180 protein-coding genes, 8 tRNA genes and 1 riboswitch are annotated in these 186,694 nt (G+C 59.4%); of the genes, 101 read left to right on the top strand and 87 right to left on the bottom strand.

The window, feature by feature from the left end; translation table 11 throughout:
- Positions 1-692 precede the first annotated feature (692 nt).
- Positions 693-780 (bottom strand) — tRNA-Ser (locus tag G5154_RS11550).
- Between the two features lie 197 nt (positions 781-977).
- Between G5154_RS11550 and G5154_RS11545 the strand changes: the two genes are divergently transcribed.
- Positions 978-1,727: a DsbA family protein gene (locus G5154_RS11545; protein WP_158110468.1), complete on the top strand. Its 750-nt coding sequence runs from the start codon at positions 978-980 to the stop codon at positions 1,725-1,727.
- Between the two features lie 296 nt (positions 1,728-2,023).
- Positions 2,024-2,926 carry a TSUP family transporter gene (locus G5154_RS11540; RefSeq protein WP_421213001.1) on the top strand — a complete coding sequence of 301 codons (903 nt, stop codon included), beginning with the start codon at positions 2,024-2,026 and terminating at the stop codon, positions 2,924-2,926.
- On the opposite strand, the gene G5154_RS11535 is transcribed toward G5154_RS11540, so the two are convergent.
- Positions 2,841-3,656, bottom strand: coding sequence for a hypothetical protein (locus G5154_RS11535; protein WP_216979575.1), 816 nt, complete (start codon positions 3,654-3,656; stop codon positions 2,841-2,843). The genes G5154_RS11540 and G5154_RS11535 overlap by 86 nt on opposite strands.
- A gap of 217 nt (positions 3,657-3,873) precedes the next feature.
- On the bottom strand, positions 3,874-5,160 hold the full coding sequence (gene hemL, locus G5154_RS11530) for a glutamate-1-semialdehyde 2,1-aminomutase (RefSeq protein ID WP_368152885.1): 1,287 nt from the start codon (positions 5,158-5,160) through the stop codon (positions 3,874-3,876).
- 244 nt (positions 5,161-5,404) lie between these two features.
- On the opposite strand from hemL, the gene clcA reads away from it, so the two are divergent.
- The 3 genes from clcA (at position 5,405) to erpA (ending at position 8,017) form a co-directional block, all read left to right on the top strand.
- Complete coding sequence (gene clcA, locus G5154_RS11525) at positions 5,405-6,793, top strand: H(+)/Cl(-) exchange transporter ClcA (protein ID WP_033136489.1); 1,389 nt, start codon at positions 5,405-5,407, stop codon at positions 6,791-6,793.
- Positions 6,794-6,883: 90 nt separating this feature from the next.
- Positions 6,884-7,579 (top strand): DUF6776 family protein, encoded by a 696-nt coding sequence (locus tag G5154_RS11520; RefSeq protein ID WP_005343032.1) that lies wholly within the window; start codon positions 6,884-6,886, stop codon positions 7,577-7,579.
- Between the two features lie 87 nt (positions 7,580-7,666).
- A complete protein-coding gene (erpA, locus tag G5154_RS11515) occupies positions 7,667-8,017 on the top strand; it encodes an iron-sulfur cluster insertion protein ErpA (protein ID WP_005340225.1) in 351 nt (116 codons plus the stop codon).
- A gap of 138 nt (positions 8,018-8,155) precedes the next feature.
- Here the strand turns inward: erpA and nhaC are convergent, their stop codons facing one another.
- The gene (gene nhaC, locus G5154_RS11510; RefSeq protein WP_421251634.1) at positions 8,156-9,565 is read right to left on the bottom strand and encodes a Na+/H+ antiporter NhaC; all 1,410 of its coding nucleotides are present in this window, start codon (positions 9,563-9,565) and stop codon (positions 8,156-8,158) included.
- Between the two features lie 301 nt (positions 9,566-9,866).
- Here nhaC and G5154_RS11505 point away from each other — a divergent pair, with 301 nt between their 5' ends.
- A complete protein-coding gene (locus tag G5154_RS11505; protein ID WP_005343034.1) occupies positions 9,867-10,076 on the top strand; it encodes a hypothetical protein in 210 nt (69 codons plus the stop codon).
- Here G5154_RS11505 and G5154_RS11500 read toward each other — a convergent pair.
- The 9 genes from G5154_RS11500 to rsmC all read right to left on the bottom strand — a co-directional run bounded on the left by G5154_RS11500 (position 10,071) and on the right by rsmC (position 15,072).
- Positions 10,071-10,343 carry a late competence development ComFB family protein gene (locus G5154_RS11500; RefSeq protein ID WP_005343036.1) on the bottom strand — a complete coding sequence of 91 codons (273 nt, stop codon included), beginning with the start codon at positions 10,341-10,343 and terminating at the stop codon, positions 10,071-10,073. The genes G5154_RS11505 and G5154_RS11500 overlap by 6 nt on opposite strands.
- A gap of 109 nt (positions 10,344-10,452) precedes the next feature.
- Positions 10,453-10,538: transfer RNA gene (locus G5154_RS11495), tRNA-Leu, on the bottom strand.
- 71 nt (positions 10,539-10,609) lie between these two features.
- Positions 10,610-10,695 (bottom strand) — tRNA-Leu (locus tag G5154_RS11490).
- A 46-nt stretch (positions 10,696-10,741) separates the two neighbouring features.
- Positions 10,742-10,827 (bottom strand) — tRNA-Leu (locus G5154_RS11485).
- A gap of 44 nt (positions 10,828-10,871) precedes the next feature.
- Positions 10,872-10,957: transfer RNA gene (locus G5154_RS11480), tRNA-Leu, on the bottom strand.
- A 53-nt stretch (positions 10,958-11,010) separates the two neighbouring features.
- Positions 11,011-11,096 (bottom strand) — tRNA-Leu (locus G5154_RS11475).
- A 128-nt stretch (positions 11,097-11,224) separates the two neighbouring features.
- A complete protein-coding gene (glgA, locus tag G5154_RS11470; protein WP_005343039.1) occupies positions 11,225-12,685 on the bottom strand; it encodes a glycogen synthase GlgA in 1,461 nt (486 codons plus the stop codon).
- Entirely contained in the window at positions 12,675-13,892 is a 1,218-nt protein-coding gene (gene glgC, locus G5154_RS11465; RefSeq protein WP_421250942.1) for a glucose-1-phosphate adenylyltransferase, read from the bottom strand. Before glgC ends, glgA begins: the two co-directional genes overlap by 11 nt.
- Positions 13,893-14,043: 151 nt before the next feature.
- The gene (rsmC, locus tag G5154_RS11460; protein WP_421250943.1) at positions 14,044-15,072 is read right to left on the bottom strand and encodes a 16S rRNA (guanine(1207)-N(2))-methyltransferase RsmC; all 1,029 of its coding nucleotides are present in this window, start codon (positions 15,070-15,072) and stop codon (positions 14,044-14,046) included.
- A gap of 280 nt (positions 15,073-15,352) precedes the next feature.
- On the opposite strand from rsmC, the gene dapA reads away from it, so the two are divergent.
- The gene (dapA, locus tag G5154_RS11455; RefSeq protein ID WP_421250944.1) at positions 15,353-16,225 is read left to right on the top strand and encodes a 4-hydroxy-tetrahydrodipicolinate synthase; all 873 of its coding nucleotides are present in this window, start codon (positions 15,353-15,355) and stop codon (positions 16,223-16,225) included.
- A gap of 91 nt (positions 16,226-16,316) precedes the next feature.
- On the opposite strand, the gene G5154_RS11450 is transcribed toward dapA, so the two are convergent.
- Positions 16,317-17,285: an inorganic triphosphatase gene (locus G5154_RS11450; protein ID WP_421250945.1), complete on the bottom strand. Its 969-nt coding sequence runs from the start codon at positions 17,283-17,285 to the stop codon at positions 16,317-16,319.
- Positions 17,286-17,454: 169 nt separating this feature from the next.
- Between G5154_RS11450 and G5154_RS11445 the strand changes: the two genes are divergently transcribed.
- Both G5154_RS11445 and G5154_RS11440 read left to right on the top strand, forming a co-directional pair.
- Positions 17,455-18,135, top strand: coding sequence for a TIGR00153 family protein (locus tag G5154_RS11445; RefSeq protein WP_005340244.1), 681 nt, complete (start codon positions 17,455-17,457; stop codon positions 18,133-18,135).
- Between the two features lie 25 nt (positions 18,136-18,160).
- Positions 18,161-19,426, top strand: coding sequence for an inorganic phosphate transporter (locus G5154_RS11440; RefSeq protein WP_421263938.1), 1,266 nt, complete (start codon positions 18,161-18,163; stop codon positions 19,424-19,426).
- Between the two features lie 93 nt (positions 19,427-19,519).
- Here G5154_RS11440 and G5154_RS11435 read toward each other — a convergent pair whose 3' ends face one another.
- Both G5154_RS11435 and metB read right to left on the bottom strand, forming a co-directional pair.
- Positions 19,520-21,976 carry a bifunctional aspartate kinase/homoserine dehydrogenase II gene (locus G5154_RS11435; RefSeq protein WP_421250946.1) on the bottom strand — a complete coding sequence of 819 codons (2,457 nt, stop codon included), beginning with the start codon at positions 21,974-21,976 and terminating at the stop codon, positions 19,520-19,522.
- Positions 21,976-23,148, bottom strand: coding sequence for a cystathionine gamma-synthase (metB, locus tag G5154_RS11430; RefSeq protein ID WP_337073667.1), 1,173 nt, complete (start codon positions 23,146-23,148; stop codon positions 21,976-21,978). The genes G5154_RS11435 and metB overlap by 1 nt, the downstream gene beginning before the upstream one ends.
- 205 nt (positions 23,149-23,353) lie before the next feature.
- Between metB and metJ the strand changes: the two genes are divergently transcribed.
- The 3 genes from metJ to G5154_RS11415 all read left to right on the top strand — a co-directional run bounded on the left by metJ (position 23,354) and on the right by G5154_RS11415 (position 24,864).
- Positions 23,354-23,677 carry a met regulon transcriptional regulator MetJ gene (gene metJ / locus G5154_RS11425; protein ID WP_005340251.1) on the top strand — a complete coding sequence of 108 codons (324 nt, stop codon included), beginning with the start codon at positions 23,354-23,356 and terminating at the stop codon, positions 23,675-23,677.
- A 41-nt stretch (positions 23,678-23,718) separates the two neighbouring features.
- Complete coding sequence (locus G5154_RS11420) at positions 23,719-24,453, top strand: helix-turn-helix domain-containing protein (protein WP_421250947.1); 735 nt, start codon at positions 23,719-23,721, stop codon at positions 24,451-24,453.
- Between the two features lie 72 nt (positions 24,454-24,525).
- Positions 24,526-24,864: a tRNA-binding protein gene (locus G5154_RS11415; protein WP_421250948.1), complete on the top strand. Its 339-nt coding sequence runs from the start codon at positions 24,526-24,528 to the stop codon at positions 24,862-24,864.
- A gap of 70 nt (positions 24,865-24,934) precedes the next feature.
- On the opposite strand, the gene G5154_RS11410 is transcribed toward G5154_RS11415, so the two are convergent.
- On the bottom strand, positions 24,935-26,206 hold the full coding sequence (locus G5154_RS11410) for an aromatic amino acid transport family protein (protein ID WP_139408588.1): 1,272 nt from the start codon (positions 26,204-26,206) through the stop codon (positions 24,935-24,937).
- Between the two features lie 171 nt (positions 26,207-26,377).
- On the opposite strand from G5154_RS11410, the gene G5154_RS11405 reads away from it, so the two are divergent.
- On the top strand, positions 26,378-26,647 hold the full coding sequence (locus tag G5154_RS11405; protein WP_421250949.1) for a hypothetical protein: 270 nt from the start codon (positions 26,378-26,380) through the stop codon (positions 26,645-26,647).
- Here the strand turns inward: G5154_RS11405 and cysQ are convergent.
- Both cysQ and nudE read right to left on the bottom strand, forming a co-directional pair.
- A complete protein-coding gene (gene cysQ / locus G5154_RS11400) occupies positions 26,644-27,456 on the bottom strand; it encodes a 3'(2'),5'-bisphosphate nucleotidase CysQ (RefSeq protein ID WP_337073664.1) in 813 nt (270 codons plus the stop codon). The genes G5154_RS11405 and cysQ overlap by 4 nt on opposite strands.
- 37 nt (positions 27,457-27,493) lie before the next feature.
- Positions 27,494-28,102, bottom strand: coding sequence for an ADP compounds hydrolase NudE (nudE, locus tag G5154_RS11395; RefSeq protein WP_043850035.1), 609 nt, complete (start codon positions 28,100-28,102; stop codon positions 27,494-27,496).
- Between the two features lie 143 nt (positions 28,103-28,245).
- Here nudE and yrfG point away from each other — a divergent pair, with 143 nt between their 5' ends.
- Entirely contained in the window at positions 28,246-28,926 is a 681-nt protein-coding gene (gene yrfG, locus G5154_RS11390) for a GMP/IMP nucleotidase (RefSeq protein WP_216979563.1), read from the top strand.
- Positions 28,927-28,993: 67 nt separating this feature from the next.
- On the opposite strand, the gene G5154_RS11385 is transcribed toward yrfG, so the two are convergent.
- The 4 genes from G5154_RS11385 to G5154_RS11370 all read right to left on the bottom strand — a co-directional run bounded on the left by G5154_RS11385 (position 28,994) and on the right by G5154_RS11370 (position 31,595).
- Positions 28,994-29,206: a hypothetical protein gene (locus G5154_RS11385; RefSeq protein WP_068977307.1), complete on the bottom strand. Its 213-nt coding sequence runs from the start codon at positions 29,204-29,206 to the stop codon at positions 28,994-28,996.
- Between the two features lie 114 nt (positions 29,207-29,320).
- Positions 29,321-29,659, bottom strand: coding sequence for a DUF1294 domain-containing protein (locus tag G5154_RS11380; protein ID WP_167570795.1), 339 nt, complete (start codon positions 29,657-29,659; stop codon positions 29,321-29,323).
- Positions 29,656-30,246, bottom strand: a complete 591-nt coding sequence (locus G5154_RS11375) for a sugar O-acetyltransferase (protein WP_421250950.1) — start codon at positions 30,244-30,246, stop codon at positions 29,656-29,658. Before G5154_RS11375 ends, G5154_RS11380 begins: the two co-directional genes overlap by 4 nt.
- Before the next feature lie 86 nt (positions 30,247-30,332).
- Positions 30,333-31,595, bottom strand: a complete 1,263-nt coding sequence (locus G5154_RS11370; RefSeq protein WP_216979561.1) for an MgtC/SapB family protein — start codon at positions 31,593-31,595, stop codon at positions 30,333-30,335.
- A 217-nt stretch (positions 31,596-31,812) separates the two neighbouring features.
- On the opposite strand from G5154_RS11370, the gene G5154_RS11365 reads away from it, so the two are divergent.
- The 11 genes from G5154_RS11365 (at position 31,813) to G5154_RS11315 (ending at position 42,018) form a co-directional block, all read left to right on the top strand.
- A complete protein-coding gene (locus G5154_RS11365) occupies positions 31,813-32,814 on the top strand; it encodes a sulfate ABC transporter substrate-binding protein (protein ID WP_421230950.1) in 1,002 nt (333 codons plus the stop codon).
- Between the two features lie 56 nt (positions 32,815-32,870).
- Positions 32,871-33,446, top strand: a complete 576-nt coding sequence (locus G5154_RS11360; protein WP_040067346.1) for an RBBP9/YdeN family alpha/beta hydrolase — start codon at positions 32,871-32,873, stop codon at positions 33,444-33,446.
- Positions 33,447-33,717: 271 nt separating this feature from the next.
- Positions 33,718-34,557 (top strand): sulfate ABC transporter permease subunit CysT, encoded by an 840-nt coding sequence (cysT, locus tag G5154_RS11355; protein ID WP_421230951.1) that lies wholly within the window; start codon positions 33,718-33,720, stop codon positions 34,555-34,557.
- Entirely contained in the window at positions 34,554-35,444 is an 891-nt protein-coding gene (gene cysW / locus G5154_RS11350; RefSeq protein WP_005343065.1) for a sulfate ABC transporter permease subunit CysW, read from the top strand. The genes cysT and cysW overlap by 4 nt, the downstream gene beginning before the upstream one ends.
- A gap of 22 nt (positions 35,445-35,466) precedes the next feature.
- On the top strand, positions 35,467-36,534 hold the full coding sequence (locus G5154_RS11345) for a sulfate/molybdate ABC transporter ATP-binding protein (protein WP_123173833.1): 1,068 nt from the start codon (positions 35,467-35,469) through the stop codon (positions 36,532-36,534).
- A gap of 121 nt (positions 36,535-36,655) precedes the next feature.
- Positions 36,656-37,603 carry an HTH-type transcriptional regulator Cbl gene (gene cbl, locus G5154_RS11340; RefSeq protein WP_042030338.1) on the top strand — a complete coding sequence of 316 codons (948 nt, stop codon included), beginning with the start codon at positions 36,656-36,658 and terminating at the stop codon, positions 37,601-37,603.
- A gap of 195 nt (positions 37,604-37,798) precedes the next feature.
- Positions 37,799-39,010 carry a threonine synthase gene (locus tag G5154_RS11335; protein WP_421250951.1) on the top strand — a complete coding sequence of 404 codons (1,212 nt, stop codon included), beginning with the start codon at positions 37,799-37,801 and terminating at the stop codon, positions 39,008-39,010.
- Positions 39,007-39,672, top strand: coding sequence for an amino acid ABC transporter permease (locus tag G5154_RS11330; RefSeq protein WP_421250952.1), 666 nt, complete (start codon positions 39,007-39,009; stop codon positions 39,670-39,672). Before G5154_RS11335 ends, G5154_RS11330 begins: the two co-directional genes overlap by 4 nt.
- A gap of 92 nt (positions 39,673-39,764) precedes the next feature.
- Entirely contained in the window at positions 39,765-40,427 is a 663-nt protein-coding gene (locus G5154_RS11325) for an amino acid ABC transporter permease (RefSeq protein WP_421250953.1), read from the top strand.
- Positions 40,424-41,185, top strand: a complete 762-nt coding sequence (locus G5154_RS11320; protein WP_421250954.1) for an amino acid ABC transporter ATP-binding protein — start codon at positions 40,424-40,426, stop codon at positions 41,183-41,185. The genes G5154_RS11325 and G5154_RS11320 overlap by 4 nt, the downstream gene beginning before the upstream one ends.
- Positions 41,182-42,018, top strand: coding sequence for a transporter substrate-binding domain-containing protein (locus G5154_RS11315; protein ID WP_421250955.1), 837 nt, complete (start codon positions 41,182-41,184; stop codon positions 42,016-42,018). The genes G5154_RS11320 and G5154_RS11315 overlap by 4 nt, the downstream gene beginning before the upstream one ends.
- 149 nt (positions 42,019-42,167) lie before the next feature.
- Here the strand turns inward: G5154_RS11315 and gbpA are convergent, their stop codons facing one another.
- Together gbpA and G5154_RS11305 are read right to left on the bottom strand one after the other, a co-directional pair.
- Complete coding sequence (gene gbpA / locus G5154_RS11310; RefSeq protein WP_421250956.1) at positions 42,168-43,589, bottom strand: N-acetylglucosamine-binding protein GbpA; 1,422 nt, start codon at positions 43,587-43,589, stop codon at positions 42,168-42,170.
- A gap of 65 nt (positions 43,590-43,654) precedes the next feature.
- Positions 43,655-43,740, bottom strand: a riboswitch (cyclic di-GMP riboswitch).
- Positions 43,741-44,005: 265 nt separating this feature from the next.
- A complete protein-coding gene (locus G5154_RS11305; protein WP_216979555.1) occupies positions 44,006-45,688 on the bottom strand; it encodes a methyl-accepting chemotaxis protein in 1,683 nt (560 codons plus the stop codon).
- Positions 45,689-45,960: 272 nt separating this feature from the next.
- Here G5154_RS11305 and G5154_RS11300 point away from each other — a divergent pair, with 272 nt between their 5' ends.
- The 5 genes from G5154_RS11300 (at position 45,961) to G5154_RS11280 (ending at position 54,271) form a co-directional block, all read left to right on the top strand.
- Positions 45,961-47,790 carry a M3 family metallopeptidase gene (locus tag G5154_RS11300; RefSeq protein WP_421250957.1) on the top strand — a complete coding sequence of 610 codons (1,830 nt, stop codon included), beginning with the start codon at positions 45,961-45,963 and terminating at the stop codon, positions 47,788-47,790.
- 590 nt (positions 47,791-48,380) lie between these two features.
- Positions 48,381-50,765, top strand: coding sequence for a poly-beta-1,6 N-acetyl-D-glucosamine export porin PgaA (pgaA, locus tag G5154_RS11295; RefSeq protein WP_421250958.1), 2,385 nt, complete (start codon positions 48,381-48,383; stop codon positions 50,763-50,765).
- Positions 50,765-52,723 carry a poly-beta-1,6-N-acetyl-D-glucosamine N-deacetylase PgaB gene (gene pgaB / locus G5154_RS11290; RefSeq protein WP_421250959.1) on the top strand — a complete coding sequence of 653 codons (1,959 nt, stop codon included), beginning with the start codon at positions 50,765-50,767 and terminating at the stop codon, positions 52,721-52,723. The genes pgaA and pgaB overlap by 1 nt, the downstream gene beginning before the upstream one ends.
- The gene (pgaC, locus tag G5154_RS11285; protein WP_421250960.1) at positions 52,720-53,970 is read left to right on the top strand and encodes a poly-beta-1,6-N-acetyl-D-glucosamine synthase; all 1,251 of its coding nucleotides are present in this window, start codon (positions 52,720-52,722) and stop codon (positions 53,968-53,970) included. Before pgaB ends, pgaC begins: the two co-directional genes overlap by 4 nt.
- Positions 53,957-54,271 carry a hypothetical protein gene (locus G5154_RS11280; protein ID WP_005343076.1) on the top strand — a complete coding sequence of 105 codons (315 nt, stop codon included), beginning with the start codon at positions 53,957-53,959 and terminating at the stop codon, positions 54,269-54,271. Before pgaC ends, G5154_RS11280 begins: the two co-directional genes overlap by 14 nt.
- A gap of 146 nt (positions 54,272-54,417) precedes the next feature.
- On the opposite strand, the gene G5154_RS11275 is transcribed toward G5154_RS11280, so the two are convergent.
- A complete protein-coding gene (locus G5154_RS11275; protein WP_005343077.1) occupies positions 54,418-54,651 on the bottom strand; it encodes a hypothetical protein in 234 nt (77 codons plus the stop codon).
- Between the two features lie 284 nt (positions 54,652-54,935).
- On the opposite strand from G5154_RS11275, the gene G5154_RS11270 reads away from it, so the two are divergent.
- Positions 54,936-56,234 (top strand): ferric reductase-like transmembrane domain-containing protein, encoded by a 1,299-nt coding sequence (locus tag G5154_RS11270; RefSeq protein ID WP_421250961.1) that lies wholly within the window; start codon positions 54,936-54,938, stop codon positions 56,232-56,234.
- Positions 56,235-56,249: 15 nt separating this feature from the next.
- Here the strand turns inward: G5154_RS11270 and G5154_RS11265 are convergent, their stop codons facing one another.
- On the bottom strand, positions 56,250-59,432 hold the full coding sequence (locus G5154_RS11265; RefSeq protein ID WP_421250962.1) for a S41 family peptidase: 3,183 nt from the start codon (positions 59,430-59,432) through the stop codon (positions 56,250-56,252).
- Positions 59,433-59,714: 282 nt separating this feature from the next.
- Between G5154_RS11265 and G5154_RS11260 the strand changes: the two genes are divergently transcribed.
- From G5154_RS11260 to G5154_RS11235, 6 genes are all read left to right on the top strand, one after another.
- The gene (locus G5154_RS11260) at positions 59,715-60,194 is read left to right on the top strand and encodes a L,D-transpeptidase family protein (protein WP_005343080.1); all 480 of its coding nucleotides are present in this window, start codon (positions 59,715-59,717) and stop codon (positions 60,192-60,194) included.
- A gap of 120 nt (positions 60,195-60,314) precedes the next feature.
- On the top strand, positions 60,315-61,022 hold the full coding sequence (locus G5154_RS11255; RefSeq protein ID WP_216979548.1) for an AzlC family ABC transporter permease: 708 nt from the start codon (positions 60,315-60,317) through the stop codon (positions 61,020-61,022).
- A 1-nt stretch (position 61,023) separates the two neighbouring features.
- Positions 61,024-61,359, top strand: coding sequence for an AzlD domain-containing protein (locus G5154_RS11250; RefSeq protein WP_108541394.1), 336 nt, complete (start codon positions 61,024-61,026; stop codon positions 61,357-61,359).
- A gap of 122 nt (positions 61,360-61,481) precedes the next feature.
- On the top strand, positions 61,482-63,008 hold the full coding sequence (locus G5154_RS11245; RefSeq protein ID WP_421250963.1) for a YjjI family glycine radical enzyme: 1,527 nt from the start codon (positions 61,482-61,484) through the stop codon (positions 63,006-63,008).
- A 10-nt stretch (positions 63,009-63,018) separates the two neighbouring features.
- Positions 63,019-63,918 (top strand): YjjW family glycine radical enzyme activase, encoded by a 900-nt coding sequence (locus G5154_RS11240; protein ID WP_421244421.1) that lies wholly within the window; start codon positions 63,019-63,021, stop codon positions 63,916-63,918.
- Between the two features lie 123 nt (positions 63,919-64,041).
- Positions 64,042-64,365 carry a DUF1820 family protein gene (locus G5154_RS11235; protein ID WP_005343086.1) on the top strand — a complete coding sequence of 108 codons (324 nt, stop codon included), beginning with the start codon at positions 64,042-64,044 and terminating at the stop codon, positions 64,363-64,365.
- A 63-nt stretch (positions 64,366-64,428) separates the two neighbouring features.
- Here G5154_RS11235 and G5154_RS11230 read toward each other — a convergent pair whose 3' ends face one another.
- From G5154_RS11230 to G5154_RS11220, 3 genes are all read right to left on the bottom strand, one after another.
- Complete coding sequence (locus G5154_RS11230; protein ID WP_005343087.1) at positions 64,429-65,361, bottom strand: LysR family transcriptional regulator; 933 nt, start codon at positions 65,359-65,361, stop codon at positions 64,429-64,431.
- A 66-nt stretch (positions 65,362-65,427) separates the two neighbouring features.
- A complete protein-coding gene (locus G5154_RS11225) occupies positions 65,428-66,624 on the bottom strand; it encodes an aromatic amino acid transaminase (protein WP_288727298.1) in 1,197 nt (398 codons plus the stop codon).
- A gap of 170 nt (positions 66,625-66,794) precedes the next feature.
- Entirely contained in the window at positions 66,795-67,070 is a 276-nt protein-coding gene (locus tag G5154_RS11220) for a metal/formaldehyde-sensitive transcriptional repressor (protein ID WP_005343089.1), read from the bottom strand.
- A 71-nt stretch (positions 67,071-67,141) separates the two neighbouring features.
- Here G5154_RS11220 and dmeF point away from each other — a divergent pair, with 71 nt between their 5' ends.
- A complete protein-coding gene (gene dmeF / locus G5154_RS11215) occupies positions 67,142-68,101 on the top strand; it encodes a CDF family Co(II)/Ni(II) efflux transporter DmeF (RefSeq protein WP_421250964.1) in 960 nt (319 codons plus the stop codon).
- 160 nt (positions 68,102-68,261) lie between these two features.
- Here the strand turns inward: dmeF and G5154_RS11210 are convergent, their stop codons facing one another.
- The 7 genes from G5154_RS11210 to lpxL all read right to left on the bottom strand — a co-directional run bounded on the left by G5154_RS11210 (position 68,262) and on the right by lpxL (position 76,425).
- Entirely contained in the window at positions 68,262-68,510 is a 249-nt protein-coding gene (locus G5154_RS11210) for a hypothetical protein (RefSeq protein ID WP_266135317.1), read from the bottom strand.
- A 66-nt stretch (positions 68,511-68,576) separates the two neighbouring features.
- The gene (locus G5154_RS11205; protein WP_421250965.1) at positions 68,577-69,149 is read right to left on the bottom strand and encodes a DNA-J related domain-containing protein; all 573 of its coding nucleotides are present in this window, start codon (positions 69,147-69,149) and stop codon (positions 68,577-68,579) included.
- A complete protein-coding gene (locus G5154_RS11200; RefSeq protein ID WP_337073641.1) occupies positions 69,146-70,933 on the bottom strand; it encodes a sodium:proton antiporter in 1,788 nt (595 codons plus the stop codon). The genes G5154_RS11205 and G5154_RS11200 overlap by 4 nt, the downstream gene beginning before the upstream one ends.
- 190 nt (positions 70,934-71,123) lie before the next feature.
- Positions 71,124-71,645, bottom strand: a complete 522-nt coding sequence (locus G5154_RS11195) for an MltR family transcriptional regulator (protein ID WP_005354914.1) — start codon at positions 71,643-71,645, stop codon at positions 71,124-71,126.
- A 122-nt stretch (positions 71,646-71,767) separates the two neighbouring features.
- Complete coding sequence (locus G5154_RS11190) at positions 71,768-72,913, bottom strand: mannitol-1-phosphate 5-dehydrogenase (RefSeq protein ID WP_421263937.1); 1,146 nt, start codon at positions 72,911-72,913, stop codon at positions 71,768-71,770.
- A gap of 37 nt (positions 72,914-72,950) precedes the next feature.
- Complete coding sequence (locus tag G5154_RS11185) at positions 72,951-74,873, bottom strand: PTS mannitol transporter subunit IICBA (protein WP_421263936.1); 1,923 nt, start codon at positions 74,871-74,873, stop codon at positions 72,951-72,953.
- A gap of 628 nt (positions 74,874-75,501) precedes the next feature.
- A complete protein-coding gene (lpxL, locus tag G5154_RS11180; RefSeq protein ID WP_421263935.1) occupies positions 75,502-76,425 on the bottom strand; it encodes an LpxL/LpxP family Kdo(2)-lipid IV(A) lauroyl/palmitoleoyl acyltransferase in 924 nt (307 codons plus the stop codon).
- A 238-nt stretch (positions 76,426-76,663) separates the two neighbouring features.
- Here lpxL and hldE point away from each other — a divergent pair, with 238 nt between their 5' ends.
- Positions 76,664-78,091 carry a bifunctional D-glycero-beta-D-manno-heptose-7-phosphate kinase/D-glycero-beta-D-manno-heptose 1-phosphate adenylyltransferase HldE gene (gene hldE, locus G5154_RS11175; RefSeq protein WP_040094022.1) on the top strand — a complete coding sequence of 476 codons (1,428 nt, stop codon included), beginning with the start codon at positions 76,664-76,666 and terminating at the stop codon, positions 78,089-78,091.
- A 128-nt stretch (positions 78,092-78,219) separates the two neighbouring features.
- Here hldE and tolC read toward each other — a convergent pair whose 3' ends face one another.
- Entirely contained in the window at positions 78,220-79,554 is a 1,335-nt protein-coding gene (gene tolC, locus G5154_RS11170) for an outer membrane channel protein TolC (RefSeq protein WP_216979537.1), read from the bottom strand.
- A gap of 305 nt (positions 79,555-79,859) precedes the next feature.
- Here tolC and nudF point away from each other — a divergent pair, with 305 nt between their 5' ends.
- The 10 genes from nudF (at position 79,860) to parC (ending at position 90,729) form a co-directional block, all read left to right on the top strand.
- Entirely contained in the window at positions 79,860-80,501 is a 642-nt protein-coding gene (gene nudF / locus G5154_RS11165; RefSeq protein WP_005343102.1) for an ADP-ribose diphosphatase, read from the top strand.
- Positions 80,502-80,547: 46 nt separating this feature from the next.
- Entirely contained in the window at positions 80,548-80,952 is a 405-nt protein-coding gene (locus tag G5154_RS11160) for a DUF1249 domain-containing protein (RefSeq protein ID WP_050552205.1), read from the top strand.
- 22 nt (positions 80,953-80,974) lie between these two features.
- Positions 80,975-81,793 (top strand): 3',5'-cyclic-AMP phosphodiesterase, encoded by an 819-nt coding sequence (gene cpdA, locus G5154_RS11155; protein ID WP_041234061.1) that lies wholly within the window; start codon positions 80,975-80,977, stop codon positions 81,791-81,793.
- Between the two features lie 9 nt (positions 81,794-81,802).
- Positions 81,803-82,390 carry a YqiA/YcfP family alpha/beta fold hydrolase gene (locus G5154_RS11150; RefSeq protein WP_005343106.1) on the top strand — a complete coding sequence of 196 codons (588 nt, stop codon included), beginning with the start codon at positions 81,803-81,805 and terminating at the stop codon, positions 82,388-82,390.
- Between the two features lie 2 nt (positions 82,391-82,392).
- Positions 82,393-83,016 (top strand): NUDIX hydrolase, encoded by a 624-nt coding sequence (locus G5154_RS11145; RefSeq protein WP_421250968.1) that lies wholly within the window; start codon positions 82,393-82,395, stop codon positions 83,014-83,016.
- A gap of 196 nt (positions 83,017-83,212) precedes the next feature.
- Positions 83,213-83,455 carry a DUF1656 domain-containing protein gene (locus G5154_RS11140; RefSeq protein ID WP_421251000.1) on the top strand — a complete coding sequence of 81 codons (243 nt, stop codon included), beginning with the start codon at positions 83,213-83,215 and terminating at the stop codon, positions 83,453-83,455.
- Positions 83,448-84,314 (top strand): efflux RND transporter periplasmic adaptor subunit, encoded by an 867-nt coding sequence (locus G5154_RS11135; RefSeq protein WP_421250969.1) that lies wholly within the window; start codon positions 83,448-83,450, stop codon positions 84,312-84,314. The genes G5154_RS11140 and G5154_RS11135 overlap by 8 nt, the downstream gene beginning before the upstream one ends.
- A gap of 1 nt (position 84,315) precedes the next feature.
- Positions 84,316-86,325 carry an FUSC family protein gene (locus G5154_RS11130; protein ID WP_421250970.1) on the top strand — a complete coding sequence of 670 codons (2,010 nt, stop codon included), beginning with the start codon at positions 84,316-84,318 and terminating at the stop codon, positions 86,323-86,325.
- Positions 86,326-86,440: 115 nt separating this feature from the next.
- On the top strand, positions 86,441-88,351 hold the full coding sequence (gene parE / locus G5154_RS11125; protein ID WP_421250971.1) for a DNA topoisomerase IV subunit B: 1,911 nt from the start codon (positions 86,441-86,443) through the stop codon (positions 88,349-88,351).
- Positions 88,352-88,434: 83 nt separating this feature from the next.
- On the top strand, positions 88,435-90,729 hold the full coding sequence (parC, locus tag G5154_RS11120) for a DNA topoisomerase IV subunit A (RefSeq protein WP_421250972.1): 2,295 nt from the start codon (positions 88,435-88,437) through the stop codon (positions 90,727-90,729).
- Positions 90,730-90,791: 62 nt separating this feature from the next.
- Here the strand turns inward: parC and G5154_RS11115 are convergent, their stop codons facing one another.
- The 5 genes from G5154_RS11115 to G5154_RS11095 all read right to left on the bottom strand — a co-directional run bounded on the left by G5154_RS11115 (position 90,792) and on the right by G5154_RS11095 (position 94,675).
- On the bottom strand, positions 90,792-91,427 hold the full coding sequence (locus G5154_RS11115) for a hypothetical protein (RefSeq protein ID WP_421250973.1): 636 nt from the start codon (positions 91,425-91,427) through the stop codon (positions 90,792-90,794).
- A gap of 381 nt (positions 91,428-91,808) precedes the next feature.
- Positions 91,809-92,765 carry a putative phage abortive infection protein gene (locus tag G5154_RS11110; protein WP_421250974.1) on the bottom strand — a complete coding sequence of 319 codons (957 nt, stop codon included), beginning with the start codon at positions 92,763-92,765 and terminating at the stop codon, positions 91,809-91,811.
- 617 nt (positions 92,766-93,382) lie between these two features.
- Positions 93,383-93,958: a disulfide bond formation protein B gene (locus tag G5154_RS11105; protein WP_421250975.1), complete on the bottom strand. Its 576-nt coding sequence runs from the start codon at positions 93,956-93,958 to the stop codon at positions 93,383-93,385.
- Positions 93,959-93,967: 9 nt separating this feature from the next.
- On the bottom strand, positions 93,968-94,126 hold the full coding sequence (locus G5154_RS11100; RefSeq protein ID WP_411600785.1) for a DUF5993 family protein: 159 nt from the start codon (positions 94,124-94,126) through the stop codon (positions 93,968-93,970).
- A 366-nt stretch (positions 94,127-94,492) separates the two neighbouring features.
- Positions 94,493-94,675 (bottom strand): hypothetical protein, encoded by a 183-nt coding sequence (locus G5154_RS11095; RefSeq protein WP_421250976.1) that lies wholly within the window; start codon positions 94,673-94,675, stop codon positions 94,493-94,495.
- A 454-nt stretch (positions 94,676-95,129) separates the two neighbouring features.
- On the opposite strand from G5154_RS11095, the gene G5154_RS11090 reads away from it, so the two are divergent.
- The gene (locus G5154_RS11090; protein ID WP_124241602.1) at positions 95,130-95,510 is read left to right on the top strand and encodes a VOC family protein; all 381 of its coding nucleotides are present in this window, start codon (positions 95,130-95,132) and stop codon (positions 95,508-95,510) included.
- Positions 95,511-95,615: 105 nt separating this feature from the next.
- Here G5154_RS11090 and G5154_RS11085 read toward each other — a convergent pair whose 3' ends face one another.
- The 8 genes from G5154_RS11085 to G5154_RS11050 form a co-directional block, all read right to left on the bottom strand.
- Entirely contained in the window at positions 95,616-97,103 is a 1,488-nt protein-coding gene (locus tag G5154_RS11085; RefSeq protein WP_421250977.1) for a peptide MFS transporter, read from the bottom strand.
- A 634-nt stretch (positions 97,104-97,737) separates the two neighbouring features.
- The gene (locus tag G5154_RS11080; RefSeq protein WP_421250978.1) at positions 97,738-98,121 is read right to left on the bottom strand and encodes a hypothetical protein; all 384 of its coding nucleotides are present in this window, start codon (positions 98,119-98,121) and stop codon (positions 97,738-97,740) included.
- A 216-nt stretch (positions 98,122-98,337) separates the two neighbouring features.
- On the bottom strand, positions 98,338-99,240 hold the full coding sequence (gene atcC / locus G5154_RS11075) for a cold adaptation protein AtcC (RefSeq protein ID WP_421250979.1): 903 nt from the start codon (positions 99,238-99,240) through the stop codon (positions 98,338-98,340).
- Between the two features lie 11 nt (positions 99,241-99,251).
- Positions 99,252-100,019, bottom strand: coding sequence for a cold adaptation protein AtcB (gene atcB / locus G5154_RS11070; protein WP_005343119.1), 768 nt, complete (start codon positions 100,017-100,019; stop codon positions 99,252-99,254).
- Positions 100,020-100,031: 12 nt separating this feature from the next.
- A complete protein-coding gene (gene atcA / locus G5154_RS11065) occupies positions 100,032-100,574 on the bottom strand; it encodes a cold adaptation protein AtcA (protein ID WP_421250980.1) in 543 nt (180 codons plus the stop codon).
- Between the two features lie 23 nt (positions 100,575-100,597).
- Positions 100,598-100,882, bottom strand: a complete 285-nt coding sequence (locus G5154_RS11060) for a DnaJ domain-containing protein (protein ID WP_005343121.1) — start codon at positions 100,880-100,882, stop codon at positions 100,598-100,600.
- Between the two features lie 280 nt (positions 100,883-101,162).
- The gene (locus G5154_RS11055) at positions 101,163-101,915 is read right to left on the bottom strand and encodes an SDR family NAD(P)-dependent oxidoreductase (RefSeq protein WP_266135331.1); all 753 of its coding nucleotides are present in this window, start codon (positions 101,913-101,915) and stop codon (positions 101,163-101,165) included.
- Entirely contained in the window at positions 101,912-102,790 is an 879-nt protein-coding gene (locus tag G5154_RS11050; protein WP_266135332.1) for an NAD(P)-dependent oxidoreductase, read from the bottom strand. Before G5154_RS11050 ends, G5154_RS11055 begins: the two co-directional genes overlap by 4 nt.
- A 130-nt stretch (positions 102,791-102,920) precedes the next feature.
- Here G5154_RS11050 and G5154_RS11045 point away from each other — a divergent pair, with 130 nt between their 5' ends.
- The gene (locus G5154_RS11045; protein WP_421250981.1) at positions 102,921-103,745 is read left to right on the top strand and encodes a LysR family transcriptional regulator; all 825 of its coding nucleotides are present in this window, start codon (positions 102,921-102,923) and stop codon (positions 103,743-103,745) included.
- A gap of 76 nt (positions 103,746-103,821) precedes the next feature.
- On the opposite strand, the gene G5154_RS11040 is transcribed toward G5154_RS11045, so the two are convergent.
- The 4 genes from G5154_RS11040 to G5154_RS11025 are packed head-to-tail and all read right to left on the bottom strand — an operon-like array spanning position 103,822 to position 107,567.
- On the bottom strand, positions 103,822-104,337 hold the full coding sequence (locus G5154_RS11040; protein ID WP_421250982.1) for a protein disulfide oxidoreductase: 516 nt from the start codon (positions 104,335-104,337) through the stop codon (positions 103,822-103,824).
- Between the two features lie 3 nt (positions 104,338-104,340).
- Positions 104,341-105,084: a DsbA family protein gene (locus tag G5154_RS11035; RefSeq protein WP_064341631.1), complete on the bottom strand. Its 744-nt coding sequence runs from the start codon at positions 105,082-105,084 to the stop codon at positions 104,341-104,343.
- A 9-nt stretch (positions 105,085-105,093) separates the two neighbouring features.
- A complete protein-coding gene (locus G5154_RS11030; RefSeq protein WP_421250983.1) occupies positions 105,094-107,136 on the bottom strand; it encodes a protein-disulfide reductase DsbD family protein in 2,043 nt (680 codons plus the stop codon).
- A 53-nt stretch (positions 107,137-107,189) separates the two neighbouring features.
- Complete coding sequence (locus tag G5154_RS11025) at positions 107,190-107,567, bottom strand: hypothetical protein (RefSeq protein WP_421244403.1); 378 nt, start codon at positions 107,565-107,567, stop codon at positions 107,190-107,192.
- 186 nt (positions 107,568-107,753) lie between these two features.
- On the opposite strand from G5154_RS11025, the gene G5154_RS11020 reads away from it, so the two are divergent.
- The 4 genes from G5154_RS11020 (at position 107,754) to pspG (ending at position 109,829) form a co-directional block, all read left to right on the top strand.
- Positions 107,754-108,482, top strand: a complete 729-nt coding sequence (locus G5154_RS11020) for a 1-acylglycerol-3-phosphate O-acyltransferase (RefSeq protein ID WP_005343125.1) — start codon at positions 107,754-107,756, stop codon at positions 108,480-108,482.
- Between the two features lie 211 nt (positions 108,483-108,693).
- Positions 108,694-109,356, top strand: coding sequence for a phage shock protein PspA (gene pspA / locus G5154_RS11015; protein ID WP_421244402.1), 663 nt, complete (start codon positions 108,694-108,696; stop codon positions 109,354-109,356).
- Positions 109,357-109,358: 2 nt separating this feature from the next.
- Positions 109,359-109,565, top strand: a complete 207-nt coding sequence (locus tag G5154_RS11010; protein ID WP_421244401.1) for a PspC domain-containing protein — start codon at positions 109,359-109,361, stop codon at positions 109,563-109,565.
- A gap of 45 nt (positions 109,566-109,610) precedes the next feature.
- Positions 109,611-109,829: an envelope stress response protein PspG gene (gene pspG, locus G5154_RS11005; RefSeq protein WP_005343128.1), complete on the top strand. Its 219-nt coding sequence runs from the start codon at positions 109,611-109,613 to the stop codon at positions 109,827-109,829.
- Between the two features lie 78 nt (positions 109,830-109,907).
- Here the strand turns inward: pspG and G5154_RS11000 are convergent, their stop codons facing one another.
- Complete coding sequence (locus tag G5154_RS11000) at positions 109,908-110,246, bottom strand: GIY-YIG nuclease family protein (protein ID WP_421212945.1); 339 nt, start codon at positions 110,244-110,246, stop codon at positions 109,908-109,910.
- Between the two features lie 44 nt (positions 110,247-110,290).
- Here G5154_RS11000 and G5154_RS10995 point away from each other — a divergent pair, with 44 nt between their 5' ends.
- Positions 110,291-111,025: a substrate-binding periplasmic protein gene (locus G5154_RS10995; protein ID WP_005343130.1), complete on the top strand. Its 735-nt coding sequence runs from the start codon at positions 110,291-110,293 to the stop codon at positions 111,023-111,025.
- Here G5154_RS10995 and rarD read toward each other — a convergent pair.
- On the bottom strand, positions 111,007-111,897 hold the full coding sequence (gene rarD / locus G5154_RS10990; RefSeq protein WP_421212944.1) for an EamA family transporter RarD: 891 nt from the start codon (positions 111,895-111,897) through the stop codon (positions 111,007-111,009). The two genes, G5154_RS10995 and rarD, sit on opposite strands and share 19 nt — an antisense overlap.
- A 99-nt stretch (positions 111,898-111,996) precedes the next feature.
- On the opposite strand from rarD, the gene G5154_RS10985 reads away from it, so the two are divergent.
- Complete coding sequence (locus G5154_RS10985; RefSeq protein WP_421206168.1) at positions 111,997-112,584, top strand: uracil-DNA glycosylase family protein; 588 nt, start codon at positions 111,997-111,999, stop codon at positions 112,582-112,584.
- Positions 112,585-112,587: 3 nt separating this feature from the next.
- Here G5154_RS10985 and G5154_RS10980 read toward each other — a convergent pair whose 3' ends face one another.
- Complete coding sequence (locus tag G5154_RS10980) at positions 112,588-113,445, bottom strand: DMT family transporter (RefSeq protein ID WP_005335858.1); 858 nt, start codon at positions 113,443-113,445, stop codon at positions 112,588-112,590.
- 91 nt (positions 113,446-113,536) lie between these two features.
- Here G5154_RS10980 and G5154_RS10975 point away from each other — a divergent pair, with 91 nt between their 5' ends.
- Complete coding sequence (locus tag G5154_RS10975; RefSeq protein WP_421244399.1) at positions 113,537-114,427, top strand: LysR substrate-binding domain-containing protein; 891 nt, start codon at positions 113,537-113,539, stop codon at positions 114,425-114,427.
- A 9-nt stretch (positions 114,428-114,436) separates the two neighbouring features.
- On the opposite strand, the gene znuB is transcribed toward G5154_RS10975, so the two are convergent.
- The gene (znuB, locus tag G5154_RS10970) at positions 114,437-115,216 is read right to left on the bottom strand and encodes a zinc ABC transporter permease subunit ZnuB (protein WP_236358704.1); all 780 of its coding nucleotides are present in this window, start codon (positions 115,214-115,216) and stop codon (positions 114,437-114,439) included.
- Between the two features lie 21 nt (positions 115,217-115,237).
- On the bottom strand, positions 115,238-116,014 hold the full coding sequence (znuC, locus tag G5154_RS10965) for a zinc ABC transporter ATP-binding protein ZnuC (protein ID WP_040067025.1): 777 nt from the start codon (positions 116,012-116,014) through the stop codon (positions 115,238-115,240).
- A gap of 93 nt (positions 116,015-116,107) precedes the next feature.
- Between znuC and znuA the strand changes: the two genes are divergently transcribed.
- Together znuA and G5154_RS10955 are read left to right on the top strand one after the other, a co-directional pair.
- Complete coding sequence (gene znuA, locus G5154_RS10960; protein WP_421250984.1) at positions 116,108-117,046, top strand: zinc ABC transporter substrate-binding protein ZnuA; 939 nt, start codon at positions 116,108-116,110, stop codon at positions 117,044-117,046.
- Between the two features lie 67 nt (positions 117,047-117,113).
- Complete coding sequence (locus G5154_RS10955) at positions 117,114-117,788, top strand: transglutaminase-like cysteine peptidase (protein ID WP_042052461.1); 675 nt, start codon at positions 117,114-117,116, stop codon at positions 117,786-117,788.
- Here G5154_RS10955 and G5154_RS10950 read toward each other — a convergent pair.
- A complete protein-coding gene (locus G5154_RS10950) occupies positions 117,783-118,724 on the bottom strand; it encodes a TAXI family TRAP transporter solute-binding subunit (protein WP_421250985.1) in 942 nt (313 codons plus the stop codon). The genes G5154_RS10955 and G5154_RS10950 overlap by 6 nt on opposite strands.
- Positions 118,721-120,019 (bottom strand): LapD/MoxY N-terminal periplasmic domain-containing protein, encoded by a 1,299-nt coding sequence (locus G5154_RS10945; protein ID WP_421212937.1) that lies wholly within the window; start codon positions 120,017-120,019, stop codon positions 118,721-118,723. The genes G5154_RS10950 and G5154_RS10945 overlap by 4 nt, the downstream gene beginning before the upstream one ends.
- 259 nt (positions 120,020-120,278) lie before the next feature.
- Between G5154_RS10945 and mepM the strand changes: the two genes are divergently transcribed.
- Positions 120,279-121,616: a murein DD-endopeptidase MepM gene (mepM, locus tag G5154_RS10940; RefSeq protein ID WP_005343143.1), complete on the top strand. Its 1,338-nt coding sequence runs from the start codon at positions 120,279-120,281 to the stop codon at positions 121,614-121,616.
- Positions 121,617-121,689: 73 nt separating this feature from the next.
- Here mepM and G5154_RS10935 read toward each other — a convergent pair whose 3' ends face one another.
- On the bottom strand, positions 121,690-122,634 hold the full coding sequence (locus G5154_RS10935) for a D-2-hydroxyacid dehydrogenase (RefSeq protein WP_288727236.1): 945 nt from the start codon (positions 122,632-122,634) through the stop codon (positions 121,690-121,692).
- Positions 122,635-122,796: 162 nt separating this feature from the next.
- Here G5154_RS10935 and G5154_RS10930 point away from each other — a divergent pair, with 162 nt between their 5' ends.
- Positions 122,797-123,378, top strand: coding sequence for a YjaG family protein (locus G5154_RS10930; RefSeq protein ID WP_021231718.1), 582 nt, complete (start codon positions 122,797-122,799; stop codon positions 123,376-123,378).
- A 71-nt stretch (positions 123,379-123,449) separates the two neighbouring features.
- Here G5154_RS10930 and G5154_RS10925 read toward each other — a convergent pair whose 3' ends face one another.
- Complete coding sequence (locus G5154_RS10925) at positions 123,450-123,929, bottom strand: MarR family winged helix-turn-helix transcriptional regulator (protein WP_013723454.1); 480 nt, start codon at positions 123,927-123,929, stop codon at positions 123,450-123,452.
- 163 nt (positions 123,930-124,092) lie between these two features.
- On the opposite strand from G5154_RS10925, the gene G5154_RS10920 reads away from it, so the two are divergent.
- Together G5154_RS10920 and G5154_RS10915 are read left to right on the top strand one after the other, a co-directional pair.
- Positions 124,093-124,620, top strand: coding sequence for a hypothetical protein (locus G5154_RS10920; RefSeq protein WP_005335836.1), 528 nt, complete (start codon positions 124,093-124,095; stop codon positions 124,618-124,620).
- A 9-nt stretch (positions 124,621-124,629) separates the two neighbouring features.
- Positions 124,630-126,228: a BCCT family transporter gene (locus G5154_RS10915; protein WP_005363036.1), complete on the top strand. Its 1,599-nt coding sequence runs from the start codon at positions 124,630-124,632 to the stop codon at positions 126,226-126,228.
- 118 nt (positions 126,229-126,346) lie between these two features.
- Here the strand turns inward: G5154_RS10915 and G5154_RS10910 are convergent, their stop codons facing one another.
- Positions 126,347-127,585 (bottom strand): multifunctional CCA addition/repair protein, encoded by a 1,239-nt coding sequence (locus G5154_RS10910; RefSeq protein ID WP_421250986.1) that lies wholly within the window; start codon positions 127,583-127,585, stop codon positions 126,347-126,349.
- Positions 127,586-127,822: 237 nt separating this feature from the next.
- On the opposite strand from G5154_RS10910, the gene mutY reads away from it, so the two are divergent.
- From mutY to mltC, 3 genes are all read left to right on the top strand, one after another.
- On the top strand, positions 127,823-128,875 hold the full coding sequence (gene mutY / locus G5154_RS10905) for an A/G-specific adenine glycosylase (protein WP_421250987.1): 1,053 nt from the start codon (positions 127,823-127,825) through the stop codon (positions 128,873-128,875).
- Positions 128,876-128,883: 8 nt separating this feature from the next.
- Complete coding sequence (locus tag G5154_RS10900) at positions 128,884-129,156, top strand: oxidative damage protection protein (protein WP_005343152.1); 273 nt, start codon at positions 128,884-128,886, stop codon at positions 129,154-129,156.
- 114 nt (positions 129,157-129,270) lie between these two features.
- On the top strand, positions 129,271-130,374 hold the full coding sequence (gene mltC, locus G5154_RS10895; RefSeq protein WP_216979516.1) for a membrane-bound lytic murein transglycosylase MltC: 1,104 nt from the start codon (positions 129,271-129,273) through the stop codon (positions 130,372-130,374).
- A gap of 86 nt (positions 130,375-130,460) precedes the next feature.
- Here mltC and G5154_RS10890 read toward each other — a convergent pair whose 3' ends face one another.
- Positions 130,461-130,847 carry a YgiW/YdeI family stress tolerance OB fold protein gene (locus tag G5154_RS10890; RefSeq protein ID WP_216979515.1) on the bottom strand — a complete coding sequence of 129 codons (387 nt, stop codon included), beginning with the start codon at positions 130,845-130,847 and terminating at the stop codon, positions 130,461-130,463.
- Between the two features lie 253 nt (positions 130,848-131,100).
- Between G5154_RS10890 and G5154_RS10885 the strand changes: the two genes are divergently transcribed.
- Both G5154_RS10885 and ompA read left to right on the top strand, forming a co-directional pair.
- Positions 131,101-132,138 (top strand): SGNH/GDSL hydrolase family protein, encoded by a 1,038-nt coding sequence (locus tag G5154_RS10885; RefSeq protein WP_069526899.1) that lies wholly within the window; start codon positions 131,101-131,103, stop codon positions 132,136-132,138.
- Between the two features lie 265 nt (positions 132,139-132,403).
- Positions 132,404-133,441 (top strand): porin OmpA, encoded by a 1,038-nt coding sequence (ompA, locus tag G5154_RS10880; RefSeq protein WP_216979514.1) that lies wholly within the window; start codon positions 132,404-132,406, stop codon positions 133,439-133,441.
- 130 nt (positions 133,442-133,571) lie between these two features.
- Here ompA and G5154_RS10875 read toward each other — a convergent pair whose 3' ends face one another.
- Positions 133,572-134,594 (bottom strand): GGDEF domain-containing protein, encoded by a 1,023-nt coding sequence (locus G5154_RS10875; RefSeq protein ID WP_019445736.1) that lies wholly within the window; start codon positions 134,592-134,594, stop codon positions 133,572-133,574.
- A 134-nt stretch (positions 134,595-134,728) separates the two neighbouring features.
- Here G5154_RS10875 and rnr point away from each other — a divergent pair, with 134 nt between their 5' ends.
- Genes rnr through G5154_RS10855 form a run of 4 tightly spaced genes read left to right on the top strand, consistent with a single transcriptional unit; the run spans position 134,729 to position 138,961 of the window.
- The gene (gene rnr, locus G5154_RS10870; protein WP_421250988.1) at positions 134,729-137,128 is read left to right on the top strand and encodes a ribonuclease R; all 2,400 of its coding nucleotides are present in this window, start codon (positions 134,729-134,731) and stop codon (positions 137,126-137,128) included.
- Complete coding sequence (gene rlmB / locus G5154_RS10865; protein WP_005343163.1) at positions 137,125-137,874, top strand: 23S rRNA (guanosine(2251)-2'-O)-methyltransferase RlmB; 750 nt, start codon at positions 137,125-137,127, stop codon at positions 137,872-137,874. Before rnr ends, rlmB begins: the two co-directional genes overlap by 4 nt.
- A gap of 2 nt (positions 137,875-137,876) precedes the next feature.
- Complete coding sequence (locus tag G5154_RS10860; RefSeq protein ID WP_421244388.1) at positions 137,877-138,449, top strand: Crp/Fnr family transcriptional regulator; 573 nt, start codon at positions 137,877-137,879, stop codon at positions 138,447-138,449.
- 56 nt (positions 138,450-138,505) lie between these two features.
- Positions 138,506-138,961, top strand: coding sequence for a GNAT family N-acetyltransferase (locus G5154_RS10855; protein ID WP_139410102.1), 456 nt, complete (start codon positions 138,506-138,508; stop codon positions 138,959-138,961).
- 72 nt (positions 138,962-139,033) lie between these two features.
- On the opposite strand, the gene srmB is transcribed toward G5154_RS10855, so the two are convergent.
- On the bottom strand, positions 139,034-140,257 hold the full coding sequence (gene srmB, locus G5154_RS10850) for an ATP-dependent RNA helicase SrmB (RefSeq protein ID WP_005335816.1): 1,224 nt from the start codon (positions 140,255-140,257) through the stop codon (positions 139,034-139,036).
- A gap of 119 nt (positions 140,258-140,376) precedes the next feature.
- Between srmB and G5154_RS10845 the strand changes: the two genes are divergently transcribed.
- From G5154_RS10845 to brnQ (G5154_RS10835), 3 genes are all read left to right on the top strand, one after another.
- The gene (locus G5154_RS10845; protein ID WP_421250989.1) at positions 140,377-141,087 is read left to right on the top strand and encodes a tRNA1(Val) (adenine(37)-N6)-methyltransferase; all 711 of its coding nucleotides are present in this window, start codon (positions 140,377-140,379) and stop codon (positions 141,085-141,087) included.
- 191 nt (positions 141,088-141,278) lie between these two features.
- Positions 141,279-142,583, top strand: a complete 1,305-nt coding sequence (brnQ, locus tag G5154_RS10840; protein WP_270905671.1) for a branched-chain amino acid transport system II carrier protein — start codon at positions 141,279-141,281, stop codon at positions 142,581-142,583.
- 457 nt (positions 142,584-143,040) lie between these two features.
- Positions 143,041-144,318 (top strand): branched-chain amino acid transport system II carrier protein, encoded by a 1,278-nt coding sequence (gene brnQ, locus G5154_RS10835; RefSeq protein ID WP_421251001.1) that lies wholly within the window; start codon positions 143,041-143,043, stop codon positions 144,316-144,318.
- 73 nt (positions 144,319-144,391) lie between these two features.
- On the opposite strand, the gene G5154_RS10830 is transcribed toward brnQ (G5154_RS10835), so the two are convergent.
- Genes G5154_RS10830 through zur form a run of 3 tightly spaced genes read right to left on the bottom strand, consistent with a single transcriptional unit; the run spans position 144,392 to position 145,536 of the window.
- Positions 144,392-144,622: a hypothetical protein gene (locus tag G5154_RS10830; protein WP_157161479.1), complete on the bottom strand. Its 231-nt coding sequence runs from the start codon at positions 144,620-144,622 to the stop codon at positions 144,392-144,394.
- Positions 144,623-144,626: 4 nt separating this feature from the next.
- Positions 144,627-145,088: a chemotaxis protein CheX gene (locus G5154_RS10825; RefSeq protein ID WP_005343179.1), complete on the bottom strand. Its 462-nt coding sequence runs from the start codon at positions 145,086-145,088 to the stop codon at positions 144,627-144,629.
- Entirely contained in the window at positions 145,078-145,536 is a 459-nt protein-coding gene (gene zur, locus G5154_RS10820) for a zinc uptake transcriptional repressor Zur (RefSeq protein ID WP_005335805.1), read from the bottom strand. Before zur ends, G5154_RS10825 begins: the two co-directional genes overlap by 11 nt.
- A 137-nt stretch (positions 145,537-145,673) precedes the next feature.
- Here zur and dusA point away from each other — a divergent pair, with 137 nt between their 5' ends.
- Positions 145,674-146,660, top strand: a complete 987-nt coding sequence (gene dusA, locus G5154_RS10815; RefSeq protein WP_043849695.1) for a tRNA dihydrouridine(20/20a) synthase DusA — start codon at positions 145,674-145,676, stop codon at positions 146,658-146,660.
- Positions 146,661-146,723: 63 nt separating this feature from the next.
- Here the strand turns inward: dusA and G5154_RS10810 are convergent, their stop codons facing one another.
- The 3 genes from G5154_RS10810 to G5154_RS10800 form a co-directional block, all read right to left on the bottom strand.
- Entirely contained in the window at positions 146,724-148,283 is a 1,560-nt protein-coding gene (locus G5154_RS10810) for a methyl-accepting chemotaxis protein (protein ID WP_421250990.1), read from the bottom strand.
- Positions 148,284-148,419: 136 nt separating this feature from the next.
- Positions 148,420-148,719: a hypothetical protein gene (locus G5154_RS10805; RefSeq protein WP_013723462.1), complete on the bottom strand. Its 300-nt coding sequence runs from the start codon at positions 148,717-148,719 to the stop codon at positions 148,420-148,422.
- A gap of 118 nt (positions 148,720-148,837) precedes the next feature.
- Positions 148,838-150,442 (bottom strand): peptide ABC transporter substrate-binding protein, encoded by a 1,605-nt coding sequence (locus G5154_RS10800; protein ID WP_421250991.1) that lies wholly within the window; start codon positions 150,440-150,442, stop codon positions 148,838-148,840.
- A 184-nt stretch (positions 150,443-150,626) separates the two neighbouring features.
- Here G5154_RS10800 and G5154_RS10795 point away from each other — a divergent pair, with 184 nt between their 5' ends.
- Complete coding sequence (locus G5154_RS10795; protein WP_139461962.1) at positions 150,627-151,334, top strand: ParB-like protein; 708 nt, start codon at positions 150,627-150,629, stop codon at positions 151,332-151,334.
- Positions 151,335-151,428: 94 nt separating this feature from the next.
- On the opposite strand, the gene G5154_RS10790 is transcribed toward G5154_RS10795, so the two are convergent.
- Positions 151,429-152,088 carry a CatB-related O-acetyltransferase gene (locus G5154_RS10790; RefSeq protein ID WP_421250992.1) on the bottom strand — a complete coding sequence of 220 codons (660 nt, stop codon included), beginning with the start codon at positions 152,086-152,088 and terminating at the stop codon, positions 151,429-151,431.
- 283 nt (positions 152,089-152,371) lie between these two features.
- Here G5154_RS10790 and G5154_RS10785 point away from each other — a divergent pair, with 283 nt between their 5' ends.
- Complete coding sequence (locus G5154_RS10785; RefSeq protein WP_005335785.1) at positions 152,372-152,800, top strand: DUF2753 family protein; 429 nt, start codon at positions 152,372-152,374, stop codon at positions 152,798-152,800.
- A 17-nt stretch (positions 152,801-152,817) separates the two neighbouring features.
- Here the strand turns inward: G5154_RS10785 and G5154_RS10780 are convergent, their stop codons facing one another.
- Complete coding sequence (locus G5154_RS10780) at positions 152,818-153,567, bottom strand: enoyl-CoA hydratase-related protein (protein ID WP_421250993.1); 750 nt, start codon at positions 153,565-153,567, stop codon at positions 152,818-152,820.
- Positions 153,568-153,657: 90 nt separating this feature from the next.
- Between G5154_RS10780 and G5154_RS10775 the strand changes: the two genes are divergently transcribed.
- The 3 genes from G5154_RS10775 (at position 153,658) to G5154_RS10765 (ending at position 155,644) form a co-directional block, all read left to right on the top strand.
- A complete protein-coding gene (locus tag G5154_RS10775) occupies positions 153,658-154,107 on the top strand; it encodes a copper chaperone PCu(A)C (protein WP_421250994.1) in 450 nt (149 codons plus the stop codon).
- A 95-nt stretch (positions 154,108-154,202) separates the two neighbouring features.
- Positions 154,203-154,835, top strand: a complete 633-nt coding sequence (locus G5154_RS10770) for a TIGR04219 family outer membrane beta-barrel protein (protein WP_421250995.1) — start codon at positions 154,203-154,205, stop codon at positions 154,833-154,835.
- Positions 154,836-154,963: 128 nt separating this feature from the next.
- Positions 154,964-155,644 (top strand): SDR family oxidoreductase, encoded by a 681-nt coding sequence (locus tag G5154_RS10765; RefSeq protein WP_005363016.1) that lies wholly within the window; start codon positions 154,964-154,966, stop codon positions 155,642-155,644.
- A 94-nt stretch (positions 155,645-155,738) separates the two neighbouring features.
- On the opposite strand, the gene G5154_RS10760 is transcribed toward G5154_RS10765, so the two are convergent.
- The gene (locus G5154_RS10760; protein ID WP_421250996.1) at positions 155,739-157,463 is read right to left on the bottom strand and encodes a proline--tRNA ligase; all 1,725 of its coding nucleotides are present in this window, start codon (positions 157,461-157,463) and stop codon (positions 155,739-155,741) included.
- Between the two features lie 273 nt (positions 157,464-157,736).
- Here G5154_RS10760 and rlmD point away from each other — a divergent pair, with 273 nt between their 5' ends.
- Positions 157,737-159,089, top strand: coding sequence for a 23S rRNA (uracil(1939)-C(5))-methyltransferase RlmD (gene rlmD / locus G5154_RS10755; RefSeq protein ID WP_421250997.1), 1,353 nt, complete (start codon positions 157,737-157,739; stop codon positions 159,087-159,089).
- A gap of 78 nt (positions 159,090-159,167) precedes the next feature.
- Here rlmD and G5154_RS10750 read toward each other — a convergent pair whose 3' ends face one another.
- The 3 genes from G5154_RS10750 to G5154_RS10740 are packed head-to-tail and all read right to left on the bottom strand — an operon-like array spanning position 159,168 to position 162,647.
- A complete protein-coding gene (locus G5154_RS10750) occupies positions 159,168-159,737 on the bottom strand; it encodes a PqiC family protein (RefSeq protein WP_421244384.1) in 570 nt (189 codons plus the stop codon).
- Positions 159,734-161,383: an intermembrane transport protein PqiB gene (pqiB, locus tag G5154_RS10745; RefSeq protein WP_005343196.1), complete on the bottom strand. Its 1,650-nt coding sequence runs from the start codon at positions 161,381-161,383 to the stop codon at positions 159,734-159,736. Before pqiB ends, G5154_RS10750 begins: the two co-directional genes overlap by 4 nt.
- A complete protein-coding gene (locus tag G5154_RS10740) occupies positions 161,376-162,647 on the bottom strand; it encodes a PqiA/YebS family transporter subunit (protein WP_288727194.1) in 1,272 nt (423 codons plus the stop codon). The genes pqiB and G5154_RS10740 overlap by 8 nt, the downstream gene beginning before the upstream one ends.
- A 175-nt stretch (positions 162,648-162,822) precedes the next feature.
- Between G5154_RS10740 and hfq the strand changes: the two genes are divergently transcribed.
- Positions 162,823-163,182 carry an RNA chaperone Hfq gene (hfq, locus tag G5154_RS10735; protein WP_005335772.1) on the top strand — a complete coding sequence of 120 codons (360 nt, stop codon included), beginning with the start codon at positions 162,823-162,825 and terminating at the stop codon, positions 163,180-163,182.
- A 131-nt stretch (positions 163,183-163,313) separates the two neighbouring features.
- Here the strand turns inward: hfq and G5154_RS10730 are convergent, their stop codons facing one another.
- The 6 genes from G5154_RS10730 to G5154_RS10705 all read right to left on the bottom strand — a co-directional run bounded on the left by G5154_RS10730 (position 163,314) and on the right by G5154_RS10705 (position 170,857).
- Positions 163,314-163,904, bottom strand: coding sequence for an HAD family hydrolase (locus G5154_RS10730; protein WP_421244383.1), 591 nt, complete (start codon positions 163,902-163,904; stop codon positions 163,314-163,316).
- Between the two features lie 65 nt (positions 163,905-163,969).
- Positions 163,970-165,073, bottom strand: a complete 1,104-nt coding sequence (locus G5154_RS10725) for an EAL and HDOD domain-containing protein (RefSeq protein ID WP_421244382.1) — start codon at positions 165,071-165,073, stop codon at positions 163,970-163,972.
- A gap of 4 nt (positions 165,074-165,077) precedes the next feature.
- Positions 165,078-166,718 carry a sensor domain-containing diguanylate cyclase gene (locus G5154_RS10720; protein WP_216979496.1) on the bottom strand — a complete coding sequence of 547 codons (1,641 nt, stop codon included), beginning with the start codon at positions 166,716-166,718 and terminating at the stop codon, positions 165,078-165,080.
- Between the two features lie 253 nt (positions 166,719-166,971).
- Positions 166,972-169,008: an exoribonuclease II gene (locus tag G5154_RS10715; protein ID WP_421260296.1), complete on the bottom strand. Its 2,037-nt coding sequence runs from the start codon at positions 169,006-169,008 to the stop codon at positions 166,972-166,974.
- 99 nt (positions 169,009-169,107) lie between these two features.
- Complete coding sequence (locus G5154_RS10710; RefSeq protein ID WP_337073795.1) at positions 169,108-170,007, bottom strand: LysR family transcriptional regulator ArgP; 900 nt, start codon at positions 170,005-170,007, stop codon at positions 169,108-169,110.
- A gap of 199 nt (positions 170,008-170,206) precedes the next feature.
- Positions 170,207-170,857 carry an acyl-homoserine-lactone synthase gene (locus tag G5154_RS10705; RefSeq protein WP_236347198.1) on the bottom strand — a complete coding sequence of 217 codons (651 nt, stop codon included), beginning with the start codon at positions 170,855-170,857 and terminating at the stop codon, positions 170,207-170,209.
- Between the two features lie 62 nt (positions 170,858-170,919).
- On the opposite strand from G5154_RS10705, the gene G5154_RS10700 reads away from it, so the two are divergent.
- Both G5154_RS10700 and lysE read left to right on the top strand, forming a co-directional pair.
- Positions 170,920-171,702, top strand: a complete 783-nt coding sequence (locus tag G5154_RS10700) for a LuxR family transcriptional regulator (RefSeq protein WP_005343205.1) — start codon at positions 170,920-170,922, stop codon at positions 171,700-171,702.
- Between the two features lie 194 nt (positions 171,703-171,896).
- Positions 171,897-172,508, top strand: a complete 612-nt coding sequence (gene lysE / locus G5154_RS10695) for an L-lysine exporter (RefSeq protein WP_005343206.1) — start codon at positions 171,897-171,899, stop codon at positions 172,506-172,508.
- 132 nt (positions 172,509-172,640) lie between these two features.
- Here the strand turns inward: lysE and G5154_RS10690 are convergent, their stop codons facing one another.
- Positions 172,641-174,650 carry a methyl-accepting chemotaxis protein gene (locus G5154_RS10690; RefSeq protein WP_216979492.1) on the bottom strand — a complete coding sequence of 670 codons (2,010 nt, stop codon included), beginning with the start codon at positions 174,648-174,650 and terminating at the stop codon, positions 172,641-172,643.
- A gap of 258 nt (positions 174,651-174,908) precedes the next feature.
- On the opposite strand from G5154_RS10690, the gene ruvA reads away from it, so the two are divergent.
- The 15 genes from ruvA to G5154_RS10615 all read left to right on the top strand — a co-directional run bounded on the left by ruvA (position 174,909) and on the right by G5154_RS10615 (position 186,694).
- Positions 174,909-175,523, top strand: coding sequence for a Holliday junction branch migration protein RuvA (gene ruvA / locus G5154_RS10685; RefSeq protein WP_216979491.1), 615 nt, complete (start codon positions 174,909-174,911; stop codon positions 175,521-175,523).
- An 8-nt stretch (positions 175,524-175,531) separates the two neighbouring features.
- A complete protein-coding gene (ruvB, locus tag G5154_RS10680) occupies positions 175,532-176,542 on the top strand; it encodes a Holliday junction branch migration DNA helicase RuvB (protein WP_005335744.1) in 1,011 nt (336 codons plus the stop codon).
- Positions 176,543-177,476: 934 nt separating this feature from the next.
- Entirely contained in the window at positions 177,477-179,033 is a 1,557-nt protein-coding gene (locus G5154_RS10675) for a cytochrome ubiquinol oxidase subunit I (protein WP_421244377.1), read from the top strand.
- An 11-nt stretch (positions 179,034-179,044) separates the two neighbouring features.
- Positions 179,045-180,181 (top strand): cytochrome d ubiquinol oxidase subunit II, encoded by a 1,137-nt coding sequence (gene cydB / locus G5154_RS10670; RefSeq protein WP_033113517.1) that lies wholly within the window; start codon positions 179,045-179,047, stop codon positions 180,179-180,181.
- A 14-nt stretch (positions 180,182-180,195) separates the two neighbouring features.
- Positions 180,196-180,312, top strand: coding sequence for a cytochrome bd-I oxidase subunit CydX (cydX, locus tag G5154_RS10665; RefSeq protein WP_005304933.1), 117 nt, complete (start codon positions 180,196-180,198; stop codon positions 180,310-180,312).
- Positions 180,299-180,610, top strand: a complete 312-nt coding sequence (locus G5154_RS10660) for a cyd operon YbgE family protein (protein WP_041202810.1) — start codon at positions 180,299-180,301, stop codon at positions 180,608-180,610. Before cydX ends, G5154_RS10660 begins: the two co-directional genes overlap by 14 nt.
- A gap of 105 nt (positions 180,611-180,715) precedes the next feature.
- Positions 180,716-181,123, top strand: coding sequence for a tol-pal system-associated acyl-CoA thioesterase (ybgC, locus tag G5154_RS10655; protein ID WP_337073798.1), 408 nt, complete (start codon positions 180,716-180,718; stop codon positions 181,121-181,123).
- 1 nt (position 181,124) lies between these two features.
- On the top strand, positions 181,125-181,802 hold the full coding sequence (gene tolQ / locus G5154_RS10650) for a protein TolQ (RefSeq protein ID WP_216954450.1): 678 nt from the start codon (positions 181,125-181,127) through the stop codon (positions 181,800-181,802).
- The gene (tolR, locus tag G5154_RS10645) at positions 181,802-182,248 is read left to right on the top strand and encodes a protein TolR (protein ID WP_005335733.1); all 447 of its coding nucleotides are present in this window, start codon (positions 181,802-181,804) and stop codon (positions 182,246-182,248) included. Before tolQ ends, tolR begins: the two co-directional genes overlap by 1 nt.
- Before the next feature lie 5 nt (positions 182,249-182,253).
- Entirely contained in the window at positions 182,254-183,384 is a 1,131-nt protein-coding gene (gene tolA / locus G5154_RS10640; protein WP_216979490.1) for a cell envelope integrity protein TolA, read from the top strand.
- A gap of 95 nt (positions 183,385-183,479) precedes the next feature.
- Complete coding sequence (tolB, locus tag G5154_RS10635) at positions 183,480-184,805, top strand: Tol-Pal system beta propeller repeat protein TolB (RefSeq protein ID WP_005335728.1); 1,326 nt, start codon at positions 183,480-183,482, stop codon at positions 184,803-184,805.
- A gap of 49 nt (positions 184,806-184,854) precedes the next feature.
- The gene (gene pal / locus G5154_RS10630) at positions 184,855-185,379 is read left to right on the top strand and encodes a peptidoglycan-associated lipoprotein Pal (protein ID WP_005304908.1); all 525 of its coding nucleotides are present in this window, start codon (positions 184,855-184,857) and stop codon (positions 185,377-185,379) included.
- A 158-nt stretch (positions 185,380-185,537) separates the two neighbouring features.
- The gene (ybgF, locus tag G5154_RS10625) at positions 185,538-186,341 is read left to right on the top strand and encodes a tol-pal system protein YbgF (protein ID WP_421250999.1); all 804 of its coding nucleotides are present in this window, start codon (positions 185,538-185,540) and stop codon (positions 186,339-186,341) included.
- Between the two features lie 174 nt (positions 186,342-186,515).
- Positions 186,516-186,591: transfer RNA gene (locus G5154_RS10620), tRNA-Lys, on the top strand.
- 31 nt (positions 186,592-186,622) lie between these two features.
- Positions 186,623-186,694 (top strand) — tRNA-Val (locus G5154_RS10615).

Below are 186,694 nucleotides of genomic sequence, written 5' to 3'. Positions count from 1 at the left end.
GAACTCAGAAGTGAAACGCGGTAGCGCCGATGGTAGTGTGGCATTCGCCATGCGAGAGTAGGACACTGCCAGGCACCCAATACAAGAAACCCCGCTCATCGAGCGGGGTTTTTTATTGCCTGCAATTTAGAGAATTGCCTGATAATTGACCCATCTTATCTCTTTTCTTCTGTTCTTATTGTTACTCGCCGCTGTTTTCTGGTTCCACAAATAGCCTGATATTTCGCTTGGTACTCTTCCTTAACTGAACCGCTGTCGCTCTGTGCGGTGGCTCTGCAGTTGTCATATCCCGTGCATCCCATGATCGCCTATACGTCATGACCTCTTGCTTGGAATCTCTGCTTCCTGAGTTAGCCATCCGCTCTTTTTAAGCCGCAACCCCATCGCCCCTGCTTTTCTATGACTGTGTTAACCGGTCCTGACTTTATTCCGAAGAGGGGTTATTGGCTATGCCATGCCAATCTGGATCTGTTGTGGGAGCGTTTGGTCGCTGTGGTTTGGAGTAGGAAGGGATGTGCACAGGAACGCAGAGGTTCGATATTGATAGGTGATCTTGTGGCAGCTGTTGAGCCCGCAGGTGAGAAGATCAAGACAGGTGTTGGAGAAGGCTAGTATTTTGAGAGCTATTAGGAATGGCAAATCGCAGGCAAATAAAAAGCCCACGCAACATGGTTGCATGGGCTCGGTATAAATGGCGGAGGAGGTGGGATTTGAACCCACGGATGGTCGCCCATCGCCGGTTTTCAAGACCGGTGCATTCAGCCGCTCTGCCACCCCTCCGCAGCAGTGCGGCGAATATTACCATGCTGATCCGGCTTGTAAATCCCCGTCCGGTTCGATTGCTGGTTAATTGTGCTAAACAACATGAAAAAGTGGCAATCAGGGCGCATCAAGCGCTTTTTTGGCCAGATAACTTGACTTGAAAACAGACTCAACCACTATAGTGGCCTCTATCATATCCTCTGCAAGATAACGTTATGACTATTAAAAATGCCCTGTTTTGCGCGCTGGCTGGTGTGACCCTGCTGGCGACGCCGGTACATGCAAGCGAGCTGACCAAAAGCGATGTCGAGCAAATCGTTCGCGACTATCTGGTCAAGAACCCCGAGATCCTGGTCGAGATGTCCAATGCCCTGCGTGCCAAGCAGGAGAGCCAGCAGGCCGAGAGTGACAAGGCGCTGATCAAGGCTCACTCCAAGCAGCTTTATGCCAATCAGGATCCCGAGATGGGGAATCCGAAGGCATCTCTGACCATTGTGGAGTTTTTCGATTACAACTGTGGTTACTGCAAACGGGCCCATCCGCTGGTCAAGCAGCTGATGGCGGAAGATAAAGATATCCGTTACATCTACAAGCAGTTCCCCATTCTGAGCGAGTCCTCCTACTTCGCAGCCCGTGCTGCGCTGGCGGTCCAGCTGGGTCAGCCTGACAAGTACCAGGCGTTCCACGAGAAGCTCTATACCCATCAGGGGCCGCTCGCTGATGAAGCACAGGTCAAGCAGTTGGCTGTGGCGGCCGGTGTTGACTGGAGCAAGGTGGAAGCCAAGATCAAGGATGGCAGCATTGACCAGAACCTCGGTACCAACCGTACGCTGGCTGAAGCGCTCGGTATCTCTGGTACCCCGGCCTTCATCATTGGTGATCAGATCCTGCGCGGTGCTCCCCGTGATCTGGCCAGCCTGAAGGGGTTTATCAAGGACGTGCGTGCCGGCAAGAGCATTCAATAAGCGGTTGTCATGGTCGAGGGCCTAGCGCCCCGGCCAGATACAGAAAGAGGGTCGGTATCACTACCGGCCCTCTTTTTTATTATGTCCTTTGGCACAAGTGGTCGTCGCGAAAGGACCATAACAACGTGCTCAGGACCCGGCCTGTTGGCCTCAGTAACAAGTATTAGCAGAGCCGTTCGGAGTCTAATGATAAATATTTCGCCTCGCAGAGGTGTGTCGTGAGCATTGCTTAATTCCGGTCAAGATTTTTTCTGCTGCTTGCCTTAGAATCGCCGCCCGTTGCAGGAGAAACCCCTATGTTAGTTGATATTTTACGGCTGGTTTTTATAGCCGGAGGCCTCGTATTTGTCTTCATGCTGGTGCAAGCCTGCTGTCGGAAGAAGCAGAGTGGATCCTTTGAGGCGACCCCCTTTTGGCCGGTGGCGTTGATCGGTGGGGTTGCCAACTTCCTCGATACCCTGGGGGTGGGCAGCTTTGCGGTAAAGACCGCCTGCTACAAGCAGTTCAAGCTGATCGATGATCGGGTACTGCCGGGTACCCTCAATGGGCAGTGCGTGCTGCCGACCGTAACTCAGTCGCTGATCTTCGTCGGTGCAGTCGCAGTGGAGCCGCTGACGCTGATCAGCATGATGATGGCCGCCGCAGCGGGCGCTGCCTGGGGGGCTCGCCATGTGGCCTCGTTTGATCGGCAGACCATCCGGTTGGTGATGGCTATCTCCTTGCTGGTCGTTGCAGGGCTTATCTTTGCCGGTCTGCTGGGGCTTTTTCCTGTAGGCGGCGATGCGATGGGGCTCAGCGGCTACAAGCTGACGATTGCCCTGCTTGGCAATTTCATCTTCGGGGTGCTGATGAATGTCGGTATCGGCCTGTTTGCCCCCTGCATGACGTTGGTTTATCTGCTGGGGATGAATCCGCTGGCGGCGTTTCCCATCATGATGGGCTCCACCGCCGTGCTCAGCGTTTTCTCCGCAGGCACTTTTATCCGCAAAGGGGCGTTTGATGCCAAGGCGGTGCTGGCGGTAGCCATCTTTGGCCCCATCGGTGTGGTGCTGGCCGCCATGCTGGTCAAATCCATGGATATGGAGATGCTGAAGTGGCTGGTTGCCTTTATCGTCATCTATACCTCCTGGACCATGTACGCTTCCTGGCGGGCGGCGCGTCGCTCCCCTGTGCAGCTGACGGTGGAGAGCGCAGGCTAGCCTGTACCAGTGCCGCTTCGGCCTTGGCCCCCAGAAAAACATAGAGGCCAAGCGCCAGCAGCAAACCCACCGCACACCCCATCACTCCGACCGCTGGCCAGAGCAGCTCGCTCTGGCCGAGCGAGCCTTTGAATAGCAGCAACAGCCCCTCGATGGAGACCGCGATCAGAATGGCGGCGATAAAGCGGGTGATGGTGCGGCGAATAGCGCTGTGGCGGAAGATATCCTTATGCAGCAGTACCTCCTCTTCCAGAATGGTCTTGCCCAGATCGAACACCGCCAGTGCCAGCGTCAGGAAGATGATGGCGCTAAAGGCGCCGAGCTGGTTCTGCTGCTCACCGCACAATAGCTGGTAGAGCTGCTCCAGCCCGTGCCAGATCAGGGTGGCGACGATCAAAAACAGCGCCATGCTGAGCACCACATAGACCGCCTTGAACCAGGGCATGGCGCGGCGGCGCTCCCTGTCCCCCATCAACCAGCCAATCAGCTGATTCAGACAGACGGTGATCTCCCGTCCTTGCCCCTGCACGATAAGGTGCAGCCGGTTATGGGCCGTCGGTGCCGCAGGCTGGATGCACATCGGCCCCTGATAGTGGTCAATGCTGACAACAAAGGGATACCCCTTGAGCGAGACAAGGGGGGCGCTGAGCAGCCCCTGCAGTAGCGGGGTCAGCTCCTCCTGATACTCCTGATAGCGCCGCAGCACATCGATGGGGCTCATCTCTGCCATATGGACCTCGGTGACGTGGGCTCTTGTGGTGAATGTGCAAATAGTGGGCCTGCTTTATGACAGGGATGATGGGGCAAGTTGCACCAGAGGATGACAAATCGGCGGATGACCAGGGGACAATGCACCATAAATGGGCGTATTGCCGCCCTGTGTGGTGATGGAGTCTCTGTAATAGAAAAGGGCCCATGACGGGCCCTTGGCGACAACCAGCGGTGATTTAGCCAGCCAGCTTGGCGAAGCTGCGCTCGGCGGCGGCCAGGGTGTGTTCAATCTCCTTGTCGCCGTGAGCCAGCGACAGGAAGCCCGCCTCGTAGGCGCTCGGCGCCAGATAGACGCCCTCTTCCAGCATCAGATGGTAGAAGCGCTTGAAGCGTTCCATGTCGCAGCGAGTGACCTGCTCGTAGCGGGTGATTTCGGGCTCGTCGGTGAAGAAGAAGCCGAACATGCCGCCCACATAGTTGATGGCGAGCGGGATGCCGTGTTTGGCTGCGGCCGCTTTCAGTCCCTCGGCAACACGAGCCGTCTTGGCGCTCAGCTGCTCATAGAGACCCGGCTCCAGCAGCAGATCCAGCATGGTCAGACCGGCTGCCATGGCCACCGGGTTGCCGGAGAGAGTTCCCGCCTGATAGACAGGGCCGGTCGGTGCGATGTGTTGCATCACCTTCTTCTTGCCGCCGAAGGCGCCCACCGGCATGCCGGCACCGATGATCTTGCCGAGGGTGGTAAGATCCGGGTCGATGTTGTAGTGGCCCTGGGCACCACGCAGGGAGACGCGGAAGCCGGTCATCACCTCGTCCAGGATCAGCAGGGCGCCGAACTCGTCGCAGATGGCACGCAGCCCTTCCAGGAAGCCGGGCACCGGCGGGATGCAGTTCATGTTGCCTGCGACCGGCTCGACGATGATACAGGCAATCTCGTTGCCGTATTGGGTGAAGGCTTCACGCACCGAATCCAGATCGTTGAAGACGCAGGTCAGGGTATGCTTGGCAAAATCAGCCGGTACGCCCGGGCTGTTGGGCTGACCCAGGGTCAGGGCGCCGGAACCGGCCTTGACCAGCAGGGAGTCGGCGTGGCCGTGGTAGCAGCCCTCGAATTTGACGATCTTGTCGCGGCCGGTGTAGCCACGGGCCAGACGAATGGCGCTCATGGTGGCTTCGGTGCCGGAGTTGACCATCCGCACCTGCTCCATGGAGGGGACGATCTGGCGGACTTTCTCGGCCATCAGCACTTCGATCTCGGTCGGCGCACCGTAGCTCAGCCCCTTCTCAACGGCCTTGATGACGGCGGCCTTGATGGCCGGGTGGTTGTGACCCAGCAGCATGGGGCCCCAGGAGCCGATGTAATCCACGTAGGCCTGACCATCCACATCATAGAGATAGGCGCCGTCGGCGTGATCGATGAAGCGGGGTGTGCCGCCGACCCCATTGAAGGCGCGGACCGGTGAGTTGACGCCACCCGGAATGGTCTGGCGGGCCTGTTCAAACAGCTGATCTGATTTTGACATGGATCATCCTTAATGGGATTTTGGTCGTCACACAAGGGATTGCAGCCGATTGAGACTCGGCAGGCCGGAGCATCAGGAGTATGCTTTGCGCTCTCGCCACCCGGACTCTCGGTCTGCTCCCGTGACAAAAATTTAACGGGCCGACTATAGCAGAAAGCCCCAGCCCTGGGCAGCCGAGCAACGCACCGGGTGATCCTGATCTCAGCTAGCTGACGATATGGTTTTTCCAAGTTGGTGTAACAAGATGGCGCAACAAGCTCTCTCCTCTGAAGCCGATACCTCTTCGCGGGGGCCGCTTTCCCGCATTATCCGGCAAGACAAGATGCCCTTGCTGGTTCTGTTGCTGGCGGCGCTGGTCGGCACCCTGGCCGGACTGGTGTGCGGCCTGTTCGAATCGGGAGTCCACTGGCTGGCAGAGCAACGCATTGCCTTGCTGGCCGACCGTCCCTGGTGGCAGCTCGGTCTGCTCGGCTTTGGCTTCAGCGCCTTGCTGGGATTTGTCGGCTACTTCCTCACTCATACCTTTGCCCCGGAAGCGGGCGGTTCCGGCATTCCCGAGATCGAGGGGGCGATGGATGATCTGCGCCCGGTGCGGTGGTGGCGGGTGTTGCCGGTCAAGTTCTTCGGTGGCATCTGCACCCTGAGCTCCGGTATGGTGCTGGGGCGGGAGGGGCCTTCGGTACAGATCGGCGGCAACCTCGGCAAGATGGTGGCGGATATCTTCCGGCTGCCCAAGGAGCATGGCCATGCCCTGTTGGCCGCCGGTGCGGCGGGCGGTCTGGCGGCAGCCTTCAATGCGCCGCTGGCGGGCATCCTATTCGTGATGGAGGAGATGCGGCCGCAGTTTCGCTACTCCTTTCTGGCCATCAAGGCGGTGGGGATCTCCGCCATCATGGCGACCCTGATGTTGCAGAACATGAAAGGGCAGGGGGCGGTGATCACTCTGCCCCACTACGATGCGCCAGCCCTCAAGGCGCTCTGGCTGTTCCTCTTTATGGGGGCCACCTTCGGGGTGCTCGGTTTTGTCTTCAACAAGCTGGTGCTGGCCTGTCAGGATGGCTATCTGGCGTTGCACCAGAACAAGCGCCACCGTTTTGTGGCCATCGGCATGCTGGTCGCCGGAACGTTTGGCGTGCTGTCGCTGTTTGCTCCTGCGGTGACGGGGGGCGGCACAGAGCTTATTCCCCATCTGATGGGGGATGAGTATGCGATGGCGACCCTGTTCCTCATCTTTTCGGTGCGGCTGGTCGCGACCCTCATCTGCTTCTGCTCCGGTGCCCCAGGCGGGGTGTTTGCGCCGACCCTGGCGCTGGGCACCCTGTTTGGCGTGGTGTTTGGCCATCTGTTTCATGCGGCGTTTCCCGAGCTTGGCATCGAGCCCGGCGCCTTTGCCATCGCCGGAATGGGGGCGCTGTTTGCTGCCACCGTGCGTGCCCCCATCACCGGTATCGTGCTGGTCACCGAGATGACCGACAACTATCAGCTGATCCTGCCGATGATGATCACCACGGTCGGTGCGACTCTGGTTGCCCAGTGGCTGGGGGGGCGGCCCATCTATTCCCAGATCCTGGAGCGAACTTTACGGCTCGCCGCGCGTCAAAAGCGAGGTGATGGCAGCGCCACGGCCAGTTAATTTTTCCCTTTATCGCCTTTGGCCCCGGTCAGGGCGGTATAGTGAAGGGAGAGCGCTGCCGTAAATGGCGTGATAACGGGATGAGGGGCTATGTCCAATCTATTGAAGTTATTGGTCGTGTTAGCCGTCGGCGGGCTCATCGGTTACTTTGTCGGTAACCGTCAGGAGCTGGCCCAGAGCAGTCTGTTGGTGGTACAGCAGGAGACGCTGGATCGCCAGGGCAAGGCCATCGGCCAGCTCAAGACCGAATTGGGGGTGAAAGATACCCAGTTGGCGACCCAGAAAGCGGCCTTCGAGCAGTTGCAGACCACCCTGAAGAGTCAGGAGGCGCAGGTGCAGGAGCTCAAGCGCCAGCTGGCCTTTTTCGAGCGGATCATGCGCCCCACCGGCGAACAGGTGGGGGTGGTGATCGACAACCTGACCCTGCAGGAGACCAGCATTCCCGGTCGCTACCACTATCGTCTCGCCCTGACCCAGCCTGCCAAGAAGCGGGAGCTGTTCCGTGGTCAGGTGCAGATCCGGGTAGAGGGGAGCCTGGCTGACAAGCCGAAGACGCTGACCGGCCGCGATCTCGGGATGAAGGTGAGCGAGTGGCGCTATGCCCTGCGTTATTTCCAGCTGCTGGAAGGGAATTGGCAGTTGCCGGAAGGCTTTGTGCCGGATCGAATCCGTGTCACCATCAACAAGGACGGCAGGCAACCGGCGCAAGAGCTGCTGGTTGAGTGGGGCGAGGTGATCAAGCCGCTGGTCGCCGCACCGCCTGCCCCGGTTCCCGCGGCCGGTTAAACGTGGTGAATACTTGAACTGAATGGTCGGGTATTGGATAATTTCGCGGTTTCCATGTTTGTGGATCTAATGGTTGTGAGGTCAGTAATGAGTGCAGTAGCAGAAGCCCCGCTGCCCATCCAGATGACGGATGCGGCGGCCAACAAGGTGAAGAACCTGATCACCGAGGAAGAGAATCCCGAGCTGAAGCTGCGGGTATACATCACGGGTGGGGGCTGCTCCGGTTTCCAGTATGGCTTTACCTTTGATGAGAAGATCAACGACGGGGACACCGTAGTCGAGAAGAATGGCGTCACCATGGTGATCGATCCCATGAGCCTGCAATATCTGGTAGGCGGCAGTGTGGATTACACCGAGGGTCTGGAAGGTTCACGCTTTACCGTGACCAACCCCAACGCCACCACGACCTGTGGCTGTGGCTCCAGCTTCTCCATCTGATCGGCGTTATCGGTCTGATGAAACGGCTCTCGGCAACGAGGGCTGTTTTTGTTTGTGGTGATCAGTGAGCTCCATCAAACAGCATTTCTCTGAAACAACAAAGGCGCCTTGGTGGCGCCTTTGTTGTTTCAGGATGGCTTAGCGGGAGCTTGCCGCCGCGACCAGCGGGATCCGGTTCACTGCCTTGCCCATGTAGGCGAGGATGATGGTCACAATGATGCAGGTGAAGCTCAGCCACATGTAGGGCAGGTAGTCGAGGGTTGCCACCCCCAGAACCCCGGCCATGAAGATGCCGTTGTCGCTCCAGGGCACCATGCCGCAGGTGAGGGTGCCGCCAAACTCGGCGTTGCGAGAGAGGTTCTTGCGCGCCAGTCCCAGTCGGTCGTAGTTTTTGGCCATGATCTTGGGGGTCAGGATCAGCGACACATACATGGCTGAGCCAAACACGTTGGCCAGAAACGCGGTGCCGATGGTGTGGCTGGTCAGGCTGCCGACGCTATTGATGCGCTTCTCGAAGGCGCTGGCGATCACTTCCAGAATACCGACCTTCTCCAGCAGGCCGCCAAACCCGAGACCGAAGATGATGACCGCGACCGAGCCCAGCATGGACTCCATGCCGCCGCGCCCGAGAATGTTGTCGATAAAATCGATGCCGGAGGTGATGGCAAACGGACTATAAGCCGAGTGCATTGCCTTGACTGGATCCATGCTCTGGAAGGCGATGGCCCAGATCAGGCCAAGCAGGGCGCCGAAGCTGATCACCGGGAAGGCGGGCTTGCGGTTGGCCAGCAGACCCAGCACCAGCACCACGGGGACTATGGCCAGCGGGGTGATATTGAACTGGTTGTCGAGAGCCTCCATCACCAGATTGACCTGCTCCAGGCTGACATTACCCGAATACTGCATGCCCACCACGGTGAACAGCACGGCGGTGATGACATAGGAGAGCAGGCTGATAGGCAGCATCCCCTTGATATGTTCCACCACGTCGACGTTGGACATGGTCGAAGCCAGCACTACTGAGTCGGAGAGCGGAGAGAGCTTGTCACCGAAATAGACGCCGGAGAGCACGGCACCGGCTACCAGCGGCGCAGGCACGCCGAGACTGTGGCCGATCCCCATCATAGCGATACCGGCGGTGGCGGCAGAGCCCCAGGAGGTGCCGGTGGCCAGCGAGGTCAGGGAGCAGATGATCAGGGTTGCCAGCAGGAAGATGGACGGGTGGATCACCTTGAGGCCGAAGTAGATGATGCTGGGGACTATGCCACCAGCAATCCAGGTGCCGACCAGAGCACCGACGGAGACCAGGATCAGGATGGCCCCCATTCCCTTGGCAACGCCGTCAACGGCTGCCTGTTCCAGGGATTTGTAATCGTGGCCGAGTTTGATGCCAAGCCCCATGATGACGAACCAGGCGATGAACAGCGCCAGCTGGATCGGCAGATCGAGCACGCTGGTGAACGAGAATGCCAGGGCCAGGAAAATGGCTAGACAGGCAAACACCTGTGCCATGCCCGGTAGTCGGATGTGGTTTTGTTGGTTTTGCATAGATACTTCCTAAACTCTTGCTCGCCAAGGTCACTCCCTCTCGTCCTGTGGATACATCGATCCCGAGGAGGCAACCCAAAAAGAGGCCGCAATCTACCACAAACCCGGCGGGTTAAAGCCCCATCAAATTGGCAAAAATGCACATTTGATTGAAAAAATCACAAATTAGTTGATCTCATAACCCGTTTTTGAGCGGCCTGTTGACACAAAGGGTCACATACGAAGCTTGCCTGTGACGCCACTTGCATCCCCAATAGATGCAGATGATAATTATTATCAATTGTTGGTTGGGGAGAAAACAATGCGCTGGATATTGCGGGGTATGATGTTGCTGGTGGCGGTGGCCGTACTCGCATGGGGTCAGGATAAAGAGTACGGCACCTGGAGTGTAGGTTTTCTGCTGGCTGCCTGGGTGATGCTGGAGCCCGGATTGCGGCCCGCCTTGATCTTGCTGCCAGTGGCCGGGTTGACCGGTATCGTTACCCTGCTCTGGCAGCAGCCCTGGTTATGAGCTTTTGACGGGAGCCTGCTTGATCTTCTGCTGTGCCACCTTGAGCGATTCGACCACCAGCTTTTCCATTTCGGTGCGCTTGGCGTCGGTCAGGAAGTAGATCATGTCGACATTGTGGCGAATATAGTGGGCCGGAAGCTGGTTGAGGGTAAGGCAGCAGAGGTCGGCCATCTGATCGCTGTTGAGCTTTTGCTGCAGCCCCTGTTTCTCAATCTCCTTGAGCACCAGATGTTCGTAAAAGTTGTGAATGTCGGTATCCAGTATCATATGCGTTCCTTGGCATGACGATGAGCGGGGAGTCGTCAAAAGCATAGCCATAACAAGGAGTAAAAACAAAAGGCCCATCACTTTCGTGATGGGCCTTTTGCGTAATGAATGGTGCGAAGAGAGGGACTCGAACCCTCACATCCGTGGGACACTAACACCTGAAGCTAGCGCGTCTACCAATTCCGCCACCTTCGCACACTGATTTTCTCCAGCTGGTTTTTAAATGCGGTTGGAGCGCATTGCTCTGTGTTTACATGTCAGAATCATGGTGCGAAGAGAGGGACTCGAACCCTCACACCCGGGGGGCACTAACACCTGAAGCTAGCGCGTCTACCAATTCCGCCACCTTCGCACATTCGGGTTTCCAGTCTGGATTTACATGCTGTCTGGATAAAGCATGGTGCGAAGAGAGGGACTCGAACCCTCACATCCGTGGGACACTAACACCTGAAGCTAGCGCGTCTACCAATTCCGCCACCTTCGCACATTGTGTTACCAGTTTTGATTTACATGCTGTCTGGAGAAGCATGGTGCGAAGAGAGGGACTCGAACCCTCACACCCGGGGGGCACTAACACCTGAAGCTAGCGCGTCTACCAATTCCGCCACCTTCGCACATTCGGGTTTTCTAGTTGGATTTACATGCTGCTGAATCAGCATGGCAGTATTGGTGCGAAGAGAGGGACTCGAACCCTCACATCCGTGGGACACTAACACCTGAAGCTAGCGCGTCTACCAATTCCGCCACCTTCGCATCACTGCGGAGGGGGATTCTATAGAGTTTTGGGGGAGCGTCAACAGCCAAAGGGGACTTTTTTCGCTGTTGACGCCCAAAGTGGCGCAAAGGGTACAAAACTTCAGCAATTAGCCGACGTCTGGCATTCAGTAACGGCCCAATGCGCTCTGATACATCCGTTCATACTGGGTGACCGAGTCAGGCCAGTTGAAGCGGGTGCTCATGGCATTGCGCTGCACCTTGGCAAAACGCTCTTTGTCCTGCAGGAAATAGAGCAGGCTACGGCGCATGGTATCGAGCAGGATGGCGGCAGTCGGATCGTTAAAACAGAAGCCGGTGGCATGCTCGGGATCTGCATCCCAATCCACCACGGTATCTTTCAGACCACCCACGGCGCGTACCAGTGGCAGGGTGCCATAGGCGAGGCTGTACATCTGGTTGAGGCCGCAAGGCTCGAACAGCGAGGGCATCAGGAAGAAGTCGGCACCGGCTTCGACCAGATGGGCCAGCCGATCGTCATAAGTGTTGATGAAGGCGAGCTTGCCCGGATAATCCCGGGCCATGGTTTGCAGTTGCGTGGCGAGCGCAGGATCGCCAGAGCCGACGATCACCACTTGTACCTGATGGTGGAGGAATTTCTCCAGCGCAGGGAGCAGCAGGGGAACGCCCTTTTGCTCGGTCAGGCGGCAAACCATGCCGTAGATGGGCAAGTCCGCCACGGCCAGCCCCGCTTCCTGCTGCAGGCTCTCTTTGCAGATCTGTTTGCCAGCCATGTTGTCGATGCTGTAGGTCGCAGGCAGGAATTCGTCGAACTCCGGATCCCAGTCCTTGTAGTCGCAGCCGTTGAGGATGCCGCAGAGATCGGCCGCCCGTTGCTGGAAGATATGTGCCATGCCGTGGGCGCCGAGGTGAGTCAGCAGCTCCTGAGCATAGTTGGGGCTGACCGCATTGATCTTGTCGGCGTAGAGCACCCCGCATTTGAGCAGATTGACGTGGCCGTAGTCGTAGTTGATGCGGCGTTCATAGTCGGCGATCTCGGGCATGGCCCAGAACTGCTCGCGGCCAAACACCCCCTGAAACGCCGCATTGTGAATGCTGATCACGCTGCGGGTCTGCTGGAAGAAGGGGTTGTGAGCGTGGCGAGTTTTCAGCAGCAGTGGCAGCAGGCCGGTGTGCCAGTCATTGCAGTGGGCGATATCCGGGGCAAAGCCAAGCTGCTCGCAGGCATGGAGGGCCGCGGCCGAGAAGAAGGCAAAGCGCTCGCCATTATCCGGATAGGCCTGATTGTTCTCGGCGTAGAGCTGGGGACGATCGAAATATTGCGGGCAGTCGAGCAGATAGACGCAGACGCCATCCAGCTCCATCTGGTAGATGCGATAACCGATATCCGGCAGCCCGGGATGGGTTGGCAGCCAGCGGGACGCCACCAGTCTGGCCTCATCCCGTCGCTTGATCGTCTTGTAGAAGGGCAACATGATCCTGACATCATGTCCCTTCTGGGCCAGGTACATCGGCAGGGCTCTGGCGACATCGGCCAGGCCCCCGGTCTTGACCAGCCCCTCAACTTCCGAGGCAACAAACAGGATTTTCAGTGGGTTAATAGCCAACTCTTGCTCCCTTAGGTACCACCACGATACCGCCTTCGGATACGGTAAATCGCTCTCTATCGTGGTCCAGATTTTCACCGATAACGGTGCCTGGCGCAATTTCAACGTTTTTATCAATGATGGCGCGCCGGATGGAGCACCCTTCACCAATCTTCACATCCCCCAGCAGCACGGATTCACTGATATGGCTGCACGCGCCGATATTGCAGCGGAAACCGAGGATGGATCGCTGGATCTGGCTGCCCTGAATGAAGCAACCGGCGGAGATGAGCGAGTTGGCGATCTTCACCTTGCACTCGTCGCTGTCGATGAAGGTAGCAGGCGGCAGCGCCGGATAGTGGGTGTGCAGGGGCCACTTGCGGTTATAGAGGGAGAAGGGGGGATTGTCGGCCACCAGGTCCATGTGCGCTTGCCAATAAGAGTCGAGGGTGCCCACATCCCGCCAGTAGACGTGCGGTTTCTCGCCGGGGATGACGTTGGTGCTGTAGTCGTAGACATAGACGGGGGCGCGCGGGTAGAGGCTCGGGATCACATCCTTGCCAAAGTCGTGGCTGGAGTTCTCTTCGGCGGCATCCCGCTTCAGTTCGCGGCAGAGGGCATCAGTCTCGAAGATGTAGTTGCCCATGGAGACCAGCGCCTGGGTCGGATCTCCGGGAATGTGCTTGGGTTGCTTCGGCTTTTCCTGAAAACCGATCATCCGCCCTTCGGTATCCACCTCGATCACCCCGAAGGCGCTCGCCTCTTCGATGGGCATGCGCAGGGCTGCGACTGTCATGGCGGCATTTTTCTGCTTATGGAAGCTCACCATCTGGCTCACATCCATCTTGTAGATGTGGTCGGAGCCAAAGATGCAGACGTGATCCGGTTCGGCCCGCTCGATAAAGCCGAGGTTCTGGTAGATAGCATCTGCGGTACCGTCATACCAGCGTTTGCCCATCCGCATCTGGGCCGGGATGGGGTCGATAAAGCGGTCGGTGATGCCGACAATGTTCCAACCTTTCTTCATGTGCAAGTAGAGAGACTGGGATTTGAATTGGGTCAGTACATAGATACGCAGAAAGTCGGCGTTGACGAAGTTGTTGAGGACAAAGTCGATCAGCCGGTAGCTGCCACCGAAGGGGACGGAAGGCTTGCTGCGGGTGGTGGTCAGAGGCTGCAGGCGAGTACCTTCGCCACCAGCCAGGATCATGGTCAAAATGCCTGCCATCGTATTTCTCTCCCTGAATGAACCGCATGAAAAGGTTTTCAATGTCCGGTATAAAAACACCCCTAAAGGGGTGGTTTTTATCGTGCTCTTAGTACCTTATCAGATCCCGTATGGCGCTCTCTAGCTGTTTTATTGTGCTGCTTACACTTATTTACATTTTGCTCAGATAGACCTTGAATTTGGCATCACTGCTGATCACTTCAGTCCGTTTGAAGTGTGTCTCCAGTATAGGCTGGTAGCGCAAGAAGGCGTTGGCAACAATGGTCAGCGAACCATTTGGCAGCAAAAATTCCGGCGCCTTGGCCAGGAACTGCTCGGTCGCCGCATAGAAGGTTTTGAGACCCGCATGGAATGGCGGGTTGGAGACGATGTGCTGGAAACGGGTGGAGACATCCGAATAGACATCGGAAGCGGTGACCTTGCCCTGCAGACCGTTGATCGCCAGGGTGCGGCGGCTCGATTCGAGCGCCAGCGCACTGATATCCACCATGTTGAGCCGCAGATCCGGATTGCGCTTGGCCAGCACAGACCCAATTACCCCAGCGCCGCAGCCAAAATCGAGCAGCTCGCCCTTCATCGGCGGTACGGCGGCCAGCAGCATCTGGGTGCCGAGATCCAGCTCGGCGGCGCTGAAGACGCCGGGCAGTGCCAGCACGGTCAGCTCGGTATCACCCGCCTTGCACTGGTAGCGGCCAAACCAGCTATCCAGATCGAACGGGGCGACCGGTTGGCTCAGCTCACCGTGATAGAGAGAGCAGCGGCGCGCCGAATCGCGCTTGACCGGCTTTTCGCCATAGGGGGCCAGCAGCTTGTCGGCGCCATTGATGCCGCCGCGGTTTTCACCGGCCAGGAACAGATCGGCACCCGCTTCCAGCAAGGGGGTCATCATGGCCAGCAGATATTGTGCCTCGGCCTTGGCCTTGGGCATCAGCAGCAACAGGGCATCGAAGCGAGGGGCGCCACCGAGCTGGTGGTCGAACAGGATAGCCTCGCCGAGGGCGGCCTGCTGGCTGCGGTAGTAGCAGTAATCGGTGGTAAAGACGGTCAGGGTCTGGGCCAGGCTCGCCAGCTGGCGGGGGTAGTCATCCTCCAGCGCGCCGCAGACAAGTAGCCGCTTGCCGACAAAGAGGGCTTGGTTTCGTTCCAGCATCTGGCTGACGGCACTGATTGGGCTGCTCATCGGGTCTCTCCACGCAATTTTGGGCGGCCATTATACATAGCCCCTTTCGCCTTGACATTTATGCCGTGTTCCCGAAATATGCCCAGACACCATTTTTTGACCAGAGATGACGAAATGCGGTTCAACGAGTTGAAACGAAAGCACAAAAAAAGCCTGAAATTCGGGCCTGCCGACGTTCGCGCGTAACCTCTCATCCCTGAGAAGCTTCAAACCCCGGTTGCGCACATCGTACCGGGGTTTTTTATTGCCATATGCGCGTCATTTAGGAGAAGGAGATCCCATGTTTCAAGGTTCAATCGTTGCGTTGATCACCCCGTTTCGACAGGGAAAGCTGGATGAAGAGGCGCTGTTGCGTCTGGTGGAGTGGCATATCGAACAGGGCACTCACGGCATTGTGCCGGTGGGTACCACGGGCGAAAGCCCGACCCTGACCCATGACGAGCACTGCCGGGTGGTGGAGCTGGTGGTAAAACAGGTCGCTGGCCGTATTCCGGTGATTGCCGGAGCGGGCTCCAACAATCCGGTCGAGGCCATCGAGTACACCCTCCATGCCGAGCGGGTGGGGGCTGATGCCACTCTGCATGTAGCCGGTTACTACAACCGTCCCAATCAGGAGGGGCTCTACCACCACTTCAAGGCGGTACACGATGCCACCGCCAAGCCGATCATCGTCTACAACATCCCGCCGCGCGCCATCGTTGACGTGCAACCCGCGACCCTGGCCCGTCTGGCGGAACTGCCGCGCATTGCCGGGGTGAAAGATGCCACCGGCGATCTGGCCCGCCCCTGGACCGAGCGCCAGCTGATCAAAAAGCCCTTCGCCTGGCTCTCCGGTGAAGATGCCACTGCCGTCGCCTACAACATCGGCGGTGGTCAGGGCTGTATCTCGGTGACCGCCAACGTGGCCCCCAAGCTGGTGGCCGAGGTGCAGAACCTCACGCTGGCTGGCAAGTGGCAAGAAGCGCGTGAACTGCAAGATCAGCTGATTCCGCTCCATCAGGCGATGTTTGCCGAGCCGAGCCCGGCCGGTGCCAAGTATGCCGCCTCTCTGCTCGGTTTCTGCAGCGAGGAGTGCCGTCTGCCGGTGATGCCACTGTCGGAAGCGACCCGCGAGCGCATTTGCAGCGCCATGCAGCAGCTCAACCTGCTGTAATGCAAAACGGGTGAGCCAAGGCTCACCCGTTTTGTTTTTGGCTTTTGTTTCCGGTCTTTATTTCCGACCTTTAGTACCGGTATGGCCACGCTCAGGCTGCGTGATGCAGCCATGCGGCGATGGCCAGCTGCAACTCGACATACGCCGGATAGAGGAAGAGATCGGCCAGCTCGGCAGGCCACTCGTCATGCTCGCCCGATTGGGCTTGCAGATGGGCGTGCAGGCTGGTCAATGCTGGCAGCCAAGGTGCGGGTTGTGGCAGCGTGGACGCAGTGCGGGCGACCAGATCGATCCCTAGGCACAGGGCCGCGAGTGCCTGCTGTTGAATGCCTTTATCCTGAGGATGTTCCAGCCAGAGCTGCTCGTGATGCTGCCAGTGGCGCAGCCCCTCGCTTACCCCCGTTGTGCCATCCATACCTTCATGTTCGACCAGCGCCTGCAGGGCCAGCGGTTTGCCAAGACCAGCCAGTCGATAACCGCGCTGGGCCTTGGATTGGGCGCCAAGGCGCAGTCCACCAAGCTTGGCGAGGCGTTGGGCCAGCGCAAACAGCGCCGCGGTAGCGCCGGATTTGAGCTCCAGTTCCAGCTCGTTGATGGTGGTGCTGCCCTGACTGCCGACAATCTCTCCCTGATCCCAGGCAAGCTCAATCTCGGCCCCCTCCAAGACGATCAGCCAGTGGCGGCGCAGGAAGTCGGTACGAAATTGGGCGACCAGCTGCTGCTGAATGTGGTCACGCTCGGTCAGAGTCGGCCAAATCTCATCAGGAAAGGCCGAGAGGGTCGGCAGATCGCCGCTCACGGGAGCGTTGTACTCGGGTCTGGCGTGCAGGCCGCCCACCACCTGGCCACGGCATTTGATGGTTTGTTCGGCGAAGGCATCGCAGCGGCGAATACGCAGCCCCATATCCAGCTGGCGCAGAGCCAGGGTCGGCGTATCGAAATAGACGTTGCCGAGCTGCTGTTGTGATGATTCTTTAATCTCAAGAGAATTCAGCAGGTTGGATAACTCGGCTTGAATGTCGTGGGCGACAAAAAACTTTATCTCGATCTCAGTTTGCATAGTCATTCCGGGCTGGCAGACAACTTTGGGGGGCAGGATTCGGGTCGCGGGGATATAATGCCCGCGAGACGACTAGATTAATTCGCGGTTTAATTGAGGGCGCAGTTCGGTTACCATGCGCGCCTCATAAAATCGTATCGAGTGTTTTTTCACCGACACAGGTTTGGCCATGCCAGTAAATACTATTTTGGGGCTTTTTGCCAAGTCCCCCATCAAGCCGCTGCAGAAGCATATCGTCAAGGTTCACCAGTGCTCCCAGCAGTTGGTTCCCTTCTTTGACGCCGTTGCCGAAGACCGTTGGGAAGATGCCGAGAAGATCCGGCAGCAGATCGCCCAACTGGAAAAAGAGGCTGATACCCTCAAGCGTGAAATCCGTCTGAAACTGCCTCGCGGCCTGTTCCTGCCGGTTGCACGTACCGACCTGCTGGAGCTGTTGACCCAGCAAGACAAGATTGCCAACCGTGCCAAGGATATCTCCGGCCGCATGCTTGGCCGTCGCATGGAGTTCCCCGCCGAAATGCGGACGGATTTCATGGCTTACCTCAAACGTTGTATTGATGCGACCGCTCAGGCCGAGAAAGCGATCGGGGAGCTCGACGAGCTGCTCGAGACCGGCTTCAAAGGACGGGAAGTGGAAATGGTTGCCGAGATGATCCACCAGCTGGATCTGATCGAGGACGATACAGACACCATGCAGATCGGACTGCGCCAACAGCTGCAAGCGGTTGAGCACAATTACAATCCGATCGATGTGATGTTCCTTTACAAGATCCTCGAATGGGTAGGTGACCTGGCAGATCAGGCCGAGCGCGTAGGCGCCCGTCTGGAACTGATGCTGGCTCGTTCGTAATCGACTGACTGGGTAAACACTACTAATGGACATTATCGCGAATTACGGCACCACTCTGGTGCTCGTGGCGGCCTTGTTCGGCTTTTTGATGGCTTGGGGTATTGGCGCGAACGACGTTGCCAACGCCATGGGGACATCGGTCGGCACGAAATCCCTGACCATCCGTCAGGCGATCATCATTGCCATGATCTTCGAATTTACCGGTGCCTATCTGGCCGGTGGCGAAGTGACGGCCACCATCCGTAACGGTATCATCGACAGCAACGCCTTTGCCGATACGCCGGATCTGCTGGTGCTCGGCATGATCGCCTCCCTGCTGGCGGCGGGCGCCTGGTTGATCCTCGCCTCCTACTTCGGCTGGCCCGTCTCCACCACTCACTCAATCATCGGCGCCATCGTCGGTTTCGCTGTGGTGAGCATTGGCCCGGAAGCGGTGCAGTGGAGCAAGTTTGGCGGCATCGTCGGCTCCTGGGTCATCACCCCGGCCATCTCAGGTGTCATCGCCTACTTCATGTTCATCAGCGTGCAGAAGCTTATCTTCAACACCGATGATCCCCTGAACAACGCCAAGCGCTATGTGCCGTTCTACATGTTCCTGACTGCGCTGGTTATCTGTCTGGTGACCATCAAGAAGGGGCTGACCCACGTTGGTCTGCACCTGAGCGATGGCGAGGGCATTCTGCTTTCCATCGCCATCTCCATCGCAGTGGCGTTTGCCGGCTGGATCTACATTCGCGGCCAGAAGTACAACCCGCAGGATGACAGCAAGATGCACTTCGCCAACGTGGAGAAGGTGTTTGGCATCCTGATGGTGATCACCGCCTGTGCCATGGCCTTTGCCCACGGCTCCAACGATGTGGCCAACGCCATCGGCCCGCTCTCTGCGGTGGCCTCTATCGTGGCTTCCGGTGGCGAGATTTCCAGTCAGGCAGCCATTGCCTGGTGGATCCTGCCCCTCGGCGGTATCGGTATCGTGATCGGTCTGGCGACCATGGGCGAGAAAGTGATGGCGACGGTCGGTACCGGCATCACTCACCTGACCCCGAGCCGTGGTTTTGCTGCCCAGCTGGCCACTGCCGCGACCGTGGTGATTGCCTCCGGCACCGGTCTGCCCATCTCCACCACCCAAACCCTGGTCGGTGCTGTGATGGGTGTTGGCCTGGCGCGCGGTATTGCGGCGCTGAATCTTGGTGTTCTGCGCAACATCGTAGTCTCCTGGATCATCACCCTGCCCGCCGGTGCCATTCTGGCTATCGCGATTTTCTATGTGCTGCAGGCTTGCTTCTCCTAATCGAAGCGGCATTCAGCAAAAAGCCCGAGTCATCGACTCGGGCTTTTTTATTGTGCGCGGGAGCTGAGGTGTTGCTCCCTTTGCATATCAGCCTTAGAGGCTGGCGCAGATCTGCCACAGATCGTACTGGATAGCGGCGGCGGTCACTTCCCGGCCTGCCCCCGGCCCCTGGATCACCAGCGGGTTGGTGCGGTAGCTGTCGCTCTCGATGGCGAAGATGTTGTCGCACGGCAAGAGGTTGGCAAACGGGTGGTGGGGCTCCAGCGACTCCAGTCCGACCCGCGCCTTGCCGTCATGCTCGAAGCGTGCCACGTAGCGCAGCACCTTGCCGAGGCGCTTGGCCCCTTCGAAGGCGGTCTGGATCGGGCCATCCAGCTCTTTCAGTCTGTCCATGAACTGATCGGCGGTCACCTTGCGCAGCGGGACGGGCACCAGATTCTCCAGCTCGATATCGGCGGAGTCGAGCTCAAAGCCAGCTTCCCGCGCCAGAATAAGCAGCTTGCGCCGTACATCCTGACCGGAGAGATCCTCGCGGGGATCCGGCTCGGTCAGGCCGTGTTGCCATGCTTCGTCCACCAGCTCGGAGAAGGGGCGGGTGCCATCATACTGCTGGAACAGCCAGGAGAGGGTGCCGGAGAAGATGCCGGAGACCCCCTGAATGCGGTCGCCGCTCTGGCGCAGCATCTGGATGCTGGACTGGATTGGCAGCCCGGCGCCCACGGTGGCGTTGTAGCGCCACTGCACCTGATGGTCGCGGCAGGTCTGCTTGATGCGCTGGTAAAACTCGCTGTCGGCGGCGCCGGCAAACTTGTTGGCGGCGATGATATGAATGCCGAGCTGGGCGAAGTCGGGGTAGTAGCGGCTCACCGTTTCGCTGGCGGTCAAATCGATGGCGATCAGGGTATCGAAGCTGTGTTGCTCCAGCTGGGCCAGCAGTTCGGGCCAGATCAGCGCTTTGGGGGCAAAGTTGTCCTGCACCTTGAGCGGATCCAGCCCCTCTTCATCGAGCAGGCCCCCTTCAGAGCTGAACACCCCGTAGAGGGTGAGCGCCAGATTGAGTTCATGTTCGAGCCGCGCCTTTTCGCGGGCATAGAGGCTCAGCCAGTGGCCGCCGATATTGCCCTTGCCGAACACCACCAGTCCGACCCGGGTCGGGCGGCTGAAGAGGGCGCTGTGGAGGGCGATGAGCAGCGGCTCCAGCACTACCTGACGCAGCACGGCCACCAGACTCAGGCCATCTCGGGCCACCTGTACGAACTCCAGTGGTTGATCTGCCAGCAGCTGATAGAAGCGGTGACACTGCTCGGCGTTGTCGGTGACGCCTGCCCCCACCAGCGCTACCAGACTGTATCCCTCTTTCTGGATGAGGCCGGTGAAGCTCCCTTGCAGCTGGAAGTCGCGCAGCAACTCGAAGGCGCCCTGTGCCACTTCGAGGGTATAGGCGAGGCGCAGCACCCTGCGATCCGGCTGGCGCTGCAGGGTGAGCGGATTGAGACGGTAACGGGCGAGATGGGCCTCGATGGTGGCCACCGTCTGCTCATAGTTGGTTTGTGGCAGCACCTTCAGCTCGATGAGGGCGATCTGATCCACCGAGGAGACGATGCGGGCACCGCCGGAGCGGGGGGCGCGGCGCAGGATGTGGGTGCAGCCCTCGTCCGGGTTGTAGCTGCAACGCAGGGTGAGGCGCTGACGACTGTCGGCCACCGGCTGCAGGGTTCGGGAGTGCAAGACCGAGGAGCCAAGACGGGCCAGCTCGTTCGCTTCGGCGAGGCTCAGGCGCTCCAGCAGACGCGCCTCCTTCACCCGGCGCGGGTCGGCGCTGTAGACCCCGGCCACGTCGCTCCAGATGGTGGTGGATTCGCCGTCCGCCAGCAGGGCCAACAGGCTGGCGCTGTAGTCGGAACCGTTGCGACCGAGCAGCAGGGAGCGCCCCTCCATGTCGGCAGCGATAAAGCCGGTTACCACGATGCGACCGGCATGCTCCGCCAGTCGCGCCTTGAGCAGTTCGCTGGAGAGCGCAGTATCTACCTTGACCAGAGCGCCATCCTCGGCGCGCAGGAAACTGCGGGCATCGAGCCAGATAGCCTTGTCGCCGCGGCTGGTGAGCAGGGCTGCCAGCAGGCGCGCCGACCACACTTCGCCAAAGGCGAGCAGTCCGTTGCGGGCGAAGCGGTCAAACTGCCCTTCAAGCGTTTTGGCGATCAGCTGCATGTCGTCGGCCAGCTGCTTGCTCAGGTCGAGCTGCAGTTCACCCTCCAGCAAGCCGTCGATCAGGCTCTGCTGATAGGCCTGCAGGGCCGAGATGGCTTCACCGGCGGCTTCGTCCCCCGCTTCGGCCAGCTCCACCAGCTGGATCAGGCGGTTGGTGGTCTTGCCAGCGGCGGAGACTACGATCAGCTCGTCGCCACCCACCTGTTGTTCAACGATGCTGGCGACCCGGCGATAACAGACCGGATCCGCCAGACTGCTGCCACCAAATTTGTGGACGTGACGTCGCTTCAATCCTGCTTCTGCTGCCACCGCGATCTCTCCTTGTTGCTGCTGTTCCATTACTTCGCTACCTGTTCTGCCTGCTGCGCCTGTTCAAAAGCCTGAGCCAGATCGGCCACCAGGTCTTCACCGTGTTCAATACCGACCGACAACCGCAGCAGCTGGGCGCTGATGCCTGCTGCCTGCTGCGCCGCCGGGGTCATGGCCCTATGGGTCATGCTGGCCGGATGGGCCACCAGACTCTCCACCCCGCCGAGAGACTCGGCCACCGAGAAGAGGGTGAGGGCCGCGAGGAAGGCGCGAATGCCCGCCTCGCTGCAATCGAGTTCAAAACTTAGCATGGCGCCGAAGCCGGACTGTTGACGGCGCGCAATATCGTGGCCCGGATGGCTCGGCAGGCTGGGGTGATAGATGCGTTTCACCAGCGGCTGCTGTTGCAGGAAGGCGAGGATGCGATCGGTGTTCTCCTGATGGGTGCGCAATCTGGGGGCCAGAGTGCGCAGGCCGCGCAGGGTGAGGTAGGAGTCGAACGCCCCGGAGGTGAGCCCCAGACAGTTGGCCCACCACACCAGCGACTCCGCCAGTGCGGCCTCCTTGGCGATCGCCACTCCGCCCACCACGTCTGAGTGACCGTTGATGTACTTGGTGGTGGAGTGCACCACCACATCAGCACCAAGTGCGAGCGGCTGTTGCAGCAGGGGGGAGAGGAAGGTGTTGTCTACCACCACCTGCGCGCCTGCCTCGTGGGCGGCGCAGGCAATGGCGCTGATATCCACCACTCGCAGCAGCGGGTTGGAGGGGGTCTCGACCCATACCAGCGCAGGCTTCTGGGCCAGCGCGGCGGCCAGAGCGGCCTCGTTACCCTGATCGACAAACTGCACCCGGTAGTGGCCCTTGGCCGCCAGATACTCAAACAGACGCCAGGTGCCGCCGTAGCAGTCGTGGGGGGCGAGCAGCAGATCCCCCGCCTTGAGCAGTGCTGTGGTGACCAGATGGACTGCCCCCATGCCGGTGCCGGTAACCACGGCGCCAGCACCCCCTTCCAACGCCGCCAGCGCGCCCGCCAGATTGGTGCGGGTCGGATTGCCGGAGCGGGCATAATCGTATTGACGGGGCTCGCCAAAGTCGGCAAAGGTGTAGTTGCTGGAGAGGTAGATGGGGGGCACCACGGCACCGTGTTGCTGGTCTGTCTCAATCCCGGTGCGAACCGCCAGGGTGGCCTTGTGGGTCATATCACTCTCCTTGATGTCTCTTCACACGCCGGCATCTTGCTGCCACGCGCCATCCCGCCATTGCGGGCTCATGGACAACCACACTACGCCAGCTTAAAAAAGCCGTCAACACTTCCGGACGTCTAAATGGCTTTGCTGTTGGATTGCCATTAATTTCCTTAAGGGTTAAAATCCGCGCTCACGGCTAAATGAGAACAGGTGAGTCATGGGAACAGAGTGGAACGGCGACTACGTCAGCCCCTACGCGGAACACGGTAAGAAGAGCGAACAGGTCAAGAAGATTACCGTCTCGATCCCGCTCAAGGTGTTGAAAGTGTTGACCGATGAGCGCACCCGCCGTCAGGTGAACAACCTGCGTCACGCGACCAACAGCGAGCTGCTCTGTGAAGCCTTCCTGCACGCTTTCACCGGCCAGCCGCTCCCTTGCGACGAAGACTTGCGCAAGGATCAACCGGACAGTGTCCCGGCCGAAGCGCGCGCCATCATGGAAGCGTTGGGCAAAGAGATCGAAGATTTCGACAAGGAATAACCCCCAATGACGCGGCCCTGGCCGCGTCATTGCTATCTGCCATGTCCCGCTTCAGCCTGCGCCACTATCATCACCACGTCTGCAGCCATAGCCACGACTTTGCCCAACTGGTGATCCCCCTCGATGGCCCCCTCGAGATCGAGGTGCAGGGCCATGGGCGCCGGCTTGCCCCCGGTTCTGCCTGCGTCATCGCCCCCGGCGAGCGACACGACTACGCCGCTGATCCTGCGCTTTCGTTTCTGGTGCAGGAGAGCGACTGGCTGCCCGGAGATCTGGCAGCTCACCCCTTTATCGAGCTGGATGAGCCCCAGCGCCACTACCTCGCGTTTCTGCACCGCATGGTGGCCGAGGGGCGGCAGGTGGCGGGCATGGAGCAGGTGTGGCTCTCCCTGCTGGCGGAAGGGCAGGGGATGCAGAGCGCTGTCATTCCACGCCTTGCCGCCCGCATCCTCAAGGTGCAACGCCATATCGATGCCAACCTCGCCGCCCCGCTGACCAATCAGCAACTCGCCGCTATCGCCTGCCTTGGCCAGAGCCAGTTCAAGCTCGCTTTTCGCCAGCAGCTGGGGATGAGCGTCTCCCACTACATTCGCAGTCGGCGCATGGCACTGGCGCGAACCCTGCTTGCCGGTACGCAACTGCCCGTTGGCGAGATTGCCAGCCGCTGCGGCTACCAGAATCAGGGGGCCTTCGGCGAGCGCTTCCTGAGTGAGACCGGGCTTACTCCGTCCCTCTGGCGCCAGCAAAACGGCCGCCTGCCGCAACGAGACGGCTGATCGCCGAAGACTGGATGCTCTCTTTGGGCCATGCTGCGGGTCATGCAAGGTGCACGATAAACAGGAGCCGAAATGGAGACGATTCGCTGGCAGGATTTCGAGATGGTGGAGCTGAGGGTGGGCACCCTGGTGCGGGTCGAGCCGTTCCCCGAAGCACGTAAACCGGCCTACAAGGTGTGGGCGGATTTTGGACCTGAACTGGGGATTCGCAAGAGCAGCGCCCAGATCACCGCGCTCTACCAGCCAGAGCAGCTGGTGGGCCGCCAGATCATCGCCGTAGTCAACTTCCCGACCAAGCAGATCGGCCCGTTTCAGTCGGAGTTTCTGCTGACCGGTTTCTACCGGCCGGATGGCGCCGTGGTGATGGCCATTCCCGAGCGGGCGGTGGAGAACGGCGCCAAGCTGGGCTGAGTTCACACCCGAACAGAGACAAGAGAGGCGACCCAAGGTCGCCTCTCTTTTTGTTATCTGCTGTGAGTCGTTACTTCAACAGGCTGAAGATCAGCGCCGATACCGCCAGCGAACCGGTTAGCAGGATAAAGCCGTTGGTCCAGCCGTGACGGAAGCGGGCCAGCGCCTCCACCTTGTAGATGGCAATCACCGGCATGATAAACAGGATCATGGCGATAACCGGGCCGGAGAGGGTTTCCATCAGCCCCAGAATGCCCGGATTGATGACGGCGGCACCCCAGATAGAGAAGAACATCAGGGCGATACCGACTTTGTCCGCCTTGGCCAGCGGCAGGCCGGTGGGCTTGGCGATCAGGCTTTTCAGGCTTTCGCGGGCACCGAGGAAGTGGCCGAGGAAGGAGGAGCTGATGGCGATAAAGGCGATGAGCGGCCCCAGAGTCACGATCACCGGGTTATCGGTGATGTTGGCGAGATAGGAGAGCACAGAGACGTTCTGGGCCTTGGCTTCGGCCAGCTGGGCTGGCGAGAGGCTCAGCACGCAGGAGAAGACGAAGAAGAGCACGAAGCCCACCAGCATTACTGTGGTGTTGCGCAGGATCAGGCCGCTCTTGGCTTCGGCCTGCTCGCCATATTCACGGCGCTGCACGTTGGCAAAGCCGGAGATGGCGGCGGCGTGGCTGAAGGCGAACACGGTGACCGGCAGCGCCAGCCAGACGGTATTGAGGAAGCTGACCCCTTCAAACGCCGTCACTTCCGGCCATTGCCACTGAGGGATCAGGTAGCAGGAGAGCGCCGCCAGAATGGCCGCCAGCGGATAGACCATAAAGGCGAAGGCGCGCAGCATCGCTTTCTCACCCGCCAGCATCACGGCGATCATGGCGAATACCAGCACGCCGGAGAGCATCACCCGATCCGGGGTTGCCATGCCGAGCTGGTTGACCATAAAGCTCTCCACCGTGTTGGTCAGTCCGACCCCGTAGATGAGCAGGATCGGGAAGATGGAGAGGAAATAGAGCGCCGAGATAAGGCGACCGGCCATCTTGCCGAAGTGCTCCTCCGCCACTTCGGTGAAGTCGGCGTGGGGACGTGAAGAAGAGAGCACGAAGCGAGCCAGCCCGCGGTGGGCGAGGAAGGTCATGGGGCCTGCCAGTACCGCGACGATGACGAGGGGCCAGATGCCGCCCAGACCCAGATTGATAGGCAGGAACAGGATACCGGCGCCAACGGCGGTGCCAAACAGGCTGATAACCCAGTGGGTGTCGTGACGGCGCCAGCGGGTGATGCTGGCAGTGGTGGAGCAGGAACCGGATAGCTCCTTGGTAGCCTCTACAGATAAACTCATTACTAATTCACTTTTTGTTAGTATTTTAATCTGAGTTTATTGTGGTTTATCGGGATTTAATTCTCAAAAAGCGAGACTGAAACATATCACTGCCATTGCGGGGTTTAGCCAGCGAGATTGGGAATGGAATCTGGGTCACAGAATGCAACAAAACTGACAATGGTGATTTTTGTGAAATATAAAACCAAAATTTTATCTGCGATCATTTTTTTATTTTGGCTAATAAGGTGTTTTCAGAATTACGTGAAAAATCGCACCATTTCTCGCCGACCAATTGTGATGTTTCACTATCATTTCGCTTCTTTGCCAGCGTATCACGCTGTGCAAGCGCGCCTTGACCAGCTGATCACACCGGCCATCACCCCGGACAACGACTCTGAAAAAGCAGGCGGCCATCGGGCCGCCTGCATGTCTGGAGTGATGATATCGCTACTCGTCTAGTGGGCAAGAATGTTGCCCCAGGCGAGATCCGGATCCCCCATCACGATAAAGTCAGGGTTCTCCAGTGACTCGGTTTCGTTGTAGCTGAGTGGCTGCAACGCCAGGCTGAGGATGCGGCCACCTGCCGCCTCGACGATGCACTGGGCGGCGGCGGTGTCCCACTCGCCGGTGGGGCCGAGCCGCACGTAGCAATCGGCCGCCCCTTCCGCTACCAGACAGGATTTGAGGGAGCTGGATCCAAGCGGGATCAGCTCGTAGTTGATGGCCGGGTTGAGGCGGCGGGTGAGGTTCTCCAGCTTCTGGCGGCGGCTGATGGCCACCACCAGTGAGTCGGGCTGGTCATGCTCGTGATGCATGGCGCTGATGGGTAGTACCTCGCCCTTCACCTCCTTGAAGGCGCCGTAGCCGCGCACCGCCCAGTAGAGCACGTTGGACTCGGGAGCATAGATGACTCCGAGCACCGGCACATTGTCCCGCACCAGGGCGATCAGGGTGGCGAAATCGCCGCTACCCGCGATAAATTCGCCGGTGCCGTCGAGGGGATCCACCAGCCAGTACTGCCGCCAGTTGGATCGCAGGCTGAAGGGGATGTCGGCCGCCTCTTCGGTCAGCACCGGCACATGGGGGGTGAGCGCCGAGAGCGCCTGTTTGAGGTAGGCATCGGCAGCAAGATCGGCACTGGTGACCGGGGTCGCATCCTCCTTCAGCTGACGCTCGAACTGACCGCCGTGATAGATGTCGTGAAGGATCCTTCCGGCTTCGCGGGCAATCTCCTTGACCCCCGGCACCCAGGCCAACAACTCCTGCATCTCGTTATCCTCTGTCTGTTAACTGCCCGTCTGCGGGCTACTCTGCCTGCTCCGCCAGCCACTTCTGGGCCAAGAGCAGGGCACTGATGCTGCGCGACTCGGTGAAGTCGGGTCGCGCCAGCAATTCGTCGATCCGGTTGAGGGGCCAGGGGATTACCTCCAGCGGTTCGGGCTCGTCGCCGATCCGCTGCTCGGGGAAGAGATCCCGCGCCAGTAAAATGTCCATCCGGCTGGAGAAGTAACCAGGCGCCAGCGACACCTGTTTGAGCAGGGTCAGGCTGTTGGCGCCAAAGCCCGCCTCTTCCATCAGTTCCCGGTTGCCTGCCTCGAAGGCATCTTCGCCCGGGTCGATCAGCCCCTTGGGAAAGCCCAGCTCGTAGGAGTGGGTGCCAGCGGCATATTCGCGCACCAGCAGCAGGGTCTGCTCATCGAACAGCGGCACCACCATGACGGCGCCACGATTGCCGCCGCGCATCCGCTCGTAGACCCGCTCCTCGCCGTTGGAGAATTTGAGGTGGAGGGATTCCACTCTGAACAGCCGACTCTCGGCCACGATCTCGGCCTTGAGGATCTCCGGTTTGCTCTTCTCCTGCTCCAGCTGGTCGATCGAAATCTGTTCGGGGGGGCTTTTGTGGTGCTCACTCATCAGGGGGGACGGCTCGTTAAAAAATCGTGCTTCAAGAGTAAACGACTCCCACACCGAACACCACGGGGCAGGGAGGGGAAAGGGGGAGGAAAAATCCGTTATACTACCGCCCCGTTTTCCGAGATCCGCGATCAAGAGGCCCGATGCCACACTCCCGCTCAAACACCTTGCCATGGCACCAGATAGATACCGTCTTGCTCGATATGGATGGCACCCTGATCGATCTGCATTTTGACAACCACCTCTGGCAGCAGCTGGTGCCGGAGCGTTACGCCGAGCGGCTCGGGCTGCCACTGGATGAAGCCAAAGCGCAGATCGACGTCCACTATCAGGCGGTCAACGGCACCCTCAACTGGTACTGCGTGGATTACTGGAGCGAGACCCTGGGGCTCGATATTCGTGCCCTCAAGCAGGAGCTGCTGGCGAAGATCCGGTGGCGTCCCCACGCCATCCCCTTTCTGGCCGCGCTGCGCGCCGCGGGCAAGCAGCTGGTGCTTTTCACCAATGCCCACCCCGCCAGTCTGTCGGTGAAGGATGCGCAGTTGGGACTAAGCGACCATCTGGATCTGATGGTGAGTACCCACGAGCTGGGCTGGTCGAAGGAGAGTCAGCACTGCTGGCTGGCGCTGGCACAGCGGCTGGCGTTCGATCCGGCCCGCACCCTGTTTGTGGATGATAGCGAGCGGATCCTGCGGGCTGCCGCCGACTATGGCATCGGCTATCAGCTGGCGATCCTGAATCCGGACGGCTGCAAGCCGGAGCAGAACATCACCGCTTTTCCGGCGATCCGCGACTATGCCGAGTTGCTGCCGCTGGTAATTTGAATCAGTTCAAACAAGAGAGGGCTGCATCATGCAGCCCTCTCTGTATCTGAAACCTGGCGGTGAAAAATCACAGCTCCCGAAACGGGCGCCGTTTCTCCTCTTCGATGACGATCGCCTCCAGATTGGCGACCCGCTCCTGTAGCTCTCGGATGACCAGATCCTGCTTGCCGAGGCGGTCGGTGATGCGGGCATCCCCCATCTGATAGCGGGCCCGCTTGCCGAGATATCCGAACAATAGGCTGATAAATACGATCAGGACTATGCCTGTCCACATGGTCATGTCACGACTCCTTGTCGTCTATAAACGGCGAAAACGCTGATGGGATCCGTTCTGTTTTCTCACAGCCGCCAATTGGCCGCAATGGGGCCCATTGTCCCTTTGTGACGCAGACAGCTATTGCTGCCAGAGGGGGCGGCCAAGCCAGAGTCCCCACAGGGTGAGGTGCAGCAGCACGATAAACCAGAAGACCAGCCGGTAGCTGCGCTTCTGGGTCTTGTGGCGCAGCCACTGGCGGGCCACCAGTGCCCCCGGCCAGCCGCCGCACAGCTCCAGCAGGTGCAGGCGAGATTCGGGAATGCGCCACTCGCCCCGCACCGCTTGCCGCTTGTCCCAGGCGTAGGCGGCTACCGTCAGCAGGCTCATGAAGAGCAACACGGCCAGCGGCCACCACTGCTGCTCGCCGAGGCCGAGCCAGAGGGCGGCGCCCAGTGGCAGCAGCGCCAGCGCCATCACTGGGCCAGCTCCCAGCAGCGCTCCTCGTCCTGCTTGAGGGTGCGGATCACCTTGGCCGGATTTCCCACCGCCACCGAGTCGGCCGGGATGTCGCGGGTGACCACGGCGCCTGCGCCAATGATGGAGCGCGCCCCTATGGTGACGCCGGGGCAGATGATGGCGCCGCCGCCGATCCAGCAGTCATCGCCGATCTGCACCGGCTTGTTGTAGGCGGTCCAGTTGCGTCGCTCCAGATAGTTCATGGTGTGGGTGGCGGTGTAGATCTGCACGTTGGGGGCCAGCAGCACATGGCTGCCGATATGCACTTCACCCAGATCGAGAATGGTGACGTTGAAGTTGAAGAAGGTCTTCTCGCCGATATGGATGTTGCGGCCAAACTCGCAGGTGAAGGGCGTGCTGATCCAGCAGGAGTCGGGGCAGTGGCCGAACAGCTCGCGGCAAATCTGCTGGCGCAGAGGGGCATCGCCTGCAGGTGAACCATTAAGCTGGGCCAGCAGCGCCTGACCGCGGATCCGGTCGTTCGCTATCTCCTCGCTCTGGCCATCCAGCGCCCCGCCTGCCAGTATCTTGTCCCAGTCGCTCGCCATTGCTACCTCCTCATGCTGCAAGAGGGGGCAGTATACGTGACTGTCTGGGGCGCCGTCAGTCTGTCACTTGTTGCAGGTGATCCCCGTCAACCTGCGGGCCAGACGAGGGGCAGGATCAGCAGGGCCGAGACGAAGTAGGGGAGCAGCACCCGCAGCCCCAGACTGCGACCGCCGATGCCGAGGGCCAGCAACCCCTTCACCAGCGAGTTGACCAGCCCGGCCAGCAGAATGCCGCGAGCGGCGACCTCCAGTGCCAGCTCCTTGTGGGAGAGCTGGGAGAGCGACAAGGTGATGGCATCCACGTCGGTGATCCCCGACACCAGCGCCAGCAGATAGACCCCCGAGTTGCCTACCTTGTCTTGCAGCAGAGTTGCCATAAAGCCGATCAGCGCCAGCAGCAGGCCGAACTTGATGGCGGTGGCCAGATCGAGCGGGTTGCTGGTTTCCGGCTGTACCGGGCCGTCTGTCAGCTCCTCGCGCTGGCGCCAGAACCAGAAGGCAAAGCCGTAGACGGTGGCCGCCAGCAATACGAGCGGGGCGGCGAGGCGCATCGCCAGTTCGCTGTGAATCAGCAGCACCAGCACCAGCAGCCGCAGCCACATGGTGGCCCCTGCCAGCAGGATGCCGGTAGCCAGCAGTCGCTCCAGCCCTCCTTGTTCCTTGTTGAGGCGGGCAAACTGTAGGGTGAGGGCGGTGGAGGAGGCCAATCCCGCCAGTATGCTGGTGAGCACCAGTCCGGCGCGAGTACCGAGCAGCCGCACCGCGAAGTGGCCACAAAACGAGATGCCGGCGATCACCACCACCATCAGCCAGATCTTGAAGGGGTTGAAGGCATCGAGGGGCCCCATCTCCTCGTTGGGCAGTACCGGCAGCAGTACCAGCGAGATGAGCAGAAAGCGCAGGGTGGCGTGGAATTCGGTTTCGCTGAGAAACAGCATCCCCTGCTGGATCTTGCCCTTGAGCCCCATCAGCAGGGCCGCCAGCACGGCGCAGGCCACCGCCTCGCTCGGGCTCAGCAGCACCGACATCAGCCCCAGCAGATAGGTGAGCAGCATGGCCACCGAGCTGGTGAGGCCGAACTCCCCTTGCCAGCGCTGGGCCAGCCAGACCGAGAGGCCGCAACCGATCACCACCGCCAGCAGGCCGAGCAGCGGCAGCCAGGGGCCCAGGGTGGGCAGCAGCAAACCGCACACCCCGCCGAGCAGGCCGATAAGGCCGTAGGTACGCATCCCGGCGATGCGCTGGTTATCCCCCAGTTGGCGCACCTGCCAGCCCCGCTCCAGCCCGATGATAAGGCCGATGGCCAACGAGACCAGGGCTCCGTTGACCGGTTCTGCATTGATCCACATAACGACTTCCTTTTCGTCATCTGCCTGCCTTGTTCCCATGATGGCACAGCGAGCAAGGGGCCAGAGGGGCATGGCTCACAGAGTCTGCGTCCGGCTCCCGGTGCGGGTGGCTGAGTTGATATGAGCAAAAGAGATAAGCAAAGAGTTATTTCTTTCTTCTGGGCATAACAACTCCACGGCATGCTGTTCTCAACCCAACAAGATATGGAGAATCACCATGAAACTGCGAATGACCGCCCTGACCCTGCTCTCTCTGCTGGCATTTGGTCAGGCCAATGCCGCCGAGATCCGCCTGCTCAACGTCTCTTACGATCCGACCCGCGAGCTGTTTCAGGAGTACAACGCCGCCTTTGCCAAGGAGTGGAAGGCCAAAACCGGCGACGACGTGGTGGTGAGCCAGTCTCACGGTGGCTCCGGCAAGCAGGCCCGCGCCGTGGTGGATGGACTGGAGGCCGACGTGGTCTCGCTGGCGCTGGCCTACGATGTCAACGCCATCGCCAAGGCGGGGCTGACCGCTGCCGACTGGCAGAGCCGACTCGGCAACAACGCCTCGCCCTATACCTCCACCATTGTCTTCCTGGTGCGCAAGGGCAATCCCAAGCAGATCAAGGATTGGGATGATCTGGTGCGCAAGGATGTCGCCATCGTGACTCCCAATCCCAAGACCTCCGGCGGGGCACGCTGGAACTATCTGGCCGCCTGGGGCTATGCCCTGAAGAAGAGCGGCAGTGAAGAGGGGGCCAAGCAGTTTGTCGGCGATCTCTTCAAGAACGTGAAGGTGCTGGACTCAGGCGCCCGCGGTGCCACCACCAGCTTTACCGAGCGCGGTCTCGGTGACGTGCTGCTGGCGTGGGAGAACGAAGCCCTGCTGGTGCTTGGTCAGGCGGGGGCCAGTGACAAGTTCGAGCTGGTGGTGCCTTCGGTCTCCATTCTGGCGGAGCCGCCGGTCGCGGTGGTGGACAAGGTGGCCAAGAAGCACGGTACCGAAGCGGTGGCCAAGGCCTATCTCGATTATCTCTACTCTGACGAGGGGCAGCATATCGTCGCCAAACATCACTATCGCCCCAGCAACCCGGCGATCCTGAAGGAGACGGCAACCCAGTTCCCGCAGCTTGCCTTCTTTACCGTCAAGGATCTGGAAGGGGATTGGGAGAAAGCCCAGAAGAAACACTTCGCCCAGGGCGGTCTGTTTGACCAGATCTATCAGCAGGGTCGTTGATAGCTTCGTTATCCATCACTGAACTGGCCCCTGTGCCAGCCGATAGGAGCACCAAGATGAACAAGATCCTCCTGGTTCCCGGTCTGCACAACAGTGGGCCGGATCACTGGCAGAGCCGCTGGCACGATCATTTTCCCCAATGGCAGCGGATGACCGGGCTGCCGTGGGACAAGCCGGACCTCAGGGTCTGGAGTGCCAAGCTGGCGAGCAAGTTGAAACGTCGCCGCAGCCGGGTCCATCTGGTGGCCCACTCTTTCGGCGCCCTGACCGCCATCGCGGCGGCCCGCTTGCAGCCGGAGAAGGTGGCCTCGATCTTTCTGGTGGCGCCCGCCGATCCCGCCCGTTTTGGCATTGCGGATGAGGCCTTGGCCGGGCCGCTGCAGGTGTCGGCCCAGCTGGTGGCCAGCCGCAATGATCCCTGGATGAGCTTTGAACGGGCCGAATACTGGAGCCGTCAGTGGCAGGTGCCGCTGTTCGATGCCGGTGAGGCGGGCCATATCAATGCCCAGTCCGGTCATGGGGATTGGCATCAGGGGCTGCATTTGCTGGGGGCACTCTACCGCCGTGGTGAGCTGGTAGTGGCACCGGTCAAGGCCGCATCGCCCCGGCCGGTCGTATTGGGCTTTCGCTAGGTATCTGTGAAGTGGTTGGAGGGTTGTCGGGCGCGCTGTTCGCTGGCTACTCCATGCCCCCGTTCTTTGAATGCTCCGCTCCGTATTGCTCCATTTCTTAGGTCTTTTATTTATATAAAAGACCTTTTTTTATTTGGAGTGCGCCAAGAGCCTTGTGACTCTGCGGTTAGACAAAAAAGTGATTAGCAAAGTCGCAATTGATGTTTGTTGCCGATGAGGGGAGTGCGCAGAATCACCATATCGAAAATTCTTCATAACAGATGGATGTGTTATGCGATTTGGTTCTTATTCTGTCCTGCCCGGTTTTGGTCCCACCTTGGGGTTCAGCCTGTTCTATCTGGGCCTGTTGGTGCTGTTGCCGCTCTCGGCGCTGGTGCTGTTTGCCGCGAACAACCTCACGGCAGCCGAGTTCTGGCAGGTGATAGGTTCACCCCGGGTGCTCGCCTCCTTTCGCCTGAGCTTCGGGGCGGCCTTTGTCGCGGCGCTGCTCAACAGCCTGTTTGGCCTGATCCTGGCCTGGATCCTGGTGCGCTACACCTTCCCCGGCCGTCGACTGGTGGATGCGTTGATCGACCTGCCATTTGCCATGCCGACCGCCGTTTCCGGCATCGCCCTGTGCGCCATTTTCGCCCCCAACGGCTGGATCGGCCAGCTTCTGGCGCCGCTCGGCATCCAGCTCGCCTACAACCCCATCGGCGTCGTTATCGCCCTCACCTTTATCGGGTTGCCTTTTGTGGTGCGCACCCTGCAGCCGGTGCTGCGAGAGGCTGAGAGCGAGCAGGAGGAGGCCGCCGCCAGCCTCGGCGCCGATCGCTGGCAGACCTTTATCCACGTGCTCTGGCCGACCCTGATCCCGGCCCTGCTCACCGGCTTTGCGTTGGCGTTTGCCCGTGCAGTGGGGGAGTACGGCTCCGTCATCTTCATCGCCGGCAACCTGCCGATGGTCTCTGAAATCGCACCGCTGATGATCATGAGCCATCTGGAGGAGTACGACTATGCCGGTGCCTCTGCCATCGCCGTGGTGATGCTGCTGATTTCATTCATTTTGTTACTGCTAATCAACAAGTTGCAGGCCTGGAGCTGGTCTCGCATCGGAGGGAGCCGGATATGAGTTCATCTGCTATCGCCATTGAGGCGGCCTCTGTGGAGGCGACCCCCGCTCGCAAGGCGCCGGTCGTGATCCGTGAACCCCAGTGGGTCAAGTGGCTGCTGATCACGGTCGGTTTGGGCTGGTTTGCTGCCCTGTTGCTGCTGCCGTTGGCCACCGTCTTTATTCAGGCGCTGACGCCGGGGCTGGCTTTTTTCTGGCACGCCATCAGCGAGCCGGATGCCCTGAGCGCCCTCGGTCTGACAGCACTGGTGACGCTCTGCGCCGTTCCCCTCAATCTGCTGTTCGGGATTGCTGCGGCCTGGGCCATCGCCCGTTTTCGCTTCCCCGGTCGGCAGCTGCTCATCACCATCATCGATCTGCCCTTCTCGGTGTCGCCGGTGATCGCCGGTCTGATGCTGGTGTTGATGTTCGGCAGCCGCGGCTGGTTCGGTGACTGGTTGAGCGAACATGACATCAAGATCATCTTCGCCACCCCGGGGATCATCCTGGCCACCACCTTCATTACCGTGCCCTTCGTAGTGCGCGAGCTGCTGCCCCAGATGGAGGCGCGCGGCCCGGAAGAGGAGGAGGCGGCCATCATGCTGGGGGCGAGCGGTCTGCAGATGTTCTGGCGCGTCACCCTGCCCGGCATTCGCTGGAGCCTGATGTACGGTCTGCTGCTCTGTACCGCCCGTGCGGTCGGGGAGTTTGGCGCGGTGTCGGTGGTTTCCGGTCATATTCGCGGCCAGACCAATACCCTGCCGCTGCATATCGAGATCCTCTACAACGAGTACCAGACCGGCGCCGCCTTTGCAGTGGCAAGCCTATTGGCTCTGTTCGGGATCTTCACCCTGCTGGGGGAAACCCTGTTGGCCCGGCTGCGTGCCCAGCCCACCAAATCTCACTGATCAACGTTTTAAAGAGGCAGCCATGAGCATTCAGGTTCAACAACTCAACAAGCATTTCAATCAGTACGCGGCGCTGGCAGACATCAACCTCGACTTTCACGACGGTGAGCTGGTGGCGCTGCTCGGTCCCTCCGGCTGTGGCAAGACCACGTTGCTGCGGATCATCGCCGGGCTGGAGCAGGCCGACAGTGGCAGCGTCATCATCCGCGGTGAGGACGCCTCGGATCTCCATGTGCGTGAGCGCAACGTCGGCTTCGTGTTCCAGCACTACGCCCTGTTTCGCCACATGACGGTGTTCGAAAACGTAGCGTTTGGCCTTAGGGTCAAACCGCGCAGCGAGCGCCCGGCCGAGGCGGCCATTCGCGCCCGGGTCAAGGAGCTGCTGGATCTGGTGCAACTCAGCCACGTGGCCGAGCGCTATCCGACCCAGCTCTCCGGCGGCCAGCGTCAGCGGGTCGCGCTGGCCCGCGCGCTGGCGGTGCAGCCCAAGGTACTGCTCTTGGACGAGCCCTTCGGCGCCCTCGATGCGCAGGTGCGCAAGGAGCTGCGCCGCTGGTTGCGCGAGCTGCACGACGAGCTGCATGTCACCAGCCTGTTCGTCACCCACGATCAGGAGGAGGCGCTGGAGGTAGCGGATCGGGTGGTGCTGATGAATGCCGGACGGGTCGAGCAGATCGGCACCCCGGCCGAGGTCTACGACCAGCCCGCCAGCTCCTTCGTCCACAGCTTCCTCGGCAGTGTGAATCAGTTCCGCGGTCGGGTGGCGGAGCAGGGATTCGGTGTCGGCGAGCAGCTGCTCGGCGGGCCGTCGGCTTCTCATCTGGCTCACGGCAGTGCCGCCATCGCCTATGTCCGTCCCCATGAGCTGGAGATCTTGCCAGCCGATGCGCCGGGCGGGATCCGTGCCACCATCACCCGTCTGCTGCCCATGGGGCCACGCATTCGGGTGGAGCTGCGTGGCGATGGCGAAACCAAAGGGGCCCACTACGAGGCGGAGCTGAGCAAGGAGGCGGCCAAGCTGTTTGCCCCGGGTCAGGGGGTGAAGCTGGTGGCCAGACAGGCGCAGTTCTATCCCGACTATCAGATTTGATGCTGTGTTGCGGGCGGTGTGGCCGCCCGGTTCAGGCTGTCAGCCGGGCATGATCCGGCCAAATAACAAAAATGAGGGGGTGACCAGCTTGTGTCGCCCACTCTTCGCAGGAGGCGACAAGGTGAATTTTCAGCAGTTACGAATTATCCGGGAGGCAGCGCGGCGGGATTACAACCTGACCGAGGTGGCCAACGCCCTTTTTACCTCGCAATCCGGGGTGAGTCGCCATATCCGCGAGCTGGAAGAGGAGCTGGGGATCGAGTTGTTCATCCGCTACGGCAAGCGGCTGCTCGGCATGACCGAGCCGGGCAAGGAGTTGCTGGTGATTGCCGAGCGCATTCTCAATGACGCCAACAACATCCGCAAACTGGCCAGCACCTTTGCCAACCGCGACTCGGGCCGCTTGCTGGTGGCGACCACCCATACCCAGGCGCGCTATGCCTTGCCGCGGGTGGTGAAGGCGTTTCGCGAGCAGTTCCCGCTGGTACAGCTGGAGCTGCGTCAGGGCAGCCCGGAGGAGATAGTGCGGCTGGTGCAGACCGGCGAGGTGGATATCGGCATCAGCAGCGAGCAGCTCGACAAGAGCGAAGGGGTGGTGGCATTTCCCTACTACCGCTGGCACCACAATATCGTGGTGCCCGAGCAACATCCGCTGGCCGGTGAGCGGGATCTGACGCTGGCGGCGCTGGCCAACTGGCCTATCGTCACCTATCAAGCCGGGTTGACCGGGCGGGTACGGGTGGATGAAGCCTTTGCTGCGGCTGGTATCGAGCCGCAGATCCTGTTGACGGCGCAGGACTCCGATGTCATCAAGACCTATGTCGAGCTGGAGATGGGGGTCGGCATACTGGCCGACATGGCGTTCGACGCCCAGCGTGATCAGGGGCTGGTACAGCTCGACGGCAGCCATCTGTTTGCCCCCCACACTGCCTGGATTGGCCTCAAGCAGGGGCAGTTCCAGCACAACTTTGCCTGGCAGTTTATCCAGCTCTGCAACCCCGAGCTGGCGCTGGCGGATATTCAGGCCCGCGCCATGGGCAGCGAGCCTGCCATCGACTTCCAGATTTGAATCGGAAGAGAAGAGCAGAAGGGGAGCCATTGGCTCCCCTTCTTTATTGCTGGCAGATGAGATTGCCAGCGAAAACAGACGGCTTCATATGAATTTTTTCACTTAGGTTTGCCAGTTAATTTTGTTTGTTATCCGGTACTTGGATTGCAAGATGGAATAAGTGACTGACCAAAGTCGATCCATTCAGGATAAAGCATGCCGTATAGCTATCTATCACATCTGCGTTGCTGCAAGAGTGGCGAGATCCATGATGCCGACCAGCCCTGGCAACTGAGCCGGGCAGGTGCACCACTGCTGGCCAGCTACGATCTCGATGCGCTGAAGCGAGCCTGGCACCCGGCGGCATTGCTGGGGCGCCCGGCCAGCCTGTGGCGTTATCACGAGTTGCTGCCGGTGCGGGATCCCGCCCACGTTGTGACGTTGGGGGAGGGGCTTACCCCGCTGCTACGGCTGCCCACGCTGGGCAAGCAGATCGGTATTCCGGATCTCTGGATGAAAGATGAGAGCGTCATCCCCACCTGCTCCTTCAAGGCTCGTGGCGCGGCGGTAGGTATCTCCCGCGCGCGTGAACTCGGCGTCACTCACTTCGCCATGCCGACCAACGGCAACGCAGGGGCTGCATGGGCGCTCTACGGTGCCCGCGCCGGACTGCGCAGTACCATCGTTATGCCGCAGGCCGCCCCCGCCATCACCCGACTGGAGACCTCCCTCGCCGGTTCCCGTCTCTATCTGGTGGATGGCCTGATCAGCGATGCCGGTCGCCAGGTGGCGCAGGCGGTGGCGGAGCACTCCCTGTTTGATGCCTCAACCCTGAAGGAGCCCTACCGGATTGAGGGCAAGAAGACCATGGGGCTGGAGATTGCCGAGCAGCTGGGCTGGACCCTGCCGGATGTGATCATCTATCCCACCGGTGGCGGGGTCGGCCTTATCGGTATCTACAAGGGGCTGCGCGAACTGCAGGAGCTGGGCTGGGTCAAGGGTGAGCTGCCCCGGCTGGTGGCCGTGCAGGCGAGCGGTTGCGCACCCATCGTACAGGCGTGGCAACAGAGAGCCGCCGAGTCGAGCTTCTGGCCCGACTCCCGGACGCTGGCATTCGGCATCAATGTGCCCAAGGCGCTGGGGGATTTTCTGGTGCTGGACGCCCTCTATCGCACCGAGGGTTGCGCCATCGCGGTGGATGACAAGGCGATCCAGAGCGAGATCCGCTTGCTTGCTTCTCGCGAAGGGAGCTTTGTCTGCCCGGAAGGGGCCGCCGCGTTTGTTGCCGCTCGTCAACTGCGCGAGGCGGGCTGGATCCGGGAGCAGGAGCAGGTTGTCGTGCTCAATACCGGTGCTGGCATCAAGTACCCGGATGCGATCACTGTGCTGCCCCAGCGTCTGCAGCGTGACGGGAGGATCCCGGCATGAATCTGGATCTGCCCTTTATCGTCACAACGCTGCCCGCCTTCGGCAAGGCGGTCTGGGTCACCTTGCAGCTGGGAACCATAGTGATCCTCACTTCGCTGGCGGTCGCCCTGCTCAACGTCGCCCTGTTGAGCCTGCACAAGCGGCCGCTCAGCGCGCTGATCCGCGGATATATCGAGCTGGCGCGCAACACGCCACTGCTGATCCAGCTCTTCTTCCTCTATTTCGGGCTGCCTGCGCTCGGCTTGTCGCTGTCGGGTTTTACCACAGCGGTGATTGCCATGACCTTCCTCGGCGGTGGTTATCTGACCGAGGCGCTGCGTGCAGGCATTCAGGCTGTGCCCGCCAGTCAGCTGGAGGCTGGCAGGGCTATCGGGCTTTCTCGCTGGCAACTGCTGTGCCACGTGCAGTTGCCCCAGGCCTGGCTCGCCAGCCTGCCCGCGCTGTTTGCCAACTTCATCTTCCTGCTCAAGGAGACGACGGTGGCCTCGGCGGTGGCGGTGCCAGAGCTGCTCTACACCACCAAGAATTACATCGCCCTCTACTACAAGACCTACGAGATGCTGGCGGTACTGACCTTGATGTGCGTACTGATCTTTTTGCCGCTCTCCCTCGCTCTGCGCGTCGTTGAAAGGAGGCTGCAACATGGTCAGTTCGGTCACTGAATCGCTGATGCAGGCGAGGATCCCGATGTGGGCACTTATCTTCCAGCTGCCACCCTCTCTCGTCACCAAGAAGCAGGAAAGGAGGGCTCAATATGGCCAGTTCGATCTCTGAGCAGCTGACGCAAGCGCTGCCACTGCTGGCAGTGGGTGCGGGTCAGACCCTCGCCATCTCGCTGCTGGCCATCCTGTTTGCCACCCTCGGCGGTGTCGCTTACGGCGTGTTGGCACAACAGGGCGGTCGGTTGGTGCGGGGGTTGCTGCGGCTTTATCTCGAGCTGTTTCGGGTGGTGCCGGTGCTGGTGTGGCTCTATCTCTTTTTCTTCGGGTTGCCGATCTTTTTTGGCCTCGATATTCCGGCCTTCTGGTGCGCCGTGCTGGTACTCGCCCTCTGGGGCGCCAGCGAGGTGGGGGATGTGGTGCGTGGTGGCCTCAACTCCCTCGCCCGTGGTCAGCAGGAGGCCGGCTTGGCGCTCGGGCTCTCGACCTGGCAGCTCTATCGCCATGTGTTGCTGCCGCAGGCGTTGCAGCGGCTGACGCCGCCGACCATCAACATCTACACCCGCATCATCAAGACCAGTTCGCTGGCGGTGCTGATCGGTGTGGTGGAGGTGATCAAGGTGGGCCAGCAGATCATCGAGCGCACCTATGGCTCGCTGCTTATTTACGGTCTGCTGTTTCTGTTCTTTTTTCTGGTCTGCTATCCGCTCTCGCTCGCCTCGCGCAGGCTGGAGCAACAATGGGGTAATGCGGTATGACACCTCTGCTTGAACTCGGTTCTGTCAGTAAACAGTTCGGCCCGAATCTGGTGCTGGATCGGATCAGCCTCAGCGTGCGCGCCGGGGAGGTGCTTGTCATCTTGGGGCCTAGCGGCTGCGGCAAGAGCACCTTGCTGCGCACTCTCAACGGGCTCGAGCCCATTCAGGGGGGCGAGATCCGCTTCGATGGTGTGTTGCTGGATGGTGCCACCGACTGGCAGCGGGTGCGCCAGCGGATCGGCATGGTGTTCCAGAGCTATCACCTCTTCCCCAACCTGACGGTGCTGGAAAACGTGCTGCTCGGCCCCCTGCAGGTGCAGAAGCGGGAGCGGGCAGAGGCGCTGCTGCAAGCCGAGCAGCTGCTGACCCGCATCGGCCTGTGGGAGCGGCGCCATGACTATCCGCGCCAGCTCTCCGGTGGTCAGCAGCAGCGTATCGCTATCGTGCGGGCGCTGTGCATGAACCCGCAGGTGATGCTCTTTGACGAGGTAACCGCCGCCCTCGACCCCGAGATGGTGCAGGAGGTGCTGGAGGTGATTCGCGATCTCGCCGGCAGCGGTATGACCCTGCTCATCGTCACCCATGAGCTGGCCTTCGCCCGGGCGGTGGCGGATCGCATCGTCTTCATGGATGGCGGCCACATTCTGGAGCAGGCCGCACCCCACCAATTTTTCGACAATCCCAGGAGCCAGCGTGCGCGCCAGTTCCTCGCCAAGTTTTCTTATACAAATGTCATCAAACGAAAGGAGTCAGCATGAAAAAAATCACCTCGGTTCTGCTTAGTGCCTTATTGGGACTGGGTATCGCCAGTAGCGCTGCCCATGCGGCGGACGGTTCCCTCGACAAGATCAAGGCGCGGGACAAGCTCATCGTCGGCGTATTCACCGACAAGCCGCCGTTTGGCTACGTGGACGAGAAGGGGAACTACGTCGGTTTTGACACCGACCTCGGTCGCCGCTTCGCCAAGGATCTGCTGGGGGACGAGAACAAGATCGAGTTCGTGGCGGTGGAGCCAGCCAGCCGCATCCCCTTCCTGCAGAGCGACAAGGTGGATCTGATCCTCGCCAATATGACGGTGACGCCGGAGCGGCGCGAGGTGGTGGATTTCACCAACCCGAACCTGCGAGTGGCGGTACAGGTGCTGGTACCGGAAGGGAGCCCGGCCAAGAAGCTCGACGATCTGGCCAGCAAGACCCTGATCGTGACCACCGGCACCACGGCCGACATCTGGCTGACCCGCAACCATCCGGAGTGGAAGGTGCTCAAGTTCGAGAAGAACACCGAATCTTTGCAGGCGCTGGCGCAGGGCCGTGGCGATGCCTATGCCCAGGACAATCTGGTGCTGTTCAGCTGGGCCAAGGAGAACCCGGGCTATCGGGTATTGCCCGAAAAACTGGGCTCGGAAGATCCCATTGCCCCGGCGGTGAAGAAGGGGAATATCGAGCTGCGTGACTGGGTCAACGACCGTCTCGCCAAGCTGGGTGAGGAGAAGTACCTGCTGAAACTCTATGACCAGTATGTGCGTGACAAGCTGAGCGCTGATACCGATCCGAATGATGTGATTGTCGAAGGAGGAAAATGGCAGGGTTAATGGACAAACCCTGTTTGAAGAGTGTGTTGAGTGTGTGAAGTAAGTGAAGAGTGAGGTCTTGGTTCCGTTGGTATGCAAACCGCAAGGTTTGATTTTTCCGGGCGTCCCCTGCTAGAGAGGACGCCCTTTTTTATGTGGCCAAGCGTGGGTTAGTGCACTTCATCCCACGCCATCTGCCAGTGGGAGCCGATGCCCGGCTCGTACTGGGTGGCTGTGTTGGTCCACTGCTGGCAGTAGCCGCTGTAGGGGAAGGGCTTGCACTGATAGACCTTGCCATTTTTCGGCTGCTGCACCTTGGTGCCGGCGGCATAGGATTTGAGCGAGTTCGGGAAGACGAAGTCGTATTCGCCGCTGCTCTGCTCCTTGAACATCAGATCCATGGTCTGCTGGATGGTCTCGCCGCCCGCTTTCGGGGTGGCCTTGATCACCAGCTGGTGGTGACCTGCCTTGAGCCCTTCCAGCGCCATGGTAAAGGTGTGGATGCTGTCCTTGATGTCGGCACTGCTTTCCCCCTTGGCGACGCCGCCGTGGTCATAGAGGGTGTTGGTGACGGCCAGATCGCCCTGTGCGGTGACGGTGAAATCGAGGGTTGCCTTGCCGTTGTCCAGCACATAGTCGCTGGCCAGACCGCTGACGCTGATGCTGTCCACTACCGGCGGCTGCAGCTGTTGCAGGTCAATCTCGACTCGTTCCAGCTTGCTGTTTCGCTTTAGATAGACGGGGTTCATACCGTAGACCGGATTGAACTGGCCATCGGCTCCTTGCTGACCTGCGCGGATCAGGCTCTGCTCGGCGTTTATCTTGCTGGCGAGGGCATGGGCCCAGTTGTTCTTCTGGCCCTGCTCGGCATTGGTGATGGTCAGCACGGTCTGCAGATCGGGGCGCTCGCCGTTGGCATCGAATATCCGGGTCATCGCCTTGTCACCCACTGCGAGGTCGATGGAGGGGTAGATGGTGCCTGCCTGGCTCCACTCCAGCGGCGGCTGACTACCATCTTTGAACTTGGCATCGATGATGTTGTAAAAGCTGTTGCTGGTGTCGCCCACTTCCCACACGCCGAGGATCACTTGATAACCGGTGCGCTCCGGCAGGACACAGTTGTGGGTCACCTGCTTGGGCGGCTGCACCATGTTGCCGTCGATGACGCAGAAGGGGGTCAGGTCGAACGAGGCGCGGGTGAGCGGCTGGTTGGGGTTCCAGTCCTGCTTGGTGAGGTAGTAGCGCCAGTTGCGGGTGACGTGGTTGGCAGTGAAGGTCCAGCTGATGGCGAAGGGTCCGGGCTGTACTTCACGCTTGGTCCAGCGGTCGCTGGTCTGGATGTTCAGCTCGCTCCAGCGCGGGCTGCCCGCCGAGGCGATTTGACCATCCTGCGGGCCGGTTTGCGGGAAGCCTGATGGCCCCTCCACGCTCTGGGGTTCCCACTGTACGCCTCCACACTGGCTGTTGCCGCCGGTTTTGCACAGGTAGTTGCGGCTCTCGGGCTGGCTGATGTAGCCATGAGCCAGGGCGCTGCCGCTGGCCAGCAGGGCCAGCACCGCCGCGATGTGATTGAGTTGGATTTTTGCTGCCATACATTCCTCTGTTCGATAGATGTGGGCAGTCAGTTGGCCGGGGAGTTCCCCGATGCACACTTGCGTGTGGCAACCCCGCTATCCTGGACAAAACGTCTGTAGACCGGAGGCTTTGCGTCCCGACCTTTCGGTCAGTTTGCCAAATGACTAGATGGTTAGTGATGGGCCAAATGTTCGGCCATCAGCATTGTGCCCTGCATTGATTAATTATTTGAAGTCACATGTTTAAATACGTCATTCAATGGCGCGAAAATCATCCTAACTGGCTGTTTTTAAATTGTTCTCTTGTTTATGAATGGCGTCGAATACCGTTGAATATGCCGATAAGATGCATGCTTGCTGCGCGTTTTTAGGCGTAAAAAAACCTGCCAGCCGAGCTGGCAGGCCGGGTGACAATGCGACACGGATTGACGCCATCAATGACGGGCGCGCTGTTCTCCTGAGGGGGGAGATACGGGAGCTATCATTGGCGCAGTGGAGGACTCCTTGCCCAGTTTGAACACCGCAAGCCGCTCATCCAGGCTGCGGGAGAGGCCGGCCAGCAGCTCGCTCTCCTGCGCCAGTTGCGAGGCGGACTGGGACATCTCCAGCGCCGAGTCGTTGATGCCGCTGACGTTGCGGTTCATATCCTCGGCCACCATGCTCTGTTGCTCTGCAGCGGTGGCAATCTGGGTCGCCATGTCGCTTACATGCTGGATATGGTTGACGATCAGGGTGAGATCCTGACCCGCTTGTTGTGACTGGTTTACGCTGCTTTCAGCCAGTTTTCGGCTGGCATCCATGGCATTGGCTGCAGTGACGGCCCGTTGCTGCAGCTGGGCGATGGTGCTCTGGATCTCTTCGGTGGATTGGCGGGTACGACTGGCCAGCTGGCGCACTTCGTCGGCGACCACGGCAAAGCCACGTCCCTGCTCCCCTGCACGGGCTGCTTCTATGGCGGCGTTGAGCGCCAGCAGATTGGTCTGATCCGAGATTGAGCTGATAACGGCGGTCACTTCACTGATCTGCATCACCCCCTCTTTGAGCTGGTTGACCTGCAGAGTGGCCTGCTCCACTTCGGTTGCCAACGCCTTGATGCCATGCACACTGGCGTGAACATCACGGTTGCCTAGCCCGGCTTCACCTGTCGCTTCCTGGGTATCCCGCGCGGTATTTTCGGCGTGCCCGGCCACATCAGAGATGGTGGCGCTCATCTCGTTCATGGCGGTGGCGAGCTGGGCCAGTTGATCCCGCTGGCTGGTGACCGCCTGATTGGTCTGCTCGGCAGAAGCGGCGATGCGCAAGGCGGCATCCGCCACATTGCGAGCCCCCTGGCTTGCCTCCAGCAGGGCGTGGCGGATGGCGTCAAGACTCTGGTTGGTGCAACGGGCAACAACACCCAGCTCATCCTTGCCCTGTACCGGGATGCTCACCACCAAATCCCCCTTGGCGACCCGTTGCATGGCGTGGTTGATCTGGCTGAGGGGGGAGACGATGGAGCGGGTGATGCGCCAGCCCAGCAGCCCCATCAGCAGGATCACGATGGCGGTGGCGGTACCCATCTTCATGTACTGGGCCCAGATGGTCTGCTGAATATCTTGCAGCAGCATGCCGGAGCCGAGGATCCAGCCCCAGGGTTGATAGCCGGAGACCATGGAGAGTTTGTCAGCGGTTTCGCCCGACGGGCCAGTCCAGACATATTGCAGGGTCCCATGCTTGCCCCCCTTGGCGATATCCACCATCTGATACCAGAACTGCCCGGCGGTGGCAGCGCCCCCTTCGCCCATTTTCTGACCGATCAGTTCGGGGCGGATGGGGTGAACTACCATAGTGCGGTTCTCGTCGATGACAAACAGGTAGTTGTTGCCATCAAAGCGGGTGTTGGTCAGCAGTTTACGCGCCTCCTGCTGGGCCTGTTCCATGGGCAGGGTGCTGGCCAGAAACTGGATCTGGCTCATGGCCTGGTCCAGCACGGCATTGAGCCGTGCCTCTCGCTCGCTCATCAGATTTCGCTGGAGCGCATTGGCCGAGATGAGCAGCAGCGAGACAAAACCGACAAACGCCAACGTGAGCAGCAAGATCAATTTGCGGCTCACGGTGATATCACCGAGCTTGAACATGATTAAACCCTCGTTATCCCGTTTTATGGTGGCTCTGTACCGCTGCAGCCAGTTCGTCAAAGTTAACAACTCATTTACTTTCAGCCGTTTGCCGACCGTTTCTGATGAGCGTTTGAACAACAGTATAGCCAGCAGACAGCGCTCCCCATTTTTTGGTAGCGTGTTCATGCGCATCCCTGCGCAATTTTTGCCAAAGAGTGTGAATCATTTGGCATTTCACTAAAAAAAGGAGTGGGCCCCGCTGCGGGTGACCCCATCACAAGAGGGAATTTATGAGTTCCATTGCCAGGAATTACTTCAACCAACTCAACGCCGATTATCTGCAGGTACACAGGTGCAAAGAGGATCTTTTCTGGTCCACTTATATGGGCACCAGCGACGATCAGGCCGGTTTTACCGCGGCCGAGCAAGCCTACAAGGCTTTTTGTGCCAATCCTGCCCGCCTGCCCGCGTTGCGGGAGATGCTGGCGCAGGCCGAAGAGGATGATCTCAAACGCGGCCTGCGGGGCTGGCTCGCCTTCTTCGAGTGCAATGTGATTGAAGATCCCACCGCTGCCGCCCTGATGGATGAGCTGGTGGCCGCCGAAGCTGAGCTGTTTGCCCGCCGCCGCGAGCTGAAACTGACACTGCTGGATGAGCAGGGCCAACGGGTCGCGGGTAGCCTGCCCGCCGCCAGCACCTCCCTTGCAGCCAGCCCGAGCGAGGCTGTGCGCCAAAGCGCACTCGCCATGTTCTATACCCTGGAGCAGTGGGTGGTCAGCAACGGTTTTCTCGAGGTAGTGGCGATCCGTAACCGCTTTGCCCGCGCCATGGGCTATCGCAATTACTTCGACTACAAGGTGCGCAAGAACGAACAGATGAGCCCGGATCAGCTGTTCGTCATCCTCGATGACTTTATTGCTCGCACCGACGCCCGGCTGCAGAAAAGCCTTGCCGAGCTGAAAGCGGCCAAGGGGGAGGCGGCCCTGCTGCCCCATAACCTGCGCTACGCCATCAGTGGTGATGTAACCCGCCAGCTCGATCCTTATGTGCCCTTCTCGCGGGCGCTGAAGGATTGGGTCGAGAGCTTCCGTCGTCTCGGCATCCAGTATCGTGGGGCGACCCTGACGCTGGATTTGTTGACCCGTGAGGGGAAATACGAGAACGGCTTCTGCCACGGCCCGGTGCCGAGCTTCTTCCAGCAGGGGGAGTGGGTGCCGGCGGTGGTCAACTTCACCAGCCTGGCTGATCCGGCGCAGGTGGGCAGCGGCTGGAGCGGCCTCAACACCCTGTTCCACGAGGGGGGCCACGCCGCGCACTTTGCCAATGTCACCGGCAACGCGCCCTGCTTCTCACAGGAGTTTCCGCCCACTTCCATGGCCTATGCCGAGACCCAGTCGATGTTCTGCGACAGCCTGCTGGACGATGCCGACTGGCTGAAACGTTACGCCAGAAATACTGAGGGAGAGGCGATCCCCGACGCGCTTATCAAGGAGATGATCGCTGCACGCCAGCCGTTTCGCGCTTTCAACGAGCGCCAGATTGCGCTGGTGGCCTACTTCGAGCGGGATCTCTACGCCATGGATGATGCCGAACGAACTACGGATGCCGTGCTGGCGCTGGCCCGCCAGTGGGAGCGCAAGATTGTCGGGGTGGCGAGCCCGCGCCCGTTGCTGGCCATCCCGCACCTCCTGAATCAGGAGTCGGCCTGTGCCTATCACGGATACCTGTTGGCACTGATGGCAGTGGAGCAGACCCGTGCTTACTTCCTCAAGCGTGATGGCTACCTCACTGACAACCCGCGTATCGGACCGGATCTGGCCGCCCATTACTGGGGACCGGGCAACGGCATGACTCACGATGAGACGTTGCGCAGTCTGACCGGCGAGGGGTTCAGCGCGGTACCGCTGGCTGAGGCATGCAACATGAGTGCTGCTGAAGCGTGGCAACAGGCGCAAGCCTGCATGGCCGCGGCCCAGCAACGCCCTGCGGCTGGTGAGGTCACCCCGCTCGATGCCCATATCCGGGTGGTCCACGGCGCAGAGCTTATCGCCGACAACAGCGAGTCGGAAACTCGCATGTTGGCCGACTTCGAGGCATGGATCGTCAACCATTACCAATAAGCGCCTGTCGCGTAATATACACAGCTCCCGCATCGAGGGCGGGAGCAGTGCTGTGTATGGCTGTTTATTGTCGCAAGCGTGGTAGGCGCTATCGTTTTATGGGGAAGTTCGCGACATAAATTGTCGCTTTGTCGATTGAAACCATATTTTATCCATCAAATATGTATTCGTATGAACATGAATATGAATTGCAGGCTACAAGATAGTGGACTCCTTGAGCCCCGCTCTTTTCATCTTTTTGTTAATAGTGTTTTTTGTGGTCATCTTTGTGCATAAAGATTGTTCCACTCACCTATTTGATATCTATTCTCATCTTATCGGGTTGACTAAATTGTCCACAACTGCAAAATCGCCTCCCTTGCCACCCCCGATGTGAGTCGGGTTCGGAAAGCTTCAGATCTCTTCCCCCCGAGATGGCTGGGCCGCACATAGGAAAGGTGCTGGCCTGTTCATGCCCGCCTTTCACCCTCGAAATCAGCACACACGTCAGGAAGTTCTCTTGTTATCCAGCAGGAGCGGACGGGTGTGGATATCCGTATGGCCGTGCAGGGACGATATGACCAGCGTTTGTTATGGGTGGTATGTTGCGAATGAATCGCATCTTTTTGATGTTGGCGCTGTTACCCCTGCTGGTGTGCGCCAGTGAGATAGACAGGGCTCGCGAAGCCTGGGTGCTCAAGGCCCGAGCCGGGGAGCTGGATGGTGCGGCGTACGGGCTGGATGCCCTCTATCGGCAGAGTGGTGATGGCAAAGTGCTTGATGACTTGATAGCCGTGCAGTTGTGGCGTGGCGACCGCAAGGGGGCGCTGGCCGCCTGCGAGCCGTGCGAGTTCAGTCCCATCAGCAACATCACGCTGGAAGGGGTGGCCCGTGCCGCCCGTGACGAGAAGCGTTATTCCGAGGCGATCAGCTATTACCGCATCCTGCAGGGGCGTGATCCTGCCAACCGCAATGGTTGGCTCGGACTGTTTCTCACCGCCAGCGATCAGGGAAACCGCGAGCTGGCCCGCCGCGCAGCGGCTGACTATGAAGCACGTTTTGGCCGCGATCAGGCGATCCTTGATGCCCGTATCTATGCCGCCCGTCAGAGTGAAGATCCCATGGGCGAGCTGCTGGCTCGCCAGCAGTGGCTGGAGCTGGAACCGGATAATCACGAGCAGGTATTGGCACTTTATCGGGTAGCCGTGAGTCTGGGGGCGGGTCCTGCCGCTGCGGAGTTGATGGGCCGTTATCCCGAATTGTTCAAACCGGTCGACCGGCTCTGGCTCGACTACTACCAGGCGGTCAATCTACTGCGGGTCTCGGCCCAGACCGAGGATCCGGCGCTGGCCCGTCGCTCCCTTACCCGTACGCTGGCGCTGCAGGACAGGATCCTGGCACGTGCGCCACACGATCATGTGCTCTACACCAGTGTTCGCCGCGATGTAGTGGTGACGCTGGTGGCCCTGGGCGATTTTTTCCGGGCCGAGCAGGAGTCCGCCGCGCTGCAGGCCGAGGGGCCATTGCCTGACTATGTGCTGGAGGCGCGCGCCGATGCGCTGGCCGGGTTGGGACGGGTGGATGAGGCCTCCGTGATTTACCAACAACTGGCGACCCCGGCGCGAGCCAACGACAAGCGGCTGCTGGAGAAGCGCTTCTACGCCTATTCGGATGGCGAACGTTATGGCGCGGCGCAGGGGCTGTTGGCTGGTTGGCAGGAGCCGCCGACTCGCTGGGATTTCACCGGCAACATGCGCATGGCCAACGACGACTACGAAAAGGTATTGCAGCTGAAAACCCTGCTGCAGGCCTGGCGTGGTGAGGCGGGTGCAGCAGAGAAACAGCTGGAAGTGTGGTTGCAAACCGCGCCAGCCAACCCATGGCTCTGGCTGCAACTGGGGGATATTCGGCGCTGGCGGGGTCATTCCGACGAGGCCGAGCAGGCCTATGAACAGGCGGTGCGCTGGCTGCCAGCCGGACGTGCTGTGCTGGCCGAGTCCGGTCGCCTCAACGCCCGGCTCGACAGGGGCGACTGGCAGGGCACGCCGCAGGCCGTGCGTGCCCTTGGCAACCTGACCCGCGATCGTCAGGAGTTGCAGCAGCGGCTGACCCTGGAACAGGCCCCGCAGTTTGTCACCGACCTGACCCATGGTCGCAATGAAGGGGGCTCGGTACAGGCCAGCCGTGACTGGAGCTACGACAGCCGCCTTTACAGCGCTCGCACTGATGGTGGCGATCGGCTGTTTGTCCGTCGTCAGGGTAGCTTTGGCGAGTTCGATCTGCAGCCCGAACGTGCCGCCTATACCGGGCTGGGGGCCGAGATCTTTTTCTACCCGCTGCAACTGACGCTGGAGGGGGGCACGGGCAGCGAGCTCAACCACAAAGGCTATCTGTGGAGTCGCATCGACTGGCGGCTGGACGATCGCTGGACGTTGGGCACAGCCATCAACCTCAACAGTGCCGACACCCCGCTGCGGGCATTGGCGCGCGGCAACTACGCCGATCAATACCAGCTTGATCTGGGGTGGCGTCAGGACGAGACCCGCGAAGGGGCGCTGCGGTTGGAACGGATGGATATCAGCGATGGCAACCGGCGGCTGAGTGTCTCCGGCTGGCTGCGTCAGGATCTCTGGCGTCGTGATCGCTGGTGGTTCGATACCACCTTGCGCGGGGCCACTTCTCGCAACGAGGTGGTAGACGTCGACTACTTCAACCCCCTGCAGGATCGCAATCTGGAGCTGGAGCTGGCGGGGCGCTATCGGCTGCCGCTGGATGGGCGTCGCTTCCTGCTGCAGAGCCTGATCATGAGTGGCAACCACTATTGGCAGCAGGGCTATGGCAGCGATCAGGGGTGGCAGCTCAGCTACCGCCACGACTGGATCCTCTCTCCCGCCCTCAGCCTGGGTTATGGCCTGGGCCGCCGTCAGGCCATTTATGACGGTAACCCGGAGTTCGGAAATTTCATCTTCGCCAATCTGCAATGGAGTTTCATGTGATGAGACGCTGGCTTGCTTCTTTTGTTTTGCTGCTTGCACTGTTGCCTTCGCTGACACAGGCGGCTCGGCACCCCGATGACTATGTGGTGCTCTGCTACCACGATATCGTCGACCTGAAATTGACCCCTAATCTCAAGCTTTACCCCCAGACCATCCGGCGCGACACCCTGATCCGCCACTTCAACTGGATCAAACAGCAGGGCTATCACCCGGTCAGCTTCCAGCAGATCCTGGATGCCAAAGCGGGTAAAGCACCACTGCCAGAGAAGGCGATCCTGCTCAGTTTCGACGATGGCTATGAGAGCTTCTACCGGCTGGTCTATCCGTTGCTCAAGCTCTACAACTACCCGGCGGTCTTTGCGCTGGTGGGCAGCTGGCTGGACGTAGCCGATGACCAGATGGTCCCGTACGGCAATGACAAGCTGCCACGCAGCTACTTCGTGAGCTGGCCGCAGATCCGCGAGATGCAGGACTCCGGGTTGGTGGAGTTGGCCTCCCACACCTTCACCTCCCACTACGGGCTACTCGCCAACCCGCAGGGCAACGTGCAGCCAGCGGTCACAACCGCAGGCTGGAGCCAGCATGGCTACGAGAGCATGGCCGACTATCGGGCGCGGATTAAGGCTGATTTCGACGCATCGGCCCATCAGCTCAGGGAGCAGACCGGTCGGGCACCACGGATCCTGGTCTGGCCCTACGGCGCCTTCAACCAGGCTGCGCTGGAACTGGCGGGGGCCGCCGGGATGCCCTACACCTTCACGCTGGCGGAAGGGCTCAACAAGCTGAGTGACTCTGGCAACACGGTACGCCGCTACCTGCTGGAGGAGGACACCAGCCTCGAAACTCTGGACGAGATCATGGGGGGCAATACCTGGGAGCGGCAGGTGGAGCGCTTGGTGCATGTGGATCTCGACTATGTCTACGACAAGGACCCGCAGCAGATGAACAAGAACATCGATATGCTGCTGGACCGGATCAAGGGTTACGGCATCACCACCGTCTATCTGCAGGCCTATGCCGATGACAACGGTGACGGGGTGGCGGAGGCGCTCTACTTCCCCAACCGCCATATGCCGGTCAAGGCGGATCTCTTCAACCGGGTGGCCTGGCAGCTGAAGACCCGGGCCGGGGTCAAGGTGTTCGCCTGGATGCCGGTGATGGCCTACGACATGGGTCCGAACCACGCTTATGTTACCGACAGTCGTACCGGTGCCCCGGCCAAGGGACAGTATCTGCGCCTGTCGCCATGGGATCCTGCCAGCCGTCAGCTGCTGCTGGATATCTACGAGGATCTCGGTTTTTACACCAAGTTCGACGGTCTGCTGTTCCATGACGATGCCTTCCTCAGCGACTACGAGGGGCCGATGCCGCTGGCGCGCACTCCGGATGCGCTAGAGGCGCAAGGGGAGCAGAAGACCGATCTGCTTATCGAGTTCACCATGGCGCTGCGCGATGCAGCAGCCCGTTATCGGCAGGGGGGAGCCGACGGGCTCAAGACTGCCCGCAACATCTATGCGGCACTGGTGACCGAGCCGCAATCCCAACAGTGGTTTGCCCAGAGCATGGCTGCGTTTGCCAAGGCCTATGACTACACCGCAGTGATGGCGATGCCCTATATGGAGCAGGCGGAAAACCCCGATGAGTGGCTGGCCAAGCTGGCGGAGGATTCGCTGGCACAGGTGCCGGCCAATCGACTGGTGTTCGAACTGCAGAGTCGCAACTGGCGTACCGATCAACCCATCCCCGATGCCGAGCTGGCCCGCTGGATGGAAATCATTCAGCGCAAGGGGGTAACCAACTTTGGCTACTACCCGGATGATTTTCACAACAACCAGCCGGATCCGGTGGTGCTCAAGCCGGTCTTTTCGGTGCAGACCCAGCCCCAGCCGACTCGGTTGTCGGTCACCTCGGTCTCTGGCCATGTCGCCACGGCTAGCCATGGGGAGGCGATACGGTGAAGGATTTTCTCGAAGGGATAGCCATCTTTACTCTGGCTTATCCCAGTCTGATGGCAATGGTGTGGGTCTGTGGCGGTCTCTATTACTACTTCCAGTGGGAGCGGCGTGATATCGCGCTGGCAAAACGTGGATTGGTACTTCCCTATTACCCCAGGGTGACCCTGATGGTGCCTTGCTACAACGAGGGGGCCAATGTCGAGGAGACCATCGGTCACTTGCTGCGTCAGCGTTATCCCGATTTCGAGGTGCTGGCCATCAACGATGGCAGCAAGGATGACACCGGCGCGCGGCTGGATCGGCTGGCGCAGCAGGATCCGCGTCTGATGGTGCTCCATCAGCACAACCAGGGCAAGGCGATGGCGCTCAACAACGGGCTGGCGATTGCCAGCGGGGAGATCCTGGTTGGCATCGACGGGGATGCGGTGCTGGACTATGACGCGGTGCGCTGGATGGTGAAGCACTTCATCGAGAGCCCGAGGGTCGGGGCGGTCACCGGCAATCCGCGGGTACGCACCCGCTCCACCATTATCGGCAAGATCCAGACTGGCGAGTTCAGTTCCATTATCGGACTCATCAAGCGGGCCCAGCGGATCTACGGCACCGTCTTCACCGTCTCCGGGGTGGTGGTGGCCTTTCGCAAGCAGGCAGTCGAAGCCGTCGGTGGCTGGAGCAATGACATGGTGACCGAGGACATCGATATCAGCTGGAAGCTGCAGCTGGCGGGCTGGCTCATCCACTATCAGCCGCAGGCACTCTGCTGGGTACTGATGCCCGAGACGGTGCGTGGTCTCTACAAGCAGCGGTTGCGCTGGGCTCAGGGAGGGGCTGAAGTGTTTCTGCGTTACGGGTTGCAGGCAATGCGCTGGCGCAATCGCCGTTTCTGGCTACTACTGCTGGAGTATCTCTCCAGCGTTGCCTGGTGCTACAGCATGTTGCTGCTTGCGCTGGTCTGGCTCATTGAGCCGGACCTGAGCGGGCTGGCGGTGGGTCACCTGTTCCAGTGGACCGGGGTGATGATGACCGCGATTTGTCTGCTGCAGTTCGGGGTCAGCATCTTTATCGATAACCACTATGACAAGAGCATGGCTCGCAGCTTTATCTGGTGCGTCTGGTATCCGCTCATCTACTGGCTGCTCAATCTGGTGACCGTGGTAGTAGCCGTGCCTAGGGCGATCCTGCGTCGTCGTGGCCAGCTGGCCGTGTGGGAAAGTCCTGATAGGGGAGAGTCGTTCCGTGACAAAACATAAGCTGGCGAAAGAGATGATCATCAGCAACGGCACCCGGCGTAGCTGGAAGTACCGACTACGAGATCTGCTGATCCTGTTGGTGACCTGGGGGGGGTGGCTGTTTCTGGCATTGCAACCCTGGCTCAACTATCTGGAGACGGATGAGAACGAGAGCTTTATTGGCTCACTCGATGCTGCCGAGGTGGGACAACTGTTTCTGGTCCTGCTGTTTGGTATCTTCCTGCTGATCCACTCCTGGGCCAAATACAACAAACTGCTGCACCGACTGATGGGCAAGCGCACGGCCTCGAAAGCACCGTGAGCATGAGCGGCCAGCCGACCCCTCATGCTGTAAAAATGATCGCTTGCTGCTTTAAGGGCAATGCATTTCTCCTGCGCGGGTGTCCCACTGCGGTGTCACTCACGGCAGGGCCGTTTTCTGCTGTTTTCCGTTTTGCACCTGCTCTGTCATTCATCAATGACTTTATTTCCACAATGTTCGCAGATGGCATGTCGTTCAAAGCGATCCATGTTGGCCAGAAAGGGGCCCGCAGCCCAACCGGTAATGAAATCCTTGATAAAGGCTTTGCGCTTTTGCTCCGGTGTCGGCTGCTGGCCAAAAGATTTGTCGACCAGCACCACGACATGGCTGGTTTCGCACTGACAGCTTGGGCAGAAGCGTCTTTCGTTAGAGGTAAGCAACGGGTTCTCCTTGTCCGTGGTCGGTCGGGGTGGTCTGTGCTGCCACCGCAGCCATTAATTATCCCCATTTGATTCCCTTTGCCAGCAGAGTGTCAACCACCCTTCTGATGAACAGGGAGCAGCCCGATTGAGCAGGGGGTCTCCGGAGCCCTCTGTTGTTGCTGTTTGTCACACATTGCCACACAAGCTTCTCCCTGTGGCAAAGTCTTGTGACCGGCTGGCTGTGTAATGGCGCCATCAGCAGGTAGATGAGGTCCTGCAGCGATGTAACCAGGGGGGATGTTATGACGGGCAAACGGGTGTGGTGGCTGCTGCCACTGCTGGCGGTTGGGGTCTGGTGGCTGGGTTATGCGGGGGACGCCAACGGGGTGTGGCCCTGGCGTCATGAGATGTTGCTGCTGACCGGCCTGCTGGGGATGGCCTATATGGCCATTTCGCTGTTGCTGGCGTTACGCTTGCCGCAGCTGGAAGTGTGGTGTGGTGGTCTGGATCGGATGTTGCGATTGCACCGCCAGACGGCCGTCGGCGGCGCATTGGTACTGACTGCCCACTGGCTGCTGGTGGTGGTGCCCAAGTGGGCGGTCTCTGCAGGCTGGCTGAGTCGTCCCGCCCGGCGTGGGGCCAGCGCTGCCGAAGTGGGTGCCGGAGCAGGCAATGGCATCTCGCTCCATGCCCTTGGCAATACCCTGGGTGAGTGGAGTTTCTATCTGCTGATCGCGCTGGTGGTGCTGAGTTTGCTGGCACTGGTGAGTTATGGCCGTTTTCGACTGATCCACCGGCTGGCCCCGCTCATCTATCTGGCGGGCTGGTGTCACGGGCTCTGCCTGCTGCCTCAGATTGGGGCCATGACCCCGGTGGGGGTATCGATCTGGTTTGTCGGTGGGCTGGGAGCTATCGGGGCCCTCTACTCCCTGCTGGGACAAGTGGGAGCGCGGGAGCGCCATCCCGGCCGGGTCATTGCGGTGCGGGCGCTGGCGGATCACACCTGCGAGCTGACCATGCAACTGGAGCGGCCGCTCGCCCATTACCGCCCGGGTCAGTTTGCCTTCTTCGAATTTGATGCCAAGGAGGGGGCGCACCCCTTTACCCTAGTGCGGGTGTCGGCGGATCGGCGCCAGTTGGTGATCGCGGTGCGGGCGCTCGGGGATCATACCCGTCAGCTGGTGGCAGAGGCGCGCGTCGGGGATGGAGTGGTGGTGACCGGCCCCTATGGTGCTTTTGTCGCCCCGCAGGGAGGAGGGCGAGCCCTCTGGCTGGGTGCCGGGATCGGCATCACCCCGTTTGTCGCCTGGCTGGAGGGGCTGGCTGCCCGTGGGGAGCACGGCGAGGGGATCACCCTGATCCAGTGCGCGCCGGATCTGGCGGGGGCTGTCTACCACCAGCGGTTGGCCGAGCTCTGTCATCGCACCGGCGTTCGCTATCAGCTGCATCTGGACAAGGCAGCCGGGCGACTGGATATGGCCCGCATCGCGCAAGATGCGCCCGAGCAGGTGTGGTTTTGCGGGCCGGAGGGGATGGCAGATGCCCTGGCCCGGTTGTTGCCGGACAGGCATCTGCATCGCGAGCTGTTTCGCTTTCGCTGAGCTCGATGGGTGCTGTTACTTGGCGCTCGCAGGCAGTTGCTTGAGGGCGGCTTGTACCGCCGCCTCCAGCTGCGGGTCGCGTCCGGCCACCATATCGGCGGGGGTTAGCGGCACCTGCAGGTCCGGGATCAGCTCCTGATTTTCGTAGAAGGTGCCGTCCGGCTTGCGCAGCCCCAGTGTCGGAATGCCGTAGGCGAGCCCCGGAAATAGTCTGGAGTCGTGGGCGTAGACCATGGTGCCGGTGCCGGGTACAGGGTCGCCGACGATGGGGCCGACCTTGAGGGTGCGGTAGTACTCGGGGAAGGCGGAACCCTCCGAGTAGCTGCCTGCATTGACTAGCACCACCGAGGGCTTGGTCCACTGGCGGGTGGCGGCATCAGTTTCACCCTTACCCTGACGTGGCCAACTGCTGGCCATTCCCTTGGTGCTGCCGCTGCCGGTCAGAAACTCCACCAGGGTGTTGGCCAGGTAGCCCCCCTTGTTGAAGCGCACATCGACGATCAAGGCCTCGCAGTCACGTAGCCGGCCAAGGGCCTGTGCCACCAGCTCTTCATAGGCTGCGCTGCTCATCTCCGGCAGGTAGGCGTAGCCAACGCGGCCCTGGCTCAGGGTGGCCACCAGCTCCTGGCGCTTGCTGACCCAGTTGTCGAGCTGTAACCGATACTCCTGCTGCAGATCGATGGCGGTCACCTCCAGCTCGCTCGCTGCCTTGCCCTGCGGTGGCTGAACGGTAAGTACCAGCCGGTTGCCGGCCTGCTGGTTGAGGGCCTGATCCAGATCGCTCAGATTGGCAATCGGGAGGCCGTTGATGGCGAGCAGACGGGAGCCCGGAACAATGTCGCTCTCCTGGTCCAGCGGGCCGCCTGCCAGCAGGGCGGTGAGGGTCACCCCCTGCTCGTCATCCTGCCAGTACCCCCCCAGGCTGGCGGTTTCGTCCGCCATGCGCGGGAAGGGAGCCGGGCCGCTGCCCCAGGTGTGGGAGACATTGAGCTCGCCAGCCAGTTCTGCGAGCAGGTTGCCAAAGTCGCGGGGATTGCCGATGCCCGACAACTGGCGGCGGTAGGCGGCGACATAGCCGTCCCAATCCACCCCGTTCATATCGTCCCGATAGAATTCGTCCCGGGTGAGCCGGGTGATCTGATCGAAGGCGGCGGCCATACGAGCTCGCCAATGCAGCTGGTTTTGCAGGGCAAAGGGGGCGCTGTGGATCTCGCCTGAGTTGAGGTCGATGCGGGTGATCTCCCCCTCCCGAACCAGGGTGGCGAGGGTGGCTTGCCGGTTGAGGCTGGCCAGTACCGGGCCTGGCTGTTCGGCAAACAGCACCCGGGTATCACCTTTGCGCAGATCCCGGGCATAACCTTTGATCTCGCTCTGATCACCGTCGCCAGCCTCTTCGACCAGATAGATAAGCTGGTCATCAACGATGCGACTGGTCAGCAGTACCCCGGTGGGCAGTAGCTGCAGCGCCTCGCGATGGCCCAGTCGTTCACTCTCGAAGCCGTAGCCACCTTTGGGAGCCTCCCGCTCGGCCAGAAAGTCGGCCTTGGCGGCGCGACTGCTGTATAGGCCGAGCAGATTGTTACCGAGCGGTTCGCCATCGGCCCCCAGCACACCATATCGGGTCGATTGCCAGTAGAGGATAGCGCCATCCTGGCTCCAGACGGGAGAGCTATCCTGATAGCCGTTGAGGCTGACATTGACCGGTACCGCGCCGGGGCTGGCGGTATCGATGACGGCGATCTCCTGCTGAGCCGAGTCGGGGCGGAAGGTGAGCGCCAGATGGCGGGAGTCGGGGGCAAAAGCGAGAGAGACCTCGTGGCGTGACGGATTGAAGCTGGCAGGGACCAGCTCCCGCTGCTGGTTGCTCGCCAGATCCAGCAGATGGATGGCCTGACCATCCACCACAAAGGCGAGCTGTTTGCCGTCCGGGGAGAGCACAGGACGGCTGATCCCCTTGCCGGGAATGGCCAGCAGCAGGCTTTCGGTCAGGGTACCCGGTGCGCTGAACAGCCGCTCGGGATCCTCCTTGCTCAGCCGGTAGAGCGCTGCGTGTCCCTGCTGCTCCGAGAGGTAAATGAGGGAGCCACCTTGCTCTGCATAGAGCGGACTGGACTGTTCGCTTGGGGAATGGGTGAGCTGTCGCACCCGCTCTCGGCCAGGGTTAACGGCGTAGAGGTTGCCTTCGCTGGTCAGGATCAGCTCGTCTCCCTCTTCGCTGACCACCATGTCATCTGCCATCCCGGACGATACGCCGAGTTGATCGGGTTCGATGGCTATCTGCGGCTGAATAAGCAGTTTGCGTGGAGTATTGCTGCCCGCGTCGAGGCGATAGATCTCCCCTTGCCACGACCAGACCAGATCCCCCTTGGTCGAGGTACTCAACCCCCTGACCGGGTGACCCTGATAGTGGGTGAGCTGCAGCTCTGTACCGCTGGCGAGATCCCGGCGCCAGACGTTGAAATCGCCGCTGCGCTCACTCAGGTAAAAGAGAGCATCCCCCTTGTCGCTCCAGACCGGATCGGTGGCCGCAATCCGATCTTCGGTCAGTTGCTTATGCTGCTTGCCATCAAACAGCCAGAGGCGGGAGACGGCAAATGAACGCTGGTGTTTGCGAAACGGTTGATCCATGGCTGGCATCTGATAGGCCAATCTGGCACCGTGCGGACGCGCCAGAGTGGCAGGTAGCGGCAAGTCCGCTTGCAGCATTCCGCCACTAACCGGCGCCCAGTAGAGCGCGCCCCACTGAACCCCTTCCGCGATGAAGTGATCGGCTGTAGCCGAGCCCGGGCGCTGGCTGCTCAGCAACAGCCGTTTGCCATCGGCGCTGAAGGCTTGCGGCAGATCGGTGCGCGAATCGCGGGTGAGGCGCACCATCTCGCCGCCGCTGGCGGGCACCACGAACACATCTTCGTTGCCATAGAGATTGGCGGCAAAGGCGAGTTGTTTGCCATCGGGCGACCAGACGGGGCGCTGGCTCAGGTAGCCGCTGCCGGTGAGCGCTGTGGCGGGCCCCCCCTCGGCACTGGCTACAAAAATTCGCCCCTGCCAGGTAAAGGCGAGCCGAGTGCCATCGGGAGAGAGGGCAGGTTCGCGTAGCCAGCGCGGCTCTTCGGCTCCGGCTGTGCCGGTCAACAAGAGCAGGACGCTGGCCAGCAGCAGACGGGGCAGCGAAGAGTTCGGCAAGAAGTACAGAGACATGATGTCATCCTGAATCAGGTTCAAATGCTACATATTTACCGATCAGAGGCCTCATGGCCAGCCAGAAAATATAAGCTATCTTTTTGTTTTTATTATCAATTGGCCATATCAGCGAAGGCCGTTCATGGGCCATTCACCTCTCACCGCCAAGATATGTTTCATTGGGTCTATTGAGTATTGATGGCGATCCAATATCATGGCGCTCGCTCGCCGCTCGGCGGGCATCGTTCAGATGATCTGGTAACAAGAAAAGCCCGCACCAGAGGCTTGTCGAGGGATGGAATGAGAGCCGTATTACTGTGTTTGTTGGGGCTTTGGCCCGCATTGAGTTTTGCCTTGACCGAAAAAGCCGATTTGGTGGTGGTCAAGAAGTCGACCTATAGCCTGACCCTGATGAAGGATGGCAAAGAACTGAAGCGCTACTGGATTGCTCTGGGCCCGGCGCCCAAGGGGCACAAGCAGCAGGAAGGGGACCAGCGTACGCCGGAAGGGCGCTACACCCTCGACTACAAGAAGACCAATTCCGGTTACTACAAAGCCATCCATATCAACTATCCGAACCTGGATGATATCAAGCGTGCCAATGAACTGGGTGTTCGTCCGGGTGGTATGATCATGATCCACGGCCAGCGCAACAGCATTGGCAACCGCAGGGTTCAGCCCTCCAACTGGACCAATGGCTGCATCGCCATGCTCAACCACGAGCTGGATGAGGTGTGGAACGCTGTTGACCCGGGTACGCCCATCGTCATCGAGCCCTGATCCCCTTGTGCACGCCCGCGACTCCGCGGGCGTTTTATTTCCCGCCAGTGATGACGTGACAGCGCTTGCTGTCCCGTGCTAGTTTTTTCGGCTCGCTTTGGCTGTGACAAGGAAGATCACATGATGTCAGTAACGAGCTTGCCCGAGCGAACGGGGATGCTCTGGTGGCGCGCCACACTGGATATGCTCCCGCTCTCCATTTCGGTGATCCCCTGGGGGATCCTGTGTGGCGCTTTGGCGTTGCAGGCAGGGCTGAGTCCGCTTCAGGCTCAGCTGATGTCGTTGCTGGTCTACGCCGGAGCCGCCCAGCTCTCGGCCACTACCCTGTTCGGGGCGGGCACGCCCCTGCTGCCCATTATGGGCTCCACCATGGTGATCACTTCCCAGCATCTGCTTTACGGCTTCACCTTCCGCCGTGACGTATTGCCGCTTTCCCTGCGCTGGCGGGCCAGCCTTGCCTTTTTCCTGACCGATGAGATGTTCGCTGTGGCGCTGAAAGACCGGGAGCGCAGCGGCCGCTTTGACCCGGCCTACGCGCTCATCGCAGGATTCGTCTTCTATCTGTTCTGGAATCTGGCGACCCTGCTCGGCATCGCGGCCGGCCAGTACATCGATGGGCTGGACAGCATGGGGCTGGATTTTGCCATCGCGGCCACCTTCATCGCCATGACCATTCCCGCCATGAAAAACCTGCCCATGGTGGCGGCCACTCTGGTGAGCGGCGGCACAGCGTTGCTTACCAAGCCGCTGCTGGCGGAGATCCACATCATCGTCTCGGCTCTGGCTGGCATGGTGGTGGGCTATGTGCTGCACCGGATGAGGAGGTAGCGTGAGTTGGCTGATGATTGGCCTGCTGGCCCTGATCACCTTTTTCAACCGCTTCGCCTTCTTTTCTCGGTTGACCCGATATCAGCCGGGTGCCGAGATGGGGGCGTTTCTCGGCTTCTCGGCCCAGTCGGTGCTGACCGCCATCTGGTTGCCCATCGTCTTTAGCTACGAGCCGGGGATAGGTCTTGACTGGGATCCTGACTACCTGGCCGCCACCCTGTGGGTGATGCTCTTGACCCTGTTGCGGCTGCCGACTCTGGTTGTGGTGGTGGGCGGAATGGGGGGCTTCTTCCTGCTGCGCTGGCTGGGAGGCATAGCAGAGCTCTTGCCTTGGTGAAACGCGAGTCGTGATCTTGTGTAATGGATGTCATTATTCGACATCCGTCATGTCATGAATGTCACTTCAAAAAAGGCCTTTAAATGGTGAGGATATGGGCTCTGTCCGTGAAGGAGTGTCCCATGTCTTTGACCGAAACCTGTCAGCGCATTGTGCGCGATCCCCATCTCTCCGCAGCCCAGAAGAGCCATGCACTGGCACTGGCTGCCGAGAATGCATTGCCCTACCCCGACCTGCCTGCTGCAGTCGCCGAGGCGATGACGCAGGGATTTATCTGCGACATGTTCGAAGGGCACGCCCCCTACAAGCCACGTTATGTACTGCCGGACTATGACAAATTCCTGACTCAGGGCTCTCCCTGGCTGGAGCTGGCGGCGCCGCAGGATTTCGACGAGGCGCTCGATGCCCTGCGCATCCTCTATCACCATGTCCCCTCGGTCACCGGCATGCCGGTCTGGCTGGGGCGGCTCGACCACCTGCTGCTGCCCTTCGTCGGCGAACTGGATGACGAGACTCTCTATCGCAAGCTGAAGGGGTTCTGGGTCTATCTGGACCGGGTGCTGCCGGACGCCTTCATGCACGTCAACATCGGCCCCGATGACAACCGGATCTGCCGCCTGATCCTGCGCATCGACAACGAGCTCAAGCAGGTGGCGCCAAACCTCACCTTTTTCCACGATCCGGAGCAGACCCCGGACGATCTGCTGCTGCAGGCGGTGAAGAACATTGCCGAGTGCAGCAAGCCGCACATCGCCAACTACCCGATCCATCGCGATACCTTCGACCAGCGTGGTTTTGGTATCGTCAGCTGCTACAACGCCCTGCCGCAGGCGGGTGGCGCCAATACCCTGGTGCGCATCTCCCTCAAGCGGGTCGCCGAGCAGGCTCAGGGTATAGATGATTTCCTCGGCTGCCTGTTGCCCCACTACTGCCGTCTGGCCTCGCAACTGATCGAGGCGAGAGCCGCCTTCCTGCACGAGGAGTCCGGTTTCTTCGACTGCTTCCTGGTCAAGGAGGGGCTGCTGGATGAGGAGCGCTTTGTCCCCATGTTCGGCATCTACGGCATGGCGGAAGCGGTGAATATCCTGATGGATAAAGAGAATCTGCCAGATCGTTATGGACACGACGACGAGGCGAATCAGCTTGGCTATCGCATCTCGGCTCAGCTCTCGGAATATGTCACTGCGACGCCGCAAACCCACGCCTGGGGGGGGCGCGCGCTGCTGCACTCACAGGGTGGCCTCAGCATCGATGTGGCTGTGACTCCCGGGGTGCGCATCCCTTATGGTCATGAGCCGGATCCCGCCAGCCATGTGTTGGCGCTGGCGCCGCACCATAGCTATTACCACTCGGGGATCAGCGAGATCCTGACCCTGGATCCCACCATCCGCCAGAACCCGCAGGCGCTGTTGCAGCTCTGCAAAGGGGCGCTCGCCATCGGTATGCGCGAGTTCACCGCCAACGTGGCCGACAGCGATCTGGTGCGGGTGACCGGCTACATGATCCGCAAGAGCGATGTGGCTCGTTTCGCAGAAGAAGGCTCGCGCTTGCAGACCACCTGTCTCGGGGCCGAGGCGAGTGAAGTGACCGCCATTCGTCAGCGAGCACCGCGGGTAGTCGCCCACGAATCGACCATCTGCGAGTATTGAGTTCGCACCGATGGCTGATGTTTTGCCAACACGCAGCGCCCTGGTGAGCAGGGTGCTGCCCTTTTCTTGTGTTGACGGGCCGGGCAACCGGCTGGTGCTGTTTCTGCAGGGCTGCAACTTTCGCTGCCCCGGCTGCCATAATCCGCACACCATAGGGCTGTGCGACGATTGCGGTGACTGTATTGCTGTCTGCCCGAGCGGTGCGCTGACCCTTACTGAGGGCCGCCCCGGGAAATGCAGCGTGCGCTGGCAGGCGGCGCTCTGCACCGATTGCGATGCTTGTCTCGATGCGTGCCCGCGCAGCGCCAATCCGAAGATTGCCACCATGACGGTGACCGAGGTGCTGGACCTGCTGCGCCGCTACAGCCCCTTGCTCAGCGGGATTACCGTCTCCGGTGGTGAGGCGACCACCCAGCTTCCCTTCGTGGTTGCGCTGTTTGCCGCCATCAAGGCTGCGCCGGATCTGGCTCATCTCACTTGCCTGCTCGACAGCAACGGCTCGTTGGCCGAGAGCGGTTGGCAGCGGCTATTGCCGGTGCTCGATGGCGCCATGCTCGATCTCAAGGGGTGGCGTGACACGGTGCATCATTCGCTGACCGGCTATGGTCGCGAGCGGGTGTTGGCGTCTCTGCAACTGCTGGCACGTCACGGTAAGCTGACCGAACTGCGGCTGCTCCATGTGCCGGGCAAGAGCGATTTTCTGGATAAGAGCGGTGAGCTGGACGCGGAGCTCGCCGCTTTCCTGCTGCGGCTGGGGCCAGTACCTATCCGTATCAATGGTTTTCGTCATCATGGGGTACGTGGTGAGGCGAGTCGCTGGTCAGACGCGACCCGCAGCGAGCTGGAGTGGCTGGCGAATCGGTTACGTGCTGCTGGAGTGGGGGCCGTGACCTTGCCCCCTTTGATCTGAAGGGGCGAATCGATTCCCTGGTTGTGCAGTAAAAGCAAACAACTGTGACTTCTGTCTATTGGAGGGGACCTTGTGGCTCGTTATGATATTGCCCATCCGTCCACCCTCCACGACAGATAAATCATGAGTGAAAGCAAGGCGTTATATCGGGTTCAGTTTATTTGCCACAACGAGCGCTATGAGGTTTATGTGCGCGAGGTGAATCAGGGCCAACTGTTTGGATTTATCGAGATCGCCGATTTTGTCTGGGACAATCACACGGCGCTTATCGTCGATCCCAGCCATGAAAAGCTCAAGAGCGAATTTGCCGATGTGCATCACACCCTTATCCCCATGCATCAGGTGTTGCGCATCGATCAGGTGAAAAAGCAGGGGGCTGCCCGCATTACTGATCTGGGTAGCAATGTCGCCTCTTTCCCCAGCCCCATTTATACCAAACGTCCCTGATCCCTCATTGCCATGGATGTTTCGCCGTGGCGAAACATCCATCTCTTCTCGCTGTCACCTGGCTCAGGGCTCGACCAGCTCGCGACCCAGTTGCAGGATCCGCTGGCGGAACCAGTGGCGGGCCGAACCATCACCGGCCGGGCCATACCAGACCAGACTGTGACTCACCTTGCCGTAATCGAACGGTGCCGGGCGCATCACCAGATCCGGCTGACTGGCCATGCAGGCCGCCCATCCACCGATGGCGGTGAGGATCAGATCGGTCTGGGGTAGCAGGGCCGCCGCGCTGGCAAAATCGGGCAGGGTGGCGCCAATCTGGCGACGCACCTGTTGCTGGGCCAGACTCTGCTCGAAGAAGGGGTTGGCCAGCTCCTGATCCCGGATGGCGATATGGCGCCAGCTCAGATAAGCATCGAGATCCCAGGGCTTGGCGAGCGCCGGATGATCTTTGCGTAACAGGCAGACCAGTTTTTCTTCCCGCAGGGTCTCCCACACCAGCCCAGGCTGGCGCGGTAACGGCTGGCTCTGGTCATGGGGCAGGATGACGAAGTCGAGTTTGCCCGCTGCCAGCGCCTCCAGCCCCTGCTCATCCTTGTTCCAGATCTCCGGCACCATACCCGGCACCTCCTGCATCAGCTGACCCAGAATGGGGCCCACCGGCCAGGTCATCACACTCTCGCGCAATCCGAGCCGCAAGCTGCCCTGCCACTGCTGGGGGTTGAAGGCGTTCTGGCGGGTGAGGCCGTTCAGCTCCCCCAGCAGCCGATGTAGGGTGGGAGCCAGTCGCTCGGCCATGGGGGTGAGCAGCAGCTGGTTGCCCTGGCGATAGAGCAGTTGATCCCCCAGCAGATCCCGCAGCTGGTTGAGGGTCTTGCTGACGGTAGAAGGCGTGGTGCAGAGCCGCTCGGCGGTGCGGGTGACGCTCTGGTTGTCTAGCAGCAGATGCAGGGTGACCAGATGGCGACCTCCCAGCCGAGAGAGAGCGATCAGATCCATAAGTACTCCACAAGCGAAGGGAAGAGACAAGACAAAAAAGCCCCGCCGAAGCGGGGCTTGTGCGGATTAGCCCTTGAGCACAGCCGCCATGGCGTCGGCCACGTAGTCGACGTTGCGGCTGTTGAGGCCCGCCACGCACATGCGGCCGGAGCGCACCAGATAGACGGCGAACTCTTCGCGCAGTCTGTCAACCTGCTCCGGCGTGAAGCCGGTGTAGCTGAACATGCCGCGCTGGTTGATGAAGTAGCTGAAATCGCGGCCCGGCACCTTGGCGCTCAGCACCTCGAACAGCTTCTGGCGCATGGCCTTGATGCGGGTGCGCATCTCGGTCACTTCATCGACCCACATGGCGTGCAGCTCGGGTTGGCTCATCACAGCCGCGGTGATCTGGCCACCGTGAGTGGGAGGGCTGGAGTAGTTGCGGCGCACGGTGGCCTTCATCTGGCCCAGTACGCGGCTGGCTTCTTCGGCATCCTGGCAGATGACCGACAGGCCGCCGCACCGCTCGCCGTAGAAAGAGAGGTTCTTGGAAAACGAGTTGCTGACGAAGAAGCTGACGCCGGCGGCCACCATGGCGCGAATGGCATAGGCATCCTCTTCCAGCCCGTCACCGAAGCCCTGATAGGCGATGTCCATAAAGGGGATCAGGTTCTTCTCGACCACAAGTGCGATCACCCGATCCCACTGGGCACGGGAGAGATCCACCCCGGTCGGGTTGTGGCAGCAGGGGTGCAGCAGCACGATGCTCTTGGCTGGCAGGCTGCGCAGGCAGTCGATCATGGCATCGAACTGTACGCCGCCAGTGGCCGCATCGTAGTAGGGGTAGTCATGCACCTTGATGCCGGCCCCCTCGAACATCGCCTTGTGGTTGTCCCAGGTGGGATTGCTGACCCACACCTCGGAGGTCGGGAAGTAGCGCTTGAGCAGATCGGCGCCGATCTTCAGGGCGCCGGAGCCACCGATGGTCTGGATGGTGGCGATACGTCCCGCCTTGACCGCTTCATGGTCGGCACCAAACAGCAGGTGCTGCACCGCAGTGCGGTAGTTGGCGGCACCCTCCATCGGCTGGTAGGGACGCGGCGCCGGGGCGGCAGCGCGCTGGGCTTCGGCCTGCTGCACCGACGGCAGCAGCGGAATGCGGCCCTGCTCGTCGTAATAGAGGCCGATCCCCAGGTTCACCTTCTGTTCGCGGGTGTCTTTGTGGAAGGTCTCGACCAGGGTCAGGATGGGGTCGCCAGCATAAGCATCGACGTGTTCAAACATGGGGGGTCCTTGAAATTGACTGTCCAGTAAAACCGGCGGTCAGCCGGGCTGGACATCATGGCGCAAAGCTGGCGGTGGCTCAAGCCCGAAAGGGACGGGGGCTGGCGGGCAGACGCCGCACAGCCGTAAACGGGATGATGCGGGGTTGCCCTCAGCCTCGTTCACCGGCCTTACTTCAGATAGGATCGCAATACCCGCACTACTTGATCCAGATCTTCCAGCCGCTCGGCCGGGGTCGCCTCTTCGGCGCCCAGGTGCTCACGCATGTGCCCTTCCAGCACCTCCAGCATCAGGCCGTTGACGGCACCACGAATGGCCGCGATCTGCTGCAAAATGGCGGCGCAGTCGCTCTCCTGCTCAAGTGCGTGCTCCAGCGCGCCCGCCTGCCCCTTGATGCGACGTACCCGTGCCAGCAGCTTCTTTTTACCGTGAATGGTGTGTGACATGCAGGATCCTCTCGATCAATAAAACTATACTGGGGTATAGTATATTGCATTATCGTCCTCAGGAGAAATCCATGTCATCCCTTGTCTCATCCCACTGCCACCAACCCGTCGTCCACGAAGGGAATCCGCTGGCTGAACAGAAAACCCGTTGGACCGTGCTGCTGACCGTCATCATGATGGTGGTGGAGATCGGCGGCGGCTGGTTTTACAACTCCATGGCGCTGCTGGCCGACGGCTGGCATATGAGCTCCCACGCGCTGGCGCTCGGTCTCTCGGTGCTGGCCTATCGCGCCGCCCGCCACTTTGCCCGCGACCACAGATTCAGCTTCGGCACCTGGAAGATCGAGGTGCTGGGTGGCTTCACCAGTGCTCTCCTGCTGGTGGGGGTGGCCGGGCTGATGCTGTTCGAGTCGGTGTTCCGGCTACTGGATCCCAGCCCAATCCACTATCAACAGGCGATCGCCATCGCGCTGGTGGGGCTGCTGGTGAACCTGGCCTGTGCCTGGTTGCTCAAGGATGATCACAGCCATCATCACCACGGCCATGGGCATGACCACCATCATGAGCATCACGACCACGATCATCATGACCATGACGCTCACCACGGCCATCAGGATCTCAACCTGCGCGCCGCCTATATCCACGTGCTGGCGGATGCGGCCACTTCCGTGCTGGCGATCCTAGCACTGGTGGGGGGCATGCTGTGGGGGGCCGACTGGCTGGATCCCCTGATGGGCATAGTGGGGGCCGTACTGGTGGCTGTGTGGGCCTGGGGTCTGTTGCGTGACTCCGGTCGGGTGTTACTGGATGCCGAGATGGATACCCCGTTGGTGGGTGAGATCCGTGAGGTGATTGCCGACCTGCCGTATGCCGAGATCCGCGATCTGCACGTCTGGCGGGTGGGACAGCAACAGTATGCCTGCGTGCTCTCCCTGCTGATGGCGGCGCCTGTCTCCGCCAGCGAGATCCGCGCGCGGTTGGCGATACATGAAGAGCTGGTCCATGTAACCATAGAGATAGCCACTCCATAGCCAGACTTATAGCTGTCTATGCCAGATAGCGTGCAACTTGCACTCTGCAACACGAGCAAATCGAAGCGGTTGTTTCTGGGGAGGCCTGTGGCAGGCAAGTGCTGACTATATGCCTGGTACAAGCCTCACCGTAGCCAAGGGTGAGATGTGACGGTTTGAGTTAACGTTCGAAGAAGCGATAGAGGTGTTCTACCTGCATCGGGCAGTCAGCTACCAGATGCACATGATCGCGGGCCTGCTCGACCGTATCGAAACTGACCGGGCAGCCGAGGGTGTCGGTCAGCTCGTAGAGAGCGCCATCATTGCCTCTGAATTCGATGAGCCAGCCGGGGATGGCCACGTCGTGGAGTATTTCGGCCTCTTGCAGGATCTGTTGTTGATAGAGCTTGCGAAGTTCACTGACTGTCATGATGCTCTCCTGTGAAGGGGGATTCAGCTCCAGTCTATGCCTCTCTTTGTGCGGACGGCAACCGGATCATCCCCGCAGGACCTCCCGGGCCCAGCGGATACGGATAAAGGTCTCGGCATTACCACCCCGATCCGGATGGTGCTGCAATGCCAGCTCCCGCCAGCGGCGGCGGATCGCCTCCTGACTCGCCCCTTCATTCAACTCGAACAGGGCCAGCGCCTCGGCTTTGTGCCCCTCACCGTCATAAGCGTGCCAGAAGCGGTTGAGCAGGGCCTCTACTTCGGCACGATCGGTCTGCCAGAACACCTGCCAGTCGAGATAGTAGCTACGCAGATTTTCGCTAAGGGCAAAGCCGTGGTTGACCTCCTGGTTCCCGGCCAGCGGTTCGAGCCGGATATCCAGGGTGCTGATCACTAGCCACCATCCTTCTTGCCTGAGCTCGGCCTGCAACTGGTAGAGGGCGTTCATGATCAGGAAGTTGACCCGAAACAGCTGCAACTGCTCGTCGTCGGCCAGCCGGGGGATCGCCCCCTGCTGGCGCAGGGCGGCCATCAGTTCATGCACCTTGTAGCTGCCCGCCGCCTGTTGCAGCAGCACCAGCAGAGGGGCGATCAGCGGATTATGGTTGGCTTCGTTCATTCGGCGCCCTGCTCTCTGGGCGGCTGCAGGGCGATCAGCAGCTCACCCGCCTGCGGAGTGACGGGGCCGGTAACGATCTGGGGCTTGCCCTTGCCATCCATGATGAAGAGCGGGATGGCGCCGGGATTGGCGGTCTGATACTGGGCCCAGTCGAACGCCTCGCTCAGGCGGGTCGCCTTGATCTGGCCGCCCCGGCTCAGCAGGCTGCTCAGCCGGGCATAGTTGATGTCGGGGCCGAACAGGTTCTGGCGAGCGCGAAAGGTGGCGCTCTCCCGGTTGGCCTTGCCGTGCTGCTCGCTGGAGCGCAGGGAGTAGACCTGCTCCTCGCCGTAGAGGTGGGCAAAGTGCAGCACCCCGAGGGCGTTGTTGTGGCGGTTGGGGGAGAGCGCCAGCACGGTACTGATGCTGGTAAGCGGCAGGTGCAGCTCGGCATGTTCCGACTGGGGGTTGCCGAAATAGCAGGGGAGGTTGCTCATCCGTGCCTGTTTGCAGAACTCCCAGGCGGGATCGCAGAGCTGTACCGGCACCCCCTGATCCGCCAGCGCCCGGCCTATGGCCCGCGCCACCGAGTTGGCCCCTATGATGAGCCAGGTGTTGGGGGCGCTCTGGCGCATCTTGAGCAGGCTGGCCAGCGGTGCCGAGGTGAGGCTCTGCAACACCACGGTGGAGATGATCACTGCAAATACCAGCGGCACCAGCTTGTCGGCATCGGGGATCTCGGCCTGATGCAGACTGATGGCGAACGAGGCGCTGACCGCCGCCGCAACGATACCGCGCGGGGCGATCCAGCTCAGCAGGGCGCGAGCCCGCCAGGAGAGATCCGAGCCCCAGGTCGAGACCAGAATACAGAGCGGACGCGCTACGAATTGCACCACGCAGAGCAGCGCCAGCACCATGGGGCCGAGCTGCCAGAGCTGGGCCAGATCGAGGCGCGCCGCCAGCAGGATAAACAGGCTGGAGATAAGGATGACAGCGAGGTCTTCTTTGAATGCCAGCACCTCCTCGAGATCCAGCCCCTCCTGATTGGCGAGCCAGATGCCGAACACGGTCACCGCCAGCAGACCGGATTCGTGGCTGAGCCAGTTGGAGAGACTGAAAGTGACCAGCACCAGCGCCAGCACGCCGAACTTGTGCAGACTGACCGGCAGCCAGTCCTTGCGAATGAGCAGGGTTGTGAGCCAACCAGCCGTCCCCCCGATCAGGGAGCCGACCAGCACTGTCTTGCCCAGCGCCAACAGGGTATGGCTGATGAGGTCTCCCTGACTGCCGAGGCGTACCGCCTCGAACACCAGCACCGCAAACAGGGCGCCGATGGGGTCGATGACGATCCCCTCCCAGCGCAGGATCCTGTCCACCTCCCGGGTGGGGCGGATCACGTTGAGCATGGGGGCGATCACCGTCGGGCCCGTTACTACCAGTACCGCGCCGAGCATGGTGGCGACCCGCCAGTCCAGCCCCAGCAGGAAGTAACCGGCGCTGCCGATGACGGCGAAACTGACCAGCATGCCGGTGGAGCAGAGATTGCGCACCACCTTGCCGATCCCCTTGAGCTCGGCCAGATGAAGGGTCAACGCCCCCTCGAACAGGATGATGGCCACCGACAGGGAGACCAGCGGAAACAGCAGATCCCCGAGCAGGGCATCGGGGTCGAGCAGGCCGCTGACCGGGCCCAGAGTCAGGCCGGTGAGCAGCAGAAACAGGATGGCGGGTACCCGCAGCGACCAGGCAAGCCATTGGGCCAGCACGGAGACCAGGGCGATCCCGGCCAGAGAGAGGGCAATCATGCAGACCTCGATTCAGGCAGTGAGTATGGAGCTAGTGTAGTGGCTAAGTTGGTCAGATTGACACCCGAAGGAGCGTGCATCATGGCCGGGATGGGGAGATGTGCGACAGTCGGCGTCATGGTGGCTGGCGGTGTTGTGCAGGGCGCCAGCCAGATGCCAACCGTGGTGATGGGGTGGCCTCGGGGCCGGATTAGATGGGGCTCTCCTTGTGGAGTTCGCCGACACAGTCGGCCAGCGCCAGTACCAGTGCGGAGCGCACCATCTGATCGAGCCGGTTGAGCTGCATCTGGTAGAAGGCCCAATCCTCTTCGCTGGCAGGGGGCTCCAGCTTCATCATGCCGCCCTGATTGACCCCGTGCAGGCGGTCGAGCAGATCGCGGATCGGCTTGTCGCTGAAGCGGTAATCCTTGGGGTCGCGCACCAGAAAGTCGCGGATCTTGAGATAGGCTTCCAGATCCTGATAGCGCTCGAGGGAGATGAGGCCGAGGGCGAAGATGAGCTTGAGGCGCACCTCCAGCTGGCCGAGGGGGCCGCTCTGGTTGAGCAGGGGTTCGATGGCGTATTTGACGGCATACTCCTCCTGACGAAAGGCGCGTCGCATCAGGGAGTCGACCGCTTCTTCCAGGATGGTCACGGCTTCGAGAAAGAAGCCGCGGGGGCCATCCTGCTCGTTCAGTCGTTCCAGTACTTCATCTTCCTGGTGTGTGGTCATAGGTGCATTGGGTCCAGCTGACAGGGAGAGAGTCAGCCTCTCTCCCGGTTTTTATCATATGGGGCGCATTTCCTTGCGATTCAATCAATTGGAGCATCCGGTCATGCGCCGCCAGCAGGGTATTACAAGGTCTCGTAACGAGCCACTATGGTGCGGACGATTTCGCTCTCTGCATCCAGTCCGGTGATGCGGGCCAACGCTTTGGCCGGTCCAAGCTCCGCCAGCAGCTGTTGCAGCTCGACCGCCTGCTGATCATCGGCATTGCGATAGTGGAGCGCCGCGGCGATCCCCTCCTGCAACTGCTCGTTGGGCAGGCCGTACTCCAGGGTGCCGAGCAGCGGCTTCACCAGCCTATCCCCCGCCGCCAGCTTGCGCAGTGGCTGACGGCCGACCCGGTCAATCTCGTCCACCAGATAGGGGTTGGCGAAGCGGGCCAGGATCTTCTCGATATAGGCGGCGTGCAGGCGCGGGTCGAAGCCGTAGCGTTTCACCAGCACGGCACCGCTCTCCTCCATGGCGCGGCGCACCTTGCTGCGGATCACCGGATCCTCGATCGCCTCGCGCACGGTGCGATAACCCCGCAACTTGCCGAGATAGGCGGTGACGATGTGGCCGGTGTTGAGGGTGAACAGCTTGCGCTCGACGAAGGCCATCAGGTTGTCGGTGGGCTCCATGCCCGCCACCTGTGGCAGTTCCCCCTTGAACTGGGTCTGGTCGACGATCCACTCGCTGAAGCTCTCGACCGTCACTTCCAGCGGGTCATCGTTGGCAGCCGCGGCGGGCGGCACGATGCGATCCACCGCCGAGTCGACGAAGCCGATGCAGGATTCGAGCGTGGCATGATACGCGACCGGCAGGTACTTGAGTACCTCCTGCTTGAGGTGGCTGGTGCCGCGCACCATGTTTTCGCAGGCGATGACATTGAGCGGTGTCAGGTTGCCGGCATCGAAGCGGGCCTGCAGCCCCTTGGCCAGGGTGCTGGCAATCTTGTCCAGAATGTTGGGGCCGACCGCAGTAGTAACCAGATCGGCGGTGATGATACGGGCGATCACCTCGTGACCGGCGGAGCTGACTGCAGCCACGTTGCGTACCACGTCCAGCTTCTGATCCGCACCCACCACATGAACCTTGTACTCCTGACGGTGGTTGAGCTGATCGATCAGGGTGTCGTTGACGTCGGCGAAGGTGACCTGATGGCTGGCATCCGCCAGCACTTTGCCGATAAAGCCGCGACCTATGTTACCAGCACCAAAATGCAATGTTTTCATGATATTAACCTCTTGAACCAAAGACGATGAAAGATGATTACGCAGCCTGTTCAGCACCCAGCAGATCCAGGAAGGCCTGGGGATCCGTGGTGCTGGCCAGCCGGTCGATGAGACCGGGTTCATCCAGTGCATTGGTCAGGCGGGTTATTACCTGCATGTGTTCGTCGTTGCGAGCGGCGATACCGATCACCAGCCGCGCCACCTCATCGGCAGCCTCGCCAAAGGCGACCCCGGCCGGGTACTGGCAGATGACGATGCCGGTACGCTTCACAAACTCCTTGGCGGCGATGGTGCCGTGGGGCACGGCGATGGATTCGCCGAGGTAGGTGGAGACCAGCTGTTCACGCTCCAGCATGGCGTTGACGTAGTCGGGCGCCACGTAGCCGCGCTCCGCCAGCAGTCGGCCTGCAGTCAGGATGGCGGCCTCCTTGTTGTCCGCTTTCAGTCCCAGATGCACGTCATGACGGCTCAGGGTGAACACTTCGGCCGCTTGCGGCTCATAGCTGTCGTCGTTGGCCGCCACCAGCAGTTGCGGGTTGGCGACATCATCGTTGGCGGCTTGAGTCAGACGCTGTACCAGCTCCTGATAGAGGCCGTTGTCGAGGAAGTTGGTGAGCGAGATATGGTGGGCATGCGGCGCATGGCGACGAGCCCGCTCGGTCAAATCCTTGTGGGTGATGACCCAGTCCACCTGATCGTCGAGCTGATCGATGGCGCGGTTGGTGACGCTGATATCGAGGCCGGCGGCCTGTACCCGCTTGCGCAGCATGCCGGCGCCCATGGCGCTGGAACCCATGCCCGCATCACAGGCGACCACGATATTGCGCACCGCCATCAGTTCGCCGCCCGGCTTCTTGGCCGCTGCGGTTTCTGGCTTGCCGCCCTTCATGGCTTTCATCTTGCGGGTGGCTTCACCGAGGGCATCGGCCTCGTCGGCTTCCGGCTGCTGGGCGCGGACGAACACGGCAGCGACTAGGAAGGAGACCAGAGTGGCGGCTGTGATGGAGAGCAGCACCCCGATCAGGGAGGCCTTCGGCGTCATCAGCAGCACGGCGAAGATTGAGCCCGGTGAGGCAGGGGAGACCAGACCTGCGTTGAACAGGGTCAGGGTAAAGACCCCGGTCATGCCGCCGGCGATCACCGCCAGAATGAGGCGCGGGTTCATCAGCACGTACGGGAAGTAGATCTCGTGGATGCCGCCGAAGAAGTGAATGATGGAGGCACCTGCAGCGGACTGCTTGGCGGCGCCACGACCGAACACCATGTAGGCCAGCAGTACGCCCATGCCCGGGCCCGGGTTTGCTTCAATCAGGAAGAATATAGAGCTGCCGTGCTCGGTCGCCTGCTGGATCCCCAGCGGCGAGAAGATGCCGTGGTTGATGGCGTTGTTGAGGAACAGGATCTTGGCCGGTTCGACAAAGATGGAGGTGAGCGGCAGCATGTGGTTATCCACCAGGAAGCCGACGCCACCGGCCAGCACGCCGGAGAGCACCTTGACGAAGGGGCCGATCACGAAGAAGGCGAGGATCGCCAGCAGCATGCCGATAAGGCCGGAGGAGAAGTTGTTGACCAGCATCTCGAAGCCGCTCTTGACGCGACCGTCCATCGCCTTGTCGAAGCGCTTGATGGCCCAGCCACCGAGCGGGCCGACCATCATGGCGCCCATGAACATCGGGATATCGGTCCCCACGATGACGCCCATGGTGGTGATGGCACCGACCACGCCGCCACGATCACCGCCCATCAGCTTGCCGCCGGTGTAGCCAATCAGCAGCGGCAGCAAGTAGGTGATCATGGGGCCGACCAGCTTGGCCAAGGTTTCATTGGGCAGCCAGCCGGTGGGGATAAAGAGGGCGGTAATAAAGCCCCAGGCGATAAAGGCGCCTATGTTGGGCATGACCATATTGGACAGGAAGCGTCCAAAATTCTGTATCTTGACTTTGGTATCCGGTGATAACATGTCGGGACCCCGTTTTAAGCCTGTTTGATTAAAAGTGGTAGTTCGGGATGGCCGGTTTTGCCGAACCTCCATCCCTGTCGTCTAAGCAACTTCAATCTACCAGCTTGCGATCAAATTAGGCTGAAAACGGGGTGTCTTGTGATCCACATCTCAGATACCCCGTCATACCCCCTCTCCAACCAGTGATGAAGATCACATTCGTGCGCTGTAATTCGGCTACATTTCGATCTTTTCTGTTTTTAATGACCATTTTTTGTGATTTAGATCACCAACTTAGCTTTGCCGTGCCCTTGTGTAAAAGTGATTTACTTCACAAATTCAGTTTTTGTATTCGAATGGGGCAAATCACTCAATAACTCATCAGCGGGTAGTGACGATGGATCTATCGAAATCTCTCTCTACTCACCAATGAATCAATAGTTTTGTAACCCGCTTTCAGTTTTTGCAGGCAGTGATGAGGGCTCTTTTGTGGCCGGTTGATGGAGATAGGCGGGAAAATGCAGGGTGTTATTGTGTGGCTTACGTTCGGGGAGCTTGCTTGCCACGCAGGGCTGGTAGCAGATAAAAACAAACCGCCAGCAGGCGGTTTGTCGGTTTTGGCGATGTGATCCCTGTCGGGGGTGGTCGCTTAGTAGAAGCTGGCATCCTCGGGGGAGGGGCGGGTCTTGAAGCGGCGATGGAGCCACATGTACTGCTCAGGTGCCTTGCGCACGGCAGCTTCAATCTCGCGGTTGGCGCGAGCCGCATCGACCAGGTCATCCCCACTCGGGTAGTCGGCGAGCGGCGCCCCGATATGCAGGGTGTAACCCTCGCTGGTGCGGATGTTGTAGCAGGGCAGGGTGACGGTGTTCTTCACCCGCGCCAGAGTGGCGGTGCCGGTGATGGTGGCCGCCTGCTCCACCGCGAAGTAGGGCACGAACACGCTGGCGTGGGAGCCATAGTCGTGATCCGGCGCGTACCAGAGGGCGTCACCGTTGCGCAGCGCCTTGATCATCCCCTTCACGTCCATCCGGTCTACCAGATATTTGTTGGAGGCGCAGCGACCGTGATACTGGGCATACTCCAGCACCGGGTTGGTGTTGGGGCGATAGACGCCGACCCCTGGCCGTACCAGACCGAAACAGCGGGCGTTGAGTTCAAGCGTCAGGAAGTGGCAGGAGAGCAGCAGCATGCCCTGACCTTTTTCCATGGCGGCAATGACATGCTCTTCCCCTTCCACCTTCATCAGGTTGCGCATCCGCCAGTCCGGCCAGAACCAGGCGATACCCACCTCGAATACGGCGCAGCCCACGCTCTCGAAGTTTTGCTTGAGCAGCTTCTCGCGCTCGGCCAGAGTCAACTCCGGCAGCGCCAGCTCCAGATTGCGACGGGCAATCTTCACCCGTGATTTGAGCACTTTGGCGGCGAGATGACCAAGCCGGCGACCCAGCCACATCTGGCTGCGCCAGGGCAGCAGAGTCAGCAGCCAGAGCAGGCCGAGGCCAAACCAGCTGGCCCAGTAACGGGGATGAAACAGGCGGGGCTCGAGGCGGGGAGCGTTGTCATGGGCCATGGAGAATCTCTTTGCTTGCGAAAACAATCGGGGGATTCTAGCCGAAAAGGGGGGGCGGGGGCGAATGGCTATCTGCTGGTCAGAGGGGCTGCTTGTGTCTTGTCCGTGTGGCGCGAAGGGTAACTATGGGTTTCCTGCCGCGTTCTTAATGGAAACCACAGGTTTGCTTTTTCTCCCTCAAATAAAAGAGTGTGATAAAATCGGCGACTGATTTTTCAGGTTTTGAGAGTCGATACAGATGAAGATCACCCTGCCCGAGTTTGAAAAAGCCCGCGTCCTGGTCGTTGGCGATGTCATGTTGGACCGTTATTGGCATGGCCCCACCGGCCGGATCTCGCCCGAGGCACCGGTGCCCGTGGTCAAGGTTGAACACATTGAGGAGCGTCCAGGCGGTGCCGCCAACGTGGCCCTCAACTCCGCCGCCCTTGGCGCTCATGCCGTGCTGCTTGGCCTGACCGGTCAGGATGAGGCTGCCGATGCTCTGGCTGGTCAGATGGCTGGTGTCAAGGTGGCCTGTGACTTCGTTCGTCTGGCCGACTTCCCGACCATCACCAAGCTGCGCGTGCTGTCCCGCAACCAGCAGCTGCTGCGTCTGGACTTTGAAGAGCCCTTCCACTCCGTCGATGCCACCCTGCTGATGAGCAAGGTCGAGCAGGCACTGCCAAACAGTGACGTGATGATCCTCTCCGACTACGGCAAGGGTGCCCTCAACGATGTGCCCGGCATGATCCAGCGTGCCCGCGCCGCCGGCATTCCGGTGCTGGTCGATCCCAAGGGAACCGACTTCGAGAAGTACCGCGGCGCCACCCTGCTGACCCCCAACATGTCCGAATTCGAGGCCGTGGTAGGCAAGGTGAAGAGTGAAGAGGAGCTGGTCGCCAAGGGACTGGATCTGGTCAAGCGCTTCGAGCTGGATGCCCTGCTGGTCACCCGTTCCGAGAACGGCATGACCCTGATCCGCGAAGGTCAGCCGGAGTTGCATCTACCGGCTCAGGCCCACGAGGTTTACGATGTGACCGGTGCCGGTGATACCGTGATCTCCACCCTGGCCACTTCGCTGGCGGCAGGCAAGAGCCTGGACGAAGCCTGTGCGCTGGCCAATACCGCTGCCGGTATCGTGGTCGGCAAGCTGGGTACCTCTACCGTGAGTCCGGTCGAGCTGGCCAATGCTCTCTATACCGAGCAGGAGACCGGCTTTGGCGTTATGTCCGAAGCTCAGCTGAAAGTGGCGGTTCGTGCCGCCCGTCTGCGCGGCGAGAAAGTGGTGATGACCAACGGCTGTTTCGACATCCTGCACGCCGGCCATGTCTCCTATCTGGCCAACGCGGGCAAGCTGGGGGATCGCCTGATCGTGGCGGTCAACACCGACGAGTCGGTTCGCCGTCTGAAAGGGCCGGGTCGTCCGGTCAACCCGACCGAGCGCCGCATGGCGGTGCTGGCTGCGCTTGGCGCGGTGGATTGGGTTGTGCCGTTTGGTGAAGATACCCCACAGCGCCTGATTGCCGAGATCCTGCCAGACCTCTTGGTCAAGGGCGGTGACTACAAGCCGGAAGAGATTGCAGGTTACGCCGAGGTGACTGCCAATGGCGGCGAGGTGCGCGTTCTCAACTTCGAGGATGGCTGCTCCACCACCGACATCATCAAGACGATCCGCGAGCGCGGCTAACGATAGTGTTTGCCCCACTGGATGGTGGGGCCGACAGACGGCGCGATAAACAGAGAGAGCCGCCGACAAGAATCCGGATAACAAAAAGGCGACCTTGCGGTCGCCTTTTTCATGTCCGATAACGGCTATCAGGCTTTGGCCTTGGCCTTGGCTTTTGCGGTGGCAGGCATCAAGCCCTGGTTTACTTCCACCAGATCCTGCGCTTCCAGCACACCGGCAGCCTGCTTCAGGCTCAGGATATTGAGGATGTAGTTGTAACGGGCTTCGGAGAGCTTCTGCTTGGCCTCGTAAAGCTTGCGAGTGGAGTCCAGCACGTCGACGATGGTACGGGTACCCACTTCGTAACCGGCTTCGGTCGCCTTCAGGGCGCTGTCGGCGGAGACCACAGACTGGCTGTAGGCACGTACCGAGCCGATGCTGGCATTCACGTTGTTATAGGAGGAGCGCACCGTGCTCTGCACCGAGCGGAAGTTCTTCTCAAGCAGCTCGCTGGCCGCAACATAGTTGTATTGAGCCTGCTTAACCTTGGAGCTGGTGGCGCCACCGCTGTAGAGGGGCAGCTTGAAGGTCAGACCGATATTGGCCTGGTTGTCATTGCCACCGTTCTGAATGCTATCCAGCTTGTAATCGGTATTGCTGGTTTGCAGGCCGGCGCCCAGATCCAGGGTCGGCTCGTGGCCGGTCTTGGCGAGATCGATCTGCTCCTTGGCGATGTCCTTGGCTATGCGGGCATTGTGCAGTTGCAGGTTCTTGTCCAGCGCCAGCTCCAGCCATTTGTCGGAACCGAAGGCGGTCTTCTGCGGGCTGAAGCGATCGGTATTGAGGATGTCCAGGTTGCGGTGATCAACACCGGTCAGCTCGCGCAGGGCTTCGTAGCTGTTATCCAGAGTATTCTCGGCATTGATCTCGTCAGCCAGCGCCTGGTCGCGAGAGGCTTCCGCTTCATGCACATCGGTGATGGCGGTCAAACCCACTTCGAAACGCTGCTGTGTCTGCTCCAGTTGGCGCTCTACTGCAACCTTGTTGGCACGCACAAACTCCAGGGTATCCATCGCCTTGAGCACATCAAAGTAGGCTTTGGCAGTGCGCACCATCAGGTTCTGGATTTCGAGGTTGTAGGCGACATCAGACTGGGTGGCCTGCTTCTCGCCGATATCCAGATTGACCCAGTTGCTGCGACGATAAAGGGATTGTGACAGCGTCAGCTCACCCTTGGCGTTGTTATTGGTCTGGGTATCGTTCTTGTTTTGCAAATAATTGAGCCCGGCGCCCAGATCAATCTGGGGTAGCAGGGGGGCGCGGAATTCGTTGATCTTTTCGAAGGCCTGGTCGCGAACGGCTTTGGACTGCAGCAACTGCGGGTCTTTCAGCTGGGCTTGTTGATAGATATCGAGCAGGTTTTCGGCGTGGGCACCGGCACTGACGCCCAGCAACACCATGACGGACAAGAGTGTTCTTTTCATAGATCGTTTTAACCTTATGTAGTAACCCAAACTGGTTGCTGGAGAGGGCAAATATTGTCGCCGACCAAGCTTGATTGCAGCTTAATCACTCTACTATAAGCAAAATTTAATGCGAAGTGTCTCGGGTCCGGTGACGGGAACGTCAAGAACCGGCTGCAGTTTTCTCCCCGAGTGCCTAGCCAAATGGTCTGTGGCTGCTAAAATCCACCCCTCATTACCATGTTACACCGAGTGAATGAATGTTCATTCATGTTCCTCGGATTTTATGGTCAAACTGGTTCAAGTCAAGCTGACGGGAGTCCCTGATGTCGCAGCAACCCTTGCCGCAAGATCGGCACTATGCCGCTGATGATGTGAAAATCATTGAAAAATCAGCTGGATATAACGGCTTTTTCAAGGTGAACGTCTATCGCCTGCAGCACAGGTTATTTGCTGGTGGTTGGAATCAGCCCATCGTACGCGAGCTGTTTGAACGGGGCCATGCTGCTGCGCTGCTCCCCTATGATCCGGTGCGCGACCAGATAGTGCTGGTGGAGCAGTTTCGCATCGGCGCCATGGAGACCAGCCCGACCCCATGGTTGCTGGAGCTGGTGGCCGGCATTATCGACGAAGGTGAGACTGCCGAGGCGGTGGTGCGTCGCGAAGCGGTGGAAGAAGCAGGGATCGAGGTAGCCCGCTGCGAACATGCCATCAGCTATCTGGTGAGCCCGGGCGGCAGTACCGAGCGGATCGAGGTCTATGTGGGCGAGGTGGATGCCAGCAAGGCGAGCGGTTTGCACGGTCTGGCGGATGAAGGCGAGGATATCCGGGTCCACGTGGTGAGCCGCGAGCAGGCCTACGCCTGGCTGAAAGAGGGGCGCATCGACAACGCCGCCTCGGTCATCGCCCTGCAGTGGCTGGCCCTCAACCACGGCGAGTTGCGCGCCCGCTGGTTGGCGGAGCGCTGAGTTGGCTCAGACCCAGCAACAGAGCAGGCGCTATGTGCCTGATCTGATGTCCTTGCAGCGTACCTGCGAGGTCAATTACATGGCGCTGATGAAACTGCTGCCGCCAGATGGGGAAGTCGGATCTGAACGCCGCTATCGTGTTGGCAACGATCTGCAGTTCCAGCTCACCATTTGTGGCGAGAGTCGCTTCACTTCTCAGGTTCTTTTGAGTCAGCACAATCCCGAGTTGCCCGAATATCTGCAGGCTCAAATCGAGATTCGTTTGTATCATGATGTGCGGATGGCGGAAGTGTGTGCAGCGCAACAGATTTCCCGTTTGCAACCACGTTATGATTACCCCAACAAAAAGATGCACCAGCGGGATGAAAAGGAGCAGGTAAATCTGTTTCTGGCCGAATGGCTGAAATTTTGTCTCAGGCATGGCACCAGCCCCATCAATATCTCCAGTTGAACAAATATAAAGAAGCGTGATTTTGGAAACAGAGCTCCCCCAGGCGCAGGACGGCAGTGTGCGCCTGTTGCAAATTACCGATACCCATCTCTTTGCCAGTGAAGAGGGACGGCTGCTGGCCGTGCGTACAGCAGAGAGTCTGGCTGCCGTGCTGGAACAGGTGCAGGCCAACGACCATCCCTACGAGGTGATCCTGGCGACCGGCGATCTGTCGCAGGATCACAGCCCGGAATCCTATCTGCGTTTTGCCTCCATGATGGCGCCTCTTGGCCGCCCCATCTACTGGTTGCCCGGCAATCACGATGACAGTCCGCTGATGACCGAATACCTCCATGCCGCCGGGATCAGTGAGTCCAAGCAGTTGGTGGGAAACCACTGGCAGGTGATCCTGCTCGACACCCAGGTGCGTGGCAAACCCCACGGCATGATCGGTGATCACCAGCTGGAAGCGCTCGACCGTGCTCTGCGCCAGTATCCGGATCGCCACGCCCTCATCGCCCTGCACCATCAGGCGGTGCCGGTGGGTTGTGCCTGGCTGGATCAGCACAATCTCAAGAATGCCGATGACCTGTTTGCCGTGCTGGCTCGCCACCCGCAGCAGAAGACCATTCTGTTTGGCCACGTCCATCAGGAGTTTGACGAGGTGCACCGCGGCGTGCGGCTGATCGCCAGCCCATCGACCTGCATCCAGTTCAAACCACTCTGTGACGGTTTCGCGCTGGACGAGTCCGGCCCGGGCTGGCGCTACCTCACCCTCTACCCTGATGGCCGTATCGCCAGCCAGGTGTGGCGTCTGCCGGTGGGGCAGTTTGTGCCCGACCCCAATGCCACCGGTTATTGAGGAGTCGCCATGAAGCCCGTTCTCCTCTACCTGCACGGTTTCAACTCCTCACCCGGTTCCGCCAAGGCGCAGCAGATGGCGGCCTGGGTGGCCACCAACCGACCCGATATAGAGGTGGTGATCCCGGCCCAGCCCAATACGCCAGCGGCAGCCTGGGCGGCCATCGAACAGACCATTGCCAATTTGCAGAGCCGCTATGGTAGTGAATTCAAGCTCGGCGCCGTGGGTAGCTCCCTCGGTGGCTTTATGGCGACCCGGGTCAGCGAGCAGTACGGCTGCCGCGCGGCCCTAATCAATCCCGCGGTGCGCCCGCATGAGCTGCTCTGTGACTACCTTGGCCCCCAGACCAATCCCTATACGGGTGAGCAGTACCAGCTGCTGCCTGAACATATGGATGAGCTGCGAGCGCTGGCGGTACCGGTGACGGCGCCGGAGCGACTCTGGATCCTGCAGCAGCAGGGAGATGAGGTGCTCGACTATCGCAAGGCGCTGGATGAATACCGTTTTGCCCGCCTCTCGCTGGAGTGCGGCGGCAACCACGCCTTTGTCGCGTTTGAGCGTTACCCCGCCCAGATTATCCGTTTCCTCGGGCTTTAATCATGCAACCGCCGTTGTCCGCCTTTCTGGAACAGGTACTGGCCACGGCGCAAGCGGGCCTCACCTACTCCAAAGACCCCTTCGATATCGGCCGTTTCGAGGCGCTGCGAGCGGCCACCGTGGCCCTTATTGCCAGCCAGAGCGAGCTGGCGCCGGAAGCCATTAGCGACTGGATTGCCCTCGATCACGGTTATCCCACCCCCAAGCTCGATGTGCGGGCCTTCATTCAGAACGATGCGGGCCATATTCTGCTGGTGCAGGAGCGCAGCGACGACTGCTGGACTCTGCCCGGTGGCTGGTGCGATATCGGTGACTCGCCGGCGGATGCCGTGGTGCGTGAAGCCGTTGAGGAAACCGGCCTTGCGTGTCGGGCGGTGCAACTGCTGGCCCTGTTCGACAAGCTAAAACACCCTCATCCACCCCAGTTGCCCCACGCCCACAAGGCTTTCTTCCTGTGCGAGGTGACCGGCGGCCAGCTGCTGGGCGAAACCGATGAAACCAAAGGGGCGGGGTACTTCCCCATCGACGACTTGCCCCCGCTCTCCTGCCATCGGGTGGTGGCCTCCCAGTTGCGCACCCTCCATGAGCACTTGCTGCAGGGGCGGCGCGATACCCTGTTTGATTGACATCTGAGGAAGTGAACCCGTTCGAGCTGGGGGAGGTGCCGACGCGCGATGGCGTGCACCATCCAGCGGATCGACAGGCCTGAACGAAAGGGGCTCATATGTTCCTGTTGCGCCCTGCGGGGCAGTGTTAATCTTTAGCGGCCTGTTTACTTTGCCTCGCCCGGGGCAGGGGATGGCCGAACTCTTCTGAACTTCACTGCCAACAGGGAACACGTTTGTGACAACTCCTTCTGCGCTGCCGGATCTGGTACTGGGCGCCTCTCTGTTCTTTCCGCCGCTGTTCAAGGCGGTGCTGCTCGGCCTGCTCTGCTGGCTGCCGGTGCATCATCTGCTGCGTGACTGGCTCTATGGCGGGGATGTCTGGCACCCCATGTTGATGGATCTCTCTCTCTTTATCCTCGCCGTCAGCGGCGCTTTATGGATGCTGTTACATGTCTAAATCACCTCTCGCGACCCTCAAATACTTCTCTACCCTGCTGGTCTGCGCGCTGGCGCTGGCGGCGGGCTGGTGGCTGTGGAACTACTACATGCAGGGGCCCTGGACCCGGGATGGCAAGGTGCGCGCCGAGCTGGTCAGCATTACCCCCGAGGTGTCGGGCAAGATCATCAAGATAGCGGTGAAGGACAACCAGCTGATGAAGGCGGGGGAGGAGATCTTTACGCTCGACCCCGAGCCCTACCGGATCGCCCTCGATAATGCCCGGGCGGCGCTGGCCAAGGCGAAATCGGATCTCGACAAGGCCGAGCACGAGGCGAACCGCCGTAGCGGCCTGTCGCGCAGCGTCATCTCAGCCGAGACGATGGACGAAGCGCGCCTCAATGCCCAGGCGATGCAGGCGGCCTATCAGGTGGCACAGGCCAATCTGGAGAAGGCGGAGTGGTCGCTGGCCAAGACCCGGGTACATGCCGCGAGCGATGGCTACATCACCAACCTGCAGACCCGGGTCGGCAACTATGCCAGCGCCGGCGTGCCGTTGGTGGCGCTGGTTGATACTCACTCCTTCTATGTGCAGGGTTACTTTGAAGAGACCAAGCTCGGCCACATAGCACCGGGCAAACCGGCCGAAGTGGTGCTCTACAGCGGTGAGCAGCGGTTGCGCGGCGAGGTGGAGAGCATAGGGCGCGCCATCCACGATCAGAGCGTCGATGGCGGCAACGGTCTGCTGATCGACGTCAAACCCAACGTGCCCTGGGTGCGGCTGGCCCAGCGGGTGCCGGTGCGGATCAAGCTGCTGGATGTGCCGGCGGACGTGACGCTGATCGCCGGTACCACCTGCACCATCACCATTGGCGAGTAGGGTGAGCGAGTCGTTCTGGCTGCGTACCCCCTGGGGGAGGGCGACAGGGGGGCAGTGGCGTTATGCCCTGCGCAACGCGCTGGCCATGTGCCTGTCGCTCTGGCTGGCCTTCGTGCTGCAGCTCGACTCCCCCTACTGGGCGATGAGCTCGGCCGCGGTGGTGAGTTTTCCCACCGTGGGCGGGGTGATCAGCAAGAGTCTGGGACGGGTGGTTGGCAGCCTGATGGGGGCGATGGCGGCGGTGGTGATCACCGGTCTTGGTATCAGCGAGCCCTGGCTGTTCAGTTTCCTCATCGCCCTCTGGCTGGGCTTGTGCACCTACATCTCCAACCACTATCAGAACAACGTCTCCTACGCCTTTGCCCTCGGCGGTTACACCGCCGCCATCATCGCCTTCTCCTGCGTCAATGTGGCGGATCCCCACCATATCTTCGATATTGCCCAAGCGCGGGTGAGCGAGGTGATCATCGGTATCCTCTGCGGCGGCCTGATGATGATGATCCTGCCCAGCACCTCGGACAGCGAAACCCTGCTGGAATCCCTGCGCAAGAGCCAGACCCGCCTGCTGGAGCATGCCCAGCTGCTCTGGCTGGGGGAGATGACGCCCGAGGTGCGCAGCTCCCACGAAGGGCTGATCGGCCAGATCCTCACCATGAACGTGCTGCGCATACAGGCGGTCTGGAGCCATCACCGGTTGCGGCGCCAGAACCGGCTGCTCAACTTCCTGCTCCATCGCCAGCTACGGCTCATCAGCCTTATCTCCAGCCAGCGCCGCATGCTGCACAACTGGCCGGAACAACCGGAAGGCATTCAGGCGCTGCTCGCCACCCTGCTGATCGAGCTTGGCAAGCCGGGGTGCGACAAGTATCGGGTTGCGAGGTTGCTGGCTCCCCTGATGCCGACCGGCGAGCATGATTATCGACTGCGCACCTTTTTGCTGCGGCTGCGCCACTTCTGCTGGAGCTATCTGGAGTGTCAGCGTTGGCTCGACCGGTTGTCCTGCTACGACGATCAGGAGTGGCCGGCGCCGCCCCGTCACACCTCCCTCACCAGCCATACCGACACGCTGGAGGCCGCCTATAACGGCGGGCGCACCTTCCTCTGCGTGCTGCTCGGCTGCACCTTCTGGATCAACAGTCAATGGGATGCGGGCAGCTCGGCGCTCACCATGCTCTCCATCTGCTGCGTGCTCTACTCGGCGACCCCGGCCCCGGCTCAGGGGGCCAACACCATGCTCAGGGCGATCCTGCTGCTCAGCCTCATCTGCTTTGCGGTCAAGTTTGGCCTGATGATCCGCATCGACGATTTCTGGATCTTCTGCCTCTTGCTCTTTCCGGCGCTGCTCACCATGCAGCTCTGCAAACAGCAGCAGGTGCGGCAGGCGGGCCTCTGGGGTCAGATGATCGTGCTGCTCGGCTCCTTTCTCGCCATCACCAATCCACCCAGCTACGACTATCAGCAGTTTATCAACAGCAGCCTCGCCCAGATGCTGGGGGTGATGAGTGCCGCGCTGGCGTTTCAGCTGCTGCGACCCAGCTCGGATCGGCGCAAGAGCCGCCGGATTATCCGCTCCCTGCGCCGCCACTTCATGGATCAGCTGGAGCCGGCCCCGCGCCAGAGCGAGAGCCAGTTCGAGTCGCTGATCTACCACTGCATCAGCCAGCTCGGTCAGAGTCAGGATCAGACCGCCCGCCTCTGGGTGCTGCGCTGGGGCGTGGTGCTGCTCAACTGCAGCCATATCGTCTGGCAGCTGCGCCAGTGGCGCGGTGACGAACATCCTCTCTATCTGGTGCGTGACAACTGTATCCGCAGCCTGAAGGGGATCCTCACCGAGCAGGGGGTGCAGCACGCCTCCCTCGACCGCACGCTGGCCGAGCTGCAGCGGATCAGTCAGGGGTTGGCCAACCATGGCGATGGCACGGCGCGAGAGCTGGCAGGCATGGTGTGGCGGCTGCAAAGTTCGCTCTCCCAGCTGCAACAGGCGCTGCCGGGCCCCGCCGAAGGGAGCTGAAACAGCCTTGGGAGGGGCACAATCCCCTCCGGATCACCCTTTCCCGCAGCCAAGTTTGTCCAATACCCTCCCAACGAGTAAGATTCTCCCCAAACGTCAATTCGCAAGGCCCTCCATGTCTACTCAATACAATGCGGATGCCATTGAGGTCCTCAATGGCCTTGAACCGGTGCGTCGCCGCCCCGGCATGTATACCGACACCACCCGGCCCAACCACCTCGGCCAGGAGGTCATCGACAACAGCGTCGATGAAGCGCTGGCAGGTCACGCCCGCAATCTGGAGGTGATCCTGCATGAAGACCAGTCCCTCGAAGTGATCGACGACGGCCGCGGCATGCCGGTCGATATCCACCCGGAAGAGGGTGTCAGCGGGGTGGAGCTGATCCTCTGCAAGCTGCACGCGGGCGGCAAGTTCTCCAACAAGAACTACCAGTTCTCCGGCGGTCTGCACGGGGTGGGTATTTCGGTAGTAAATGCCCTCTCCGATCGGGTCGAGGTGACGGTACGTCGCGACGGTCAGGTCTACGACATCGCCTTCGAGCGTGGCGAGAAGGTGCAGGAGCTGACCATCACCGGCACTTGCGGCCGTCGCAACACCGGCACCCGGGTGCGCTTCTGGCCGCAGGCGAGCTACTTCGATTCTCCCAAGTTCTCGGTCACCAAGCTGGAGCACCTGCTCAAAGCCAAGGCCGTGCTCTGCCCCGGCCTCACCATCAAGTTCCTCGACAAGAACACCGGCATCAAGCTGGAGTGGTGCTACGAAGATGGCCTCAAGGATTATCTGGTCGACGCGGTCAAGCAGTTCACCTGCCTGCCGGAGCAGCCCTTTATCGGCTCGTTCAGCTCCGAACAATCGGCGGTGGACTGGGCGCTCTGCTGGTTGCCGGAAGGGGGCGAATGCCTCGCCGAATCCTATGTGAACCTCATTCCCACCGCCCAGGGCGGTACCCACGTCAACGGCCTGCGTCAGGGCCTGCTCGACGCCATGCGCGAGTTCTGCGAGTTCCGCAACCTGCTGCCGCGCGGGGTCAAGCTGACCCCGGAAGATATCTGGGATCGCTGTGCCTACATCCTCTCCATCAAGATGCAGGATCCGCAGTTCGCCGGTCAGACCAAGGAGCGCCTCTCCTCCCGCCAGAGCTCGGCATTTGTCTCCGGCGTGGTGAAGGATGCCTTCAGCCTCTATCTGAACAGCAATACCGAGCTGGCGGAGCAGATCGCCGAGATCTGTATCTCCAGCGCCCAGCGCCGGATGCGCGCCGCCAAGACGGTGGTGCGCAAGAAGATTACCCAGGGCCCGGCCCTGCCCGGCAAGTTGACTGACTGTAACTGCGCCGACCCCATGCAGGGGGAGCTGTTCCTGGTGGAGGGTGACTCTGCGGGCGGCAGTGCCAAGCAGGCGCGGGATCGCGAGTTTCAGGCCATCATGCCGCTGCGCGGCAAGATCCTGAACACCTGGGAGGTGGAGGCCGGTCAGGTGCTCGCCTCGCAAGAAGTACATGACATCTCGGTGGCTATCGGTCTTGACCCCGACTCCAACGACCTCAGCGGCCTGCGCTACGGCAAGGTGTGCATCCTCGCGGATGCGGACTCGGACGGTCTGCACATCGCTACTCTGCTCTGCGCCCTGTTCGTGAAGCACTTCCGCGCGCTGGTGGAGAAGGGCCACGTCTATGTCGCCATGCCGCCGCTTTACCGGATCGATATCGGTAAAGAGGTCTACTACGCCCTCGACGAGGACGAGAAGAACGGCGTGTTGCAGCGGGTCGAGGCCGAGAAGAAGAAAGGCAAGGTGATGGTGACCCGATTCAAGGGTCTGGGTGAGATGAACCCGAAACAGCTGCGGGAAACCACCATGGATCCCAACACCCGCCGTCTGGTGCAGCTCACCATGGAGCCGGCAGGAGAGAGCGAAGGGGATGCGGCTGACGAGACCCTGCAGCTGATGGACATGCTGCTGGCCAAGAAACGGGCGAGCGATCGCCGCGAATGGCTGGAAGAGAAGGGCAACCTCGCCATCATCTAAGCCGTCGTCCGGCCCTGTCGGGGCCGGCAAGCATTTAGCCGGAGTCTCCCTTTGGCGGCTCCCAAACCGAAAGAGAAAATCACATGAGTGATGCTATCGAGCTCAGTCTGGACGGGGTAGAGCGCCAGCCAATGCGCACCTTTACCGAACAGGCTTACTTGAACTACTCCATGTACGTCATCATGGATCGGGCCTTGCCGCATATCGGCGACGGCCTCAAACCGGTGCAGCGGCGCATCATCTACGCCATGAGCGAGCTGGGTCTGTCGGCGCTCTCCAAGCACAAGAAATCCGCCCGTACCGTGGGTGACGTGCTGGGTAAGTACCACCCCCACGGCGACAGCGCCTGTTATGAAGCCATGGTGCTGATGGCCCAGCCCTTCTCCTACCGCTACCCGCTGGTGGATGGTCAGGGCAACTGGGGTGCGCCGGATGATCCCAAATCCTTCGCCGCCATGCGTTATACCGAGGCGCGGCTGTCCCGCTTCTCCGAGCTGCTGCTCTCAGAGCTGGGGCAAGGCACGGTGGAGTGGACGCCGAACTTTGACGGCACCATGAAGGAACCGGTGGTGCTGCCTGCCCGCCTGCCGCACATCCTGCTCAACGGGGTGACCGGTATCGCGGTGGGGATGGCGACCGATATTCCGCCCCACAACGCGCGGGAAGTGGCCTACGCCTGTGCCGAGCTGCTCGACAACCCCAATGCGGGGCTCGATGTGTTGATGCAGCACATTCAGGGGCCGGACTACCCGACCAACGCCGAGATCATCACGCCGCGCGACGATATCCGCAAAATCTACGAGACCGGCAAGGGCTCCATCAAGCAGCGGGCGGTTTGGAGCGAGGAGGATGGCGACATCGTCATCACAGCGCTGCCTCATCAGGCCTCCGGCGCCAAGATCATGGAGCAGATCGCCGCCCAGATGGTGGCGAAAAAGCTGCCGATGGTCACCGATCTGCGCGATGAATCTGACCACGAGAACCCGACCCGTCTGGTGATCGTGCCGCGCTCCAACCGGGTGGATGTGGAGGGGCTGATGGCCCACCTGTTCGCCACCACGGATCTGGAGAAGAACTACCGGGTCAACCTCAACATCCTCGGCCTCGACAACCGGCCGCAGGTGAAGTGCCTCAAGACCATCCTCAGCGAGTGGATCCAGTTCCGCCGCGAGACGGTGCGTCGCCGCTTGCAGTTCCGCCTCGACAAGGTGCTGGCTCGCCTGCACATCCTTGAAGGCTTGCTGATCGCCTACCTCAACATCGACGAGGTGATCGAGATCATCCGCACCGAGGATGAGCCGGGCAAGGTGATGGTGGAGCGCTTCAACATTACCGAGACCCAGGCCGAAGCGATCCTCGAGCTGAAACTGCGCCATCTGGCCAAGCTCGAAGAGTTCAAGCTGCGCGCCGAACAGAACGAACTGGCCGAAGAGCGTGACAAGCTGGAGCTGATCCTGGGCTCCGAGCGTCGCCTCAACACCCTGCTCAAAAAAGAGCTGCTGGCCGATGCCGAGAAGTACGGCGACGATCGCCGCACCCCGCTGGTGGAGCGTGCCACCGCCGTGGCGCTGACTGAGAAAGAGCTGGTGCCGAGCGAGCCGGTCACCGTCATCCTCTCCGACAAGGGGTGGGTGCGCGCCGCCAAGGGCCACGATGTGGATGTCGAGGGGCTCTCCTACAAGGCGGGGGACAATTACCTCACCCACGCCTTTGGCCGCAGCAACCAGCAGGCGGTGTTCCTGTCGAGCTTTGGCCGCACCTACTCGCTGGAGGCGCACACCCTGCCCTCCGCCCGCAGTCAGGGCGAGCCGCTTACCGGCCGCTTTGCGCTGGGGGCAGGGGAAGAGGTGCGTCATCTGGTGATGGGCAACGAAGGCGAGCCGTATCTGATCGCGAGCGACGCCGGTTACGGTTTTGTCTGCACCTATGACGATCTCATCGGCAAGAACAAGAACGGCAAGGCGCTGCTCACCGTGCCGGAAGGGGGTCTGGTGATGGCACCCCAGAAGATTGGCTCGCCAGAGACCGATCTCTGCATGGCCATCTCCAACGAGGGGCGCATGCTGTTGTTCCCGCTCAACACCCTGCCGGTGCTCGGCAAGGGCAAGGGCAACAAGCTCATCAGCATCCCGTCGGCGCGCGTCAAGGCGCGGGAGGAGTTTGTGGTGATGGCCGCCGTGATCCCGCAGGGCCAGTCGGTTACCCTGTTTGCCGGCAAGCGCAAGCTGACCCTCAAACCCTCTGATCTCGACTACTACCGCGGCGAGCGCGGCCGTCGCGGCGCCAAGCTGCCCCGCGGTTTGCAGCGGGTCGATCGCATCGAGATTGAACCCGCCGCTGGAACCGAACCGGTAGCCGGGGAAAATCAGGAAGGGTAATCAGTAATGAAGGGCGCGATTAATCGCGCCCATTTATATCAACGTAAAAGAAAATCATACAATCATATTTTGCATTCTTTCATATACTTTTCTAACTCAGAGAAATATTCTCTTTTATTTCGCATGTATTTTTTAAACTGTTGTGCTTGTTCGTCTTGGCTACTAGGGTCAAAAGTAAACCATTGTGGTGGCTCAGGATGTTTCTCCATATACTTTTTTATTTGAAAATCGACTTCACGCAATGTGTTATCAATAGATGATACAGTTTTTGCATAATCTATTTCCAATGGAATTATGACTTTAAATACAGTAAAGAAAATAGGAGTTAATAAGAACAAAACAACTAAGGAAAAAATAATCTGGCTAAAAATCCAACCTGTATTCATGGATGATAGCACTAAGCCTATAAAGCATATTACTGAGAAAAATAAACAAAACCTTTTGGCGGCATTAACTTTCTCCATTGGATGGGATATTGAAAAAGGAAACCAAGCATCCTCCTCATAACCGTCGAATAATTCATTTAAATAATGAGAGTATCTTTTTCTACCTTTAATTTTAAATCTGAAATTCTGAGCGTGTCTTTTTTTGTAGTAGTTTACAATTCTGTCTACGCTAACCCACTCTGCAATAAAATAAATAGCAGTAAATAGTTGAAATAAACTTTGTAAGTTATTTATAGGTATACCATCCTGCATATATATTCCTTTTTTATTTGGTGGCGATTAATGAAGTGAAGTTTTATTCATAATAATTCACATAAACTGGGTAGTCTAGGTCATTGTATGGTTATATGATAAATTTATTGAGTTAATCTTATGTTAATGCTTCAATATAGAAGAGAGAAATAAAGAGAGTTGGCGTCTAATTTTTATTTGTTAGTTAATATAATTATTGACTATGTCTTGTTGTCACGCTTGCATTGCATATAAGTAAATATAAATTTAACCAGTAGTAACTGCGATCTCGTAACAGATAATTGTCAGTTAACAAGAGATTGGTAAATAAAGGGAGTGATTTTTGCTCCCTTTATTTAGTTTTAGGCTAAAAGTTAGTATTGTAGAAAATAATGATGAAATTCAAAGTATATTTATTAGGTCATTATTTATATCTTGTTCAGATGGCATGTCTATCATCAATGTTCTACATTCTTGGTTGTTAATTGAGTATAATAGTCCAAGATTGTTAATTATCTCTGTGATGTTTTGTTCTCTATTAGAGCAGCAGTAATAGAATAGAGTTACAAGTTCATATTTCGAAAGTTGAGAAATAACAAATTTAATGTACAGTTCTTTGTTCTCAGACTTTCCAACAAAGTCAGCAATGAACTTTATGTTTTTTATATAGCCGTTTATAAACTCGCCATAATTATGCTCGAGTGTAGAAATAGCATTCGAGTACATATTTACTCTGTCGTTATGGGATAATTTATAAAACCAAACTGTCCCTAGATCTTGAAGTGCTTGTGCCATTTCCTTTGTTTCATAATTCACTGAGCCTAAATAACGCTTTATATATTCCCACCTTGAATTGTAGTTATCTAATTTGAGAAGCTCATCCTTGAACTCTGTTACTCTTTCATCAAAGATATGGTTTTTATAGAATGCTGATAATATTTTTATATAATGAGTGTCACTGATTTCATTTGGTATGTTACATAGTAAATTCCTAGCATTGTGCATTGACTGTAATTCAAGTTCATGCTTTATTTCCTCAACCATTGCTTTGAAAATGGCTATGCCTTGAAGTGAGCTGCCATTAATGAGTATTGAGGAGTTTAATATACGATTACTTAATAAATCCATGGACTTATAAAAAATTTGATCTTGCTCCATTTTCAAGTTTTGTTGGTTGTTTTTATATATTGAGTAAATAACAGCAAAAAAACCTAGAGTTCCATATACTCCACCAACATATGAACCAAAATCTGACCAACTGGAAGTGTTGACAGAAAAACCTCCGTGAAAATTTAAGAAGTAAATTGCTAGTGGAGAGATGAACAATAATGCTAGAATAATTTTATTATTTTTTTTCATTTGATATCAATAAGTTATTAGATGGCTATTTTACAAGGAAAATATTATATATTTAAAGTTAGTAACACTCAATGTACCACGTCATAACTTGTTGGTAAGGATAGGTTTGATTACTGAAGTGTAATCAGACGATCGCGAAAACAGGTTGCCGTAATTCTGCCGGTGTTCCAGCTGATCTCTTTTCTATGTCCATCGCCACTGGGATTGCGGTGCGGACGATTACGCTTCGCTAATCGACCCTACGTGCTCCTGCTTGATTCAACGCTCTGCGGCTTGTCGGTGGCTTCTGTTGTGATGGTTTGTTCCCCCTCATCCCCGACCCTTCTCCCGCAAGGGGAGAAGGGAGCGCCGCTCGTAGCAAAATCGGATGGCGGTGACATAAGCGGCTGGTGATGCGTGGCTTAGAAGAAGGCAGCTAGAGCACTAGGCAGGTTCGATACAGTCCCCTCTCCCCTTGGGAGAGGGTCAGGGTGAGGGGAGGCAACCGTAGGGTGCAATGAAATTGCACCGCTATTAAACCCGCGAGGTTGCCGTTGCAACGGGCCGGGTTTATTGCGCCTTTCACCAATATAAGGCGGCAATAAAAGGTGGCGGACTGGGCGCCACCTTGGGGATGATTAACGCAGGCTAAGCAGCTCATAGATAACGGGATTATCGGCGCACTGTCCCGCGCCGCACTCCAGCACGGTAGAGATCAGGTTTGCCGCAATCAGCAAGACAAACAGCAGGGAGGCGATACGCCCCCAGCGCGCCAGATCCAGCTTGGGCAGCGCAATAGCGAGCCCGTCCCGCACCATCAATATCAGGGCGACAGCCAGGATGATCAGCAGGGCGCTGACCAGCGACCAGCTATAAAAGTGCAGCCCGAGAAAGGTGGAACCATAGCCGGGATCGCCGGGCAGAATATGCAGCAGCACCTGTCTGGCGCCGATCATGGCGGTGGTCAGGGCGCCGACAATCACGATGCCGTAGTGGGCCCCTTTTGCGCCAAATTGCAGGTTGAACATAAAGCCGAAACCGGCGATGACCAGGCCGACCCGCTGCAATAAACACAAGGGGCAGGGGAGTTCGGCCAGATAGAGCTGGTAATAGAAGGCGACGATCAGGGTCAGACAGATGCCCGCCAGCCCCAGCGTATCGAGCAGCTGGGGCAGATCACTCTTCGCGGCGGTGGCAGAGGTCGAAAGGCTCATGGCGGGCTCCTAGAACGAGAGGGTGAGCGGGTCGGTCACATGGTGCATAAAGGAGAGCAGGGTCACCACCAGCAACAGAGCCCAGAGCAGATAAGAGGCGCCACGTTTGTGCAGCAAGATGCTGATCCCCGTTATCAGCGCCAGCAGGAAGGGTAAAAACATATACATCTCATCTCTCCTTATCATGGTGAGCCGGGCTCACAAGGCTTTGAGTATATGGCGGGCGGCACAGGGCGACTCCGATAACTGCGGTCGCTATATGGCTCCGACTTCATTCATCGTACCCCTGTCGGCGGGAAATACCTACCGGACTGCTGACGTTGTGTCGATTCCCCTTACCCCCGATCTGCGTGATTGTTTCATCAGTGCGACAGTAAAAAATAGATTGGCTTCTTTGGTGCAAAAATGATCACTGGCGTCGCACCGCCAGCCTGAAACGAACCCGCCATGCCGCCAAAAGCAGAGGCCCCGCAATCCATGATTGCGGGGCCTCTGGTCTTGTTTGCGGCTCACGCTGCCAGTGGTTCCAATCGATCAGACGGGGATAGCTGTCGCCGCCGGTTGCGGGGTGATTTTCGAGGCGATCAGCAGGCGCAGACGGGGCACCAGCAACAGCAGGATGATCCCGCCCGCCATCGAGCCCCAGCCCAGCATATTGAACACCGAGCTGTAGCCCGGGTTGGTGGCCACCGGAGAGCTGCCGATATTCTGCGGCATGGCGCTGGAGGCCCGTAGGTCTGATTAGCGAAGCGTAATCAGACGATCGCGAAAACGGATTGCCACAATTTTGCAGGTGCTCCAGCAGATCTATATGTTCATTGCCACTGAGGTTGCTGTGCGGACGATTACGCTTCGCTAATCGACCCTACGCGCTCCTGCTTGATTTAACGCTCTGCTGCTTGTCGATGGTTTGCCCCCTCATCCCCGACCCTTCTTCCCTTGTCTATGGCAAAGAGTGGGAGAAGGGAGCAGAGATCGCAGCCATTTTGGTATGGCGTGACAACTAGGGCCAAAGGTTGGCATGCACTTGTCCCCTGCGAGATCGTGCTTCTCAGCGCACCATCTGGTCTTTTGACCCGTCTGCGTGGATCTGATGGATGGCTTCATGGCAATAATGGGGGCATGATTCGGTCTGCACGGTGCTATCGCTAGCTAACAAGGAAGGGGTTAGATGGTAAATATTGGGATGCATTTTGAAATTCCGGTGACGGATATGCAGCGGGCAATCGCCTTTTATTCTGCTGTTTTTGATATCGAGTTCGAGCGTGCTGATATCGATGGCAATGAGATGGCGCTATTCCCGCTTATTGATGGTGCTGAGGGCTGTTCCGGTGCGTTGGCTAAAGGGGAGAGCTATGTTCCGAGTCTGGATGGCACGCGTATTTATCTGACCGTGAACAATATTGATCGTGTCATGGCGGCTGCTCTATCGGCGGGCGCCAAGTTACTTTATCCCGTGACCCTGGTGGGGGAAGCCATCAAGGTGGCCGAGTTTCAGGACTCTGAAGGTAACCGGATTGCCTTGCTGGATAAGGCGATTTGCGCTGATTAGCGAAGTCTAAACGATCCATCCCACCAAAAGCAGAGGCCCCGCAATCCATGATTGCGGGGCCTCTGGTCTTGTCTGCGGCTCACGCCGCCAAGTGGTTCAAACCGATCAGACGGGGATAGCTGTCGCCGCCGGTGGCGGAGCAATTTTCGAGGCGATCAGCAGGCGTAGACGGGGCACCAGCAACAGCAGGACGATCCCGCCCGCCATCGAGCCCCAGCCGAGCATATTGAACACCGAGCTGTAGCCCGGGTTGGTGGCGACCGGGGTGCTGCCGATATTTTGTGGCATGGCGCCGGAGACATAGCCCGCCAGCACAGAGGCGACGCCGGTCACCATCATCCAGCAGCCCATCATCAAGCCTTGCAGGCTGGCGGGGGCCAGCTTGCCAATCATGGCGTAACCGATGGGGGAGATCAGCAGCTCGCCAAAACTCTGCAGTACATAGCTGATGGCGATCCACTTGAAGGCGACCAGTCCATCGGCACCCGCCAGATGGATACCGATCGGCAGCACCAGCATGCCGAGCCCCATGCAGAACAGGGAGGCGGCAAACTGGGAGGGGATGTCGATATTCCAGCCCTGCTCGCGCAGCCGCTTGAACAGCAGCGCCATCAGCGGGCCACCGATGACGATGACAATGGTGTTGATGTTCTGGATCCACTGGGGGGCGACCCGCAGCCCGAACACGTTGAGGTTGATGTTGTGCTCGGAGAAGAGCATCAGCCCCATGGGCGCCAGCTGGTAGAGCGACCAGAAGATGAGGGAGCCGAGGGCAAGGATCAGGTAGGCCACCATGCGGCTGCGCTCGGCGGCGTCCGGATGGCGGGCGGTCATCACGCAGAGCAGCACCAGCACCACGGCCCCCAAGATAAGCACAAAGCTGCCGCTGAAGCTGGCGTGGGTCAGCAGCAGGCGCAGCGCCGGCACCAGCATGGCCAGAATGGCGATCCCGGCCAGCATACGGCGGTAGAAGCCGCTCCCTTTGACATGGCGCAGCGGGGTGCTGATATCCGCCAGAATCGGCCAGCAGGCGAAGGTGGCGATGATGGCGATGATGTTGCCCAGCGTCGCAAACAGGAACAGGGTGCGGTAATCCTCGGTGAGCTGGAAGTAGCCCGCCACCGTGAAGCCGATAAAGAAGCCCAGATTCATCCCGGCGTAGTTCCACAGGAAGGCGCTCTCGCGGCGGTGATCATCCGGGGCGAAGCGCTGGGTCAGCATCATGTTGAGGCAGGTGACGTTGAGGCCGCTGCCGGTGAGGAACATGGCGAGCCCCCAGTAGAGGCCGGTGATCCCCATCTCGGCGATGAAGTAGCAGCCGATCACCTGCAGCACCATCCCCATCACGAACAGGTTGCGGTTGCTGAGGTAGCGCCCGCCGAGATAGCCGCCAAATAGGTGCAGGCCATAGTTGAAGGCCCCGAAGACCCCCATCATGGCGTTGGCCTGGGATTCGCTAAAGCCGAGCCGCTTGGTGGCGTAGAGCACCAGCGTGGAGTAGAGCACGGCAAACCCCAGGGTCGAGAAGGTCTGGATAAAGAACAGCGCCCCGGAGCCGGGGGGAATGGTGGGGTGTTGATTCGAAGCGCTCACGGTCTGTCTCCTGTGAGAGAAGAAAGTCATTACTCGTCCTGAGAGCGTACCGGTCTGCTGCCGGCTAGCCTTGTGCGCTTCCATGCTGGTCTGAAGGCCGGTCTGTCATTTAGCGGCCAAGCGGTGCAAATAGCCATACCTGAAATTTAATCTGGCGAGATTAATTGTCTTTTATTGATCTATTCCGGTTTTTTATGCGGTTTTGACTGCTGAAAAACTGGCGCTGGCCGGGTAGGCATTAGAGGGTGCGGGGTTGAATGAAGCCCATTTTGGTCTTGGCTGATCTGATAGTGGGATCGCCATCGCGCTTTTGGCTGCTCTTTCACCATTGCCGCCGGCATGTTGAGTGACAGCTTATTTATTCAGTTTCACTGTTTGAGTGAATAAATATTGAAAATGAGGGCTTGATCAGAACCTGATGATATGGGGAATTTTTGAGCGTTTCATCGCAGGGGCTAATATATATTCTTGTTGTAATAACGTGATACAGATTAGTTTCGACAGATAGGTGACTTAAGATAGCCTGATAATATATCAACCAGAGCATTTGGGGGCTGGGAATCGTGATGCTATCCTTTATGAAAATATGTTTATTTTGCATTCCTTGAGTATTTCCCTCAGAGATAAAATCTGATTATGGTGAGGAAAGCTCGTAGTCCGGTGTGATAATAGAACCTTTCCGATAGGTCATATACACAATGGTTCCTTCCTCATCGACCATGGCATATGGCCATTTTCCGTTGGCTCCGTACATGGCCACATAGAGTGGGTTGAAATAATCTTGAGTCTGACCAGCCGGGTCATACGGTAGTCGAACATGATAGATTGGATATTTACCATCGTTACATAACTCGACTTTTTTTAATATAACGCCTCGTTCCAGTAATACCTTTCTGGTCGGATGTTGCCAATTTTCCAAATCTACATTTTTACAATTATTGGCGACTTCTTTATAAAGGCGGGTATCTGACAGTAACGGAGTATTGGCGCTGATAAGCATTAAAAGTGGCAGCAGCATAAAAATCTGACCTGTATTATTACCGGTTTATTCAGCCCTGAATCAGGGGCGCAGTATAGCTGCGAACAAGGTTTGAATGAAGCTATCTGAACTGGTTGCATCCCGATTTTTACGTCAATTGTAGGGGGCTGATGACGTAGATATAACAACGCCCGGCGGGCCGGGCGTTGAGTTATCCCACATGGGGGCGCAACAAAAGAGGCGGCGAAGCGCGCCCTAGAAGTTGTGGTAGAGCGGCCAGCCGAGCAGCGGGTGCTTGAGACCGGCGCGCATCTCGACGTTGTCGAGCTTCTCCGGTGAGGCGTTCTCTTTTTGCAGCAGCTGGTACTGGCGCACAAAGCCGAGGGTGTGCAGCAGGTTGGGCACAAAACCCGGGCTCAACTCCTGCCGCAGTGCGGCGGCCATGTCGGCGGGCAGCGCGTTCAGCATCAGGGTGAGCTGGGCGGCGAGGTAGTCGGTGTCGTACCAGCTCTCGTCGAGCTCAATCTCCCGCGCCAGTTTGCGCTTGAGATCCTGCTTCACCTTGAGCGGGGCGGCGCCACTGCCCTTGCCGCAGAGGATGCGGTAGAGCAGCGCTTCGGCCAGCTTGTCCTCCATGGTGGGGTGGTCGCTTTCGCAGGCGAAGAAGTGCTGGTCGATGAGCTCCATCAGGCGGCTCTTGTTGTGCTCGGTCAGCGCCTTCTCGTACTCCTGCCACCCTTGCCACTCCTCCACATCGGGCGGGCTCGAGATCTTGTCCAAGAGCCGCGCATCCACGTCACCGTAGAGGCTGTTGCCAGCCTGCTTGGGGCTGACGGTAATGAGCATCGACCAGCCCTTCTGGAACGGCTTGATGGGGCCTTCAGGCGCCTGCAGCAGCGCCAGCGCCTTGGCCGGATCCCGTGCCGAGAGCTCCTGCAGGCCGAGGCTCACCACGCCGATGACGTCGTGGGCCGCCTGCTCCAGCAGGTGCATCTTGTACTTGTTGTAGTACTTGTCGGCGAATTTGAGGCTCATCAGCACCGCCTTGCCCTTGATGGCGGTCAGCTGCTGCTGACTCAAGAGTTCGTTGTCGCGGCCAAAGCGCAGCACCTGGGTCAGAAAGGGGCCCTGGTTGGCATCGCGAATGACTAACTGCATGAATGGGCTCCTTAATCCAGAAAGCTGAACATGTCGTCGACGTCGCCGTACTCGTCTTCCTCGACCTTGTTCTTCTCTTTGGCCTGCATCACCAGCTCGGCGGCAAACTTGTTGATGATGCCGTCCCAGCTTGAGTGCTCGTTGCGCAGCAGCGCCTTGATGGCTTTCTCCACCTCGGGGGCCAGCTCGCGAATGAGCATCAACAGGCTTCGCGGGTCATCCAGCGCGTAGTCGTGGACATCCTCGCTCTGCTGGCGCTCGCTGTAGCGCAGGGACTCTTCGAGATCTTCCTCTTCGGCGTGCAGCACGTCGCGATAGCCTTCGTCCTCTTCATAGCGATCGCCGCGATAGAACTCGATAAAGGGGATGGCGAGGTAGAAGAGACCGGCCGGATCTTCGGCCACGCACTCGAGGATCTCGCGCTGCTTGGCTTCGCTATCCTGGGTGCGGATCAGGTAGTTGAGGAAGTCGAAGGTGTGCTGTTGCAGCTCGTCGGCGTTGTTCTTGATCGCCTCTTCCCAATAGAGCGGCTGCTGGCAGACGATGTCGCGGATCCGCTCCGGGGTCATCAGCTCGGAGATGATGGAGGGGAAGGAGATATCGTGCTGGCCGTTAATCTGGGTCAGGGTAACGATATCAATGTTTTCAATCACTTCTGCCAGCTGGTCGTCAGACATGGTCTTGGCGATCAGCTCGAACTTCTCGCTGGCCTGCTTCGGCTCGATAACGGCCAGCTCTTTGATCTCGATGGCGGTAATTTCTATCAGACTGTTGCTCATGCCTTGCCCCAATTAGAAACGGACTTCGTCGTACATATCCTGATCGCCGTCGTCATCACCATAGCGGTCACTGCCGCCATGGTAGTCGGCGTCGGCATCTTCCCCGTCTTCATCTTCTTCGTCGCGCAGCTCATAGTCGTCATCGGCGCGGTGGCTACCGCGCGGTAGCGGGTTGTCGAGCAGGAACAGCACGGCGCAGGCTTCCATCAGCTGATCTTCGCTCTGGGCCCGCACCGCCTTGACCAGCGGCAGGGCGGCGTTGTTGAAGCCGACGCTCACCTTGAACTCGTCCCAGCTTGGCTGCTCGCCGCTGGCGAGCCACTTGTTCCACTGCGACTTGGCCTTGACCGGGAACTGCACCCGGCCATAGAGGGCCAGCGGCAGATACTCGGGCATAAACTCCAGCATGCTCATATCGGCCAGCAGCAGGCTCTTCATCTGGTCGGTGAACTGTTCCAGCCCCTTGGGGTCGTCCTGATCCCGGTAGGATTCGATGTTTTCGCTGGCATCGCTTTGCAGCGCCTTGAGCCGCGCCTGGTCCCATCTCTTTTGCATAGTTGCTCTTTCTGCCTGCTGTTTCAGGGGTAGAACTGATCCCACATCTCCTGCATGGCGGAGGCGGGGTCGGTCACGATGACGTTGTTGAAATCCTTGATAAAGGCGGCCCGCTGTTTCGGATCGGACAGCACTTCATAGGCCTGCTTTACCTGGTGCAGCTTGATGGCTGCCTGCTCTTTCTCTTCTTCACTGGCCCCGTGCAGCTTGTCGGGGTGGTACTGGTTCGACAGCCGACGATAGGCTTTCTTGATGTCGTTTTCGCTGGCGTTGGACTTGACGCCCAGCACCCGAAAGTAGTTGTTCATGGCAGATCCTGCATCACTGGCATCATAGGATTCACGCTGCGAGTGCCTGATGGTGGGGATTGGCAAACCAGGCACGGCAAAAACCCGTCATTTTAACGGAAACAGCCCGCCAACGCGATGAGTTGGGCGATCAATTAACGGGCGAAATGAAGAGGGGTCAGTTGAGCGTCTATTGTTGCCAGTCGGTCTGGCCAGTGCAAGGGCGGCAGGGCAAAAGCGATGAAAAAACGGGCAGGAAAGGCATGGGCGGCAGGCCGGGGCGAGGCTGCTGCCGCAGGGGTTACTCCTCCCAGAAGGAGGCGGAGGTGTGGTAGATCATCTTCTTGCTCATCCCGCCATCGACCACCAGATTGGCACCGTTGATAAAGTCGTTCTGGGGATCCGCCAGAAAGAGGCAAGCGCGGGTGATGTCGTCGGGGCGCCCGACCCGGCCGCTCGGGTGCTGGCGGTGATCCGCCTCGGTCAGGGTGTGGTAATCCTCCGCCTGGATCCAGCCCGGACTGATGGCATTGACCGTGACGGGGTAGTCGGCCAGTGAGTTGGCGAGGGACTGGGTGAGGGCGACCAGCGCCCCCTTGGAGGCGCCATAGGCATCCCAACCCGGCTCGTTCTGCTGCCAGCGGGTGGAGGCAATATTGATGATACGGCCATAGGGCAACCCGCGGTTGGCCTGCACAAAGGCGCGGGCGCAGAGCATGGCGCCGCGCACATTGACCGTCATCACCTGATCGAACTGGGCTGCGCTCAGATCCTCGAAGCGGGTGTGGAACTTGCTGATGGCGCCGTTGTTGATCAGCAGATGGATGCCGCCATGCTGCGCGCTAACCTCGGCAAAGAGCCGCACGATGGCCTGCTCATCGCGCAAGTCGAGGGGATGAAAGTGGATCTCGGGATGGTCGAAAGCGTGAGGGGCCAGATCGGTGGCGATCACCCGATAACCCGCCTCGGCCAGCCCGATGCAGAGCTGGCGGCCAATCCCGCCAGCGGCGCCGGTGACCAGTGCAATTTGGGGTTGGTTGGTCTGCTCGTTCATTGTGCTGCTCCATTGCGCGCCCGCAGCACCTTGATGAGAGCCGAGACCTCCTGCTGACCAAATCCTTGCGCCACCCCTTCCTCAAACAGATCGGCGGCAAAGCGCGGGAAGCTGCTGTCGATCCCGGCATCGGTGGCGTGACCGGCGAGGCGGCTGATGGCGGCGCTCCAGGTTTTCAGGCTGGCGTAGGGGTGATCGAAATCGCCGCTCGCCAGCGTCTTGCCAAGGTGGGCCACATCGCCCCCCAAAATCGGCGACAGCTCGCTGAACTGGGCGCACACCTTGGCTACCGGCAACCCTTCCGCCTCGCAGATCAGCGCGCCGTGCAGAGCACCGAGCAGGCCACCGGCAAAGTAGGCGGCGACGGCACAATCTTGCGCCGCGGCGGCGCCAACCGCCTCGGCCACATGGTTGAGGGTTGGGGCGAGCAGGCGCAGCACCGGCTCGGCCTCGCTAAAGGCAGCGCTGGCACCGGAGCAGATGATGCTGGCATCAGTGGTGCCGATCTGATCCGGGAAGCAGAGGATGGCGCCATCGAGATAGCGGGCGCCGCGGGCGTGGCACCAGCTCTCCAGCGCTCTGGCCCCCTGCGGACTGCCGGTGGAGAGCTGCACCAGCAGCTTGCCCGCCACCGCATCGCTCGCCTCGTCCAGCAACTGCTGGCTGACGGCGTAGTTATCGACGCAGACAAGGGTGATATCACTTGCGGCGATGGCTGCGTCAACCGAGGGGGCGAGTGTTGCACCCAGCGCTTGCAGCGGGGCTGCCTTGGCGGCGCTGCGATTCCAGACGGTGACCGGATGGCCCGCCTTGAGCAAGGTGGTGGCGAGGGCGGAGCCCATGGCCCCGAGGCCGATGACAGATAGATGGCGCATGATGGCTCCTGACAGTGTTGATAGACGCTGATATAGATAATTGGGATGCCTTGTGGCAGGTAAGTCACTATATTTGCCCCGTGTCGCCGTGAAAAATGGCTTTTATGACTGTCTGGTATAGGTGAATTCTATGGATGTGCGAACCTTGCGTGCGTTTGTGGCTGTCTTCGAGGAGCGCAACATCACGGCGGCCGCCACCCGCCTTTTCATTACCCAGCCCACCCTCTCCACCACCATCAAGACGCTGGAGGATGAGCTGGGGGTGACCCTGTTTGTGCGGCAGGCGCGCGGGGTGGAGGGGACCGAAGCGGCGCACCGGCTCTATCCCCGCGCCAAGCGGCTGATCGCCGATACCGACTCTCTCGCCCGCGAGTTTCGTGAAACCTCCCCCTGTCTCGAGCTGACGGTGGGGATTGAGGCAGACCTTGGCGATGGCGTGGTGGGGGCGCTGGTGCAAGGGGCGCTCGCCCACGAGGAGATCCTGCTGACTCTGGAGGAGGGGTGCTGTGGCGATGTGCGGCTAGGGTGTGAATCCCTGCGTTGCGGTGACGAGCTCTTTATCCCCCTGCTGGAGGAGGAGTTTGTGCTGGTGCTGCCGCCGGATCACCCGCTGACGGGCAAGGGATCGCTCACCCCGGATGCGCTGGCGGACGAGCCTTGGGTCACCTGCCCGCGCCATGACTCTCACCTGCGGCTGATCGCCATTCTCGGCAATCAGGCGCCCCTCTATCCACGGCGGGCGGGGTCACTGCGACTGGCGGCGACTATGGTGGCCGCCGGGGCGGGGATCGCCTGGTTGCCTCGTTCCCTCTGTCCGCACGGCTGTACGGTCGCCGAGCTGGCGGCCTCTTCCTTCAAGCGGCGGGTGGGGCTCTGCTACGCCCCCGATGCGTTGCGCTCGGCGGCGGTGACCGCCCTGCTGGCTCAGGTGCGCGGGATGCAGCTCCCCGCCTGATGTCAGGATAAAAATGTCGGCATAAAAAAGGGCCATCCGGTGGGATGGCCCTGTTGAAGGCAATGTTGTTGCGTGGCTAGAGCGACGCCCACCAGAGCCGCAGCTGCAGGCCCCACTTCGAGCTCCAGCCGGTGGTGCTGCTCACAAGCGTCCCATCCTTGATGACGAGAAAAGTCGGGGTGACCCCCACCTGCCACTGGGCGGCCAGCGCTCCCGACTCGTCGTTGTGGGTCGGGAAGGTGAGCCCCTTCTTGCTCATCCCCTTGGCTAACTGTTCCGAATTACCGGAGCGCAGCGCCACCGTCAGCACGTTTTCACCCTCCTGCCACAGCTGCTGTACCGCCGGGGTGGTGAAACGGCAGACACCGCACCAGCTGGCCCAGTAGTAGACCAGCAGCGGCTTGCCCTGACTCAGGGTGGCGAGATCCGTGCTGCTGCCATTCTGCAGGGTGACGGGGGCGCTCATCGCTCCCTCTGGCAGGGTCGGGCTGCGCCACAGATCGAGCAGGGTCGAGATGACCAGTGCCAGCAACAGCAGCCAGATCGCCTCCTTGCTCCAGCGGCGCCAGCGGGGTTGAGGATTGGTGGCCATCCCTTACCCCTGCTTGGCCAGTTCGGCCTGCACCAGTTGCTCCAGCTCCTCATAGGGGATGGCGCCCGGTACCAGCTGGTTGCCGATAAGCGTCGCCGGTGTGCCCTGTACCCCCAGAATGGTGCCGATGCGCAGGCTGTTGCGCAGCTCCTCGGTCGCCTTGGCGGCCGGTTTGAGCGCGGTGTTGCCGGTGGCGGCCAGCGCCTTGTTGATGTCCGCCTCGGTCAGCATCCCCTGCTTGCTCATCAGCTTGTCGTGCAGGGTGAGGAAGCGAGCGGGATCCTGTTGCCACAGGGTCAGGCTGTATTGGGCCGCCTTGGCGGAGGTCTGCCCCTTGAACGGCAGCAGCTTGATCACCAGTCCCAGATCGTCCGGATAGGCCTTGAGCAGCTTGGTCAGCTGGGGATCGAACTGCTTGCAGTAGGGGCAGTTGTAGTCGGTGAACAGCACCAGCGTCAGCTTGGGGTTCTTGGCGCCGAGGCGCGGGCTGGTGGCGCTGTTGAACAGCACATCCTTGTTGCCCTTGATGAAGTTGCCAAGCTGCGCCTCCTGGGCTGCCGCGTTCTGTTTCTCCCAGGATTCGGCGGCCTCGTCGAGGATCTTGGGGTTGGCGATCAGGGTCTCGCGGATCAGCTCCTTGATGCGCGCTTCTTGCTCCGGGGTGAAGGGGGCGGCGTGCAGGGCCGGAGCCAGCAGGGCTGCGGAAAGGGAGGCCAGCAGGGTCAGGGCGCTCAGAGTCGGTTTCATGGTTACTCCTTAAAATCGGGTGGTGCCAGCCTGAAGCAGGCCAGCCTTGTGCAATGTGGTCAGCAGATCGTCCTTGTCGAGCAGGGGTGACAGCGTGACCCCCTGCGGCAACTCCGGGCCGTAAATCTGGTTGAAGGGAACCGCAGCCGCGCCCCGCTTACGCAGGAAGGCGGCGATGGTGTCGCTTGGTTTGCTCCAGTCGCCGCGCAGGGCCACCACATCGGGGGCCGAGAGGGCCTGTTGCACCTCATCGCGCAGCAACACGTTGTATTTGTTGGCCTTGCAGGTGACGCACCAGTCGGCGGTGACATCGATAAAGACCCGCTTGTTCTGGGCCAGCGCATCTGTGATGGCGCGTTCAGAGAGCGGCTGCCAGACCACCTTGTCAACACTGGCCGAGCCCTGCGCGCTAAAGGCGCCGCTCAGCAGCAGGGGGCTGCCAATCAGGGCGGTGAGGGCGATCGCCAGCGTGAAGCCGCGGATGCCGTAACGCCAGATGATGCCAGCCAGCAGTGCCAGCAGCATGGCAGCCATCAGCCAGCCGGTGGCATAGCTGCCGAGATGGTTGTCGAGCAGGCTGGTGAGCCAGAGGCTGGAGCCCAGCATCATCAGGCCGAGCAGGATGCGCAGATGGTTCATCCAGCGCCCCGGTTTCGGCAACCAGAGGGCGAGCCGTGGCAGGGCTGCCACCAGCAGCCAGGGCAGGCTCATGCCAATCCCCAATGCCGTGAAGATCAGCCAGAGCTGGCCGATCGGCGCCGCCAGCGCAAAGGCCACTGCAGTGCCGAGAAAGGGTGCCGAGCAGGGGGTCGCCAGCAGAGTGGCGAAGCTCCCTTGCAGGAAGTGACCGCCGAGGCCGTTGCCGCCGCTGGTGGCGAGGCGGGTGCAGAGGGCGCTGGGCAGGCGGATCTCGAACAGCCCCAACAGGTTGGCGCAAAACAGCAGGGTGACCAGCACCATCAAGCCGATAAAACCGGCGCTCTGGAACTGGATGCCCCAGCCGACGGCCCCTTGCGTGGCGCGCAGCAGGCTGCTCATGGCCGCCAGCACCCAGAAGGAGGCGATGATCCCGGCGCTGGCGGCGAGGAACTGCTTGCGCACCGCTCCCTGTTCACGCTTCTGATGTTGCAACACAGTTCCCAGCTTGAGCGCCAGCACCGGCAGCACGCAGGGCATCAGGTTGAGGATCAGGCCGCCGAGCAGCGCTGCTCCCAGCAACCAGAACAGCGAATGACTCTGGCCGGGCATTGCGAGTGGCGCGCCGATCGTCCCCTTGCCCTGCCACGCCTGCTCGCCACTGGTGAGCAGCAGGCCGAGGGATTGGCCGCGCAGATCCGGCGCATCCCCCTGCCAACCATCGCTCACCGGCACCCGGGCGATCAGGGTGTTGCCCTCGACCTCAAGCGCCGGTTTGCCAAATTCGGCACCCTCCAGAGCGTCGATAAAGAGCGCTGGTGATTGCCAACCTTCTGCCCGCTCGGCGCGCAGTTGCAGCTGGTTGTGCTGATAACCGAGCTCGACCCGGGTTGCGGCAGGCAATTGCTGGGGCAGGGTACTCATCGCCTTCGCCCAGGCAAAATCGAAGTCGGCCGGGGCCTGCCCATCCACCGAGAGGGTGAAGGGAAAGTCGGTCAGGATGCAGACATTGCTGCAGGTGGAGAGGCGTAGAGTCCCCTTGAGCGGTTGCCCGGCGGGATAGTTGAGGCTCAGAGGGAAGGTCACCTCACCCTGATAACCCTGGGTGTTGAGCCCGGCTACCTCGAAGTGGCGTGGCACCGGCCAGCGCCACTGAAAGGCACCGACCGGCTCGTCCCACAGGATCTGGGGGGCAATGCCCCCTTCGCCCGGGCTGTGCCAGTAGGTTTTCCAGCCTGACTCCAGCTCGACATCGAGCAGGATGCGGGTCTGATCTGCCGTGCTGTGGTCGGCCTGCAGCCGTACCCGGGCGTGATCATTCTGTGGGCTGGTGAGCCAGCCCGTGTCGCTGGCCAATCCCATGGATTGCCACAGCAGACCGCCCAGTAGCAGGGCCGCCTTGAAGAGATTCGACATCTTTTTGGTCTCGCAAAAATTGAGTGACAGCTAACGAAAGAACGCTGTCGAACTCATTCCCGCCAGACGCACAGGGTGAGGTGCAGACGCCGCTCGGGCGGCGAGATGACTCTGGGAGGGGGCAGTGGCGGTGTGTAGAGCCAAAGGGGGGCCAGCAGGGCGAGCAGCACCGCCACGGCAAAGAAGAGCTGTTCGACGCAGAGCAGGGTGGCGGCGCTTAGCCACTTGCCGTTGAGCTGGCAGCTGGTGGGCTGCGGGCTGACTGGCTTGCCGTCGTTCTGCTCATCATCGATGCTCTGAACGGGCAGTGCCTGACAGCTGAGGGCGTGATCGAGCAGGGCAAGCCGGGCCAGCGGCTGGGCTGCACAATTGAGCAGCAGCAGGCAGACCAGTAGCAGGAGATGCTTCGCTATCCGTTGTTGCAACATCATGTTCGCCATGTCCATCAAGATGGGGCCATCCTAGCGACCTATATCTGGAGGGGCAAGTTACCTTGCCCGTTATGACTGATCGCCGGGGTGACAGAGCGGGTGAGTCTGGTCGGTTCTGTTTGGCGAACGCTTGTTCGCTAAAAGGGGGATCAGTATACTGCGCCGAGTTAAAACTCGAGGTGTTCGATGCTCAAAATTGCCCGTGTGCTGCTGCTTGGTCTGCTGCTCATTTTCTGGTTCCTGTTCGGCTTGCTGCTCTGTCTGGTTCGTCCGCGCCACCCCAACAACGTCTATGTCTTTGCCCGTATGTATCACGCGGTCTGCCCGCTGATCGGGTTGCGAGTCAAGGTGACGGTGGCCGACGAGGTGAAATCGGTCGGCCCGGCGGTCTACGTCTGCAACCACCAGAGCAACTTCGACATCTTCACCGTGACCGGTGCGGTGCAGCCCGGTGTGGTGGCGGTAGGCAAGAAGAGCCTGCTGTGGCTCCCCTTCTTCGGCCTTATCTTCTGGCTCTCCGGCAACGTGTTGATCGACCGTTCCAACCGCTCCCGTGCCATCGGCACCATTGGTCAGGTGGTGGATCGCATCAAGAACCGTGGCACCTCCATCTGGATGTTTCCGGAAGGGACCCGCTCCCAGGGGCGTGGCCTGCTGCCGTTCAAGGCGGGCGCTTTCCACACTGCGGTACAGGCTGAAGTGCCGGTAGTGCCCATCGTCTGTTCCAGCTACTTTGGCCAGATCGACCTCAATCGCTGGGACAACGGCGAAGTGCTGGTGGAGGTGATGGCGCCAGTCTGCAGCAAGGAGCACGGTGCCGCCGGCATTCGCGAGCTCTCCGAAGTGTGCCGTGCCCGGATGGAGGCCAAGCTGGCTGAACTGGACAGCAAGCTGGGCCACAGCCACGCAGTCTGACTAGATATCGCAGATGAATCGACAAGGGAGCCTCAGGCTCCCTTTTTTGTTGGTGAAAATCACCACATGGTTGGCTATTTTCACCAACAAACCTTTCTTTAATTTCTTTGTGAAACTCTCATCTATATGTAAAACAACAATAATTTTTCTTGGCACGGCTCTTGTAATGCAATGGGAAGAGATAGCCATCCCATGAACAAGGAGCCAGACCATGAGCGTATTCAGCCGCCTGACCGACGTGATAAATGCCAACCTGCACAGCCTGCTCGACAAGAGTGAAGAGCCGGAGAAGATGCTGCGGTTGATGATCGAAGAGATGGAGCAGGTGCAGGTCGAGATGCGTACCCAGGCCGCCCGCGTGATTGCCGAACAGAAGCAGCTGGAGCGTCATCAGCAAGCGTTGCAGGCGCAGATCCTGGAGTGGTCGGCCAAGGCCGAGCTCGCCATCCAGAAAGGCCGTGAGGATCTGGCCCGCGCTGCCCTCACCGAGAAGCTGGCGGAGGCCAGGAAATGTGAACAGCTGGAGCAGGACAAGGCCCGGGTGGCCGAGGTGCTGGCCCAGCTTACCGCCGACAGTGAGCGACTGGCAGCCAAGCTGACCGAGGCGCGGGAGAAGCAGAAACTGCTGACCCTGCGCGAGCAGACGGCCCACAGCCGCATTCGTGCCCGCGCTCAGGTGGACAGCCAGCGCATGCACGAGCTGATGGCACGGTTCGAAGGCTTTCAGGGGCGGGTCGATCAGCTGGAAGCCCAGCTGGAGGCGGCCACTTTGGGGCAGAATCCCTCGCTGGAGGCCCAGTTCCGCGAGCTGGAGCTCAATGACGAGATAGAGCGCGAGCTGGCCCGTCTCAAGGGTCAGAAGGTGGAGGTATAACCATGACTCCCTGGCCCAAGGATCTGGTGCATCGCAAGCTGACCGGCGTTTGCGCCGGCATTGCCAAACGGCTGGGGATCTCCAGAGTGACGGTGCGAGTGGTAGCCCTGCTTGCCCTGATCCTGGTGCCACCGCTGGCACTGGCTGCCTATCTGCTGGCGGTGCTGGTGATGCCGCCTCGTTATGAATTGAGACGCTGGCTGGATTGACCGCAAGGCAGCCCGGCGGCACTGAGTGCCCGTAAGGAGCAAGTTATGCTGGAATTTTTCATATTGCTGGGAGTGTTGCTGGTGATGGCGCTGACCGGTTTTACCCTGGTGGCCATGTTGCTGGTAAGCGGTGTGTTTGTGTTGCTGGGTCTGTTGAGCGGCATGCTTGCCCTGATCATCAAACTGGCTCCCTGGTTGCTACTGGTGTTGGTGGTCTGTTGGCTTATCAGCCACCGTCGTCAGCGCAACAATACCTATCTGTAGTGGCACAACACGTCGTGTGATGCTCCCTGATTTCCCCTTTTCGGCCACTCATCGAGTGGTCTTTTTTTCTGGCAATATTCAGGGGGAGTCGATTAACCACTGCGGGCTCCAGCTCTGCCAAATCGCGGGGTGCAGGATCAGCTGCTCCTTGAAGGATTTTGGCTGCTGCTTGAGGCGATATTCGATGCGCAGGGCCACCCCCTTCTCGCCGACTTCCTGCTGCCAAGCCAGCGTCAAGGGCCCCTTGCCGCGCAGGGCGCGAGCCCCTTTGCCATTCTGGTGCTGACGCAGACGGCGTAGCGGATCCGTGCTGATCCCGGTATAGAGCAGGCCGGTGGCGGTACGCACCATATAGACAGACCAGCGGGAAGAGGGGGATGGTTGTGGTGTCGGTGTGGTGGTTGCGGGTTTTCTCATTCAAATTCTCTGTGCCAAACTCAGAGGCAGCTCAAGGAGGTGCGATGAGGGTTTGGTTCTGGTTGTGGTTGCTGTTGTCGGTGCCGGCTCAGGGGGAGACGATTCGTCTCTACGATTACCATCAGCATCCGCCTTTCAATACCGGTGGAGATACTGGGCTGAGCCACGAGTTGGTCAAGTATCTCAATGAAAAGCTGGGGGGTGAACCCAGAATAGAGCTCTGGTTGGTTAATCGCGCCCGGCTGGCGCTGGAGATGGCGGATCCCGACTTCGATGGTCTGGTGGTCTGGGTCAATCCTGCCTGGGTGGGAGATCCCCATCGCGAGCGCTATTTGTGGACCTTTCCGGTGATGCGCGACACCAACGAGCTGATCTCGAACAGCGACAAGCCGATCACCTATCGCGGACCCGACTCCCTCAAGGGGTTGGTGTTTGGCGGGGTGGAGGGCTACCGCTATCAGGGGATCGACGATGCGGCAGCAAGGGGAGAGCTGGAGCGTCACGATGCCAAGAAGGTGAAGACCAATCTTGAGCTGCTGGTGCGCGGCCGTATCGATGTGACCCTGGTGCCAGGCTCCGCGCTGGGCTTTTTCATCGACTCAAACCACTATCAGGGCAAGCTGTTTATCTCCCCCTTCCCCCAATCCAGCTATACCCGCCATATTCTGTTGCCCAAGTCTCGTCCCGAGCTGCATGCCATCCTCAACGACATCGCCGAGCAGATGGACAAGGATCCCCGCTGGCACAAGGTGTTGGAATCTTATCGCGGTACGCCCTGAGGGCGACGCTTGAGCCGGTGCAATGGCAACAGGCTAACCAGCAAACCAGCCCAGACGAAGGCGAATCCGACTGCCTTTATGGGATCCGGCGCCTCACCAAACCAGTAGATGGCGAGCAGGAAGGCGAGGCTGGGCTCGATATATTGCAGCAGCCCCACAGTGCTCATCCGGGTTCTCGCCACCGCATAGCAGAAGAGCCCCACCGGCAGCAGAGTAGCGGGCGCACTGCCCATCAGCAGCAGCTTGTCGGCCAGATCCCCGTTCACGAATGCCCCTTCCCCGTGCCACGCCAGTGTGCCGATGATGATCAGCGCGACGGGCAGTTGCACCATGGCTTCCAGATAGAGGCTGGTGCCGGTGTCGTAGTGGATCTTCTTCTTGATAAGGCCATAGCAGGCGAAGTTGGCCCCCATGATGAGGGAGAACCAGGGGAGTTGGCCGTAGCAGAAGAGCATGTAGGCGAGCCCCGCCAGCGCCAGGGCGACCGCCAGATGCTTTTGCGGGGTGAGTCGCTCTTTGAGGAAGATGACGGCGAATACGATATTGAACAGCGGAGTCATAAAGAAGGCGAGGCTGGTGGTCAGCACTTGCCCGGTAGTGAGGCACCAGGTGAACATGCACCAGCTGATGGACATAACGGGGCCGGCCAGCAGGATTAGGCCGAGCTGGCGCGGCTCGCTGCGCAGTTGTGCCCAGGGCACCTTGTGGCCAAGCAGCAGAAACAGGCCGCCAAGCAGGATAACCGACCAGAGCACACGGTGGGAGATGAGCTCCCACATGTTGACCTCGGGCATGAATTGATAATAGAGCGGCAGCATCCCCCACAGGATGAAGGAGAGGGTCGCGGTGCCGGTACCTAGCCAGTTTTTCATTATTATCCGTTTATTAAATTAAACGCTCATGGCGATAGTAGGGGGCGCGCCCTGTTTCCACAAGAGGGAAAACAGGGAAATGCTGGTACTATCAACGTCATGCAGCGAATCGATAAGTTGTTTGAGCAAATCAGGGCTTGCCGTCTGTGCGAGGCTCACCTGCCGCTGGGGCCTCGTCCGGTGATCCGCGGGGCCGAGAGTGCCCGCCTGCTGATCATCGGTCAGGCGCCCGGCACCCGGGTGCATGCCAGCGGTATCCCGTGGGATGACCCCTCCGGTGACAGGCTGCGCCAGTGGCTCGGGGTCGATAAGGCCACCTTTTACGACCAATCCCGCATCGCCATCATGCCGATGGGGCTCTGTTATCCCGGCAGGGGAAAATCCGGCGATCTGCCGCCGCGCCCCGAATGTGCGCCCACCTGGCACGGCAAGGTATTGATGCTGTTGCCCAATATCGAACTGACCCTGCTGATCGGCCAATATTCACAAGCCTACTATCTGCGGGGGGCAGCCAAAGGGTCACTCACCGACACGGTGCGCAGCTGGGCCGACTATGGCCCCGGCTGGCTGCCGTTGCCGCATCCCTCCCCGCGCAATACCCTCTGGCTCAGGAGGAATCCCTGGTTCGAGGAGGAGATCGTCCCCCATCTGCAGCAAAGGGTCGCCCCGCTTCTGGGGAGACCCTGAGTATTAGAGCGCTGGCTCGGCCAGCGGTTTTGGCTTGCTGCGCGCCATGGCGATAAGTGGCAGGACGATGCAGATACAGCCCAGCAGCAGCGGCAGGCCCGGCTGCTCGTCAAACAACCATACCCCGATGGCCACTGCCATCAGCAGACCGGTGTACTCCGCCGAGGCGATCTTGCTAGCCTCCGCCTTGCGATAGGCCACCACGCACAATCCCGCATAGACCATGATCAGCGCCGAAGATCCGAAGGCGGGCCACCACATCTGCCACTGCCAGTCGCCCCCTTCCCACAGTGCCAGCGCCAGAATGAAGGGCATGCTCAGCACGTTGGTGAAAAACAGGGTCTGGGCGATGGGCTGCTTGAGCGGGATCCGCTTGATCAGCAGGTTGTTGAGCGCCATCGACAGCGCCACCCCAAGCGCCGCCAGAGCGGCCCAGTTCACCTCGGTCGGGCGCAGCACGATCAAAACCCCGATAAATCCGATGACTGCGGTCAGCACCTTCTGGCGCGAGATCGCTTCCCCCGCCATCCACACCGCCAGCGGCACCATCATCAGGGGGGCTGCATAGAAGAGGGCATTGGCGGTAGCGAGCGGCAAGCGGGTGAGGGCCACCACCATCAGGCAGACGCCGACCGCCCAGATATGGGCCCGCAGCAGGTGCCACTTGATGGCCACCGGCGGGTTGCGGCGCCATGACCAGAGCAGCCAGGGCATCAGCAGAATGGCGGCCGAGAGCTGGCGGAAAAAGACAAACTGGAAGATGGGCTGATCCGGCTCCAGCACCTTGACCAGCGCATCGGAAAAAACCGCCACCATATTGCCCAGCACCAGATATAGGATGCCGATCCCTACTGCATTCATACCACCTCCCACTTCAGATGAGGGGAGGGTAGCGTGCCGGTTGATATCCAGTAAAATGATAAAAAATGACCATTCATGAGATATTTAGATAATGAAGCTTCCTCCCCTGCGTGCGGTGCAATATTTCGAGGTGGTGGCCCGGCTGCTCAGCTTCTCCCGCGCCGCTCTGGAACTGAACGTCAGCCAGAGTGCGGTCAGCCACCAGATTCGTCTGCTGGAGGATTTTCTGGGTGAGCGCTTGCTGCTGCGTCAGGGGCGGTTGCTCTCGCTGACAACCCAGGGGGAGAGCTACTTCGAAGGGATTGCTGCCGGGCTTAGCCAGATTGCCCAGAGCAGCGAACAGCTGCGCGGTGGCGGCGAGATGCGGTTGCGCCTCGCGGTCTACAGCTCGTTTGCGGTGAAATGGCTGATCCCCCGCTTGGCCGGATTGCGCCAGCTCTACCCCGAGCTGGACTTGAGTCTGGAGATGGTGGCGGAGGATCCCGAACTCTCCGATAGGGTGGCGGACTGCTTTATCACCGTCTCACCCCACGGGCGTGGTTACTGTCACGATCTTATCTATCAGGAGCGGCTCTTTCCGGTCTGCAGTCGCCGTCTGTTGCAGCAGGTCAGCGGGGAGTGGCCTGATGCCATCTGGCAGCTGCCGCTGCTTTCGGTGCAGTCCATCTACAAGGCGAGGGGGGAGGATTGGCTGCGCTGGGCCAAGGCGGGTGGGCTGGTGATTCCGGACGAGGCGCGGATGCACCATTTCAGCCATGTGCTGCTGGCGATGGAGGCGGCGGCCTGGGATCAGGGGGTGGCATTTGTGAATGACTATATGCTGCGACCCGATGATCCCCAGCTGGTGGCCTTGCCGGTACACCAGCTGGAGACGGGGGATGCCTTCTACTTTACCTGCAAGCGCTCGCGGGCCCATGAGCCCGCCATCAGCCGGTTGCGCCAGTGGCTGATGATGGAGACACGCCAGAGCATGCCGCTCTAGCCTGCACCGTTACGCTCTCTTGAACTGGCTCAGTACAAACAGGCTGGTGGCGCAGACGACGACCGAAGGCCCAGCCGGGGTGTCCTGGTACCAGGAGAGGGTCAGCCCGCCGAGCACGGCGAGACAGCCGATCAGCGCGGCAAAGCCAGCCATCTGCTCCGGTGTCTGGCTGAAACGGCGGGCGGTGGCGGCGGGGATGATCAGCAGGGAGGTGATGATCAGCGCGCCAACAAACTTCATCGCCACGGCGATCACCAGCCCAATCAGCAGCATCAGTACGCAGCGCAACATATCGACCCGGATCCCTTCTACCCGCGCCAGCTCTTCCGAGATGGTCATGGAGAGCAGTGGATCCCACAAGCGCCACAGGGTGAGCAGTACCAGCGCGCCACCGCCGTAGATCCAGAGCAGATCCATCGGTTGTACCGAGAGCAGGTCGCCAAACAGGTAGGCCATCAGATCCACCCGCACATTATCCATAAAACTCAAGGTAACCAGACCGAGCGACAGGGCGCTGTGGGCCAGAATGCCGAGCAGGGTATCGGTCGCGACCTGCTGGTTGCGACTCATGATCACCAGCAGCATCGCCATGGCGAGGCAGCAGACCACTACCGCCAGGGTGAGATCGACCTGCAGCAGAATGCCCAGTGCTATGCCGAACAGGCAGGCGTGCGAAAGGGTGTCGCCAAAATAGGCCATCTTGCGCCATACCACGAAGCTGCCGAGGGGACCGGCCAGCAGGGCGATGCCGAGACCGGCCGCGAGTGCGTATAACAGAAAGCTGTCCACTTGAATGTCCTGTTGCTTGCGCTATTTGCTGTGAGCGTTGTTGCGAGAAGGCAGGCGGATGATGGGGGCCTGCGGTTCATGATGATGGTGTTCGCCATCGCAGTGGTGATGGTGGGTATAGACCGCCAGCACCTCCTGCTCCGGTCGCCCGAACAGACGGGCAAATTCGGGGTGGCGGGCCACGCTTTCCGGCTCGCCATGACAGCAGACGTGGCGATTGAGGCAGATCACCTCGTGGGTGCTGGCCATCACCAGATGTAGGTCGTGGGAGACCATCAGCACGGCGCAATTGAATTCGGCGGCGAGCTGGCCGATCAGGGCGTAGAGCTCGATCTGGCCGGTGATATCGACCCCTTGCACCGGCTCATCCAGCACCAGCAGCTCGGGCTTGACCAGCAGGGCGCGAGCCAGCAGCACCCGCTGCATCTCGCCTCCGGAGAGCTTCTGCATCCGGTTCTCAAGTAATCCTTCTGCGCCCACCCGGGTCAGCGCCTCCTCGATGGAGAGGCGGCTGTTTTTGCCCAGTTGCAAGAAGCGGCGCACCGTCAGCGGCAAGGTGGGATCCAGGTAGAGGCGCTGGGGCACATAGCCGACTCTCAGATCGCGGCTGCGGGTGATCTTGCCCGAATCCGGCGTGAGCAGACCCAGCACCAGCTTGCTCAGGGTGCTCTTGCCTGCCCCGTTGGGGCCGACTAACGTGGTGATTTTGCCTTTATTGAGGGTAAAGGAGACCTTGTCGAGCACAGAGCGTCCATCAAACGAGAGAGAGACCTCTTTCAGCTCTACCAGTTGGCTCATGACAACTCCGGGGTTTACAGCCAGTGAGAGTTATAATATAACAAAAAGCAGCTGTTATATTATCACATACTCACCCCCTGACGAGATTCACCAATGAGAATTATTGCGCTTTTCACTGCCCTGCTGGCGGTGAGTTTGCCTGTTCGTGCCATTGAGGTACTGACCACCATCAAGCCCCTTGGCTTCATCGCTGCGGCGATCACTGACGGGGTGAGCGAGCCCAAGGTATTGCTGCCGACCGGTGCCTCTCCCCACGATTTCTCCCTGCGTCCGTCCGATATTCGCAGCATCAACAGTGCTGGGCTGGTGGTGTGGGTTGGCCCCGAGCTGGAAGGGTTTATGGCCAAGCCGCTGGCCAATCATTCCCATGCTTTGGCCCTGACTCAGGTTGAGGGAATGCCGCTGTTCAACTACGCGACTCAGGATAGTCATGACTCCCATGACCATGATGATCACGATCATGCCGCCCACGAGCACGGCAACCATGATCATGATGAAGGGCATGAGGGACATCATCACGAAGGGGTCGATCCCCATATCTGGCTTGGCCCGACGCAGGCCAAGGTGATTGCCAAGGCGATCGCAAGTGAATTGGGCAAGCTGGATCCGGCCAATCAGGCTCGCTATGACGCCAACCTCGCGGCATTTGATGCCAAGGTGGATGCCAAGGACAAGGTGATTGCCGGCCAGATGAAGGCAGTGAATGAGAAGGGGTACTTTGTCTTCCACGAGGCGTATGGCTACTGGGAGCGCCATTACGGCATGAGTTCAAAAGGTCACTTTACCGTGAGCCCTGAGCGTCGCCCGGGCGCCAAGACCCTGGTGGATATCCGCAAGGCACTGGAAGAGAAGCAGGCGAGCTGCATTTATGCCGAGCCGCAATTTTCACCGGCAGTGATCGAATCGGTGGCACGCAATACTGGCGCCAAGGTGCTGTTGCTTGATGAGGTGGGTGAACAGGTGCCGCTTGGCCCGGATGGTTATCCCCAATTCATGCAACAACTGGCGGACGCATTTGCCCAATGTCGCTGATTAGCGGCTGAGTCTCTCATCCGGACGGACTATACTGACCTCCAGCATCTGACATGGAGTGTCCGGTATGAAATGGTTGTTGATCCCGGCCTGCACACTGGCGCTATGTTGCGCCAGTGTGCAGGCTTCGCGCCTTTCCGAATATATTGCCAGTCCGGACCTGCGGGCCAAGCTGCAGGAAGTGTATGGTGGCAGGGCCATCCAGCGGGCCGAGGCATTTTCTCGCTTGCTCACCCCCAGAGCGGGTACAACCGACCAGCAGAAGATCGAGCTGGTGAACAACTACTTCAACAATCTCACCTACAGCGAGGATCCCAAGCTGTGGGGGGATGAGGATTACTGGGCCAATCCGCTGGAGTTCATCGGTGCCCGGGGTGGGGATTGCGAGGATTACAGCATCTCCAAGTACTACACCCTGATGGAGCTGGGGGTGGATGAGAAGAAGCTGCGGCTGGCCTACGTCAAGGCGGTGCGTTACAACCAATTCCACATGGTGACGCTCTACTTCCCGACGCCCAAGGCTGATCCACTGGTGCTCGACAACATCAACAGCCGGATCCTGCCGGGCAGCAAGCGTACCGATCTCATTCCCGTTTACAGTTTCGATGCCAAAAGCATCTGGATCATGAAGTCACGGCGGGAAGGGACGCTGGCGGGGAGTGCCGATCGGTTGGCGCAGTGGACATCGATGAAGACCCGTTTCTCCAGCGAGCAACTGCGCTCTCCCCGTCGTCAGTTATAGCTTGCCTGCCGCTTTCAGCTCCTCGAAATATTTCGCCGCGCCCGGATGCTGCTCAATACTCAGCACCGGACCGGTTTTATTGCGTGCCCGGTGAAACATATTGGCGTAGCCATAAGTCTGCTCATTGAACTTGGTCTGCTGGGTCAGCATGGCCTTGGTCAGACGATAGACAGACTCTTCCGGCATGCTGGCATTGGTGACCAGGGTGGCGGCAATGGCAAATGTGGGGGTCGCCTTCAGATTGCCGGGGTAGATGCGGGCGGGCACCTGACTGCGTTGGTAATATTTGACCCCTCTGAGTAGCTGATCCCGGGTGGCCCCATCGACGGGGAGGAAACTGACCGCGCAACGTTTGGCGGTGTCGAGCACAATCCGGTTGGGATGCCCCATCACCAATGCAAATGCGTCGATCTGCTTGCTGCAGAGCGCATCCGGCAGGTTGGCCATGCTCTTCAGATCGAGCTCCTGCTCTTTCGCTCCCAAGATGTTGAACAGAGCCAGCGCCGTCTGGCGGGTTCCCGAGTTCTTCAACCCCATGTCGATGGGGGCGAGCTTAAGCTGTTCCAGTGACGTGATATCGCCATCGGCACGAATCACTATGGTGAAGGGTTCGGCATGGGTGGCAAACAGGGCGCGCAGCTCAGGTTGCGGCTGGGTGGTAAAAGGGCCCAAGCCTTTGCTTGCCTGATACAGCCAGTCTGACTGCACCATGGCGTAGGAGGTCTCGCCACTCTTCAGCAGCTTCAGGTTTTCTATTGAACCCGATGAGCTCTGCAGTGTGCACGCAAGTTGCTCATCGACCTCATGGGCCAGACGGCAAAACTCTTTGGTTATCTGGTGATAAATCCCCTGCTCACCCCCGGTGGCGATAGTGACGGTTTCAGCCATCAAGCAGGGTTGCCACAGCAGAGGCAACAGCATAGCGAGCTTCTTCATGATTGCGCCTCCTTGGCATAACCATCGATACCCCAGGTCCGTAGTTTGTCGATGTCGCGACACTCTCCCGATTCTGCCAGCAGGGTATAACCGGCGGCATGCATGGTTTGGGAGAGCAGATTCCAGTAGAGCGGCTCATCGGTCAGCTGACAGCTGATAAAAATGGGATTGAGCGGGTCAAGTTGATTGAAGGTATCCGCATTGAGGGGAATGGCGCTGAAGGCGAGCTCACACCCCTGTTCCTGCAACGCAGCCAATATGGCTTGGCCGTGGGCGGGAAAGGTGACCACATCCCAGCGCCAATCCAGTGTTTTGCCGCGGCCCTGGCTTAGCAGGGGGAAGATCTCGGACCATTGCGGGTGATTGAGCAGGGAGAGGGGCAGCAAGATCCCCTCTATGTGAGAGTGCTGCCACTGTTGCAGGGCGCTCTGGATGGTTGCGAGAGCGCTGTCGGCACCGAGGGGCTGACTGGGCAAGAAACGCTGATAGAGCGCGATCTCCCCTTGTGTGGAGACAAATTTTTGCAGTTGCCCGCCTTCCGGCAGTGGGCTCACTCCTTGCAGCGGCTGTGGGGGCGTCAGTGGCAGCTGTTTTCCCAGCTGGGTGATTTTGAGTCGTTGTTGCAGCAGATCCCGTTTGCGTTCGGAAACCAATTGGTTGATGGAAAGTGCCACTTCTTTGAGGTCTTGCAACCAGGGAGTGGGCAGGGTGCTGTTGAACTGGTGTTTGCGGATACGGATCAGCTGCAGGTTGATCTGCTCCAGGGGCTGCAGCAGGCGTTTGCACACCAGGGAGATGATCAGGGTAAATACGACGAGGCCCGCCAACAGCGCCAGACCGGTGCGACTGATGGCATTCCACAGGTGCTGATAGGCGTAGCCGCTATGCCCCTCAAGGGTCAGAGTGCCCAGCATGCGCCAGCCATCTGTCAACTCTTGCTCAATTTTGACGGGTGGCATGCCGATAACAGAAGGGAGCCAGCCAGGGACATTTTGCTGGGTAGAGTGGAATACCTTCTGAAACAGCAATTGGCCATCCGGATCAACCAGAATAACCGAGCTGACGAAGCCGCCGTCAAACATGGCATTGACAATGGTTTCGGCCAGCACCTGATCATCATTGAGCAGGGTGCCTTGAAGTACCAGTCCAAGGGCTGTGATGGCGGTCTCCAGATTGGCCGACATCTGATCAAGGATTGACTGGCGGACCGTGGAGACTTCAAGAACGAACAACATAACTGCACCAATCAGGAACAGTACAAGGATTATCCAGCGCAACAGTTTTGATAACGTCATATCCACTCCATGGAAAAATTATCGCAACATTTGAGTTTTTAATGCCGAATCGAGTCCGACCCAGCTCTTAAAAATAGGAAAAAATAGTTAAAAAAGGCGATCATTTCTGCCCATCAGGGCGTGTTATGCATAAAATGTGAGGTTCATGCAGATTGTGATGAACTATTTGTAATTTGTTTTGTCCAAAAAACAGTTTTATACGGTTTTGTCACAACTGACATCGCAATACTCTCTCTTGGATCTAAATACAGGATAGCGGATGAAACGTCTCCGTCCCTTGGTAGCACAGGCTGCCAATTGGGAACCACCGGTTCCCCGCAAACATTTTTACGCCATGCTGATGCTGACGGCCATGACCCTGTCAGCAGTGGCATTGCTGCCAGCGCCGGGGGATATCCTGGAGCGGCCTCTTCGCCTTGAGTTGCCCATTGATACCGCCGGTACAGCAACCAACGAAAACAACACCGATTTTAACGAAATCCCCGACCACGAACTGGTTGATCAGAGTGCGGCAGAGGACGATATCCCTGTTGATACCGCACCGCAGTGGCAGGATTACCGAGTGCGTAATGGTGAGAACCTGACCGCCATTTTTAACAATCTGGGACTCTCTACCACTACTCTCTACAAAGTACTTGATGCGGACAGCAAGAACTATCTGGCCAGATTGAAACCGGGCCAGACCATAGAGCTACTGATCGATCAGGACAACATTCTGCAACAACTCAAGATCCGCTTGAACATCAAGCAGACGCTGGTGATGTCGCGCAGTGACGATGCTTATACTGCCTCCATGATCAACGAGAAGGTCGAGTGGCAGCCGCAGCGTTACAATGGCGTGATCAACGGCAGTTTCTATGTCAGTGCCCGCAATGCAGGCATTCCTGCCACTCATATCCAGAAGATTGCCAACCTGTTCCAGTGGCGGATGAACTTTGCTCAGGATCTGAAAAAGGGCGATAAATTCAAGGTGTTGGTACGCCAGGAGACGGTCGAGGGCAAGAGCACCGGTAACAGCCAGTTGCTGGGTGTGGAAATGATCAGTCAGGGCAAGACGGTGTCGGCCTGGCTCTCCGATGATGGCAACTATTACGATGGTCAGGGCAACAGCCTGGAGCGCGGTTTCCGCCGTTATCCGACCCACAGTCGTTACCGGATCAGCTCAAACTTCAACCCCGCGCGCAAGCATCCTGTGACTGGTGCTATCCGTCCCCACGAGGGGACCGACTTTGCCGTTCCGGTGGGTACCCCGGTACTGGCCACGGGTGACGGTGTGGTCCAGAAGGCGACCAGCCACCCGCTGGCGGGTACCTATATCGTCATCAAGCACGGTCGAACCCTCTCTACCCGTTATCTGCACCTGAGCAAGTTGCTGGTCAAAACCGGTCAGCGGGTGAAGATGGGCGACAAGATCGGCCTTTCCGGCAACACCGGTCGCTCGACTGGTGCTCACTTGCATTACGAGCTGCGGATCAACAACCGTCCGGTTAATGCCATGACCGCCAAGCTGCCGATGGCTGAACCGCTCAGTGGCAAGGAGCGTCGCCAGTTCCTGGCCAAGGTGAAGAGCTACCGCAAGGAGCTGGCCGCCGGTTAATCGCTGTAGCAACTAGCTGAAATTAAAAGGCCCCGCCAGACTGGCGGGGCCTTTTTTGCATGCGTAGTGCTGGTCAGTAACCCTTGTCGAAGTCAATCTTGCCATCCAGTGGCTGGCCATCGATAAAGCGAATGTAGTTGCGTACAAATATCTGGGCCACATCCTCTGGAAAGCTGTAGGCGCTGTTGTGGGGGGTGACGATGAGGTTGGGTTGTCCCCACAGTGGACTGTCGGCGGGCAGCGGCTCCTGCTCGAATACATCCAGCACCGCCATTGCCAGCTTGCCGGTACGCAGCGCGGTGAGCAGGTCACCCGAGTGCACGGCGCTGCCGCGACCGACGTTGAACAGGATGGCGCCCGGTTTGCAGTGTTCGAAGCGAGTGGCATTGAACAGATGACGGGTATCGCGGGTGGCAGGCAGCACGCTGACGATCACATCGGCCTGCGCCAGCATCTTGTTGAGCGCAGGCAGCTGATAAACCTGGTCAAACCCGGCACGCTCCCGACCACTGCGGCTGATGCCCAGCACCTTCATACCAAAATGTTTGCCGGTGTGGGCGATATGCTGGCCAATGCTGCCCGTACCCAGGAGCAGCATGGTTTTCCCCTTGAGCCCCTGATAGGGGTGACTCTGCCAGAGTCGTTGTCTTTGTTGTTCCCGATAGAGAGGAAGTTGGCGTGTCAGACTAAGCAGATGACCAAAGACATACTCGCTCATCAGCGGGCCGAAGATGCCGCGCACGTTGGTGAGCTGATAGTTGCGACGACTGTCCGGATCGAGCAGCACGTCGACCCCGGCATAGGTGGACTGGAACCAGCTCAGCTTGTTGGCTTTGGGCAGCAGTGGCTTGGCGCGGGCTGGCTCGGCCAGCAGAATATGGGCCTCGCCGATAAATTGTTCGGCATCGCTCGGGTTGTCGGCCCGCAGAATGCGCAGATGAGGGAGGTTGGCCGCTTTTAGCAGACGTTCGTAGTGAGCATTATCCTGGCTGAGCAAAAGAAGGGTACGTTGGCTCATACTCTTGTTCCTTATCAGAATTTGCGGCGCGACAAGATGCCGCTCTCGTCCCATCTTACCCGAGTTGCCAGCGCAACATAGCCGACCAGGGCGCTTTTTCGTTTTCGCCACGCCCCTCGTGGGCTACAATCTGCCCCACATTTTGCAAAGGATCCGACTCCAGTGTTTGGTGACAAGTTTTATAAGCGACTGGCCGAGCTACAGCCTTGGCAACAGACCGTCTACACCCTGGCGCTGGCAGAGCGCATGTACCCCAACTATGCCCTGTTCTGTCAGGCCTCCGGCTTTGGCAATGCTGGTGCTTTCCGGCATGCGCTGGATCAGATGTGGGTCTACCTCACCGTCAAGGGATCCAGGGTCAATCTGGGTGCCATTCTCGAAGAGTTCGAGTCTCACATTCCGGATCCCCGCAAGTTTGAATCCTACGGTGCCTATCCTGCGCTGGATGCCTGTGTTGCGCTGGGCTGCGCCTACAACTCGGTGATCTGCCGGGTCGGCGAAGAGGCCAACGATGCCAGCCATGCGTCAGTCGGTACCGTGGCCGGTTTTATCGAGCTGCTGGAAGAGCGGGATCTGACCGAAGAGGAGCTCTACGAGCACGAGTACATGGAAGCTGAGCTGGAGTTCCAGGTTGAACTGCTCAAGCGGGTTGCCCATGAGCGCGACAGCGATCGTATCCTGGCCATCAGAGCATTCGCCTCTCAGGATGGCGTCTCCAATATCGGGATCAGCCTGGAAGAGTAATCCTCTACGACCCCTGATAGAACAAAGCTCCCTTTCGGGAGCTTTTTTTATGCCTGAAATTGTTCAGCAGCTTATGCCTGCTCTTCGGTGAGGGGTCTGACGCTCAGCACCGGGGCTGCGTCGATTTCGTCTGCATTCATCATGGAGGAGATGCGTTGCAGGGAGGAGAGCAGCAGGGTCTGTTCCCACGCTTCCAGCGCCTGAAAACGCTGGATGAAGCGCTCTTGTAGCGGGGTGGGGGCCTGGGCCAGCAGGGCGCGGCCTGCGTCAGTCAGTGTCGCGTGAACCTTGCGCTTGTCGGTATTGCTGCGAACGCGCTGCACCAGTTGGCGGCTCTCCAATCGGTCCATGATGGTGGTGGCGGTGGCCTGACTCATGTTGGTGTGATCGGCCAGCTGGCGCATGGAGATCTGTCCCAGCTCGTCGATCCCTTTGAGCAGCAAGAGTTGCGGGGAGGTGAGCCCGGCTTCTTTAATCAAGCGCCTGGAGTGCATGTCGATGGCACGAATAATCTGGCGCAGGGCGACCAGCACTTCATCATGTTTTTCCATGGGGTGTGCGTCATTGGAGGGCTATGGAGAGGAGCAAAATTTTCCGCCTAATTCGTCACAAGGTCAATATGGTTTTTGATGTAATAATTTCTGCTCTAACTAATTTTGTGTTAGGTTGACGGGCATTTCACGGAATTCACCCTGACATTTGAGGAGCGAAATGATGAATGACGAGCTGGATATCAAGTCTCTGGTGGCCGAGTTACGTGTGGTCAGAGTGCGCTATGAACTGCCGGATACCTCGGCTTTTGTGCGCTATCAGCCTGCCTATGATGAAGACCCCAACAACCTTAAAGTACACCACTATGATGGTGAGTTACCCCTCTCTTGCAGCGAGACAGGTACTTTCAACCTAAAGGAGTTGGTAAATGAATTGCGCTACGCCTATGTGCTGGTGCACCTCTTTCCTGACGAAAGTGCCATGAACTTCTATCTGACCGGCCTCGATACCGGCCTGGCCCAGCTGGAGTTTATCGGTGGCTCTTACGACTTCAACCGCCTTTGGATCACCAGCGGTATCTCCAATCTGGGCGTCCCCATGGCCATCTTCCTTGGCAAGCGTCACGCCGTGAACGGCCAGCCCTCGGTTTCGCTGGTGGATCACCGCGAACAGGCAGCCGGCAAACTGGTCTATCGCGCCATCGGCGGTGCCGGTGATCATGTAGGCGAAGACTTTTTCAACAACGACTAAGGAGGCTGGATGCGAGCAAGCAAAGGGCTATTGAAAGGCCTCAACCCCACCATGGCCATGACGGCCCTCACCGTGATCACCCTGTTTTTGCTGTTTGGCGTATTTGTTCCCGATACCGCGGCCGCCTGGTTTGTCGGTGCCAAGGATCAGATCATTGCCGGGTTCAAGTGGTACTACATTCTGGTAGTCGCCCTGTTCCTGTTCTTCGCTGTCTACCTGATGTTCAGCCGTTTTGGCAGCATCCGGCTGGGTGACGACGACCAGGTACCGGAGTTCGGCTACTTCGCCTGGTTCTCCATGCTTTTTAGCGCGGGCATGGGTATCGGTCTGGTGTTCTGGAGCATTGCCGAGCCGATGAACCATCTGCAGGGCAATCCATTCATTACCGAAGGGATGACCCCGGAAGCGGCCCAGATCGCTATGCGCCTCACCTTCTTCCATTGGGGTCTGCACCCTTGGGCAATCTATGTGATCGTTGGCCTGTCGCTGGCCTTCTTCAGTTATCGCCGCAAGTTGCCGCTGGCGATCCGCTCTGTGCTTTATCCCATCCTTGGCGAGCGGATCTACGGCTTCTGGGGCCATGCGGCCGATGTGCTGGCTGTGTTCGGTACCGTGTTCGGGGTGGCGACCTCCCTCGGTCTGGGGGTCTCCCAGATGAATACCGGTCTCAACCAGATGTTCGGCATGGACGTATCGCAATCCAACCAGCTTTGGCTGATTGGTGGCATTAGCCTGATCGCCACTCTGTCCGCAGTCTCCGGGGTCGGGCGCGGGGTGAAGATCCTCTCCGAGCTCAATATCTGGCTGAGCGTATTCGTGCTTGCGCTCTTTCTGGTGTTGGGGCCGACCACCTATATCCTCAACGCCTATGTGCAGAACATTGGTGATTACCTGCAGAACATCGTCAAACTGAGCTTCTGGACCAACACCGAGGCCAACGGCACTTCGGCCTGGCAGTCGAGCTGGACGGCGTTTTACTGGGGCTGGTGGATTGCCTGGGCGCCATTTGTCGGCATGTTTATCGCCCGCATCTCCAAGGGGCGTACTATCCGCGAGTTTGTGCTCGGCGTGCTGCTGGTGCCCTCGCTGCTCGGCATGTTCTGGCTCACCGTGTTTGGCGGTACGGCGATGAATCTGGAGCTGTTTGGTGGTGGCGGTGTGGTGGCTGCGGTCAATCAGGATGTGACGCTGGCGCTTTACAAGACGGTCGAACTGCTGCACTGGGATACCTTCGGCTGGATCGCCAAGGCTGTGCTGACCCTGCTCATCTGCACCTACTTCATCACCTCCAGTGACTCGGGCACGCTGGTCATCACCACTCTGCTCTCCATCGGTGATCAGGAGCCGCCGGTGTTGCACCGCGCCGTATGGGGTCTGGGGCAGGGGCTGGTTGCCGCTATCCTGCTGGTTTCCGGCGGCCTGGCAGCCTTGCAGGCGGCCAGCATCATAGCGGCGCTACCGTTCTCGGTGATTATGCTGGCGATGTGCTATTCGCTGATGCTGGGGCTCAAGCAGGAGAGCCAGCGCCAGTTTGAGTATCGCCAGAATCTCAAGCGCCACGATGGCTCATCCCATATGAGCCTGATGGAGCGAATTGGTCCCGCATAACGGCACCAGCAGGGGTTAGCGCCCCCTCACATATCAATCTGGATGCAAAACGGCCGCCCTGGCGATGTTCTCCTTGCGGAGCTCATCATCAGGGCGGCCGTCTGTTATGGGGCCGAGGTTACTCTTCGATAAAGGTCCACTCATCCTTGATGCGGCCGATGGCATCGGTCCGCTTTTTGGCGAGCTGCTCCTTGATCTCTTCTCCCTTGTAACCGGCCGCCACTATCTCTTTCACCGGCACCGCCTGGGCGGCAGCCAGCGCTTCGGCCACATAGTCCGGCTCGGCGTAGACCCGCTCCTCGAAACCTGTGCGGCCGTGGAAGTCGGCGCGGCAGGCATCCAGCAGCTGGGCAAAGCGCTCGGGGCGACGCCAGGCATCAGCCTTGTCGAACACCTTGAGCAGGGTGGCGGGCTTGAGCTCAAAGGCGATATGGATGTGGGTGTGCAGATCGCTCACCAGCAGCGCCAGATCCCGGCACTCATTGGGTACCCGGAACCGCTCGCACAGGGCGCGAATAAGCGGCAGCCCCTTCTGGCCATGACCGTGATGGCTTGGCCAGAACTCCTTGGGGGTCACTCCCTTGCCAAGGTCGTGGCAGAGGGCGGCAAAGCGGACGGTCAATTCCGGGGAGATCCGGCACGCCTGCTCCAGCACCATCAGGGTGTGGATGCCGGTGTCGATCTCCGGGTGCCACTTGGCCGGGGCGGGGACGCCAAACAGCGCATCAATCTCTGGGAACAGCGCCTTCAGGGCGCCGCACTGGCGCAGCACCTCGATAAAGATCTGCGGGGTCGGCCCCAGCAGCACTTTTTCCAGCTCCTTCCAGACTCGCTCCGGCGTGAGGTGGGCCAGCTCGCCAGCGGCCGTCATCTCGCTCATCAGGGCGAGAGTTTCCGGCGCGATGGTAAAGCCCTGAGCGTGGAAGCGGGCGGCGAAGCGGGCGACCCGCAGGATGCGCAACGGATCTTCGGCAAAGGCGGGGGAGACGTGGCGCAGCAGCCGTTTTTCCAAATCCTTGATGCCACCGTAGGGATCATGGAGCTGGCCCTGATCATCCTCGGCGATGGCGTTGATGGTGAGATCCCGGCGCAGCAGATCCTGCTCGAGCGTCACATCGGGGGCGGCGTGGCAGACAAAGCCGGTGTAACCCTGACCCTGTTTTCGCTCGGTACGGGCGAGGGCATACTCCTGCTGGGTTTTGGGGTGAAGAAACACGGGAAAGTCGCGACCGACCTGGGTAAAACCCAGCGCCAGCATCTGTTCCACGGTGGCGCCGACCACCAGATGATCCCTGTCGCCCTGCGGCAATCCCAGCAGGCGATCCCGCACTGCGCCCCCAACCAGATAAGTCTGCAAACCGTCTCTCCCGTCATAAATCGTGGGGCCGAGTATATCGTCTTTGTTACCGCTTTGCTGCCTGACCACCACCTGCCCGCAGCGCCAGTCAGCGCGGCTTTGACTTGGGCGTGACGAGGCCTTACGCTGCCGCACCAGACAGCTGGCACTATGCTGCGGGATGACTTTATGCCCGCGCAGGCCAGATGAGCCGAAGGAGCCGCAGAGTTCCCCTTATATCAACGACATGAGAACAACGTGAATCAATCAACCTTCGCAAGCCGGGTTCTGGAGTGGTATGAGCTTCATGGCCGCAAAACCCTGCCCTGGCAGCAGGAGAAGACTCCTTACCGGGTCTGGGTCTCGGAGATCATGCTGCAGCAGACCCAGGTCGCCACAGTCATCCCCTATTACCAGCGTTTTATGGCGCGCTTCCCCGATGTGATGGCACTGGCCGATGCCCCTGTCGACGAGGTGCTGCACCACTGGACCGGGCTTGGCTACTACGCCCGGGCCCGCAACCTGCACAAGGCGGCCCAGCAGATCCGCGATCATCACCATGGTCTCTTTCCCGAGCGCTTTGACGAGGTGGTGGCGCTGCCGGGCATTGGTCGCTCAACCGCCGGGGCCGTGTTGTCGCTCTCTCTTGGTCAGCCTCACGCCATCCTTGATGGCAACGTGAAGCGGGTGCTCACCCGCTGGCTGGCGCTGCCGGGCTGGCCCGGCCAGAAACAGGTGGAGAACGAGCTGTGGGAGATTGCCATCCGGCTCACTCCCAAGCTGGGTGTGGCGCAATACAATCAGGCAATGATGGATATCGGAGCGACGATCTGCACCCGCAGCAAGCCTGCCTGTGATCGCTGTCCGGTGCGGACCGATTGCCAGGGGCTGTCGCAAGGCAAGCCCACCGCCTACCCCAATAGTAAGCCGAAAAAGAGCATTCCGGCACGGGATGGCATCATGTTGCTGATCCGCCATGGCGATGAGTTGCTGCTGGAGAAGCGGCCGCCACAGGGGATCTGGGGCGGGCTCTACTGCTTCCCGCAGGCGGCTTTGCTGGCGGAGGTGGAGGGTCTGCTGGCGTCCCTTGGCCTGAGTCATCACGGTTATCGGGAACTAGCCGGTTTTCGCCATACATTCAGTCACTTCCACCTCGATATTCGGCCGCTGCTGATTGACATTGATGAGGCGCAGCCGCTGCGGCTCATGGAAGCAGATAACCGACTCTGGTATAACTTACGCCATCCTGCCGAGGTGGGGCTGGCGGCCGCCACGGCCCGTCTGCTCGCCTATCCAGAGTTACAACCATAGAGGTCAACATGAGCCGTACTGTATTTTGCCAACGCCTGAAAAAAGAGGGCCCGGGTCTGGACTTCCAACTTTATCCCGGTGAGCTCGGCAAGCGAATTTTTGACAACATCAGCAAGGAAGCCTGGGCCGAGTGGCAGAAGAAGCAGGTGATGCTGATCAACGAGAAAAAGCTCAACATGATGAATCTTGAGCATCGCCAACTGCTGGAAAAAGAGATGGTCAGCTATCTGTTTGATGCAGGTGAAGTGCAGATCGAAGGTTACACCCCTCCCAGCCAGTAAACGATTGAACTGTAGTACCTGTGAGCGGGGATTGGGCCAAAGGTGGCTAGCCTCCCCTTGTTTACTCGCGGCATATGAATGATGGGCGGCAGTGCCGCCCGGTTTGAGGATCCTATGGGCCGAATTTTCTGGCTGCTGTGCACCCTGCTGTTTCTCTCTGCCTGCTCATCCTCCCCCAAGCCCAGCGGGAGTGAGGATGACGATCTCGTCAACGGCAAGGACATCCGCGGTTTTGAACACATGATCAGTGCGCTTTCCCATAATGTGAACGAGATATGGGGACGAGAGGCGCTGTTTGCGGGCAAGTTTGACTACGTCAAATACACGGATCAGTACAAGAGCCGGGCCCATATTGACTTCTCCAGCGGCCATATCATGGTCGAGACTGTCTCCGGCATCGACCCGCGCGCTCACCTGCGTCGCGCCATTATCGAGACCCTGCTTACTCCGGACGATCCAGCCGAAGTGGACCTTTACTCCGATCGGGAAATCATGCCCGGTGGCGAGCCTTTCCTCTACGGTCAGGTGCTGGACAATCAGCGCCAGCCTATTCGTTCATCCTGGCGTGCCGAGCGCTACGCCGACTATCTACTCAACACTGCGATGAAGAAGCGTACACTGGGGATTCGCACCATCTTCTTCGTCGATATTCCCATGGTGGCCAACCACGAAGACAGGCGGGGCTACAAGTATGCCAGCCTGATCCGTGAAGCTTCCCGCAAATACGGGGTCTCTGAAAGCCTGATCTATGCGGTGATCAAGACCGAGAGCAGCTTCAACCCCTATGCGGTGAGCCATGCCAATGCTTATGGACTGATGCAGGTGATCCCGGCTACCGCGGGTCGTGATGTCTATGTGCGGGTCAAGGGTAAGAGTGGTCAGCCTACCCGGGAAGACCTGTTTAATCCGGCTTACAACATCGATGTCGGTACCGCCTATCTGCACCTGTTGCAGACCGTCTATCTGGCAGATATCCAGGATCCCCAGTCCCGCCGCTATGCGGTGATCTCCGCCTATAACGGCGGTGCTGGCGGGGTGCTCAACACCTTCTCCAGCGATCGCAAGGCGGCCCCCGGCATGATCAACCAGCTCTCCCCCGAGGCGGTCTATCAGGTACTGACCGAACAGCATCCCAAGGCAGAGGCACGGCGCTATCTCTACAAGGTCAATCAGGCCGAGAAGGGATTCAAACGCAGTTTTGCCAGCCGCTCCGGTTAACTGGTTGCAGTCGTCGACAGAAAAAAGAAAAGGGCGCTTTCAACAGCGCCCTTTTTACGTTTGGCCAGTTCATCGTAGAAGTGGCCTTATTTGGCAATAAAGCCGCCTTTGGCCTTGGGCGCTGCGCCCACCTTTTCCAGGGTTTCTACTTCCACTTCAGTCTTGTTCCAGCTGTGGTCCACTTCACCACGAATGCGGATCAGGTCGTCCGGACCCACTTCGGTGCCGCGCCACACATCCTGATCCACTTCGACCTCAACCTCGCCACTGGCATCGCGGAATAGATAGTTCTCGCCGCCCAGATGCTTGACCAGTTTCCCTTCCAGGGTGGCCCAGCTGTCATCGGCCAGATCTTTCAGTTGAGCAACGGAGACCTTGTTCTGCTCCTGCGGGCCTGTGTAGGCCGCCATGGCAAAAGAGGAGACAGACATCAGGGTTAACAGTCCGATTACGCTTGCGCTTGCCTTGTTCATTTCATACTCCTGTCGTTGGTATGAGGGCATTGTGCTGTGCAGGGCGTGAAACAAGCGTGAAAGATAAACCCATTGTGATTGGCTGTTTTGTGAGCGCAAGCGATTTCATCGATGGCGGAACATGTGTGATTTCATATGGAACTGTAATCTGTCGCCTTCACCAGAAGTCAGTGGCAGCAGACTCTTCCCATGCCTGTCGCCATTCGAGGAGAAGCCCGCAGGTCTCACCTGCTTAATCGAAGAGCATAACAATATGAAAAAATGGCTTGTTTGTTTATTGGGGTTAATGGCATTGACTGCGCAAGCGGCAGAGGGACGCCAACCTTTTTCCCGGGTCGTGATGTTTGGTGACAGCCTCTCCGATACCGGCAAGATGTACAAGAAGATGCGGGGGTATCTCCCCTCCAGCCCACCTTACTTCAACGGGCGCTTCAGCAACGGCCCGGTGTGGCTGGAGCAGTTGGGTGACGAGCGTTTCCCCGGTCTGGTCGTGGCCAACGAGGCGGAAGGCGGTGCAACGGCGGTGGCCTATAACCATCTGGGTGCCCTGAATGGCTGGCTCGGTTTCTGGTCCTGGGATCCCAAATATCAGGTGATCAACAACCTCGATTACGAGATCGACCAGTTCCTGAAAAAGGACAAGTTCCGCCCCGATGATCTGGTGGTGATCTGGGTCGGTGCCAACGATTATCTGGCCTATGGCTGGAACACCGAGCGGGATGCGGATCGGGTGATCGATACCATCCGGCTGGCATCCAACCGGTTGGTGCTCAACGGCGCGCAGCAGATCCTGCTGTTCAACATTCCTGATCTGGGGCAGACCCCGTCAGCCCGCAGCATGAAGGTGGTGGAGAAGGTGCGCCATGTGGCCAGCTACCACAACCAGAAGTTGCAGAACCTCACTCGCGAGCTGGCTCCCCTCGGCATAGTGAAGCTGTTCGAAGTGGACAAGCAGTTTGACGAGATGATGCGCGATCCTCAGCAGTTCGGGCTGAGTGACACAGAACACGCCTGCTACGGTGGTGGCTATACATGGAAGCCGTTCTCCGGCAGCGCCGCCGAGGTGGCTGCGACCCCGGCTTTGAGTGTCTCCGAAAGAGTGGCTATTGCCGGTAACCCGATCCTGGCGCAGGCGGTGGTGAGCGGGCAGGCAAAAGGACGAGCAGCGACTCTCAACTGCGATGAGCATATGTTCTGGGATCAGGTGCATCCGACTAAGACGGTGCACAAGGTACTGAGCCAGCGTGTTGCTGACTTTATCGATCAGCACTACGAGTTTGTTCGTCACTGATATCGCTTCGGGCCAGCATGTTGCTGGCCTTTTTCTCATATCTGCCCTCATCTGTGCGTCTTTTTGCGTCACATTCAGTTCAAATAACAAACGTTTGTTGCTGTTTTTGTAACGTGGTTGCGTTAGAGTGTTTTTTGTTAATTGATATCAGTGACTTGAAAATAGGCTAACGTTGATATGCTGCGATCGCTTTTGGGTGGTTGCACCTATAAGACGAGGTGATATCAATCAACCTCCTCCTACATAAAGTTGCAGAGGCTCAAACATGAAAAAATCATTGATTACCTTGCTGGTTACCGGCTTGCTGGCGGCCAATGCCCAGGCTGCCGGTCAAGACAACACCTGGTATGGCGGTGCCAAACTGGGTTGGTCCAACTTCTACGGCATTGATGAAAGCAATGCCCTGACCCTTGGCAATGAGACCAACGATGCCTTGGGTGCAGGCGTGTTTGGCGGTTATCAGATCAACAAGAATCTTGGACTGGAGCTGGGTTACGACTACCTGGGCAAATATAAATACGACGCAGTGAAGAGCGGTGCAGCTTTTAGCGATGAGGTGACTGCACAGCTGGCTCAACTGACCCTGAAACTGGGTTTCCCAGTTACCGATAATCTGGATCTGTATGGTCGTGTCGGTGGCGGTTATGGCTGGGCTGATACCAAGAGCGATGTCTACAAAGATGACAGCCGCTTTGTCATGGTCGGAGCACTGGGTGCCGAGTATGCATTCAACCTCGACTGGGCTGCTCGCCTGGAGTACCAGTACACCACCCCGTATGGCAGCCGCGATGATACCGGTCTGAGAATGGATAACGGCCTGCTCTCGCTGGCTGCGGTTTATCGCTTTGGTCAGGTTGCCCCTGTGGCGCCCGCCCCAGCTCCGGAACCTGCTCCTGCACCTGTGATGGTTGAGAAGCAGTTCACCCTGAGCTCCGATGTGCTGTTTGACTTCAACAAGGCGACTCTCAAGCCAGAGGCCAGTCAGGCACTTGATAGCCTCTATAGTCAGATTGAACAAGCACGACCCAAAGATGGCGTGGCAACCGTAATTGGTCACACCGACCGTATCGGTTCCGATGCCTACAACCAGAAACTCTCCGAGCAGCGTGCCCAGACCGTTGCCAACTATCTGGTTGGTAAAGGGATTCCGGCCGCCAAGATCAATGTGGAAGGGCGTGGTAAATCTTCACCGGTTACCGGCGACAGCTGCGTCAGCAAGTCCAAGCGTGAGCTGATCGTCTGCCTGGCTCCGGATCGCCGTGTTGATGTGAAAGTCGAAGGTGTCAGCGAGGTGCAGGAGTAATCCTTCACACTGAGCTGCTCTTCACTGGGGCTGGAATGAACAGCCCCTGTCGGTGCAAGAGAGACCAAAAAGCCAGTCAGTTGAGCTGACTGGCTTTTTACATTGGCATTGCGGTCGGGCAGGGGACAAATCAGGAAGGGAGCGGCATCACCCGGTTGCGCCCCAGCTCCTTGGCCTTGTAGAGCAGCTTGTCGGTACGTTCGACCAGACAGTCTGCGCTCTCCTGACCGTTGAACTCACCCACGCCAAACGAAGCTGTGATGTGGTCGATGCGGCGGCCCGATTTGCGATCCAGAATCGACATCCGCTCGATGGCGCGGCGCATGCTTTCCGCCATCTGTCTGGCCAGTGCCAGCGAGCGATGGGGAACCAGCATGGCGAACTCCTCCCCACCCAGCCGATAGGCGGTGACCCCCTCCTTGCAGGCATCGCGCAGCCGTTTGCTGAAGGCGCGCAGCACCTGATCGCCGAGCAGGTGCCCATATTCGTCGTTGAAGTTCTTGAAGCGATCGATATCGGCGAGGATCAGCGAGAAGGGGTGCTGGCTGCGGATCAATCCTTCCAGCTCCAGATCGAAGGCGCGGCGGTTGAGCAGGTTGGTGAGGGCATCCTCGTTGGCCAGTTTGCGGGTTTCGTTGAGCGCGGCACGCAGCTCCTTGATCTCTTTCTCCGCATTGCTGAGCTGGTTGCGAAAGTGCATGGTCGACATGCGTACATCCCGCGATTCGCGCACCAGCTCCCGCAGGATCCCCATGGTGTCTTCCAGGCTGAAGCCCTCGTCATCAATGCGGCTGAGCTTGTCAAAACTTTTGTCGAGCATCTCCTGAAACATGCCGGTATCGGAGATGGCGTCCTGCATGGAGTGGCCGAGCTCGTTGGCCATGGCGGCGAGGCTCAGTTTCATCGCCTCCATCTGCTTTTCGTCCTGAGCGGCCAGATATTGGTGATAGAGTCGCTCGCAGGTGGTGAGCGAGCAGGTTCCCTGCATTTTGACTGCCTGATCAATCGCCTGGTTGAGCTCGGGCATGCTGGCCGAGACATAGTTGTACCACAGGTGGTAATTGTCCGGCGTCGTGGGGATCTGGTACTTGATCATCAAAGGGACCGCCTGTTTGAGATAGGCGGCGGATTGGGCAAATGTGTCCTTACTCATGAGTTCTGTGTCTCATCATGCCAGCGAACTGAAGATAGTATGACAGAGAGATTGGCCAAAAGGCAGCCGATGGATGCCATTCGCCCCCCCCTCCGATATAATGGCACCGTTACCACCTACCCTAAGGCCTGCTTATGTCTCAAAAAGATCCTTTCCTCGAACGCGAGGCCGAAAAATACGATAACCCCATCGCCAGTCGCGAGTTGATCCTGGAACTCATCAAGGGCCATGAAAAGCCCATGTCCCGTGAAGAGTTGGCCAAGGTCCTCAAGCTGAAAGATGAAGAGCCGTTGGAAGCCTTGCGTCGTCGTCTGCGCGCCATGGAGCGTGATGGACAACTGGTATTCACTCGCAACCAATGTTATGCCCTGCCGGATCGCCTGAATCTGGTCAAAGGTTATGTAATCGGCCACAAGGATGGCTTCGGTTTTCTGCGTCCGGAAGGTGGTGGTCCGGATCTGTATCTGAACAACCGAGAGATGCAACGCCTGATGCATGGCGATTACGTGCTGGTGCAGCCGACCGAGATTGACCGCAAGGGTCGTCAGGAAGCGCGTCTGGTGCGCCTGCTCAAGTCCCGTGAGGCAGACATTGTCGGCCGTTACTTCGTCGAGAATGGCGTTGGTTTCGTGGTGCCGGATGACAGCCGTATCGGCCAGGACATCATCATCCCGGAAGGGGAAAACAAAGGGGCTCGCCAGAGCCAGGTCGTGGTTGTGCGCATCAATCAGCGCGCCACCTCCCGCATCAATGCCGTCGGCACCGTACTGGAAGTGCTGGGCGAGAACATGGCGCCGGGCATGGAGATCGAAATTGCCCTGCGTACCCACGGCATTCCGCACACCTGGCCGGAAGAGGTGACCAAAGAGGTTGCCGGTCTCGGCGAGCAGGTGCCGGAGAAAGCCAAAGAGGGCCGCATCGACCTGCGCGCCCTGCCGCTGGTGACCATCGACGGGGAAGATGCCCGCGACTTCGATGACGCCGTCTTCTGTGAAGCCAAACGCGGTGGTGGCTGGCGTCTGTGGGTTGCCATTGCAGACGTCTCCGCTTACGTGAAGCCCGGCACGGCGCTGGATGCCGAAGCGTATCAGCGCGGCAACTCCGTCTACTTCCCCGAGTTCGTGGTGCCCATGCTGCCTGAGGTGCTCTCCAACGGCCTCTGCTCGCTCAACCCGCAAGTTGACCGTCTCTGCATGGTGTGCGAGATGACCATCTCCGCCGCTGGCCGCATGTCCGGCTACAAGTTCTACGAAGCGGTAATGAACTCTCACGCCCGTCTGACCTACACCAAGGTTGCCGCGATCCTCGATGGCGATCCCAAGCTGCGCCAGCAGTATGATCCGCTGGTGGGCCATATCGAAGAGCTCAACAACCTCTACAAGGCGCTCAAGCATGCCCGCCACCAGCGTGGCGCGGTGGAGTTCGAGAGCGAGGAGACCCGCTTCATCTTCAACGCCCAGCGCAAGATCGACCGCATCGTGCCGCTGGTGCGCAACGATGCCCACAAGATCATCGAAGAGTGCATGATCCAGGCGAACGTGGCTGCTGCCCGTTACATCGAGAAGAACGAAGCCGCCGCCCTGTTCCGGGTGCACGACCGTCCGGGCGAAGAGCGTCTGACCGGTTTCCGCGATTTCCTGGCCGAACTGGGTCTGGAGCTCAAAGGCGGTCTCGAGCCCGAGCCGAAAGACTTTGCCGAGCTGGCCGCCAAGTTTGAAGGGCGCCCGGATGCGGAGCTGCTCTCCACCATGCTGCTGCGCTCCATGCGTCAGGCCATCTATCAGGCCGACAACATCGGTCACTTCGGTCTGGCGTTGAAGTCCTATGCGCACTTCACCTCGCCAATCCGTCGCTATCCCGACCTGATCCTGCACCGGGCGATCAAGTACCAGACTGCCAAGGAGCAACAGGGCAACCTGCGCCACAAGTGGACCCCGAGCGGTGGTTATCACTACCAGCTGGAAGAAGTGGACCCGATGGGCGAGCACTGCTCCATGACCGAGCGCCGTGCCGACGATGCCACTCGCGACGTGGCCGACTGGCTCAAGTGCGAGTACATGCTGGATCACGTGGGTGACGAGTTTGACGGCGTTATCGCCAGCGTCACCGGCTTTGGCTTCTTCGTGCGTCTGGCGGAGATCCACATCGATGGTCTGGTGCACGTCAGCACACTAACCAACGACTACTACCAGTTTGATCCCCTGCACATGCAGCTGATCGGCGAGAACTTCCGCCGCCGCTACCGTCTGGGTGACAAGGTGCGGGTCAAGGTGATGGGCGTGAACCTGGACGATCGCAAGATCGACTTCGTGATGGTGGAAGAGCCCCTCAAGATCACCGGCAAGAACGCCAAGCAGGCGGTGCGCAAGATGGCCGAGATCAAGAAAGAGAAGGCCAAGAGCGCCGAGCGCCACGAAAAGCGTAAAGAGAAAGATGGCAAGGAGAGCGGCAAACCCGCCAAGGGTGGCCGTGCCAAACCCAGCAACAGACGACCGGGCAAAAAAGCTCGCGATAAGGCCAAGAGCACTAAATGAGTACTGAACTGATCTACGGCATTCACGCTGTATCCGCGCTGCTGGAGCGCACCCCGGAGCGTTTCATCGAGGTATGGGCGCTGAAAGGGCGGGATGACGACCGGCTGCAACCCCTGCTGGCCGAGCTGGAGTCCCTCGGCCTCAAGGTGCAGAGCGTGAACCGCAAGACCCTTGATGACAAAGCGGAAGGCAACAATCACCAGGGTATTATGGCCCGGGTGAAAGAGGCGCCCAAGCTCGCCGAGCACGATCTGGCCAGCCTGCTGGACGAGTTGGCGGCACAACAGAGCCAGCCCTTCCTGCTGGTGCTGGATGGCGTGACCGATCCGCACAACCTCGGCGCCTGCCTGCGCAGCGCCGATGCTGCCGGGGCTCATGCTGTCATCGTGCCGCGGGACAAGGCCACGGGTCTCACCCCGATCGTGCGCAAGGTTGCCTGTGGCGCGGCCGAAGTGGTGCCGCTCATTCAGGTCACCAACCTGGCCCGCACCCTGCGCGAATTGCAGGAGCGCGGCGTCTGGATCGTCGGCACCGCTGGCGAGGCCGATCACGACCTCTATCAGGCCAAACTGACCGGCCCGATGGCGCTGGTGATGGGTGCCGAAGGTAAAGGTATGCGTCGCCTGACCCGCGAACATTGCGACGAGCTGGTGAGCATCCCGATGGCAGGGGCGGTATCCAGCCTCAACGTCTCGGTGGCGACCGGCGTCTGCCTGTTTGAAGCCGTGCGTCAGCGTCGCTGTTAATCATGCTGACTGACAGACCCCCCTTCGATTGGGCGCAGGTCGCAGATAGAGAGGAGGCCGCGCGCCTCCTCTCTTTTGCCCGCCCGCTGACCCTCAGCCCGAAAAGCTGCCTCTGGCATGCCGGCGACAGCCCGGATCTGCTGGTCAGGGTGGAGCAGGGGCTGCTGCGGGCCAAGCTGGTGCTGGAGGATGGCCGCGAGTACATCAAGGAGTTCTACTGGGAGGGGGACGAGTTTCTCGACTTCCACCACCTGCTTAGTGGCGAGCCAGCCCGCTACAGCGTGGAGGCGCTGGAACCCTGCCATCTGCAGCTGTTCAGTCTGGCCGACTTGCGCCAGCTGCCCGGCTGGCCGCGCTGGTACCAGCACCTGTTGGAGGTGCAGCTGCGCATCAAGGAGGAGAAGGAGCAGTTGCTGCTGACCGGCAGCCCGCAGGCGCGCTATCAGCACTTTCTCGACAGTTTTCCCACGCTTGATGCCAGAGTGCCCGACCACCAGATCGCCGCCTATCTTGGCATTACTCCCATCAGCCTGAGCCGCATTCGCAAACGGCTGAAAGAACTTAACAAAGGTTAATGCAGGGGGCGGGCGCCACGATTATGCTGGCAGGCCGAACTGATAAGGAGTTGCCGATGAACTGGATCCTGAAACCCTGGTCTGAACTGACCACTGACGAGTTGTATGAGTTGCTGGCGCTGCGGGCCGAGGTGTTCGTGGTGGAGCAGACTTGCCCCTTTCAGGATCTGGACGGGCTAGATCGCCGCGAGGGGGTCTGGCACCTGCTCGGGTATCAGGGTGAGCTGCTGGCGGCCTATGCGCGGATCATGGCGCCCGGCATCGGCGACGAGAGCGGCGCCGCCATCGGCCGGGTGGTGACCTCACCCAAGGCGCGCGGCGGCGGTCTCGGTCACCAGCTGATCGGTGAGGCGGTCAAGGCGTGCGAGGCGCGCTGGCCGACCCACAGCATCTGGTTGGGGGCGCAGGCCCATCTGCAAGGCTTCTACGGCCAGCACGGTTTTGTGGCGGAAGGGGAAGGCTATCTCGAAGATGATATCCCCCATATGGGAATGCGCAGAGTGGCGGCATAACCACTCGTCAGAGTGATTCAGAATGCAGAAGGGCCATCCCGCGGGATGGCCCTTCTCTTGATCGCCAGGCGATCACTTCTTCTTTTTCTTCTTGGCGGACTTCTTCTTGTCGACCGGCTTTTTCTTCTTCACCGGTACCCGCGCTTCCTTGTGTTTCGGGCGCAGCTCGTCGATCACCCGGCGCTTGAGGCGCTCTTCGGTGTAGCGTTCGATCTTGGCGACCATCGCCATGTCGTGGGCTTCTACCAGGCTGATGGCACAGCCACGGTTGCCGGCGCGGCCGGTACGACCGATACGGTGGACGTAAACATCGGCGCCGTAGGGCATGTCGTAGTTGATGACATGGCTGACGTTCGGCAGGTCGATGCCGCGGGCGGCGACGTCGGTGGCGATCAGGAAGGGTACTTCCCCTTCGTGGAACTTGCGGATCGACTCGATACGCTTGCTCTGCTCCATCTCGCCACGGATCCAGGCGCAGGAGATACCTGCCGCCTGCAGCTGGCCGGAGAGCTCCGCCAGACGCTCGCGAGTCTTGACGAAGATAATGGCCTTCTGGGTTTCCGGATCTTTCAGGATGTGGGTCAGCAGCGCCAGCTTGTGGGCGGCGTCATCGGCCAGATGGATCCACTGGGTAATGGGGCGACGTTCGCTGCGGGGAGGTTCGGCATGCAGCTCCACCGGATCCTTGAGGATCTCGTTGGCGAACTTCTCAAGGCCGGCCCCTTCCAGGGTGGCGGAGAAGAGCATGGTGTGCTTGCGGTAGCGCGCCTCTTCCACGATGCGGTTCACATCCTTGATAAAGCCCATGTCCAGCATGCGGTCCGCTTCGTCCAGCACCAGCACCTCGATGTCGTGGCTCTCGAACTCCTCTTTCTCGATGTACTCGAGCAGACGGCCCGGGGTGGCCACCACTATGTCGGTGGTCTTGGTCAGGGCAGGCAGCTGCTCTTCATGGCTGACGCCGCCGATGATGGTTTCGATGCTGAGGTTGGTATGGGCCGCCAGCGCCTTGGCGTGGGCGGTAACCTGCAGCGCCAACTCGCGGGTCGGGGTCAGGATCAGCATGCGGCAGGGGCCCGGCTTGCGGCGTGGGAAGTCCAGCAGGTGCTGGAGTGCCGGCAGCAGGAAAGAGGCGGTCTTGCCGGTACCGGTCGGAGCGGATGCCAGAATATCGCGGCCGTCCAGGGCTGGCTCCAGCACCATCTGCTGGATGGTGGTGGGGCGGGTGAATCCCATCTCGGCCAAGGCCCGGTTGAGGGCTGGGTGCAGGTCGAAATCATCAAAGGACTGGCTCATGGCAATACTCGGTCATAAAGGAAACGGCAGATTATAGGCGATTATCTCGTCGGCTCCTATTGGTGAGTGTGTCTTAGCCGCTATAATCGCCCACCATTTTTGCAGATGACGGGGGCCAGATGGGACGTAGTCGCGGATTTACCTTCAAACAGTTCCATATCAATCACGATCGCTGCGCCATGAAGGTGGGCACCGATGGCATCCTGCTCGGTGCCTGGGCGCCGGTCGAACAGGCGCACCGGGTGCTCGATATCGGCACCGGCAGCGGCCTGATCGCCCTGATGCTGGCCCAGCGCAGCAGATCTGACTGCCGTCTCGATGCGGTCGAACTGGATATTAATGCGGCCAGCCAGGCGCGGGAGAATGCGGCTGCCTCTCCCTGGGCCGATCGGGTGACCGTCATAGAGAGTGCCATTCAGGATTATCAGGCAGCCCCTTACGATCTTGTCGTCTCCAACCCTCCCTATTTCGTGGCAGGCCAGTCATTTAGCGATCCGGCGCGGGCGTTGGCCCGCCATACCGGAGCCCTCGACAGCCACGCATTACTGGCGGCCTGCGATCGTTTGCTGAGCCCGAACGGGCAGGTGGCGCTGGTGCTGCCGACGGCGATGGCCGATGAAATTTTATGCATTTCGGCGAATTATGATCTGCATGGCATTTGTTATACAGCTGTTATCACCAGAGAGGGTAAAGAGGCAAATCGTGTTTTATTGCTACTTGGCAGAGGATTAAACAGGTGTGAGAGGGGTGAAATTGTGATCCATTCTGCTGATGGGGCCTATTCCGACAGATATATCCAACTGACCACCCCCTTCTATTTGAAGATGTAAATTTCGTCTTGAACTATTTTTTCACGCCATTATGCTGGTTCCAGATCGAGCGCCCGCTCCAGACCAGCTAAAACCACTGGTTGCGATGAAAAAACATGCGGGGCTCTTTTTTTATACCCCCTGAACACACCCGGTCAGCGACCGATAAAAACTATAACAAGCAATAATTTACAAGACAGACGAGGTTGAACTTGACGAAATCACTCACATTGTCCGATGTACTCGGATTAGGGTTTATGACCTTCGCCTTCTACCTGGGCGCCGGTAACATCATTTTCCCGCCGTTGGCCGGTTACATGGCTGGTGAGCACCTCTCCCTGGCGATGTTTGGCTTCCTGGTCACTGCCGTGGGCCTGCCTCTGGTGACCATTCTGGCCGTGGCGAAAGCCGGTAACGGCTGGGCTGGCATGACCAAGCTGCTGCCTGCCGGTGTCGCGACTGCGCTGGCCGTTGCCATCTACATCATCATAGGCCCGGCCTTTGCCGCGCCCCGTACCGGTCTGGTTGCCTACGAGATGGGCCTCAAGCCGTTCATCGGTGACATGGGTCAGGTTGGTCTTGCTGCCTATACCGTGATCTTCTTTGGTGTGGCCATTCTGGTCTCCATGAACCAGGGCAAGCTGATGGACGCCATCGGCAAATACCTGACTCCGGTACTGATGCTGCTGCTGCTGACTCTGGCGGTCGGGGTATTCGTAGCACCGCAAGGCTCCATGCCTGATGCGTCCGGTGACTATCAGAACAGCCCCTTCGTCAAAGGGATCCTGGAAGGCTACAACACCATGGACACCCTGGCGTCCCTGATGTTTGGTGCTCTGATCGTCGACCTGCTGCGCCAGAAAGGCATCAACGATTACAAGAGCCAGTTCAAGTATCTGGCCATTGCCGGCCTCATCTCTGCCGTTGGTCTGAGCGTGGTGTACGTCTCCCTGTTCCAGCTGGGCAACACTGCAGCCGGTGTGGCGACCGATGTGAGCAACGGTGGCGCCATCGTCAACGCTTACGTACTGAGCCTGTTTGGTCAGCCGGGTCAGTTCATTCTGGCGGCCATCATCACTCTGGCGTGCTTTACCACTGCAGTCGGTCTGATCTCCGCCTGTTCCGATTTCTTCCACAATCTGACCGGCATGGCTTACAAGAAGCTGGTGGTGTTGCTGGGCGTTATCTGTGCCGTGGTGGCCAACGTGGGCCTGAGCCAGCTGATCAGCCTCTCCATTCCGGTGCTGGTTGCCATCTATCCGGTTGCCGTGGCGCTGGTACTGGTCACCTTCCTGAAGGGTTACTTCGGCCGTCCCCGTCTGGTGTTCCGTGGCGTGTTGATGGTTGCCTTCCTGTTCGGTTGCCTGGATGGTCTGGGTGCTGCCGGCATGAAGATGGATGCGTTCGCCTTCCTGCCGCTGTTCGACAAGGGCCTCGCCTGGCTGATGCCGACCCTGCTGGCCTGCGTAGTTGGCATGATGGTGCGTCCGACCGAGATGGCTGCCGAAGCTGCCTGATCACGCCCGATGTGATATTGCCAAGAGCAAGAGCCTGCCCCGTGCAGGCTCTTTTGTTTTCTGTGAGCTTCGTTTCTCGCCTCGCTTTACACTGCCGTAGTTGTCACCGTTCGCAGATAGCATCTGAGCAGCCGTATTTGGCCGCTATAACCTGTTCCCCCCTTCTTACCTCCCATACGCCACGTGTGACACCTGTTTATGGAACGCCGAGTTGTTCGGCGATTAATTCCGCAGCAGTAAATTGTTTCAAGATATTAATTGGTGATTGAGATCGAACTCTTCTTCTTTATGCTAAAGGTGGTGCGCCTCATCCGGTCCGAGGGCCGTGTGGGGGCGAGAGGTATTGTTACCGGTTATCTGCCAGGCAGTGGGTGCAATCAATAACAAGCTGATAAGGCAGATGAGGTTGAGTTTGACGAAATCATTGAAGTTGTCCGACGTATTCGGATTGGGGTTTATGACGTTTGCCTTCTATCTGGGGGCTGGCAATATCATTTTTCCGCCGCTGGCCGGTTTTATGGCTGGTGAGCATCTGCTGGCCGCCATGTGCGGCTTTTTGCTGACGGCAGTGGGCTTGCCGCTGATCACCCTGATTGCGGTGGCCAAGGGGAGCTCGGGGGGCGGCGCGAGTGGCTGGACCGGAATGACCCGCTATCTGCCCGCCGGGGCGGCGACGGCGCTGGCCATCGCCATCTATATCATCATGGGGCCCGCCTTTGCCCTTCCCCGCACCGGTCTGGTCGCCTACGAGATGGGGCTAAAGCCCTGGCTTGGCGATGCCGGTCATGCGGGACTGCTGATCTACACCCTGAGTTTCTTTGCGCTGGTGATCCTGGTGGCGCTCGATCGGGGCAAGCTGCTCGATGCGGTCGGCAAGTATCTGACCCCAGCCCTGATGGCGATGCTGCTTATTCTGGCGGTCGGGGTCTTTATGACGCCGCAGGGCACCATGCCTGATGCCAGCGGTGAGTACATAGATGCAGCCCTGACCAAAGGAATGCTGGAGGGGTACAACACCATGGATACCTTGGCCTCCCTGATGTTTGGTGCCCTGATCATCGGTTTGTTGCGCCAGAAGGGGATTGAGGATTATCGCAGCCAGTTCAAATATCTGACCATTGCGGGCTTGATCTCGGCGGTCGGGTTGTCGGCGGTGTATGTCTCGCTCTTTCAGCTGGGCAACAGCGCCGGTGGGGTTGCGAGCGATATCAGCAATGGCGGCGCTATCGTCAATGCCTACGTCCTGAGCCTGTTTGGCCAACCGGGTCAGTTTATTCTGGCTGCCATCATCACCCTGGCCTGTTTTACCAGTGCGGTCGGCCTGCTCTGTGCCGGTGCTGACTACTTCCATGGCCTGACAGGTTGGGCCTATCGCAACTGGGTGATGCTGCTGGGGGTGCTCTGTGCACTGGTGGCCAATGTGGGGTTGAGCGAATTGATCGGCCTCTCCATCCCGGTGCTGGTGGCCATTTATCCGGTCGCCATCGCGCTGGTGCTGCTCACCTTCCTCAAGGGGTGGTTTGCCCATCCACGGCGGGTGTTTCGCGGCGTGCTGGCGGTCGCCTTTCTGTTTGGCTGTCTGGATGGGCTGCGAGCTGCCGGTATGAAGATGGATGCGTTTGCTTTCCTGCCGCTGTTCGACAATGGCCTTGCCTGGCTGATGCCGACCCTGCTGGCTTGCGTGGTAGGGATGGTGGTTCGCCCGCCCGAGAAGCTGGCTGCCGAGGCGGCTTGATTCAGAAACAACGAGATAGCAAAGAGGCCAGCATCTGCTGGCCTCTTCTGTTTCTGCCGGATCCGTTACCGGATCAGATTTGCGGGCCTGACGGCTTGGGTTTACCCTCCAGACCATACCAGTGGGTTTCCACCCGTCCGGCATGCCACTCGAAGGTGCCCCAAGGCTGCTTGGTCTCCCAGCGCGGGAAGTTGATGAGCACCCGGTTATCTTCGTACTTGTAGAGGGAGGTGCTGATCTGAATGTCCGACAGGATCAACAGCAGGGCCCAGCAGATGAAAATCCATTTCAATGCTTTCCACATAGGGTTACTCGAAGCAGATTTCGATGGTTGCGCGACCGAAATCCGATTCGAACGGCATCATGATCTTGGTGCCATCGGCACGGTGGGTGATGGTGTGGTTGGGGCCTGAGACGATGATGGGGGTCGCCATGTCAAACTCGTAGCCCTTCTCACCCAGCATCCGCTTGGCACCGCCGGTCACCATGTTGGTGATTTCACCGACCATGTCGGTCACCTCTTCGTTGATGGAGGCGGGCGCTTCCCCCAGCATACGGCGCATGATCTCCAGCGCCAGCCCCTTCTCGAAGCTGATGGAGAGGGAGCCACGGGTCTGCGGGCCGACCATGCCGATCAGGCCGGAGACATCGCCGCGCGCCAGCTCATCCATCTTGCGTTTCGGTTTGCCCGGTTTGAGTTCCAGCTGTGCCATGGTCGAGAGCACATTGAGCAGGGATAGCAGGAACGGATTTACAAAATCAGCCTTCATGATGACTTCCTACAGTGGGCGTACAACGGGCACATTGGCCATGTGCCTCTATCGTCTTATTGGTAATAGTAAAACCATGCAAGTGGGCCTGCTCGGAAAACGCGCTATCGATCGCCGTATCGTGAAGCTCGACCACATCCCCGCACTCGTCGCAGATCAGCAACTGCATCGGGTGAGCGTGATCGAAGTGGCAGCAGAAGATAAACGCGTTGAGAGATTCCACCTTGTGAGCAAAGCCCTGTTCGAGCAAAAAATCGAGTGCCCGATAGACGGTTGGCGGCTTGGCATTGGCTTCGGTTTGTTGCAACTGGGCCAACAAATCATAGGCGCTGATGGCGTTGCCGTGTGCCGCCAGCAGGCGAAATACCTGACGCCGGGTCGGGGTGAAGCGGATCCCTCGCTGTATACAGAGTCGCTCGGCTCGTTGTAAAAGTTGGTCTTGATTCATGATCGCGCAGATACCCTTTCTATTAGCCGGATACTATCACAGGGCCTCGCATGGCGCGGCGACAAAATTCATTTTCTGGGGCTGCTTCACGTTGTGATAAAATCCGCCCCTTTCTTTAGCCAACCCGGATGATTTTTATGCAGGCGCAGCGTTTTTCCATCGCCCCCATGCTGGACTGGACTGATCGGCATTGCCGTTACTTTCACCGACTGATGAGCCGCCAGACCTTGCTCTATACCGAAATGGTGACCACCGGCGCCATCATCCACGGCAAGGGGGATTATCTGGGTTACAGCGAGCAGGAGCACCCCATTTCCCTGCAGCTGGGTGGCAGCAATCCGGCCGATCTGGCGCGCTGTGCCAAGTTGGCCGAGGAGCGCGGCTATGACGAGGTGAACATCAACGTCGGCTGCCCCTCCGATCGGGTGCAAAACGGCCGCTTTGGTGCCTGCCTGATGGGTGAACCGGCGCTGGTGGCGGACTGCGTCAAGGCGATGCGCGATGTGGTCGATATTCCGGTGACGGTGAAGACCCGTATCGGCATCGACGATCAGGACTCCTACGAATTTCTGCAGGCCTTTATCGAGCAGGTGCGCGATGCCGGTTGTGACACCTTCATCGTCCATGCCCGCAAGGCATGGCTGAGTGGCCTGAGTCCCAAGGAGAACCGCGAGATCCCGCCCCTCGATTACCCTCGCGTCTATCGGGTCAAGCAGGATTACCCGGATCTCACCATCGCCCTCAACGGCGGTGTCACCTCCATGGAGCAGACTCTGGAGCACCTGCAACACGTGGACGGTGTCATGATGGGGCGTGAAGCCTATCAGAACCCCTACATTCTGGCGCAGGTGGATAATCTGGTGTTCGGCCAGAATAACGCCGTGCCGAGCCGCCATGAAGTGGTGCGGATGATGCTGCCCTATATCGAGCAGGAGCTGGCCAAGGGCAACTATCTCTCTCACATGACTCGCCACATGCTGGGATTGTTCCAGAATATGCAGGGGGCCCGCGCCTGGCGCCGTCACCTGAGTGAGAACGCCTGCAAGCCGGGGGCGGATATTCAGGTGGTGCTGGATGCCATGGCCAAGGTGCCGGAGTTTGCCGCCAGCGAGCAGGGCGAATAACTCTCCTGTCAGGCAAAGCGAAAAAAGCGCGTCAGTTGACGCGCTTTTTTGATCGCTGTCGCTTCAATATCTGAACTGGTTGATCAGCCGCGAGAGATCCTGCAGCCGCTCTACCAGCAGGGTGATGCCATCTAGCGCCTGCCTGCTGTTGTCGGCGGTGTGGCTGGCAAGTTGGTGGATCTGGTGCACCCCTTCATCGAGGGTCGCCGTCACATCGGCCTGCTGACTCACCGCCTGGGCGATCTCGTCACTGGTGCGGGTCACCTGCCCCAACATTTGGTTTATCTGGGTGAGCACGTCGGCGGTGGTGCCCGCGTGCTGTTGGCAGCTTACCGAGGTCTGCGCCCCTTGTGTCATCCCGTCCGACAGCTGTCGTGTAGTCTGTTGCAGCGCCTGGATCATCTCGTGGATCTCGCTGGTCGAGGCACGGGTCTTCTGGGCCAGCGCCCTCACTTCATCCGCCACCACGGCAAAACCGCGCCCCTGTTCACCCGCCCGGGCGGCCTCGATGGCCGCATTGAGGGCGAGCAGGTTGGTCTGGTCGGCGATTTGACTGATCACCTCCAGAATACCGCTGATCTTCTGGCTGTCGCTGGTGAGCTGGGCCAGCACGGCGTGGTTGGCATCCAGCTCCTGATGGAGTTGGTTGACGGCAGATCGGGTGGTCGCCAATGCTTGCAGCCCCTCGTCGGAGACCTGCTGTACCTCTATGACCAGATTGCTTGCCTCATGGGCACTGTGGGCCACATCCCGAATTGAGTGGCTCAGCTCGGTGATGGCGGTCGCCAGCTGCTCGCTGTGGGCGCGCTGCTGCTGCAGATGAGTATCAATGGTCTGGATATTGCCCCGGTCATCTTCGGCTGCCTGCAGGATCTGCTGGTTGGTGTCGGCGCTGCGCCCGACCACGGCCTTGAGTTCGGCCTGCTTCATCCGCAGGGCCAGTTCGACGGCCGCCAGAGTGTCGCGCCGTCGGGTGTAGAGCACCTGACAGAGGCGGGTTCCCTTGTCTTGATCGGCAAGGGTGAGCAGATGAGCCAGCCGTTGCTGCAATCGCCAGCCGTGGATTGCCTGTGCCAACAGCAACAAGGCGGTGGGCAGCAGCCATAACAGGTTGCCGGTGGCAAAGGTAGCAAGGGTGGTGAGCAAGGCAGAAGCGGAGAGCCAGAGGGTCAGCTGACCCGGTTCAAAGTGAAAGCGGCTCAGCCAGGGAAGCGCCTTGCCGCTGCGCAGCAGGCCATAGAGCTGCTCGGCCCAGGCCACATCGCTGGCGGCGGGTTTGGTGCGCACCGACTGGAACTCGACGATCTCCTTCTGCGCATTGAGGATCGGGGTGACGTAAGCGTTTACCCAATAGAACTGACCGCTTTTGGCGCGGTTCTTGACCAGCCCCATCCAGCTTTTGCCCTGTCGCAGCCGTTGCCACATGTCGGCGAAGGCCGCCTTGGGCATGTCGGGGTGTCGCACCAGATTGTGGGGTACCCCTTCCATTTCGGCAGCATCATACCCGGCCACATCACAGAAGTGCTGGTTGGCGTAGGTAATATGACTGGCGGGATCCGTGGTCGAGATGAGTGCAATGTTGTCGGGGAAGTGTATCTCCCCCTCCTGATGGAGTCTGGTCATGTGTCGTTCCTGAAAAGCCAACTAACTGATAAATATATTTTTTATTGTCGTTCTCAGTTAATCATTCTAAGGCTCTTCAGTGCCCCGAACTTGGCTTGGGTCAATTAATCAACACAATGAATTGATGGAGTGAGGGTCAGCTGGCCGGTGTGAAATCGTGAACTTCACCCTTTCTTGGGGCGAGGCGAGGATCATCATCTTTGTACTCATGCACAAGCTGCATGGTTTTGCAGAAGCTGGCCTGCTTGTCGTACTCCTGACGAGCCAACTCGATGGCCCGTTCGGCCCGGCGCCGTTCCATCTTGTCAGACTTGCGATCGCTGAACTGTTGCTGCTGATGCAGCATCCAGCCGACAAACTCTTGCTGGCATTGGGATTCGCTGTTGGCCTGGGCAGGCAGGGTCCACAACAACGAGAGCAGTATCAAATAACGCATGTCTGACTGGATATTGAAGATTAATTGAACAGAAGGGGCGGCATTTTAGGCTGGAAATCGGGATGTGAACAGTATCAATAGCGAGGCCCCGCAGGGTCTCGCATCGTTGTGGCCGGTGTCAGTGTTTGACGAGGTAGAGTTGGCGGCTGTAGGCCACATCTTCCGGGTTGTTGATGGGGTAGCCCTTGAGCCATGGCTTGATGAGCCGGGCATTGGTGTACTGGTAGATGGGGGCAATGGGGGCTTGATCCAGCAGGATCGCTTCCGCCTCGCCAAACAGCTTGCTGCGGCTGGCGGCATCCTGAGTGCTGGCCGCCTCTGCCAGCAGCTGGTCATAACGGGCATTGGCAAAGCCTGCCATATTGCCGCTGTGACGGGAGCCCCACAGGCCAAGGAACGCAGAAGGGTCGTTGTAGTCGGCGACCCAGGAGGAGCGGATCACCTCGAACTGACCGCTCTGGCGACTGTCGAGATAGGTTTTCCACTCCTGATTGGTGAGCTCGACCTCGGCGCCCAGCTTCTGCTTCCACATGCTGGCAATCGCCAGTGCCATCTTCTTGTGAATTTCCGCGGTGTTGTAGAGCAGGGTCAGCTTGAGCGGCTTGTCCGGGCCGTAACCGGCCTCCTTGAGCAGGGCCTTGGCCTTGCTGTCCAGCTCCGGCTGGCTGCTGGTGGAGAGCAGGTTGGCAGCCGGGGTAAAGCTGGCGGTCACATCCGGAGTGAAGTGATAAGCCGGTTTCTCGCCGGTGCCGAGCACCTTGTCGGCGATCAGGGCGCGGTCAATGGTGTAGGAGAGTGCCTTGCGCACCCGCACATCGTTCAGTGGCGCCTGACGGGTATTGAAGGCGTAGTAGTAGGTGCCGAGCTGATCCGGGGTGTAGACCTCATTCGGGATCTGCTGCTTCAGCTTGTCGTACTGCTCCTTGGGGAAGGATTCGGTGATATGCAGATCGCCCGCCAGATAGCGGTTGGTGGCCGCGCTCTCCTGATTGATCGGCATGAAGATCACCTTGGTCAATACGGTATGGGCCCGATCCCAGTAATATGGGTTGGGGGTCAGCTCCAGCTTCTCGTTGACCACCCGGTTGTTCAGCACAAAGGCACCGTTGCCCACCAGTTTGCCGGGTTGGGTCCACTGGTTGCCGTACTGCTCGATGCTGGCCTGATGGAGCGGCGACAGGCTGGGGTGGCTCAGCAGGTTCAGGAAGTAGGGCACCGGTTGGGAGAGGGTCACCTTCAGGGTGTGGTCATCAAGGGCCTTGACCCCCAGTTCGCTGGCAGGCAATTTTCCAGCGACTATTTCGTCCACCTTGTCGAAACGGGCCAGCTGGGCGAACCAGGCGAAGGTGGCCGCCTCTTTCGGGTCGACCAGCTTGCGCCAGCCGTAGACGAAGTCACCGGCCTTGACCGGATCGCCGTTGGACCAGCGCGCATCCGGGCGCAGATGGAAGGTAAAGAACTGGTTGCCCTTGTTCTCCCAGCTGGCCGCCACCCCGGCAACCGGTTTGCCATCCGGCCCCTGGGTCAGCAGCCCCTCGAACAGATCCCGCAGTACCTGCAATTCCGGCAGGCCGACCAGCTTGAGTGGGCTCAGGCTTGCAGGTTCATCCTTGAGGTGGCGAACGACAATCTGCTCGGCGGCGAGTTGTGTTCCGGCGGGAATATCGGCAGCCTGGACAGCAGCACAGCCCAGCAGGGCCAGCAAGGGGGTCCATCCTTTCATGGGTCGGATCCTTCAAATAGTGTGAAGCGGGGAGAAAACTCGGCGAGAAAATATCGCCGACAGATGGGAAATCATGATATCCCGTTTGCTGGTCTGACCGCCAGCATTCGACTCTCACTCCCAATCGGGGTAGAAGAGCGTTCCCGGCGTCTGTGCAGTTCAATGTGGTGAGGAGTGTCAAACGATGAAAGCATGGTTAGTGCTGGCCTGTGTGTTGAGCCAGGGTGCCTGGGCGTTGGCCCCGTGCCAGAGCGACACGGCGGTGGGCAACTGGTGCGAGATCGGCATCGATGCCTTGCACCCGACTCAGGGGGGCGTCGGCCAGATCCAGGTCGATGAGACCCAGGCCACATTGGCTGGCATGAGCGCAAAGCAGCTCGACAAGTTGATGAAAAAGAAAGAGATCCCCGTGGTGATTGCGCCGGATGGCAGTTACTGGCTGGTGGACAGGCACCATCTCACCAAGGCGTTGTGGCAGCAGGGCGTCAAGGATGCCCGGGTCAAGGTGATTGGCCGCCTGCAGGACAAGGCTAACTTCTGGAGCCAGATGCAGAACAACCACTGGGCCTGGCTCAAGGATGAGAAGGGGCAGCCGCTGACCCCGGAGCAGTTGCCGACCAGCATCGACAAGCTGCCTGATTACCCCTATCGCACCCTCGCCGGACTGCTGCAGAACGCGGGTTACTTTCGCAAGGATAAACAGGTCTATTTCGTCGAGTTTGCCTGGGCCAGCTGGCTCGGCAAGCAGATGCAGTGGATGCCGGTGGACAGCGCCAATCTGGCGGCCCGCCTGCAACAGGCCAAACGGCTCGCCTGCGGCAGCGATGCCAAGGATCTACCCGGTTATCCCGGCAAGCAGTGCAGCCTCAACCAGTCCAAAAGCGCGCAATGAGTGGATGTGCGATGACGGCATCCAGAGCATGCCGGAGATAAAAGAGGGCGACCCCAGGGTCGCCCTTCTGCTGTCAGCTACTGGTTAGCGGTGGTCACTCATGGCGCTCCGCCCAGCGGGCAGCCGCCTGCTCAAGCAGGGCGACTTCGCCTTGCTGGATCAGCGGTAGCAGATCGTTGACCTGTTGATCCGGCCAATCCCACCAGGCGAGGGCCTGTAGCCGGGCAATCTCCTCCTCGCCAAAGCGCATTCGCACCACCCTGGCCGGGGTGCCCGCCACCATGGCATAGGGCGGCACATCCTGATTGACCAGCGAGCGGGCGGCGATGATGGCACCGTCGCCGATGGTGACGCCGGGCATGATCATCGCCTCCATGCCGATCCAGACATCGTTACCGATGCGGGTATCGCCTGCGGGGCGGTAGCTGCGCTGGAGCGCCGCCAGATCGGCGAACGGATAGGTGCTGATGAAGGCCGTGTTGTGGGTGTGGTTGCCACCCATGATGATCTTTACCCCGGCGGCAATCTGCACATAGTCGCCGATATGGAGACGGTCGATATGCCAGAGCGGCTCCCAGCCGGTTTCCGGGCTGCGGCTGAAGGGATCGCCATGGAGGTAGCGCACTGCCACCTCTTCGAAGGGGCCATCCCAGGTGCCCGAGTAGTAGCTGTGCTGCCCCTTTAGGCAGATATTGGGGTTGGTCACCGTCAGGTGCAGGTATTCGACCTGCGACCAGTGTTGGCAGGGGTTCATGTTGGTACTCCTTTGCTGAATGGATCGGTGGGTTGCGTTCGCGTGAGCGCAGCTAATAGATCCAGACCAGCATGCGGGGCACGCAGAGCAGGGAGCAACCCAGCATCAGCGGGAGGCGTGGTCGCATTCTGGTGTGCTCCAAAGAAGAGGGAAGGGCGCGATCATAAGGTCGGGCGCCGGGTTTGCCAAGGTTGCGCAGAGATCCTGCACTAACCCTCTGGTTGATATTTATTCTCAATTAGCCATGATAACACTCCCACCATAACGGATTCGGGAGAGCGAAATGACACCGCAAAGTTGGCAACGATACATGCTGGAGGCGGAGCGTGCCTGGCAGGCCGGTTCGCTGGGGGCGGCGATCTGCTTTTATCAGCAGGCGCTGGGGGATGTTTACGAGATGACCCAGGTCGAGTTGACCGAACTGGCCACCATGCGAGTCGCCACCTGTCACCGGCTGGCCGACTTCTGGCGGGCGATGGATGAGCCGACTTACGAGCTGCGCTACCTGAAACTCGCCTCCGAGCTGGTCACTGCGCTGGTGCCACAATGCCCCAACCGGGAGTGCGAGGCGCTGATCAGCGAGTTGGGTTGCTGTCGAGGAGCCCTGCTCGCGTTTCTCAAGCGTCACCCCAATCCGGAAATTGCCCGGCTGATCCAGTTGCAGGACAAGGTGCAGGGCTGCGAGCTGATCGGCCGTTTTCGCCTCAACTGAACGGATGTGGGCGCGGCTCAGCCCCGCCGTTTGAGTTTCTGGGCGATCCGCTGCTGCGCCTCTTCCCCTTGCAGTGCCTGGGCGAAGGCGCGCGCCTCCAGATCGATGACAAAGTGCACCGCCTGTTTGAGCTCCTGTTTCAGCAGCGCCTTGCTCTTTTGCAGCGCTCTGGGCGGCTTGGCCGCCAGCTTCAGCCCCTGCTCGCGGGCAAAGGAGAGCAATCCATCGGCCGCCACCACCTTGTTGGCGAGCCCGAGTTGCAGCGCCTCCTCGGCATCCATCGCCTCGGCCAGCAGCAACAGCTCTGCCGCCTTGAGGTGTCCCACCAGACGTGGCAGCAGCAGGCTGGAGGCAAACTCCGGCACCAGTCCCAGCTCGACAAAGGGGAGCTGCAAGCGGGCGTTATCCCCTAGATAGACCAGATCGCAGTGCAGCAGGATGGTGGTGCCAATCCCCACCGCCGGACCGCCAACAGCGGCGATCACGGGTTTGGGGAAGTCGGCCAGGGTGTGGAGGAACTGCAGGATGGGGTCGTCGGGCTCCAGCGAGCTCTTGCCCATGAAATCGGCCAGATCATTGCCCGCGGTAAAGCAATCCTGCTGCCCCTGCAACAGCAGGACATGCACCTCCTCATCGGCTGCCGCCTCTCGCAGCGCTGCCACCAGTTGCTTATAGAGCTCGGTATTGAGAGCGTTGCGCTTGTCGGGGCGGTTGAGGGTCAGGGTGAGCAAGCCATCCTGCTGCTCGGCAATGAGAATGGGGGGCATGTCTAAATCCTTGTTATTGAAAGGTGCAAAAAAGGTTGCTGTTGGGGTAACCTTAGCGCCGTTTAACAACATCATAAAAGGATTTCAACCATGTTTAAACGTGCGTTTTATTCTCTGCTGGTTCTGGGGATAGCTGCGCCTGCACTGGCCAAGGTCGAGGCCGTCGACGGTTATGTGCGCCTGTTGCCGCCGGGCTCCCCCAACACTGCCGCCTTTATGGTGCTCAAGAATGACGCCGACCAGCCGGTCAAGCTGGTGGCGGCGGCCTCTGCGGCGGCGGGGCGTGCCGAGCTGCACACCCACCTGCACGAAAATGGTGTGATGAAGATGCGTCAGGTCGAGAATATCGAGATCCCGGCCAAGGGCGAGGCGGTGCTGAAACCGGGCAGCCTGCACATCATGTTGTTCGAGGTGGGCACGCTCTCCGAGCAGACCCCTTTCCCGCTCACCCTCACCATGGACGATGGTCAGAAGCTGGAGCTGTCACTGCCGGTGAAGCCGATTGAGCCGATGGCAGAGATGAAGCATATGAAGCACTGACATTTGTCGTCGTTTGTTCAGGATTGACGCTGGGTATTTTGGCTGCACCGAGTAAAATAGTGCTCTTTTCCATGTATGCAAGAGGAAGTGACGTAATGAAAAAGACGCTGATTGCCGGTTTTGTGCTGGCTCTGTGCAGCCAGAGTGCCATGGCCGCTGACGACTGGCGTTTTGCCGCCGGTGCCGACGTATGGGCCGCCAAGGGCAGTGGTCAGGCTTATGGCACCAGTGCTGATGGCAGCTATGACGACAGCTACAACTGGAACGGCTATCTGCAACTGGAACACGGTATAATCTTCCTGCCGAACGCCAAGTTTGAAGTCTCCGATTTCAGCACCTCCGGCGGCAACTTCAAAAACGATCTGACCGCCTACGATCTGAGCCTCTACTACCGTCTGTTCAACAACGATCTGTTCAAGATCGATCTGGGTATGACCGGTCGTCACTACGATGGCGAGCAGGTCTACTTCGGTCGCAAGGGTTATGACGAAGATACCCTGATGGCCTATGCCGGCAGCGAAGTGAAGATCCCGGGCACCGGCATCGCCTTCTTCGGCGATCTGCGCACTCACGATGCGGACAACTATGACTACCGTCTGGGTGGTTCCTACAAGTTCTCCTCCATGCCGATCAAGCTGCGTGCCGGCTGGCGTGAAGCCAAGGTCGACTTCGCCAATATCAACCAGTCTGTCGATGGCTGGTTCATGGGTGGCGAATTCACTTTCTAATCTGACGTTGTCTGACAACGGGGGTGATATTCTTCGCCAACATCTATCAGAGCATTCTGTCGATGGATGGTTCATGGGCGATGAATTCACTTTCTAATCTGACCGTCGACTGACGACGAGGAGCGATAATGGGCCACATCATAGTGACAGGTGCCGGTTCTGGTCTCGGCCGGGCGCTGACCATCGGACTGGTTGAGCGGGGTCATCAGGTCTCCATGATGGGGCGCCGTTATCAGCGACTGCAGGAGCAGGAACAACTGCTCGGCAGCGCGGTGATCGGCATCGCAGCCGATCTGGCGCACCATGAAGAGGTCGATGTCGCCTTCGCCGCGGCGGTGGAGTGGGGCGGCCTGCCCGACATGGTGATCCACTGCGCCGGGGTGGGCGAGTTTGGCCCGGTCGGTGTTTACACCGCCGAGCAGATCCGCCGGGTGGTGGAGAGCAACCTCATCTCCACCATTCTGGTGGCCCAGCAGACGGTGCGGCTTATCGGTGAGAAAGGCGGAGTACTGGCCAATGTGCTCTCCTCCGCCGCTCAGGTAGGCAAAGCCAACGAGAGCCTCTACTGCGCCTCCAAATGGGGGATGCGCGGCTTTCTGGAGTCGTTGCGCGCCGAGCTGAAAGGCTCACCGCTGCGGCTGGTCAACCTCTACCCGAGCGGGATCCGCAGCGAATTCTGGGATAACTCGGATCATGTTGACCCGAGTGGTTTCATGACTCCTGAAGATGCGGCGGCCTATATGCTCGACGCACTGGAAGCCAGAAGCAGCTGCCACGTGACCGATCTCTTTATTGGTCGTAATCCCTGAGGCGGATCTCCGTCATCCGGTTGTTGTCGTCAGAGCACACAGAAACAAAAAGCGCGCCAAATGGCGCGCTTTTTATTCAGGTAAGGGAGCAGAATTAACGGCCCAGCTTGGCCTTGAGCATGGCGATGATGTCGTTGATGGCCACTTCCTGCTTCTCGCCGGTACGGCGGCACTTGTACTCCACCACGCCGTTGTCCAGACCGCGATCGCCGATAACGATGGCGTGCGGGATGCCCAGCAGCTCCATGTCGGCGAACATCACGCCCGGGCGCTCTTTACGGTCGTCGAACAGCACGTCCACACCGGCCGCTTTCAGCTCGGCGTAGAACTGCTGTGCCTGCTCGGCCACGCGCTCGGATTTGTGCATGTTCATTGGCACGATGGCCACTTCGAACGGGGCGATGGCGTCCGGCCAGATGATGCCGTACTGGTCGTTGTTCTGCTCGATGGCCGCAGCCACCAGACGGGAAACCCCGATACCGTAGCAACCCATCTCCATGGTGACGGACTTGCCAGCTTCGTTCAGCACGCTCGCCTTCATCGCTTCGGAGTACTTGGTGCCCAGCTGGAAGATGTGGCCCACTTCGATACCGCGCTTGAGCAGCAGCTTGCCCTGGCCGCACGGGCTCGGGTCGCCTTCTACTACGTTGCGCAGGTCGGCAACTTCGTAAGAAGCGATGTCGCGATCCCAGTTGGCGCCGGTCAGGTGGAAGCCGGTCTCGTTGGCGCCGCAGACGAAGTCCGCCAGATGGGCAGCGCTGCGATCGACGATGATGCGACCGGCAAAGCCGACTGGGCCGATGGAACCTGCATCGCAACCGGCGGCAGCTTTGATCTGCTCGTCGTTGGCGAAGGTCAGCGGGTTGGCCACGCCAGCCAGTTTCTCGGCCTTGATTTCGTTCAGCTCGTGGTCGCCACGCAGTACCAGCGCGATGACGGCCTGCTTGCCGTGCTCATCTTCCTCTGCCAGTACCAGCAGGGTCTTGGCAATGGCGGTCGGTGCCACGTTCAGGAAAGCGGCTACTTCGTCGATGGTGTGGACGTTCGGGGTGGCAACCTTGGTCAGTGCTGCGGTGGCAGCAGCGCGCTCACCAGCCGGCGCCAGTGCTTCGGCCATCTCGATGTTGGCGGCGTAATCGGAGCTGTCGGAGAAGGCGATCAAGTCTTCACCGCTCTCTGCCAGCACCTGGAATTCGTGGGAACCGGTACCACCGATGGAGCCGGTATCCGCCTGCACTGGACGGAAGTTCAGACCCATGCGGGTGAACGCCTTGCAGTAGGCAGCGTGCATCTTCTCGTAGGTATCTACCAGAGATTCCTTGTCGATGTGGAAGGAGTAGGCATCCTTCATCAGGAATTCGCGGCCACGCATCACGCCGAAACGGGGGCGCACTTCGTCGCGGAATTTGGTCTGGATCTGGTAGAGGTTGAGCGGCAGCTGTTTGTAGCTGTTCACTTCGTAACGCACCAGCGCAGTGATCACCTCTTCGTGGGTCGGGCCCAGTACGAAGGGGCGGTTGTGGCGGTCGGTCAGACGGCACAGCTCGGGACCGTAGTCATCCCAGCGGCCGGACTCCTGCCACAGCTCGGCGGGTTGTACCACCGGCATGGAGACTTCGACGGCACCAGCATTGTTCATCTCTTCGCGAACAATGTTCTCGATTTTCTTCAGTACCCGCAGACCGGTTGGCAACCAGGCATACATGCCGGAGGCCAGTTTACGGATCATCCCGGCGCGCAGCATCAGCTGGTGGCTGACAACTTCAGCGTCGGAGGGGGTTTCCTTGAGAGTGGAAAGCAGATATTGGCTGGTACGCATCGCGGTAGACCTTAGCTAGAACGGGCGCGGGGCCCAGGATAATTTCAAGGGCGGAATTTTAACAGGCTGGGCGTTATGGCCCAAGGGCTAAATTTGCCGCAACCCGAAAGGTGGCCACGCCCGGCAGATGGTCAGGGCAATGACCATTGCAACAAGCAGGCTTTTTATGCCTGCAATTTGGCCGGATCTCCGCTAAACTCTGCCACCTTTTCTCGATGGGCATGGCTTTGCCGCGTTCATCACCCCCCATTTTTAGTACTTTTGGAGCCGCTCATGCCGTTAGTGGGACATCAACACCAGATCGAGATCCTGGAACTGACCGACAAAGGAGATGGCAAAGGACGCCTGTTCGATCGCCCCCTGTTTGTCGAAGGTCTGCTGCCCGGTGAGCAGGCGCTGGTGGAGCTGACCGAGGTCAAGCCGAACTATCTGCACGGCAAGGTTGCCGAGCTGCTCCAGCCCTCCGCCGATCGGGTTGCCGATTTCTGCCCCAACACCGAGTGCGGTGGCTGTCAGGTGCGCCCGCTGGCCTATCCGGCCCAGCTCAAGCTCAAGCAGGCACTGGTGCAGAGCGCACTGGAACAGGTCGGGCTGGGTGACACCCCGGTCAAGGATATCCTTGGCATGGAGAGCCCGTTCGCCTATCGCAACAAGGCGCAATATGCGGTGCGTGGCTGTGACGCCGGTGCCGAGATCGGTTTTTATCGCAAGCATTCCCACGATCTCATCACCGCCGATGACTGTGCGGTGCAGGATCCGCTGCATGTGGAGCTGAACGCCCGGGTGCGCAACTGGATGCGCGCGCATGACATCGCCGCCTATGACGAAGTGAACCACAGAGGCTGTATGCGCAACCTGATGACCCGCAAGGGCTTCAAGAGCGGCGAGCTGATGGTGGTGCTGGTGACCCTGGGCGAGGAGCTGCCGTTCGAAGCCGAGCTGCTGGCAGCCCTGAGCGATCTGCCGGTCACTACCCTGGTGCAGAACATCAACGATGAGCGCACCAACCGCATTCTGGGCGCCACCAACCGGGTGCTGCTCGGCGAAGGGGTGATCCGCGACAAGATCCACGAACTCGAGTTCGAGATCTCGCCGCTATCCTTCTTCCAGAACAACCCGACCCAGACCGATGTGCTCTACTCCAGCGCCCTCGAGTATGCCGAGCTGACCGGTAACGAGACGGTGTTCGACATCTATTGCGGTATCGGCACCATCTCCCTGTTCCTGGCTGGCAAGGCCGCCAAGGTCGTCGGGATCGAGTCGGTGGAGAGCGCCATCAGCGATGCCCGCCGCAACGCTGCCCTCAACGGCATCGAGCACACCGAATTCCACGTCGGCAAGGCCGAGCAGCTGATGCCCGAGCTGCACGCTCAGGGCGTGACCGCTGACGTGGTGGTAATGGATCCGCCCCGCAAAGGCTGTGACAAGGCCGTATTGCAGACCCTGGTCGCTATGGCGCCCCGTCGTCTGGTCTATGTCTCCTGCAACCCGCAGACCCTGGCCCGCGATCTTGCCTGGCTGGTCAAGCAGGGCTTCGTGCTGGACGAGGTGCAGCCGGTCGATATGTTCCCGCACTCCATGCATGTGGAAGCGGTTGCCCGCCTGAGCCTGCCTGCCAAGGCATAAGTCGCCCCCGACTCTTGCCCATAAAAAACGACGCCAGCTGGCGTCGTTTTTTTATCTCTGCAATCGGCGGATGGGCGATTAGCTGGCGCTCTGGCGCACCTCGGCGGCGATCTGGTCGAGCAGCTGTTGCCAGCCCTGACCCAGTTCGTTCACCAGTGCGTTGTAGCCATCGGCTGGCAGCCCCCGCTCCTGACGGAAGGGGGCATCGCGCAACACGGTGCCATCTTCCGCCAGCAGGCGCCAGCGGCCGCTCAGTACGGCGCTGCCGTCATGACGGCCCTGAAAGCGCTCCACCAGAATGGTCAGCACCGGCCCCTTGCGGGCGCCATCCTGCCGCACCACCCAGCCCGGCAGGCGGCTGGAGAGGCCATTGAGGGTGAGCTGGTTGAGCTGATCGTCCAGCGCACCGGCCCAGCGATGGTACTCGGTGAAGTGCAGCTCTTGCCCTTCCAGCTGATAGACCAGACTGATCCGGTCGAGCTGGCTGGCCAGCGCCACCGGGCGCAGCACCAGCTGGTGCTGCGGTTGGGCCGGGGCCGTCACGGGTTGCTGACTGTCGGCATCGAGCGAGTAGTAGTGCAGGCTTGGCTGGCTGCTGCAACCCGCCAGCAGGCCCAGCAGAGCCAGCGTCAGGATCTCTTTTTTCATTGTTTGCCTCGCTTGGGCTCAGGGTCTGATGGATGCGCGCGATCGAAGATCAGCGAGCTGGGCTGCTCGTTGAGGGAGTGCACCAGCGGCTGCAGTTCGCGCATCAACTGATTGAGAGTCTGCACCGACTGACGCAGATCCTGATTGGTCTGCGACTGGGCGTCATAGGCCTGCAGGGTCTCCTGCAACTGTTTGAGGCTCTCGTTCAGCGAGGCTGGCAATTGCTGGGTCGCCTCCTTGCCGGTCAGCTTGTCCAAATTGGCACTGAGGGCGCTGATGTTTTTCAGGGTGCCATCCAGGGTGGAGAGGGAGCTGTTGACCTTGGTCAGGGTAGTCGCCATGTCCATGTCGACAAACTTGTCGAGGATGAGGTTCACCTTGCGCTCGATCTGATCCAGCCCACCCTGCACGGTGGGAAAGACCTGATAACCGGCCAGCTTGACCTGATCAAAGCGGGGAGCTGTTGGGTAGAAGTTGAGATCGATGATCTTGCCACCGGTCAGCAGACTCGAGGTCTTGAGGCTGGCACGCAATCCCTCCTTGAACTGCTTGCTGAATAGGGCGCGCCACTGATCCTTCTCCGCCTTGGCATAGCGGTGGGAGAGACGCTGCACTTCGATGCGGGCCAGCACCGGGATCTGTCGGTTCTGGAAGATGCGAACCCCTTTCTCCTCGACCATGTAGGGGGCCGAGATGACGGTGCCGACCCGTATACCGCGGTACTGCACCGCCGCGCCCGGGTGAAGGCCCGCCACGTTGTCGTCGAACAGGAAGACGTAGTCGATGAACTGATCCAGGCTACCGGCCAGTACGCTAGCCTCATCCTGGAACAGGGTAAACTCGTCGTGCTGCTTGACCGGCTCACCCGGAGACCAGCCGGCAGGCAGGCCCATGGTGATACCGCCGTCGACCAGGCTTTCCAGCGAGTCCATCTTCACTTTCATCCCCTCGCTGCTCATGGAGACCTCGAAGCCCGGGGTCAGCCAGAAGCGGGAGTTGCTGCTCACCAGAATGTCGTAAGGGGCGTTGATGAAGATCTGATACTGCATCTCGCTCTTCTCGGGCAGGAACTTCGCCTCTTCCACCTGACCTATAGTAAAGCCCTGATAGTTGATGGGAGAGCCTTCCCCGAGAGCTCGGGCGTCGCGGCTGGTGAGGGAGAGCCGTAGCCCTTTGGCATCCAGCGAGGCGAGGGGCGGTTTGTCCAGCATGACGTATTCGTCCCGCGCCCGACCTTTCTTGCCCGGGGCAAGCTCGATATAAGCGCCTGAGAGCAACGTGCTGAGGCCGGAGACCCCTTCACGGCCCACTCTGGGCTTGACTACCCAGAACTGGCTGTCATCGCGCAGCATGCCGGAGGCCGCATTAGTCAGCCGTCCTTTCAGCACTGCATGGCTGTAGTCATCGCTCAGCTCGACGGCCTCGATGCGGCCGACATCCACCTCGCGTGAACGGATCACCGTCTTGCCTGCGACTATGCCCTCGGCGGTGGCGACCGTGAGGGTGAAGCTGGGGCCTTGCGAATACCAGTGCTGGAACAGCATCCAGAGACCGATGAAGAGCGCCAGCAGCGGCACCATCCAGATTGCGGCGGCGGAGCTCAGAAAGTCAGAGCCCGGTTTCCACCTTGTTTTACGCTCACTCACGTTCGCGTTCTCCTTGTTGTAAATCCCAGATCAGGCGCGAGTCGAAGCTCATGGCGGCAACCATGGTGATCAGCACGACACCAGCAAATGCGACGGCCGCAGGGCCGGGGTAGATGGTCATCAGGTTGTCGAGCCGGATCAGGCCCGCAAGGATGGCCACCACGAAGACATCGATCATCGACCAGCGTCCGACAAATTCGGTCATGCGATAGAGTTTGAGTTTACCGAGCGGCGACTCGGCATGGCCGCGTTGTACCATGTAGCAGAGCCAGAACAGCGCCACGATTTTTACCAGCGGCACTACCACGCTGGCGAAAAAGATCACTGCTGCGATGGGATAGGATCCCATGGCCCAGAGCAGCACTACGCCGCCGAGGATGGTGGAGGGGCTGTCATCACCGAGAAACACCGTATCCATGATGGGATAGACGTTGGCCGGAATGTAGAGAATGGCGGAGGTGAACAGCAGCGCCCAGGTACGGTTCAGGCCGCCCGGCTTGCGGGCGTGCAGGTGACTACCGCAGCGGGAACAGCTGTGGGTGCCAGCCTCGCTCAGGGCGCCGCAAATATGGCAGCCCACCAGACCGGATTCCAGCGCCCCGGCTTCGGGGTCTATCTCCCGTGGCTCGGTGGGACCGAACAGCCGCTGCCAGAGCCACATCTGATCAAGCGAGGAGATCATCTTGATGAGCAGCACCGTGTAGCCGACGAAGGCCCAGAACGACAAGCCCATATGGATGTCGGCCATCCCCATCAGTTTGACCAGCGAGATAAGTACCCCCACCAGAAAGACATCCACCATCAGCCAGGGTTTGATCCGGCAGAGCAGGCGGCCGAGAGAGCGCAGGGCATTGTTGTGCAAATCCTTGTCGATACGCCACAGCACCAGCATGATGGAGCCCATGTAGACCAGCGGTAGGCCGATCAGGGTGATACTGAGTACGGCGCCGAGAAACAGGTAGCCCTCGTCTACTAGGGTCGAGATGCACTGGATAAAGGTCATCTCCTGGCCTATCCCCTTTGCCGAGAAGGACATGAAGGTAAAGGAGTTGGAGAGTACGAACATGATGAGCGCCGCAAACCCGTAGGAGATGGGACGCAACTCCTGCTGCGGCAGATGACGGCTCAGGGTGTGACCACAGCGAGGACAACTGCTTGCCTGTCCCACCTCGAGCGGCGTGGCCGGGATCAGCAGATCACACTCTTCGCAGGCGGTGGCATCATGAACATAGCTGGCGTGGTGTTGGTGTGAAGCCGAATGCAAGATAAAACCCCAGATTTGGCTCGCAAGAGAACCGGAAGCGGCGATTATCGCAGTTGTCCCGGTCTGCGACCAGTCCTGCGGTGGCGTGATTATTGGCGGGAGTGAGAATGACTTTGACAAGGCTGTGCCCATTTAGCACAATCAAACGCCACTTTTTTCCGCGGGACAATAATTTATGACAACTGAATCCCCAAGCTACTCCACGATTGAGCAAGCCTTCTCCCTCGGGAATGGGCAAGATTCTGCCCTCAACTGGTTGCGCAAGAACCGCAGTCAGGTCGCCATTTTTCTGGTGAGCGGCATCAAGCTGGAAGGCACTATCAGCGGTTTTGATCAGTACAGTGTGCTGTTGACCGATGCACACGGCAACCAGCAACTGGTCTACAAAGCCAAGATCTCTACCATCGCCATGCACACCGGCCGTCCGCAAGTGAACATCCAGCGTGCCCGCAAGCCACGTGTCTCTATGGCGCCGCGCCCCCATGGTGCGCCGGGCCGCTATGATGACAATCAGGGCGGTGGCAACAACGAGTAATCGTTCTTTCCGACCCTCTGCGCCGACGCGTCCAGCGTCAGCGACTGACGGAGCTGGCTCTCATTCTCAACCCTGTCCCGTATGAGATCCAGCTCCGGTTATCGCCCCTTGTTGGGCGATATTCTTCTGCACTACATCGCTATGCCGATCGGTTTACCTGCTTTGACCATGCAGGTCTGCATACCCGCTGCTTCTCCGGCCTGTACCCCGATACCGGTATCTTCAAACACCAGACAGCCTGATGGCTCGACCCCCAGCTTGCTGGCGACCAGCAGGAAGGTGTCCGGATTGGGCTTGTGTAGCTCCACATCGTCGGCCGTGACCACCACCTTAAAGTAGCGATCCAGCCCGGTATTGCGCAGCACCGCTTCGGCGTTGATGCGAGGAGAACCTGTACCGATCCCCATCGGAATGACACCTTGATAGCGTTCGACCAGTGTCTGCATGGCGGGAAACACGGTCGCCTTGTGCAGGTTGGCCACATAGTGGGCAGTCTTGCAGCGGTTCACTTCGAGCGGGTCGAGGGGGATCTGCTGCTCCTGTGTCACCAGCAGGGCGATCTTGCGGCTCGGCATACCGCCCAGTTCATAGAACCAGTCGGCATCGAAGCGAAAACCAAATTCACGGGCGGTGTGTTCCCAGGCGGCGAGATGCAGCGGCATGGAGTCGACCAGGGTGCCATCCAGGTCAAAGATCAGGCCTTGGAATCCGGAAAGTGTCATGGTGCGGGTCAGTCTCTGAAAAAAGGGAGCCCATTCTAGCCAGAGCCTCCCCGGCCTGCCATCACCTAGCTGGTGAGAAACGCTTGCCCCCACATTTGCGCCTGAAAATAGACGGGGGTGAGCCTGGTCGGGTCGAGCTGGTATTTCGGTGCCAGCTGCTCCAGCAGAGCCCAGTTGCCCTGTTCATAGGTCCTGACCAGCTGGAACAGGTGGAACAGCGGCCCTTCGTGCCGCTCGATGGCTCGCTTTACGTTGTTGGGCAGGTGGGCCTTCAGCGACTCTGATAGCAGGGAACCATCGAGTACCAGCCCTACCAGAAAAGCCCAGCTTGCTTCGCGTTTGTCGAGGGCGGTGAGGGCGATAAGTTCGCAGAAGCGGCCGCGAGCGATGGCCATTCGGGTAGAGGCCTCCGGCATATGCTGGCTCACCCGGGCCAGGCCGTTGATCAGCACAAACTTGCGGATCTCCTGCTCTCCCAGATAGGAGAGGGCGCGGGAAACCGAGGTGATGGGGGCTGCATGATCGAAGCCGGGCGCGTTGACATAGGTGAGTAGCTGGCCCGGGAGCAAGGCATCCTGCTCCAGCAGGCGAGCCACCTGGGCAAAGGAGAACTCCTCGTGGCAGATAAGTTGAAGGATCTGCTGCACAAGTGCCATGTCGGGCTGGGTGGCACGTTGATTGACCAGCTCGGGGCGGGCGAGAAAACCACCGGCAAAGAAGTCGACTCCGGCCTCTCGCAGCGGGAGAAAATCTTCCCAGGTTTCGATATCGAGGGCCATCCGCTTGTGTTCGGTGGGCTGGCAGATCCCCTCTTCCCCCATCCAGAATACCAGCAGACGGCTGGCACCGAGCCAGCGTGGCTCACGACTGACCCCATGTACAGCAAGCCGGCGTCGACTGTCTCGCCATTGTTCCAACACCGGAAAGGAGGCGGGCAGCCGTTCGCTGGAAGCCTCTACCAGCGGGATCGCATCCTGATCAAACAGCAGGGGGCGCTGTTCATCGAGCTGCTCGTGGGTGAAAGGCACCAGATATTGGCGCCCTTGTGCCAGCAGGCGGCAATGTTGCGCCAGTGAAGGCCATTCGGCCGGTGAGCTGAGCTGATAGTCGATGCCGTAGGCCACCAGAGCCAGGCGACGATTGAAGATGGGGTAGCGACGCAACAGCATGGGATCACCGATAGGCCAGAGTGCGTGCCCGTCCTTGAGACTTGGCGTGGTAGAGCGCCTGATCGGCCTGTTCGGTCAGACTCTGCCACGCCTCGTCCAGGGAGGGGACCAGATAGCTAAAGCCTATGCTAACCGTAATGAAATCAGCAACCCGCGAGGCGGGATGGGGCAGTTTTAATTGCGCCAGTCCGGCATGGATCCTCTCGGCCAGTTGCTCGGCTTCACCGGGTTGTGGGGCGCAAAGCAGGATGACGAACTCTTCTCCGCCATAACGAGCCACCAGATTGGTAGAGCGTCGCTCGGCCTCCCGCAGTACGCGGGCTACCTGCTGCAGGCACTCATCCCCCTTGGTATGACCGAAGTGATCGTTATAGGCCTTGAAGTCGTCGACATCGATCATCAATACCGCCAGCGGATTCTGGGTGCGCCGTGCCCACTCCCACTCCCGTTGCATGGTGATGTCCCACTGGCGCCGGTTGGCGATACCAGTCAGAGGATCTTCCAGCGAGAGCAGGGAGAGGCGGTGATTGGCCTCTTCCAGCGCCCTATTGGTTTCGGCCAGTTGTATCGTGCGTTCGGCGACCCGGGCTTCCAGCTGGCGGTTGAGCTGCTCCAGCTGCTCCTGAGTGCGCTGGCGGATCAACAACTGTGACAGGATGGCGGCGTACTGTTTGAAGATCTCGCTCTGATAGGCTTTGAGCGGGCGGTGCCACAGCAGGTTGTCGGCGGCGATCCAGCCGATGGGGATGGCGCCATCCCAGAGCGATACCATGGCGTTCCAGCCCTGTCCCACCTGCTGTTTCTCGTAGTAGAGAGGGGTATCTTCCAGCACCAGCACGTAATCCTTGCGCTTGAGCGCCTCCTGCACCGTGGGGTGATCCGGGATAGGACTGACAAAGTCGTGTTCGTCTACCAGCTCTCCCTCTTCACTGGTGCCCCAGGTGCCGCGCATGGTTTTGCCATCGGGTTCGATCAGGAAGATGGCGACCCGATCGAACTGCAGCTCCTTGCGGGCCAGCAGCACGGCGTCCCGCAGCAGATCGTTCTCGCTGCGACAGCGGGAGAGGGTGACGCTGACCATGTGCAGCGCCTGCAACATGGTGAGGAAGGAGCCCTGCAGTGCCTGACTCTGTACCAGATCGGTCTGGGTATGGAGCCGCTGGTCCCGCTCCTGATTGACCTGGCTGGAGAGCAGGTGATTGCTGAGCTCGGCAGTCAGATAGTGAATAAGGAGCTGGATGCCCTGGCGCTGGTGGGAGGAGAGGCGGTCTATGCGGCGGCGGGTCTCCAGATAGATGACCCCTTCCAGTTTCATGTGACGTTTGAGAGGGAAACAGGCGCGTAGCTGTGGCTGGGCGGGCTCCACATTTTCGCCAGGATCTGGCGGTGGCTGGAGCTGCTCGATCACCAGTTGTCCCTTGTCCATTGCCTTGTCGATCAGGTGGTGGGGTAGTGTTAGCTGTTCTAGCTGGGCTAGATCCAGTTCGATCACGCCCTGATCCAGCTGAAAACTGTAGAGCTGTGCTTCAGGAGCTCTCAGCCAGAGGTAAAGGCGTTCTGCATCGGTCTTTTCACGGATGGTGGCGAGGCTCACTTCGCATAACTGAGCGAAGTTGGTGAAGTGTTCCGGGTCCCATTCCTGCATACCAGTATCCCTTGGATTGTACCCAAGCGAGTATAAACATATTTCTCTTTGATTAATATGTCAGAAAGGAGATGTGTCGCACATATTGGTTGCATTCCAGGTTATGTGTGGAAACATTCACTGCTTTTATTGCCAATTATGGCGAAAACTGTGCGTAGTTGCGCCACCTGTAGCAGCGTGCATGGCAGATGTGGAGCAAAAAAGAGCCCGCACGATGGCGGGCTCTCGGGCAGATTCGATGACTCTGCGTGGCTTACTCAGCCTGGGAGGCTGGCTGCGCTGGCGTTTCACTGCTATCGGCTGACGTGCTCTCTGCCAACGGGGCTTCCGGTGCCGGACCCGGCACCAGCTCCACCGCCGGCTTGGCAATGAGGGAGCGGGTCTCTTCCACCGCTTCGGTCAGCTTGACCTCAATGATCTGACCGAGCTCGTAGACCACCTCGGTCTTGTCCAGATAGACGCGACCGTTGTCCCAGTTGCACTCCAGCCGATCCTTGTTGTCGAGGATATGACGGGCAGGCATGAAGACCACGGCGCCGTTCTCCTGCAGACGCAGCTTGAGGCCAGCACGCATCACGTCGATGATCTCGGCGTTGAACACCTTGTCGGTGCCAGCATCGGCCTTGAGGTAGCGGACATAGAGCCAGTCGCCGATGTCGCGCTCCACCATGCGGTGCAGACGGCGGCAGGCGGTCAGATGCTCGGTGAGCTCGGTGCTCGGGCGCTCGCCCGGGGTCTTGCCGGCGATGACCGCTTTGAGCAGACGATGGTTGACCATGTCGCCGTATTTACGGATCGGGGAGGTCCAGGTGGCGTAGGCATCCAGACCCAGGCCGTAGTGGGCGCCCGGCTCGGAGGACATCAGCGCATAGCTCTGGAAACGGCGGATCTTGCCATCCAGCCAGCGGGTGTCGAGGTTATCGATCCAGCGGCGCAGGGCACAGAAGCCGGAGAGGCTGGCGATCTCGTCGCGCTCGAACGGGGCTTCGGCGCTTTTCAGCAGGTCGATGGCGCCGTCGAGGGACTCTTCGTCAAAGCCGGTGTGAACGTTGAAGATGCCGTAACCGACGCTCTTGCCCAGCACGCGACCGGCGCAGATGTTGGCGGCGATCATCGACTCTTCCACCATGCGGTTGGCGATGCGGCGTGGCTCGACGTGGATAGCCAGCACTTCGCCATTCTCGCCCAGCTCGAAGTCGTAGTCGGGTCTGTCCGGGAACACTAGGGCATGCTCGGTGCGCCACTTGATGCGCGCTTCGGTCATTGCCTTCATCAGCGGCAGCTGGGCCAGCACGCCGGCGTCGATGGCCAGCTCTTTGCCATGCTCAGCCCAGTCGGAGACGTCGTCATAGTTGAGACGGGCGTGGGAGCAGATGCGGGCGGCGAAGAACTCGGTCTCCTCCAGCAGCAGACCATCTTCGGCGATAAGCAGACGGGCGCACAGGGTGTTGCGCTCCTCACCCTCCTTCAGGGAGCAGAGCTCGTCGGAGAGGGTACGCGGGATCATCGGTACGTTGCGGCCCGGCATGTAGACGGTGAAGGCGCGCTGGGCGGCCTCCTTGTCCAGCTCGCTCCCTTCGGCCACATAGGCGGTCGGGTCGGCGATGGCGACCAGCAGCTCCCAGCCGTTATCCAGCTTGGTGATGGCCAGCGCATCGTCCATGTCCTTGGTTTTTGCACCGTCGATGGTGAAGAAAGGCACCTTGGTCAGGTCACGACGGGGCAGCTCCTCATCTTCGATGACCTTCCACTCTGGCAGATCAGCCGGTTCGACCTGGGCCAGGTTGTGGCGCGCCAGCACCACCCACCAGGGCACGTTGTGATCTTCCTGTGCGGCGATCTTCTGGATGATCTCGGCAGAGAAGTTGCCGTCTACCAGCGCATGGCGCTTGAGGGTGGCGACCACCCAGTCCCCTTCCTTGAACTCTTTTTCGTCCAGACCCTTCTTGACGCGGGCCTTGATGGCATCCTTGATCAGCGGGTGGTCGGCGACCACGTTGAGGCGGTCGCGGAACATCTTGACCCGGGCCACGAAGCGGGTGACGGACTGCTCCAGCAGGGCATCCGGCTCGGCCACTTCCTTCTCTTTTTCGGTGCGGATCAGGGCGCTCACCCGGTCACCGTGCATCACCTTCTTCATGTAGGGAGGCGGCACGAAATAGCTGGTCTTCTCATCGACCTCCAGAAAGCCGAAGCCCCGATCGGAGGCGCGGATAACACCCTCTTTCTTGGGGATGTTTTCGCGGATTTGTTGCTTGAGCTGGGCCAGCAGCGGATTGTCTTGGAACATAAGTGAGGAACCTGAAGTGAAAACCTGGGTGAAGACCTGATGAAGGATCGCCCAGCACTATACGTTTTTAGCCCTGCAAAGCCAAGGTGAATGGCCTGCTCAGCGTGGTTTCAACTGCGATCTGGCATGGTCAATGAGACGTTGGGATAGCTGCTTGTGTACCCCCTTTTCCAGTACCCAGCGGTGCCAGTAGAGGCGTTCTGTCAGAACATGGTTGGGACTGAGGTTGAGCAGTGACCCGCCAGCGAGCTGGCCTCTGATCTGTAACTCGGGGATGAGACAATAGGCCAGGCCCTGTTCGGCCATGGCGACAAAGGCCTCGGACGAGTGAACCGTGTGGCAGGGATAACCGCCGGGCTCTAGCCCGAAGTGTTTCGCCATGAAGCTGACATGCATGTCGTCGCGTTGATCGAAGGCCACTGCCGGAGCCTTGGCCAGCGCCTCCCGGGTCAGACCGTGGGGAAAGTGGCGCGCCACGAACGCGGGGCTGGCGGTAAGCAGATAGTTCATTTCGCCCAGATCATCGACGCAGCAACCGGCCAGTGGCTGGGGATGCAAGCTGACCGCACCAAAGGCCTGACCCTCGCGTACCTTGTCGAGGGTGCGGCATTCGTCATCCACCAGCAGGTTGAGTTCGATGGGATGCTGCTCCAGCAAGGGGGCGATGGCGGGCAAAAACCAGGTTGCCAGGCTGTCGGCATTGACGGCGATACTGATCCGGATGGGGGCTTGTGGTGTGGCGGGAGCCAGCTCACCAGCCAGTTCCAGCTCGAGCTGGTGGACCTGACGATAGTGTGCCAGCAGCTTCTGGCCGAGCTGGGTCGCCTGCAACGGCTGGCTGCGGATGAGCAGCGGCTCGGCAAATTGTTGCTCCAGTAGTTTGATCCGCTGGGAGATGGCGGACTGGGTCATGTGCAGTGATTTGGCGGCCCGCTCGAAGTTCTGCTCCTGCAATACCGCATCCAGTGCCCGCAGCAGTTTGTAGTCCAGCTCTTTCATCTTCCCTCCCTTGCGTTGCTTCTGGGCTGACTCTACGTCACTCGGCAGGGGACAACAATGGGTGGTGACAGGGCCGTTACGCTGTGATTTCTGACAGTAGTGATCAGGTTGTTGAGGGAGGATACTGCCCGCTGACCCATGGGTTAGCCTGCGGGCTCATAGCGATCTGTTTATCCCGGGTCTGTTTTCCCGGGATTTTTTATGGCTGCGTTGCCAGCGCCGGTGATGGTTGCTGCAGTAGAGAGTGGCTGGTTTGATAGTGGCCCAGCAGAGGTTTGCCAACGGCGTGGGCGAAGCGTTCATCCAGATGGAAGCGGATCCCCACCCCGCGCACGGCCCCCAGATCCACCGCCTGGCGATGGCCGAGGCGCTCGATGGGCAGGCCGAGGCGGCGGAAGATGCGCTCTACCGGCAGGCTGACGACAGCGACCAGCTCACGGATCCCGTGAGCATGGGCGAAGGCATAGACTTCGCGAAAGATGACGCAGGTGAGCTCGCTGACGCCATTGACCATCCGCGGAGCACGGCTGGCATCGATGGCAAGACGGGTCAGTTCCCAGACATCGGGGGTACGCGGTGCACTTTCACCGGCAAGGGCGGTGGGGAAGATGGTGGGCAGCATATAGGCATCGGCACAGTTGAGCAGGCGAATACAGCCGCATAGCCCTTGCTTATCCTCGATCAGCACCCAATGGGTGTCTGGCGTATCAAAACTGTCACGCTCAAGTCCCCGATGGGACTCTACATCCCAGCCGAGCCGGTCGGAAAAGACGCGATTTCGAAAGCGATAGAGTTCATCCTCTACCTCATTTCGTGGATGCTCTCTCAATTTTCCTTTGAAAACCAACATTATGGGCCCTCTGTCTTGCTATTCGCCGTTATAATCACATGTCTGGCCAAGGGGGCTTTCATATGAAAAGAGACCAACTGCTTGAGTATCTCGAACATTTCACTTCGGTGACGGATGGCAACCGTCTGGCCGAGCTGATCGGTCACTTCACGCTCGGGATGGGCTACGACTACTACCGCTTCGCGCTGATCCTGCCGATGTCGATGCAAAGACCCAAGGTGGTGCTGTTCAATCACTGCCCTGACTCCTGGGTGCAGGCCTATACCGAAAACAACATGCTGGCATGTGATCCGGTGATCCAGCTGGCGCGCAAGCAGACCTTGCCCATCTACTGGAATCGCCTCGATGAGCGAGCAAGCTTTCTGCAAGAGGGAAGCATGGATGTGATGGGGCTGGCAGCCGAGTTCGGGCTGCGCAACGGCATCTCCTTCCCCTTGCACGGTGCCGCCGGGGAGAACGGTATTCTCTCCTTCATTACCTCGGAACGCGCCTCGAGCGATCTGCTGTTGGAGTCGTCGCCCATCCTCTCATGGATGTCCAACTACATCTTCGATGCCGCGATCCGGGTGGTGCGTTTCAGCATGATGGACAGTGTGGGCAAAGAGCCCCTGACCGAGCGCGAAACAGAGTGCCTGTTCTGGGCCAGTGAAGGAAAGACCTCCAGCGAGATTGCCTGCATTCTCGGCATCACGGAGCGCACAGTGAATTACCATCTCAATCAGGTCACCCGCAAAACCGGCTCCATGAACCGCTACCAGGCCATTGCCAAAGGGGTGGGAACCGGCTTGCTGCTGCCCAATCTGGAGCAGGTGGTGGTCACCAATTTCCCCAGAGTGCTTCAGTAGTCCGAGTCTCAGATACCACAGATTCTCCTGCTGCTGTCTGAGGGTCACAATTGTCAGATCCGGTAATTGACACGGGATTTAATAGAAGCGCTTCATCATTAGCAAAATGAATGAACCAGTAAATCAATGAATTTCTAAGAAGGAGCCGGACTCGCTATAGTGCCGTTCATTCATCATTTCGAACGGAATTTTCGATGCTGCTGACCACGACCCTGCAAGGTTTCACCATAGGTCTTGCCATGATCATCCCTATCGGCGCCCAGAATGCCTTTGTGCTGAGCAGGGGTATCCATCGCAACCATCATTTGCTGAGCGCCACACTCTGCAGCTTTTGCGACCTCATTCTGATCGCCATAGGGGTATTTGGCGGAGCCAATCTGCTGGCCGCCAGCCCGATCGGCATGATATTGCTCACCTGGGGGGGCGTACTGTTTCTCGGCTGGTTTGGTGTGCGCTCCCTGCGCAGCGCGTGGTATGGGCAGGAGGGAGGACTGGCCGACGCTTCGCAACGGATGAAAGCCAGAAGTGTACTGGCCATGACGCTAGGGGTCACCTTGCTCAATCCCCATGTCTATCTCGATACCCTGATGCTGCTCGGCTCGCTGGGCAGTCAGGTGAGCGAGCACCTGCGTCCGGCCTTTGCGGCCGGTGCCATGCTCGCCTCGCTGGTGTGGTTCTACTCACTTGCGCTGGGAGCTGCAGCATTGGCGCCCTGGCTGGCGAGAGGGGGGGTACAGCGGGGGATCGATCTGCTGGTCGGCATCATCATGCTGAGTCTGGCGGGCAAGCTGGCGTTTGGAGGCTAGTCCGCCAGACTGTATCCATGGTGATGTCGGTGACGCTCATTGGCGGATAGCGAGGGTAGGCTCCGTGCGATTGAGTGTCAAACACCAGTCCGTTCTACGGACTGGTGTTTTTACAGCTTCTCGATACAGAGGCTATACCCGGAACTGGGAGAGCAGGCGCTGTTGCTGCAGGCTGGCCTGATGGAGAGAGGAGGCCAGCAACAGGCACTCCTGCGCCTCCTGTTCGCCGGTTCTGGCCTGCAGGCTGATCCCCGAGACCTTGTCGGAGGAGTGGCTGAGGGTGTGTGACAGTTGCCCGGTGGCCACGGCCACCTGCTGCACCATATCGGCCAGCTGGTCGATGGCCCCTTCCACCTTGAACAGGATCTGCTTGGTGTTCTCGGAGTCTTGCATGCCAGACTCCACCGTCTTGAGGTTGCGCTGCATCATCAGATAGGCGCTCTCGGTCTGCTGCTGGATGCTGCTGATCACCTGGCTAATTTCGGCGCTTGAGGCCGCGGTGCGGTTGGCCAGGGTGCGCACCTCGTCAGCGACCACCGCAAAGCCACGTCCCATCTCCCCCGCGCGGGCTGCTTCGATAGCCGCATTGAGGGCCAGCAGGTTGGTCTGCTCCGAGATGCCGCTGATGGTGGAGATGATCTGGCCAATCTGGCCTGCCTGCTCCTTGAGGGCGTTGATGGCGACGGCGCACTCGCCCACCTCCTGCACCACCCGCTGCATGCCTGCGCTGGCGGAGGCGACATACTGGCTGCTCTCGGTGGTCAGCTGGCGCACCTCATTGGCATTGTGGGCCGCCATGCTGCAGTTGTCCGATATGGTGGTCGCTACCTGTACCATCTGTTCGCTGTCGTGGTGCAGGGCCAGCGCATGTTCGGCAGTCTGGCGGCTGCTCTGGCTGATCGCCTCCACCCGGTTGACCGAGGTGTGGACGTGCTCGCTGAAGTGCCGATTATTGTCCATGGTGGAGCTGATCATCTTCTGCAATTTCTCGATGAAGCGATCCACGCTGTTGGCAAGCGAGCCTATCTCGTCATCCCGTTGCAGGTTGATGCGGGCGTTGAGATCTCCCTCGCCGGCGGCGATATCCTGCATCCGTTTATCCACCTGCAGCAGCGGGGTGACCAGCTTGCGGGTCAGCCAGAAGCCGCAGAGGGTGACCATGAGCAGGCTCAGCAACAGGCCGCCCAGCAGCAGGGAGCGAGTCTGGCTGATGATGCCGTTGAGTTGGACGACCTGATCCTCGACGGTGGCATCACCGCTCGCCTCGATGGCAACCAGTTGTTGTTTCAGCTGGTCGGCACTGGCCTCATAGAGAGCCTGCTGGGCCTGATAGTTGCCGAGCGCCTCGATCCACTGCCCCATCAATTGCTGATGTCGGGTCAGCAGGGCGCGATACTCTGCGGACAGTGTCTTGCCAGCAAATTCCCCGGAGCCCTCGATATCGAACAGTCCGGTGCCGAGCATGCTGTCGATCGCTCCGTGGTAGAAATCGGTCGCCTCTTTCAGCTCGGCCTTGATCGCCGCCGTGACCCCCTGTCTGCGCATCTTCTCCAGCGCATAGAGCTGGCGCAAAAAGCCGATGTTGGACTCCATCCCCCCGTCGGCCGCTTCCCAGCGGGTAGAGAGGCCACTGTTCCAGCTGATGGTCTGGTCGGGGGATTGGGTCAGCGTCTCTACCGCCCCATCGCCGATCTCCTCCAGCTGCGTCGAGAGACGGGCCATCAGGTCGGCGTTATGATGCAGGGCCTGATCCGCCTCTGTGTAGGCGTGATAGAGCGTCAACAGCTTCTCTTGTTGCTGTTGATAGGCCTGCTTCTGTTGCTCCATGGACGAAAGGGCTGCGCCATCAATGAGCTGCCCCTGACTGACCCGAGCCAGTGCCTCATCGGTTGCCGCTTTGGCGGCATCAAGCTCGGCACGATTGAGCGGGGTGCCGTTTTGCATCTTCTGAATCTGTAACTGTTGATTGCCCAGTTCGATGGAGCCCTCCATGGCCCCGTCAGCGGTCTGCCAGGCGCTTCCCAACACATAGGCGAGCAGATCGGCAAGCCGCTGGCTGCCATACCAGCCCACGGCTCCCATCCCCAGCGTGCAGCCGAGCAAGATGGCAAGACCCAGATTGGCGGTGGTAACAATTTTCATATGATGGCCTTCCTTGGTATCTGCATTGCATCAATTTCGGTTCCGAACGAGTTTAGTGTAGTGTTCATGCCCGTTCGGAGTCCGGCCCGGTGCAGAAACATCCCGTACACTCCGGCTGAACCAGATCAAGCATGGTAGCCAATTGGCGAAAAAGCTTTCTGGCTACTCTGAGGTTGCCGCCATGTGCTGGATACTTATCCAGTTATTCTTTATGCTATGAGCCAATTTACGAATAGCTGTATTGGTGAGGAGAGAGCCGTGATTGGTCGCTTGAGAGGCATTGTCATTGAGAAGCAGCCCCCCGAGGTCCTGCTGGAAGTGGGTGGGGTTGGCTATGAGGTGCAGATGCCGATGAGCTGCTTCTATGATTTGCCGGAGATCGGCAGGGAAGCGACCATCCATACTCACTTTGTGGTGCGGGAAGATGCCCAACTGCTCTATGGTTTCAACCACAAACAGGAGCGGGCGCTGTTTCGCGAGCTGATCAAGACCAATGGGGTTGGCCCCAAACTGGCACTGGCTATTCTCTCCGGTATGACCGCTACCCAGTTTGTGCTGAGTGTCGAACGTGAAGAGATAAGCTCCCTGGTCAAACTGCCGGGGGTCGGCAAAAAGACCGCCGAGCGGCTGGTAGTCGAGATGAAGGATCGTCTAAAGGGCTGGGTCAGCCATGATCTCTTCTCCCCCGCCATGGTCACATTGCCAGCCAGTGAGCCTGAATTGCGGGCGCCGGGTGTGACCGAAGAGGCAGCCAGTGCGCTGGTTGCCCTTGGTTACAAGCCGCAACAGGCGAGCCAGATTGTCAGCAAGATCGCCAAAGAGGGTATGTCGGTGGAAGATATCATCCGTGAATCTCTTCGTAGCCTTGTGTGAGGTAGTTGATGATTGAAGCAGACCGCCTCATCTCGGCCAGTGCCGCCCGTGAGGATGACATTATTGATCGGGCCATCCGCCCCAAGAAGCTGGCTGACTACACCGGTCAGGATACCGTCTGCGAACAGATGGAGATCTTTATCGAAGCGGCGCGTCAGCGGGGTGAAGCGCTTGATCACCTGCTGATCTTCGGCCCGCCCGGTCTGGGCAAGACCACCCTCGCCAACATCGTCGCCAACGAGATGGGGGTCAATATCAAGACCACTTCCGGCCCGGTGCTGGAGAAAGCGGGTGATCTGGCTGCATTGCTCACCAACCTTGAACCGAACGATGTATTGTTCATCGACGAGATCCACCGTCTCAGCCCGGTGGTGGAGGAGGTGCTCTATCCGGCAATGGAGGATTACCAGCTCGACATCATGATCGGAGAGGGGCCAGCGGCTCGCTCCATCAAGCTGGATTTGCCCCCCTTCACCCTGATCGGCGCAACCACCCGGGCTGGTTCACTCACCAGCCCGCTGCGAGATCGTTTTGGTATCGTCCAGCGTCTTGAGTTCTACAACGTCAAGGACTTGACCGATATCGTCTCCCGCAGCGCCCGTTGTCTGGGACTCGATATGACAGAGGATGGAGCCATCGAGGTCGCTCGTCGCTCCCGTGGTACTCCGCGGATTGCTAACCGCTTGTTAAGACGGGTGCGCGATTTTGCCCAGGTGAAATCCGATGGCCGCATCGATGGTCCCATCGCGGCTCGCGCCATGGATATGCTGGATGTCGATAACGAGGGGTTTGATTTTATGGACCGCAAGTTATTGTTGGCTGTGATAGACAAGTTTATGGGGGGGCCGGTGGGTCTCGATAATCTGGCCGCCGCGATCGGGGAAGAGAAAGATACTATCGAAGATGTGCTGGAGCCTTATCTGATCCAGCAAGGGTATCTGCAACGTACACCCAGAGGACGGATTGCGACCACACGAGCCTACGCTCATTTCGGTCTTCAGCGACCAGATGAGAAGTAAAAACAGTCGTTTGAACATGAAACCGCCGTCAAAGGCGGTTTTTTGTTATGCGGGCCAAAAAAAGCCCACGGCGGATGCGGTGGGCAAAGACAATTCAGGATGGATGTTCACAGACAGTGAGTGCGTCTGGACACAGACCGGAAAATAAACAGGTGAGCCGTCGCGAGCTCTCAGAGTCGGTTCAGTTGATAGAGCTGCACAAAGGAAAGCTTGTAGTAACGGATGGTTTTAGCAACAAACTTTTTCATCTTCGATTCCAATAGACAGGTTCAAATTGATGGTCGAATACGTACCGTGAACCCGGATTAACCGGCCTGTATCCAAGGGGATGCCCTCACTGCGAGGCGCATTGTAGGAGTTCGAATCGACCTGGACAAACAAGAAAAATTGCAACCTTCAAATTAGTTTATCTAATGCCTCGCTTGATGAAATTGGTTCGCATGAGTATGCATTATTTGCAGTTTTAAATTGGATTTTTGAATCAGATTGACTGACCCGGATAACATGGAAAAAGGCGCGTTATCGACACTTTTCAAATTAAACGAGGTAGCCGGATGTTAAATTCTTAAATTGATTTAAATCAATATTTTACGCTTTATCATCTTTTGTGATCTGGCTCTCTTCAATAATCGTGAAATAGATTAAACATGGCTTTGAAAGCCATGTATTTCGGGTCCTTTTACATTGATTTCAATCAAATAAAGGTGATATAAAAACCCGGTCATAATGGGCGAGAATAAATTGAAGCTGATTGTTTTGTAATTGTTAAACATTAGCTTTATTTGTTTTCCTGTATTGCCTTGTTGTTAATATTGGTGGTTACTGAAAGTGTTTTGTTGTGATGCGTCTCAATGGGGCCCATTCGATAACCCCCAACGGAAGCTTTGTCCTTAAAACTTAAAATAGCCGTGCCAATAATCGGTGAGGAAACATCATGATTGCTGAGCATGTGGTAGACCTATCGCGGTTCCAGTTCGCTGCGACGGCCCTTTATCACTTTTTGTTTGTACCCCTGACGCTGGGAATGGCTTTTCTCCTGGCGATCATGGAATCCGTCTATGTGATGACCAACAACACCATCTACCGGGATATGACCAAATTCTGGGGTAAGTTGTTTGGTATCAACTTTGCCCTGGGGGTTACCACAGGCTTGGCCATGGAGTTCCAGTTCGGGACGAACTGGGCGTATTACTCCCATTATGTCGGCGATATCTTCGGGGCTCCGTTGGCCATTGAAGGGCTGATGGCCTTCTTCCTGGAGTCCACCTTCGTCGGTATGTTCTTCTTTGGTTGGGATCGTCTGAGCAAGCATCAGCATCTGGCTGCCACCTGGTTGATGGCACTGGGTACCAACCTCTCCGCCCTCTGGATCCTGGTTGCCAACGGCTGGATGCAAAACCCGGTCGGTGCCGAGTTCAACTTTGAATCCATGCGGATGGAGATGATGAGCTTCGCTGACGTGGTGCTCAACCCGGTTGCCCAGGTCAAGTTCGTCCACACTGTGGCGGCTGGCTATACCTGTGGCGCCATGTTTGTGCTGGGTATCTCCTCCTACTACCTGCTGAAGAATCGTGATGTGGCGTTTGCCCGTCGCTCCTTCGCCATTGCCGCCGCGTTCGGTATGGCTTCCATCGTGTCCGTGCTGATCCTCGGTGACGAATCCGGTTACGAGACCGGTGAAGTGCAGAAGGTTAAACTGGCCGCTATCGAAGCCGAATGGGAAACTGAACCTGCTCCGGCCGCCTTTACCCTGTTCGGTATTCCGAATCAGGAAGAGATGCGCACCGACTACGCCATCAAGATCCCTTATGCGCTTGGTATTATCGCGACCCGTTCTCTGGACGGTCAGGTCACCGGTCTGAAGGATCTGAAGAGCGAGCACGAACTGCGCGTTCGTAACGGTATGACCGCTTACGATCTGCTGACCAAGCTGCAATCCGGTGACAAGTCTGACGAGACCCGTGCTCGCTTCGACGAAGTGAAGCAGGATCTGGGCTACGGTCTGCTGCTCAAGCGCTACACCAGCAACGTGACCGATGCGACCGAAGAGCAGATCAAGGCCGCTGTGGATGACTCCATCCCGCAGGTACTGCCGCTGTTCTTCGCCTTCCGCATCATGGTTGCCGTCGGCATGCTGATGCTGGTACTGATTGGTATGGCCTTCTATGACAGTGCCCGTCACCAGATCGGCAAGCGCAAGTGGCTGCTCAAGGCTCTGCTGTGGGGTATCCCGTTGCCGTGGATCGCGATCGAAGCTGGCTGGTTTGTTGCTGAATATGGTCGCCAACCGTGGACCATTGCAGAGGTGTTGCCGACTTCCCTCTCTGCATCCAATTTGCCTGCAGCCGAGATCTGGTTCTCTCTGATCGGTATCTGCCTGTTCTATACCGTACTTCTGGTTATCGAGATGTACCTGATGTTCAAGTATGCCCGTCTTGGCCCCAGCAGCCTGAAGACTGGCAAGTATCACTTTGAACAGATCAAGGCATAAGGAGAGCGACCATGTTTGATTACGAAACTCTGCGTGTCATCTGGTGGGCTCTGGTCGGCGTACTGCTGATCGGTTTTGCCATCACTGACGGCTTCGACATGGGGGTAGGCGCACTGCTCCCGTTCGTCGGCAAGAAAGATGTCGAGCGCCGCGTGATGCTCAACACCATGGGGCCGCACTGGGAAGGTAACCAGGTTTGGCTGGTCACTGCCGGTGGTGCCTTGTTCGCCGCCTGGCCGATGGTGTATGCCGCGACCTTCTCCGGCTTCTACATCGCGATGATCCTGACGCTGATGGCGCTGTTCCTGCGTCCGGTCGGTTTCAAGTACCGCTCGCTGCGTGCTGATGCCAAATGGCGCAGCAACTGGGACTGGGCCTTGTTCGCCGGTAGCGCCGTACCGCCCATCGTCTTTGGTGTGGCCTTTGGCAACCTGTTGCAAGGCGTTCCATTCGAGTTTAACCAGTTCATGATGTTGACCTATCACGGCAACTTCTTTGGCCTGCTGAACCCGTTCGGCATTCTGGCTGGTCTTGTGAGCCTGTTCATGCTGCTCACCCAGGGTGCAACCTGGTTGATGATGAAGACCGATGGTGAAGTGCTGGCGCGTTCCCGCACTGCCGCCATGATCTGCTCACTGGTGACCCTGGTGCTGTTTGCTGCCGCGGGTTGGTGGGTAAGCGGTATGGAAGGGTATGTCATCGTCAAGGCTGCCGCGACTGACGCAGTATCCAACCCGATGAACAAGGAAGTTGTCCTGCAGGCTGGCGCCTGGATGAACAACTACACCCTCTATCCGTGGATGGTGGCTGCCCCTGTACTGGGTCTTGCCATGAGCCTGCTGACTGCGCTGTTTGCCCGTATGAACATCGGCTGGCTGGCGTTTACCAGCTCCTCGCTGGCGATTGCCGGGGTCATCCTCACTGCCGGTTTCTCCATGTTCCCGTTTGTGATGCCCTCAAGCCTTGAGCCGTCACTGAGCCTGACCATGTGGGATGCTACCGCCTCCTTCAACACCTTGCAGGTGATGACCGTGGCTGCAGCAGTCTTCGTACCGATTGTGCTGGGTTACACCATCTGGACTTACATCAAGATGTTTGGCCGGGTAACCAACAAGCACATCGAAGATAACCAACAATCTCTCTATTAAGAGGTGCGCTGACAATGTGGTATTTCACCTGGATCCTGGGGCTGTTGCTGGCCTGTGCATTTGGCATCATCAATGCGCTGTGGCTGGAACACACCGAGAACATGGATCGTCAGATCGATGAAAACAAGTGATCGACTCGCCAGGCTCGCCGCTCCACTGGAGCGGCAGCCGTGGCAGGGGTTGATGTTACTCGCGGCGGCCTTGTTGGCCGTCGCTATTTTACAGGCCCCCAATCTGATCGCGGCCAACACCAGCGAGCATGGTCTCTGGCTTGCTCCCTGGCTGATGTGGGCCGTCTGTTGTGGCGTACTTAACGGGCTTGGCTTTCATCTGAAAAGCCTGCCCGGACGTGTGCTGTTCAATCCCTGGCTCGCCTGGCCCAGTTTGTTGTATGGCCTCTGGCTGACACATTCATATTTCCTTTCATAAAAAACGGGGGGAGGCAGGATTTCCCTGCCTCCCCCTGCTTCTTTCCTATTCAGCCCTGCGCTATGATAGCCCCCCATCTGACTGTCGAATGGATCACAGATTGTTATGGGGGAAGTCTTTGAGTTTCCGGTGCGTGTCTACTACGAAGACACCGACGCCGGGGGCATCGTCTACAACGCCAATTATCTCAAGTTTATGGAACGTGCTCGCACCGAGTTTCTTCGTGCCAAAGGGGTCGAACAGGACGTCTGGCTGCAGGAGGGATATGCCTTCGTGGTGAGCCGAACTGAGATCGATTTCCGCTCGGCGGCCCGTTTTAATGAACTATTGAATGTATTAACGCAAGTGATTGAAGTGAAACGCGCATCCCTGCGTTTTTCGCAGCAGATCCTGGCGGCTGATGGACGACTCGTCACCCAGGCTTTGGTACAGATAGCCTGTGTGAGTCGTCCGCAAATGAAACCTGTAGCTATACCTGAAAAAATCAAGGGAGTGCTGTTAAGTGCACGCTGAAATTTCGTTTATTGGCCTGTTTTGGCAAGCCAGCCTGTTGGTAAAACTGGTCATGATCACCCTGATGAGCATGTCTATTGTCTCCTGGGCGCTGATTATCCAGCGTTCCAAGGCGATCAAGGCGGCCAATCTCGCATCGGAACAGTTTGAAGATCGCTTCTGGTCAGGGGTCGATCTCAATCGCCTCTATCAGGAGTCCTCTTCCCGCCGCGATGACATCGAAGGCATGGAAGATATCTTCTACTCCGGCTTCAAGGAGTATGCTCGCTTGCTCAAGGCCGGTGCCCGTGGTCAGGATGCGGTGATGGATGGTACCTACCGCGCCATGCGCGTCTCCCTCTCCCGCGCGGTAGATGATCTGGAATCCAACCTGCCGGTGCTGGCGACCATCGGCTCCATCAGCCCCTATATCGGTCTGTTCGGTACCGTATGGGGGATCATGAACGCCTTTATCGCCCTAGGTCAGGTGCAGCAGGCCACCCTGCAGATGGTGGCACCGGGTATCGCGGAAGCGCTGATTGCGACCGCCATGGGTCTGTTTGCCGCTATCCCGGCGGTAATCTTCTACAACCGCTTCTCCAACAAGGTCGAGCGGCTGGAGAACGCCTACGCCAACTTCATGGACGAGTTCACCACCATTCTGAACCGTCAAATTGCTCAGCAGCAGGGTGATCAGTAATGCAAACCTATCAGCGGATCCGGCGCAAGAAGGTGGCCGAGATCAACGTGGTTCCCTATATCGACGTCATGCTGGTGCTGCTTATCATCTTTATGGCGGTCACGCCGGTGATCACGCAAGGGGTCAAGGTGGATCTGCCGCAGGCTGAGTCCGAGCAGTTGCCGGAAGATGCCAAGCCGCCCTTCATCGTAAGCGTCAATACCGAAGGCGAGTATGTCATCAAGGCTGGCGAAGCCGATGACGAGCCGGTGCCAAGTGGCACGCCAGAGGCGATGCAGCAATACATCACCGAAAAAGCCATGGGCTATCTGGCGATCAACCAGAATGCCCCCGTGGTGGTCGCGGGTGACAAGGCCGTGCGCTACGAAGAGGTGATCCTGTTGATGGTGGCCCTCAAGAATGCGGGTGTGCCTCAGGTTGGCCTGATGACAGATCCGGTGAACTAACGGAGATGGATGTGAAGCGTGGTATTTCCGGTTATCTCATCGCGTCGTTTCTGCTGCACCTGATCATCGGCATCATCCTGTTTGTCGGGCTCGATTTCAGCAAACCGAAACGACCCGAATCGAAGGGGCAGATCGTCAATGCCGTCATGCTTGATGAGAACTTCCTCAACGAGCAGGCCAAGCAGATCCAGCAGCAGAAAGCTCAGCCCAAGCCGCAGAAGGTAGAGAAAGAGAAGGATAAGGAAGATACGGATCTTGCCAAACGCGAACTAGCCCAGCAGCAGGAACGGCTGCGTATTGCCGAGGCCAAGCGGAAAGAAGCAGAAGAGGCGACCCGCAAGGCCGAGGCTGAGAAGCAGAAAAAAGTTGCCGAGCAGAAGCGGGCGGAAGAGAAGGCGCAGAAAGCCGAGGAGGCCCGCAAGCTGGAAGAGCAGAAGGCCAAGAAGGCGGAAGCCGAGCGCAAGGCTGCTGAAGAGGCCAAGGCACTGGCGCTGAAGAAAAAGAAAGAGCTCGAGAAAAAACAGGCGGAAGAGAAGGCTAAAGCCGAGGAGGCCAAAGCCAAGAAAGCGGAAGCTGACAAGAAGGCCAAGGCTGAGGCAGAGAAGAAAGCCAAGGCAGAGGCTGAGAAAAAAGCCAAAGCCGAGGCTGAGAAGAAGGCCAAGGAAGAGGCAGCCAAAAAGGCAAAAGCTGACGCAGAGAAGAAAGCCAAGGCTGAAGCCGAGAAGCAGGCCAAGATCGCGGCAGAACGCAAACGCAAAGCGGCCGAGGAGGCCAGACTGCAAAAAGAGATGGAAGCCATGATGCAGCAGCAGCTGGCGGCTGAAGCCAATGCCCGCAGCCAGGCTGCCTCTGCAGCGGCACAAGGTGAGGTCGACAAGTATGCGGCGCTCATCAAGGCCACTGTTGAGCGGTATATGATTTTGGATCCCACCATGCGGGGCAAAACATGTACTATCGGCGTACGTCTTGCGAGCAGTGGCTTTGTTATATCGGTAGATAACGGCCAGGGTGACCCGGCGGTCTGTCGTTCGGGTAAGGCGGCTGTTCTGAAAGCCAATCAACTGCCAGTGCCCAAGGATCCTGCGGCATTCGAGATGTTGAAGGAATTTAACCTGAAGTTAGAACCGAGTATCTAAGCGTGATAAAACGAGGTTGCTTGCCTCCGGTTGGCAACCTCTCGCCGAGAAAGGAATTTAACCTCTCATCTATATTGGAACCGAGTATTTAAGCCATGATCAGAAAAGTATTTTTTGCTTTGGTTGGCTGTTTGTTGCTGGGCCAGAGTGCCCAGGCGGCCCTGGACATCGTCATCACCGGCGGTATTGATAGCGCACGCCCCATCGCCGTTGCTCCCTTCAAGTGGGAAGGTAACGGGCAGTTGCCGCAGGACATCGCGGAAGTGGTCTCCAACGACCTGATGCGCAGCGGCAAGTTCAAGCCGCTGGCCCGTGGCCAGATGCCGCAAACCCCGAGCAGCAGCAGCGAGATCAACTTCGCTCCCTGGGCCTCCCAAGGGGTTGAAGCCGTGGTGGTGGGTTCCATTTCGGCAGTCGGTGACGGCACCTACAAGGTCAACTTCGAGCTGGTCGATGTGCTGAAAGGCCAGCTGGCCAAGGCGCAAGGTGGCGAGAGCAACGGTTACATTTTGGATAGCCGCATGGCGACCATCCCGGGTGCCCAGATGCGCCAGTTTGCCCACCGTATCTCAGATATCGTCTATGAGCGTCTGACTGGCGAGCGCGGTGCCTTCCTGACCCGTCTGGCTTACGTCTCCGTACAGCAGGGTACCCAGTTCCCGTACCAGCTGCGTATTTCTGACTACGACGGTTACAACGAGAAGACCCTGCTGCGCTCCCGCGAACCGTTGATGTCTCCGGCCTGGTCGCCGGATGGCAGCAAGCTGGCTTACGTGAGCTTCGAGAACCAGAAGTCCGAAATCTATGTGCAGGATATCTACACTCAGCAACGCAGCCTGATCACCAGTTTCCGCGGTATCAACGGGGCGCCGGAGTGGTCTCCGGATGGTCGTCGTCTGGCTATCGTTCTCTCCAAAGATGGTTCACCGAACCTCTATGTGGTTGATGTCGCTAGCAAGCAGCTGACCCGCGTCACAACCAGCCGTGTTATCGACACCGAACCCTCCTGGATGCCGGATGGGCAAAATTTGTTGTTCACCTCTGAACGTGGTGGCAAACCCCAGATTTATAGCGTAAATTTGGCGACTGGTATGACTCGCCGGATGACTTGGGAAGGTGAATCCAACCAGGGTGCATCCATCACTCCTGATGGCAAAATCATGGTGATGGTGACCCGTGTTCAGGGACAGTATCGTATTGCCCGTCAGGACATGGAAAACAATGCCCTGTTGGTCCTTACCCAGAGCGCTCTGGATGAGTCGCCAAGTGTGGCTCCCAATGGCAGCATGATCATTTATGCCACCATCTATCAGGGTCGTAAGAGTCTCGCGTTGGTGTCGACTGATGGTCGCTTCAAGGCTGTGCTTCCGACCAGTAGCGGTGAAATTCGTGCACCAGCTTGGTCGCCCTTCTTGAATTGATAAAAATCCAATTGTTTTTTGTTTTGTTATAAAGGTTTAAGGAAATAGCATGCAACTCAATAAACTGCTCAAGGGTTTGGCCATCGCACTGCCACTGTTCACCCTGGCCGCTTGTAGTTCTTCTTCTGATTCCGACGCTGCTGGCGCTGAATCAGGTATGACCGACGGCATGGGCGGTGTACAAACCGGCGGCGCCAACGGCATGTTGTCCCCGGAAGAGCAGATGCGTCAGAAGTTTGAAGCACTGCAGCGTGACAACGTGATCTACTTCCCGTTCGACGGTTACGATATCCAGGGTCAGTACGCTGATCTGCTGGATGCCCACGCCAGCTACCTGCGCGAGCGCCCGAGCGTTAAAGTCCTGATCGAAGGTCACGCCGATGAGCGCGGTACTCCGGAGTACAACATCGCCCTGGGCGAGCGTCGTGCCAAGGCTGTTGCCAAGTATCTGCAAACCCTGGGTGTGCAGGCCGAGCAGCTCTCCATCGTCAGCTATGGCGAAGAGAAGCCGCTGGACATGTCCCACACCGAGGATGCCTTTGCCAAAAACCGCCGCGCGGTTCTGGTTTACTAAGGTTTAAACCCAACGAAGTTCGTTTATATGCAAGCGGCCATTTCGATGGCCGTTTTATTTGCACTAAACGCCAAGGTTTGATCCGAATGAAATCTGCATATGCGAGCGACGATGGCGCTGGCCGTTTTATCTGTACTAAACGCTAAGGTTTGATCCGAATGAAATCTGTGTACAAGCAAGCTGTCGTTGCGCTGGCAGTATTGGTTGCTCTGAATGCGCAAGCTGCGGCTCCTGTCAGCGATCTGGGCGGTGACTCGGGTGGTGGCGTTGTCCTTAGTGGCAACAACGGCGCCATCGTGCCCACCGGTAGCCTGGAAGATCGGGTTGCCCTGCTGGAGCGCACCCTCAATGCCCGTCTGCGACTGCAAGCTGAATTGCAGCAGCAGGTCGACTCCCTGCAAGGGGAGGTCTCTGAGCTGCGTGGTCAGCTGGAGCAGCAGACCTACCAGATGGAACAGTCGCAAGAGCGCCAGCGTCAGCTCTATCAGGAGCTCGACAAGGTCGCCAGCAGCCAGCAGGCTGCTCCGGCTGCCGCGGCCCCTGCAGCTGCCTCTACACCTGCCGCCGCAGCCAATTACTCAACCAATCAGGATGAGAATCAGGCCTACGATGCAGCGGTCAACATGGTGCTCAAAGAGAAGAACTACGACAAAGCCATTCCGGCTTTCCAGGGCTTCATCAAGCAGTACCCCAATTCGGGCTATGTTCCCAATGCACACTACTGGCTCGGCCAGTTGCTGTTCAACAAGGGTGACAGAGCCGGCGCCTCGGCCCAGTTCTCGACCGTGGCCAACAAATACAGCAAATCCCCCAAGCGCGCCGACGCTCTGCTGAAGCTGGGTATGCTGGCGCAGCTGGATGGCAAGAAGGCGGAAGCCAAATCCTTCTATGAGCAGGTGATCAAGGGCTATCCCAACACCTCGCCGGCCCAGTTGGCCAAACAGAGTCTGGCCAAGCTGTAACATTGCTGTATGTCACTGTTTTCGTAACGCTACTGTAAAAACAGCTCGTATTTGTACGCACAGTGAGCAAACGGATTTAAATTACGAATTTTCTGTTGCACCGGAAATTTAAATCCGTAATATAGGCCGCCGTCAGAGCCGAAGCAGTAATGCAGTCGGAACTGGTCGTGGTGAGGGTCGTTAGCTCAGTCGGTAGAGCAGTTGACTTTTAATCAATTGGTCGCTGGTTCGAATCCAGCACGACCCACCATTTTCTCCACTCGGTGGAGACAGAATTCCCAGGTCGTTTAGCTCAGCTGGGAGAGCACCTCCCTTACAAGGAGGGGGTCACTGGTTCGATCCCAGTAACGACC

It is taken from the genome of Aeromonas sp. 600527 (assembly GCF_049175415.1).
Taxonomy (GTDB): Bacteria; Pseudomonadota; Gammaproteobacteria; order Enterobacterales; family Aeromonadaceae; genus Aeromonas; species Aeromonas veronii_A.
This window is presented reverse-complemented; position numbering and strand designations above follow the sequence as displayed.

What these genes read in the sequence shown, in the direction of transcription:
- G5154_RS10795 (WP_139461962.1), top strand. Translation starts at nt 150,627, where the DNA reads ATGAAAGCATGGTTAGTGCTGGCCTGTGTGTTGAGCCAGGGTGCCTGG.
- G5154_RS10730 (WP_421244383.1), bottom strand. Translation starts at nt 163,904, where the DNA reads ATGACACTTTCCGGATTCCAAGGCCTGATCTTTGACCTGGATGGCACC.
- cydX (WP_005304933.1), top strand. Translation starts at nt 180,196, where the DNA reads ATGTGGTATTTCACCTGGATCCTGGGGCTGTTGCTGGCCTGTGCATTT.
- G5154_RS11185 (WP_421263936.1), bottom strand. Translation starts at nt 74,873, where the DNA reads ATGTTATCACCGGATACCAAAGTCAAGATACAGAATTTTGGACGCTTC.
- G5154_RS11025 (WP_421244403.1), bottom strand. Translation starts at nt 107,567, where the DNA reads ATGATGTTGCAACAACGGATAGCGAAGCATCTCCTGCTACTGGTCTGC.
- G5154_RS10715 (WP_421260296.1), bottom strand. Translation starts at nt 169,008, where the DNA reads ATGTTCCAAGACAATCCGCTGCTGGCCCAGCTCAAGCAACAAATCCGC.
- G5154_RS10915 (WP_005363036.1), top strand. Translation starts at nt 124,630, where the DNA reads ATGCGAGCAAGCAAAGGGCTATTGAAAGGCCTCAACCCCACCATGGCC.
- G5154_RS10710 (WP_337073795.1), bottom strand. Translation starts at nt 170,007, where the DNA reads ATGAAAGAGCTGGACTACAAACTGCTGCGGGCACTGGATGCGGTATTG.
- dmeF (WP_421250964.1), top strand. Translation starts at nt 67,142, where the DNA reads ATGTCATCCCTTGTCTCATCCCACTGCCACCAACCCGTCGTCCACGAA.
- pgaA (WP_421250958.1), top strand. Translation starts at nt 48,381, where the DNA reads ATGAATCGCATCTTTTTGATGTTGGCGCTGTTACCCCTGCTGGTGTGC.
- G5154_RS11345 (WP_123173833.1), top strand. Translation starts at nt 35,467, where the DNA reads ATGAGCATTCAGGTTCAACAACTCAACAAGCATTTCAATCAGTACGCG.
- G5154_RS10945 (WP_421212937.1), bottom strand. Translation starts at nt 120,019, where the DNA reads ATGACGTTATCAAAACTGTTGCGCTGGATAATCCTTGTACTGTTCCTG.
- pspG (WP_005343128.1), top strand. Translation starts at nt 109,611, where the DNA reads ATGCTGGAATTTTTCATATTGCTGGGAGTGTTGCTGGTGATGGCGCTG.
- G5154_RS11080 (WP_421250978.1), bottom strand. Translation starts at nt 98,121, where the DNA reads ATGCTGCTGCCACTTTTAATGCTTATCAGCGCCAATACTCCGTTACTG.
- G5154_RS11535 (WP_216979575.1), bottom strand. Translation starts at nt 3,656, where the DNA reads ATGGCAGAGATGAGCCCCATCGATGTGCTGCGGCGCTATCAGGAGTAT.
- G5154_RS10860 (WP_421244388.1), top strand. Translation starts at nt 137,877, where the DNA reads ATGCTGACTGACAGACCCCCCTTCGATTGGGCGCAGGTCGCAGATAGA.
- G5154_RS11240 (WP_421244421.1), top strand. Translation starts at nt 63,019, where the DNA reads ATGGCTGATGTTTTGCCAACACGCAGCGCCCTGGTGAGCAGGGTGCTG.
- G5154_RS10810 (WP_421250990.1), bottom strand. Translation starts at nt 148,283, where the DNA reads ATGACCAGACTCCATCAGGAGGGGGAGATACACTTCCCCGACAACATT.
- G5154_RS11445 (WP_005340244.1), top strand. Translation starts at nt 17,455, where the DNA reads ATGCCAGTAAATACTATTTTGGGGCTTTTTGCCAAGTCCCCCATCAAG.
- G5154_RS11150 (WP_005343106.1), top strand. Translation starts at nt 81,803, where the DNA reads ATGAAGCCCGTTCTCCTCTACCTGCACGGTTTCAACTCCTCACCCGGT.
- G5154_RS10900 (WP_005343152.1), top strand. Translation starts at nt 128,884, where the DNA reads ATGAGCCGTACTGTATTTTGCCAACGCCTGAAAAAAGAGGGCCCGGGT.
- atcB (WP_005343119.1), bottom strand. Translation starts at nt 100,019, where the DNA reads ATGAGCAACAGTCTGATAGAAATTACCGCCATCGAGATCAAAGAGCTG.
- dusA (WP_043849695.1), top strand. Translation starts at nt 145,674, where the DNA reads ATGCAGGCGCAGCGTTTTTCCATCGCCCCCATGCTGGACTGGACTGAT.
- G5154_RS11325 (WP_421250953.1), top strand. Translation starts at nt 39,765, where the DNA reads ATGGCCAGTTCGATCTCTGAGCAGCTGACGCAAGCGCTGCCACTGCTG.
- tolR (WP_005335733.1), top strand. Translation starts at nt 181,802, where the DNA reads ATGCAAACCTATCAGCGGATCCGGCGCAAGAAGGTGGCCGAGATCAAC.
- hldE (WP_040094022.1), top strand. Translation starts at nt 76,664, where the DNA reads ATGAAGATCACCCTGCCCGAGTTTGAAAAAGCCCGCGTCCTGGTCGTT.
- G5154_RS11520 (WP_005343032.1), top strand. Translation starts at nt 6,884, where the DNA reads ATGTCCAATCTATTGAAGTTATTGGTCGTGTTAGCCGTCGGCGGGCTC.
- cysQ (WP_337073664.1), bottom strand. Translation starts at nt 27,456, where the DNA reads ATGCAGGAGTTGTTGGCCTGGGTGCCGGGGGTCAAGGAGATTGCCCGC.
- metB (WP_337073667.1), bottom strand. Translation starts at nt 23,148, where the DNA reads ATGACCCACAAGGCCACCCTGGCGGTTCGCACCGGGATTGAGACAGAC.
- yrfG (WP_216979563.1), top strand. Translation starts at nt 28,246, where the DNA reads ATGCCACACTCCCGCTCAAACACCTTGCCATGGCACCAGATAGATACC.
- G5154_RS11035 (WP_064341631.1), bottom strand. Translation starts at nt 105,084, where the DNA reads ATGAAACCGACTCTGAGCGCCCTGACCCTGCTGGCCTCCCTTTCCGCA.
- mepM (WP_005343143.1), top strand. Translation starts at nt 120,279, where the DNA reads ATGAAACGTCTCCGTCCCTTGGTAGCACAGGCTGCCAATTGGGAACCA.
- pal (WP_005304908.1), top strand. Translation starts at nt 184,855, where the DNA reads ATGCAACTCAATAAACTGCTCAAGGGTTTGGCCATCGCACTGCCACTG.
- G5154_RS11245 (WP_421250963.1), top strand. Translation starts at nt 61,482, where the DNA reads ATGTCTTTGACCGAAACCTGTCAGCGCATTGTGCGCGATCCCCATCTC.
- G5154_RS11235 (WP_005343086.1), top strand. Translation starts at nt 64,042, where the DNA reads ATGAGTGAAAGCAAGGCGTTATATCGGGTTCAGTTTATTTGCCACAAC.
- G5154_RS11300 (WP_421250957.1), top strand. Translation starts at nt 45,961, where the DNA reads ATGAGTTCCATTGCCAGGAATTACTTCAACCAACTCAACGCCGATTAT.
- G5154_RS11225 (WP_288727298.1), bottom strand. Translation starts at nt 66,624, where the DNA reads ATGTTTGAACACGTCGATGCTTATGCTGGCGACCCCATCCTGACCCTG.
- G5154_RS11440 (WP_421263938.1), top strand. Translation starts at nt 18,161, where the DNA reads ATGGACATTATCGCGAATTACGGCACCACTCTGGTGCTCGTGGCGGCC.
- atcA (WP_421250980.1), bottom strand. Translation starts at nt 100,574, where the DNA reads ATGCAAAAGAGATGGGACCAGGCGCGGCTCAAGGCGCTGCAAAGCGAT.
- G5154_RS10690 (WP_216979492.1), bottom strand. Translation starts at nt 174,650, where the DNA reads ATGAAAATTGTTACCACCGCCAATCTGGGTCTTGCCATCTTGCTCGGC.
- G5154_RS11415 (WP_421250948.1), top strand. Translation starts at nt 24,526, where the DNA reads ATGGAGACGATTCGCTGGCAGGATTTCGAGATGGTGGAGCTGAGGGTG.
- G5154_RS10845 (WP_421250989.1), top strand. Translation starts at nt 140,377, where the DNA reads ATGGGACGTAGTCGCGGATTTACCTTCAAACAGTTCCATATCAATCAC.
- G5154_RS10770 (WP_421250995.1), top strand. Translation starts at nt 154,203, where the DNA reads ATGAAAAAGACGCTGATTGCCGGTTTTGTGCTGGCTCTGTGCAGCCAG.
- pgaB (WP_421250959.1), top strand. Translation starts at nt 50,765, where the DNA reads ATGAGACGCTGGCTTGCTTCTTTTGTTTTGCTGCTTGCACTGTTGCCT.
- G5154_RS10875 (WP_019445736.1), bottom strand. Translation starts at nt 134,594, where the DNA reads ATGAGTAAGGACACATTTGCCCAATCCGCCGCCTATCTCAAACAGGCG.
- G5154_RS10885 (WP_069526899.1), top strand. Translation starts at nt 131,101, where the DNA reads ATGAAAAAATGGCTTGTTTGTTTATTGGGGTTAATGGCATTGACTGCG.
- glgC (WP_421250942.1), bottom strand. Translation starts at nt 13,892, where the DNA reads ATGGCAGGCATTTTGACCATGATCCTGGCTGGTGGCGAAGGTACTCGC.
- gbpA (WP_421250956.1), bottom strand. Translation starts at nt 43,589, where the DNA reads ATGGCAGCAAAAATCCAACTCAATCACATCGCGGCGGTGCTGGCCCTG.
- G5154_RS10975 (WP_421244399.1), top strand. Translation starts at nt 113,537, where the DNA reads ATGAAGCTTCCTCCCCTGCGTGCGGTGCAATATTTCGAGGTGGTGGCC.
- G5154_RS11420 (WP_421250947.1), top strand. Translation starts at nt 23,719, where the DNA reads ATGTCCCGCTTCAGCCTGCGCCACTATCATCACCACGTCTGCAGCCAT.
- erpA (WP_005340225.1), top strand. Translation starts at nt 7,667, where the DNA reads ATGAGTGCAGTAGCAGAAGCCCCGCTGCCCATCCAGATGACGGATGCG.
- G5154_RS11000 (WP_421212945.1), bottom strand. Translation starts at nt 110,246, where the DNA reads ATGAGAAAACCCGCAACCACCACACCGACACCACAACCATCCCCCTCT.
- dapA (WP_421250944.1), top strand. Translation starts at nt 15,353, where the DNA reads ATGTTTCAAGGTTCAATCGTTGCGTTGATCACCCCGTTTCGACAGGGA.
- atcC (WP_421250979.1), bottom strand. Translation starts at nt 99,240, where the DNA reads ATGCAGTTAGTCATTCGCGATGCCAACCAGGGCCCCTTTCTGACCCAG.
- G5154_RS10935 (WP_288727236.1), bottom strand. Translation starts at nt 122,634, where the DNA reads ATGAGCCAACGTACCCTTCTTTTGCTCAGCCAGGATAATGCTCACTAC.
- znuC (WP_040067025.1), bottom strand. Translation starts at nt 116,014, where the DNA reads ATGAGCCAACTGGTAGAGCTGAAAGAGGTCTCTCTCTCGTTTGATGGA.
- nudF (WP_005343102.1), top strand. Translation starts at nt 79,860, where the DNA reads ATGTCGCAGCAACCCTTGCCGCAAGATCGGCACTATGCCGCTGATGAT.
- G5154_RS11030 (WP_421250983.1), bottom strand. Translation starts at nt 107,136, where the DNA reads ATGTCGAATCTCTTCAAGGCGGCCCTGCTACTGGGCGGTCTGCTGTGG.
- ompA (WP_216979514.1), top strand. Translation starts at nt 132,404, where the DNA reads ATGAAAAAATCATTGATTACCTTGCTGGTTACCGGCTTGCTGGCGGCC.
- G5154_RS11145 (WP_421250968.1), top strand. Translation starts at nt 82,393, where the DNA reads ATGCAACCGCCGTTGTCCGCCTTTCTGGAACAGGTACTGGCCACGGCG.
- G5154_RS11315 (WP_421250955.1), top strand. Translation starts at nt 41,182, where the DNA reads ATGAAAAAAATCACCTCGGTTCTGCTTAGTGCCTTATTGGGACTGGGT.
- G5154_RS11200 (WP_337073641.1), bottom strand. Translation starts at nt 70,933, where the DNA reads ATGATTGCCCTCTCTCTGGCCGGGATCGCCCTGGTCTCCGTGCTGGCC.
- G5154_RS10830 (WP_157161479.1), bottom strand. Translation starts at nt 144,622, where the DNA reads ATGTGGAAAGCATTGAAATGGATTTTCATCTGCTGGGCCCTGCTGTTG.
- G5154_RS11095 (WP_421250976.1), bottom strand. Translation starts at nt 94,675, where the DNA reads ATGCCGCAGAATATCGGCAGCTCTCCGGTGGCCACCAACCCGGGCTAC.
- cysW (WP_005343065.1), top strand. Translation starts at nt 34,554, where the DNA reads ATGAGTTCATCTGCTATCGCCATTGAGGCGGCCTCTGTGGAGGCGACC.
- G5154_RS11320 (WP_421250954.1), top strand. Translation starts at nt 40,424, where the DNA reads ATGACACCTCTGCTTGAACTCGGTTCTGTCAGTAAACAGTTCGGCCCG.
- G5154_RS10950 (WP_421250985.1), bottom strand. Translation starts at nt 118,724, where the DNA reads ATGAAGAAGCTCGCTATGCTGTTGCCTCTGCTGTGGCAACCCTGCTTG.
- zur (WP_005335805.1), bottom strand. Translation starts at nt 145,536, where the DNA reads ATGAATCAAGACCAACTTTTACAACGAGCCGAGCGACTCTGTATACAG.
- G5154_RS11045 (WP_421250981.1), top strand. Translation starts at nt 102,921, where the DNA reads ATGGATGTGCGAACCTTGCGTGCGTTTGTGGCTGTCTTCGAGGAGCGC.
- G5154_RS11360 (WP_040067346.1), top strand. Translation starts at nt 32,871, where the DNA reads ATGAACAAGATCCTCCTGGTTCCCGGTCTGCACAACAGTGGGCCGGAT.
- G5154_RS10760 (WP_421250996.1), bottom strand. Translation starts at nt 157,463, where the DNA reads ATGCGTACCAGCCAATATCTGCTTTCCACTCTCAAGGAAACCCCCTCC.
- G5154_RS11090 (WP_124241602.1), top strand. Translation starts at nt 95,130, where the DNA reads ATGGTAAATATTGGGATGCATTTTGAAATTCCGGTGACGGATATGCAG.
- G5154_RS10775 (WP_421250994.1), top strand. Translation starts at nt 153,658, where the DNA reads ATGTTTAAACGTGCGTTTTATTCTCTGCTGGTTCTGGGGATAGCTGCG.
- nhaC (WP_421251634.1), bottom strand. Translation starts at nt 9,565, where the DNA reads ATGCAAAACCAACAAAACCACATCCGACTACCGGGCATGGCACAGGTG.
- G5154_RS11205 (WP_421250965.1), bottom strand. Translation starts at nt 69,149, where the DNA reads ATGAACGAAGCCAACCATAATCCGCTGATCGCCCCTCTGCTGGTGCTG.
- G5154_RS10660 (WP_041202810.1), top strand. Translation starts at nt 180,299, where the DNA reads ATGAAAACAAGTGATCGACTCGCCAGGCTCGCCGCTCCACTGGAGCGG.
- G5154_RS10675 (WP_421244377.1), top strand. Translation starts at nt 177,477, where the DNA reads ATGATTGCTGAGCATGTGGTAGACCTATCGCGGTTCCAGTTCGCTGCG.
- rnr (WP_421250988.1), top strand. Translation starts at nt 134,729, where the DNA reads ATGTCTCAAAAAGATCCTTTCCTCGAACGCGAGGCCGAAAAATACGAT.
- G5154_RS10955 (WP_042052461.1), top strand. Translation starts at nt 117,114, where the DNA reads ATGAAATGGTTGTTGATCCCGGCCTGCACACTGGCGCTATGTTGCGCC.
- G5154_RS11385 (WP_068977307.1), bottom strand. Translation starts at nt 29,206, where the DNA reads ATGACCATGTGGACAGGCATAGTCCTGATCGTATTTATCAGCCTATTG.
- G5154_RS10785 (WP_005335785.1), top strand. Translation starts at nt 152,372, where the DNA reads ATGACACCGCAAAGTTGGCAACGATACATGCTGGAGGCGGAGCGTGCC.
- G5154_RS11020 (WP_005343125.1), top strand. Translation starts at nt 107,754, where the DNA reads ATGCTCAAAATTGCCCGTGTGCTGCTGCTTGGTCTGCTGCTCATTTTC.
- cydB (WP_033113517.1), top strand. Translation starts at nt 179,045, where the DNA reads ATGTTTGATTACGAAACTCTGCGTGTCATCTGGTGGGCTCTGGTCGGC.
- G5154_RS11365 (WP_421230950.1), top strand. Translation starts at nt 31,813, where the DNA reads ATGAAACTGCGAATGACCGCCCTGACCCTGCTCTCTCTGCTGGCATTT.
- G5154_RS11435 (WP_421250946.1), bottom strand. Translation starts at nt 21,976, where the DNA reads ATGGAACAGCAGCAACAAGGAGAGATCGCGGTGGCAGCAGAAGCAGGA.
- G5154_RS11545 (WP_158110468.1), top strand. Translation starts at nt 978, where the DNA reads ATGACTATTAAAAATGCCCTGTTTTGCGCGCTGGCTGGTGTGACCCTG.
- metJ (WP_005340251.1), top strand. Translation starts at nt 23,354, where the DNA reads ATGGGAACAGAGTGGAACGGCGACTACGTCAGCCCCTACGCGGAACAC.
- G5154_RS11305 (WP_216979555.1), bottom strand. Translation starts at nt 45,688, where the DNA reads ATGTTCAAGCTCGGTGATATCACCGTGAGCCGCAAATTGATCTTGCTG.
- G5154_RS10700 (WP_005343205.1), top strand. Translation starts at nt 170,920, where the DNA reads ATGAAAAGAGACCAACTGCTTGAGTATCTCGAACATTTCACTTCGGTG.
- G5154_RS11050 (WP_266135332.1), bottom strand. Translation starts at nt 102,790, where the DNA reads ATGCGCCATCTATCTGTCATCGGCCTCGGGGCCATGGGCTCCGCCCTC.
- G5154_RS10725 (WP_421244382.1), bottom strand. Translation starts at nt 165,073, where the DNA reads ATGCTGTTGCGTCGCTACCCCATCTTCAATCGTCGCCTGGCTCTGGTG.
- G5154_RS11255 (WP_216979548.1), top strand. Translation starts at nt 60,315, where the DNA reads ATGATGTCAGTAACGAGCTTGCCCGAGCGAACGGGGATGCTCTGGTGG.
- G5154_RS11060 (WP_005343121.1), bottom strand. Translation starts at nt 100,882, where the DNA reads ATGAACAACTACTTTCGGGTGCTGGGCGTCAAGTCCAACGCCAGCGAA.
- G5154_RS11265 (WP_421250962.1), bottom strand. Translation starts at nt 59,432, where the DNA reads ATGTCTCTGTACTTCTTGCCGAACTCTTCGCTGCCCCGTCTGCTGCTG.
- G5154_RS11220 (WP_005343089.1), bottom strand. Translation starts at nt 67,070, where the DNA reads ATGTCACACACCATTCACGGTAAAAAGAAGCTGCTGGCACGGGTACGT.
- G5154_RS11335 (WP_421250951.1), top strand. Translation starts at nt 37,799, where the DNA reads ATGCCGTATAGCTATCTATCACATCTGCGTTGCTGCAAGAGTGGCGAG.
- G5154_RS11210 (WP_266135317.1), bottom strand. Translation starts at nt 68,510, where the DNA reads ATGACAGTCAGTGAACTTCGCAAGCTCTATCAACAACAGATCCTGCAA.
- srmB (WP_005335816.1), bottom strand. Translation starts at nt 140,257, where the DNA reads ATGAGCCAGTCCTTTGATGATTTCGACCTGCACCCAGCCCTCAACCGG.
- G5154_RS10920 (WP_005335836.1), top strand. Translation starts at nt 124,093, where the DNA reads ATGAATGACGAGCTGGATATCAAGTCTCTGGTGGCCGAGTTACGTGTG.
- G5154_RS11010 (WP_421244401.1), top strand. Translation starts at nt 109,359, where the DNA reads ATGACTCCCTGGCCCAAGGATCTGGTGCATCGCAAGCTGACCGGCGTT.
- G5154_RS10720 (WP_216979496.1), bottom strand. Translation starts at nt 166,718, where the DNA reads ATGCAGGAATGGGACCCGGAACACTTCACCAACTTCGCTCAGTTATGC.
- G5154_RS11115 (WP_421250973.1), bottom strand. Translation starts at nt 91,427, where the DNA reads ATGCAGGATGGTATACCTATAAATAACTTACAAAGTTTATTTCAACTA.
- G5154_RS11195 (WP_005354914.1), bottom strand. Translation starts at nt 71,645, where the DNA reads ATGACCACACACCAGGAAGATGAAGTACTGGAACGACTGAACGAGCAG.
- znuA (WP_421250984.1), top strand. Translation starts at nt 116,108, where the DNA reads ATGAGAATTATTGCGCTTTTCACTGCCCTGCTGGCGGTGAGTTTGCCT.
- G5154_RS10780 (WP_421250993.1), bottom strand. Translation starts at nt 153,567, where the DNA reads ATGCCCCCCATTCTCATTGCCGAGCAGCAGGATGGCTTGCTCACCCTG.
- G5154_RS11450 (WP_421250945.1), bottom strand. Translation starts at nt 17,285, where the DNA reads ATGCAAACTGAGATCGAGATAAAGTTTTTTGTCGCCCACGACATTCAA.
- G5154_RS10925 (WP_013723454.1), bottom strand. Translation starts at nt 123,929, where the DNA reads ATGGAAAAACATGATGAAGTGCTGGTCGCCCTGCGCCAGATTATTCGT.
- ruvB (WP_005335744.1), top strand. Translation starts at nt 175,532, where the DNA reads ATGATTGAAGCAGACCGCCTCATCTCGGCCAGTGCCGCCCGTGAGGAT.
- nudE (WP_043850035.1), bottom strand. Translation starts at nt 28,102, where the DNA reads ATGAGTGAGCACCACAAAAGCCCCCCCGAACAGATTTCGATCGACCAG.
- rlmB (WP_005343163.1), top strand. Translation starts at nt 137,125, where the DNA reads ATGAGTACTGAACTGATCTACGGCATTCACGCTGTATCCGCGCTGCTG.
- G5154_RS10790 (WP_421250992.1), bottom strand. Translation starts at nt 152,088, where the DNA reads ATGAACCCCTGCCAACACTGGTCGCAGGTCGAATACCTGCACCTGACG.
- G5154_RS10890 (WP_216979515.1), bottom strand. Translation starts at nt 130,847, where the DNA reads ATGAACAAGGCAAGCGCAAGCGTAATCGGACTGTTAACCCTGATGTCT.
- G5154_RS11370 (WP_216979561.1), bottom strand. Translation starts at nt 31,595, where the DNA reads ATGTGGATCAATGCAGAACCGGTCAACGGAGCCCTGGTCTCGTTGGCC.
- G5154_RS10980 (WP_005335858.1), bottom strand. Translation starts at nt 113,445, where the DNA reads ATGAATGCAGTAGGGATCGGCATCCTATATCTGGTGCTGGGCAATATG.
- G5154_RS11100 (WP_411600785.1), bottom strand. Translation starts at nt 94,126, where the DNA reads ATGTATATGTTTTTACCCTTCCTGCTGGCGCTGATAACGGGGATCAGC.
- G5154_RS11540 (WP_421213001.1), top strand. Translation starts at nt 2,024, where the DNA reads ATGTTAGTTGATATTTTACGGCTGGTTTTTATAGCCGGAGGCCTCGTA.
- lysE (WP_005343206.1), top strand. Translation starts at nt 171,897, where the DNA reads ATGCTGCTGACCACGACCCTGCAAGGTTTCACCATAGGTCTTGCCATG.
- hfq (WP_005335772.1), top strand. Translation starts at nt 162,823, where the DNA reads ATGACAACTGAATCCCCAAGCTACTCCACGATTGAGCAAGCCTTCTCC.
- pspA (WP_421244402.1), top strand. Translation starts at nt 108,694, where the DNA reads ATGAGCGTATTCAGCCGCCTGACCGACGTGATAAATGCCAACCTGCAC.
- G5154_RS11160 (WP_050552205.1), top strand. Translation starts at nt 80,548, where the DNA reads ATGTCCTTGCAGCGTACCTGCGAGGTCAATTACATGGCGCTGATGAAA.
- G5154_RS10995 (WP_005343130.1), top strand. Translation starts at nt 110,291, where the DNA reads ATGAGGGTTTGGTTCTGGTTGTGGTTGCTGTTGTCGGTGCCGGCTCAG.
- G5154_RS10855 (WP_139410102.1), top strand. Translation starts at nt 138,506, where the DNA reads ATGAACTGGATCCTGAAACCCTGGTCTGAACTGACCACTGACGAGTTG.
- G5154_RS11375 (WP_421250950.1), bottom strand. Translation starts at nt 30,246, where the DNA reads ATGGCGAGCGACTGGGACAAGATACTGGCAGGCGGGGCGCTGGATGGC.
- G5154_RS11135 (WP_421250969.1), top strand. Translation starts at nt 83,448, where the DNA reads ATGTCTAAATCACCTCTCGCGACCCTCAAATACTTCTCTACCCTGCTG.
- brnQ (WP_421251001.1), top strand. Translation starts at nt 143,041, where the DNA reads ATGACGTTTGCCTTCTATCTGGGGGCTGGCAATATCATTTTTCCGCCG.
- G5154_RS10985 (WP_421206168.1), top strand. Translation starts at nt 111,997, where the DNA reads ATGCAGCGAATCGATAAGTTGTTTGAGCAAATCAGGGCTTGCCGTCTG.
- G5154_RS11110 (WP_421250974.1), bottom strand. Translation starts at nt 92,765, where the DNA reads ATGAAAAAAAATAATAAAATTATTCTAGCATTATTGTTCATCTCTCCA.
- clcA (WP_033136489.1), top strand. Translation starts at nt 5,405, where the DNA reads ATGGCGCAACAAGCTCTCTCCTCTGAAGCCGATACCTCTTCGCGGGGG.
- rarD (WP_421212944.1), bottom strand. Translation starts at nt 111,897, where the DNA reads ATGAAAAACTGGCTAGGTACCGGCACCGCGACCCTCTCCTTCATCCTG.
- G5154_RS10705 (WP_236347198.1), bottom strand. Translation starts at nt 170,857, where the DNA reads ATGTTGGTTTTCAAAGGAAAATTGAGAGAGCATCCACGAAATGAGGTA.
- G5154_RS11040 (WP_421250982.1), bottom strand. Translation starts at nt 104,337, where the DNA reads ATGGCCACCAATCCTCAACCCCGCTGGCGCCGCTGGAGCAAGGAGGCG.
- G5154_RS11330 (WP_421250952.1), top strand. Translation starts at nt 39,007, where the DNA reads ATGAATCTGGATCTGCCCTTTATCGTCACAACGCTGCCCGCCTTCGGC.
- G5154_RS11505 (WP_005343034.1), top strand. Translation starts at nt 9,867, where the DNA reads ATGCGCTGGATATTGCGGGGTATGATGTTGCTGGTGGCGGTGGCCGTA.
- G5154_RS11260 (WP_005343080.1), top strand. Translation starts at nt 59,715, where the DNA reads ATGAGAGCCGTATTACTGTGTTTGTTGGGGCTTTGGCCCGCATTGAGT.
- mltC (WP_216979516.1), top strand. Translation starts at nt 129,271, where the DNA reads ATGGGCCGAATTTTCTGGCTGCTGTGCACCCTGCTGTTTCTCTCTGCC.
- ybgC (WP_337073798.1), top strand. Translation starts at nt 180,716, where the DNA reads ATGGGGGAAGTCTTTGAGTTTCCGGTGCGTGTCTACTACGAAGACACC.
- tolA (WP_216979490.1), top strand. Translation starts at nt 182,254, where the DNA reads ATGGATGTGAAGCGTGGTATTTCCGGTTATCTCATCGCGTCGTTTCTG.
- hemL (WP_368152885.1), bottom strand. Translation starts at nt 5,160, where the DNA reads ATGTCAAAATCAGATCAGCTGTTTGAACAGGCCCGCCAGACCATTCCG.
- G5154_RS11500 (WP_005343036.1), bottom strand. Translation starts at nt 10,343, where the DNA reads ATGATACTGGATACCGACATTCACAACTTTTACGAACATCTGGTGCTC.
- G5154_RS11105 (WP_421250975.1), bottom strand. Translation starts at nt 93,958, where the DNA reads ATGAGCCTTTCGACCTCTGCCACCGCCGCGAAGAGTGATCTGCCCCAG.
- G5154_RS11270 (WP_421250961.1), top strand. Translation starts at nt 54,936, where the DNA reads ATGACGGGCAAACGGGTGTGGTGGCTGCTGCCACTGCTGGCGGTTGGG.
- lpxL (WP_421263935.1), bottom strand. Translation starts at nt 76,425, where the DNA reads ATGGCCCATGACAACGCTCCCCGCCTCGAGCCCCGCCTGTTTCATCCC.
- G5154_RS11055 (WP_266135331.1), bottom strand. Translation starts at nt 101,915, where the DNA reads ATGAACGAGCAGACCAACCAACCCCAAATTGCACTGGTCACCGGCGCC.
- G5154_RS11190 (WP_421263937.1), bottom strand. Translation starts at nt 72,913, where the DNA reads ATGAAAACATTGCATTTTGGTGCTGGTAACATAGGTCGCGGCTTTATC.
- parC (WP_421250972.1), top strand. Translation starts at nt 88,435, where the DNA reads ATGAGTGATGCTATCGAGCTCAGTCTGGACGGGGTAGAGCGCCAGCCA.
- G5154_RS10800 (WP_421250991.1), bottom strand. Translation starts at nt 150,442, where the DNA reads ATGAAAGGATGGACCCCCTTGCTGGCCCTGCTGGGCTGTGCTGCTGTC.
- rlmD (WP_421250997.1), top strand. Translation starts at nt 157,737, where the DNA reads ATGCCGTTAGTGGGACATCAACACCAGATCGAGATCCTGGAACTGACC.
- G5154_RS10750 (WP_421244384.1), bottom strand. Translation starts at nt 159,737, where the DNA reads ATGAAAAAAGAGATCCTGACGCTGGCTCTGCTGGGCCTGCTGGCGGGT.
- cysT (WP_421230951.1), top strand. Translation starts at nt 33,718, where the DNA reads ATGCGATTTGGTTCTTATTCTGTCCTGCCCGGTTTTGGTCCCACCTTG.
- tolC (WP_216979537.1), bottom strand. Translation starts at nt 79,554, where the DNA reads ATGAAAAGAACACTCTTGTCCGTCATGGTGTTGCTGGGCGTCAGTGCC.
- G5154_RS10805 (WP_013723462.1), bottom strand. Translation starts at nt 148,719, where the DNA reads ATGCGTTATTTGATACTGCTCTCGTTGTTGTGGACCCTGCCTGCCCAG.
- parE (WP_421250971.1), top strand. Translation starts at nt 86,441, where the DNA reads ATGTCTACTCAATACAATGCGGATGCCATTGAGGTCCTCAATGGCCTT.
- G5154_RS11230 (WP_005343087.1), bottom strand. Translation starts at nt 65,361, where the DNA reads ATGGATCTGATCGCTCTCTCTCGGCTGGGAGGTCGCCATCTGGTCACC.
- rsmC (WP_421250943.1), bottom strand. Translation starts at nt 15,072, where the DNA reads ATGAGCAGCCCAATCAGTGCCGTCAGCCAGATGCTGGAACGAAACCAA.
- G5154_RS10825 (WP_005343179.1), bottom strand. Translation starts at nt 145,088, where the DNA reads ATGAAGGCTGATTTTGTAAATCCGTTCCTGCTATCCCTGCTCAATGTG.
- tolB (WP_005335728.1), top strand. Translation starts at nt 183,480, where the DNA reads ATGATCAGAAAAGTATTTTTTGCTTTGGTTGGCTGTTTGTTGCTGGGC.
- G5154_RS10765 (WP_005363016.1), top strand. Translation starts at nt 154,964, where the DNA reads ATGGGCCACATCATAGTGACAGGTGCCGGTTCTGGTCTCGGCCGGGCG.
- ybgF (WP_421250999.1), top strand. Translation starts at nt 185,538, where the DNA reads ATGAAATCTGTGTACAAGCAAGCTGTCGTTGCGCTGGCAGTATTGGTT.
- G5154_RS11410 (WP_139408588.1), bottom strand. Translation starts at nt 26,206, where the DNA reads ATGAGTTTATCTGTAGAGGCTACCAAGGAGCTATCCGGTTCCTGCTCC.